Origin of the sequence: Paraburkholderia piptadeniae (assembly GCF_900007165.1) — a bacterium.
GTDB lineage: Bacteria > Pseudomonadota > Gammaproteobacteria > Burkholderiales > Burkholderiaceae > Paraburkholderia > Paraburkholderia piptadeniae.
Genome location: NZ_CYGY02000023.1, coordinates 1 through 229528, shown reverse-complemented (window position 1 = coordinate 229528; position 229528 = coordinate 1). Strand labels below are relative to the sequence as shown.

The following is a 229528-nucleotide window of genomic DNA, read 5'->3' as shown; positions in this document are numbered from 1 at the left end:
ATCGAGCTGTGCGCGAACATCGAGCTGCCAGAGGACGCGCAGTCGGCGATCGACGCGGGCGCGACGGGCATCGGCCTGTTCCGCACCGAGTTCCTCTTCATGAACCAGAAGCACGGGATGCCGGAAGAGGAGGAGCAGTTCACCGCCTACAGGCGCGCGGTCGAGCTGATGAACGGCATGCCCGTGACGATCCGCACGATCGACGTCGGCGCGGACAAGCCGCTCGATTCGATCGGCGACGAATACGAAACGGCGCCCAATCCGGCGCTCGGCCTTCGTGCGATCCGCTGGAGCCTGTCCGAGCCGCATATGTTCCTGACGCAGTTGCGCGCGATCTTGCGCGCGTCCGCGTATGGCTCGGTGAAGATTCTGATTCCGATGCTCGCGCATGCTCGAGAGATCGACCAGACGCTCGATCTGATCCAGGAAGCCAAACGCCAGCTCGACGATGCGGGCCTCGCCTACGACCCGAACGTGCGCGTCGGCGCGATGATCGAGATTCCCGCTGCGGCGATCGCGTTGCCGCTGTTCCTGAAGCGGCTCGATTTCCTGTCGATCGGCACGAACGACCTGATCCAGTACACGCTCGCGATAGATCGCGCCGACAACGCCGTCGCGCATCTGTACGACCCGTTGCATCCCGCCGTGCTGCATCTGATCGCGTTCACGCTGCGCGAGGCGAAGCGCGCGGGCGTGCCGGTGTCGATCTGCGGGGAGATGGCGGGCGATCCGTCGCTGACGCGTCTGTTGCTCGGCATGGGGCTGACCGAGTTCTCGATGCATCCGAGCCAGTTGCTGCTCGTGAAGCAGGAGATTCTGCGCTCGCATCTGAAGACGCTGGAAAAGCCCGTCGCCGACGTGCTCGCGGCCTTCGAGCCGGAAGAGGTGCAGTCGGCGCTGGAACGGGTCGTGCGGGCCTGACGTGTGGTTCGTTCGGGCGCTTCGGCTTCGTGGAGCGCCCGAAAAGAAACGTGTGGTTGAAGCGGTTCTTTCTTATGAACGATGGCGCTCACCGCACACGGGGCAATCCTGCTGACGCGCGATGCGCATCGTGCTCCACTCCATCCGCAGCGAATCGAGCATCATCAGGCGGCCCACCAGAGGCTCGCCGACGCCCGCAATCACGCGCAGCGCTTCCGCCGCCTGCATCGCGCCGATGATGCCCACGGTAGGCGCAAACACGCCCATCGTCGAGCACGCGACTTCCTCGAACGGCTGATCCTCCGGAAACACGCACGCGTAGCACGGCGATTCGTCGTTGCGGAAATCGAATGTGCTGATCTGGCCGTCGAAACGCAGCGCCGCGCCCGATACGAGCGGCACGCCGTGCGCGACGCACGCGCGGTTTATCGCGTGGCGCGTCGCGAAGTTGTCCGTGCAGTCGAGCACGACAGTCGCTTGCGGGACGGTGCGATCGAGCCACGCGTCGTCGACGCGTTCGGCCACGGCGTTTACGTCGATATCCGGATTCAGTTGCGCGATCGCGTCGCGTCCCGATTCGACTTTCAGCCGCCCCACCGACTTCGTGACGTGCAGGATCTGCCGCTGCAGATTGGTGAGATCCACGGTATCGGCATCGACGAGCGTCAGCTTGCCGACGCCCGACGCCGCCAGATACATCGCCGCTGGCGAGCCGAGGCCGCCTGCGCCGACCACGATTGCATGCGCGTCGAGAAAGCTCTGCTGAGCCTCGATGCCGAGTTCGTCGACGAGGATGTGACGGGAGTAGCGCAGAAGTTGATCGTCGTTCATGGCGGGGCGCGGCGTGGGTCGTATGTGTCGCGCTCGCTGGAGACGGGAGGCGGCGCGGTTCTCGTTATTTTAATCGCGCGGAGGAAGGTGTCTTCGCGGCACGGGCCGCGAAGACACCGGGGATGCACCGTAGCGCTTACTTGCTCGGCGTAGCAGGTTGCGAAGCGGGGCCTGTCGCCGAAGCGGGCGCCGCCGGGGTCGTCGCCGTCGGCGTGGCGGGCAGCGCGGGCTTTACGGCGACGGGCGCCGAAGCCGATTGCGCCGGCTTGTTCTGCGCGAGACGCCGCTCCATCAGCGACTTCGATTCGACCACCTGCTTGCCTTCGAGCTTGTTCAGGCCTTGCTGCAGCATGAAGTCGTCGGAGGAACCGAATTCGATCGGCTTGCGATCGCGATCCTTCGCGCGCTGTTCCGGCGTCTTCTTGTCGTTCTGCTCTTCGAGTTGACGCAACTGGTCCATGCGCTCCTGCTCGCGCTGTTCCTGTTCCTTCTTCTCGTTCGGGTCCTGCGTGTTCGCAAGGTGATTCGAGTAGTCGACTTCGCGCGTGACAAGTGCGTCGTCGGGATCGCCGTCCGCGTACTGGTCGACGGCGATGTCAGGCCGGATGCCCTTGTTCTGGATCGAGCGGCCGCTCGGCGTGTAGTAGTACGCCGTGGTCAGACGCAATGCGGTGTCGGCTGTCATCGGACGCACGGTCTGCACCGAGCCCTTGCCGAACGTCGTCTTGCCGACGATCATCGCGCGATGCTGGTCCTGCAGCGCGCCCGCGACGATTTCCGACGCCGACGCCGAGTAGGCGTTGGTCAGCACGATCATCGGCACGGTCTTGAAGACGGGCAGCAGATTCTTCAGCGGATCGCCGTCGAAGGACGGAAGGCGATAGTTGTCGAAGGTGTCGCGGTAGATCTGCTTCGAATCCGGAATCTGGCCGTTCGTCGACACGACGACGGAATCCGGCGGCAGGAACGCGCCCGCGACGCCGACGGCACTTTGCAGCAGGCCGCCGCCGTTGTTGCGCAGATCGAGGATCAGGCCCTTCAGGTTCGGCTGCTGGCGCGCGATGTCCTGCAGCTTCGCGGCGAGGTCAGGCGTCGTGCGCTCCTGGAAGCTCGTGATGCGCACGTACGCGTAGCCCGGCGCGAGGATCTTCGACTTCACGCTCTGGACCCTGATCACCGCGCGCGTGACCGTGAGCGGGAACGTGCGGTCGTCGGTCTTGCGGAAAATGGTGAGCGTGACCTTGGTGCCCGGCTCGCCGCGCATCTGCTTGACGGCTTTATCCAGCGTCATGCCGCGCACGGGCTTGTCGTTGATGCGGGTGATCAGGTCGCCCGGACGGATGCCGGCGCGGAACGCGGGCGTGTCCTCGATCGGCGAAATGACCTTGATCAGGCCGTCTTCCTGCGAGATCTCGATGCCGAGGCCCGCGAAGCGACCCTTGGTCTGCTCCTGCAGCTCTTCGTAGTCGGTCTTGTCGAGATACGACGAGTGAGGATCGAGGCTCGACACCATGCCCTTGATCGCGGCTGTCAGCAGCTTCTTGTCGTCGACCGGCTCCACGTACTCATGCTTGATCTGCCCGAAGACTTCGGCGAAGAGCCTCAACTGGTCGAGCGGCAACGGCGCGGACGCGGGTTGCTGGGCCGAGGCGCTCAGTTGCAGGGTTGCAAAAACGCCGGTAGCGAGGCCCGCGGCGATAAGGCCGATGTTTTTCAGGTTCTTTCGCATAGAGTATGTTGCGGTCGGATGCGGGTGGCAGCGTCAAAGGAAAAGGACGGACAAGTATAACGTGACGCTTGCGCGGCCTGTACGTGAGGGTTGATCGGGATTCGACAGCGATTGCGCAGCCAGGTTCTAAGGATCGCTGGCACGGGCGCGAAGCAATGTGCGTTGGCCGACGTCCGCAGCGCCAAAAATGGCCTGACGCGCGCCACATTTTGCCGATACCGTTGCATGCGCACCGGTATCGATTGCCGGTGCGCTGTATGCGACGGCTTCATCATGCGGCATCGAGATGGCGCGAACATGGCCCATGCGTGGCAATGCCGTCAGGAACGAGCCGCCGCGAATCATCGAGCGCGCGAGCGCGGGAAAGAGCGGAATTCACGCGCAAGCGCCGGAAATCATTGAACAACCACGGCTCGCCGCGAGTCGCGGCAAGCCGTGGCGATGGCTGCATCAGCCCGCCTTGCCCTGTTTGGCGACAGCGGCTTGCGCCTTCGCGATCGCTTCCGGATCGCCGAGGTAATAGTGCTTGATCGGCTTCAGGTCTTCGTCCAGTTCATAGACGAGGGGCACGCCGTTCGGAATGTTCAGGCCGACGATGTCCGAATCGGAAATCTTGTCCAGATACTTGACCAGCGCGCGGATCGAGTTGCCGTGCGCGGCGATCAGCACCTTGCGGCCCGACTTGATCGCGGGCGCGATCGATTCGTTCCAGATCGGCATCACGCGCGCCACCGTGTCCTTCAGGCATTCGGTGAGCGGCAGCTCCTCGCGCGGCACCTTCGCGTAGCGCGGATCGTCGTACGACGTGCGCTCGTCGGTCGGCTCGAGCGCGGGCGGCGGCGTGTCGTAGCTACGGCGCCAGACCAGCACCTGGTCGTCGCCGAACTTCGCCGCCGTTTCGGCCTTGTTCAGGCCCGACAGCGCGCCGTAGTGACGCTCGTTGAGGCGCCACGAGTGCACGACGGGCAGGTACATCAGGTCCATCTTGTCCTGCACGTGCCACAGCGTGCGGATCGCGCGCTTGAGCACCGAGGTGTACGCAATGTCGAACGTGTAGCCCGAGTCTTTGAGCAGCGTGCCTGCCTGCTGCGCTTCGAGGTTGCCCTGTTCGGTCAGGTCGACATCGACCCAGCCGGTGAAGCGGTTTTCCTTGTTCCACGTCGATTCGCCGTGGCGGATGAGAACGAGTTTGTACATGTCGTGCCGGTCGGTAGTAAGGAAGCGGTAAGCGGGGCGATACCGCAGCCAGCGGCTGGCGGTCGCCATCGCGTCAGACGGTTATTTTATAATGGTCGGATTGCCCTTTCCGATTTAACCCGATTTCTTCCTTTTTTCCGGCGGATCTTCCGTGAAGTTTTTCACCGATTACACGAACCTTGTACTGATCGCGGTCGCCCTCATCTCCGGGGCGTTGCTCCTGTGGCCGACGATCGCACGCCGTGGACGCGGCGGCCTCTCGGCCGCGGCTGCCACGCAGCTGATCAACCGGCGTAACGCCGTCGTCGTCGATCTTCGTTCCGCTGCAGACTACGCGAAGGGACACCTTCCGTCGGCGCGCCACGTCGAGTTTGGCGAGCTGCAAGCGAAAGTCGGCCAACTCGTGAAGAATAAGAGCAACCCGGTGCTGCTGGTCTGCCAGAACGGACAGCAGTCGAACAAGGCGGCACGCATCGTGCGCGACGCGGGCTACGCGGAGGTGCACGTGCTGGAAGGCGGCGTCGACGCCTGGCAGCAAGCGGGCATGCCCGTCGTCAAACAAGGAGTTGCGAAGTGAACAAAGTGATCATGTACAGCACGCAGGTGTGCCCGTATTGCCAGATGGCCGAACGTCTACTAAAGTCGCGCGGCGTCGAGCACATCGAAAAGGTGCTGATCGACAAGGACCCGGCGCGCCGTCAGGAAATGATGACGCGCACGGGCCGTCGCACGGTGCCGCAGGTGTACATCGGCGAGACGCACGTCGGCGGTTATGACGATCTGTCCGCGCTCGATCGCGCGGGCGGTCTGACGCCGCTGCTCGAAGCTGTCGCATAACAACGCGGCTTCGACGCGCCTATCGCACGTCTTGCGCGCCGCGTCCATCGCGGCACGCGGTAGCGAACAAAAGAAGGCCGGGCAACACGGCTGCAACGTCTGAACCGGCCGGTTTGAGGCCGTCCCTCGGGGCGGCCCGCAGCACAACGAGATCTGGCGGCAACCGTCCGCCGCAACGAAATTTAGGGAGTAGAGAACCATGTCCGACGACAACAATCAGCCGTTCTTCAATATCCAGCGCATCTACCTGAAGGACATGTCGCTCGAGCAGCCGAATTCGCCGGCTATTTTCCTCGAGCAGGAAATGCCTTCGGTTGAAGTCGAAGTCGATGTGAAGGCTGAGCGCCTCGCGGACACGGTGTTCGAAATTCTCGTCACGGGCACGGTGACGGCGAAGGTCAACGACAAGGTCGCGTTCCTGATCGAAGCGAAGCAGGCTGGCATTTTCGACATCCGCAACATCCCGGCTGAACAGATCGATCCGCTCGTCGGCATCGCGTGCCCGACCATCCTGTTCCCGTATCTGCGCTCGAACATCGCCGACGCGATCACGCGCGCAGGCTTCCCGCCCATCCATCTCGCCGAAATCAACTTCCAGGCGCTGTACGAGCAGCGCATCGCGCAGATCGCTGCGCAGGAAGGCGGCGCGCAGAGCACCGCCAAGCACTGACGCATGCAGGCGGTGCCGGGTATGAAGGTCGCCGTTCTCGGCGCCGGTGCATGGGGCACCGCACTCGCCGGCCATCTGGCCGCGCGGCACGATACGGTGCTCTGGGCGCGCGATGCCGCGCTCATCGCCGAACTCTCCACATCGCACGAAAACGCCCGCTATCTGGCGGGCGTCAAGCTGCCGCCCGCGCTTCGCTTCGAAGCGAATCTCGATCTCGCACTGAATCACGCGCTCGCCGATGACGCGCTGTGCGTGATCGCGACGCCCGTCGCGGGCTTGCGCGCGATGCTGCGCACGATGCGCGACTCGGGCAAGGTGCCGGCGCATATCGTGTGGCTCTGCAAGGGCTTCGAAGCGGATACGCAACTGCTGCCGCATCAGGTCGTCGCGCAGGAGTTGAGCGGGCACACAAGCAATGGCACGCTGTCCGGGCCGAGCTTCGCACGCGAGGTCGGGAAGGGGCTGCCCGTCGCATTGACGGTGGCGAGCGCGTCGGCGGCGTGCCGCGAGCGGACCGTCGCGGCGTTCCATCACGGCGCGATGCGCATCTATAGCGGCGATGACGTGATCGGCGTCGAAGTCGGCGGCGCGGTGAAGAACGTGCTCGCGATCGCGACGGGCATCGGCGATGGCCTCGGGCTCGGTCTGAATGCGCGCGCGGCGCTGATCACGCGCGGTCTGGCGGAAATGTCGCGTCTGGGCACGGCGCTCGGTGGCCGCGCCGAGACGTTCACGGGCCTAACCGGCCTCGGCGACCTGATCCTGACGGCGACGGGCGACCTGTCGCGCAACCGCACGGTCGGCATGCAGCTCGCAAGCGGACGCTCGCTCGACGATATTCTCAACGCGCTCGGGCATGTCGCCGAGGGCGTGCGCTGCGCCCGCGGCGTGCTCGCGATCGCGCAGGCCAACGGTATCGACATGCCGATCACGGCGGCCGTCTGCGATGTGCTGTTTGAAGGCGTGGCGCCGCTCGATGCCGTCAGCGCGCTGCTGCGCCGCGACGCCAAGGCCGAGTAGAAACGCAGCGCGTCTGTTGCCGATCGGCGTGTAGAAGCTTCATCGCTGCAAATTGCCTGAAAGTGTTTTGCGCAGCCGGTAAAGCTTCGCGCCGAACGGCTCGCTGCTTCTGCTGTCCACCTCCTAACGAGCTGTATCGAACCTGGAGGTTTTCCCATGCTCACCATTGGCAGTTGCACGCTCGAGACGCGCGTCGTCGATATCACGACGCTCGACGTCGACGCGATCGTCAACGCGGCGAACACGTCATTGCTGGGCGGCGGCGGCGTGGATGGCGCGATCCACCGCGCGGCGGGCCCTGATCTGCTGCGCGAATGCGAGCGGCTAGGCGGCTGCGTGACAGGCGACGCGAAGATAACGGGCGGCTACCGGTTGAAGGCGCGTCATGTGATTCACGCGGTCGGCCCTGTGTGGCACGGCGGCGAGCGCGGCGAGGCGGAACTGCTGGCTTCGTGCTACTGGCGCTCGCTAGAACTCGCGCAGGACGCGCGCGCGAAGAGCATCGCGTTTCCCGCGATCAGCTGCGGCGTCTATCGCTTCCCCGCCGACGACGCGGTGCGCATCGCCGTTCAGGCCACGATCGACATGTTGCCCCATGCGCCTTTCGTCGAACGCGTGATCTTCGCGTGTTTCGACGAAACGATGTTCTCGCGCTATCGGACCGAATTCGAGCGACGCCTTCAGGCGCCGCCCTCGAATCCCGCCTGACGCCACGCCTCGAACACGACGACGGCCACGGTATTCGACAGATTCAGGCTGCGATTGCCGGGACGCATCGGCAGTCGCACGCGCTGTTCGTTCGGAAAGCGGTTCAGTACGGCGTCCGGGAGGCCGCGCGTTTCCGCGCCGAACACGAACCAGTCTCCCGGCTTGAACGCGTGCGAATGAAATGGACTCGAGCCGCGAGTCGTGAACGCGAACATGCGCGCAAGGTCAGGCGACTCGCTTTCGATCAGCGCATCCCAATCGCGATGCACGTGCATCTGCGCGTACTCGTGGTAGTCGAGACCGGCGCGGCGCATCTTGGCGTCGTCGAGCGGAAAGCCTAGCGGCTCGATCAGATGCAGGCGCGCGCCCGTGTTCGCGCACAGGCGGATCACGTTGCCGGTGTTCGGCGGAATTTCAGGCTCGACGAGAACGACGTTGAACATAAGCGGGTGAATTGGAAACTAGTTTTTCGGCGTCCGAAGCGCGACGAGGTTCGTCACGCGACGCGCGCCTGCTGCCTTCAGTGTGTGGGCCAACGCGTCGAGCGTGGCACCCGTCGTCATCACATCGTCGACGATGGCGACATGCAGGCCACGCACCGGCTTGACGACCTCGAACGCCCGGCCGACATTCTGCCTGCGCGCCTCGCGATCGAGCTTCGATTGCGGCGCCGTGTCGATCACGCGCCGCACGAGCGCAGCATCGCTGCGAACAACCATCGCTTTCGCACAGGGCCGCGCGATTTCCCACGCCTGGTTGTAGCCGCGCTCGATGAGCCGCCGCGCCGAAAGCGGAACGGGCGCGACGACGTCGGGGCGGTCGCGTTCGTCGAGCGCATCCGCAGCGGACCACGCAAGGCGCCGTGCGAACTCGTGCGCGAGCGCAAGCCGCGCGCGAAACTTCAACCCGACTGCGAGCGCGTCCAGCGGCGCGCGATAGTCGGCGACCGCGAGCGTCGCGTCGAATGCGGGCGGTGTCGCGATGCAGTTGCCGCAACGATATCGCGTGACGCTCGCGCGCCGAAAGCCGCTCAGCGGAACCGCGCACACGGTGCAGCGCAGGCGCGCTTCGTTCCACCATGATTCGTCGCAAAATCTGCACAGCGTTCGATGCGACATATTGCCGCACAACGCGCAGAGATTCGGCAACGCGAGTCGCGTGAGTGTCGGCAGTGCCGAGATCGAATGTTGCGCGACGCGGACGAGCCGTTCGCGAAACGTGTGGCGCGAACCGCCCGAGCGGGACCACCGAAAAGCCCAATTCGGCATATCGACACGCCTCCGAAGGCCGCTGACACTGAAGGGACGGAATCGAGCGAGTATACTTCGCACTCTTCGTCCGTACGACTCCAATGACCGTGTCTGTCACCGAAACTAGCCGTCCGGCCTATGATTCGCGCCGCATTCGGAAGATTTTCGACCGCCGGGCCGCCACGTTCGACGACGTTGCGTTCCTGCCGCGTGAGATCGCGCAGCGCATGCGCGAACGGCTCGACTACATCAAGGTGAATCCGGCGCAGGTGCTCGATGCGGGCTGCGGCGCCGGCGACGATCTCCCTTCGCTGCGCGAGCGCTTTCCCGAAGCGCCCGTGTTCGGCACCGATCTGTCGCAAGCGATGCTCGCGCGCGCCGTCAGGCACGACGCCACCGATACCCGCTGGCGGCGCTTTCTGCCCGCATCGCTCGGCAAGGCGCTCGGCTCACGCGGTCCGCGCTTCGCTCAAGCCGATTTCTCCGCGCTGCCTTTTGCGTCGGGCGCATTCGAATTCATCTGGTCCAACCTCGCGCTCCATTGGCATTCGCGGCCCGATCTCGTTTTCCCTGAATGGCAGCGCGTGCTGAAGGTCAACGGCCTGTTGATGTTCAGTACGCTCGGACCCGACACGCTGAAAGAACTGCGCGGCGCGTATGCCGAGATCGAAGCGGCGCACGGCGTCAATACGCACAAACATGTAATCGACTTCGTAGACATGCACGATCTGGGCGATATGCTTGTCGAAAGTGGCTTCGAAATTCCCGTGATGGACCAGGAGACGCTGACCATCACCTACAAGTCACCTGAGTCGCTGCTCGCCGATGTGCGCCGCTGGGGCGCTTATCCGTTGCAGCGCGAAGGGTTGCCGGGCGTCGCGTCGAGGCGCATGCACAAGGCGCTGCTCGCCGCGCTCGAAGCGCGCCGGCGCGCCGATGGCACGATCCCTCTGACGTTCGAGGTGATCTACGGACACGCATGGAAGGCCGTGCCTCGGATGACCCCCGAAGGGCACGGAATCGTGCGAATCGAAGACATAGGGCGGGGGCGGCAGAAGAATCGTTGAGGCGGTAAAGCGGACATCTGTTATGTCTGAAATTACCACGTCCAAAACTGCGTCAAAACGGCGCAGAGGCTTGTGCCGCTTGGCTCGGCGGCCGATAGAGCGTTGCTTGTGGATGCCATAGATCGGCCCTATAATGCGTCAGTTTGTCGCTCAATGCTCCCACAATTGGAGCGACAGGCCCGGGGCGTTTGCGGTTCGGGCAGCCGTAGTTGCTGGGCGTGAATGGCATTGGCGGTATGCGATGACTGGCGGTTCGCGGGAGGCGGCGATGAATGCAACCGATCTGCTTGCTGAGTCGGAACCCGTCCTCAAGGACTGGACGATGAAGCGCAATTGTTCGGTGTCGCCGCGGCAATTCGTGTTCTTCTATGTCTCGCTCGCGGCATTCTCGCTGTTGATAGCATTCCTGCTGGTCCTGTGCGGCGCGTGGCTGGTGTTGCCGTTCACGGGTATCGAGTTGCTCGCTGTCGGCGTCGCATTTGCGGTCTATGCGCGCCATGCCGTCGATTACGAACGCATCCGGCTGTTTCCAAACCGGCTCGTGATCGAACAGGTCAGCGCCGAGCATCTCACGCAGTTCGAATTCAATCCGCGCTGGGTGCGGGTCGAACCGGCAGCGACGCCGCGCGATTACATCAAGCTGGTGTCGCGGGGCGAGACGGTTACGGTCGGGCAGCATCTTGCGCAATATCGGCGCGCGCAATTCGCCGACGAACTGCGTCTGTGGCTCAGGCAGTGTTAGGCGTCAAAAGTTGCGCATTGAATCACGCGCCATTCCAGAGGACGAGGGGCAGCCTTCCAGCGGGGTCGAGGGTTTGAATGGAAATTTTGGGTAAGGAAGCTATGAAAACAATCAAGCGAGCCCTCACGGGCGTGCTGGCGTGTAGCGGGCTGCTCTTCGCCGGCGCCGCCCTTGCAGTCGGCGACAGTCCAGGCGGCCCCCGCGTCAACGAGATCAATCTCCAGCCGCCAGTGACCAGAATCGCTGAGGAGCTCTACAGCCTCCATACGCTGATGCTGATCCTCTGTACGATCATCTTCGTCGGCGTGTTCGGCGTGATGTTCTATTCGATCTTCGCGCACCGCAAGTCGAAGGGTCACAAGGCCGCCAATTTCCACGAAAGCACCACCGTCGAAATCATCTGGACGATCGTCCCGTTCATCATCGTCGTCCTGATGGCGCTGCCTGCCACGCGGACCGTCGTCGCGATGAAGGACACCTCCAACGCCGACCTGACCGTCAAGGTCACTGGCTATCAGTGGAAGTGGGGCTACGACTACGTAAAGGGTCCGGGCGAAGGCATCAGCTTCCTGTCGACGCTGACCACGCCGCGTAGCGAAGTCAACGGCCAGCAGCCGATCACGGATACCTATCTGCAGGAAGTCGACAACCCGCTGGTCGTGCCTGTCAACAAGAAGATCCGCATCATCACCACCGCGAACGACGTCGTTCACTCGTGGTACGTGCCTGCGTTCGGTGTGAAGCAGGACGCGATTCCCGGCTTCGTGCGCGACACGTGGTTCAAGGCGGAGAAGGTCGGCACGTATCGCGGCTTCTGTACGGAACTCTGCGGCAAGGAGCACGCGTACATGCCCGTCGTCGTGAATGTGCTGTCCGATGACGACTACGCGAAATGGGTCGACGACGAGAAGAAGAAAATGGCCGCCGGCCAGGACGATCCGAACAAGACCTACACGATGGCCGAACTGGTGGAGCGCGGCGGCAAGGTGTACGCGTCGAACTGCGCGGTCTGCCACCAGCCGACAGGCAAGGGCGGTGGCGCGTTCCCGGCGCTCGATGGCAGCAAGGTCACGAACGGCCCGCTCGCCGATCACGTGAGCATCGTGCTGAAGGGCAAGAATGCGATGCCGTCGTGGGCGCCGACGCTGAACGATGTCGAGATCGCATCTGTCATCACGTTCGAGCGCAATTCGTGGGGCAACCACACGGGCGACATCCTGCAGCCGAAGCAGGTCGCGGATGCGCGCAACGGCCGTCTGCCGTCGGGTGGCGATCACCTGGCAGGCGCAGCGGCGGCGGCAGCGTCGGAGGCAACGGCTGCGAGCGGCGCGGAAGGCGCGAGCGGCGCGGCAGCGGCGAGCGGCGAAGCGGGCGCATCGGCTCCCGCGGCGGCATCGGGCGCTTCGGACAATGCAGCGGCATCTGCGCCGCAAGCGTCGCTGCCGGCCACGATCTACTTCGAAACGAACAAGAGCACGCTGCCCGCCGACGCGAAAGCCGCTGTGGATGCGGCCGCCGCGTACGCGAAGGCGCATCCCGATGCGAAGTTCACGTTGTCGGGCTACACGGACTCAACGGGTTCGGCCGACAAGAACGCGAAGCTCGCGAAGGCGCGTGCAGAAGCCGTGCGCGATGCGCTCAAGGCAGCCGGCATCGCCGAAGACCATATTATTTTGATGAAGCCGGAGACGATCACGGGCGGTGCGGACGCGAAGGAAGCGCGCCGGGTCGAGATCAGCCCAGCGGCCTGACGTGTCACAGTCAGAGAAAAGCAGCATTCGATTTAGGAGATTGTCATGTCTAGCATCGGACACGATGTAACCGCGGGGCACGAGCACGTCCACGGCGACCACGCGCACGCGACGCCGCACGGCTGGCGTCGCTGGTTGTTCGCGACCAACCACAAGGACATCGGTACGCTGTATCTGATTTTCTCGTTCATCATGTTCCTGTCAGGGGGCGTGATGGCGCTGGCGATCCGGGCCGAACTGTTCGAGCCGGGTCTGCAGATCATGCGTCCCGAGTTCTTCAACCAGCTGACCACCATGCACGGCCTCATCATGGTGTTCGGCGCGATCATGCCGGCCTTCGTCGGCTTCGCAAACTGGATGGTTCCGCTGCAGATCGGCGCATCGGACATGGCCTTCGCGCGGATGAACAACTTCAGCTTCTGGCTGCTGCCCGTCGCTGCCGTGCTGCTGGTCGGTTCGTTCTTCACGCCGGGTGGCGCGACGGCCGCGGGCTGGACGCTGTACGCGCCGCTGTCCACGCAGATGGGCCCGGGCATGGACTTCGCGATCTTCGCGGTCCACATCATGGGCGCGTCGTCGATCATGGGCGGCATCAACATCGTCGTCACGATCCTGAACATGCGCGCACCCGGCCTCACGCTGATGAAGATGCCGATGTTCGTGTGGACGTGGCTGATCACCGCGTACCTGCTGATCGCCGTGATGCCGGTGCTCGCGGGCGCGATCACGATGGTGCTGTTCGACCGCCACTTCGGCACGTCGTTCTTCAACGCGGCGGGCGGCGGCGACCCGGTGATGTACCAGCACATCTTCTGGTTCTTCGGGCACCCCGAGGTGTACATCATGATCTTGCCGGCGTTCGGGATCGTGTCGCAGGTGATCCCGGCGTTCGCGCGCAAGCCGCTGTTCGGCTATAGCTCGATGGTGTACGCGACGGCGTCGATCGCGATCCTGTCGTTCATGGTGTGGGCGCACCACATGTTCGCGACGGGCATGCCTGTCACGGGCCAGCTGTTCTTCATGTACGCGACGATGCTGATCGCAGTGCCGACGGGCGTGAAGGTGTTCAACTGGGTCGCGACGATGTGGCGGGGGTCGCTGACGTTCGAAACGCCGATGCTGTTCGCAGTGGGCTTTCTGTTCGTGTTCACGTTCGGCGGCCTGACGGGGCTGATGCTCGCGATGGCGCCGCTCGACATCCAGTACCACGGCACGTACTTCGTGGTCGCGCACTTCCACTACGTGCTGGTGGCGGGGTCGCTGTTCGGGCTCTTTGCCGGGTGGTACTACTGGTCGCCGAAGTGGACGGGCTGGATGTACAACGAGACGCGCGGCAAGATCCACTTCTGGGCATCGCTGATCTTCTTCAACCTCGCGTTCCTGCCGATGCACTTCGTTGGTCTTGCCGGTATGCCGCGTCGCTACGCCGACTATCCGGCGCAGTTCGCCGACTGGAACCAGGTCATCACGATCGGCGCGTTCGGCTTCGGTCTCGCGCAGGTGTACTTCCTGTTCGCGGTCGCGCTGCCCGCTTACCGTGGCGGCGGCGAACTCGAAAAGGCGTCGGACAAGCCATGGGACGGCGCAACGGGCCTCGAATGGACCGTGCCGAGCCCGGCACCGTTCCATACGTTCGAAAACCCGCCGACGGTCGAATAAGCGATCAGGCAGTCTTCGAAGCCCCGCTCCGGCAAACGCAGCGCCGGAGCGGAACACTGAACCGAAACACTGCGCAGCAACGAAGGTTCGAGAAGTTCAGCATGACCCGGAATCCACAAAAAAGACGTACGCCCGAAGAAATTCGCGCTGGCAATCTGCGACTCGGTCTGATTCTGCTTGTTATCGTCGCCGTCTTTTTTCTGGGTGCCATCGTCAAGCAGGTCTGGATTTCCTGACCTGTCGTGACGAGTCGATCACCCGTGCACGCGATCTGTTGAGGAAGTTCGATGTCGACGCAACCGCCCACTGGGGCCGATCGTTCTTTTAACCGTTCGATGCTGTTCAAGCTCGTCGTCGTCGCGTTTCTGATGTTCGGCTTCGGGTTTGCGCTGATACCGATGTATCGCGCGATCTGCGAGGTCACGGGCATCAACAATCTCGTGCAGCGCGACGCAACGGCGCGCGAGGCGAAGAACACGCAGGTCGACATGAGCCGCACGATTTCGATCGAGTTCGATGCGAACGCGCGCGGCCCGCTCGGTTTCAAGCCGGAGCAGAACAGCATCGACGTACATCCGGGCGAAGTGACGACGGTGATGTACGACGTGACGAACCAGCAGGGGCGCACGATTCAGGCTCAGGCCATCCCGAGCTACGCGCCGAAGCAGGCCACCGAGTACTTCAGGAAGATCGAGTGCTTTTGCTTTACGCAGCAGACCTTGAATGCGAACGAATCGAAGCGGATGCCAGTGGTGTTCCTCGTCGATCCGAAATTGCCGAAGGACGTGAAGACGATCACGCTGTCATACACGTTCTTCGAATTGAACACGCCAGCGGCGGCGCCGCGCGGCACGGAAGGTCAGGCGGCTGACAACGCGAAGGCGTCGAATCCCGCGTGACACGTAACAGAAACGCTTGCCCAAAGAAGGCGAGGATATGAGCGATAGCGGTGGCGGCGGCAGGAAGAGCAGTTTCGGCCAGTCGATGAAAGCCGTGATGTGGTCGTTTTTCGGCGTGCGCAAACGGCGCGACCTGGAAGCGGACGCAACGCAGCTCAACCCGCTGCACGTGATCATCGCGGCGCTGATTGGCGCGGCGGTCTTTATCGGGGTGTTGATCCTGATCGTGCGCGTGGTGGTCGGCTAGACGATGCAGTGGCGCAAGGGCGATTGTTTAGACGCCCGGACGGACTGGAGAGGAGCGGCGCAGCGCAGCGCGCCGCTGGACGTTGCAGAGAGAGCCGGAGAGCGGCGCGGGCGGCTGCGGAGCCAACCGGACCAAGCGGAACAACTGGACTGAAGTGGAGAATCAAGAATGAGCGGTCAAAACGATAGCCCGTACTATTTCATACCGCATCCGTCGCGGCATCCGATCAGCGCGGCGGCTGGGCTGCTGATCCTGCTCGGATCGTTTGCGTCGTGGGTGAACGGCGAACCGTGGGCGCCCATCACGGCGCTGATCGGTCTGCTGTGGCTGCTCTTCGTGCTGTATCACTGGTTCGGCGACGCCATCTCCGAATCGGAAGGCGGCATGTACGGCAAACGCGTCGACACGTCGTTCCGCTGGAGCATGAGCTGGTTCATCTTCTCCGAAGTCATGTTCTTCGGCGCGTTCTTCGGTGCGCTGTTCTATGCGCGCGCGATCGCGATGCATCAGCTCGGCAGCCTCGACTACAAGTTGATCTGGCCGGACTTCTCGGCGGTGTGGCCGAACATCGGCCCGGCTGATCTGGTGTCGCACTTCAAGTCGATGACGCCGTGGCCGGTGCCGACCATCAACACAGCGCTGCTGCTGTCGTCGGGCGCGACGCTGACGGTCTCGCACCACGCGCTGCGCGAGAACCATCGCACGAAGGCCATCGCATGGCTCGCCGCGACGGTCGTGCTGGGCATCACGTTCCTGTTCATGCAGGGCTTCGAGTACTTCCACGCGTACAACGAACTGAACCTGACGCTCGCGTCGGGTGTGTACGGCTCGACGTTCTTCCTGCTGACGGGCTTCCACGGTTTCCACGTGTTCCTCGGCGGTACGATGCTGACCGTGGTGATGATCCGGTTGATTCGCGGTCACTTCACGGCGGACCATCACTTCGCGTTCGAAGGCGCGGCGTGGTATTGGCACTTCGTCGACGTCGTATGGCTGGGTCTGTACGTCGTCGTGTACTGGCTGTGAGCGTTGTTTTCTGAGCTTCGGGGGCCTGCGCGCCGTGCGTCATATCGACGCAAGAATGCGCCGCAAGCATCCCGTAGCTAACGCGGCTCGAATGTCGAGTGCGCGGCACTGAAAGCAGTCACGCAAAGGTCTCAGCAGCGCCGCCCTGGACTCCGTCGGGCGGCGTTTTGTTTGCTAGAGTGGGAATTTCGCCGATCGCGAAAGGGTGTATTGCCGGTTCGTCGCGAAAATAAGTGGCATACTTCGCCGTCAAATTGAGACGGCACGCGTCGGCAAGCCGCAGCGCAAGCGTCGTGAAGCGCAGGTCGTGGACGCGCCGCGGCGTCTCAGGAAGCAGTGGCGTGGACTGGCGGCGAGGTGCGTCAGCGGCCGTACGGAATGCCAGTCGATTGAATCCAGCCCATCCAGTGCGCGAACAGGATGAACAGGAACAGCGAAATCGACAGACCGACACGCGTCGCCAGCGACCACACCATGCGCTTCGTCCTGCCGCGGTCGTGCATCATGAAGTACAGCGCAGACACCATGCTGGCGATGATCAGAGCGAAAGCGATGGGAACGAGAATGTGCATGGAAGCGACTGAAATTCAGGAAAGCGAAGGCAACGAAGTCATTATCGCATCGCGAGCGATGGTTCGTCCGTCCGATGAAATTGCACGATGAAGATTCGTCTGATCCCTACGCTGCTGATTCTGATCGTCGTCGCCGTGACCGTGCGGCTCGGCTTCTGGCAGCGTGATCGCGCGCATCAGAAGGAAGCGCTGCAGGCGCAAATCACACAGTTCGAGAACGCGCCCGCGCAGACTGTCGGCGCCGCGCCGGTTGAACTGAAGGCGATCGAGTTCCATCGCGTGCGGGCCGTCGGACAGTTCATGCCGCAGCAAGTGGTGTACCTCGATAATCGCCCGTATAACGACCAGCCGGGCTTTTACGTCGTGATGCCGCTTAAACTGCGCGACGGCGGCTATGTGCTCGTCAATCGCGGCTGGCTGCCGCGCAACATGAACGAGCGCACGACCATCGCGCCGTATGGAACGCCGAAGGGCGAAGTCGAAATCGAAGGGATCGCGCGCGCCGACGCGACCCGCGCATTCGAACTCGGCGAGGGCGGCTCGGCCGCGCATCAGACGATTCGACAGAACCTCGACGTCGCGTCGTATGCAACCGAAACGGGCCTGCCGCTGCAGCCTTTCGTGATCCAGCAGATCAGCGACGATGGCGACGGGCTCGTGCGCGACTGGCCAGCGCCGACGTCGGGCGTCGACCGCAATTACGGCTATATGTTCCAGTGGTGGACCATGGCCGCAGCCGCCGTCGCGTTCGGCCTGTACGCGGCTCGACGCGCCGCGAAGCACGAAAAGCTCGCGCAGAACGCGAGCCCCGAGGGCAGCGCCAGCAACGAAAAGGCGCCGCATGCATGACGTTTGACGGGCGCTTCGGACGACATCCGGAAGCGCCGCCAACAGCACCATCATTGAAAGAGGATCAAGTAGTGTCGACGCAGAACCCCCGCTCCCAGCAAGCAGGACAGAAGCCAGCGCAGGGCACGATGCGTCGCCAGCCGGCCGGCAAGGGCTCATGGCAGCGCGGTCGCTGGATGATGCTGCTGATCGCGTTCGTCTGCGCGGCGCCGGCGATCGGCGCTTACATCGCGTATTACGTCATCAAGCCGACGGGCGGCACGACGAGCTATGGGAAGCTGGTCGAGCCGCAGCGTCCCATCCCCGAATCGCTGGTGGTGACGGGCGAAGACGGCAAGCCGATGAAACTCGCGTCGCTGCGCGGCCACTGGCTGATGGTTTCCGTCGACAGCAGTGCGTGCGACACGCCCTGCGTGACAAAGCTGTACTTCATGCGCCAGGTGCGCGCGACGCAAGGGGCCGAACGCGAGCGCATCGTCAACGTGTTTCTGCGCACCGATGCCGGAAAGGTGTCCGACATCGTCGATAGCGCTTACAAGGACACCGAGATGCTGATCGCCGATCCGAAGGACGTGGCTGCGTGGCTGCCCGTCGACGACGACGGCACGCGGATCACCGACCACATCTACATGGTCGATCCGAACGGCAACTTGATGATGCGTTTCCCCAAAGACCCGGATCCGAGCAAGATCAAGGGTGACGTCACGAAACTGCTGAAGTATTCGGGTATCGGCTAAAGTGCCCCGGGCACGTTGAATCGCGCTGTGTGGCGGAAGAAGGAAAGATAGATGTTCGTATTGCAACTGGGACTGATCGGGCTATGCATTGCGCTGCTGCCGATGTCGTACGTGTGGGTGAAAGCCGACGACAACAAGTTCCGCAAGCTGGTCTGGGTCACGACGTTCCTGACGCTCGATCTCGTGATGTTCGGCGGCTTCACGCGCCTGACCGATTCCGGCCTTGGGTGTCCCGACTGGCCGGGCTGCTATGGCACCTCGTCGCCGTTCATCGCGCACGCGGCCATCAGCGCCGCGTTTCAGGCCATGCCGACGGGTCCCGTCAGCATGACCAAAGCGTGGATCGAGATGATCCACCGCTACTTCGCAATGGCGATCGGCGTGCTGATCGTCGCGCAGACGATCATCGCGTGGGTTGCCCGTATCAGACGCCGTCCGCTGCATGTGTCGCCGTGGTGGCCGACGTCGCTGCTGCTGCTGATCTGCGTGCAGGGCGCGTTCGGCGCATGGACCGTGACGTTGAAGCTGCAACCCGTGATCGTGACCACGCACCTGCTGCTCGGGCTCGCACTGCTCGGCACGCTCGGCTGGTTCGCCGCGCGTCAGACGCCATTGCCTGCGTACGAGCCGGACACTGCGCGCTGGCGCACCGCGGCGCTGTTCGGCCTCGCGCTGCTGATCGTGCAGATCGCGCTCGGCGGCTGGGTCAGCACGAATTACGCGGTGCTCGCCTGCGCCGACTTCCCGACTTGCAACGGCCAGTGGATTCCGCCGATGGATTTCGGACACGGCTTCCATCTGTGGCGCGCGCTCGGCATGACGGGCGACGGCGACGTAATTACACAGGACGCGCTCGTCGCGATCCACTGGACGCACCGCACGTTCGCGCTCGTCGTCGTCGCGTATCTGATTTGGTTCGCGCTGAAAATGCGCCGTTTCGAGTCGCTGCGGCGGCCCGCGAACGTCGTGCTGCTCGTGATCGTGATCCAGTTCATCACGGGCCTGTCGAACATCGTTTTGCAATGGCCGTTGCCCGTTGCCGTCGCCCATAACGGCGGGGCCGCAATCCTGCTGCTCCTGCTCGTTATGCTAAACTTTCGAATCGCTTATAGCCGTCCCGGCCGCGCCGTCTTTCCCGCGCGCGATGCCGCGCCAGCGTGATCTTCATGGACAGCACAACTCTCCCCCGTTCGCCCGGTAGCAGGATTTCCCAATACATTGCGCTGACGAAGCCGCGTGTGACGCAGCTCGCCGTCTTCTGCGCGGTGATCGGCATGTTCCTGTCAACGCCCGGCATGGTGCCGTGGACGGTGCTGATCGGCGGGGCCGTCGGCATCTGGTTGCTGGCGGGCGCCGCATTCGCGATCAACTGTCTCGTCGAACAGAAAGTCGACGCCAAGATGCGCCGTACCGCGTGGCGTCCGTCGGCGCGCGGCGAAATCACCACTGTGCAAATTCTGCTGTTCTCCGCGATTCTCGGCGGCCTCGGCATGTGGACGCTCTACACGTTCACCAATGCGCTCACGATGTGGCTGACCATCGCCACCTTCGTCGGCTACGCGATCATCTACACGCTGCTGCTGAAGCCCGCTACGCCGCAGAATATCGTGATCGGCGGCGCGTCGGGCGCGATGCCGCCGGCGCTCGGCTGGGCCGCCGTGACGGGCCATGTGCCCGGCGACGCATGGATTCTGGTGCTGATCATCTTCGTGTGGACGCCGCCGCATTTCTGGTCGCTCGCGTTGTATCGCCGCAAGGACTACGAGAACGCCGGTCTGCCGATGCTGCCGAATACCCACGGTGAAAAGTACACGCGTCTGCATATTTTCCTGTACACGGTCATTCTGTTCGCCGTCACGCTGATGCCCTTTATCTCGGGCATGAGCGGAGTCGTGTATCTCGCATCGGCGGTTCTGTTGGGCGCCGTATTCCTCGCGTATGCGTGGAAGATTTATCGGGAATATTCCGACGCTCTCGCGCGTAAAACCTTCCGTTATTCGATCGTTTATCTGTCGCTGCTCTTCGCGGCGTTGTTGATCGACCACTATGCGCGTGCCTTGATCGGCGCGTAATACCATGCTCACCAAACGGTTCGCGCGCGCGGCGCGCGTTGCACTCGTCGCATGCGCGCTCGGCGGCGCGGCGCTGATCTCGGGATGCGGGAAGGAACAGCCCGCGTTCACGAACGTCGACATCACGGGCAACAAGCAGTTCGGCGCCGATTTTGCGCTGCCCGATGCAAGCGGCAAGGTGCGCTCGCTTGCCGACTACAAGGGCAAGGTCGTCGTGCTGTTCTTCGGCTACACGCACTGTCCGGACGTCTGCCCGACGACGATGGCCGAACTCTCGCAGGCGCTTCAGCAGTTGGGTCCCGAGGACGCAAAGCGCGTGCAGGTGCTGTTCGTCACCGTCGATCCCGAGCGCGACACGCCTGAACTGATGGCGCAATACGTGCCCGCTTTCAATCCGACGTTCGTCGGCCTGCGTCCCGCCAATCAGCAGCAACTGGAGAAGGTGACGAAGGACTTCCGCGTGTATTACGCGAAAGTGCCGGGCAAGACGCCCGACAGCTACACGATGGACCACACGGCCGCCAGCTACGTATTCGATACCGACGGCAAGCTGCGCCTCTTTGCGCGGGACGGCCAGGGTGCCTCGCCGTGGGTTCACGATCTCAAGCTGTTGCTGGGCTGAGCGGCAGAGCGACAACCGCACTCCGCGTTTCGACAATGAAAGGCTGCACGGTGACGTGCGGCCTTTTTTCATTCCGCGCACTCGTCTGGTGACGCTGCCCGTTGTGTCCCTCACAAGCCATCTCAAGTCGGTGCGCCAGGCTGCCGTTATCCAGGAAGGCAATCGTTTGCTATGACGGCACGTCCAAAGCCGGCGATCTGCCGAAGAAGTGACCACACCAAAGAGACCAACACAATGAGCAGGATGAGTCTGAACCGCAAGCTATGGCTGTCGCTTGCGCTCGTATGGCTGGGTTTGCTGGGCGTCGGATTGTGGAGCGCGATCGAAACGCGCTCGACGATGCTCGCCGAGCGCAAGGCTGGCATGGTGAATCTCGTCGAAGCGGCGCAAGGCGTCGTCAGCGGCTATTACGCGCTCGCGCAGGCCGGCAAGATGAGCGAGGCCGATGCGCAGCGCGACGCGCTTGCGCGGCTCTCGACGATGCGCTACGGCGAATCTGGCTACCTCTTCGTGATGGATTCGAAGCCCGTCGTGCTGATGCATCCGACATTGCCGCAGATGGTCGGCAAGCAGGTCGGCGACTTCAAGGACCCGGATGGCAAGCTGCTGTACGTGACGATCGTCGATGCGGCGAAGGCAACCGGCAACGGCTTCGCCGCCTATCGCGGACGCTTGCCGCACAGCGAAGAGGCCGTGCCGAAGATCAGCTATGTCGTGCATTTCGCGCCGTGGGACTGGAACATCACGAGCGGCGTGTTCGTGCGCGACATCGACACCGCCTACTACGCGAACCTCGTCGAGCGCTTCATTGTCGTGCTCGTGATCGGCGCGGTGATTTCGCTGGCAATGCTGCTCATCATCCGCAACGTGCGCGCCAGCCTCGGTGGCGAACCGCAGGATGCGGCGCGGCTCGCGTCGCGTATCGCGACGGGCGACCTCACGCATATCGTGTCCGTGCGCGCCGGCGATTCGTCGAGCATGATGGCCGCGATGAACGAAATGCAAAGCCGCTTGCAGCGCGCGATCGGCGAGATCCGGCAGTCGGCGGAATCGATTGCAACGGCGACGCAGCAGATCGCGGCGGGCAACGGCGATCTGTCGCAGCGCACCGAGCAGCAGGCGGCCTCGCTGCAGGAAACGGCAGCGAGCATGGAAGAGCTGACGGCGACCGTCAAGCAAAACGCCGACAACGCGCGCCAGGCGAGCGGACTCGCGAACAACGCATCGGAGATCGCGACGAAGGGCAACGAGGTCGTGAATCGCGTGATCAGGACGATGACGGAGATCAACGACAGCTCACGTCAGATTTCGGAAATCATCGGCGTGATCGAGGGCATCGCGTTCCAGACGAACATTCTCGCGCTGAACGCAGCCGTCGAAGCGGCTCGCGCGGGCGAACAGGGGCGCGGCTTCGCAGTCGTCGCGGGCGAGGTGCGCAGCCTCGCGCAACGTTCGGCGACGGCCGCGAAGGAGATCAAGCAACTGATCGGCGCATCCGTCGAGCGCGTCAACAACGGCTATACGCTCGTCGAGCAGGCAGGCACGACGATGGGCGACATCATGCAGGCCGTGCGCCGCGTGACGGACATCATGGGCGAAATCGCGGCGGCATCGGAAGAGCAGAGCAGCGGTATTTCGCAAGTCGGCCGCGCGGTCACGCAGATGGACGAAGTGACACAGCAGAACGCCGCGCTCGTCGAGCAGGCTGCCGCCGCAGCGTCGTCGTTGCAGGATCAGGCGGCGCGTCTGCGACAGGCGATCGGCATGTTCCGGGTGAACGGCGGCGAAGCGGCCGTTGCATCGAAGACGGTTGCATCGGCGGCGAAGAAGGCTGCGGATGCCATCGCGAAAGCGCCGCCCGCGCCGGCTGCTCCCGTGACGAAAGCCGCGCCGGACGCAGCGCCGAGCGTTGCAACGAAGCCAGTTGCGAAGCCCGCTGCAAAGTCCGCCGAGCGGCCGCGCCCGGCGAAGGTCCAGTCTTCCGACGACGACTGGACGACGTTCTGACCAGTTGCGCATCCGTCGATCGCAACCGCATCGTCGACTAAATGCAGGCGGCGGCGGTTGCGATCGACGATCGCGCTGCTGTGGTTCTTTGCGAACACGCCTTTGCGTGGCCTTGTCGCGCAGCGGACTTTCCGCGCGCGGCCGGGCGCTGCATGCGCATACCCATATGCGATCCCTGTATTTCACATCGCTGCACGCCTGTGAGACGATCTCACGCTCGACGGATCGTGGGCAACAACCGTTTGCCCGCCGTCGGGCACGAATCTGAAACAAGGCAGTCAAGAGAGAATCACATGCAGCGCAGAACACTCATCAAGGTTTTTTCCGCAGCGCTCGCTTCGGCGGCACTCGTCACCAGCTTCGGCGCGCGCGCCGACGACAAGGTCGTCAAGGTCGGCACGATTAGCGGTCCCGATGCGCAAATCTGGTCGGTTGTGCAGAAGGTCGCGAAGCGCGAAGGCCTGAACGTCAAGGTTGTCGAGTTCAACGATTACGTGCAGCCGAACGCCGCGCTCGACGCCGGCGATCTCGACGCGAACAGCTTCCAGCATCAGCCGTATCTCGACAGCCAGATCAAGCAGCGCGGTTACAAGATCGTCAACGTCGGCCTGACGTACATCTCGCCGCTCGGCATCTATTCGAAGAAGCTGAAGTCGGTGAAGGATCTGCCGCAGGGCGCGAAGGTCGCGGTGCCGAACGATCCGTCGAATGAAAACCGCGCGCTGCTGCTGTTGCAGTCGCAAGGCGTGATCAAGCTGAAGGCGGGCGCGGGCACGAACGGCAGCAACGCGACGCCGCTCGATGTCGCCGACAATCCGAAGAAGGTGAAGCTCGTCGAACTGGATGCCGCGCAACTGCCGCGCTCGCTCGCCGACGTCGACGCCGCCGCCATCAACACGAACTTCGCGCTGGCAGCGGGCCTGCAGCCGACGAAGGACGCGATCGCGCTCGAAGACGCGCATAGCCCGTACGCGAACCTGATCGCCGTGCGCACGAAGGACAAGGATCAGCCTTGGGTGAAGAAGCTGGTCGCCGCTTACCAGTCGGAAGACGTGCGCCAGTTCATCAAGACCGAGTTCAAGGGATCGGTCGTGCCGTCGTTCTGAGCGGCGTCAGTCGATCTGTCGATGTGCAAAGCGCCACGGGAAACCGTGGCGCTTTTTTTGTGCTCAGGGAAACGGCCGGCACGCGTGAGCTTACAGCGCGCGCTCCCATCGCTCGATCACGAGATCGCGCCCGAAGCGCCGCTCGGGGGTCGACGATGCGAGCGAGAAGCCCGTCTGAATGAAGAGGCGGCGCGCATCGTCGAGCGTGCTTTCGCTTTCGATGCATAGCGCGCGATAACCGGCGCGCTTCGCAAAGCGCGAAGACTCGTCGATCAGTTGCGTGCCGATGCCGAGCCGCCGCACGTCCGGCTCGACATACAGCATGCCCACCTGCGCCTGCGCGTCCGACGCAGCCGCGACCAGCGCCGATCCGACGATCAGGCCGTCCTGTTCGGCGACCCAGCAGTTTTCGCGCCGTGCGTCGTGGCGCTGCGCGAATTGCCCGATCTGCTGCGCGATCAGCGCCTCGAACGTGTGATCCCAGCCGTGGCTGGCCGCGAACAGCTGCGCCTGTCGCGAGATCAGCAAGCCGTAATCGCCCGCTCGCGGCGCGCGCAGCCTGACGATGCTGTGTCGCGGCCGCTCGTCGAGCAGCCGCTCGATCAGCTTCATCGCGCCGACCAGCTGATCTTGCGATTGCGGCGCGATCCGGGCCAGCACCGCGGAGACTTCATCGACGGCCGCGGCATCGAGCGGCCGCCAGGCGGCGAGGCCTTCGTCGGTGAGCGAGACGAGCGACTGGCGCGCGTCGACCTCCGATGGGCGGCGCGAAATCAGGTTGCGCCGCTCGAAGCCCGCGAGCAGACGGCTCAGATAGCCGCTATCGATGCCGAGGTTGCGCGCGAGCGCGGCGGCCGTCTGATGCCGGCCGCGTGAAAGCTCGTGCATCACGCGCACTTCCGTCAGCGAAAACGGGCTCTTCTGCAAATGCTCATGCAGCACGCCGATGTGCTGCGTGTAAAAGCGATTGAAATGGCGGACGGCTTCCGCCCGGACTGTAGCGGGATCGTTCACCGTGTCCGTTCCCCGTATTGGCCTGTCATTCGTTCACCAAGCTGTGTGTCTGTCGATCGGGTGATAACGCCCGAATTCCGAAGTTTGCACCAGATTGTTAATTAAGAGGTATGACATTTGCGGCTTAACGCACGCAAGTTGACAGACGATTGATTGAGACCAATCTAGCAACTGGTCTCAAATACGGGTATGCCCTACTGCCAGATCGGTGTCAGTGGAAATCCGCTTAATTGACGCATTGCCTTTCGCGACAAGGGTTTGATCGAGATAGACCAGCTAGATACCAGCTCGTTGACTGGTATTATTGTGGTTATATAATGGGCTCCAATTTCGTAGGCCACCTTCCTTACGATCCCGACCGAGCCCTATGGAAACCCGTTGGTCCGCCCTGACTCCCGACGTCCACAACGTCACCCCGATGTACCTGCAACTCGCCCGCAACCTGGCGACGGCGATCCATTGCGGCGTATGGTCGGCGGGAGAAGCGTTGCCGTCGGAGCGTACGTTGTCCGACGCGATCGGCGTATCGCGCATCACTGCGCGCAAGGCGATCGCGCTGCTGGTAGAGCAGGGGCTGATCCGGCGGGCGCGCGGCGCGGGCAGCTTCATCACGCCGCGCGTCGAAGATCCGCTGTCGCGCCTCACGGGTTTCACGAAGAAGATGGAGCAGCGCGGCTTCCGGCCGGACTCCGTTTGGCTCGAACGCGACATCCGCACGGCGACTCGCGAGGAGATCGTGCATCTGGGCCTGTCGCCGGGCGCCTCCGTCGCGAGCCTGCGGCGTCTGCGGCGCGCCGACGGCATCGTGATGGCCGTCGAGCATTCGTCGCTGCCCGTTTCGATCGTGCCCGACCCTCAGGCGATCGGCGGTTCGCTCTACAGCTATCTCGAACAACACGGCGCGCCCGTCGTGCGCGCGCTGCAGCACTTTCGCGCCGTCAACGCGTCGAGCGAAATCGCGTCGCTGATGGATATCGATCCGGGCTGCGCGCTTCTACTGATCACGCGCGTCGGCTACAGCGCCGACCAGCGCGCAATCGAACTCACGGACACCTATTGCCTGGACGACTACTACGACTTCGTCGCCGAACTGCGGCTGTGACCTGCGCATGCACGGCGACGGTAGCGCGAATGAAAGCGGGCCCGATGCACGACACGCAAAAGACGCAAGACGCACGAAACCCACGCGGTACGAATCAGTCACGCACTGGATAACGCAACATCAGAGAGACTCATGCTGACCGGAAACATACTCACTCCCGAAGGCTGGATCCACGGCACGATCGAATTCGAAAACGGCCGCATCACCGCGATCAAGGGCGACGCCGTCGATCCGTCGACGAACGACGCGCCGTACATCCTGCCCGGCTTCATCGATCTGCACGTGCATGGCGGCGGCGGCGCCGACGTGATGGAAGCGGGCAACGCGATCGAGGCGATCACCCGCACGCACGCGCGCTGCGGCACGACGAGCCTGCTTGCGACGACGATGACCGCGCCGCGCGACGAACTGATGAGCGTCGTGGCCGGCCTCAGCGATGTCGCGCGCAATCGCGTGCCGGGCGGCTCGCGCGTGCTCGGCGTGCATCTCGAAGGCCCGTACATCAATCCCGGCAAGCTCGGCGCGCAGCCTGACGCGGCCGTGTCGGCGGTGCTCGACGAAGTGCTGAAATATCTGTCGATCGCGCCGATTCGCGTCGTCACGATCGCGCCGGAAATCTCCGGCCACATGGACATCATCTCGGAGATCGCCGCGCGCGGCGTGCGCGTGCAGCTCGGCCACTCGCTCGGCACCTACGACGACGCCGTCGCCGCGATGAAGCACGGCGCGCGCAGCTTCACGCACCTGTTCAACGCGATGTCGCCGCTGCATCACCGCAATCCGGGCATGGTCGGCGCGGCGCTGGCGCATGCGGAGTACGCGGAAATCATCCCCGATCTGCTGCACGTCCATCCGGGCGCGATCCGCGCCGCCATGCGCGCGATTCCGCGTCTCTACGTCGTGACGGACAGCACGTCGGCGACGGGCATGCCAGACGGCGAATACCGCCTCGGCAGCCAGCACGTCACGAAGTGCCTCGGCGGCGTGCGTCTTGCCGACGGCACGCTCGCAGGCAGCACGCTGACGATGGATCAGGCGCTGCGCAACCTCGTATCGCTCGGCCTGCCGATGGCCGACGTTTCAAACCGTATGTCGCGTTACGCCGCCGACTACCTCGGCCTCGAAGACCGCGGCCGTCTCACGCGTGGCGCGTGGGCCGATGTCGTCGTGTTCGACCGTGAACTGGCGCTGACGGCGACCTACGTCGAAGGAGAATCGATTGTCGAATATGCTTAAGGAAGCGCTGGCGTCCGCCGACGTGGTCGCCGCGCAACTCAACGATACGTCGCGCGTCGAAGCGCTGGCTGCGCGGCTCGCGGAAGAGCCGCGCCATGTCGCGCTGACGGTCGCGCGCGGCAGCTCGGATCACGCAGCGAGTTACTTCGCATCGCTGACGATGAGCCGCATCGGTCTGCCCGTCGCGTCGCTGCCGATGTCGGTTGCGACGCTCCAGCAGGCGCCGCTGAAAGTGCGCGGCCAGCTTGCGCTCGGCTTTTCGCAATCGGGCAAGAGTCCGGATCTCGTCGGCACGATGCAGGCGCTGCGCGAATCGGGCGCGCTGACCGTCGCTGCCGTCAACGTGCCCGGCTCGCCGCTCGAAGTAGCATGCGAGTTCTATCTGCCCCTCGTCGCCGGTCCCGAACTGAGCGTCGCGGCCACGAAGAGCTATATCGCGATGCTGTCCATCTCTGCGCAACTCGTCGCGCACTGGCAAAAGGACGAAGCGCTGCTCGGCGCGCTGAAGTCGCTGCCCGATGCGCTCGCGCGCGCGGGCGCGCTCGACTGGTCGAAGGCTGTCGACGAACTGCGCGATGTCGAACGCATGATCGTGATCGGCCGGGGCCTCGGTCTCGCGATTGCGCAGGAAGCGGCGCTGAAGCTGAAGGAAACATCGGGCATTCAGGCCGAGGCGTTTTCGAGCGCCGAAGTGCGTCACGGTCCGATGGAACTGATCGACCGCGACTATCCGTTGCTCGTGTTCGCACCGCGCGGACCGGAACAGGCGGGCCTGCTGCAGCTCGCACGCGACATGCAGGCGCGCGGCGCGCGCGTGCTGCTCGCCGCACCCGGCGAGGTGCCCGAAGCCGCGTTGCCACTCGTATCGACGGAGCACGCCGCGCTCGATCCGATTGCCGCAATCCTTTCTTTCTACGTGATGGCTGCCGGCCTTGCCGCCGCTCGCGGACGCAATCCCGATGCGCCGCGCCATCTGATGAAAGTCACCGAAACTCACTGATCGAGAGATGCAGATGCGACGTGTCGAGGAGTCCGTTTTGAAGAGCCATTCCGAAGGCCAAATTGTTCTGCTCGCGCCGATGACGGGGCCCGTCGTTCCGCTCGCGAGCGTGCCCGATCCTGTGTTTTCAGGCGGCATGTTCGGCGATGGAATCGGCATTGATCCACTGGAAGGCAAGCTCGTCGCGCCGTGCGACGGTGTCGTGATGCATCTGGCGCGTACGGGCCATGCCGTCACGATCACGACGGAGGAAGGCGCCGAAGTGCTGCTGCATATCGGCATCGACACCGTCGAGCTGAACGGCAAGGGTTTCGCGCCGATGGTCGAACAGGGCGCGAAGGTGCGCAAGGGCGACGTGCTGATCGAGTTCGACCAGGATACGGTCGCGCGTAACGCGCCGAGCCTCGTGTCGGTGATTGCGATTGCCAATTCGGATGCGTTCGAAATAGTCGAGCGCGCCGAAGGCGGCACGCTGAAGGCAGGCGAATCGCCGCTGCTGACGCTGCGTGCGCGAGACGGCCATGCGGTCGCGGCGTCGCGCGAGGCGTCGAGCGTCACCGAGGAAGCGCGGCAATCGATCGTGCTGACGCATGCGGGCGGTCTGCATGCGCGTCCGGCGGCGCGTGCGCGCGAAGCGGCGCGCGGTCTCGATGCGCGCGTCGAAGTACGCTTCGAAGGCAAGAAGGCGGCGATCGAAAGCGTCGTCGGTTTGCTGGGGCTGGGCGCGGGGCAGGGCGCGACGGTCGAAATCGTCGGCATTGGAGCGCAGGCTGCGGCCGCTGTCGAAGCAGTCGCGCGCGAACTGACGCGCGAGGCGCACGGCGAAGCGGAAGAAAAGCCGGCGCGCGAGATATCGCCCGTGCCCGTCGCGGCCGCGCCCGCGCCTGTTGCGGGCGGCGCGCCGCTCGTGCCGAACACGCTCGCGGGCGTGTGCGCGGCGCCCGGCATCGCCGTGGGCAAGCTGGTGCGCTGGAACGACGCCGACATCGATCCGCCGGAGACGACGGGCAACACGCCCGCTTCCGAGAGCCGTCAGCTCGACAAGGCGCTCGCCGCCGTCGATGCCGAACTGAACACGACCGTGCGCGATGCTTCGCAACGCGGCGCGCATGGCGAAGCGGGCATTTTCGCCGTGCATCGCGTGCTGCTCGAAGACCCGACGCTGATCGACGCGGCGCGCGATCTGATCAGTCTCGGCAAGAGCGCGGGCTTCGCGTGGCGCGAAACGATCCGCGCACAGATCGACGTGCTGTCGAAGGTCGACGATGCGCTGCTCGCCGAGCGTGCAGCCGACTTGCGCGACATCGAAAAGCGCGTGCTGCGCGCGCTCGGCTACTCGAACGCGGCCGCGCGCTCGCTGCCCGATGAGGCCGTGTTGAGCGCGGACGAATTCACGCCGTCGGACCTGTCGTCGCTGGATCGCACGCGCGTTACGGCGCTCGTGATGGCGCGCGGCGGCGCGACGTCGCACGCGGCGATCATCGCGCGTCAGGCGGGCATTCCTGCCGTCGTCGCGCTGGGCGACGCGCTGCATTCGATCGCCGACGGCACGCAGGTCGTGGTCGACGCGACGGCGGGCCGTCTCGAGTACGCGCCGAGCGCGCTCGATATCGAACGCGCGCGCAATGAACGCCAGCGCCTTGCCGGCGTGCGCGAAGCGAATCGCCGCACGTCGCAGCAAGCAGCCGCGACGAGCGACGGTCGCGCGATCGAAGTGGCTGCCAACATCGCGACGCTCGACGATGCGACGGCCGCTGTCGAAAACGGCGCGGACGCCGTCGGCTTGCTGCGCACGGAACTGCTGTTCATCCATCGCCAGGCGGCGCCGACCGTCGACGAGCATCGTCAGAGCTACCAGTCGATCGTCGACGCGCTGCAAGGCCGCACGGCCATCATCCGCACGCTCGACGTCGGCGCGGACAAGGAAGTCGACTATCTGACGCTGCCGCCCGAACCGAACCCGGCGCTCGGCCTGCGCGGCATCCGTCTCGCGCAGGTGCGCCCCGATCTGCTCGAAGACCAGCTGCGCGGCCTGCTCGCTGTTCAGCCGGCGGGCAAGGTGCGGATCATGTTTCCGATGGTGACGGACGTGGGTGAGCTCGTGCGTCTGCGCAAGCGGATCGACGAGCTCGCCGCCGAAACCGGCCGTACCGACAAGATCGAAGTCGGCGTGATGATCGAAGTGCCGTCGGCGGCATTGCTCGCCGACCAGCTGTCGAAGCACGCGGATTTCCTGTCGATCGGCACGAACGATCTCACGCAATACACGCTCGCGATGGACCGCTGTCAGGCCGATCTCGCCGCGCAGGCGGACGGGTTGCATCCGGCCGTGCTGCGGCTCGTTTCGGCGGCCGTGCAGGGCGCGGAGAAGCATGGCAAGTGGGTCGGCGTGTGCGGCGCGCTTGCCGGCGATCCGCTCGCGGTGCCGCTGCTCGTCGGCCTCGGCGTGACCGAGCTGTCGGTCGATCCCGTGTCCGTGCCGGGCATCAAGGCACGTGTGCGCAAACTCGATTATCAGCTGTGCCGTCAGCGCGCCCAGGACGCTCTGGCGCTCGAATCGGCACAAGCGGTAAGAGCCATGAGCCGCGAACTCTGGCCGCAAGACTGATCGCGCACATGCGCAATCCGTCCTGGGACAGAACCCGTCGGCTCGACATTTCAACCTGCATGTAAAGCAACGACTCACATACGAGACAAAGGAGTGGAGGTATCAATGGATGGGAATCCGTTTCTGAAGATTCAGCGCCTTGGCCGCGCACTGATGCTGCCGATTGCGGTACTGCCCGTGGCCGGCCTGCTGCTGCGCCTCGGTCAGCCCGATGTGTTCAACATCAAGATGATCGCCGATGCCGGCGGCGCGATCTTCGACAACCTGCCGCTCCTGTTCGCGATCGGCGTCGCTGTCGGCTTCGCGAAGGACAATAACGGCGTTGCGGCGCTGGCGGGCGCGATCGGCTATCTGATCGAAGTCGCCGTGATGAAGGACATCAACGACAAGCTCAATATGGGCGTGCTGTCGGGGATCATCGCCGGCATCGTCGCGGGGATGCTGTACAACCGGTACAAGGACATCAAGCTGCCGGACTACCTCGCATTCTTCGGCGGCAAGCGCTTCGTGCCGATCGTCACCGGGGTCGCGTGTCTGGTGCTGGGCATCGTGTTCGGATACGCGTGGGCGCCCGTGCAGGGCGCAATCGACACCGCCGGCCACTGGCTGACGACGGCAGGTGCGATCGGCGCATTCGTGTTCGGTCTGCTGAACCGGCTGCTGCTCGTCACCGGCCTGCATCACATCCTGAACTCGCTCGCATGGTTCGTGTTCGGCACCTTCACGCCGCCGGGCGGCGCGGCCGTGACGGGCGACCTGCATCGCTTCTTCGCGGGCGACCCGACGGCGGGCACCTTCATGACGGGCTTCTTCCCGATCATGATGTTCGGTCTGCCAGCCGCGTGTCTCGCGATGTTCCACGAAGCGCCGAAGGAGCGCCGCGCGGTGGTCGGCGGCCTGCTGTTCTCGATGGCGCTCACGTCGTTCCTGACGGGCGTGACCGAGCCGATCGAGTTCAGCTTCATGTTCCTCGCTCCCGTGCTCTATGCGATCCACGCGGTGCTGACGGGCCTGTCGCTCGCGATCTGCTCGGCGCTCGGCATCAAGCTCGGGTTCACGTTCTCGGCGGGCGCGATCGACTACGTGCTGAACTACGGCCTGTCGACGAAGGGCTGGGAAGCGATTTTCATCGGCCTTGCCTATGCCGTCGTCTATTACGGTCTGTTCCGCTTCTTCATCCGCAAGTTCAACATGGCGACGCCGGGTCGCGAGCCGGATACGGCTGACGCCGCCACCGAATCGTACGCGTCGGCCGGTTACGTGGCGCCCGTCGAAGGCGCAGCGGCAACGTCGACGACGCGCGCGCAGCGCTATATCGCCGCGCTGGGCGGCGTAGCGAATCTGTCGGTGGTCGATGCGTGCACGACGCGACTGCGTCTGTCGGTCGTCGATTCGGACAAGGTGTCGGAGAACGAACTGAAGTCGATCGGCGCGCGCGGCGTGCTGAAGCGCGGCGCGGGCGCGGTGCAGGTCATCATCGGGCCGGAAGCGGACATCATCGCCGATGAAATCCGCGCGACGATCGCGAGCGGCGATGCGACGGCGGCTGTCGTTTTGGCTGCTTCGTCGTCGGCATCTATGGGCAATGCGGCTACGGCTGCGACGACTGCCGATGCTCCCTCCGCAACGGGCAACGGTCCGCTCGATCCGGACCCGCTGCGCTGGCTCGCCGTGTTCGGCGGCGCGGCGAATATCGTCTCGCTCGAAGCGGTGGCGGCGACGCGCCTGCGCATCGTCGTGCGCGATCCGTCGGCTGTCGATCGCCAGCGCCTCGATACGCTGAACGTCGCGTGGGTGTCGACGGATACGTTCCATATCGTCGTCGGCGAATCGGCGCAGCGTTACGCGCAGCAACTGTCGATGCGTTTGACGGCGACGGCTTGAAGCTCTTGGCTGCCTGAGCGTCTTGCGATAAAAAATCGGCGCCCCTCGGGGCGCCGATTTGCGTTTACCGCACACCGCGCCTGTCGAATCAACGCTCGTTCACGTCGTCGTCGACGACATGGTTCGCTTCGAGCCACATCACGTTGATGATGCCGAACGCGAGCGCGAGGCCAATTCCGAGAATCCAGCTGAAGTACCACATGGTCCCGTCCTCTTCGTGTGTCGTGCGTCAGTACATCGAGTGATGATTCTGTTCGATCGCTTCGGCCGTCACTTTGCCGCGCATCACGCGATACACCCAGCTCGTGTAGATGAGCACGACGGGCAGAAACACGATGACGGCGATGAGCATGATCTGCAGCGTCATCTGGCTCGACGTCGAATCCCAGACAGTAAGGCTGCTGCGGCCATCCAGCGACGACGGCATGATGAACGGAAACATCGAGAAGCCCGCCGTCAGGATCACGCCGATCACCATCAGCGACGTGGACAGAAACGCCGTGCGCTCGAAGCGCGAGTTTGCGAGCACCAGCGCGAGCACGCCGCCGACGATTCCGGCCAAAGGCGCCGCGATCATCCACGGGTACAGCGAGTAGTTCGTGAGCCACAGGCCCGGCGCGCCGAGCACATTCTTCAGCAGCGGATTCGCGACGGTATCGGGCGGAGCGGGCTCGCTGATCTGATAGCCGCCGATCAGCGTCGCGACCAGCACGCCCGCGATCAGAAACAGCGCGACGGCGACGAGCGACGCGATGCGCAACGCGGCGGACGCGCGCCGCGCGACGATGCCATCCGCTTTCATCTTCACGAACGCCGCGCCGTGTGCCGCGAGCATCGACACGCTCAACAGTCCGCTCAGCAGCGCGAACGGGTTGAGCAGCGCGAAGAAGCTGCCGTGATAGGTGACGCGCAGGTCCTGATCGAAGGCAAATGGCACGCCTTGCAGCAGATTGCCGAACGCGACGCCGAACACCAGCGCGGGCACGAAGCCGCCGGTGAACAGCGCCCAGTCCCACGCGCTGCGCCAGCGCGGATCGTCACGCTTGCCCCGGTAGTCGAAGCCCACGGGTCGGAAGAACAGCGAGAACAGCACGAGCAGCATCGCGAAGTAGAAGCCCGAGAACGACGCCGCATAGACGAGCGGCCACGCGGCGAACATCGCGCCGCCTGCCGTGATGAGCCACACCTGGTTGCCTTCCCACGTCGCGCCGACCGTATTCACGACGATGCGCCGCTCCGCGTCCGTCTTGCCGATGAACGGCAGCAGCATGCCGGCGCCCATGTCGAAGCCGTCGGTGAGCGCGAAGCCGGTCAGCAGTGTGCCGATGAGCGCCCACCAGATCAGTTTGAGGGTTGCGTAATCCATAGCGTGGTGTCCCGTGATGCAAGCGTGTCGATGTCGCTCATGCAGCCGTGTTCGCGCCGACCGTTGTCGTTTCGGTCCGCTCGTGGTGATAGCGGCCCGTGTGCAGCGACGACGGACCGAGCCGCGCATACTTGAACATCAGCGTGATCTCGATGATAAAGAGCGCGGTATAGAACACGACGAAACCGGCGAGGCTCAGATACAGATCGCTCGCGGTCAGACTCGACGCGGACAGCGACGTCGGCAGAATGCCCGCGATGGTCCACGGCTGGCGTCCCAGTTCGGCGACGACCCAGCCGAATTCCGCCGCCAGCCACGGCAGAGGAATCGCCCACACAGCCCAGCGCAGGAACCAGCGTCGGTTGTCGCGCAACAGCGTGCGCTGCGCACAGAAGAAGAACGCGAGCACGAATGTCGCGAGGAACAGCAGGCCGAGGCCGACCATCAACCTGAACGACCAGAACACGGGCAGAACGGGCGGGACTGTTTTCTTCGCGGCCTGCCTGATCTGATCGGCGGTCGCGTCGGTGACGTTCCGCGTGAACTGCCTGAGCATCAGGCCGTAGCCGAGGTCCTGCTTGTTCGCGTCGAACGAGGCGCGCGTTTCGTCGCTCGTGTCGCCCTGCTTGATCTTTTGCAGCGCGCCGTACGCGATCATCCCGTTCCTGATGTGCGCCTCGTTGCGCGCCATCAGCTCCTTGAGCCCGACGACGGGTTCGTCGAGCGAACGCGTCGCGATGATGCCAAGCGCGTAGGGCACACGCAGCGCATAGTCGGTGCGCTCTTCCTGCTGATTCGGGATGCCGAAAATCGTGAACGGCGCGGGCGGCGGCGCGGTTTCCCATTCCGATTCGATCGCGGCGAGTTTCATCTGCTGGACTTCGCCTGTCGTGTAGCCCGATTCGTCGCCGAGCACGATCACGCACAGCGTCGATGCGAGGCCGAAGCCCGCCGCGATCGCGAACGAGCGCAGCGCGAACTCGGTGTCGCGGCGCTTGAGCAGATACCACGACGACAAGCCGAGCACGAACATCGACGCCGTCACATAGCCCGCCGATACCGTGTGCACGAACTTCACCTGCGCGACCGGGTTGAAGATCACGGCGAAGAGGCTCGACAGCTCCATGCGCATCGTCTCGTAGTTGAACTCGGCGCCGACGGGATTGTTCATCCAGCCGTTCGCGATGAGAATCCACAGCGCGGACAGATTCGAGCCGAGCGCCACGAGAAACGTGACCATCAGATGCTGGACGCGAGACATCCGGTTCCAGCCGAAGAAGAACAGGCCGACGAAGGTCGATTCGAGAAAGAACGCCATCAGCCCTTCGACGGCGAGCGGCACGCCGAAGATGTCGCCGACGTAGTGCGAGTAGTACGACCAGTTGGTGCCGAACTGGAACTCGAGCGTGAGCCCCGTCGTGACGCCCATCGCGAAGTTGATGCCGAACAGCTTGCCCCAGAACTGCGTCATGTCCTTGTAGACCGGCTTGTCCGTCATCACGTAGACGCTCTCCATGATGACGAGCAGCCACGACAGTCCGAGCGTCAACGGTACGAAGAGAAAGTGATACAGGGCCGTAACGGCGAACTGCAGACGCGAAAGGTCGACGACATCGCTAGCGGGCATGGTTGTCACCTTGGGACGGAGGCGAGGCGGGCACGGAGAGCAGTGCCTGGGCGACCTGTGCGGGCGGCAGAGACATGTGCTGCGCCTGCGGATGATCGAAGAACGCAAGCTTGAGCGCGAGCAGAAGCGCGAATTTGACGGCGAGGACGATCGCGATGTCACGTGCGAAGGTCGGGCCGCGGGCCCACGCGACGATGCGGCTGCTGAGCGCGCGGCGTAAAGGATTCCTATGATTGAGCGTTATGGCCATGATCGATTGGCAACGACATCGCGCCGGATGCTCCGGCAGGACCCAGCGCCCCACACGGCCGCACTGGCGCACGCATAACGATTGTAGGAATAGTCTGTCGGCTGGGGGCGCGTCATCGCGTCGCGAGCCCGGCAGTGCTTCACCACTAATAGGCCACGTTCCGCATCAGGTCAAGGCGAGCGCTCGCACGTGACCTGCGGCGACGCAGCTTTCGACGATGCAAAGAAAAAGCCCCACCTTCTTTCGAAAGGCAGGGCTCAGTGCAGGTTCGATGCGGCTTTCAGCCGCCCGATGCTTCTCTGACTGTTTCTCTGACGTTACGCGTACTCGGCCAGTGCGGCGCGCATCTTCTTCATCGCGCTTGCTTCGATCTGACGGATGCGCTCAGCCGACACGCCGAATTCATCGGCGAGTTCGTGCAGCGTCGAGCCACCCGAGCCGTCGTCTTCGACCTGAAGCCAGCGCGCCTCGATGATGCGGCGGCTGCGCGGATCGAGCGACTCCAGCGCGCTCGCGATACCGTCGCTTTGCAGCCGGTCGCGCTGGCGCGCAGCCAGCACGGCCGTCGGCTCGCTATGTGAATCGGCCAGGTAGGCGATCGGGGCGAATGCTTCTTCGCCGTCTTCGATCTGTCCTTCGAGTGCGACATCGCCACCCGACAGGCGCGTTTCCATCTCGGCCACTTCCTCGCGCTTCACGTTCAGCTCTTTCGCGAGACCGTCGATCTCGTCCGGCGTGAACGATTGCAACCCTTGCTTGTGGCTGCGCAGGTTGAAGAACAGCTTGCGTTGCGCCTTGGTCGTCGCCACTTTCACCGTGCGCCAGTTGCGCAGGATGTATTCGTGAATCTCAGCCTTGATCCAGTGCATCGCATACGACACTAGGCGCACGTTCTGCTCCGGGTCGAAGCGCTTCACCGCCTTCATCAGGCCGATGTTGCCTTCCTGGATCAGGTCGGAGTGCGGCAGACCATACCCGAGATAGTTGCGCGCAATCGACACGACCAGCCGCAAGTGCGACAGGACGAGCCGGCGTGCAGCGTCGAGATTGTTGTCCTCGCGGTATTCGGTGGCGAACTGGCGCTCTTCTGCCGGCGTCAGCATCGGAATCCGGTTCACGGCCTGGATGTAGGCGTCGATATTGCCCAAGTGACCGGGCAGAAGGGAAGCATGCGAGAGCGTCAGTGCACCTGCCGAACCGGCCTTGGCCGACGACGGGCTCAGAGTACTCGGAAGGGTCAATGTGTTGCTCACGTAGCAAACTCCTTTATTCAGACAAAAGTCCGGCAAAGCCAGACCACGATGGATGTTAGCACTCTCGTATGTCGAGTGCTAATACTTAGAAGCCATAGGGGCATCCAAGTTCCCAAATATCTATCGAAATTCACATCTCAATAGTATTGTACCTCGTCTGCTAGTTCTCTACCGAACGCGTAGCATCCATCGCCTGAGCAAGAATTCGCAATCATCGGTAAGATTTTTTCAGAAACGGAACCAATTATTTGTGGCTTTTTAGTTGTTTTTAAAGGGTCCGATAATTGCCTCTGTCTCTAAAATGTCGCTGCACGATTTCTCGCCGCTCAACCCTGAAAATTCAGTGGACACACGATGGAAGAAAACAACAAGGCTTGGTGTGGTCTGGCACTTAAGTGCGCCGCGGCGGCGGCGTTTTGGGGCGTGTGCGGTTCGGCTTGGGCTGACCAGTTCGGCGTGCAGATTACGGGCGGCCTCGGCGATCATCACGTGCGCAAGCTCGATCTGGGCTTCGTCTGGGACCCGAATCTGACCTGGTGGGAAATCGGCGGCTGGCACTTCGCGCTCATCGGCGAAGCGCACGCCGCGTGGTGGCACACTGACGAAGGCGATGTCCACAACAACATCGGCGAATTCGGCGTCACGCCTGTCGTGCGGTTCATCAAGGGCACGGGAGCGTTCCGGCCGTTCGTCGAGGCGGGCCTGGGCGTGCGCGTGCTCACCAGTCCGCGAATCTCTTCGACCTTCAGCTTGGGCTCTGCGTTCCAGTTCGCCGACATGGTGGGCGCGGGCGCTCAATTTGGCTCGCATCAGCAGTATGAGCTCGGCTACCGTTTCCAGCATGTCTCGAACGGCGGTATCAAAGAGCCGAATCCTGGTATAAATTTCCACCAGGTTTACGTGCAGTACAACTTCTGACGACGGCCGCCGTTGCAGGCGCTGTCGTCCTGGGGGCGAATGCAATGGCGGCAAAAGTGATCGAGGCGATTCGCGGGCTGGAGCGCGATCGCTTTCGCGCGATGGTCGAAGGCAATGGGCAGCAGCTCGACGCGCTGCTCTCCGACAACGTCATTTACGTCCACACGAACGGCAAGCGCGAGTCGAAGCAGCAGTTCATCGATGCCATCACGGCCGGGCGCCGCCGCTATCGGCAGATCGAGATCCAGTCGCAGGACGTGCTGCCCGTCGGCCGCGAGACGTGCGTGGTCACGGGACGCGCGCTGATCGAGATGGAAGCCAACAGCGGCGCGCTGCTCTTTCCGATCGCTTACACCGCGATTCAGGCGCAGGAGGACGGAAAGTGGCGGCTGATTGCCTGGCAAGCGACGCGTTGCGCAATCGAGTGACGCGGATCGCGCGATCACTCTGTTCCTGACGGCGCCACCTCGTGGGTGGGCCGTGCGCGCCGCGGTGATCCAAACCGTCGGCGCTGGCATTTGTGGGTTGCTGCCCGTGTGTCCGTGGCGATGCGTCCAAGGCAGTCCGGTTGCTACGCCGCAACCCGTCGATCCACCGGCGGCCAGCCCGCGCGATTGATGCCGCTGACTACGGCATCGACTACTGCCACCATTTCGTCTTCCGCGACGCCTACGCCGTGCCGCGTCGGCTGCTCGCCGACACGGCAGCCGACGAACACGGCCGTGCGCCCGTCCGTCGTGCGCACGGCCTCGAACGACGTGATTTCGACGGGCTGCTTTGCGGCCGCCGACATTTGCTGCGCGACAGCCTTCGCATACGCCTCGTGACCGTCGACGCGGGCGGCCGTCGTCGCGGGCACGCCGATCTCGCGCTTGTTCCATCTAACCGTCGATCCGTTCACGCGCTGCGCCGGTCCTTCCGTCTCGAAGTATTCTCGCGCGAAGAGCGCGCAGATCGCGTCGCCCGTCACTTCTTCGCCCGACTGGTCGGCGACCGTTTGCACCGCGTGGCTGAATTCGATCTGCACGCGGCGTGGCGGCGCGAAGCCCATGCCGCGCTCGAGCAGATACGTCGCGCCGCCCTTGCCGGACTGACTGTTCACGCGAATCACGGCGTCGTAGCTGCGGCCGACGTCGGCGGGATCGACGGGCAGATATGGCACTTCCCAGGCGGCGCCCGCTTTCAGCTGCGCGAAGCCCTTGCGGATCGCGTCCTGATGCGAGCCCGAAAACGCCGTGTAGACGAGATCGCCTGCATACGGATGCCGCGGATGCACGGGAATCTGGTTGCAGCGCTCGACGACGCGCCGCACCCCGTCGATATCCGAGAAGTCGAGCCCCGGATCGACGCCTTGCGTGTACAGATTCATCGCAAGCGTCACGATGTCGACATTGCCGGTGCGCTCGCCGTTGCCGAACAGGCATCCTTCGACGCGATCCGCGCCCGCCATCAGCGCGAGCTCGGCCGCCGCGACGGCGGTGCCGCGGTCGTTATGCGGGTGCACCGACAACACGATGCTGTCCCGGTAGCCGAGATTGCGGTCCATCCATTCGATCTGATCGGCGAACACGTTCGGCGTCGCGGCTTCGACGGTGGCGGGGAGATTCACGATCATCTTGTGATCGCGCGTCGGGCGCCACGTCTGCGCGACGGCGTCGCAGACTTCGCGCGCGAACGGCAGCTCGCTCATGCTGAACGTCTCCGGCGAGTACTGATAGGTCCAGTGCGTCTGCGGACGCGCATCCGCGTGCTCGCGAATGATTCGCGTGCCTTCGACGGCCAGCGCCTTGACCTCTTCCTTCGACTGGTCGAACACGATCTTGCGGAACGACGGGCAGATCGCGTTGTACAGATGGACGATCGCGCGCGGTACGCCTTCGAGCGCCTCGAACGTACGCGCGATCAGCTCTTCGCGCGACTGCACGAGCACTTCGATCGTCACGTCGTCGGGAATGCGCTTCTCGTCGATCAGCTTGCGGACGAAGTCGAAGTCGGTTTGCGACGCCGACGGAAAGCCCACCTCGATCTCCTTGAAGCCGATCTGGACGAGCATCTCGAAGAACTCGGTCTTCTGCTCGATGCTCATCGGCTCGATCAGCGACTGGTTGCCGTCGCGCAGATCGGTGCTCATCCAGATGGGCGCGCGCTCGATCGTGCGGCTGGGCCATTTGCGTCCGGTCAGACGGACGGTGGGGAAGGGACGGTATTTCTCGGGAGGGTTGCGCAACATGGTGAGCCTCGTTCGTTTCGTTTAGTCGTGTGCTGGGTGATGTGGCGTCGAGCGGCTGGCGGGCTGCCACGGATGCACGTCCCGCAAGCCGGGCGCTAGCGGGAGCAACGAACGGGCGCGGACGAAGAACATCATCGGGACGACGACGAAGGCAACGATCGGTACTGAAGCCCATACAACGTGCATTTGACCCTCGCGATTCGTCCGAACGGTAAACGGACGAATACAGACGACTACAGGTTTTGAAGGAACTACGGACTGGGGTGAAACAGGAACTGCTGGAACTGCTTGGGAGGACCGCGCGAGCCACTGTGGCGACTGCGTGCGGCGCTACGCCTGGCTTACGCTAGACGTAGCGATAGGGGCCGCGCTAGGCGGCCGAGGGTAATTCGGAGGGTGTTCAGGTAAGAACGCATTTGCAGAAGATAAGCGAGGCCGTGCGAGGCTGTCAACACGCCGTGGTCACGCGGTGCTCTTCTGACGGCGCACGCTGCGGCCATTCGCTGCGGTTCACAAGGTGTGTGAGACCGCTCTCTGCCTTCATCAGGCGGCCTTTCTGGCGATGTCGACGATCAGTTCGATCTGGCGCGTGATCGCGGCCGGAACAGGCGCTTCGCCACGCAGAACGGATTCGATCCAGGCCGCCGTCGTGCGGGCGTCGCGGCCTTCGGGCAGTTCGACTTCAGGCGCATCCGGCGACGAGCGCTCGGCAGCAACGCGCGTCTCGCAGATGCCGTCGTGCAGCCAGTCGATCTGCACCTGGCGGCGCGTATCGGCGACCGCTTCGCCTTCCGTACCGCGCGCGAGCAATGCGCCGCCAACGGCCGCGTCGGGATGCGCGACGAACAGTTGCGTCAGGCTTTCTCGATACGGTGGGTGCGTATAGTTCACGAGCCGCAGACCTGCGGGCGCGAACGGCTGAAGAATCTTGACGAGCGTATGCGTCGAGTTGCGCACTCCCATCCGCCGACGCAGCGACAGCAGCCGCGCGAGCTTCGGCGCGAGCGTTTCGATGGGCGCGAACGCGATGCGCCGGTTCGCAAGGCACGCTTCGATATCGGCGTGCGTTTGTGCCGGCGCGACGTTCAGAAGGGCGAAGATTTCCGCGCTCGTCACACGCCCCGGGTCTTCCGTGACACCGTGAACGAGCACGGGCACGCCCTCGCGCGCGAGCAGCAGCGCGAGCAGCGGCACCAGGTTCGGCTGCTTGCGCGCGCCGTTGTAGCTCGGAATCGACACCGCCTGGTACGCGTCGTGCGTCACGTTGACGGGCGCGAATGACGCATGCGCAGCCGCAAGCATCGCGGCCAGTTCGTCGGCGGATTCCCCTTTCACGCGATACGCGAGCAGGATCGCGCCCAGTTCCAGGTCGGACACGCGGCCGTCGAGCATCGCGGCGTAGAGCGCATGCGTGTCGTCAGGCGTGAGCGCGCGCGCGCCATTGGGGCCGCGCCCGATTTCCTTGATGAAGCGGGCGCAGGGGAAAGGAGCGGCAGTATCGGTGAAATCGGTCATCGGGCAAATCGGTTCGTGGGAACAGCGGATAACGTGGTCTCGCATTGGCTCCGCGAGTGCGCCGGACGCGGACCACGTGGGATCGTCGGCCGTTTGGTCCGGGTTCTGTTCAGTATCGCATGCTGCGCGTGCCTGCAGAATTCGAGAAAATTGCCGGCCTGCATCGAACGGTAAAGCATGGCTGCGAGGCTCGCCACCTGGCCATTCGGCCAGGCCGCGCGCGTGACGGCGTCGCGTTACACTCGGTGCTTCGCTGCGTCGAGCGGCTCAATCAATCGAAGACGGAGAACGGAATGGGTTACGTGTTTGCGCCAGCGCCGGTGACGGCAGTGCCAGTCGTCGGATCGGACGATCAATTCGCGGTGCGCCGCATTTACTGTGTCGGCCGTAACTACGAGGCGCACGCACGGGAAATGGGCCACGATCCCGATCGCGAGCCGCCGTTCTTCTTCGCGAAGCCCGCTGACGCCGTGCTGTACGTAGCGCCTGGCGCGACTGGCGAATTCGCCTATCCGGCGCAGTCGAAGAACGTGCACTACGAGATGGAACTCGTCGCGGCAGTCGGCAAGGCCGGCAAGAACATCTCCGCCGACAACGCGCTCGAGCACGTCTATGGTTACGCGCTCGGCCTCGACATGACGCGTCGCGACCTGCAGGCCGAGGCGAAAAAGCTGGGCCGTCCGTGGGACACGGCAAAGGGCTTCGACCAGTCGGCGCCGCTCGGCCCGATTCATCCCGTGTCGAAAGTCGGTCATGTCGGCGAGGGCGCGATCTGGCTCACCGTCAACGGCGAGGAGAAGCAGCGTTCGGACGTGTCGCAACTGATCTGGTCGGTGGCCGAGACGACTGCGTATCTGTCTACGTTCTTCGAACTACAGCCAGGCGACCTGATTTTCACGGGCACGCCGGAAGGCGTCGGCGCGATCGCGCAAGGCGATCTGATGAAGGGCGGCGTGGACGGGCTGGGCGAGTTCAGCGTGCGCGTCGTTTGATGACGTAGAAGTGAGGTTGGGGAGGACAACACAATGAAGCTGTACAGCTACTTTCGAAGTTCCGCGTCGTATCGCGTGCGCATTGCGCTGAACCTGAAGAACCTGCCGTACGAATACTTGCCGGTGCACATGCTGCGCGATGGCGGCGAGCAGTTCAAGCCCGAGTATCGCAAGCTCAATCACGATGCCGTGGTGCCCACGCTGGTGGATGACGGCACCGTCCTGACGCAGTCGATTGCGATCGTCGAGTATCTGGAGGAGAAGCATCCCGAACCGGCGCTCTTGCCTTCGACAGCCACCGATCGCGCGTATGTCCGCTCGATCGCGCTGCAACTCGCGTGCGAGATTCACCCGTTGAACAATCTGCGCGTGCTGAAGTATCTGAAGCGCACCGTCGGCGTGAACGACGAGGTGAAGGACGCGTGGTATCGCCACTGGATCAGTTCGGGCTTTGCGGCGCTCGAAGAATATCTGATCGCGGATGGGCGCGCGGGCAAGCTGTGCTTCGGCGATACGCCGACTCTGGCGGATATCTGTCTCGTGCCGCAGGTGTTCAACGCGACCCGCTTCAACGTCGATATGAGTCCGTATCCGACCATCCGGCGCATCTGCGACTACGCGAATACGCTCGATGCGTTCGCGCGCGCGGAGCCTGGCGTGCAGCCCGACGCCGAGTGAGTTTGCAGCCTTCTTCGAGCAGACGCGGATCGCAAGCCGGAACGGTGACGGCAACAAAAAGGGCGTCATGCAAGCACATGACGCCCTTTGTACCTGGTGACTGGCCAGCCTTAGCGGCCCGTCAAGTCAGCCCAGCAGCGCATCCGAGAACTCTTCGGCGCTGAACGGCTGCAGATCCTCGACCTTTTCGCCGACGCCGATGAAATACACGGGCACCGGGCGCTGCCGCGCGATCGCCGCGAGAATGCCGCCCTTCGCGGTGCCGTCCAGCTTCGTCACGATCAGGCCGGTGAGGTTCAGCGCATCGTCGAATGCCTTGACTTGCGCGAGCGCGTTCTGACCCGTGTTCGCGTCGATGACGAGCAGCACTTCGTGCGGCGCGCCGTCCATCGCCTTGCCGATCACGCGCTTCACCTTGCGCAGTTCTTCCATCAGATGGAGTTGCGTCGGCAGACGGCCGGCCGTATCCGCCATCACCACGTTGATCTTGCGAGCGCGCGCCGCGCCGACCGCGTCGAAAATCACCGCAGCGGGATCGCCGCTTTCCTGCTGCACGACCGTCACGTTGTTGCGCTCGCCCCAGATCGCGAGCTGTTCGCGCGCGGCGGCGCGGAACGTGTCGCCTGCGGCGAGCAGCACCGACTGGTTGAAGTTCTGCATGTGCTTTGCCAGCTTGCCGATGCTCGTCGTTTTGCCGGCGCCGTTCACGCCCGCGATCATCATCACGGTCGGCTGGTAGTGGCCGAGCGTCAGCGACTTCTCCAGTGGCTTCAGCAGGTCGACGAGCAGTGCGCGCAGCGCGCCCTTGACTTGCTGCGGATCGGTGAGGCGCTCGGCGCGTACTTTTTCGCGCAGGGCTTCGAGCAGATACTCCGTCGCGTCGACGCCCGCATCGGACATCAGCAGCGCCGTCTCCAGTTCTTCGTACAGTTCTTCGTCGATCTTCGTGCCGACGAAAATGCCCGTAATGCTCGAACTGGTCTTCGACAAGCCGCTCCGCAGACGCGTGAGCCACGTGCGCTTCGCTGCCGCCTCGGGTTGCGGCGGCGGGATGATTTCGACTTCCTCGTCCGCGTCTTCGAAGTCGGCGGCGCTCGGCACGTAATCGGGGTCGAATTCGGGCGCGTCGGCTGAGTCGGGCACCGGCTGCGCGTCGCGCGCGGGCTTCGACGAAGTGCCGGGAGTGCCGGGAGCTGGCGCTTCGGGTGCTTCCGGCGCGGCCACGTCCTGCGTATCGACGTCTCCGCCGGAATCGGTCCGCGACGCCTCAGGCGTGCCGTCGGGCGTCTTCGAACCCTTGAATCGTTTGAAAAAGCTGAACATGGTCTGAGCTGCGTGAGAATGCGCTGGATTCCCGCTATTTGCCGGATGACGCGTGGTGACGAACGTCGACGCGTCGGTCCTGGCGGCGGGGCATGGCAGTGCGGGATGCGAGGCGCTGGAAGCCGAACATTTTATCAGGCGCTTCCGGCGCCGTCGTGATGGTGCGTCATTGGGCTCCGCGACGGGCGTCATTGCGCACCGTCCCGGTGAACTTCGGCGAAGGCCGCCGCGCGCGTGTGGTAACGTGGGCGCTCCGGCCCGCCCGTCGACGAAAGCGGCGCGATCGACAGATCCCGACGCGCATCGCCCCCCATCCACGACAGGCAGGCGCACGCTCGACAAATGAACCGCATGTCCCGTACTTCCCCTGCACGCGCAAGAAACGCGCCGTCCGGCCGTGGCCAGGCGCACACCATTCGCATCATCGGCGGCGACTGGAAACGCACGCCGCTGCCCGTTATCGACATCGACGGGCTGCGTCCGACGCCCGACCGCGTCCGCGAAACGCTGTTCAACTGGCTCGGCCAGCGGCTGGACGGCCAGCGCTGTCTGGACCTTTTCGCCGGTAGCGGCGCGCTCGGCTTCGAGGCCGCGTCGCGGGGCGCCGCGCGTGTGCTGATGGTGGAGCGCAACGCGCGCGCGGCGGCGCAATTGCGCGTCAATCAGGCCAAGTTGTCGGCCAGCGCGATCGAAATCGCCGAGGCCGATGCGTTGCGTCTCGCCGCAAGCCTCGCGCCCGGTTCGTTCGACGTCGTCTTTCTCGATCCGCCATTCGGCGAGAATCTGCTCGGCCGCGCCCTCGAGGTCGCCGCACCGCTGGTAAGCGCGGATGGCTTTCTATATGTCGAGTCCGGAGAATCGCTCGACGCGGCTGAAAACGCGGCGCTCGAAGGCTGGTCGGTGATCCGCGAGGGCAAGGCGGGCGCCGTCCGCTATCATTTGCTGCAACGCGAAAATGAGGAATAATGCGCGTTCATAACAAGCGCCGGGCGGTCTGCCGCTAAACGCGCGTTTGTCGTTGCCGGACGAGTCCCGCGGGGCGTTCCGGCACGCTTCTAGTCTGTAGAGAGGAGAAATCCCATGGTAGTCGCCGTGTATCCGGGTACGTTCGATCCGCTCACGCGTGGTCACGAGGACCTCGTGCGCCGCGCATCGAGCATTTTCGACACGCTGGTGGTGGGAGTGGCGGATAGCCGCAACAAGAGACCGTTCTTTTCACTCGAAGAGCGGCTCGACATCGCCAACGAGGTGCTCGGCCACTATCCGAACGTGCAGGTGATGAGCTTCAAGGGGCTATTGAAGGATTTCGTCCGGGTCAACAACGCGCGCGTGATCGTGCGCGGTCTGCGTGCCGTATCGGACTTCGAGTACGAGTTTCAGATGGCGGGCATGAACCGCTATCTGCTGCCGGACGTCGAGACGATGTTCATGACGCCGTCCGATCAGTACCAGTTCATCTCGGGCACGATCGTGCGCGAGATCGCTCAACTGGGCGGCGACGTGAGCAAGTTCGTGTTCCCATCGGTGGAAAAGCGGCTGCAAGATAAGGTCGCGGCGATGGAGCAGGCGCGGGCGGCGGCGCAACCGTGATCCCGGCCCCTGACGGAGCGTTGCGTCGTCGTAGTCGATAACCGGACGCGAAACGTGGTCTATCCGACAGGCGTAAAATTGTGGATTACGGAATGTTAGCCGGCATGCGCGCGACGCGCGCCGGCATGAAGTGAGAACAGCATGGCCCTGATGATTACCGACGAGTGCATCAATTGCGACGTTTGCGAGCCCGAGTGCCCGAACGACGCGATTTCGATGGGCCCGGAAATCTATGTGATCGACCCGAAGAAGTGCACCGAATGCGTCGGCCATTTCGATGAGCCGCAATGCGTGCAGGTGTGCCCCGTCGAATGTATTCCGCGCAATCTGGAGCATCAGGAGACGCAGGAAGAGTTGATGACGAAGTACAACGCGCTGCAGGCCGCAAAGAGCGCGTGATCTCAATGAAAGCGGCGCACGGCGCGCCGCTTGTCTTGCTCCCGGCGTATCAGCCGACGATCTCCTTCAACGCGTTCACGAGCGTATCGCATTCGGCATCGGTGCCGATCGAAATGCGCAGATGCTGATCGATGCGCGGCGCCTTGAAGTGCCGCACGAAGATTTCCTTTTCCCTGAGCCGCGTTGAAAGTGTCACGGCATCGTATCCGGCGTGACGCGCGAACACGAAATTCGCGGACGACGGCACGACATCGAAGCCGAGCGCCGTCAGTTGCGCAGTGAGCCGTTCGCGGCTAGCGATCACTTTCTCGGTGCAATCGCGGAACCACGCATCGTCCTCGTATGCAGCCGTCGCGGCGGCTTGCGCGAGACGGTCGAGCGGATACGAATTGAAGCTGTCCTTAACGCGATTCAACGCATCGATCAACGCAGCATCGCCGAATGCAAAGCCGACGCGCATGCCGGCAAGCGAACGCGACTTCGACGTCGTATGCACGACGAGCAGATTGGGATACTTGCCGATCAGCGAAATCGCCGACTGCGCGCCAAAATCCACATACGCTTCATCGACGACGACTACCGAATCGAGATTCGATGCGACCACTCGCTCGATGTCCGATAACAGCAGCGCGTGGCCAGTCGGCGCATTCGGATTTGGAAAGAGGATGCCGCCGTTTGGCTGCATGTAGTCGTCGATGCGAATCTTGAAGGCGTCGTCGAGTGGAATCGTCCGATACGCGACATCATAGAGACGGGCGTACGTTGGATAGAAGCTGTACGTGATGTCGGGAAAGAGAATCGGCTTATCGTGCTTCAGAAGCGCCTGAAATACGGTGGCGAGCACTTCATCTGAGCCGTTGCCCGCAAACACCTGATCGGCGTTCAGACGATGATGCGCGGCGACCGTCTCGCGCAGCACGCGCGCAGTCGGATCGGGATAGCGGCGCAAGGACTCGGCGTGCTCGCCCAGTTCGTTGCGGATCGCGCTCACCACGGCGGGCGACGGCGGATACGGATTCTCGTTGGTGTTCAGCTTCACGGGATGCGCAAGTGCGGGCTGCTCGCCCGGCACGTACGGCGTCAGCCGATGAACGATATCGCTCCAGTAGCGGCTCAAGCTTCTCTCCTTCTTAGACGTGCGTGTCAAGGATTGCGATGCAGTTGCATCATCGCGCGTTCGAGTTCGCCTTTGACGACGGTCGGCATCACGGCAAGCGCGCGCTCGATCGACGCGTCGATCACGTCCTGCTCTTCCTTGCGCGGCGGCTTCAGCACGAAGTTCGCGACGTCCGGCTTCGCGCCTGCGCGGGCGCTCTCGGGAATCAGATCGCGCGGGTGCCCGATGCCGATACGAAGCCGCCAGTATTGCTGCGTCGACAGATGCGCGGAAATGTCTTTGAGGCCATTATGTCCGCCGCTGCCGCCGCCGAGTTTCAGCTTGACGGTGCCGGGCGGCAAATCGAGTTCGTCGTGCGCGACGAGAATCTGATCCGGCAGGATCTTGAAGAAATGCGCGAGCGCGACGACCGATTGACCCGAACGGTTCATATAAGTCTGCGGCTCCAGCAGATGCACTTCTTCACCATACAGACGCGCTTTCGCATAGAAGCCGTGAAAGCGCCGTTCGTCACGCAGCGTCGCGCCTGCTTCGCGCGCGAGTTGGTCGACGAGCCAGAAACCGGCGTTGTGGCGGGTCGCAGTGTATTCGGCGCCCGGATTGCCGAGCCCGACGATCAGCTTGATCATGTTCGAGTGAGCCGCGCGGCACGCACGCAGCCTGGAAAAAATCGAAAAAAAACCCGCCGGGGCGAACCGCGGCGGGTTACGTCGACCGTTCCATTGAAACGGATCGAGAGGATAGCGGCTTTATTCGGCAGCCGGCGTTTCGCCTTCAGCCGATGCTTCTTCCGACACAGTACCAGCAGGAATCGGCGCCGACACGATCACCGGGTTTTCTGCTGCGAGGTGCGCAACGAGTGCGACGCCAGCCGGCAGAACGATGTCCGTTGCGTGCAGCGATTGACCCGCTTCGATCTTCGCCAGATCGACTTCGATGAACTCCGGCAGAGCGGCCGGCAGGCATTCGACTTCGACTTCGTTGATGACGTGCGAGATCACCGCGCCACCCAGCTTCACAGCCGGGTTGGTTTCCTGGTTCAGGAAGTGCAACGGCACCTTCGTGTGAATCTTCTTGTTTGCGTCGACGCGCTGGAAGTCCACGTGCAGCACGAGCTGACGGAACGGGTGGTATTGCACGTCGCGCAGCAGAACCTGTTGCGACTTGCCTGCCACTTCCAGATCGAGGATCGACGAGTGGAATGCTTCTTTCTTCAGTGCGTGAAACAGCGCGTTGTGATCGAGTTCGATCAGTTGCGGTTCGCCGGCGCCGTACACGATACCCGGGGTCTTGCCCGAGTTACGCAGGCGGCGGCTCGCACCCGTACCTTGCAGATTACGCTCGAAAGCGATGACTTTCATTTGATTCTCCATTATCTGCCCGCGACCAGGCAGTAAAACGGGCCTGCATACCCATAACCGGACTAGCGGCCCCAGACACGACGGCGTGAACCTTCGTCCGTTCACGCCGATATGCAAAAGCGCCGCATTTGTCGTGCGGCGCTTTCGCGAATACTTTAGCTTTCCGCGAACAGCGACATCACCGAGTCGCCGCGACGGATACGCGAGAACGTTTCGGCCAGCAGACCTGCGCTCGTCAGCGAGCGGATCTTCGGGCACGAGCGGGCTTCTTCGCCGAGCGGGATCGTATCGGTAACGACGACTTCGTCGAGCGCCGATGCCGCAATGCGCGCACCGGCACCGCCCGACAGGACCGGGTGCGTCGCATACGCGAACACCTTCGTCGCGCCGCGCTCCTTCAGCACTTGCGCTGCCTTGCAGAGCGTGCCCGCCGTATCGACCATGTCGTCCATGATCACGCACGTGCGGCCTTCGACTTCACCGATGATGTTCATCACTTCAGCGACGTTCGCCTTCGGACGACGCTTGTCGATGATGGCCAGATCGCAGTTCAGCTGCTTTGCCAGCGCGCGGGCGCGGACCACGCCGCCGACGTCCGGCGACACGACCAGCAGGTTCTCGTGATTCTGCTTGCGCAGATCGCCGAGCAGCACGGGCGTTGCGTAGATGTTGTCGACGGGGATGTCGAAGAAGCCTTGAATCTGGTCAGCGTGCAGATCCATCGTGATGATCCGCTCGACGCCAGCGATTTCCAGCATGTTCGCCACGACCTTCGCGGAGATTGCGACGCGCGCCGAACGCGGGCGTCGATCCTGACGGGCATAGCCGAAGTAGGGGATGGCTGCTGTGATCCGGCCGGCGGATGCACGCTTGAGCGCATCGACCATGATCATCAGTTCCATCAGATTGTCGTTGGTCGGCGCGCACGTGGACTGGAGGACGAAGACGTCCTTGCCACGAACGTTTTCCTGAATCTCGACCTGGATCTCACCGTCCGAGAAACGGGAGACCATTGCTTTACCGAGGGGAATACCGAGGATCTTGACGACTTCCTGTGCAAGCGCTGGATTTGCGTTGCCAGTAAAAACCATCAGGCCGTCATGGCTGCTCATCATGCACCTGCTTCAGGCTGTGGGAGGCGAGGAACTGCGAGAATTTTTGGCAGGGGAGGAAGGACTCGAACCCTCGAATGCCGGAATCAAAATCCGGTGCCTTAACCAACTTGGCGACTCCCCTACACTAACTTTGAGCTTCGCTGAATGTGTAGGCCATTCAGCGCCGCGAAACTTATGCCGCGAAAGCGAAGAGTGGATGCGTATCCAGACTTGCCGCAACTGCACTGTTCCATTCGACGGGCAGTTTGGCTTGCGCCGCAACTGCTTCATCCTTGCTACGGAACGCTGCAAAAACGCTTGCGCCTGATCCCGTCATCCGCGCTGGCGCGATGTCGTCAAACCATCGAAGCACCTGCGCGACTTCCGCGTATTTTCCTGCGACAACCTGCTGCATGTCATTCCGGCCGAAGCTGTCTGGCCATTCTGCGTTGCAACTATGCTGTGCAAGAAAGTCTGCTATTGTGAGGGCTTTCGTATCTCTTGTCAACGTTTTCTCTGAAAAAATCGCTGAGGTTGGAACGTGAACCCTCGGTGTCACCACCAGAAAGTGGCGCGGCGGCAATTGTACCTGCTCAAGTTCTTCTCCGATACCCTCAGCGAAGGCATTTTTTCCGAAGATAAAGAATGGCACGTCGGCGCCCAGTTTGACGGCGAGTGCCTGCAATTCCACGCGCGGCAAATCGAGCTTCCAAAGACGGTTCAGCGCAAGCAGTGTCGTCGCTGCGTCGGAGCTGCCGCCGCCCAGGCCCGCACCCATCGGCAGACGCTTGTCGATCTCGATGTCGACGCCGAGGCGCGTGCCCGTGTGATCCTTCAGCAGCTTCGCTGCGCGCACGGTGAGGTCGGTGTCGGCGGGAACATCGGCGATCTCGGTGCCACGCGTGATCGCGCCGTCGTGGCGAAGCGTGAAGTGCAGCGTGTCGCCCCAGTCGAGCAACTGGAACACCGTCTGCAATGCGTGATAACCGTTCGGCAGACGGCCGGTGATGTGCAAAAAGAGATTCAGCTTCGCCGGAGCGAGACAGTCGCGCAGCGAGTCGTTCGTTTCGATCATGAGTCTTTGCAAGGAGCGCGTGCGCGCGATTACTGGTCGAGCACGAGCTTGATGTCGAGCGGCGGTTCGGAACGTTCGAGATTGACGCGCTTCACGCCGGTTGCGGGCGCATCGGCATAGGCGAGATAGTCGATCGTCCAGCCGTCCTGTTGAATCTGCTTCAGATGCGACTGCTGCCGCGGATCGCTTTCGGTCGTCGCCTTCGACGTCGGCGCGACGGAGGGCTGCAGCCAGTAGCGCAGCCCTTCGACGGGCAGCGTGAAGCCGAGCGCATTCTGCATCAGCGTGGAGACGTTGTCGGCCGTCATCGGCTGACGGTTCGGCAGTTCGAGCGTGGCGATTGCCGGCGATGACGTCACGATCGCCATGGTCTGTCCGAGCGGATTGCGCAATTGCACCGTGACGGTGTCACCACGTTCCTGCCAGTCGAAATTGCCATACGCATTGCGCTGCTGGCCGTTCTGGTCGACGTACTGAACGGCAAAACGGCCGTGATACGCGCGGGCCGTCTGCGCGGTGACGGCCGTTGCGGCATTCGACGTGGAGGGTCCTTGCGGCTTGACGGAAGCACAGCCCGCCAAGGCGACGACGGCTGCGGCTGCGAGACCCAGCGCCGCGCGGCGCGGCACCGGGGTTGAAAACACGAGACGGGGAAAGTGCATCAGAGATCGTTCACCTGAAAACGTTTGAGCGTTTTTACGAGTGTGTCGTTGTCCGGTTCGAGCTTGCGGGCATCGCGCCATGCCGCGCGCGCCTGGTCCTGATCGCCGCTCTTCCACAGCACTTCACCGAGATGCGCGCCGATTTCGGCGTTCGGCTGCAGATCGTAGGCCCTGCGCAGCAGATTGATCGCATCCGTCGTATCGCCGAGCCGGTATTTGACCCAGCCGACGCTATCCATGATGAACGCATCGTTCGGCGCCAGCGACAGCGCCTTTTCGACGAGCTTGTCCGCTTCCTGCAGACGCTGGTTGCGATCCGCGAGCGAATAGCCGAGCGCGTTGTATGCCTGCGCGTTATCCGGTTGCGTGCGCATCAGCTTGCGCAATTGCGTTTCCATTACGTCGAAATGGCTGTTCTTTTCCGCAGCCATTGCGTAGTCGTAGGTGAGATCGGGGTCGTCCGGGAAATCGCCCGTGGCTTGCGCGAGCCGCGTTTCGGCTTCCGGATAGCGCTTTGCGTCGAACAGAATGGCGGCGTCGGTGCGCGCGATCAGCGCCTGATCGCGCGGGTCCTGCGGATGAATGCCCGCGAGCAGCTTGCGCGCGTCATCGGCTTTGCCCTGCTTTTCCAGCAACTGCGCGCGCGTGATCTGCGCGGGAACGTACTGCGTACTGGTCGGCGAAATCTTGTCCAGCCAGCGGCCCGCTGCGTCGTTGTCCTTCTGTTCGAGCGACAGTTGCGCGAGATAGATATACGCCTGACCTGCATCCGCGCCCGGCATTTTTTCGGCTCTCTGCGCGTACTGCTGCAGATAGTTCTGTGCTTCGGGCAGATTCTTCTGCTGGATCTTGATGAGCGCAAGCGCCATCAGCGGCGTCAGATCCTTCGGGTTGTCCTTCTGCATGTACTCGAACTGTTTCTGCGCGTCGTCGAGGCGATCGCTCGCGAGGTACATTTGCGCGAGTGCAAGCCGCGCTTCATGCGACTTCGGATTGGCCTTGACATACTTTTCCAGCGACTCGATGCCTTCCTTGCGCTCTTCCGGTCCCATCTGCGAGAGCAGCAGCGCAGCGGGCAGATAGTCGGGCTTGAGCTTGAGCGCCTGTTCGAGTGACTTGCGTGCGCCGGGCGCATCGTCGGCGAGAAGCTGCTGACGCGCCATTGCAAATTGCGCTTCCGGGCGGTTCATGTCGTTCGCGAGCAGATCCTGCAGCACGTGCAATCCGCCTACGCGATTCGGTCCGCGCGAAATCAGCAATTGCAGCGCGAGAATGCCGCTGCCGCGATTTTCCGGCGGGATCTTCGCGAGTTCTTTCGCGAGCATCGGCTTTGCGTCATCGGGCTTGCCCGACAGCACGAGCAACGATGCGTCGAGCTGCGCGGCGCGCTCCGACGTCGGCGCATATTGCTGCCATAGCTGCGCGGCCGTCAGCGCATCCGACGGACTCTGCGCGGCGAGCGCGATTTCCGTCGCGCGCTGCGCCATGCGCGGATCGTGCGTGTCGCGCGCGAGCGAGAGATAGGTCTGATACGCGGGCGCAGGCTGATTGCGCTGCAGCGCGACTTCCGCTGCGAGCACCTGGAAGACGATCTGGCTCGTCAGCGCAACGTTCGGCAGATTGTTCTTTTCTTCGGCGGATTCAGGGCCGAAGGCGTCTTGCACGGAGACGGCGTTGTCATCCGTATCGGGCGACGGATCCTGGGCATGCGCGGGCAATGCGGCGAGCGCCCAGACAGCCAGAGCGGCCACACCGAGCAGCCGGCGTGGAGAAACAGCGTGCGGTACGCTGTTCGCACCAGTCCGGCGCTTCAAAAACTGCGTAACGAAGGACAGGTTCATACAGATCCGTTCAATGTTTCGGACGATTGTAACGCGCTCGCTACAATAAGCGCATAACCACTGACGCAAGTTGCAGACCAGTTAGACATGCCAGAGTTGCCAGAAGTTGAGGTTACGCGACGCGGAATCGAGCCGTTTGTCGCCGGCCGGCGCGTCGAACGCGTCGACGTACGCACACCCGCGCTGCGCTGGCCGATTCCAGCCGGTTTCGCGCGCCTGCTGCATGGCCGGCTGGTCCACAAAGTGGAACGGCGCGGCAAATATCTGCTGTTCGAGATCGACGAGGGCTGGTTCATCGTGCATCTCGGCATGACGGGAACGCTCAGAGTGCTACGCAACGTGCCGCATCCGCCGGCAGCCGCAAAACACGATCACGTCGACTGGGTATTCGACGACTTCATTTTGCGCTTTCGCGATCCACGCCGCTTCGGCGCTGTGTTATGGCACCCGCGCTCGGCAGGCGACGTTCTCGATCATCCCCTTCTGGCGGAGCTCGGCGTCGAACCGTTCGCACCGTCTTTTTCCGGTGCGCTGCTGCATCGTAAGACGCGCGGGCGCAAGGTATCAGTGAAGCAGGTGCTGCTCGCGGGTGAAATCGTCGTCGGCGTGGGCAACATTTACGCATCCGAATGCCTGTTCCGCGCCGGCATCCGGCCGACCACACCCGCGGGACGCATCTCGCTCGTTCGTTACGATCTGCTTGCAGACGCCGTGCGCGCCACGCTCGCCTCCGCTATCGAAAAGGGCGGCAGCACGTTGCGCGATTTCGTCGGCAGCAACGGCGAGAGCGGCTACTTCCAGCTCGACTATTTCGTCTATGATCGCGCGGGGCTGCCATGCCGCGTGTGCGGCACGCCGATCAAACAGATCGTGCAGGGGCAACGCTCCACTTACTACTGTCCGACCTGTCAGCGCTGAATCATTCATGTCCGCTTCCGTTCCTTCGACCGCTTCTTCGCCTGCCTCTTCAACAGCATCTGCGATCGTCTCTGCGACCGCATCTTCGACGATACCTGCTCTGTCCGATTTCTCTGTGCGCCTGATCGCATGGCAGCGCGAACACGGCCGTCATGACCTGCCGTGGCAGAACACGCGCGATCCATACCGGATCTGGCTGTCCGAGATCATGTTGCAGCAGACGCAGGTGTCGACGGTGATTCCGTACTACGCGCGTTTTCTCGCGCGTTTCCCCGATGTCGCCGCGCTCGCGTGCGCCCCCGCCGACGACGTGATGACGCTGTGGGCCGGCCTCGGCTACTACACACGAGCGCGCAATCTGCATCGCTGTGCGCAGGTCGTCGTCGAACAGCATGGCGGCCGGTTTCCCGAATCGGTCGAAGCGCTCGCGGAATTGCCGGGTATTGGGCGATCGACGGCGGCCGCGATTGCATCGTTCGCATTCGGCGCACGTGCGACGATTCTCGACGGCAATGTGAAGCGCGTGCTTGCGCGCGTATTCGGCGTCGAAGGCTTTCCGGGTGAGAAGAAAGTTGAGAACGGCATGTGGCTGCTCGCGGAATCGCTGCTGCCCGTGAACGCAACCGACGACGACGTGAGCGCCTATACGCAAGGCCTGATGGATCTTGGCGCGACGCTGTGCGTGCGCGGCAAGCCCGATTGCGCGCGCTGCCCGTTCGCGGTGGATTGCGTGGCGAAGGTGACGGGCCGTCAGCGCGAATTGCCTGCGGCGCGTCCGAAAAAGAGCGTGCCGACGCGCCGCACGTGGATGCTGCTGCTGCGCGACGGCGATGCCGTGATGCTCGAAAAGCGTCCGCCGTCGGGCATCTGGGGCGGCTTGTGGAGTCTGCCGGAAGCAGCGGATGAAGCGGCGCTCGCGCAACTCGCGCGCGACTTCGGCGCGAGTGCCGATGTGTCGCCGCTCGCGCCGCTCACGCATGTGTTCACACACTTCAGGCTGGATATCGAGCCGCGTCTTGCCGAACTCGATCGCTCTTCAAACGCCGCGAACGCACGCGACACCGAAACCGTATGGATGTCGCTGAACGAACTCGACGCGTATGGCGTGCCCGCTCCCGTGCGCAAGCTGCTCGAAGGCCTGCAGGGTTCGCTGATCTGATAGCGGCTACAGCAGCTGATGTTGCTGCATGTAGTGATGCACGACGTCGATGCGCGCGCCGGCGTCCTGCAACTCCATCAGTTTTTGCCGCGCCTTCAATGCGATCGGCAGCACTTCCGACAAGCGGTTCGATACCCATGTGGGATCGTCGAGCCTGAATGGTTCGATGAACGGGAGGCTTTCCGGGTCGCGCTCGCGTATGGTCGCGATGATGCGTTCGAGCACTTCCGCGCACGCGCCGAATTTCTCCATGTGGCCGGTGCCTTCGAGCGGCATGTCGCCGCCGATCAGCTCCGCCATGCCGACCAGCAAGCCGCCCGATTCGACACGATGCGACAGCAGGCGAAACCGTTCTGTGCCGCGCGCGCGAATCAGCAGCATGCCGAACTCGTCGACATCGCACACGTCGATTTCCGCGAGGCAGCCGATCGCTTCCGGCACGGCGGGTTCGTTGGGCTGCGCGACTTCCGCGCCGCTTTTCAGCAGACACACGCCGAACGGCGTCTTGTCGCGCAGACAGTCGCGCGCCATGTCGAGGTAGCGGGCCTCGAAGATTTTCAGAGGCAGCAGCCCATCGGGAAAGAGGACGGTGTGCAATGGAAACAGCGGCACATCGGCAAGCACGGACGGTGTAGAGGACATGGCGCAACGCTTCGGTTAGGGCCGCCTCGAGCGGCCGGTCAAGCCACCATCGGAGACCTCAGGCGACCAGTTTCGATGAGTCGTCGACGTCGATCGGCGCATCGCGATGCCGCACTATCACGTTCGCTTCGCTCGCGAAACGCGCGGCAAGCGTTTCGGCGATGAATACCGAGCGGTGCTGTCCGCCCGTGCAACCGATTGCGACGGTCAGGTAACTGCGATTGTCGTCGCGGAAATGCGGTAGCCACTTCTGCAGGAACGACTCGATGTCGGCCATCATCTGCTGGACGATCGGCAATGCATCGAGGAAATCGATGACGGGCTTGTCGAGTCCCGTCAACGGACGCAGCTCGCGGTCGTAGTAAGGGTTCGGCAGTGCGCGCACGTCGAACACGAAGTCGGCATCGAGCGGCACGCCGCGCTTGAAGCCGAACGACTCGAACATCAGCGCAAGGCCCGTGTGCTCCTGTTCGATAAAACGCTTGACCCACGCGCGCAAAACGTTTGCCCGCAGGTTGCTGGTGTCGATCTGATGGCCGAACTCGGCGAGACCTGCGACGAGTTCTCGCTCGCGTTCAATCGCTTCGGCAAGCGAAGTCAGCACGCCGACGTCGGCATCGTGCGCGGGCGAGCCCGACAACGGATGACGGCGGCGTGTTTCGGAAAAGCGTTGGATCAGGGCTTGCGTGCTGGCGTTCAGGAACAGCACGCGCACGTCGTGCTGGCCGGAGAGATCGCGGATCATCTGCGGCATGTCTTCGAGCGAGGCGCCCGAGCGTGCGTCGATCGCGACCGCGAGCTTGTCCTGGCCGTCGCTCGCGATGTACGCGGCGAGCTCGGGCAGAAAGCGCGGCGGCAGATTGTCGACGCAGTAGTAGCCCGCGTCTTCGAGCGCGTTCAACGCAACAGACTTGCCGGAGCCGGAGATGCCGGTGATCAGGATAATGCGCATGGAGTCGAGGAGTCCGTTGAGTTCATCATAGCATCCGGTGCCGCCCGCTGTGCCGCTGCGGCTTCTCGTCCATCGCGTCAGATCAGCTTGCCAGGAAACTGGCTGTCGGGGTCCTGCATCGCGAGACGCTGGCGATCCATGAAGTCGCGCAGCGTATCGATGCCGCGCAGTTGCAGGATCGTGTTGCGCACGGCTGCTTCGACCAGCACCGCGAGGTTCCGGCCGGCCGCCACCTGGATCGTGACCTTGCTGATGGGCAGGCCGAGCACGTCGACGGTCTGGCTCTCGAGCGGCAGACGCTGGAATTCGCCGTCGGGTCGGCGCACCAGTTGCACGATCAGCTTCAGCTTCATCTTCCGGCGCACGGCCGTTTCACCGAAGATCGTCTTGATGTCGAGCAGCCCCAGGCCGCGTACTTCAAGCAGATTCTGAAGCAGGGGCGGGCAGCGTCCTTCGACGAAATCCGGGCCGAGGCGCACGAAGTCGACGGCGTCGTCGGCGACAAGACCGTGGCCGCGACTGATCAGTTCGAGGCCGAGCTCGCTCTTGCCGAGGCCCGAGTCGCCCGTGAGCAGCACGCCCATCCCGAGGATGTCGAGGAACACGCCGTGCAACGTTGCACGCGGCGCGAGAATGCGCGACATGTAGAGGCGCAGGCTGTCGATCACGGCAGCCGGCGACATCGGCGTCGTGAAGAGCGGCGTCGACGAACGCGTGCAGCGCAAGACCAGTTCCGGCGGCGCGGCGACTCCGCCCGCGACCACGAGGAACGGCGGTTCGAGCGCGATCAGCTCGGCCATGTGGCGCGAACGGTCTTCGTCGGATTGACGCTGGTAATAGTTGGTTTCGGCGTCGCCGAGCACCTGGATCCGGTTCGGGTGGATCAGATTGAGGTGGCCGACGAGGTCGGCACTGGACGTTGCGGTCGCAACCGTTTCTGCCGAGAAGCCACGCTCCCAGCCCTCATGCCCCGTCAGCCAGCTTAGCTTCAGCGCGGCGGCGTTGTCGTCGAAAATGCTTTGGGCGTTGATGCTGGACGTATCCATGAATCCCTGACTCCCTGACTTCATATGTGCCGCTGTGGTGCCGCCTTCGTGCTGCCGTAGTGGCGCTTCGGTGCGCTCTGACCGTTGCCCCGCCTGTTGCCTGCTCGTTACCCGCTTGTTGCTCGTTCCGCCACGCTTTGCACGGGATGTGTCCGGCTCGCCGCGACGCCCTGCTCACCGGACGATCGCCGCGTGCGTCGGACGCGGCCTCGTGCTCTTCTCACGGACGCTGCGCCACGCCGGTACGTCAAGGTTGCCACTGAGTGAGCAGGCGATGCAATGCCTCCCGGTCCTGTTCCGTGTGCAGCCGTTCGCGCGCTTCGCGGTCCGACAACAGTTGGGCGATCTCCGACAGGATCTCCAGGTGTTGCTGGGTCGCCTGTTCCGGGACCAGCAGGAAGATGAGCAGCGAAACGGGCTGGCCGTCGGGCGATTCGAACGGGATCGGTTCGGACAGGCGCACGAACGCGGCGAGCGGCTGCTTGAGGCCCTTGATGCGGCCGTGCGGGATCGCGACGCCCTCGCCGAGTCCCGTCGAACCGAGACGCTCGCGCGCGAACAGATTGTCAGTCACTGTGCTGCGGGCGATACCGTTCTGGTTTTCGAAGATCAGGCCCGCTTGCTCGAATACGCGCTTCTTGCTGGTAACCGAAAGACCGACGACGACGTTTTCGAGGGGAAGATATTTGGCTAAACGATTCATGTTGGCAGGCGCAAAGGTCGCCTGGATTCTCCTCGCTGTGGCGTTTGAAAAGCGTTCCATGCGTGGCAACTGCTCATAGCGGACACAACGATGCGCAATGAGCCCCGCCCCTGAGATCCGCAACGACCCCTTTGTGCGGGACTCGGGCTGGACAAAACCCCGAAAGGCAACCGATTCATTATAGAACAGGGTTGCAACATATGGTGCGCCGCGCCATGAGTGAATAGACGAGTCGCCCCTAATCGCGCGATCGGGGTGAACGTTCGCATGAAACGCGGCACGCGTGCGATAGGCTGCAACGGCCTCTCAACGAAAAACCGCCCGATGTCGGGCGGTTTCGCGGGGTGAGGAAGCAACTTCCGGATCTGCTTATTGCGGTGGCACTTCAGGCTGTGCCGCGACCGGTTGATACTTGATCGCTTCGTGCTGATGACCCTGCAGGCGATCCTTGTGACGAATGACTTGCCGATCCAGCTTGTCGATCATCACGTCGATCGCGGCGTAAAGGTCGCCATCGCAGCTCTCGACGAAAATGTCCTTGCCTTTCAGATGCAGGTTGATTTCAACCTTTTGTCTCTTTTCCTTTTCCTTGTGGTTGTCGACCGAGAGGACCACATTGCCATCGATCACCTGATCGAAATGTCTTAGCACCCTGTCTAGTTTGGTGATCACGTATTCTCGCAACGCTGGCGTTACTTCGAGATGGTGTCCACTGATCTTCAGATTCATAGTGCTTCTCCAAGCTAGTAGCCGCCTGGTCCGCATGAATCGCGCGAGCGCCGGTCGATTCTCGCGACTGCCACGCCGTCCCCCGTTGACAGGCTACTGGCAGGTCGCATCGGCCAGCCTGCTCCGCCATACAGCGGCGCGGCCGGGAAATGCCCGCCACAGGAGGTAGCGGGCTACAGAGACTTGCGCAGATTGACTGCTGGGATTTTCAGTGCTTCGCGATACTTCGCAACTGTACGGCGCGCGACCACGAAACCCTGTTCTGCCAGCAGTTCGGCAATGCGGCTGTCTGAAAGAGGAGATTTGGTGTCTTCTGCTCCTATCAGTTGCTTGATGAGTGCGCGAATGGCCGTGGAAGAGGCCGCGCCCCCGGTGTCGGTGGATACGTGCGATCCGAAGAAGTACTTAAATTCAAGCGTCCCGAACGGGGTGAGCATGTACTTGCCGGTTGTCACACGCGAGACCGTCGACTCGTGTAAACCCAGCGTATCAGCTATTTCCCGCAAAACCAAGGGGCGCATGGCAATTTCGCCATGTGCGAAAAAGTTCTTTTGACGTTCGACAATCGCCTGGGCGACACGCAGAATCGTCTCAAAACGCTGCTGAATATTCTTGATCAGCCAACGCGCTTCCTGTAGTTGTTGCCGCAGCGAACCGCTGCCCGGATCGCCGCGATTGTTGCGGAGGATATTCGCGTACAGATGGTTGATGCGCAGCTTCGGTACGACTTCAGGGTTCAGTTCGGCCAGCCATCCCTGTGCCGTTTTGCGCACCATGATGTCGGGCACGACGTAGTCTGCTTCGGCCTTGCCGTACGAGGCGCCGGGGAAAGGTTCGAGCGAGCGGATCAGAGCGTGGGCTTCGCGCAGGTCGTCGTCGCTGGCCTTCAGGTATTTGCGCAGCCGCGTGAAATCGCGCGCGGCGAGCAGTTCCAGATGATGCGCGACGATGTCGAGCGCGAGTGTGCGCGTCGGCGATGGCTCGAGCCGGCACAATTGCAGACGCAGACACTCCGACGCCGAACGTGCGCCGACGCCCGACGGATCGAAGCTGTGCAGCAACGCCAGTGCCGCGTTCAGTTCGTCGGTATCGACTTCTAGCTCTTCGGGAAGGTCCGCGAGAATTTCGTCGAATGTGGCCGTCAGATAGCCGTCGTCGTCCAGGGATTCGATCAGGAACGTGACGAGCGCGCGGTCGCGAGGGCTCGCCTGCGTCACGCGCAATTGCGCGGTCAGATGATCGCGCAGCGTCGTCGTCGATTCGTGGATTTGCAGCGGCGGCAGATCGTCGTCGTCCGACGCGTTGCCCGAACGGCCGTAGTCGTCCAGGTTCCACTGGCTCGAATCGGTGTTCGCATCCGCGCCGAGGCCGTTGTACTCGTCGACGCTCCGAGGCTCGCCGCCATCGGCGCTCTCGCTGGTCGACGTCGACGAAGTGGACGGCGGCGCGCTCGACATTTCCTCCGGCACGGCGCCCTGCGGCGTCTGCGCGATCACCGACCCGTCGGCGGCGACGCGCAACGGACTCGCGATCCAGTCGTCCTCCGCTTCGAGCAGCGGATTCTGAGCGATCGCCATCGAAACTTCCTGTTGCAGCTCAAGCGTAGACAGCTGCAGCAGCCGGATGGACTGCTGCAGTTGAGGTGTCAGCGCAAGATGCTGCGACAGGCGGAGTTGGAGGCTGGCTTTCATGGCAAGTTGTGAATCATTGTAGAGAGTTTGCCACGACCGCGATACATTGCGACACCCGCAAAAACGCGCGTGCATTAGATTTTGGCGCGGACGGCGGAAACAAGCCAGCCCGGCGTCAAAATTACTGCACCCGTTCCTGAAACGGCCGCAGGGTTGGGCGAAGAAGGGCGAGCCGAACGCAACGGCCGCCCGGGCGCGGGCGCGCTTTACATGCGGAAGTGTTCGCCCAGATAGACGCGGCGCACGCTCTCGTTTTCGATGATGTCGCCGGGGGCGCCGGCCGCGAGCACGCTGCCGTCGCTGATGATGTATGCGTGATCGCAGATGCCGAGCGTCTCCCGGACGTTGTGATCCGTGATGAGCACGCCGATGTTGCGCTGCTTCAGGAACTTCACGATCTTCTGGATTTCCAGCACGGCGATCGGGTCGACGCCCGCGAACGGCTCGTCGAGCAGAATGAAGCTCGGGTTCGTTGCGAGCGCGCGTGCAATTTCGACACGGCGGCGTTCGCCGCCCGACAGCGACAGCGCAGGATTTTCACGCAGATGTGCAATTTGCAGCTCGTCGAGCAAAGCTTCCGTGCGCGACGCGATCGCATCTTTCGACAGCCGCTTGCCGTCGTCGCCGATCTGCAGTTCGAGCACGGCGCGGATGTTTTCCTCGACGGAAAGCTTGCGGAAAACGGAAGCTTCCTGCGGAAGATACGACAACCCTAGCGACGCACGCTTGTGAATCGGCAGAAGGCTGATCGACTTGCCGTCGAGGTCGATCTCACCGGCATCGAGCGGCACGAGGCCGACGATCATATAGAACGACGTGGTCTTGCCCGCGCCGTTCGGGCCGAGCAGACCGACTACTTCACCGCTTTTCACGTCGAGCGACACGTCCTTGACGACCGTGCGCGAGCCATAGCGCTTCTTCAGATTGCGTACGACGAGCGAACTGCTGGTGCCGGCGGGCTTTCGGTTGGGAAGGGCAGGGGCGCTCACGGCTTCGTCGTTCCTTGTCCTTGGAATTGGTTGGTCGGTTGCAGCGTCGCGGAGGGGCCGCTGATCGGTTGCGCGCCGCCGTTACGCGGCGACAGCATCGCGCGCACGCGGCCATTCGGATTGCCCGGACCCGCGACGTCCTTGCCGGCCTTCGCCGTATAGAAGTCATTCTGGCCGTCATACGTGATGACGCTGCCATGCACTTCGTCCATCAACGTCGTGAGACCTTGCAGACGGCGCACGGTTGCGCGCGTCGTCAGCGTGGTGAGGTCCTGCTTGCCGTCGTAGTCGATGCGTTCGGCATCGCCGTCGATATATTCGTCGACGCCGTCGCGCTTCTGGCGAAAATACGCGAGGTTCTTGCCCGTCGACGTGCCCGTTGCATACTGATAGCCCTGCGGGTCCTGCGAGACTTCGACGCGGTCCGCCTTGATGACGATCGTGCCTTTTGTCGCGACCACGTGGCCGGTGAAGATGTTGACCTGCTTGAGGTCGTCGTACGTCATGTTGTCCGCTTCGATATTGAGCGGCTTGTCCTTGTCGGCACGCTCGGCGTGCGCGAGCGGCGCAAAACCGGCGAGCGGTAATGCAAGCAATAGTGCCGCAAGTCCGGCGCGGCTCGCGCACAGCGTGCGCACGCGGCCGGACTCAAAACGGGGGAACGATTCGTTCATGCAGTCACGCCTGGAATTGGATTACCCGGGTTGCTTCTGGGAGCCGCCGGAGTCGGCGGGGGCGATGGCGCCGCGCACGTTGCCGAATAGCTGCATGACCCGGGTGACATTGTTGTATTTCATGCCGCTGGCCGTCATGATCGACTGGCCGCGCTGAAGTTTAACCGGCTTTTCTGTCTCGATCACATCGTCGTTGACGAGCACGCGGAAATGCGAGGAATCGGCCTGCATCTGCGGATCGCCGTAGCCCGCGTCGCGCAGGATGCGCGCGCTGTCGTACAGATCGACGATCGACGCGTCCGCGTTCACCGTGCCGCGATCGCCCGTCGCGGTGACGACGGGCTTGCCGGGCTGGAACGCGCGGATCGCGGGCTTCGTCAGGTCGCTCACTTCGGTGTCCTCGTAGTGAACGAGCGTCGCCGCGGTGAGACGGTATTGGGTTGCGCCCGACTGATCGAGCTCGGACACCGAGAAACTGTCGGCGAAATAGTCGGGCGTGTGCTGCTTCGGCTTGACCGCGCCTTCGTTCTCGTGCGGCAGCGTGGCTTGCAGCAGCCAATATGTGATCCCTGCGAGCGCCGCCATCGCGGCGAGCGGTATCAGCGAAGTCCAGCGAAACCGGTTCATCCGACGAGGCCCCGCGGCATCTCGCCGCTGCACGCCGCCGCGAGCAGCGCGTCATAGCGGCCCTGTGCGCGCAGCAGCGCGTCGCATACCTCGCGCACGGCGCCGTGGCCGCCGCGCGCTTCGCTGACCCAGTGCGCACGGGCGATCACTTCGGGATGCGAGTTGGCCGGCGCGGCCGCGAAGCCGACTTTGAGCATCACGGCGAGATCGACCCAGTCGTCGCCCATGTAGCCGCATTCTTCGGCCGTGCGGCCCGTTTCGTTCAGCAGTTGCGCGAACGCTTCGAGCTTGTGCTCGACGCCCTGATAGAGATGCGTGATGCGCAGTTCCCGCGCGCGCGCCGCGACGATACCCGACTTGCGCCCCGTGATGATTGCCGTGTCGATACCGGCTTCGCGCAGCAGTTTTGCGCCGTGGCCGTCCATCGAATTGAACGCCTTCATCGTGTCGCCTTCGGCCGTAAACAGCAGGCCGCCGTCGGTGAGCACGCCATCGACGTCGAAAATCATCAGCTTCACGCGGCTCGCGCGTTCGGCCGAGGTCAGGGCGGAAGAGGTCATCAGATCACCTTCTTCGAGAACAGGTCGTGCATGTTGAGCGCGCCGATGAGCTTGCCCGTTTCATCGACGACGAGCATCTGATTGATGCGATGACGCTCCATCAGTTCCACGGCTTCCACGGCGAGCCGGTCGGGACCGATCGTACGCGGGCCGTGTGTCATGACGGATTCGATCGGCAGTGCGCGGAAATCGCCGTCGCGTTCGAGCACGCGGCGCAGGTCGCCGTCGGTGAAGATGCCCTTGACGCGCTCGTTTTCGTCGACGATGGCCGTCATGCCCATGCGCTTTGCCGTCAACTGGAACAGCGCGTCGCGCACGTTCGATCCGGACAGGACCTTCGGCACCTGATCGCCCGTGCGCATCACGTCGTGCACATACGTGAGCAGGCGCCGGCCGAGCGCGCCGCCCGGATGGGAGCGCGCGAAATCGTCCGTGCCGAAGCCGCGGGCTTCGAGCACGGCCACCGCGAGCGCGTCGCCGAGCGCGAGCGCTGCCGTCGTGCTCGCTGTCGGCGCGAGATTCAGAGGACACGCTTCTTTTTCGACGCCGCAATATAGATGGACGTCGGCCAGTTTGGCGAGACTCGAAGTGGGGCGCCCCGTCATCGCGATCATTTTCGCGCCGAGGCGCTTGATCAGCGGCAGGATCGCGACCAGTTCCTCCGATTCGCCGGAATTCGACAGACCGATGAAGACGTCTTCGGCCGTGACCATGCCGAGGTCGCCGTGGCTCGCTTCGGCGGGATGCACGAAGAACGCGGGCGTGCCCGTGCTGGCGAGCGTCGCCGCCAGCTTGCGCGCGATATGACCGGATTTGCCAATGCCTGAGACGACCACGCGTCCACGGCAGCCGAGTATGAAATCGATCGCTTCGACGAAGGCGTCGTCGAGATGATCGCGAAGGGAGCGCACGGCGTCCGCTTCGATGTCGAGCACGTCACGAGCGAGCGCAAGTGCCCGATCGCCATTGATTTTCGCTATCATCCGGGGAGTATAGCAAAGGCGTATGTTCGCCGCGCCGGGACCGAACGTTCCGGACATTGCCCTCACCGGCCCCTCGACCTTGCTGCGCGGGCGTTTGCGCGTGGCTTCGCTGACGAACCAGGACGCTCTCCTCGATGCGCTTTTGCCGATGATTTCCCCGCTCGAAATGACGCTCTTTCTGCTGCTGGCCTCAGTAGTGGGCGTCGTCGTGTTCCGCTATCTGAACCTGCCGCCGATGCTGGGTTATCTGACGGTGGGGATCGTCGTGGGCCCGCACGCGTTCGGCATCGTGCCCGATTCCGTCGGCGCGCAGAACCTCGCCGAATTCGGCGTCGTGTTCCTGATGTTCTCGATCGGGCTGGAGTTTTCGCTCGCGAAGCTGCGCTCGATGCGCCGGCTCGTGTTCGGCCTCGGGCTGCTGCAGGTGCTCGGCACGGTGGCCGTCGCGGTATCGCTCGGCATGGTGCTGGAGCGCTGGGTGCACATCTCGTGGCAGGGCAGCGTCGCGCTGGGCGGCGCGCTCGCGATGTCGTCGACGGCCATCGTCAGCAAGTTGCTCGCGGAGCGGCTCGAGATCGAGACCGAGCATGGCCGCAACATTTTTGGCGTGCTGCTGTTCCAGGATCTCGCCGTCGTGCCGCTTCTGATCATCATCTCGGCGCTGGGCGGCAATTCGGACGATCTGATGAAAGCGCTCGGCATCGCGTCGATCAAGATCGTGATCGCGCTGTCACTGCTGCTGATCGTCGGGCAGAAATTCATGACGCGCTGGTTCAACGTCGTCGCGCGCCGACGTTCGCAGGAACTGTTCGTCCTGAACCTGCTGCTCGTCACGCTGGGCGCGGCGTTCATCACCGACAGGTTCGGCCTGTCGCTCGCGCTCGGCGCGTTCATCGCGGGCATGCTGATCGCCGAGACGCCGTACCGTCATCAGGTGGAAGAGGACATCAAGCCGTTTCGTGACGTGCTACTCGGTCTCTTCTTCGTGACCACGGGCATGCTGCTGAATCCGCGCGTGATCTGGACGCATCCGCTCGTCGTGCTCGCGTTCCTGATCGCCCCGCTGCTGCTGAAAGCCGTGATGATCACGGGGCTTGCGCGGCTGTTCGGCGCGACGCCCGGCGTGGCGATGCGCACGGGCATCGGGCTCGCGCAGGCGGGCGAGTTCGGCTTCGTGCTGCTCAATCTGATCCTCGATAGGCATCTCGTCGACGCGACGTTCCTGCAGGCGATTCTCGCGTCGATGCTGCTGTCGATGCTCGCCGCGCCGTTCCTGATCCAGAACGCGGATCGCATCGTGCTGCGGCTGTCGTCGACCGAATGGATGATGCAGTCGTTGCAGATGACGCGCATCGCGACGCAAAGCCTGAAGCAAACCGGCCACGTGATCATCTGCGGCTACGGCCGCGCCGGACAGAACCTCGCGCGGATGCTGGAGCACGAAGGGCTGTCGTATGTCGCGCTCGACCTCGATCCCGATCGCGTGTCGGCGGCCGCGGCGGCGGGCGAATCGGTGGTGTTCGGCGACGCGGGGCGGCGCGAGTCGCTGCTCGCGGCGGGTATCCATCGCGCGGCGACCGTCGCGATCACGTACGCGAATACGCCGTCGGCGCTGCGCGTGCTGCACAACATCCATGAACTCGAGCCGACGTTGCCCGTCATCGTGCGCACTGTCGACGACAGCGACCTCGAAAAGCTGCTCGCCGCGGGCGCGACGGAAGTGATTCCGGAAATCGTCGAAGGCAGTCTGATGCTCGCGTCGCACACGCTCGTCGTGATGGGCGTGCCGATGCGGCGCGTCGTGCGACGCGTGGAGGAGTTACGCGACGAGCGCTATAGCCTGCTGCGCGGCTATTTCCACGGCGCGGACGACGTCGATGACGACGACGGTCACGAGCAGGTGCGGCTACAATCGGTCCCCGTCGACGAAAAGGCCGATGCTGTCGGGCGCACGCTCGAAGAACTCGGCCTCTTCGATCTCGGCGTCGAAGTGACGGCGATACGGCGGCACGGCATTCGCGGCGTCGAGCCCGATCCATCGACTAAACTTCGCGCAAGCGACATCGTCGTGCTGCGCGGCTTGCCCGAAGCGCTGGCGGAAGCGGAGGAGCGTCTGTCGAAGCATCGGCGCGCGGGCGCGGCGGCGGCCTGACGCTTGCTGCCATCCATCAACACCGATCACGCGGCGGCGCTCGACGAACGCGCGCCGTATTCAAGCAACTCACTGGAAACATCGGGGTCTTCGACGACCCGTCTGGAGTCATCATGTCCAACGCGCCTGCGAACAAGCCATTCGATGCGGCCGAATACATCAACAGCCGGATCCGCACGGTGCCCGACTGGCCGCAAGCCGGCGTGCAGTTTCGCGACATCACGCCGTTGCTGCAAAACCCGAAAACGCTGCGCGTGTTGATCGACATGTTCGTGCAGCGCTATATCGACCGGAAGCTCGACTACATCGCGGGGCTCGACGCGCGCGGCTTCATCATCGGGCCGATTCTCGCGTACGAACTGAATCTCGGCTTCATTCCGATCCGCAAGATCGGCAAGCTGCCGTACAAGACGGTGTCCGAATCGTATGCGCTCGAATACGGCACGGCGACCGTCGAGATTCATGAGGACGCGTGCAAGCCGGGTGACCGCATCGTGATCGTCGACGATCTGATCGCGACGGGCGGCACGATGATGGCGGGCAAGAAGCTGCTCGAGCGTCTTGGCGCGACAGTGGTCGAAGGCGCGGCGATCATCGATTTGCCCGACCTCGGCGGCTCGAAGCTGCTGCGCGATGCAGGGCTGCCGCTTTTCACCGTGACGGGATTCGGCGGTCACTGAGTCTTTCCAACGGAGTTTCTGAGCAATGCCCAATTTCCTGCTCTTTCTCGCGACGTCGATAGCGATCACGTTCGCGCCTGGCCCCGACAATCTGCAAGTGCTCGCGCGCGGCATTTCGCAAGGACGCGCCGCGGGCTTCGTCGCCGCGCTCGGTTTCGCCGCGGGCATTTCGTTTCATACGACGCTCGCGGCGCTCGGCGTCGCCGCAGTGCTGCGCTCGTCGCCTGTCGCGTTCCAGATCATCAAGCTCGCGGGCGCCGCGTATCTCGTGTGGATCGGCATCAAGGCATTGCGCAGCAACGGTCTCGCGACGGCGCACGAGCGCCCGCCACAGCCGCTTTCGTCGATCTTCCGGCAGAGCGTGATCGGCAACATGATGAACCCGAAGGTGACGCTGTTCTTCGTCGTGTTCCTGCCGCAGTTCGTCGATCCGCACGGCGCGCAGAGCGTCACGTTGCAGATGCTCGAACTGGGCGCGCTGTTCATGCTGCAAACGGTCGTCGTGTTTTCGCTGTTCGGCGTGTGCGCGGGTTTGATCGGCGGATGGCTGAGGCGCCGTCCGCGCGCGGGCGTGTGGCTCGACCGGCTTGCGGGCGCTACGTTTATCGCGATCGGCATCCGCGTCGCGCTGCGCGACTGATTCGTTGGTTGCCGTTTGAGTCGTCGGCTGGATCGTCGACACGTCACGCTGTCTGGAGCTGTCTGGAGTCTTCATGTCTTTGCCTTGCATCGCCGCCGCGCGCCGCTTCGATCCTGCGCGGCATCTCCGGTTCGTGATCGGCGGGGAGCGCGTCGGCTGGATTCGCGCGACCGATGCGCCGCTGCTCGCGCGCTGGCCCGATGTGTTCGACATCGATGCGAAGAGCGTCACGCTTGCGCCGCAATTCAACACGGTCGAGCTGCGTAGCGCCGCGCTCGGTTCGGTGATCGGCGCGCTCGCCGCTGACGGCCGCATTCCCGGCTGGCGCGACGAAACCTACGCGATTCGCAATGCGTTCGATGCGCCGCCGCTCGCGTATATCGAGCGCGCGGCGTCACGTTTTTTCGGCACGATGACGTACGCGGTGCATTTGAACGGCGTCGTAGAATACGAAGATCGCGCGCCGCAGTTGTGGATCGCGCGCCGCAGCGACACGAAGGCAACCGATCCGGGCAAGCTTGACAACGTCGTTGCGGGCGGCGTCGGCTGGGGCTTTAGTCTCACTGAAACGATCGTCAAGGAATGCTGGGAAGAAGCGGGCATTCCGCAAGAGATCGCCGCGCGTGCGGTCGCGGGACGCACGGCGCATGTGCTGCAATCGCTGCCCGAAGGCACGCAGGCCGAGCAGATTTTCATCTACGACCTCGCACTGCCCGAAGACTTCGCGCCGCGCAATCAGGATGGCGAAGTGGGCGAACATCGGCTGGCGCGCATCGAAGATGTCGCGCGGTGGATCGAAGAAGGCGCGATGACGGTCGATGCGAGCCTCGCGACGCTCGATTGCCTGCTGCGCCGCCGCTGGATCGACGAAGAGGCCTGCGCTGGCATCGACGCGCTGTTCGAGCCGCCCGTCTTCGACTGACACTGACGGACGAACGCGCACCCGAAGCACCGCATCTCACTCTACGAAACACGCACTGAAGAAGGGAGTCACCGGGTCATGTCGACCGAACACAGCTTTATTCTCAAACTGTCGTGTGCCGATCGGCCCGGCATCGTTCACGCCGTGTCGGGTTTTCTGTTCGATCGCGGCAGCAACATCCTCGACTCCGCGCAATTCGGCGACAGCCACACTGGCGAATTTTTCATGCGCGTCCACTTCCAGCAGGTGGGCGGCGATCCCGGCCTCGACGCGCTGCGCGAAGCATTCGCGACGCTCGCCGCACAGTTCGGCATGCGCTGGGAATTGCACGACGCGAACGTGAAGCCGCGTGTCGTGATCATGGTGTCGAAGATCGGCCACTGCCTGAACGATCTGCTGTTCCGCTATCGCACGGGGCAGTTGAACATCGAGATTCCCGCGATCATCTCGAACCACAAGGAGTTCTATCAGCTCGCCGCGAGCTACGACATTCCCTTTCATCACTTCCCGCTGACGTCGAAGGACGCGAAGGCGCAGCAGGAAGCACGCGTGCTCGAAGTGATCGACGAATGCAAGGCGGATCTCATCGTGCTCGCGCGCTACATGCAGATTCTGTCGCCTGAATTGTGCGAGCGGTTGACCGGGCGCGCGATCAACATCCATCATTCGTTCCTGCCGAGCTTCAAGGGCGCGAAGCCTTACTACCAGGCGTTCGATCGCGGCGTGAAGCTGATCGGCGCAACGGCGCACTACGTGACGACGGATCTCGACGAAGGCCCGATCATCGAACAGGAAGTGGAGCGCGTCGATCACAGCATGACGCCGGATCAACTGACGGCGATCGGCCGCGACGTCGAATGCGTGACGCTCGCGCGGGCGGTGAAGTGGCACGTCGAGCACCGTATCGTGCTGAACGGCAGCAAGACGGTCGTGTTCCGCTGAGTCTTTTTTTCTTTTTCATGAAGCCGGCGCGGATCGTGATCGACCGCGCCGGTTTTTTTATTGCGACGTCGCGCTTTCGGTTTGCGCGCGAACGGCGCGTGATTTTGCGTCGCGCGCGTTCATCGCACGGCGGCGCGCGTTCATCTTCTTTAGCCAGATCAACAGGCCCGTCGCGCTCAGCGCGGCCACCATCACGCCGACGAAGCTGACCAGAATGCGTCCGCCGATGCCGAGGATGCGCCCCGAATGCAGAGGGAATTGCGCCTGCATGAAGAGATCGCCCGCCGTGCCCTGGCCGGGAATCTGCGCGCCGAGCGCCTGGCCTGTCTGCGCATTCCAGTACGTCCATGCATTGCCGAGGCCGCCGTCGCCGTGATCGTCGCCGGCTCCGAAATAGCCGACGCCGTACACATGGAATGCCGGCGCGTAATAGATCGCGCCCGGCGGTGCATCGATACGCTTTTCGATGCGCGCCTGTTCCGCCGCCTTCAGGATCTGCTCGCGCGGCAGCGGCTCGTCGTTGGGCCTGGCGTTGGGCAGCATCGACGGATCGGCGAACGGCGTTGGCGTGAGCGTCGAGAACAGCTTGACGATCGGCTGCACAACCGGCGTCGACAGATTCATCGACACCGACGTCACCGCGACGATCAGCAGCAGTCCCCAGATCCATACGCCGCCCGAGCGGTGCAGATCGAACGTGAGCGCGTAGCCGCCGCGCCGCACGCGGAACGCAAACGACTTCTTCCACGCTTTCGCGCTGGGAAACGCGAGCACGAGCGCGATCACGCTATCGAAAATCCACACGATGCCGACGATGCCCATCAGCCACGTGCCGATGTCGATGCCATGCGTGAACGGCAGAAACAGCGTGTAGTGCAGCTTGTAGATGAACGGCAGCAGATTGATCCGCGCGACCGACAACGCGCCCCATTCGCGCCGGCCCTGAATTTGACCCGTGGCGGGATCGACGGCGATCTGATTGAAATCGAGCGGATAAGGCTGGTTCGTTTTCGGATCGACGCGCGGCATCACCATCATTTGCAGCGTGTGTCCTTTTTCGGCCGCGAGCGGCAGATAGGTCACTTGCAGCCGAGCGTCGCTCGACTCGACACGGCGCGCGAGTTCCAGCGACGGTAACGGCGCGGCATCGCTGCGCGCGTCGAAGAACGACGGATTGAGCGCCGCGTCGAGTTCGTGACCCCACGCGATCAGCGCGCCCGTCAGTCCCGCGACGAATAGAAACAACGCTGTCCCGATGCCGAACCAGCGATGCAGTCGAACGAGCGCGGATCTCATGCGCGGTTTCCGTCGAAAGCGACGGCCGTCGACGGCAAAAAAGTGGCAGACATGACTGCGTGGCGTCCATGCAAATAAGAATTATTCGCATCTTAAGGCGCGTGCGTCGATGTCGCAAGAGTTTCGTCATCGCCAAGGAGCGCCTCGACTTCTGATTGCCGCGCGATGCGGACATCGATGCGGACATTAAAAAAGCGGCCTCGCGGCCGCCCTTTTTGCGTCGATGCACCCGTTGCGATGCGCTACACGAGCCGCAGATAGATCAGTTCGCGCTTGATGTACGCATAGAAGATCGGTGCGGCGATCACGCCAGGAATGCCGAACGCGGCTTCCATCACGAGCATCGCGATGAGCAGCTCCCATGCGCGCGCCTCGATCTGTCCGCCGATGATGCGCGCGTTGAGGAAATATTCGAGCTTGTGAATCAGGATCAGGAACACGAGCGCCGTCACGGCCGCCGGGAAGCTCACCGACAGCGCCACTGCGACGATCAGCGTGTTTGAGATCAGATTGCCGATCACGGGCAGCAGCCCGACGATGAACGTGATGATGACGAGCGTCTTCGCCATCGGCAGCGGCGCATGGAAGAGCGGCAGCAGCAACAGCAGGAATATGCCCGTAAACACGGTGTTGATCGCGGAGATCTTCACCTGCGCGAACACGATGCGGCGGAACGCATCGGCGAAACGGCCCACGCGCGTGATGAACGCCGTCGACAACGGCAGCCGCTGGATATGCTTCTGCGCGCCGACCGCGACGATCGCGCCGATGATCATGCCGATCAGCACGTGCGTGAAGATGCGCGCCGCGTTCTTGCCGCCTTGCGAAAGCGTGCCCGCATGCGTCTGCATCAGCACGGTGGCCTTTTCCTTCATCTGCTCGGTCGAGACGGGCAGGTTCTGCGCGATGAACTGCGGCAGGCGGCCACGCGCCTGGTCGATCAGCGACATCGCCTGGTCGAGCAGCTTCTGGACGCTCGGCACGTCATTCTCGAAGTGCTCGATGATGGCGACCGTGATGCCCGTCAGCACGCCGACAATCACGGCGGACAGGATCACCACCGCGAACCAGCGCGCGCGGTAGCTCGACATGTGTTTTTCGATGCGCGGCGCGAGCGTATGGACGAGCTGGAACACGAGCATGCCGGCGAGCAGCGCGCCCAGCAGCCTCAGTTCAAGCACCGCCCACATCGCAAGCAGCGCCACGACATAGCTGCCGATTTCGACCGCCGACAGTTTCGGCAGGCTCATGTCGCTGGTCAGCCTGACCGGGCGAGGGCGCAGATCCTGCACCTGCCCGTCGTCGCGGGCCGGATTTCGCTTGGCCATGGCTTTCTATCGTCTCCAACCTCAGGTTTTTACGCTCGGCTTGCCGGCTTTTGCTGTCGCTTTTGCCGTTCCTGCCGCTGGCTTCGCTGTCGATTTCGAAGCCCGTTTCGGTGCGTCGGCGGCGACGGCTTTCTTTGCCCTCGCCGGTTTTACGGCCGCTTTTTCGGATTCTGCAGCGGTGTTGCCCCTGGTTGCCTCGGCTTCGCCGGTTTCGTCGTCGGACTGTTCGTCTGATTCCGCGTCCGCCGATTCAACTGATCCGGCCTGCGCTTCCGGTGCCGATTCGCTGGCCGCGCCGCGCAGCAACAGCGGCGCGAGATACCGGCCGGTAAAACTTGCCTTCGATTTCGCGATCTGCTCCGGCGTGCCCTGCGCGATGATCTGACCGCCGCCGGCACCGCCTTCGGGACCGAGATCGATGACCCAGTCGGCTGTTTTTATCACATCGAGATTATGCTCGATGATGACAACCGTATTTCCTTGATCGCGCAACCGATGGATCACTTCGAGCAGCAGCGCGATATCGTGGAAGTGCAGGCCCGTGGTCGGTTCATCGAGGATATAAAGCGTGCGACCCGTATCGCGCTTGCTCAGTTCCAGCGAGAGCTTGACGCGCTGCGCCTCACCGCCCGACAGCGTGGTCGCCGACTGGCCCAGGCGGATATAGCCGAGGCCGACATCGAGCAGCGTCTTCAGCTTGCGTGCGACGACGGGCACCGCGCGGAAGAATTCGTGCGCGTGCTCGACGGTCATCTCCAGCACTTCGCTGATGTTCTTGCCCTTGTACTGGATGTCGAGCGTCTCGCGGTTGTAGCGCTTGCCGTGACACACGTCGCACGGCACGTACACGTCCGGCAGGAAGTGCATCTCGACCTTCAGCACGCCGTCGCCCTGACACGACTCGCAGCGTCCGCCCTTCACGTTGAACGAAAAGCGGCCCGGATCGTAGCCGCGTTCCTTCGCGGCGGGCACGCCCGCGAACAGTTCGCGGATCGGCGTGAAGACGCCCGTGTACGTCGCGGGATTCGAGCGCGGCGTGCGGCCGATTGGCGACTGGTCGACGTTGATGACCTTGTCGAAATGCTCGAGGCCTTCGATCGCCTCGAACGGCGAAGGCTCTGTCGACGAGCCATACAGGTGCTGCGCAACGGCGTGATAGAGCGTGTCGTTGATCAGCGTCGACTTGCCCGAGCCCGAGACGCCCGTCACGCAAGTGAGAAGACCGACGGGCAGATCGAGCGTCACGCGCTTCAGGTTGTTGCCGTAAGCCTCGACGATGCGCAGATGGCGCTCGTCGGGCTGCTTGCGGTCGTCGGGGAATTCGATGCGGCGCGTGCCCGCGAGATACTGGCCCGTCATTGATGCCGGGTCCGCCTGCACTTCGACGGGCGTGCCTTCGGCGATCACCATGCCGCCATGCTCGCCCGCGCCCGGTCCCATATCGACGACATAGTCGGCCATGCGGATCATGTCCTCGTCGTGCTCGACGACGATCACCGAGTTGCCGAGATCGCGCAGATGCTTGAGCGTCGAAATGAGGCGGTCATTGTCGCGCTGGTGCAGGCCGATCGACGGCTCGTCGAGCACGTACATCACGCCCGTCAGCCCCGAGCCGATCTGCGATGCGAGCCGGATGCGCTGCGCCTCGCCGCCCGACAGCGTTTCGGCGCTGCGCTCCAGCGACAGATAATCGAGCCCGACGTTGTTCAGGAACATCAGGCGCGCGACGATTTCCTTGATGACCTTGTCGGCGATTTCGCGCTTGGCGCCTTCGAGCCGCAGCGTCTGGAAATAGCCGAGCGAGTCGCGCAGCGGCCAGCCGCTCACTTCGTAGATCGCGCGCGCGTCGCCGTCCGCGCCGATGCGCACGAAACGCGCTTCGCGCCGCAGACGCGTGCCCTCGCACGACGGGCACGCCTGGTTGTTCTGATACTTCGAGAGTTCTTCGCGGACCGCGACGGAATCCGTCTCGCGGTAACGCCGCTCCAGATTCGGAATGATCCCTTCGAACACATGCTCGCGCACCGATGTCCGCCCGCGCTCGTTGATGTACGAGAACGGCACGGTCTGCTTGCCGGAGCCGTACAGCAGGATCTGGCGCACCTTTTCCGGCAGGTCTTCGAACGCGGTGTCGATATCGAACTCGTAGAACGCTGCGAGGCTTTGCAGCATCTGGAAGTAGAACTGGTTGCGCCGGTCCCAGCCCTTCACGGCACCCGCCGCCAGCGACAGCGACGGATGCGCGACCACCCGCTTCGGATCGAAGAACGTGATCTGGCCAAGGCCGTCGCATTCCGGGCACGCGCCCATCGGGTTGTTGAACGAGAAGAGGCGCGGCTCCAGTTCCTGCAGCGAGTACGAGCAGATCGGGCACGCGAACTTCGAGCTGAAGAGATGCTCCTTGTCCGTGTCCATTTCGAGCGCGATCGCGCGGCCGTCAGCGAGACGCAGCGCCGTTTCGAACGATTCGGCAAGACGCTGCTTCGCGTCGGGCCGCACCTTCAGACGGTCGACGACCACGTCGATGGTGTGCTTGTCGTTCTTCTTCAGTTGCGGCAGCGAGTCGACTTCGTGGATCTTCGCGACGCCCTCGTTCGCCGTGCCACCGCCCGAGCGCACGCGAAAGCGGATGAAGCCCTGTGCCTGCATGTCTTCGAACAGTTCGGTGTGCTCGCCCTTGCGATTCGCGACGACGGGCGCGAGGATCATCAGCTTCGTGTCTTCGGGCAGCGCGAGCGCGGCGTCCACCATCTGCGAGACGCTTTGCGCCTCCAGCGGAATCTCGTGGTCCGGGCAGTACGGCGTACCGACACGTGCGTAAAGAAGCCGCAGATAGTCGTGGATTTCGGTGACGGTGCCGACCGTCGAGCGCGGGTTGTGCGACGTCGCTTTCTGCTCGATCGAAATGGCGGGCGACAGGCCCTCGATCAGATCGACGTCCGGCTTTTCCATCAGTTGCAGGAATTGGCGGGCGTACGCGGACAGGCTCTCCACATAACGGCGCTGGCCTTCGGCGTAGAGCGTGTCGAAGGCCAGCGAAGATTTGCCCGAGCCGGACAGGCCGGTAATCACGACCAGCTTGTGACGCGGCAAGTCGAGATTGACGTTCTTCAGGTTGTGGGTCCGAGCCCCACGGATACGGATTTGTTCCATGAACCGGCGGGAAGAGGAGAAGGCTAAACCTGCTACTATAACGACTTTTCCAGACCGCCGTTACGGCTTCCTGACAGCGTGCAAACGGCGTGCTGACAGATACGAAACCGTCGTTTTTTTGCGGTCCAGCGTCGCGGTGAACTGCCTGTAGGTGACACCTGTATGTGAGGCGTTTTCCGTCGTCTGCAAGGCTGCAGGTGGCCGGCGCAAGCGCTGCACGCGTCAGAAGCTGTGCATGCGGACCCACGCGGTTCGCCGTCCGTTCATTCGAATATCGCTCCCGATGTCCAATCCGTCCGCCACTTCTTCACGCATGAGCGCGCATGAACTGCGCGCGACCGTGTCGCTTGCCGCGATCTTCGCGCTGCGCATGCTGGGTCTCTTCATGATCATGCCCGTCTTCTCGATCTACGCGAAGACGATTCCCGGCGGCGACAACGTGCTGCTCGTCGGCATTGCGCTCGGTGCGTATGGCGTCACGCAATCGCTGCTCTACATCTTCTATGGCTGGATCTCGGACAAGGTCGGCCGCAAGCCCGTCATCGCGACGGGCCTGCTGATTTTCGCGCTCGGCAGCTTCGTTGCCGCGTTCGCGCACGACATGACGTGGATCATCGTCGGGCGGGTGATTCAGGGGATGGGCGCGGTGTCGTCGGCGGTGATCGCGTTCATCGCGGACCTGACGGCCGAAGAGCATCGGACGAAGGCGATGGCCATGGTCGGCGGATCGATCGGCGTGTCGTTCGCGGTCGCGATCGTCGGCGCGCCGATTGTGTTCCATTGGGTCGGCATGAGCGGACTGTTCGCGCTCGTCGGCGTGTTCTCGATCCTGGCGATCGGCGTCGTGCTGTGGGTCGTGCCGGATGCGCCGAAGCCCGTGCACGTGCCCGCGCCGTTCCGCGAAGTCCTGCACAACCGGGAGCTGCTGCGCCTCAATTTCGGCGTGCTCGTGCTGCACGCGACGCAAACGGCGCTTTTCCTCGTCGTGCCGCGCATTCTCGAAGCGGGCGGTCTGCCCGTCGCGTCGCACTGGAAGATTTACCTGCCCGTGATGGGGTTGGCGTTCGTGATGATGGTCCCCGCGATCATCGCCGCCGAAAAGCGCGGCAAGATGAAGGCCGTGCTGCTGGGTGCGATTGGTCTTATCCTGATCGGCCAGTTACTTCTCGGCGTTGCAGCGCATACCATTATGGCTGTGGCGGCGATCCTGTTTATCTACTTTCTTGGCTTCAATATTCTCGAAGCATCGCAGCCTTCGCTGGTGTCGAAACTGGCACCGGGCAATCGCAAGGGCGCGGCGGCCGGCGTCTACAACACGACTCAGTCGATCGGCCTTGCAATGGGCGGCGTGATTGGCGGCTGGCTGCTGAAAGTGGATGGACAAAGCGCTGTTTTCTTTGCGTGTTCTGGGCTTGTGTTTTGCTGGCTTATAATCGCCGCAAACATGAAGCAGCCGCCGCGCAAAGCATAAGTCTTTTTACGGCACGAATTTATAGGCGGCGGTCAAACGGGGCGCGGACGCGCTTTCCGGACATTGACACAGGCGGCCATGGCGTAGAAAGCCATCGGTGCCGCGTCGCCGGAAACGGAATCAACAGGAGAAACTCATGGCATCCGTGAACAAGGTCATTCTCGTCGGCAATCTCGGCGCCGATCCGGAAGTCCGTTACCTTCCGAGCGGTGACGCAGTGGCGAACATCCGCCTTGCCACGACCGATCGCTACAAGGACAAGCAGTCGGGCGAATTCAAGGAAATGACCGAGTGGCACCGCGTGTCGTTCTTCGGGCGCCTCGCGGAGATCGTGTCGGAGTACCTGAAGAAGGGCTCGTCGGTGTATATCGAAGGCCGTATCCGCACGCGCAAGTATCAGGCGCAGGACGGCACCGACCGTTACTCGACGGAAATCGTCGCTGATCAGATGCAGATGCTCGGCGGCCGCAGCGGTTCGGGCGGCGGCGGTGGCGATGACGGCGGCTATAGCCGCGGCGAGTCGATGGAGCGCGGTGGCGGCGGCGGCGGCCGCATGTCGGGCGGTGGCGGGGGTGGCCGTGCGTCGGGCGGCGGCGGTGGCGGCGGTCAGAGCCGTCCGAGCGCGCCGGCTGGCGGCGGCTTCGACGAGATGGACGACGATATTCCGTTTTGACTCGTCCCGCACAAAAACAGTCCGGCGCAGCGAAACATCGCGCGTCGAACGAACAGGAAAACACCCCGCCTTCGAGCGGGGTGTTTTTTTATGCGCACGCCTGTCGCGACTGTTGCAAGAGCAAGGACAAGGGAAGGATTAAACGAAGCCCCGCCCCCAGCCTCAAGCCACCCCTCCATTCGCCCGCAGAATCTGCCCGTTGACCCACGCGCTATCCGGCCCCGCCAGAAACGAGACCACGGACGCAATATCCTCCGGTTGTCCCAGCCGTTGCAGCGGCGGCATCTTGGCGAAGTTCTGGATCTGCTCCTCCGTCTTGCCTTCGAGGAACAGCGCCGTCGCGACGGGCCCCGGCGCGACCGCATTCACGGTGATATCGCGGCCGCGCAGTTCTTTGGCAAAGACATGCGTGAACGCTTCGACGGCCGCCTTCGTCGCGTTGTAGATCGCGTAGCCCGGCATGTTCAGCGCGAGCGTCGTGCTCGAAAAATTGATGACGCGCCCGCCGTTGTTCATCCGTGCCGCCGCTTCGCGCAGCGTATTGAAAGTGCCGCGCACATTGATGTCGAACGTCTGCGTGTAGAGCGCATCGCTGGTGTCGGCGAGCGGCAGCGTCTTCATGATGCCCGCGTTGTTGACGAGCACGTCGACCTTGCCCAGCTGCTGCTCAGTCGCTTCGAACATGCGGCGCACGTCGTCGGCGTTCGACACGTCCGCTTTCACCGCAATCGCGGCCGCGCCTTGCGCCTTCAGTTCCTCGACGAGCGTGTCGGCTTCCTTCGAGCTCGCCGCGTAGTTGACGACGACCGCAAATCCATCGCTGGCGAGCCGCCGCGCGATGGCCGCGCCAATGCCGCGCGATGCGCCCGTCACGATAGCCACCTTGCCATTCTTCACGTTGTTCATGATGCCGTTCCTCGAAGTAGTGATTTGGTGAAAGGATGATCGGATATTTCGTGGAAGAGATAATCGGCCGAGAGTTGCTACCATCGTTCCATTCACTTCAACAATGCGCCGCAGCAGACCGCGCAGCAAGCCGCCATGGACCGTTTCCAGGAAATGCAGGTGTTCGTCCGCATCGCCGAGCGGCTGAGCTTCACGCGTGCCTCCGACGATCTGCAGATTCCACGCGCCACCGTCACGAACCTGATGAAGCGGATGGAGCAGCGGCTCGGCGCGCGGCTGCTCGAGCGCACCACGCGCACCGTGCGCCTCACGCCTGACGGCGAAGCGTATTACCGGCGCTGCGTGCGCCTGCTCGCCGACATGGAAGAGGCCGAAGGCTCGTTTCGCGACGCCGCGCCAAAGGGGCTGTTGCGCGTGAACTTGCAGGGCACGCTTGCGCGGCACTTCATCGTTCCGGCGTTGCCGGATTTTCTCGAACGCTATCCGGGCATCGAACTGCATATCGGCGAGGACGACCGGCTTGTCGATCTCGTGCGCGAAGGCGTCGATTGCGTGCTGCGGGCGGGCAAACTGCAGGATTCGTCGATGGTGGGGCGGCGCGTCGCGCGGCTGGAGCAGGTGACGCTCGCGAGCCCCGCATATCTGGAGCGGCATGGCCTGCCAGCCGATCTCGCCGCGCTTGCCACGCATCGCGCTGTCAACTACATATCGAGCGCGACAGGCAGCGCAATGCCGCTCGAATTCACCGTCGATGAACGCGTGGTCGAAGTGAATCTCCAGGCGATCGTGTCGGTGACGGGCGCCGATCTGTACACGGGCGCGGCTGTTGCCGGACTCGGTCTCGTGCAGGTGCCGCGTTATCGGGCGCTGAACGAGCTCGCCGCGGGCAGTCTCGTCGTCGTGCTGCCGCAATTTCCGCCGCCGCCGATGCCCGTCACCGTGCTGTATCCGCAAAGCCGCCAGCTGTCGTCGCGCGTGCGCGCGTTCGCGCAATGGCTCCGCGAGATCTTCGAAGCGGCGGGCGGACTCAAGGTCGGCTGATCCGCGACACGCCCGATGTTCCGGGCGAGATTGCGTGAGATCAAGCCTGGCGGCCCTCCGACAGAAAGCTTTCCGACAGGCCATAAAGTTTTCGCCAAATCAGCCGTAACTGGCGATGTGGTGCATCTGCTTAATGTTCAATCGAGTTGCGGACCTTGCCTGGCGGCCGGGCGCAGCAATCCTGTCACGGAACACTGGAGATTCCGGTCAGGCGGCCATAGGAGACATGCTTCATGTTGAAAGGTCTTTCGATTCGTACGTACCTTACGTTGATGATCGTGCTGTTCGGCATCGTATTGCTGATCGGCGCGGCGGCGGGGCTGCTCTCGTTGCGTGCAAGCAATGCGTCGTTGCAGCGGATGTATACGGTCGACACGCCCGCCGTCGCGGATCTCGAAGGCAGCGCGGGCCAGCTGCTTCGCCTGCGCCTCTCGCTCGCGACGTATTCATCGCTCAACGAACTGAATGACCAGGAAGGCGCCGGCGCGGTACTCAAGCGGTTCGATACCTATCTGAAGGTGTCGAACGAACGTCTCGCCAATTTCCTTCGCAATGCGAGCAATGACGCCGACGAGCAGCGGCTCATCAAGGAGATGCAGGAAAAGCGCGATACGTTCCTGCGCGAAGGCGTCGAACCTGCAATGGCGGCGCTCAAGGCCCGCGACAAGGAGATGTTCCACCAGTTGCAGGGGCACAAGCTGTCGCCGCTGTACAGCGCCTACGAAAAGCCGATGCTGACGCTCGAAAAGCTACAGCTCGATCACGCCGAAAAGCGCTACCAGGATGCCCAGCAGCTGTTCTATGCCGTGTGTATCGCTGTTGCGATCGGCATGGCGGGCACGCTGATCTTCGCGTGGATTGGACGCGTCGTGATGGTTCGCGCGATCGTGCATCCCGTCGATGCCACCATCAAGCAGTTCCAGCGCATCGCGCACGGCGACCTGACGGGCCGTATCGAGAATACCGGCGACAACGAAATGGGCCGCCTCGCCGCGGCGCTGCGCAGAATGCAGGAGTCGCTGATCGCGACGGTGAACACGGTGCGCCACAGCACCGATTCGATCGACACAGGCGTGAGCGAAATCGCGGCGGGCAATACGAATCTGTCGCAGCGCACGGAAGAGCAGGCGGCCTCGCTCGAAGAAACGGCGGCGAGCATCGAAGAACTCACGTCGACGGTCAAGCAGACGGCCGACAACGCGAAGCAGGCCAGCTCGCTCGCGCAAGGCGCATCGACGCTCGCGGCGCAAGGCGGCGAACTCACGCAGCAGGTGGTGGGCACGATGCAGCAGATCGTCGACGACTCGCGGCGTATCGCCGATATCGTCGGCGTGATCGAGGGCATCGCGTTCCAGACCAATATCCTCGCGTTGAACGCCGCCGTCGAAGCCGCGCGCGCAGGCGAACAGGGGCGCGGCTTTGCGGTCGTCGCGAGCGAAGTCCGTTCGCTTGCGCAGCGTAGCGCGGCAGCGGCGAAGGAGATCAAAGGCTTGATCGGTACGTCGAATGAACGTGTGACGGCGGGCGCCGATCTCGTCCAGCGTTCGGGTTCGACAATGACGGAGATCGTCGACGCGATTGCGCGCGTCAGCGCGATCATGAACGAGATCGCCGAAGCGGCAAACGAGCAGAGCACGGGCATCGATCAGGTGAACGTCGCGGTCGCGCAGATGGACGAAGTGACGCAGCAGAATGCCGCGCTCGTCGAGCAGGCCGCGGCAGCCGCCAGTTCGCTCGAAGAGCAGGCGCGGCATCTCACGGAGGCCGTCGCCGTGTTCCGCACCGACAGCACGCGCGCTTCTTCGCCGCGTCCCGTTGCGCGTCGCGCCGTCGCGCAGAAGCCGGATCTGGACGTGTCGCTGGAGACAGCCGACGCCGTCTAGGCATGTTGGCGAATGGAATCGCAAAGACGTAGCTCACGTCTTTGCATCGCCGACGGATCAGGGTGCGTGAAGAGGAGGCGAAGCGTCACTTGCTCGCGCTTCATCATCGACGCAAAAGAGAACGGCGATGCAAGCCTTCGACGCTTGCACCGCCGTTTGTTTTTGCGGCAGCTTAGGGCCTTAGGGCCGCACCGCGTAGTACTTCGCCACGCCGTCGATTTCTTCCGGCGTCATGTTGCGCGCGACGTTGCGCATCTGCTCGTTGACGTCGTTATGACGATCGCCGTTGGCGAAGGCGCGCAACTGCGCCGCCATATACACCGATGACTGCCCGCCCAGCCACGGCGCGGACCCCTTGCGGTCGCGCTCGCCGTGACACGCGGCACACGGCGCGATGTTGCGCATCGGCGAGCCTTCGTTGACGAGCTTGCGGATGCTCGCGTCGTCGACAGTGCCCTTTTCGACGGCGGGCGGGCGCGGCAGCGTCGAGTAGTAGTTCGCGAGATCGTGCAGGTCGCGGTCGTTCAGATGACGGATGATGGGCTGCATGATCGAGTTCATGCGCTGGCCGCTCTGATAGTCGCGCAACTGCTTGTAGATCACGTCCGCGTACTGCCCCGCGAGCACGGGCGCCGTGACCTGAATCAGGCTCTCTACGCCATGACACATCGAGCAGTTCTGCGCGAGCGTCGCGCCGCGCCCGACCGAGACGGCATCGGGACTCGGGCGGCTCAACGGCGGCGCGGGCGGCAGCACGACCACATTGCTGGGCGCCGGGCCCGCGATGTTCTCGTTTTGCGAATACCACGACGACGGCGCGCCCGCCGCGCTGCAAATCGCCGCCCAGAGTCCGCGTTGCGTGAAGTCGGGATGCTTCGACGGCAGCCAGATGAAGCCGATCAGAATCGACACGACAGCAATCGCAATCACGCCGCCGACGCCCGACGTGAACCATCGGTTGCTGAAGCTGAATACGCGTTCGTCGCTCATCACCGTGCTCCCACTGCGACGGCCGGCACGGACGTCTGTTGCAAGCCGAGCAACTGCGCGATCGGCACGCTGTAGTTCACGACCGTCAGGCCGATCATCAGCGCGACCCACAGGCCGAAGCTGTTCAGCGCGGCAGGCACGCGCTCGACGGGATGCACGGGCGCGCTGAAGCGGAACTGCTTCGGCTGTTCGATCGCACCGAACTGCGCTTTCGCGAGGATGTAGAGGAACAGCAGTCCGGAGATCACGAGTATCAGACCGCCGAATGCCGAGACGGCAACCCAGACCGCTTGCGGCGCAATCGCGGGATTGCTGTAGTCGTAGTAGGCCATCCGGCGCGGCGCGCCGAGCAGACCCACGTAGTGCCAAGGCAGCGTGACGACCATCATGCCGATGAACCACAGCCACAGTTGCCAGCGGATCAGGTTCAGCGAGCCGATCGCGCGGCCCGTCAGTTGCGGCCACAGTTCATACGCGATCGCGAAGTACATGATGACGATTGCGCCGCCGAAGATCAGGTGAAAGTGGCCCGTGACCCACTGCGTGTTGTGAATCGTCTCGTTGAGCTGGTAGCTCATGTTGATGAGCCCGCCCGCGCCGCCGAAGCCGAGCATGATGAACGAGAACGCGATGACGAGCATCATCGGGTTGTCCCACGGCAACGCCTTCAGCCAGCCGAATGCGCCCTTGCCGCCGCGCAGCCGTCCGGCGATTTCCACCGATGCGCAGATCGTGAACACGGTCAGCAGCGTCGGCACCGACACCATGCCCGTGAACACGGCATGCACGAACTTGAAGCCCGCGCCCACTTGCGGATCGGCGAACAGGTGGTGAATGCCGATCGGCATCGCGAACACGAGGAACAGGATGAACGACACGCGCGCCATCGAATCGCTGTACAGCCGTCCGCCGATTGCGCGCGGCACCAGCGTGTAGTACGCGATATACGACGGAACCAGCCAGAAGTAGACGATCGCGTGCAGCGTCCACGAGAACAGCACACGCGCGAGACCGGCATCGATGGTCGTCTTGAGGCCGAGCGCGACGGGCAGGATCTGGAAGAGGATTTCGAGTGCCGCGCCCACGGCCGTCCACGCCCACAGATACGCGCCCGCGACGTTCGCATACATCGCGAGCGGCACCGGCTTGCCCGGGTTCGCGCGCTTCCAGATGCGCAGGTTGATGCCCATCAGCACGACCCAGATCCACGAGCCGACGACGACGAGCACCACGCCGAGGTAATAGAACGGGCTGCCGATCATCGGCGGATAGAACGTGAAGAGCACCGACGCCTGGCCGGCCGCGACGGGCACGATTGCCATCACCGCGCCGATCGCGAGCATGATCAGCGCGGCCCATGCCCACTTCAAGCCGACGAGCGCCTGTTGCAGCGCGAGTTCGACGATCGCGTAGCCGAAGCCCATCGCGACCAGCGTGGGCAGCACATAGGCCATCACCGTGCCGTGCGCCGTCACCGAACGGTAGTAAAGCTCCGGTTCGCCGATCCACGGATGCAGCGGACTGCGCACCAGCATCTGCCATGCGCCCAGCAGCAGCGCGACCCCGAACGAGATGAACGCGAGCCAGAAGTGCGCGAGAACGAGTCGCTTAGCGTGAAACACAGCTGAGCCTCCGATGTTGTTTTGCCTGTTCGAAGAAGGCAGCCTTGTCGATGACCTTCACGTGCGCCCACATCGTCTGATGGCCGAAGCCGCAGAACTCGTGGCACGGCATCAGATGGTCGGCGGGTTTGTCGAAGGAGGAGGAAAACGTCGCGACGTAGCCGGGCACGACCATCGTGTTGATGTTCGTGTCGGTGACGAGCAGGCCGTGCACGACATCGGCGCTCGTCGTGCGGAAGGTGATGTCGGTGTCGGCGGGCACCAGCAGGCACTGCGGCGTGAACGAGTACTGCTGCGCGATGAAGCGCACGACGACGGAACCGTCGGGCTCGACGGCGCTGCCCAGATTGCTCTCGACGAATTCACCCGACATCTGCAGCCGCGACGGATCGATGGTCTCGACGCGCGACGGCGGCATCATTGCCCAGTGCAGCCCCGAGTACACGACGAGGACGAGCATGAACACGACGATCGCGATGACGAAGTACGCCCAGCGCCGTTCCGAGCGCACGGAGACGGCATGACCGCTGTCTGGAGAATGGGAAGGTTGGGTCGACATGATCAGTGAATGACGCCGCGCGGCAGGAACACGAGAAAGTAGAAGCCGATCCAGATCGCGAGGACGACCACGGCGGCGACGCCCGCGACCGCGATCGCGCCGTTCGGTCCTTGCGCGACGATGCGTTCGACTTCGTCGTCCGAAGCGTTGCCGTAGTGGTCGCCGGAGTGATCGTTAGGGTCCATCTGCGAAGTCTCCGAGGACAGGGTTTGTGTCAGTGAAGCGTGATCAGTGCAGCGGCGCCTTGCGCAACTCGTTGACCTGTTTCGCCGTCACGGGCTGGCCGTGATTGCCCCAGGCCGTGCGGATGTAGGTGACAACAGCGGCGGCGTCGGCGTCGTTCAGTTCCTGCGCGAACGGCGGCATGCCATAGGGCTCCGGATTGCGCCGCGTGCCCGGCGGGAAGCCGCCGTTGAGCACGATGCGGATCGGGTTGACGGCCGAATCCATTTCGATCGACTGGTTGCGCGCGAGCGGCGGGTAATGCTGGAGCTTGCCTTCGCCGTTGTCGCCGTGGCACATCGCGCACTTCGTCATGTAGATGTGCTGGCCGGATTCGAATACGGCAGGCTTGACAGTCGCCGATGGGCCCGTCTTGCGGCCCGGATCGTTGTCGGGCAGCGTCTTCAGATAGACGGCCATCGCCTTCACGTCGTCGTCGGTCATGTATTGCAGGCTGTGGTACGTCACTTCCGCCATCGGGCCATAGACCGCGCCGCGATCGGAGATGCCCGCCTGCAGCAGATCGACGATGTCCTTGATGCTCCAGTCGCCGAGGCCGCCGTCCTTGTCGGAGGTGAGCGACGGCGCGTACCAGTTCTGCACCGGGATAAGGCCGCCCGCGAACTGCTCGCTCTTCGACGAGCCGCCGAGCAGATTGATCTTCGTGTGGCACATCGTGCAGTGGCCGAGCCCTTCGACCAGATATGCGCCGCGATTCCATTCGACGGAGCGCGTCGGGTTCGGCTGGAACTCGCCTTCGCGGAAGTACAGCGAACGCCAGCCGATCAACAGCTCGCGCTGGTTGAACGGGAAGCGCAGGGCATGCTTGCGGTTCGCCTGATGCACGGGCTCGACCGACTTCAGATACGCGAAGATCGCGTCGGAGTCTTCGCGCGTGACCTTCGTGTATTGCGCAATCGGCATGGCCGGATAGATCAGCTTGCCATCCGGGCTCTTGCCCGTGCGCATCATCTTGAAGAAATCGTCGGCAGTCCATTTGCCGATGCCGTACTCGTTGTCGGGGCTGATGTTCGGCGTGTAGAGCGTGCCGAACGGCGTTTCCATCGCGAGACCGCCGCCGAACGTCTTGCCGCGCGGCGCGGTGTGACACGCGACGCAATCGCCCGCGCGCGCAAGATACTCGCCGCGCACGACCTGTTCGGGACGCGCGCCGGCGGCTGCGGGCGTGGCCGCGCCCGCTCCATAAGCAGCGCTGACGAACGGAGATTGCGGGGCGATGGCAGCGAGCGCAAGCGCGGTGCCTGCGACCAATGAGATCGTCGCGCGGCGCGTGATGCGGGCGGCGCGTTGCATGCGATTGACGGAGCGAGAGGAGAGAGTCTTCATTCCGGTTGGCTCCCACATGCCAATGGCAGCTTGCCGGGCAGTCGCGGCACGGGACGCGGATCGGCGGGCCGCGGCTGGCGCGCGAGCCAGCTCGATACCGCGGTGATGTCCTTGTCGTTCAGTTTGACGGTGATCGAGTGCATGCAGTCGGGCGCGAGCGCATGACGCGTGCCGGAGCGCCATGTGCCCATCTGTCCGGCGATATAGCTCGCGTGCAGGCCGAGCAGGCCCGGGATGCCGGGCTGTTGTCCCGTCAGGTGCTCGCCGTGACACGCGGCGCACGCGGGAATGCCGCGCTTCGTGTCGCCTTGCATGACGAGCTGCTTGCCGTAGTCGAGCGTCGCTTGAGGCAGCGGGTTGGTATCGGGATTCGGATAAGGCGGCTGACGATCGGCAAAGTACTGGCTGATCTTGCGCAGATAGTCGTCAGGCAGGAACGCGAGCAGATAGCCCATCGGCGGATACGTGCGGCCGCCGTCGCGGAATGCAGTCAGCTGGTTGAACAGATAGTCCGCGGGCTTGCCGGCGATGCGGGGGAAGTAGTCGTTGTTGCGCCCCTGGCCCTGCACGCCGTGACAGGTCGTGCAGGCGTGCATTTTTTCGTCCATAGCCGACGGCGGCGGTACGTCGTTCGAGGCGGCAATCGAAGGCCGCGCACACAAGGTGCAAATGGCGCAAATCAGCAACAGGATCGAAGAGCCGACGGTTCTGCGATGCACGAGTGGCCTCGTAGGGAAATGGGTTTCTAGATTCGTTGTGTGAACACCCTTTGAAGAGGCGGGTCGCTCTCTTCAATACTGCTTGGTCGCCTCAGTCACGTATGTGACTTATGTCAATCGAATGGCTGCTGCTTGTCCGTCCGACGCGCTGCGCCGACAGTGTATTCAAGTTCGCAAAAAGATGCAGAATAGGGGACGGTTTTGCCAGGTTTTACGATGTTTTACCAAACCGCTGCCTCGTGCGGCTGCGAAGCGGCTTCGACTCCGCACACGAACAGGCTTGCCGCAGAACCGACAAGCTAGAGCATCACGATGACGCTGGCATTGCAACCATCATAGGAGGCAATCTGCGTGCTTTCAACGAATGCCAGAAAGAATGCCGCACGAAATGCGGTCATTGCCCCGTTTGCGGACACGACCGTTGCGTCATGCAAGCAGCCGCGTGAACGCTGCGCGCGCATTGCTGACCAGTGCGCTTTCGCCTGGGCGCGCCGGCAACAGATGGAATTCGACTGAAGGCAACTCAGGCAGGCCGACGGCCGGCGGACACGGCACCATGCCCGAGCCGATCGACGATTCATTCAGACACGAGATGCCGAGACCTGCCTTCAGTGCGAGCTGAAGCCCGGCCATGCCCGAAGCCGAATGCGACACGAGGTATGGCACGTCGCGTTCGTCGAGCAATCTGACTACGAAGCGCTGCAACTGGCATGTCGCGGGCAGCAGCACCAGATGAAAGGGCGCGGCGAGATGCTGCGGATCGGCATCGGCCGACATCGCCCATACGAGCTTCTCGCGCCGCACGACGGTACTCGATGCGCGCGCGTTGCCACCCGTAGCGCGCTTCGTGCCCGGCGCCATGATGCGCAGCGACAGGCCGATGTCGAACGTGGCGTCGTCTTCGACGCTGCTGTCGATCACTGCGCTCGGCAGCACGGTCACATGCAGACGCAGGCGCGGATGCTGTTCGGAGAACATCTTCAGCACGCGCGCGACATCGTGCGGACGATAGTAGTCGGTGATCGCGATGCGCAACTCGCCGTCTAGCGAACGGCCTTGCAGGTCTTCGAACGCCGCTTCGCTCATCGCCAGAATGCGACGCGCGTGGTCGAGCAGCTTCGCGCCCGCCGGCGTCGCTGTGACGCCCTGCTTGCCGCGCAGGAAAAGAGGCTGGCCGGCGCGCTCTTCGAGCTTCTTCAATTGCTCGCTCACCGACGATTGCGACAGGAACACGCGTTCCGCACCCGCCGATACGCTGCCCGCTTCCGCGACGGCGACGAAGGTGCGCAATTGCGCGAGGTCGAACGCACGCTGGTTCATGTTTCGGATTCTCCGATGGATGGCATCTTATTTTCCCGCTTTTCCGATTGATCGTCCAACCCTAGCATTGCCGTCACCGGAACTGATGCGGAGGCAATCGTGGGACAAGTGGTTGATCGAACTGGAAGTTCAGGCGGCGTGCGCGCCAATCATCGATGGAAGGTGCTCGGTGTCGGCTTTGCCGCGAACGCGAGTTTTTCGGCAGCGTTCTCGGGCATCCCGACGACGGCGGTTTTTTTGCGCCACGGCTATCACATCGGCAATGGCGGGCTCGGCGTCGTGCTCGGCATGCTGGGCCTTGGGATCGCGGTCAGCGAACTGCCGTGGGGGCTGCTCACCGATCGCTGGGGCGACCGGCGCGTGCTGCTGCTCGGCCTGTTGACGACGGCGGCGGCGCTCGCCGCGATGGCGGGCTTCGTCGTGCCGCGCGCCTCCGGTGCGCCGGGCATCGTGCCGCTTGCGCTGGGACTGCTCGCCGTCGGGTTGCTCGGCGGAAGCGTCAACGGGTCGAGCGGACGCGCGGTGATGGCGTGGTTTCGCGAAGGCGAGCGCGGACTCGCGATGAGCATCCGGCAAACGGCCGTCCCCACAGGCGGAGGACTCGGCGCGATGATGCTGCCGTCGCTCGCTGCGCACGTTGGGTTCGTCGCCGTGTATGGCGTGCTTGCTGCGTTGTGCGCCGTGACGGCATGGTTCGCGTGGCGCTGGCTGCATGAGCCGCCCGTCGCGGCTGCGCGCGAAGCGCATCAAGCGGCCATCGACGACGAAGGCGCGGATTCACAGCCACAGCCTGTTTCGCCGCTGCGCGACATCGGCGTGTGGCGCGTGGCGCTGGGTATCGGCGTGCTGTGTGTGCCGCAACTCGCCGTCGTCACGTTCGCGACGGTCTTTCTGCACGACTTCGGCCGCGTCGGCGTGCTCGCGATCAGCGCGACGATGGCCGCAGTGCAGACGGGCGCGGCCGTCGCTCGCGTGTGGAGCGGCCGATGGACCGACCGGCACGGCAACAGACGCCAGTACATGCGCGCCTGCAGTGTGCTGACGGCGCTGCTCTTCGCATCGCTCGCGCTGATCGCGGCTGGTGTGGGTGGCAGGCACGGATGGACGACTGTCGCGCTCGCGGTGATGATCGTGCTCGGCGGCGTGAGCGCCTCTGCCTGGCACGGCGTGGCCTACACCGAACTCGCGACACTCGCCGGGACGCGCCGCGCAGGCACGGCTCTCGCGATGGGCAACACATGCGCGTTCATGACGCTATTCGTCACGCCGCTCGCGATTCCTCCGCTGCTCGCGGCGACGTCTTGGCCAGCCGTGTGGGCGATTGCGAGCGTTTGCGCGTTGCTTGCGTTGCCGGTGTTTCCGCGTCCGTCGCGTGCTGCAGGATATGGATCGCGCGTCAGGGCGTGATCGTCGGGTCGCATTTCACCGATTTGGGTTTAGGCGTTCAGCCACGTGCTGAACGCCTTTTTATTTTTGCGGTTATTGGTTTATGCGCGATTGATCGAATTAATCTGGTGACTGAAAAACCTTCCGTTGAGTCTGAATTGTCTGTCACGAAAGTCAGATTTATTTTAGAAATTGGTTTTTCTGATTCGTGCTTCCAGGGGGCTTCTCTTTTGAGCGTATATTTGGCGACCGTGAAGATGTGGATTGCCTATTTTTCAATGTTGAATCCAAGCGTGCCTAGGCAGGCAGCCATGAGAGAGGTGCGCTAAGCCTTGTGGCTCCGTGCGTCGGCCGTATTCGCGCTGCTGCTTCCTAACGCCTGTTTTGAAATTTCGGAAACGATTCGCTGAAAACGGATAAGCGTATTCATCGTGAAATCGTTTGAAAGCGGTAATTCTCAACGAAATTTTCAAATTATCCTTGAATCAGACATTGATTCGGAACTCTCTGATATTCCATTTTTCCCGCGGATGTTTTGATTCTGTTCGTCGGAACACGATTCGTTATATGTCGCAAGCGTTGCCGTAAAGCGGGCCTGTTTCGACGTTACTTTGAAATGGGCGTTTCGGCGCTGACAGATATAAACCAATAACAGGGCAAGGCGGCAACAGTGAACCTTCGAGTCATGCTGGCAGACGATCACCCGTTTGTTCTGCTCGGTATCCGGGCCACTCTGATGGCGCAAGGAGGCTTCACTGTCGTCGGTGAGGCGACGAGTCCTTCGTCACTCGTGCAATTGATGGAGAAAACGCCATGCGACGTGCTCGTAACGGACCTGACCATGCCCGATTCGTCCGGCGACTGCGACGACGGGCTGCGACTCATCCGGCGCATTCGCACGCGCTGGCCGGAAGTGCGCATCGTCGTGCTGACGAGTCTGACCAACGCCGCCATTCTCCGCTCGATCATGTCGGACGGCGTGATCGGCATGCTCAACAAGAGCGAATCGATGGACGAACTCGCGTCGGCCATCCGCGCAGCCGGCATGAATCGCTCTTACGTCAGCCGGTCGATCCTGCAAACACTGGCAGACGCGAGCGGCGAGCCGCTCGGCATGTCACCGATGCGCCATCTGTCGCCGCGTCAGGCGGAAGTCATCCGGATGTTCGTGCGCGGCAAGTCGATCTCGGAAATCGCTCGCGAACTCGGACGCGATGTCAGGACGATCAGCCGGCAGAAGCGCGATGCAATGGCGAAGCTCGGCGTCAGCAACGACCCCGGACTCTTCGCGTTCGTGCGCGCGTACGGTCTTGTACAAAGGCGTATCACGGATTGCTAACTGATTATCTGATTCGTCACTTTCAGAGAACTCTTATGTCTGCGTGTAGTTGAATGTCTGAATCTCGCGGGCATAGCGCCTACCACATCGATACCAAGCTAGAGCAAAGGAGGGACCCACGTCGTGAACATCAGAAAGGACGTGACACTGCCGATCCGCACCATCATCGCCGACGATCATCCACTGGTCCTGCTCGCGATGGAGAACTTGATGTCCGGCTTTCCGAACATTGAACTGGTGGGCAAAGCTACAGACTCATCCGAACTGTTCGCCGAGGCGCAGCGCGTCAAATGTGATCTCGTCGTCATGGATCTGTATATGCCGGGCGGCACGCATGGCGATGGTATCGAAATGGTCCGTCAGTTCAGGGAGCGTCATCCCGATGTGGTCGTCGTCGTATTGACCATGGAGGTCACAGCCGATGTGCTGCAAAAAGTGATCGGACTTGGCGTGGGTGCCGTGATCAGCAAGCGCGATCGCATCGATCTGATTCACGTGGCGATCGTCACGGCGCTGGCGCGCGAATGCTATGTCGGTCCTGCAATTCGTGCGCTACTGGCCGAAGCCACGCTGTCGCGCCGCATCGACTATGTACGACAGGTTCTATCGAGACGCGAACTCGAAGTGCTGACGCACTACGCGTCGGGACGCGGCGTGACCGAGATCGCGCTGAGGCTCGGACGAAGCGTCAAGACAATCAGCGCTCAGAAATGCACGGCGATGCGCAAGCTGTCGCTGCAAAGCGATGCCGATCTGTTCAGGTTCGCAGTCGAGCATGGTCTCGTGCCGGGCGACCAATCGGGCGCCGAAGGACGGATGGCCGCAAGAGCCTGACGCACTGGCATTGCGAACGTGGCAAAGCGACCGTCCGAGGGGAAGCGCGATATGCGACGGCGGTCGACTAACAAGAATACAAAAAGATGGAAAACAAGATTCGCGTCATCGTGGCCGATGACCACGCCTGTGTGCGCGATGGCATCCGGTTTTTGCTCAATCAGATCACGCACGTGTCGATAGTCGGCGAGGCGTCCGATACGCAAGGACTCGCCGATTTGCTCGATTCTCGCGCGTGTGACGTCGTCGTGTCGGATATCGGCATGCCGGGTATCGACGGCGAGAGCAATGCGATCCAGTTTCTGAGGCGTCTGTTGCATCACGCGCCACAGTTGCCTGTCGTGGTGCTCACCATGATCCATCAGGCGTCCATCCTGGTGGGGTTGCTACAGCATGGCGTTGCGGGCGTCGTCGACAAGCGCGACATCACGTCGTCGCTCGTCCACGCAATTGACGCAGCACTGACCGGGCAGGGCTATCTGTCCGATCACGCCCGAACCGCAATCGCGCAGGCAGGCACGCCTCAGCCCAGGGTGGGCGTCATAAGTGCATGCGAGTGGAAAGTGTTCACGATGTACGTAAGCGGCATGACGATCGGTCAGATTGCCGTCAGGCTCAACCGCAGCGCCAAGACGATCAGCACGCAAAAGCGCAACGCGATGCGCAAGTTGGGGCTGGAAACGGAAGCCGACGTTATCGACTACGCCTGCCAGATCGGGCTCACGTGAGCGCATTTCGCGAGCCTAGTGCGCCCTTTGCATGTGCCACCGCTTTTCGGAGTTGTCTGATTCCGCCTTTATTCGGCTAGGCAAACAATTCTCTGTTGTCCCCGATTCGCGGGGCGTGGCGCCATGCCATTGATTCGCCATGCAAATCAATCGACACCGAGCGCATCAATGAGGCTAGCCCGTGGACTTATCGGGTGGCGCAGTTACGGGAGGATGCATGTCAGGGCTGGGGAAGCGGTTGATCGTCGAGGGCGCCGGAGCGGCGTGGCTCATATTCGTGGGTTGCGGCACGGCTGTGCTCAATGCGGGCGCGCAAGGCAGCAACATGCTGGTCGTGCCGCTCGCATTTGGATTTGCGCTGGCTACGGCGACCTATGTGTTCGGGCGTTTTTCAGGTGCTCACTTCAATCCCGCCGTCACGGTCGGCTTTGTGACGGCTCAGCGATTTCCGGTTCGCGATCTCGCTCCGTATATTGCCGCGCAGGTTCTCGGCGCGATCGCTGGCGCCGCGTTGCTTGCCTATGTCGCAGGCGGCCGGCCCGGCTTCGCCCTTGCGGCTAGCGAGTTTGGCGCCAACGGATACGGCGATCATTCTCCCGCTGACTTTCAACTCCACTCCGCTTTGGCCGTCGAACTCGCGATGTCCTTCGCGTTCGTCACGGCGCGCATGCTGACGTCGGACGGTAGGGCGGCGAGATTGCTTGGTCCACTGGTTACAGGCGTGTGGCTGGCGTTGAGCTACATCGTCGCGACACCTGTGACCAACGCGTCGCTCAATCCCGCGCGTTCGACGGGGCCAGCGCTCTTCGTCGGCGACTGGGCGCTCGACCAGTTGTGGCTGTTCTGGGCGGCGCCGCTGGCGGGTGGCATGCTTGCAGGCTTGCTGCATTCGTATCTGCTCCGTCATCCGCACGATGCACTTGCGCCGTCTTCGCGCGGGGACGGGCACGGCAAGTCGGCCTGAGTGCGCGAACATGCTTTGGTCGTGCGTTTCCACCCGTTCGCTCTCCGGCTTCGCATTCGGTGCCACGCTGATCCGTATCTGCCGAGCGCTCGCGAGCAGCCTCGCGCTGTTGTCGATGCTGTGCGGCCAACCGGCGTACGCGGCACCTGGACGCGATCCGCTCGCGTTTCCATCGAGGCTGGTTGTCGGCGTGCTCGCAAACGGCTGGTCACCATTCGAGATGTTTCAGGAGGGCATGCTAGCCGGCCTGAGCGTCGACTATCTGCACGCGGTTGTCGGACCGGACACGAAGATCGAGACAAAAGCGTTTCCCGATATGGAGCAACTGCTCGCGGCGGCATGTTCGAACCGGGTAGACGTGCTGATGAGCATCGCTCGCACACCGGAGCGTGAGCATTGCCTGTCGTTCTCGGTGCCTTACTTTCGGGGTTCGACTTCCGCTGTGACGCTTGCCAGCAACGCGCTGGTGTTGTCCGGCCAGACTCAGGTCCAGAACGCGCGTGTCGCCGTCGAACGCGGCTTTGCACTCAGCTCGGTGTTGCGTGAGCGATTTCCGCATGCGCGGATCGATTCCTTCGCCGACACCTCATCCGCATTGCGGGCGATCAAACAGGGCAGCGACGACGTCTACTTCGGCTTCACTCCCGCCGTGCGGCATTACCTGGCCGATCCCGAATTTCGCAGTTTGAGCGTTGCATTCGAGGAAACCGGCCAGTTCAGCGAGATGCGCTTCGCGGTGCCTGTTGCGAGGAGCGGTCTGCGAGACAAGCTGGACCGTGGACTCGCAGCGATGCAACCAGAAGACGAAGCGGCCATTCGGGCGCGTTGGCTCGGCGGCGGCTTCGACGCACGGCCTGCCTCGGCGGTGCCCAATCTCGTGCTGAGCCGAGAAGAGCAGGTCTGGCTTCAGTCGCTGCCGCCATTGTCGGTTGGCTTCGATAGCGACTGGGCTCCATTCAGTACGCTCGATGAAACGGGCAGACCGTCTGGCGTCGCCGCAGACTACCTCGACTATCTGGGGCGCACGCTTGGCGTTACCTTCCATCGCGCGCCTGCGAAGGACTGGTTCGCGACGCTTGCCGACTTCGGCCGTGGCAACGTCGCGGTGCTCGCCACCGCCACGCGCAACGATCCGCGGCTGTCGCAAGCGGCGTTCAGTCAACCATATGAAACCTACCCGCTCGTCATCGTGGCGCGCGAAAACGAACCTGCCGCACGCAGTCTCAACGATTTCTCGTCGCGCCGTGTGATGGTGTCGGCGCATACCCAGGGTTCGGTGCCGTTTCATCTGTATGGCGTATCCGCGGCGCGCGTGACCGTTACCGCGAGGCTGGACGAGGCGTTGAAGGCGCTAGCCTCCCGCCGCGCCGATGCGCTGGTCGGCAATGTCGCCGAAGTCGATGCCGCGCTCACGCAGCAATATGCTGGCGTGCTGAAGATCGTCGGCACGGTGCGCGAGCCGGACGCGGTCGGCTTCGCAGTCCGCCCGGACCTCGCGCCGCTGGCCGGGCTGATCGACCGCGCATTGCTCGCGATGCCTGCCTCGGAGCGGCAGCGTATCCGTCAGAAGTGGGTGACGGGCGACGTCCATGCGCAGGGCGGCTGGAGCGTGACCGCGCTAAGACTGTTGCCGGTGCTGATCGGAATCGGCGTCGTGCTGCTGGTGACGCTGCGGGCGTACGTGATGTTGCAGCGTGAAGTCACCCGGCGCGAACGCACGGAGCACGAACTCGAATCGCAACTGAACTTCCAGCAAACGATGATGGAGATGATGCCGTATCCGTTTGTCGCGAAGGATTTGCGCGGGCGCTACATCGCCGTCAATCGTGCCTACGAGGAAGCGACCGGGCTTAGACGCAACGCGGTCATGGCCCGCACGAGCGCCGACGTCCGCGCGTGGGGTGATGACAACAGCGTGCGTCTCGAACAGCTGACGCACGACGCGCTGGCGAGCGGGATACCTACGCAGATCGAACTCGAATTCGAAGACCCCAACGGCGATACGCGGCATGGCCTGTTTTGTGTGCGCGTTTGCAATGGCGCCGACGGTGCGCCTTCCTGTGTTTTGGGCACGGTCGTCGACATCACCGACATCCGCCGCGCCGAAATGCTTGCGAGCGAAACGCAGCGGCGTCTCGTCGACGTGACGGCGTCTCTGCCCGCCGTGGTGTTCCAGTTGCGCCGCGGGCTCGATGGCAAATACACGTTCCCCTACGTCGGCGGCGATACGAAGCATCTGCTCGGCTATGACAGCGCAGCGCTGATGCGCACGGGCGCACTCGATTTCGCGACCATCTGCGTCGACGACCGGCCGGTTGTCGTCTCGGAGCTGGAGCGCTCGGCGGAATTGTCGGCGCCCGTGCACCTGGAATTCCGGATCGACGGGCCGACGGAGCAGCGCTGGGTCCGGGCTGAGCTCGTGCCGCGCCTCGAGCCGTCGGGCGCGACCGTCTGGAGCGGCTATTGGGTCGACGCGAGCATCGAGCGGTTGCGAGCCGACGAACTGGCGCACGCGCGCGACCTGGCCGAAGCCGCCTCGCGCGCAAAGGACGACTTCCTCGCGATGATGAGCCACGAAATCCGTACGCCGATGAACGGCGTGCTCGGGCTCGTCGAAGTGCTGGAGCGCACGCGGCTCGAGGCCGATCAGGGCGAGATGCTCCGCATGATTCACGAGTCGGCGGGCGCGCTGCTGCAAATTCTCGATGACCTGCTCGACTACTCGAAGATCGAAGCGGGACGGCTGACCATCGAATCGGAGCCGATCGACTTGCGTGATCTTGTCGACACGGCAGTTGGCTTGCTGGCAGGACGCGCACATGAGAAAGGCCTGAAAGTGCGCGTCGACATCGAGCCGCAGGTGGCCGCGACGCTGCGCGGCGACAGTGTGCGTCTGCGACAAATCCTGTTCAATCTGCTCGGCAACGCGATCAAATTCACGCCTCAAGGTGAGGTCGACGTGCGCGTCGTGGTGGTCGAGCAGAGCGAGGCCGGGCAGACGGTCGAGATCACTGTCGACGATACGGGTATCGGCATCGCGCCCGAAGTGCAGGCGCGGCTGTTCGAGCCGTTCGTGCAGGCGGAATCGTCGACGACGCGGCGCTTCGGCGGCACGGGCCTTGGCCTGACGATCTGCCGCAAACTGGTTGCGTTGATGGGCGGCACGCTCACGTTGTCCAGTACACAAGGCAAAGGCACGCACATGAAGCTGCGGCTGCTGATGCCGCTTGAAACGGAGCACTACACGGCGGGCGGATTGCGCGGCAAGCGCGGGCTCGTCGCGACTGCCGATGCGGCCGTCGCGCAGGGGCTGATTCACTTCGGCGCCGCGCTCGGCATCGATTCGCATTGCGCAGATCCGGCGCGCGGCGAACTAAGCGATCCGCAAGCGCTACGCGGCGTCGATCTGGTTTTCGTCGACGTTCGCGTCGAGGTGCCCGCGGCCGTCGAGCAGTCCGGCGCGAAGGTCGTTGTCTTGACCGAGAAGCCCAAGCCGACGGGCTACCGGATTGTCGACAACGCAGTGCGCGTGAGCATCAATCCGATCTCGTGGCGCGGCCTGAGCGCGGCCTGCGCCGCGGCGTTGACGGGGCTGTCGCCCACGCCGGCGCGTCAGCCTGGCGATGCAGAGGCAGGAGTCGTTGCGCCACCGGATCGGGAACGCGCGATCGCAAGCGGTCGTCTCGTGCTCGTCGCCGAGGATCATCCTGTGAACCAGGAACTGATCCGCCATCAACTGGCGCTGCTCGGCTTTGCCTGCGACGTCGTCAACGATGGTGCCGAAGCCCTCGAAGCGCTTGGTTCGACACCGTACGGCTTTCTCATTACAGACTGCCACATGCCGCGGATGTCCGGCTACGAACTCGCGCGAGCGGTTCGTGAGAAAGAGGCGTTGACGGGCGCGCGGCTGCCGATTCTCGGCATCACCGCGAACACCGCGCCGGAAGATCTGAAGGCGTGCCGCGACGCCGGTATGGACGATTGCCTCATCAAGCCGACGCGGCTCGCCACGTTGCGCGACTACCTGAGCCGCTGGTTTGGTGCGGACAGCTCGCGTACCGGCGCGCCCGGCGAGGCGTCAGGCGTTCCCGTGGTCGACACGCGGCCCGAGAATGCCGGCAGCATGACGTTCCTCCCCGTCGATCTCAGCCAGTTGACCCAGGTCTGGGGCAGCGAATCGACCGTGAAGTCGTTGCTCGATGCGTTCGTGTCCGCGGTGCGCGACGACATGCGCGCGTTGCCAGCGTTGCTGCATGAGCCGGATGTCGCGGAGCTGCGGCAATGGCATCATCGTGTCGCTGGCGCCGTTGGCGTGTTGCAGTATCCGCCGTTGCTCCGCGCGCTCGAACACTATCGTCGACAGTTGACGATCGCGCCGCCGGAGATGCTGCGCAGCGACGGCATGGCTCTCGTGCGCACGTGCAATGCGATGCTCGACGGCATCGAAGCGCAGGCTGCGCTGCTTGCCTAAGGTCTCATTTCCTCGCGCTTTGCAAGGCCTTACGTTGCTGCGTGTGAGTCACACGCGGTGCTCCGATTTGCACTAGTATGTGCTGGCGCTACGTGCGGCATCGGCGCATCGGCCGCCATGCCGATGCGCCGATGCCGCGTGCAAAGACTCGGAGAAAACAATGACTGCAATTCGAAAGCTGAGCTTGGTGGCTGTGCTGTGGGCGCTGGCGTCGGGTGTTGCGCGTGCGGATACGGTCGAATTGAAGGCCGACCTCGAACCGTCGAGCGAAGTGCCGCCGCGCGTGAGTCATGGGCACGGCGCATTGGATGCCACTTTCGATACGTCGACCAAAACCCTCAAATGGATGGCGACTTACGAGGGTCTGTCGGGTCCAGTGACGATGGCGCACTTCCACGGTCCAGCGCCCGTCGGTCAGAACGCGAAGGTGCAGGTGCCCATCGACAAGAACGCGTTGGCCAGTCCGATCAAAGGTTCCGCGACGCTGACCGAACAGCAGGTCACGGACCTGATGGCGGGGCAGTGGTATTTCAACGTTCACACGGCGCTGAATCCATCGGGTGAAATTCGCGGCCAGCTTCTGCCGGCGAATTGAGCGGACGTGTTCGCCGGAACCGTCCACAGCGTTCCCGGCGCTCGCGTTTTTCAAACGGCGCGCGCCCATTTGCGGCGCCAATAAAACCCGCCTTCGAGTCTCCTTCGACGGAAGTCAGCTCAAAGCGACGTACCATGACGCTTAACCGTCGATGGAGGCCATTCCGATGAGTTGGCAGAGCGCCTTGGCGTGCTGGTTTCTGCGCCGTCAGTTTCATCCGCAGACGCGGCATCCGACGATTAACGCCGAACGCGCGCGCAAGATGACCGCGAAGCGCGCTTATACGCCGCGCGTGCCGCCCGGATGGGCGCTGCACGAACGGTACAGCGAGCAGGACTGGCCCTTGCGCGGCGAATGGCTCACGCGCGCAGACGGCCAGCACGCGGCGACAATCCTGTACCTGCATGGCGGCGGCTACTACTTCTGCTCGCCGCAGACACATCGCGCGGCTTCTTTCGGTCTTGCAACGCGCAGCAACGCGCGCGTCTTCTCGCTCGACTACCGGCTCGCGCCGGAGCACCCGTTTCCTGCCGCGCTAGACGATGCGCTCGCCGCCTATCGACATCTGCTTGCAGAAGGGACGAAGCCGGAATCGATCGTGATCGCGGGCGATTCGGCTGGCGGCGGACTCGCGCTCGCGACGCTCGTCGCGTTGCGCGATGCAGGCGATTCGCTGCCCGCGGGCGCGATCCTGTTTTCCCCTTGGACCGATCTCGCCGCGACAGGCGCGTCGCTGGAAACCAATGACGGCGTCGATCCGATGTTCCATGGTCCGTCCGTCGCGCGCGCTGCGAAGCTTTATCTAGGCGGCACGCCCGCGACGCATCCGTACGCTTCGCCGCTCTACGCGGATCTGAGCGGCTTGCCGCCGCTCTTCATGCAGGTGAGCAGCACGGAAGTCCTGCTCGACGATTCACGCCGGGTCGCGGACAAGGCGCGCGCGGCGGGCGTCGATGTCGACTTCGAGATCTGGCGCAAGATGCCGCACGTATGGCAGCTGTGGGTGCCGTTCATCCCGGAGGCGAGCCGCGCGCTCGATCTCGCCGCCCGTTTCCTCCAGCGCGTGACGAGCGTGCCGGGCAACGTTCATCCGTCGAGCGAAACGTCGATTGCCTGATACGCCGCCTGGACGGCCTCCGAGCCGTACTGGCGCTCCAGCCTGCGCACGGTGAAGTGGCCGTGCGCGACCTGCTGGAAGTGATCGATGAACACGGTGTTCACCATCGCGCCGAGCACCGCGCCGATCGCCGGAATCGACTTGGCCGCAATCTGCTCGCTGACCTGCACCGAGAAGCGCGACGCGATCGTATTCATGAGGCGCAAAAGGGCCGCCGAGCCGTGCGTGGTGAATCCCTTCGTCGCGATCTCCGATGACGCCTTCGACACCGCCTGCGCCAGCGCGCCGCGCATGATGAAGTAGCCGTAGTCGGCGTCGTCGTCGGCTTTCGACGTGCGGCCCATGCCGAGCACCGTCAGACATTGCAGCTGCGTATCGATCGACGTCAGATCCTCGCCCTCGCTGCGCGCGACGTCGCAGATCGAGCGGAACATCAGTGTCGTCGTGACAGGCAGTTCGACGGGCAGCGCGAGCAGTCCGAATGCGCCGCCCGCGGCGCCCGTCGTCGCGACGGCGAACTTGTGCAGCAGATTGCTCGGCCGTTCGCTGACGCCGAGCGCACCGCCAATCGGTCGCCCGAGCGTGCGCAGCGCGATTTGCAGACACTTGCGCAGCGCGAGTTGCGTCGCGTCGTTGACCTTGTCGCTCGCCATCGACGGCATGCGCGCGATCAGTTTTTCCAGCGGCGCCCCGACAATGCCCGCCAGTTTCATCGCCAGCGCGGGGGTTTCGAGTTCGTGCTTCGCGCGGCGCAGAGCCGCGAGGTCGTCGGTGGAAAGCAGTGTGGCGGCAAGCGTGGCTGGATTCATGAATCTCCCTGACTTCGTCTGATGACGATTTTCTTACGCATTCCGGGCGAAAACGGCATGCCCGACGCACGCAAGATTAGAACTCTTCAGCGTGGTATGATTCCGTATCGTTGACTCGTCAACAGTTGCACCATCAAAAATGGCCGTACACACTGCCGCTCACCATTCGAGTGGGCAAGTTTTACCGTTCCGGGAATCGTTGCTGGCGATGCTCGGTGTCTCTTTCGTGTCGATGCTCGTCGCGCTCGACCAGACTGTGGTCGGCACCGCGCTGCCCACGATCGTCGCCGACCTGAAAGGCTTCGAGCTATACGCGTGGGTCGCGACGTCCTATCTCCTGACGTCTGTGATCACCGTGCCGATTTTCGGCCGCCTTGGCGACTACTACGGGCGCAAGCCGTTCGTCATTGCGTCGATCGTCGTGTTCACGGCGGCCTCCGTGCTATGCGGCGCGGCGCACGACATGTTGTTCCTCGTGATCGCGCGCGGCCTTCAGGGCATTGGCGGCGGCATGCTGGTCGGCACCGCGTTCGCGTGCATTCCCGATCTGTTCCCTGATTCCGTGGTCCGCCTGCGCTGGCAGGTGCTGATGAGCTCCGCATTCGGCATCGCGAATGCCGTCGGTCCGTCGCTCGGCGGTTTTCTGACGCAGTACTACGGCTGGCGTTCGGTGTTCTATGTGAATCTGCCTGTCGGCCTGCTGTCGCTGTTCTTCGTGTGGCGGTATCTGCCGCACCTGCGGCACGTCGTGCATGAAGGCAAGATGCGGCTCGACTGGCCGGGCGCGCTGCTGATTGCGCTGTCGCTCGGCAGCTTGCAGCTTTTCGTCGAGCTTCTGCCGAAGCATGGCGTGACGGCGTCGGCCGTTGCGTTGCTGGCGATCAGCGTCGCCAGCGCGATTGCGCTGTGGCAGTGGGAAAAGCGCTTCCCGCAAGCGATTCTTCCCATCGACATGTTCCGCAACCAGAGCCTTTCCGCGCTCTTCATGCTGGCCGTGCTGGGCGGCTTCGCGATGTTCTCGCTGCTGTTCTACGCGCCGCTGCTGTTTCAGGGCGGCTTCGGCATGATGCCGAACGAGGCGGGACTCGTGATCACGCCGCTCGTCGTGTTCATCACGATTGGCAGCATCGCGAACGGGCGCGTCGTGTCGCGCATTCCGAATCCGAACGTGATGCTGTACATCGGCTTTGCACTGTTCGCCGCAGCGTCGCTCGGCGTAGTGGTCGCCACGCGTTCGATGCCGCACTGGCTGCTGATGCTGTTCATGACGCTCGGCGGCCTCGGCCTCGGCTTCGTGCTGCCGAATCTCACCGTGTTTGCGCAGCAGACGGCGGGCCGCGAGCATCTCGGCATCGCGACGGCGCTGCTGCAATCGCTGCGAATGATCGGCGGCATGATCGGCACGGCGCTGACGGGCACGCTCGTCACGCATATGTACGCGAGCGGCGTGCGCAATGCGCTCGATGCCGAGCACGCGAGCCAGTGGTTCGCCAATCTCGGCGATCCGCAGATTCTCGTCAATCGCGATGGACAGCACACGCTTTTGAATGAACTCGCGCACGCAGGACACAATGGCGCCGTGCTGCTGGAGTCGGCGCGCGAATCGCTGGTCGGCGCGATTCATATGGGTCTCGCGCTGGGCGCGCTGGTCGCCGTGTTTGCGGTCTGGCAAAGCCGGCGCGTTCCGCCCGTCAGGCTGCGCAAGCGGATCGAGCCGGTCGTCCACGTCGATTGACCGGTGTTTCAGGGCTTCAGAATCGTAGAAAGATCATGGAAGAACAGGACCGCGTCGCTATCCTTCAACAGTTCGGCCGCACGTATCGTGCGTTCATGTCCGCGTTCGAAACGCGCGTCGGCCATCCGTTGCCGCGCTGGCGCATTCTGCTCGCGCTGTACGAACAGGCGGGCGAATCGTCGCAAAAGAAGCTGGTCGAGCGCTTGCGCGTCGACCCGGGCGCGCTGACGCGTCAGCTGAAGTCGCTGGAAGCAATGGGCTGGATCGCACGCAGCATGGACGAGCGCGATAACCGCATCACGAATGTGAAGCTCACGGGTGAAGGCCGCGCCGCAATCGAAACGAGTCTGCCAGATCGCAATGCGTTCCTGCACGACACGATGGCCGCCTTGCCGGACGACGTGCTGGCGGGATTGGGGAGCGCGCTGACGATGCTCGAGGCGCGCATCGGGGAGGTGGTGACGGCCGCGTCGACTGACACGGAAGCCACGGCCGCAGGGCGTTGAGCGACTGAATGAGAGCAGCGCATGCCGCGACACGAAGCGAGTGTCGCGCAGCGCCGCTCCAATCGAAGCACTGGTTGAGCAACCGATCGAAGAAAAATCAGAAGAACGTTTCGATCACTTCCGTCACGCGATACGACGGATCGAGCACGAGCACCTGACGCCACTTGTCGAACGTCAGGCACGGATGCGAGATGTCGAACGCGATCATGTCGCCGACCTTGAGATCGGCGCCTGCGGGAATCCGCAGATACGCGTGCTGATCCATCATGCCGAAAATTTCCCAGCCCTCGTCAGCGGCGACATCGCGCGGCGCCTGCGTGCCCGGACGGTAGTGCTTCGCGGGCTCCGGATAGCCAGCGTCGAACGCCGAGTCGCGCTTGCCGAGGCCGATGATCGCGCGGTCCGGTTCGGGAATTGACTGCACGTAGGCCCACAGATGCAGCGCGGGCAACAGCCCTTCGCCCATGCGCTTCGCGACGGGATTACGCTTGAAGATGTCCGTCTGCGCCTTGCGATAGATGCCGACGTCGTGTGTCAGATAGCAGCCCGGACGCAGCACGATCTCGATGCGGTCCTTGCGCGAAGCCTTCGCGAACTCTTCCGCGACAACGTCGTACCATGCCGATCCCGCGCCCGACAGAACGGCGGGCGTGCGCGCAAAGCGGCCCTGATCCGACAGTTCGAGCGTGAGCCTGACGGCGCTGCGCAGAAAGTCGCGCACTTCCTGTTCTTCCTTCAGCACGCCTTCGTAGAGTTCGACGCCCGCGAGCTTCAGCGAATCCGGATAACGCGCAATCGCGTCGAGCACGGCGTTAGTCTGCGCTTCGTCGCGCACGCCTGTGCGGCCACCCGGCACGCCGAGTTCCACCAGCACCTGCAACTGCTTCCTCACCGAGCCAAAGAACTTGCCGAGCTGCTCGACGCCTTCGACGGAATCCACGAGACAGAAGAACTCGAACTCGGGATCGCTCAGCAGCTCTGCGATCATCAGCATATTGCGCTTGCCGACCAGCTGGTTCGCCATCAGCACACGCGAGACGCCGCCGTGATACGCGGCGCGCACCTGATGCGCGGTCGCGAGCGTGATGCCCCATGCGCCCGTTTCGATCTGGCGACGGAACAGTTGCGGCGCCATCGTCGTCTTGCCGTGCGGCGCGAGCTTCACGCCGTATTCGGCGACGAACTTCTGCATCCAGTTCAGGTTGTGCTCGATGCGGTCCGCGTACAGGACGGCGGCAGGCAGGCTCACGTCCTCGTCGAGCAGATTCCATTCGAGACGCGCTGCGTCCGCAAGCTGGATACTCGTGCCAGGCACGTTGCCCAAGCCCTTGCTATAAGGATCGATTGTCGCTCCCTGATAGTTTGTAACTTTCATGTCACGCTGCTCCATCATCCAGTTAAATCGAATCGAAGTTGACTTTCACATGTTACCGAAAGTACGATGGTTGATGAAATGTTATTTAGTACCACGCATCCGGCGACCGATGTTACCGGCGCTGCGTGGTGCGCGCGAGCCATGAATTCCACAGCCGAACCCGTTGCCTTCGACATCGTCGCGCGCATTGCCGAATGCGCGCCCGAGTTGCGCTCGGCGGAGCGGAAGGTGGCGGCACTGATCCTCGACGATCTGATGGGCGCATCGCGCGCCAGCATCGGCGCGTTGGCCGAGCGGGCGGAAGTGAGCGTCGCGACGGTCACGCGTTTCGCGAAGGCGGTCGGCTGCCGCGACGTGCGCGAACTGAAGCTGCGGCTTGCGCAGGCGGCCGCTGTCGGCCAGCGCTTCCTGCAGGCGGGCGCGCAGCCCGACACGCCCGAGCCGCTCGCAACGCGTGTGTTCGACGAGTTGCAGACGGCGCTCGCACACAACCATCACCTGCTGTGCCAGGCGCCCATTGCGCAAGCCGCTGCTGCATTGCGCGAAGCGCGGATGATCTACGTGTTCGGCATGGGCGGCGGCTCGACCGCGCTCGCCGACGAAATGCGCTTTCGGCTCGTGCGGCTGGGCCGGCCGGTCGCGACGTATCAGGATGGCCTGTTGCAACGCATGGTGGCGTCGACGGTATCGCGCGACACCGTCGTGATCGCGCTTTCGACGACGGGCCGCGTGCCGGAGATGGTCGACAGTTGCCGCATCGCGCGCAGCTATGGCGCGACGCTCGTCACGGTGACGGCGCCCGCGTCGCCGCTCGCGAAGCTCGCCGACTGGCTGATCCCCATCGTCGCGTTCGAAACGGATTTCATCTACAAGCCGTCGTCGTCGCGCTACGCGATGATGATGGCGCTCGACGTGCTCGTCACCGAACTGGCCTTGAGTCAGGGCGACGAGAGCCGCGAACTGCTGCGCCGCATGAAGCATGCTCTCGATGCGCATCGCGGCGGCGGCGACCGACAACCGCTAGGAGACTGATCCATGCATTCGCACCCCGAAGCCGCCGATACGCTGATCGTCGGCGCGCAACTGTACGATGGCACGGGCGCGCCGCCTGTCGAGCGCGACGTGGCGATACGCAATGGGAAGATCGTCGCGATCGGCAATCTGTCGAACTGGCTGGCCGAAGAAGTGATCGAGGCGAACGGCCGCGCGCTCGCGCCGGGCTTCATCGACGTGCACACGCACGACGACACGCATGTGATCCGCTCGCCGCAAATGCTGCCGAAGATCACACAAGGCGTGACGACGGTCATCGTCGGCAACTGCGGGATCAGCGCGTCGCCCGTATCGCTGAAGGGCGATCCGCCCGATCCGATGAACCTGCTCGGCGAGCGCGATGCGTTCCAGTATCCGACCTTCACCGCGTATGTCGACGCGGTGAATGCGGCGAAGCCATCGGTGAACGTGAGCGCGCTGATCGGGCACACGGCGCTGCGCAACAATCACATGGACCGGCTCGATCGCGCGGCGACGCCGCAGGAAATCGACGGCATGCGCGCGCAGCTCGAAGAGGCGCTGGCGAACGGCGCGCTCGGCTTGAGCTCGGGGCTTGCGTATGGCTCCGCATTCGCCGCGCCGACTGAAGAAGTGATGGCGCTCGCCGAGCCGCTCGCGGCGTCGGGCGCGCTGTACACGACGCACATGCGCACCGAGTTCGACGCGATTCTCGACGCGATGGACGAGGCGTATCGGATCGGCAAGCACGCGCGCGTGCCCGTGGTCATTTCGCATCTGAAGTGCGCGGGGCCGTCGAACTGGGGGCGCAGCGTCGAAGTGCTCGGATCGCTCGAGGGCGCGCGCCGGCTGCATCCCGTGGGCTGCGACTGCTATCCGTACAACCGCAGTTCGTCGACGCTCGATCTCAAGCAGGTGACGGGCGATATCGACATCACGATCACGTGGTCGACGCCACACCCCGAGATGGCGGGCAAGCTGGTGAAGGACATCGCCGCCGAGTGGGGCGTGACGCAGCAGGAAGCCGCGAAGCGCCTGCAGCCGGCGGGCGCCGTGTATCACAACATGTCCGAGGACGATGTGCGGCGCATCCTCTCGCATCCGGCGACGATGGTCGGCTCCGATGGCTTGCCGAACGATCCGTTGCCGCATCCGCGTCTGTGGGGCGCGTTTCCGCGCGTGCTTGGACACTATGCGCGCGACCAGCAGCTGATTCCGCTCGAAGAAGCGATCCGCAAGATGACGAGCCTGTCGGCGCGACGCTTCGGCTTGAAGGAGCGCGGTGAAGTGCATATCGGCTATCACGCCGATCTCGTGCTGTTCGACCCGGCGCGCGTGCGCGACGCGGCGACGTTCGACAAGCCGCAGCAGGCCGCCGATGGTATCGACGCGGTGTGGGTGAATGGCGTGCTGTCGTATCTCGATGGCAAGCCGACGGGCGAGCGCGCGGGCAAGTTCGTCGCGCGTGGAGCGACGGCGGCATCGCGTGCCGCGTTGTCCGACGCATTTTGAATTTCGATTGATGCGTTCGCATTGGGTGCGAACGCGCTTACGTGACAGGAGTTGAACGATGAAGCGTTATGGCGTTGAAGGTGGCAAGGGCACGGGCGGTCAGGTGATGCCGTTCGCGCGTGCGGTCGAAGCGGATGGCTGGCTGTTCGTGTCGGGGCAGACACCGATGGAGAACGGCGAAGTGATCAACGGCGGGATCGTCGATCAATCGCGCAAGGCGATTCAGAACGTGCTCGCCATTCTGGCCGAGGCGGGATACGGGCCGGAGCACGTCGTGCGTTGTGGCGTGTGGCTCGACGATCCGCGCGATTTTGCTTCCTTCAACAAGGTGTTCAAGGAATACTTCGGTGCAAATCCGCCCGCGCGCGCTTGTGTCGTTTCGTCGATGGTGATCGACTGCAAGGTCGAAGTCGATTGCGTTGCTTATAAGAAGCCTGCGGCTTGAGGTTTGGTTTCTGCTGGTTCGCTTTGCCCTTTCGTTGGCATCCGCGATGCGTTGGTTTGCTTTGCCCTTATCGCTGGCATCCGCGATGCGCCTCGTGGCGCGGGCGTTGCCCCCGCGCCGCGAGGCGCTAACGCGGATGCCAACGAAATTACAAAAAAACAAACAGCGTCGCGGACAGAAAAAATCACTGCCGCGCAGTGCGCAGATTATCCGGCATCGGCAGATTGAAGTTCGTGCGGAACGGATTGATGTCGAGCCCGCCGCGCCGCGTATAACGTGCGTACACGGCCAGCTTCACCGGCTGGCAAACCTTCAGTACATCGGTAAAAATCTTCTCGACGCACTGTTCATGGAACCCCGTATGGTTCCGATAAGAAATGATGTACCGAAGCAGTGAAGCGTGATCGATCTGCGGCCCGACGTAGTGAATCTGCACGGAGCCCCAATCGGGCTGTCCCGTCACCGGGCAGTTGGATTTCAGCAGATTGGAGAACAAGGTCTCCTCGACAGGTGCTTCATCCAGCGCGGCCTTCAGCAAGCCGGCATCCGGCCGATAAATCTCGGCATCGAGATCGAGCCGGTCCAGCGAAGTCCCTTCGAACTCATCGAGTCCGAGCTTCGAAAACTCCGCGGGCGGATAGAGATGCAGCGACACGGAAGCGCCACACGCGGCGGACACATCGCGCTTGATCGTATTGCGCACGACGTCGATCGAATCGAATGAAGTCTGTGCAAAAGACCCGAGATACAGCTTGAACGATTTCGACTCGACGATATTCGGCGAATCAGCCGGGATATAGAAAGTCGCAATCGCGATCTGCGGCTTGCCGCGCGCGTTGAGCCACGACAACTCATACGCGTTCCAGATGTCCGTGCCGAAGAAAGGCAAGGTCGCGCCGATGCCGATCTGGTCGCGCGCATTTTTCCGCGCGATCGGAAAGAGCAGCGTTGCGTCGTACTGTTCGGTATAAGTGGCCGGTTTGCCCAGCGGGGATTGTTCGGGTGTCATGATGCGTTCACGATGCCACTCACGACATGCCCGATCGCTGTCACGTCACGGGCCGATTCGCAGTGGCGAATTTGATCGTCGAAGAAAAAGTCCGGCTCGAACTCGCGCAGAAAGGCGCTCTTGTCGAGCCCGCCAAGAAACATCGCTTCGTCGATTTCAATGTTCCAGGCCATCAAGGTGCGGATCGCCCGCTCATGCGCGGGCGCCGAGCGCGCGGTCACGAGTGCCGTGCGAATGTGCATCGGCGCTGCTTCGTCGGCCAGCGTCTGCAAGCGGTGCAGTGCTTGCAGCAAAGGCTTCAGCGGTCCGTCGGCGAGCGGCAAATCCTTGTTGTCGATCTCATGACCGACGAATGCCCGCAAGCCGTCGCTCTGAAACACGCGCTCCGCTTCGTCGGAAAAGAGCACGGCATCACCGTCGAACGCGATGCGGATTTCGTCCGGGTACTTGCTCGCCATTTTCGCCGATTCGGGCAAAACGCGCGCAGCGGGAAATCCTGCCGCGAGCGCATCGCGCACGTCGTCCTGATTCGCGGACAGAAACAGCGACGCATTCAGCGGCTTCAGATACGCAAACGGCGCGCGGCCGCGCGTGAACACGCCGCGTTCGATCGCAAGCCCATGCTCGCGGCACGAACTGAATGCGCGCAAGCCGCTGATGGGATCGCTGCGCGACAGTATCACCACTTCCACGCGATGCGCGCCCGCATTCAGCGCGAGCAGCTTGCGAATCAGCCCGAACGCGACGCCGGGCTTGGCCGGCACGTTCAGCCGTTCGCGCTGCAGCCCTTCGTATGCGCGCAGATCGCCTTCCTCGTACACGCGGTTCTCTTCCTCGAAATCGAACAGCGCGCGCGAGGAGATCGCCACCACCAGCTTGTCGTTCAGCGAAAAGGCCATGCGTCAATGGACATGCGTCAGGCGAGGAACAGTCGATACACCGGGTTCGACGTCTCTTCCCAGTACGGATAGCCGAGCGTTGCGAGGAAGCGCGCGAATTCCGCGTCTTCCGCCGACGGCACCTGAATGCCGACGAGGATCGAACTGTAGTCCGCGCCCTGGTTCCGGTAGTGGAAGAGGCTGATGTTCCAGTTCGGCGCCATCGACGACAGGAACTTCATCAGTGCGCCCGGCCGCTCGGGGAATTCGAAGCGGAACAGGCGCTCGTCGTGCGCGAGCGGCGAGCGTCCGCCGACCATGTAGCGGATATGCTGCTTCGACAGTTCGTCGCCCGTCAGATCGACGGTCGCGAAGCCGTGCTCCTCGAACGCGCCCGCGATCTGCGCCGACTCGCTGCGGTTACGGATCTGCACGCCGACGAAGATATGGGCGGACTTCGCGTCCGCAATTCGGTAGTTGAATTCGGTGACGCTGCGCGTGCCCACCAGTTCGCAGAAGCGCTTGAAGCTGCCGCGCTCTTCCGGAATCGTCACGGCGAACACGGCTTCGCGCGCCTCGCCCACTTCCGCGCGTTCCGCGACGAAGCGCATGCGGTCGAAGTTCATGTTCGCGCCGGACGTGACGGCGATCAGCGTCTGGTTCTCGATGCCTTCGCGCTCCGCATACTGCTTCGCGCCCGCGACTGCGAGCGAGCCCGCTGGCTCCAGCACGCTGCGCGTGTCCTGGAAGACGTCCTTGATCGCGGCGCACAGCGCGTCGGTGTTCACCGTCAGCACATCGTCGAGATATTCCTGGCACAGGCGGAACGTCTCTTCGCCGACGAGCTTCACGGCCGTGCCGTCCGAGAACAGGCCGACTTCGTTCAGCGTCACGCGCTTGCCCGCCTTCAGCGATTGCGCCATCGCGCACGAGTCGTCGGTCTGCACGCCGATCACCTTGATCTCCGGGCGCACCGATTTCACATACGCCGCGATGCCCGCCGCGAGACCGCCGCCGCCGATGGGAACGAAGATCGCGTGAATCGGCGCCTGATGCTGGCTCAGGATTTCCATCGCGACCGTGCCCTGGCCGGCGATCACGTACGGATCGTCGAACGGATGCACGAGCGTCAGGCCGTGCTGTTCCTGCAGCTTCACTGCGTGCGCGTAGGCATCGCTATACGATTCGCCCGCCTGCACGACCTCGACGGTCGGTCCGCCGTGCGCGCGCACGGCATCGACCTTCACTTGCGGCGTCGTCACGGGCACGACGATGATCGCCTTCACGCCCATGCGGGCCGCCGACAGCGCGACGCCCTGCGCATGGTTGCCCGCAGAAGCCGTGATCACGCCGCGCGCGAGGGCGTCGGCGGGAATGTGCGCCATCTTGTTGTACGCGCCGCGCAGCTTGAACGAGAAGACAGGCTGATTGTCTTCGCGCTTCAGGTAAATCGGGTTGCGCAACCGTGCGGACAGATTCCGCGCATGTTCGAGTTCGGTCTCACGCGCGACGTCGTAGACGCGGGCGGTGAGGATTTTCTTCAGATAGTCGTGGGAAGCCATGCGGGTCACGCGCGATGCGCTTTTATGGGACGGGAAAAGATCAATGATAGCGCCAACGGCCCGCCCCGACGCATCTGATCGGGCATTCGGCCGTGGGCTTTCGCCGTATTGATGCTGCCGGCCAGCCGACCGGACGGTCGGAAAATCACGGGCCGCCTGATGCGGGCGACGATGCATTCCGGGTGCGTCGCCGGCTGGCGGTTTTGCGGCGAATTCTGGCAAGCCAACGCGCAAAGGCTTGTCGCGCGGACATCCTGGCGTCAACGCGCGCGCGGATGATGCGGTAGAATCTTGTTTTGGAAAAGGATCAGATGATGCATTGGCAGCCTCGGATCGCCCATTTGATGCCCGTCCCGCGTGAGGCTCGCCCCGCGGCGCAGCGGCACGTGCGGCATGCACGATCGTGTAGCTATATCTGAGCGCCGCGACGCGACCGGCCATCTACGTTCTCGCCATGTCCCCGGCGATCCCGGGCACAGGCCGCCGGTCGAGGCTTCGCACAATAGAAAGATTTCCAGCATTGCGCCCCACGCGCACCGTCAGCACGCCTCTTCGCCGAATGTTCGATGAGCGCGCGTAGCTGACCTACCGAGTCGTCCAAACATGAACGCACCTCAAGTTTTCGATCCGCACGGCGCCGCCGCTAACGTCGTCGCCGATACCGAACCGCGTCTGCGCGAAATCCCATACAACTACACGTCGTTCTCCGACCGCGAAATCGTCATTCGCCTGCTCGGCGACGAAGCCTGGGCCGCGCTCGACGAACTGCGCGCGGAGCGCCGCACGGGCCGCTCGGCGCGCATGCTGTACGAAGTGCTCGGCGACATCTGGGTCGTGCGCCGCAATCCTTATCTGCAGGACGATCTGCTCGACAACCCGAAGCGTCGCACGCTGCTGATCGAGGCGCTGAACCACCGTCTCACTGAAATCGAGAAGCGCCGCCGCGCCGACCTGACCGAACATGGCGACGAAGCGGGCGTCGGTCGCGCCGCGCGCGTCGAAACGCTGGTCGCCGCCGCGCGCCGCGCCGTCGATGCCTTCGCAGGCGAGTTCGACAAGATGGCCGACCTGCGCCGCCGCGCAACGAAGGTGCTGGGACGCCAGACGCAGAAGGACAACATCCGCTTCGATGGCCTCTCGCGCGTCTCGCATGTGACGGACGCGACGGACTGGCGCGTCGAATATCCGTTCGTCGTCCTGACGCCGGATACGGAAGCCGAAATCGCCGGCCTCATCAAGGCGTGCTTCGAACTCGGCCTGACGGTGATTCCGCGTGGCGGCGGCACGGGCTACACGGGCGGCGCGGTGCCGCTCACGCCGTTCTCCGCTGTCGTCAACACCGAGAAGCTCGAACAGCTCGGCGCCGTCGAACTGACGGAAATGCCCGGTGTCGCGCACAAGGTGCCGACGATCTTCTCCGGCGCGGGCGTCGTCACGCGTCGCGTGACGGAAGCGGCCGAGCAGGCGGGCTATGTATTCGCCGTCGATCCGACTTCTCTCGACGCTTCGTGCATCGGCGGCAACGTCGCGATGAACGCGGGCGGCAAGAAGGCCGTGCTGTGGGGCACCGCGCTCGACAATCTCGCGTGGTGGCGCATGGTCGACCCGGAAGGGAACTGGCTCGAAGTCACGCGTCTCGATCACAACCTCGGCAAGATTCACGACATTCCCGTTGCGCGCTTCGAACTGAAGTGGTTCGACGGCGAGCACGCGCCGGGCGAAAAGCTCTTGCGCACGGAGCTGCTGGAAATCGAAGGCCGGCGCTTTCGCAAGGAAGGGCTCGGCAAGGACGTCACCGATAAATTCCTCGCTGGTCTGCCGGGCATCCAGAAGGAAGGCTGCGACGGCCTGATCACGTCCGCGCGCTGGGTGCTGCACAAGATGCCCGCGCATACGCGCACCGTCTGTCTGGAGTTCTTCGGCCAGGCGCGCGAGGCGATTCCGAGCATCGTCGAAATCAAGGACTATCTGTTCGAAACGTCGAAGCAGGGCGGCGCGATTCTCGCGGGCCTCGAGCACCTCGACGAACGTTATCTGCGCGCCGTCGGCTACGCGACGAAGAGCAAGCGCAACGCGTTTCCGAAGATGGTCCTGATCGGCGATATCGTCGGCAACGACGCCGATGCCGTTGCTACCGCGACGTCCGAAGTGATCCGCATGGCCAACGGCAAGAGCGGCGAAGGCTTCGTCGCCGTGAGCGCCGAGGCGCGCAAGCGCTTCTGGCTCGACCGCAGCCGCACGGCCGCGATCGCGAAGCACACCAACGCGTTCAAGATCAACGAAGACGTCGTGATTCCGCTCAACCGGATGGGCGAGTACACGGATGGCATAGAGCGCATCAACATCGAGCTGTCGATCAAGAACAAGCTGCAACTGGTCGACGCGCTCGAAGTGTTCTTCCGGAGCGGCAAGCTGCCCCTCGGCAAGACCGACGATGCGAACGAAATTCCGAGCGCCGAACTGCTCGAAGACCGCGTGCAGCAGGCGCTGGAACTGCTCGGCCACGTGAAGAAGCGCTGGGAGTTCCTGCGCGACAAGCTCGATCTGTCGTTGCGCGAGGCGCAGCACTATCTGGTGCAGCTCGGCTATGCGGGTCTTGCGGAGAAATTCGCGGACCGCGTCGACGATCAACCCGACGCGAACGTGTTCCATATCGTCCAGGACCGCACGGTGCGCGTGTCGTGGAAGCAGGAGATCCGCGCGGAACTGCGGCAGATCTTCAACGGCGGCGAGTTCAAGCCGATCCTCGACGAAGCGCAGGCGATTCACAAGCAGGTGTTGCGCGGCCGCGTGTTCGTCGCGCTGCATATGCACGCGGGCGACGGCAACGTGCACACGAATATCCCCGTCAACTCCGACAACTACGAGATGCTGCAGGACGCGCATACGGCGGTCGCGCGCATCATGAAGCTCGCGCGTTCGCTCGATGGCGTGATCTCGGGCGAGCACGGCATCGGCATCACGAAGCTCGAATTCCTGACGGAAGACGAGATCGGCGAATTCCGCGCGTACAAGCAGCGCGTCGATCCGCAAGGGCGCTTCAACAAGGGCAAGCTGCTCGACGGCGCGGACCTGCGCAACGCGTACACGCCGTCGTTCGGGCTGATGGGCTACGAGTCGCTGATCATGCAGCAGTCCGATATCGGCGCCATCGCCGATTCCGTGAAGGACTGCCTGCGCTGCGGCAAGTGCAAGCCCGTCTGCGCGACGCACGTGCCGCGCGCGAACCTGCTTTACAGCCCGCGCAACAAGATTCTCGCGACGTCGCTGCTGGTCGAAGCGTTCCTGTATGAAGAGCAGACGCGCCGCGGCGTGTCGATCAAGCATTGGGACGAGTTCAACGACGTCGCCGATCACTGCACGGTCTGCCACAAGTGCGTGACGCCGTGCCCGGTGAAGATCGACTTCGGCGACGTGTCGATGAACATGCGCAACCTGCTGCGCAAGATGGGCAAGAAGAAGTTCAACGCGGGCAACGCGGCGGGCATGTTCTTCCTGAACGCGACCAATCCGCAGACCATCAATCTCGCGCGCACCGCGATGATGGGCGTCGGCTACAAGGCGCAGCGCCTCGGCAACGAAGTGCTGAAGAAGATCGTCAAGAAGCAGACGGCCCATCCGCCCGCGACGACGGGCAAGCCGCCGGTGGTGGAGCAGGTGATCCACTTCGTCAACAAGAAGATGCCGGGCAACCTGCCGAAGAAGACGGCGCGCGCGCTGCTCGATATCGAGGACAACAAGATCGTCCCGATCATCCGCAACCCGAAGACGACGTCCGTCGATTCGGAAGCGGTGTTCTACTTCCCCGGCTGCGGCTCGGAACGCCTGTTCTCGCAGGTCGGTCTCGCAACCCAGGCGATGTTGTGGGAAGCGGGGGTGCAGACGGTGCTGCCGCCGGGCTATCTGTGCTGCGGCTATCCGCAGCGCGGCTCGGGGCAGTACGACAAGGCCGAGCAGATCGTCACGGACAATCGCGTGCTGTTCCACCGTGTCGCGAACACGCTGAACTATCTCGACATCAAGACGGTGGTGGTGTCGTGCGGCACGTGCTACGACCAGCTCGCGGGCTATGAATTCGACAAGATCTTCCCGGGCTGCCGGATCATCGACATCCACGAATTCCTGCTGGAGAAGGGCATCAAGCTCGATGGCGTGAAGGGCACGCGCTACATGTACCACGACCCTTGCCACACGCCGATCAAGACGATCGACCCAGTGAAGCTCGTCAACGAACTGATGGGTGCCGAGAAGAACGACGGCTACCGGATCGAGAAGAACGATCGCTGCTGTGGCGAGTCGGGCACGCTGGCCGTCACGCGTCCGGATATTTCGACGCAGGTGCGCTTCCGCAAGGAAGAGGAAATCCGCAAGGGCGCGGCGAAGCTGCGCGGCATTCCCGTCGTGGCCGACGCGGGCGCGAACGCGATCAACATGGCGAACGCGGCAGCGGGCGCGGCGGGTGCTCAGCCGGGCTCGGTGCTGAAGGCAGGTGACGGTCCGCAGCCGAACGGCGCAGCGGGAGCGAACGGCGCAGCGGGAGCGAACGGCGCAGCGGACGTCAAGATCCTGACGAGCTGCCCGTCGTGCCTGCAAGGGCTGTCGCGCTACAACGAGGACGCGAACATCGAAGCGGACTACATCGTCGTCGAAATCGCGCGGCATGTGCTCGGCGAGAACTGGATGGCCGACTACGTCCAGCGCGCGAACAATGGCGGAATCGAGCGCGTGCTGGTCTAATGGCACGATATGGCGTTTCGCTCGAGGTCGACGATGGACTGTATTTTCTGCCGTGAAGATGGCGGCGACGTACTGTGGCAGGACGACACATTACGTGTCGTCCTCGCCGACGAACACGACTATCCCGGCTTTTGCCGGGTGATCTGGAACAGGCACGTGGCCGAGTTCTCCGACCTCGGCCATGGGGAGCGCGACCACGTGATGCGCGTGGTCTACGCGGTCGAGCGCGCGATCCGGCGCATTCTGCAACCCGTCAAGGTGAACCTGGCGAGCCTCGGCAACCAGGTGCCGCATGTGCATTGGCACGTGATCCCGCGCTTCTCCAACGACGCGCATTTCCCGCTGCCCATCTGGGCGCCGCGTCAGCGGACGGTATCCGAAACGATGCTGTCCCAGCGCCGCGCGCAGGCGACGCTGCTGCGCGAAGCGGTACGCGGCGAAATCGAACAAGCTCTCGCCTGAGGTCATCATGAGTGGATTGAAATCCGATACGCCGGTGCCCGCCGGCGTCGTCGTTCATGCCGTATCACGGGTGCTCGAATTGCAATATGCGAACGGCAAGAGCTACCGCGTGCCGTTCGAGCTGATGCGCGTCTATTCGCCATCGGCGGAAGTGCGCGGCCACGGCCCCGGCCAGGAGACGCTGCAGACGGGCAAGCGCGAAGTGACAATTACGGCGCTCGAAGGCGTCGGCAATTACGCGCTGCAGCCCACGTTCTCCGACGGTCACAACACGGGCATCTATTCGTGGGATCTGCTGTGGGATCTCGCGACCCGTCAGGACGAACTCTGGGCCGAGTATTTCGACAAACTTAAGACAGCGGGCGTCGACCGGGACGCGCCGATGCCTGTATCCAGCCCGGCGCATGGCCACAGACACTGATACGATCCGCGGGGCGGCCATCCGCGGGGATGCGGCGAAACAATTTTCAGAATGAATACGCGAAAGGACGAAGCGCGATGACCAATACCCACTTCGGCTATCAGACAGTCGATGAACAGGAAAAAGCGAAGAAAGTGGCGGGGGTGTTCCACTCGGTCGCTTCCAACTATGACCTGATGAACGACCTGATGTCGGGCGGGCTGCACCGCGCGTGGAAGGCATTCACGATCGCGCAGGCCAACGTGCGGACCGGCTACAAGGTGCTCGATATCGCGGGCGGCACGGGCGACCTGTCGAAGGCGTTCGCGAAGCAGGCGGGCGAGACGGGCGAAGTGTGGCACACCGACATCAACGAATCGATGCTGCGCGTCGGCCGCGATCGGCTGATCGACAAGGGCATCATCACGCCGGCGCTGCTGTGCGACGCCGAAAAGATTCCGTTTCCGGACAACTACTTCGATGTCGTCACCGTGGCATTCGGCTTGCGTAACATGACGCATAAGGACGTGGCGCTCGCGGAAATGCGCCGCGTGCTGAAACCGGCCGGGCGGCTGCTCGTGCTGGAGTTCTCGAAAGTGTGGGACCCGCTGAAAAAGGCGTACGACGTCTATTCGTTCAAGGTGCTGCCGTGGCTCGGCGAGCGCTTCGCGAGAGACGCCGACAGCTACCGCTACCTGGCTGAATCGATCCGCATGCATCCGGACCAGGAAACTTTGAAGACGATGATGGAACAAGCTGGCCTCGACGCCGTCAAATATTACAATTTGTCAGCTGGCGTGGTAGCTTTACATATCGGGACCAAATACTAGCGTCCCTAACTTCTCGTTTTTCAAGGAAATTGCGAAAATGTCGGATTCGAATTTGTTATCTCGTTGTAAGGCTAAGGGGGCGTGGGCGAGGAGAATCGGACTGATCGCAATGGTCGGCCTGATCACCGTCGGCACGCTGACTTCGCTCGACGCCGAAGCGAAACGCATGGGCGGCGGCCGCAGTTTCGGGCGCCAGTCGAACATCACCCAGCCGCATCAGCAGACGGCGCCGTCGCCTTCGCAGTCGCCGGGCGCGCCGGCGCAGGGCATGCAGTCACAGCGTCCGGCCACGCCGCCGCCCACGCCCGCGCCGCAGCCTAACCGCTCGCGCTGGCTGGGGCCGATCGCCGGTCTCGCCGCGGGTCTGGGCATCGCGGCGCTGCTGTCGCACTTCGGTCTTGGCGAAGCGTTCGCCGGCATGATGGCGAATCTGATCGTCATCGCGCTGATCGCGTTCGTCGCAATCTGGTTGATCCGCAAGCTGTTTGGCCGCAAGCGCGATGCGTCGGCACCCGCTTATGCCGGCAGTTCGCCGACGCTGAACGCGGGCGGCACGGGCTACTCGCAGGAGCCGCGCTATACGGCGCCGCCGTCGGGCTCGTACCTCGCCCCGCAAGGCAACCCGTTGACGACACCCGAAGTCGCCGCAGCGCCCGTCGTGCCGGCCGGCTTCGACTCCGAAGCGTTCTTGCGTAACGCAAAGGTCTACTTCGTGCGCCTGCAGGCAGCCTGGGACGCCGCCAACATGGACGACATCCGCGAGTTCACGACGCCGGAAATGTTCGCCGAAGTAAAGGTCGACCTGGCTTCGCGCGGCGCGGAGAAGAACCAGACCGACGTCGTGAAACTCGACGCCGATCTGCTCGGCGTCGAAGATCGCGGCAGCGAGTACTTCGCGAGCGTGCGCTTTCATGGCCTGATCCGCGAAACGATGGGCGGCACGGCCGAGCCGTTCGAGGAAATCTGGAATCTGTCGAAGTCGACGCGTACGGGCGAAGGCTGGCTGCTCGCGGGCATCCAGCAAGTGAATCATCACTGATATTCCGTCAAGGATTAGCCGTTCGGCAGAGCAAGGCGCGAAGCGAACGGACGTTACAATAGGAACCCGCGTCGGCAGTCGCCGGCGCGGGTTTTCTCTTTCCACTTCCGATGACCTTCGCCGCCAAGCCCTTCGCTGCTGCCGTCAACCATCTGCTCGCTCGCGAAACGTGGGCGCGCGAACGCCTCACCCCGTATCCCGGCAAGACCGCGCGGCTCTCGTGTCCTCCCGTCACGCTGATCCTGCTGGTCCAGCCTGACGGCTATCTGAGCGCCGTCGACGAAAGCGAAGCGCACGCGTTCGACGTCACCGTCTCCGTGCCCGCCGATGCCGCGCCCGCGTTTCTGCAAGGCGGCCAGGCGGCCGTGATGAAGCATGTGAAGATCGAAGGCGATGCGGAGTTCGCGACCGTGATCGCCAAGCTCGCCGAGCATCTGCGCTGGGAGCCCGAAGAAGACCTGGCGAAGCTGATCGGCGACGGGCCCGCGTGGCGGATCGCGTCGGTGGCGCGCACGGTCGGCGATCATGCGATGCGCACGGGCCGCAACTTGCTTGAATCGGTGGCCGAATATCTGCTCGACGAGAACCCGCAACTGGTGCGCCGCGCCGCGCTCGACGATTTCAACGCCGAGCTGGCACGCGCTCGCGATGCGCTCGCGCGTGTCGAGAAACGCATCGAGCGTCTCGAACAGAAGGTCCAAGCCCGCGGCGCGCAAGCGACGGGCGGCGCCGCCACGTCGCGCGGCGCGCGCTAGTCATCGGGCTCAGTCATGCGTTTCCTGCGTTTCCTCAAGATCTTCTTTACCGTCATCCGGTTCGGCCTCGACGAGATGATGCTGAGCCGCATCAACGACCGCCGCGTGCGGTTGCTGCTGCGTATCACCACGATCGGCCGCAAGTTCGATCAGCCGCCCGGGCTGCGGCTGCGTCTCGCGCTGGAGAGCCTTGGGCCGATTTTCGTGAAGTTCGGCCAGGTGCTGTCGACGCGCCGCGACCTGCTGCGTCCAGACATCGCGAACGAACTCGCGAAGCTGCAGGACCAGGTGCCGCCGTTCGATTCGGAAGTCGCGATCGCGATCATCGAAAAGTCGCTGGGCGCGCGCGTCGATTCGATCTTCGACGACTTCGAGCGCGTGCCCGTGGCGAGCGCATCGATCGCACAGGTTCACTTCGCGACCCTGAAGACGGGCGAGCACGCGGGCAAGCAGGTCGCCGTGAAAGTGCTGCGGCCGAACATGTTGCCGGTGATCGATTCGGACCTCGCGTTGCTGCGCGATCTCGCCGTGTGGGCCGAGCGCCTGTGGGCGGACGGCAAGCGCCTGAAGCCGCGCGAAGTGGTCGCGGAATTCGACAAGTATCTGCACGACGAGCTAGACCTGATGCGCGAGGCGGCGAACGGCAGCCAGTTGCGGCGCAATTTCGCGGGTCTCGATCTGCTGCTCGTGCCGGAGATGTACTGGGAATTCTGCACGGCCAACGTGCTCGTGATGGAGCGCATGGTTGGCGTGCCGATCAGCCAGGTGGATACGCTGCGCGCGGCGGGCGTCGATATTCCGAAGCTGGCGCGCGAGGGCGTCGAGATCTTCTTCACGCAGGTTTTCCGCGATGGCTTCTTTCACGCGGACATGCATCCCGGCAACATTCAGGTGAGTCTCGATCCCTCGCATTTTGGGCGCTATATCGCGCTGGATTTCGGCATCATCGGCGCGCTGTCGGACTTCGATAAGAACTATCTCGCGCAGAACTTTCTCGCGTTCTTCAAGCGCGACTATCACCGCGTCGCGACGCTGCACCTCGAATCCGGCTGGGTGCCGCCCACAACGCGCGTCGAAGAACTGGAAAGCGCGATTCGCGCGGTCTGCGAGCCGTATTTCGACCGCGCGCTGAAGGACATCTCGCTCGGCCAGGTGCTGATGCGGCTCTTTTCCACGTCGCGCCGCTTCAACGTCGAAATCCAGCCGCAACTGGTGCTGCTGCAAAAGACGATGCTCAACGTCGAAGGGCTGGGCCGTTCGCTCGACCCCGAGCTCGACCTGTGGAAGACGGCGAAGCCGTATCTCGAGCGCTGGATGAACGAGCAGGTCGGCATGCGCGGCTGGTACGAGCGGCTCAAGATCGAGGCGCCGCAATGGAGCAAGACGCTCCCGCAATTGCCGCGGCTGATACATCACGCGCTGGCGCTGCGTCACGACGCGCTGCAGCGCGGCATCAACGACGAAACCATCCGCCAGATCCTGCTCGAGCAGAAGCGCACGAACCGCCTGCTGCAAGGGCTTTTGATGTTCGGCGTGGCCGTCGGTGTCGGCGCAATGCTGGCTCGCGCGTGGCTGTCCATCGCGTACGGCGGCTACTGAACTCCCCATTTCGAGGTGCGCCGATGAGCAACTCCAGGCCAACTGTTCCTTCCGGTGCGCCGGATTTCGAAAACCGCGATCCGAATGCGCCCGGCTTCTGGGACGAGCGCTTCGGGCGCGGCTACACGCCATGGGATCAGGCGGGTGTGCCGGCATCGTTCAAGGCATTCGTCGAGCGGCACGCGCCGATGCCCGTGCTGATTCCCGGCTGCGGGAGCGCCTACGAGGCGTGGTGGCTTGCCGAACGAGGCTGGCCGGTTCGCGCAATCGACTTTGCGCCCAACGCGGTCGAAGCCGCGCGCGCCCAACTGGGCGTGCGCGCCGATGTCGTGGAAGTCGCCGACTTCTTCACGTATCAGCCGCCTTTCGAACCCGGCTGGGTCTACGAGCGGGCGTTCATGTGCGCGCTGCCTCCTTCGCGGGGCGACGACTATGTGGCGCGCATGGCCGCTTTATTGCCTGCTGGCGGATTACTCGCCGGCTTCTTCTTCATCGGCGCGACGCCGAAGGGGCCGCCGTTCGGCATCGAGCGCGCCGACCTCGACGCGCTGCTCAAGCCCCATTTCGAACTGGTGGAGGACGAGCCCGTTAACGATTCGATCGCGGTCTTCGCCGGCCGGGAGCGCTGGCTGACGTGGCGTCGGCGTGGCGCAACAAGGGCTTGATTCGCGGCGCTATCGCCCTCATCTACATAGCTTACGGCAACGCCGGCCGTTTCCCCTGGAATTCCGGGGCGGGCCATCGTTTGCGGCTATAATTCAAGGCTTTGCAAGCGTTCAAAAGATTTCTGTAGGGACAAGATCATGCCGATCTACGCTTATCGTTGCGAGTCATGCGGCTTCGGGAAGGACCTGCTTCAAAAAATGAGCGACGCCCCGTTGACGCAATGCCCGGAGTGCGGAGCCGATGCGTTTCGCAAGCAGGTCACTGCCGCCGGTTTCCAGCTGAAGGGCTCGGGCTGGTACGTCACGGACTTCCGCGGCGGCAATTCGGGCGGGGCTTCCGGCAACGGCTCGGGCGCAGCGGCTGGCAAGGCCGAGAGCAAGCCGGAGGCGGCTTCGTCCGACAGCGCGGCTTCCACGAGCGCGCCGGCTGCGGCACCCGCAGCGGCGCCCGCCGCGGCAAGCAGCTCGGGCGCGTAGCCGGTTCGCTGCTCGACGGTGAAGTAGACGCCGCGCAAGGGGTTCGTGCGGATTTCTGGCGATACACATGACGACGAAAAAGACGACGCTCAAATCGGTGTTTCTGACGGGCCTTCTGGTGCTGGTGCCTCTCGCCATCACGTTGTGGGTGCTCGGGCTGATCATCGGCACGATGGATCAGACGCTGCTGTTGCTGCCCCGTTCGTGGCAGCCGGAGCGGATGCTCGGCTTCCGTTTGCCCGGACTCGGCGCCGTGCTGACCCTCGCGTTCATTTTCGTCGTCGGTCTATTGACGCAGAACTTCGTTGGGCAGAAGCTGGTTGGCTGGTGGGAAGTGATCGTCGCGCGCATTCCTGTCGTCGGTCCGATCTACACCAGCGTCAAGCAGGTGTCCGATACGCTGCTGTCGTCGAGCGGAAATGCATTCCGCAAGGCGCTGCTCATCGAGTACCCGCGCAAAGGGTCCTACACCATCGGGTTTCTGACGGGCATCCCCGGCGGCGACGTGGTTAACCACCTGAAGGAAGATCACGTCAGCGTCTACGTGCCGACTACGCCGAACCCGACGTCCGGCTTCTTCCTGATGGTGCCGAAAAGCGAAGTGATCGAGCTCGACATGACTGTCGACGCCGCACTCAAGTACATCGTCTCGATGGGCGTCGTCGCCCCGTCCTCGCCCACGCATCAGCCGTTGGCGGAGCGCCGCACGACCGTCGAGCCACCCATGTAATGCCGGCGCGCGCCACTCGAACATCCGTTTGGCTCGCGCCGTTCAACCCATGCAAAACGAAAGACAAACATCATGTCGATGAGATCTGAATACTGCGGTCTGGTGACCGAACACCTCCTGGGTCAAACCGTGTCGCTGTGCGGCTGGGTGAGCCGGCGCCGCGACCATGGCGGCGTTATCTTCATCGACCTGCGCGACCGCGAAGGCCTCGTTCAGGTCGTCTGCGACCCGGATCGCGCTGAGATGTTCAAGACGGCCGAAGGCGTGCGCAACGAATTCTGCGTCCAGGTGAAGGGCGTGGTGCGCAACCGTCCGGAAGGCACGACGAACGCCGGCCTGAAGAGCGGCAAGATCGAAGTGCTGTGCCACGAGCTGAACGTGCTGAACGCGTCCGTCACGCCGCCGTTCCAGCTCGACGACGACAACCTGTCGGAAACCACGCGCCTCACGCACCGCGTGCTCGACCTGCGCCGTCCGCAGATGCAGCACAACCTGCGTCTTCGCTATCGCGTGGCGATGGAAGTGCGCAAGTACCTCGATTCGCGCGGCTTCATCGACATCGAAACGCCGATGCTGACCAAGAGCACGCCTGAAGGCGCGCGCGACTACCTGGTGCCGTCGCGTGTGAACGCGGGCCAGTTCTTCGCGCTGCCGCAGTCGCCGCAGCTCTTCAAGCAGCTCTTGATGGTCGCGAACTTCGACCGTTACTACCAGATCACCAAGTGCTTCCGCGACGAAGACCTGCGCGCAGACCGTCAGCCGGAATTCACGCAGATCGACTGCGAAACGTCGTTCCTGAACGAGCAGGAAATCCGCGATCTGTTCGAAGACATGACGCGTGTTGTCTTCAAGGAAACGATCGGCGTCGAACTGGACGCGAAGTTTGCCGTGATGCCGTACTCGGAAGCGATGCGCCGCTTCGGCTCGGACAAGCCGGACCTGCGCGTGAAGCTCGAATTCACGGAACTGACGGACGCCATGAAGGACGTCGACTTCAAGGTGTTCAGCACGCCGGCCAACACGAAGGACGGCCGTGTCGCGGCGCTGCGCGTGCCGAAGGGCGGCGAGCTGTCGCGTGGCGATATCGACAGCTACACGGAATTCGTGCGCATCTACGGTGCGAAGGGTCTCGCGTGGATCAAGGTCAACGAAGTGGCGAAGGGCCGTGATGGCCTTCAAAGCCCGATCGTGAAGAACCTGCACGACGCGGCTATCGCGGCCATCATCGAGCGCACGGGCGCGCAGGACGGCGACATCATCTTCTTCGCTGCGGATCGCGCGAAGGTCGTGAACGACAGCCTCGGCGCGCTGCGCCTGAAGATCGGCCACTCGGAGTTCGGCAAGGCGAACGGCCTCGTCGAAGCGGGCTGGAAGCCGCTGTGGGTCGTCGATTTCCCGATGTTCGAGTACGACGAAGAGGAAAGCCGCTACGTCGCCGCTCACCACCCGTTCACGAGCCCGAAGGACGAGCACCTCGAATATCTGGAAACGGACCCGGGCCGCTGCCTCGCAAAGGCGTATGACATGGTGCTGAACGGCTGGGAAATCGGCGGCGGTTCGGTGCGTATCTTCCAGGAGGACGTGCAGAGCAAGGTGTTCCGCGCGCTGAAGATCGGCGCGGAAGAAGCGCGCGCGAAGTTCGGCTTCCTGCTGGACGCGCTGCAATACGGCGCGCCCCCGCATGGCGGCATCGCATTCGGTCTGGACCGCATCGTCACGATGATGGCGGGCGCCGATTCGATCCGCGACGTGATCGCGTTCCCGAAGACGCAGCGCGCGCAGGATCTGCTCACGCAGGCGCCGAGCGAAGTCGACGAGCGCCAGCTGCGCGAGCTGCACATCCGTCTGCGTCAGCCCGAGCAGAAGATGTAAATGTGACGTTTAGCGCGACGCGCCGTTAAAACAACGGCGGGTACGCGAAACAACGAACGAAGAAGGCGCGCGATGCGCCTTTTTCGTTTTTTGCGTTACAGTCACTGAAAGCTACGCCTTCCGACATGCGATCGCGCGACTCACGCGCCGCTTTATCACCATGCCGAAACCGCCGAAGATTCCGGAATCCGTACTCGTCGTCATTCACACGCCCCAGCTCGACGTGCTGCTTATCGAACGAGCCGATCGCGAGGGGTTCTGGCAATCGGTGACGGGCTCGAAAGAGCGCATCGACGAGCCGATCGCGGAAACGGCCATCCGCGAAGTGGCGGAAGAGACGGGCATCGTGATCGGCGGCGATCTCGTGCCGCATGAGGCGCTTGTCGACTGGCATCATCACATCGAGTTCGAGATTTTTTCGACGTGGCGCCATCGTTATGCAGAAGGCGTCACGCACAACACCGAGCACTGGTTCAGCGTGCAAGTGCCCGAGCGTCTCGAAGTGACGCTCGCACCGCTCGAACATACTGCGCATCTGTGGCTGCCCTGGCAGGAGGCCGCCGAGCGCTGCTTCTCGTGGTCCAATCGCGACGCGATCCTGCAATTGCCGCAACGCGTGAAGGAGCGTTGCCGATGAGCGGCGGCGGCCGCCGCTTCGCGCGACTGACCCAGCATTTGCCCGGTCGGCGCTACTGGTCCAGGTATCGCTTTTGTACCGGCAACGAGGTTCGCCTCTTCACCGCGGGCGAGCCGTTCATTGCGTCGCTGGTCGAGCGCATCGACGCCGCGCAAGGCGACGTCGCGCTGGAAACCTATATCTTCTGCGACGATGCGGCGGGCCGCCCCGTCTCCGATGCGCTGAGACGGGCCGCGTCGCGCGGCGTCCGCGTGCGCGTGATCACCGACGGCATCGGCACCGAGCGCCTCGCGATGTTCAACGACTGGACGATGGCGGGCGTCGAGCATCGCGTCTACAACCCGCATCTTTTCGGCCGCTTCGGCTTTTCGCGCACGCACCGCAAGCTCGCCGTGGTCGACGACGCGTTCGCGTGGTGCGGCGGCATCAACATCGTCGACGACTACGATCAGAACGGCATGCGCCTGCCTTATCCGCGCTGGGATTTCGCGGTCGAGCTGCAAGGGCCCGTGGTGGCCGACGTGCGCGAAGCGTTCGACGTGCAATGGGAGCGCATCCGCATCGGCCACCGGCCCGCGCTGACGACGCCGCCTGTCGGCGGCCCGACGCCGCGCGCCGCGACCGCGCGCTTCGTGCGCGCGCGCCTTAGCACGAGGAGCGCCCGCACTGCTGATATGCGTGCGATAGCCGAGCCGTGCGTCGCGTTCGTCGCGCGCGACAACTTCGTCAACCGGCGCGCGATCGAGAAGGCGTATCTGACGGCGATCGGCCAGGCGCGCTCCGAAGTGCTGCTCGCCAATCCGTACTTCATGCCCGGCCGAAAGCTGCGGCGTGCGTTGATCTTCGCGGCGCAGCGCGGCGTCGACGTGCGTCTCGTGATCGGCAGAAAGGAGTTTGCAGCGCTCGACTATGCAGTGCCGTTCCTGTACCGCTCGCTGCTGAAGGCGGGCGTGAAGATCGCCGAGTACGAAAAGACCATGCTCCACGGCAAGGTGGCCGTGGTCGATTCGAATTGGGGCACGGTCGGCTCGTCGAATCTCGACGCGCTGAGCCTCGTGCTGAACAACGAAGCCAACGTCGTGCTCGTGCTGCATCCCGAGATCGATCAGCTGCGCGACGCGATCCTCGCGGCGTTCGAAGAGTCGCGCCGCATCGACGAAAAGCACTACGAGTCACGTCCCGCCGGCGAGCGGCTGCTCAGCTGGTTCGCGTACAACACCTATCGGCTGGCGATGAAGCTGCTGACGGTCGGCGGGTACGACTAGACGAACGATCGGAAGGCAGGCTGGAAAGGACAAAAAAGCGCGGACAAAATACGATCCGCGGCGCTCAGAAAACAACAATTTGGAGACAACTCGGATCAGTTCCGGCGAATGATTCTAAAAATTCCGCATCGTCCTATAGACGAATGACGGAAAATCGAAGCGTCGTTAGAAACCCGTTTCTAATAAATTCCTTGTTTCGCGGACGGTCACGCCCAATAATGGTACGACCGTTCGATTTTCCTTTCGATCAAATCAGACGGTACACAGCTATGCGAAAAGGCGAACAAACGCGAGCCGCGATTCTCGATGCAGCACTCGATCTGGCAAGCCGCGACGGACTGGAAGGTCTGACGATTGGCCTGCTGGCCGAGCGTATGCAGATGAGCAAGAGCGGAGTGTTCGCGCATTTCGGGTCGCGCGAGGACTTGCAGGTCGAAGTCGTGCGCGAATATCACCGTCGTTTTGAAGACGAGGTGTTCTTCCCGAGTCTGCGCGAGCCCCGTGGCTTGCCCCGCTTGCGCGCGATGCTCTCGCGCTGGATCGAGAAGCGCGTCCAGGAAGTCACGACTGGTTGCATCTACATCAGCGGCGCGGTCGAGTATGACGATCGCGCGGACAGCGCGGTGCGCGAGCAGCTGGTGGCGAGCGTGCAGATGTGGCGCGCCGCGCTCACGCGAGCCATTTCGCAGGCAATCGAAGAAGGGCATTTGCGCGCAGATACGGACTCGCAACTGATGCTCTTCGAACTGTATAGCTTCACGCTCGGTCTGCATCACGACGCACGCTTTCTGCATCTGCCCGATGCCGTGCGCCTCACGTGGGCCGCGCTGGAAAAACTGATTGTTTCGCGTCAGAGCGAGAGCACGAGCCGCTAGCGGGGCAGGCTGGGTCCATCGGATCCAAACGGCGGGAGGCTGGCTGCCACGCTAGAGCCAACACCTTTGGATTGACTGGAGAGACTCATGGGACAGTACGCCGCGCCGCTGCGCGACATGCAATTCGTATTGCACGAGCTGCTGAACGTCGAAGCCGAGATCAAGCAGATGCCCAGGCACGCGGATCTCGATGCCGACACGATCAATCAGGTGCTCGAGGAAGCCGGAAAATTCTGCTCGGAGGTGCTGTTCCCGCTGAACCAGAGCGGCGATCAGGAAGGCTGCAAGTACGAAGGCGATGGCGTCGTCACCACGCCGAAGGGCTTCAAGGAGGCGTATCGGCAGTACGTCGAGGCGGGCTGGCCCGCGCTCGGCTGCGATCCCGAGTACGGCGGCCAGGGCCTGCCCGCGTTCGTCAACAACGCGCTCTACGAGATGCTGAACTCGGCGAACCAGGCGTGGACGATGTACCCCGGCCTCTCGCACGGCGCCTACGAGTGCCTGCACGCGCACGGCACGCCGGAACTGCAGCAGGCGTATCTGCCGAAGCTCGTGTCCGGTCTGTGGACGGGCACGATGTGCCTGACCGAGCCGCATTGCGGCACCGATCTCGGCATCCTGCGCACGAAGGCCGAGCCGAATGGCGACGGTTCGTACGCGATCAGCGGCACGAAGATCTTCATCTCAAGCGGTGAACACGATCTGGCCGACAACATCGTTCACCTCGTGCTCGCGCGTCTGCCCGATGCGCCGAACGGCACGAAGGGCATTTCCCTCTTCATCGTGCCGAAGCTCGTGCCCGACGCGAGCGGCAACCCCGGCGCGCGCAACGGCGTGAAGTGCGGCTCGATCGAGCACAAGATGGGCATTCACGGCAACGCGACGTGCGTGATCAATCTCGACAACGCGAAGGGCTGGATGGTCGGCGAGCCGAACAAGGGCCTCAATGCGATGTTCGTGATGATGAACGCGGCGCGTCTGGGCGTCGGCATGCAGAGCCTCGGCCTGACGGAAGTCGCGTATCAGAACTCGCTCGCGTATGCGAAGGAGCGACTGCAGATGCGCTCGCTGTCGGGTCCGAAGGCGCCCGACAAGGCCGCCGACCCGATCATCGTCCACCCGGACGTGCGCCGCATGCTGCTCACGCAGAAGGCGTACGCGGAAGGCGCGCGCGCGTTCACGTACTGGTCGGCGCTGCATATCGACAAGGAGCTGTCGCATGAAGACGAAGCAGTGCGCAAGGAAGCCGCCGATCTCGTCGCGCTGCTCACGCCGATCCTGAAGGCGTTCCTGTCGGACAACGCGTTCGAAGGCACGAACCTCGCGATGCAGGTGTTCGGCGGCCACGGCTATATCGCCGAATGGGGCATGGAGCAGTACGTGCGCGACGCGCGGATCAACATGATCTACGAAGGCACGAACACGGTTCAGTCGCTCGACCTGCTGGGCCGCAAGGTGCTCGGCGACATGGGCGCGAAGCTCAAGAAATTCGGCAAGCTGGTGACGGATTTCGTCGAAGCGGAAGGGATCAAGCCGGAGATGCAAGAGTTCGTCAATCCGCTCGCGGATATCGGCGACAAGGTCCAGAAGCTGACGATGGAAATCGGCATGAAGGCGATGCAGAACCCGGACGAAGTGGGCGCGGCGGCCGTGCCGTATCTGCGCACCGTCGGCCATCTGGTGTTCTCGTACTTCTGGGCCCGCATGGCGCGCATCGCGCTCGACAACGAAGCATCCGGCGATCCGTTCTACAAGTCGAAGCTTGCGACCGCGCGCTTCTACTTCGCGAAGCTGCTGCCGGAAACGGCCTCGGCGATCCGCGCTGCGCGCGCCGGCTCGAAGACGCTGATGGAGATCGACGAAGCGCTGTTCTAAAGCGATCGCAGGCGGCGCATCTCTCGTCACGCCATGCGCCGCCGCCCCTCTATCTCACACACGCCGCGTCATGAAGGCTACGAGCGCCTTCACGCGGCAACTCGCGACACCGCATAACTCCCCGGAGGAACGACGTGAGCAATCTGATCATTCGCAAGGTCGCCGTGCTTGGCGCCGGCGTGATGGGCGCGCAGATCGCTGCGCATCTGATCAACGCCAGGGTGCCCGTGCTGCTGTTCGACCTGCCTGCAAAGGAAGGCCCGAAGAACGGCATCGCATTGAAGGCGATCGAGAACCTGAAGAAGCTGTCTCCGGCGCCGTTCGGCGTGAAGGACGACGCGCAATACATCCAGCCCGCCAACTACGACGACGACATCGAAAAGCTCGCCGAATGCGATGTGGTGATCGAAGCGATCGCCGAGCGCATGGACTGGAAGCACGATCTCTACAAGAAAGTCGCGCCGCACATCGGCCCGAACGCGATCTTCGCGACGAACACTTCGGGCCTGTCGATCACGGAATTGTCGAAGGGCTTCTCCGATGAACTGAAGTCGCGCTATTGCGGCGTGCACTTCTTCAATCCGCCGCGCTACATGCACCTGGTCGAGCTGATCCCGACCACGGCGACGCGCCCGGAAATCCTCGATCAACTCGAAACGTTCCTGACGAGCGTCGTGGGCAAGGGCGTTGTGCGCGCGAAGGACACGCCGAACTTCATCGCGAACCGCGTCGGCATTTTCTCGATCCTGGCGGTGATCGCGGAGGCCGCGAAGTTCGGCCTGCGCTTCGATGAAGTCGACGATCTGACGGGCAGCCGCCTCGGCCGCGCGAAGTCGGCGACGTTCCGCACGGCGGATGTCGTGGGTCTCGACACGATGGCGCACGTCATCAAGACGATGCAGGACAACCTCGCGGACGATCCGTTCTTCCCGGTCTACGAAACGCCCGCCGTGCTCGCCGGACTGGTGAAGCAGGGCGCGCTCGGCCAGAAGACGGGCGCGGGCTTCTACCGAAAGGAAGGCAAGACGATCAAGGTGCTCGACGCGAAGACGGGCAGCTATGTCGACGGCGGCGCGAAGGCCGACGAACTGGTCGGCCGGATTCTCAAGCGCCCGCCCGCCGAGCGTCTGAAGCTCCTGCGCGAAACGCAGCATCCGCAGGCGCAGTTCCTGTGGGCGATCTTCCGCGACGTGTTCCATTACATCGGCGTGCATCTGGAGTCGATCGCCGACAACGCGCGCGACGTCGATCTCGCGATCCGCTGGGGCTTCGGCTGGAACGAAGGCCCGTTCGAGGGCTGGCAGACGGCGGGCTGGAAGCAGGTCGCCGAGTGGGTGCAGGAAGACATCGCGGCGGGCAAGGCGCTGTCGAATGCGCCGCTGCCCGCGTGGGTGCTCGAAGGCCCCGTCGCCGAAAAGGGCGGCGTGCACACGAACGAAGGCTCGTGGTCGCCGGCTGAACAGCGCTTCGTGCCGCGCTCGTCGCTGTCCGTGTACGACCGGCAGGTATTCCGCGCGCCGCTCGCGGGCGAAACCGGCGCCGATCCGAAGACGTACGGCAAGACCGTGTTCGAAACGGATGCCGTGCGCGCGTGGGTCGACGATCGCGCGGGTGAGCATGACGTTCTGATCGTGTCGTTCAAGAGCAAGATGAACACGATTGGGCCGTCGGTGATCGACGGCCTCGTGCGGGCCATCGATGTCGCCGAGCAGGACTACAAGGCCGTCGTGATCTGGCAGCCGACGTCGCTGAAGCTCGGCGCGCCGGGCGGTCCGTTCTCGGCGGGTGCGAATCTCGAAGAAGCGATGCCCGCGTTCATGATGGGCGGCGCGAAGGGCATCGAGCCGTTCGTGAAGAAGTTCCAGCAGGGCATGCTGCGCGTGAAGTATTCGAACGTGCCCGTGGTCGCGGCCGTGTCGGGCATCGCGCTCGGCGGCGGCTGCGAGCTTGTGCTGCACAGCGCGAAGCGCGTCGCGCACATCGAGAGCTATATCGGCCTCGTCGAAGTGGGCGTCGGTCTCGTGCCGGCGGGCGGCGGCCTGAAGGAAGCGGCGTTGCGCGCCGCCGAAGCCGCGACGCAGACCGGAGCGACAAACGATCTGCTGAAGTTCTTGCAAAAGCCGTTCGAAAACGCCGCGATGGCAAAGGTCTCGGGCTCCGCGCTCGACGCCCGCGCGATGGGTTATCTGAAGCCGTCGGACACGATCGTCTTCAACGTCTTCGAACTGCTCGACACCGCGAAGCAGGAAGCGCGCGCGCTGGCCGCCGCGGGCTATCGTCCGCCATTGCGCGTGACGCAGGTGCCCGTCGCCGGACGCTCGGCGATTTCGACGATCAAGGCATCGCTTGTCAACATGCGCGACGGCCGCTTCATCAGCGACCACGATTACCTGATCGCGAGCCGCATCGCGGAAGCGGTGTGCGGCGGCGACGTCGAAGCCGGCAGCCTCGTCGACGAAGAATGGCTGCTGACGCTCGAGCGTCGCGCGTTCGTCGAGTTGCTCGGCACGCAGAAGACGCAGGAACGGATCATGGGCATGCTGCAAACGGGCAAGCCGGTGCGCAACTGAGTTGCGGGCAGACCGAATCGATATGCATGGGACCGGAGTAGGTGCTCTGCATGGGGCTGGAGTAAGTGCTAAAGCACCAACTCCAGCCGACAGCCGAAGCACCAACTCCCGTCGACACAGGAGTTTCAAATGACAAAGCAATTGCAGGACGCCTATATCGTCGCAGCGAGCCGCACACCGATCGGCAAGGCGCCGCGCGGAATGTTCAAGAACACGCGCCCCGACGAACTGCTGGTGCGCGCGATCCGATCGGCTGTCGCGCAAGTGCCGGGCCTCGATACGTCGCTGATCGAAGACGCTATCGTCGGCTGCGCGATTCCCGAAGCGGAGCAGGGATTGAACGTTGCGCGGATGGGCGCATTGCTGGCCGGTCTGCCGAGCACGGTCGGCGGCGTGACGGTGAACCGTTTCTGCGCATCGGGCGTGACGGCGCTCGCAATGGCGGCGGATCGCATTCGCGTCGGCGAATCGGACGTGATGATCGCGGGCGGCTGCGAATCGATGAGCATGGTGCCGATGATGGGCAACAAGCCGTCGCTGTCGCCGCATATCTTCGATCGCAATGAAGACGTCGGCATCGCCTACGGGATGGGCCTCACGGCGGAGAAGGTCGCGGAGCGCTGGAAGGTGAGCCGCGAGCAGCAGGACCAGTTCTCCGTCGAATCGCACCGCAAGGCAATCGCCGCGCAGCAGTCGGGCGAATTCAACGACGAGATTGCGCCGTACACGCTCACCGAGCGCTTCCCCGATCTGGCGACAGGCGAAGTCAATGTCAAGACGCGCGAAGTGAAGCTCGACGAAGGCCCGCGCGCCGATACGTCGATGGAAGGTCTCGCGAAACTGCGCACCGTGTTCGCGAACAAGGGCTCGGTGACGGCGGGCAACAGTTCGCAGACGTCGGACGGCGCGGGTGCGCTGATCGTTGTGTCGGAAAAGATCCTGAAGCAGTTCAACCTGACGCCGCTCGCGCGCTTCGTCAGCTTCGCGGTGCGCGGCGTGCCGCCGGAGATCATGGGCATCGGTCCGAAGGAAGCGATTCCCGCCGCGCTCAAGGCCGCGGGTCTCAGGCAGGACGATATCGACTGGATCGAGCTGAACGAGGCGTTCGCCGCGCAGTCGCTCGCCGTGATCAACGACCTGGGCCTCGATCCGTCGAAGATCAATCCGCTCGGCGGCGCGATCGCGCTCGGCCATCCGCTCGGCGCGACGGGTGCGATTCGTGCTGCAACAGTCGTGCATGGGCTGCGGCGGCGCAATCTGAAGTACGGGATGGTGACGATGTGCGTCGGGACGGGCATGGGAGCGGCGGGGATCATCGAGCGGCTGTAGTTATCCCCTGGTTTCCTGTTGCTTGCGGGCCGCTTTTTGCCGCGTTGATGCGGGCGGTCCGCCTGGCACGCGCAACGCGGAACACACCGACGAACGTCGAGGAGTCACAAGATGGACATTCTGGTCGAACGCACAGCCGACGTGCTGACGATAGCCTTCAACCGTCCCGACAAGAAGAACGCGATCACGGCCGCGATGTATCAGACGATGGCCGACGCGCTGGTTCAGGCGCAAGGCGACGCCTCGGTGCGTGCGATCGTGATTCGCGGCAGCATCGGCATTTTCAGCGCGGGCAACGATCTCGAAGACTTCTTGAAACAGCCGCCCGTCGGCGAAGACGCGCCCGTGTTCCAGTTCCTGCGCGCGATCTCGGCGGCGGGAAAGCCGCTCGTAGCATCGGTGGCGGGCGCGGCTGTCGGCGTGGGCACGACGCTGCTGTTGCATTGCGATTTCGTCTACGCCGCCGACACCGCGACGTTCTCGCTGCCGTTCGCGCAACTGGGCCTGTGCCCGGAAGCGGCGTCGTCGCTGCTGTTGCAGCGCGTCGCCGGCTACCAGGCGGCCGCCGAAAAGCTGATGCTCGGCGAAGCGTTCGACGCGAAGGAAGCACAGCGCATGGGCTTCGTGAACCGGCTGCTGCCCGCCGCCGAAGTGGATGCGTTCGCGATGAAGCAGGCGCAGAAGCTGGCCGCGCTGCCTGCATCGTCGCTGCGCGTGACCAAGCAGTTGATGAAGCGCGCCGCGCAGCACGAACTGCGTACGCAGATGACCGAAGAGGCCGTGCACTTCGCGAAGATGCTGCTCGCGCCCGAGGCGAAGGAAGCGTTCAACGCGTTCTTCGAGAAGCGCAAGCCGGACTTCCGGCAGTTCGACTGAACGCGAGCGCGTCTGCGTGAGCCGTCGTCGTCAGACGGTGTCGTAATCGACGTAACTCGACTCGCGGCAGAAGCTCACGAGCCGCACGCCCGCTTCGCGCGCAATCGTGATGGCGAGCGACGAAGGCGCCGAGATGGTCGCGACCATCGGAATGTCGACGCGCGCCGCCTTGCGCACCAGCTCGTAGCTCGCGCGGCTCGACAGGAACACGAAGCCGTCCGTCGTGTCGACGCGGTCCAGCACGAGCCGGCCGATCAGCTTGTCGAGCGCGTTGTGGCGGCCGACGTCCTCGAAGGCGTAGCGGATCGCGCCCGTCGCGTCGCACCATGCGGCGGCATGCAGGCCGCCCGTCATCTTCGTGAGCGCCTGATGCGCTGGCAGCTCCTTCGCGGCCCGCGCGATCGCATCGGGCGCGAGCCGTTGCAGAAAGCCGGTGTCGGGTATGCGCTCGGGCGTCAGGTCGAGCAGATCGATGCTCTCGATGCCGCACACGCCGCAGCCCGTTCTCCCGGACAGTGCGCGGCGCTTCTCCTTCAGCGCGACGAACGCCTGCTGCACGACGGTCAGCTGCACTTCCGCGTGTGGCAATTTGCCGTCGCGCAACTCGACCTCGATGTCCTGAATGTGCGCGCCGCGCTCGACGATCCCTTCGGAAATCGCAAACCCGACCGCGAACTCCTCCAGATCGCGCGGCGTGCACATCATCACCGCATGCGAGATGCCGTTGAAGACGAGCGCAACGGGCCACTCCTGGCCGACATGATCGGCGACCGTTTCGATCGCGTCGCCGCGGTGCCGGCGCACCGATTGCTCGACGACACCCGGCTGTTCGCCCGTTTCCAGTTCGTTCACCTGCCTGCTCCTCTCGTCCCGTGCAAAGGATTGCTGCGCGTTGGTGGCACCCGACGGCAGGGCCGCCGCGCCGCGAATAAGGTTCTAAAATACCTCAGACCGGCTTAGCGCGTTGGCCGCCGAACAAGAGGAATCTGCCATGGGACTCAATGATGCGCCCCTGCTGTTCAACTTCGAGATCGAATCTTCGGAGAATTTGAAATTTATCCCGATGGTCGTCCGCTTCAACCTCGACCGTTTCGGGCTGCGGATTTCGCTCGAACAATGGCAGATGCTGCCGCATGAAGACCGCGCGCTGCTCGCGCGTTTTCCCGTCGACGAAGACACGGCGATCGAGCCGAACTTCGATCACGCGCTCTTCGAAATGATGCGCACGCACGCGAACGTCGAGCCCGAGTGGTTCTCGCCCGAGGATAACCCGGCATGGCGCGACACGGCGGCCGTGCCCGAGACGGTGCTGCATCAGGCGAATCTCGCGCATCTGAGCCCGCCGGGCGTCGACGACTGGGCGCGGCTCGATCCGTTCAAGCGCTATGTGCTCGCCAAACTGGCCCGCAAGAGCGCGAGCAACCACGATTTCCTGCCCGCGATGAAGGAATTCGGTCTCGCCGGCTGATCCCGGCGAAGGATTTTTTCGTTTTCACACTCAATCTCATCCGAACGCTGCCGTTATCCAAAGATGGCGCGTAAGAGCGCCGCGCCCGGCGACGCGTCTCGTCCGGGGCGCCCGCGTGCGCCGCCTGTGAACGGCTCCCTCGCGGGCATCGCCTGCAGGATCGAACGACGTTCGGAACCTATGATCTCTTTCCTATCGAAGCGGCTGCTGATCAACCTGGCGGTCGTTGCCGCGGCTGTCGGCGCGAACGCCTTCGTCGCGTACACGCAGATTCGCGGACAGCGCGACGCCGATGAGCGAACGGTGCGCTCGACGGCCATTCGCGAGAATCTCGAAGCGTATCGCGGGACGCTCGACCACGGCCTGTCCGTGCTCGGCCGGTACGAGGCGGCGGGCGTGCCGGCCCCCGCGAATGCAGGATCGGCGATGTCCGCGACGCTGGCGAAGCTCGAAAAGACGCTGCGCGACCAGTTGGCGAGCGAACCGGCGATCGCCGCCGAGTTCGGCCGGCTCACGCCCGACGGCAGCCGTCTCCAGCAGGACATCGCACTCGCGCTCGATCGGACGATGGCGCCTGAGGAGGACAGCACGCGCGCCTGGGCGGCGCAAGCGTACACGCACCTCGGCATGGAATCCGACCTGATCGACGAGCGCATCGGCCGTCTGCGCGACGAGGAGGACCGCGCGCTGAAGGCCGCGCTCGACGAATCGATGCGCGACACGCAGTACGCGACGCTCGTCCTCATCTTGACGATGCTCGCGGGCAGCGGGCTCCTGATCTACACGTTCGGTGCGCGCGAAAACGTCGCGCGCGAAAAGCTGCGCATCGCGAAGGCGCTGCATCGGAACGACGAGCGTTTTCGCGGGCTGTTCGAAGAGCATCCCGTGCCGATGTACATCTTCGACCGCGAAACGCTGCGCTTTCTCGCCGTCAACGCGGCGGCCGTCCAGCAGTACGGCTACATGGAGAGCGAATTCCTGTCGATGACGATCCGCGACATCCGCCCGGGGTCCGAGGTCGCGCGGCTCGATTCGCATCTGCAGCGCAGCGGCGCGACGCCGGGCGGCCCGCGCACGATGGCGGGCATCTGGCATCACCGCCGCAAGGACGGCTCGCTGATCAGCGCCGACATCTCGTATCACGCGATGACGTTCGTGGGCCGCCCCGCGCTCTTCGTGCTCGCCGACGACGTGACCGAACAGATCAACGCCGAAGCCGAAGCGCAGCGTTCGAACCAGATGCTCGAAACGGTGATCGACAATATCCCGCAGCGCATCTTCTGGAAGGGCAAGGATTTGCGTTATCTCGGCTGCAACATGGCGTTCGCGCGCGATGCGGGGCTCGCGTACCCGGAGCAGGTGATCGGCAAGCTCGACGAGGACATGCCGTGGCGCGCGTTCACCGACGAGCTGCATCGCCAGGATCGCGAGGTGATGAACTCGGGCGTGCCGAAGATGAACTTCGAAGTCGACGTCGTGATCGACGGCGTGCATCGCACGACGATGACGAGCAAGCTTCCGTTCACCGACGGCGAGGGCCGCGTCATCGGCGTGCTCGGCTCGTACACGGACATCACGGAGCGCAAGCGCGCCGATCTCGCGCTGCGTCTGCAAAGCCGCGCGCTCGATGCGAGCGTCAACGCGATTCTGATCACCGCGCCTTCGAACGAAGGCAATCTGATCGAATACGTGAACCCGGCGTTCAAGCGCATCACGGGCTACGATCCGCAGGAAGTGATCGGCCAGGACTGCCGCCTGTTGCAGCGCGACGACCGCGATCAGGACGGCATCGCGGCGATCCGTCAGGCGCTCGCTGCGAACCGCGAAGTGAGCGCGGTGCTGCGCAATTACCGCAAGGACGGCGCGCTGTTCTGGAATCAGCTGTATATCGCGCCCGTGCCCGATGCCGACGGACAGACCACGCACCACATCGCCGTCATCAACGACGTGACGGCGCTGATCCGCTATCAGGAACAGCTCGAATACCAGGCGAACTACGACAGCCTCACGCGGCTGCCGAACCGCAATCTGCTACGTGACCGGCTGCAACATGCGCTGATCGTCGCGGAGCGGCATCGCAAGGGCGTCGCCGTCGTGTTCATCGATCTCGACGGCTTCAAGAACGTCAACGACAGCCTGGGGCACAGCGTCGGCGACCGTCTGTTGTCGGTGGTCGCGGACCGTCTCGCGCGTTGCGCGCGCGCAAGCGATACGGTGGCGCGTCACGGCGGCGACGAATTCGTGATCGTGATGACGGATACCGTCGACGAGCAGTCGCTGATCGCGTGGATGGAGCGCGTGCGCGCGTCCATTTCGGAGCCCGTGTGGCTCGACGGCACGGAGCTGTATGTGGGTTGCAGCATGGGCGCGAGCCTCTTCCCGCAAGACGGCGAAGATGTCGAAACGCTGATGAAAAAAGCCGATCTCGCGATGTATCGCGCGAAGGACATGGGCCGCAACACGTTCCAGTTCTATCAGCCGGAGATGAACGTGTCGGCGGGCGCGCGGCTCAACATGGAGCGGCGTTTGCGCCGCGCGCTGCGCGACAACGAATTCCTGCTGCACTATCAGCCGCAGGTCGATATCGAAACGGGCCAGGTGGTCGGCATGGAAGCGCTCGTGCGCTGGCGCGATCCCGAGGCCGGCCTGATTCCGCCGTCGCAGTTCATTCCCGTCGCAGAGGAAAGCGGGCTGATCGGGCCGCTGTCCGAATGGGTGCTGCGCGAAGCGTGCCGGCAGAACAAGGCCTGGCAGGACAAAGGCCTGCCGCCTGCGCGGGTGTCGGTGAATCTGTCGGCGCGGCAGTTCCAGCAGCGCGACATCGCGAAGCTCGTGACGCAGGTGCTCGCGGAGACGGGGCTCGATCCACAGTATCTGGAGCTCGAACTGACCGAAAGCACCATCATGCGCAACGCGGAAGAAGCGGTGACGATGCTCACCGAACTGCACGCGCTCGGCATCGGTCTTGCCATCGACGACTTCGGCACCGGCTATTCGAGCCTGAGCTATCTGAAGCGCTTCCCGGTGGACCGCTTGAAGATCGACAGATCGTTCGTGTCGGATATCGGCGAATCGTCGGACGATGAAACGATCACGTCGGCGATCATCGCGCTCGCGCACTCGCTGAATCTGCAGGTGATCGCGGAAGGCGTCGAGACGTCGACGCAGCTCGACTTCCTCAAGGAGCGCGCGTGCGACGAGATGCAGGGTTACTTCTTCGCGAAGCCGCTGCCGCACGACGCGATACCCGACATGCTGCAGCGAAGCGCGGACAATGCCGCCGAGAACGAGGACGTGGCTCCCGCGGACGCCTGATCGCACGGCATCCAGGCGTGAGCGCGCCGGGCACCGCCCCTGGCGGCGTCCCGATGTTCGAACCTCAGCCCAGCTGAGGCAGTGCGCGCGGACGGCGGTCGCTATCCGTCGCGACATAGGTGAGGGTCGCTTCCGTGACCTTCACCACTTCTTCCGCGAGGCTCATGCGCTGCGCGTAGACCTCGACGTCGACCGTGACCGACGTGTTGCCCGTCTTTACGATATCCGCGTAAAAAGTCAGCAGATCGCCGACGAACACTGGCTGCTTGAACACGAACGAATTGACCGCGATCGTCGCGACGCGGCCGTTCGCGCGGCGGCTCGCGGGAATCGAGCCGGCAATGTCGACTTGCGCCATGATCCAGCCGCCGAACACATCGCCGTGGACGTTCGCATCCGACGGTTGTGGGACGACGCGCAGCGCGCACGGTTTCTGCGGGAGTTGGAGAGTCTCGGTCATCGGGGTATCCATAAAAATCAGTTGAGCCGACAGCGGCAGCGGCGGATCTCACGACAACGGCACGGCGGGGACTGCAAACGACGCTTGGGTCAGCGCTGCGAAAGCGGCGCCAGCCGGCTTCTGCGACAATATTGCCAAACTGGGAATTGTACGGGAAAGCGCATGCCGGAGCGCATCAGGCTCCAGGGCGCTTCAGGCGCGTCGCCCGTCACATTCCCCATCAGTCACGCGTCAAAGCGTGCGGGCTCATCCACAAAGCAATTATGCGTCGCTATTCCGCTTCGTCCGAACCGCCGCCGATCTCGAACCAGCCGCGCAACGACTGGCAGACGATCGTCTCGCTGCTGCCGTACCTCGCGACGTACAAGTGGCGCGTCGTGCTGGCGCTCAGTTGCCTGATCGGCGCGAAGGTCGCGAACCTGGGCGTTCCCGTCGTGATGAAGCGCATCGTCGACAATCTCGCGTCGGTGCAGCATCTGACGGCGCTCGGGCGCGCGACGAATGCGCCCGGTATCGTGCTGCTGGGCGGCGTCGGGCTGCTGGTGGTCGCGTATGCCGTCGTGCGGCTGTCGACGTCGCTCTTCACCGAACTGCGCGAGATTCTTTTCTCGAAGGTGACGGAAAGCGCCGTGCGCCAGCTTGCGCTGAAGGTGTTCCGGCATCTGCATTCGCTTTCGCTGCGTTTTCATCTGGAGCGGCAGACGGGCGGCATGTCGCGCGACATCGAGCGCGGCACGCGCGGCATCACGCAATTGATTTCGTACTCGCTGTACAGCATTCTGCCGACGCTCGTCGAAGTCGGTCTCGTGCTGGGCTTTTTCGTCGTCAAGTACGAGGCGTATTACGCGCTCGTCACGTTCGCCGCGCTCGCCGCGTACATCACGTACACCGTCAAGGTGACCGAGTGGCGCACGCATTTTCGCCGCACGATGAACGAACTCGATTCGAAGGCGAACTCGCGCGCAATCGATTCGCTGTTGAACTACGAGACGGTCAAATACTTCAACAACGAAGAGTGGGAAGCGAAGCGCTACGACGAAAATCTGAAGCGCTATCGCGCGGCGGCGATCAAGTCGCAGAACTCGCTGTCGGCGCTGAACTTCGGCCAGCAGGCGATCATCGGCATCGGGCTCGTGTTCATCCTGTGGCGCGCGACGCAAGGCGTGATGGCGGGGCGCCTCACGCTTGGCGATCTCGTGCTGATCAACACGTTCATGCTGCAGCTCTACATTCCGCTGAATTTTCTCGGCGTCGTGTATCGCGAGCTGAAGCAGAGTCTCACCGACATGGACCGCATGTTCACGCTGCTCGGCGCGGCGCGCGAAGTGCCCGACGCGCCCGATGCGCTGCCGCTCGCCGTGCGCGGCGCGCAGGTCGGCTTCGAGCACGTGAGCTTCGCGTATGAACCGTCGCGGCCCATTCTGCACGACGTGAGCTTCACGATTCCAGCGGGCACGACGACGGCTGTGGTCGGACATAGCGGTTCGGGCAAGTCGACGCTCGCGCGCCTGCTGTTCCGCTTCTACGATCTGGACCGCGCGACGGGCGGCGCGATCCGCATCGATGGACAGGATATTCGCGACGTGACGCAGGATTCGTTGCGGGCGTCGATCGGTATCGTGCCGCAGGACACGGTGCTCTTCAACGATACGATCTACTACAACATCGCGTATGGCCGTCCAACGGCGACGCGTGACGAAGTGATCGCGGCGGCGCGCGCGGCGCACATACACGAGTTCATCGAGAGCCTGCCGAAGGGCTATGAGACGCCCGTCGGCGAACGCGGATTAAAGCTGTCGGGCGGCGAGAAGCAGCGCGTCGCGATCGCGCGCACGGTGCTGAAGAATCCGCCCGTTCTGCTTTTCGACGAAGCGACGTCCGCGCTCGACTCGCGCTCGGAGCGCGCGATCCAGCACGAGCTCGATCAGATCGCGCGCGAACGCACGACGCTCATCATCGCGCATAGGTTATCGACGGTCGTGCACGCGCAGCAGATCATCGTGATGGACAAGGGGCGCATCGTCGAGCGCGGCACTTTCTCTGAACTGATTTTGATGGGCGGGCTCTTCGCGCAGATGTGGGCGTTGCAGCAGGAGCGCGCGGCGCACGCCGAAGAAGCGGTCGAAGAGCAGGGGAATGGGGAGGGGCACTAAAGCGCCGCTTGCCTGCTCTTCTAGCGGTTACGCGTTCTGCGCCAGCAACTGGCGGTCGAGCGCATCGAGCTGCGCCGGCGTCCCGACGTTCTCCCACAGCCCTTCATAAAGCTCGCCGCTTGCGCGCTTCTGCGCAATCGCCTCACGATAATACGGCGTGAGCGCGCGACGCGTGCCCGGCGCGAGATCGCGAAACATCCGCGTGTCGTAGAGCCCGATGTTGCCGAACGTATAGCGCGGAGCGCCTTCCAGTGACAGCACACCGTCGCTGCCCAGCGCGAAATCGCCCTTTGGATGAAACGCGGGATTGGGCACCATCACCAGGTGCATGCCCGGATCAGCCGCTTCGGCGAGCCGTGCGGCGGGCACACGCAGCGCCGCGTAATCGAAGTCGGCGTACACGTCGCCGCTGACGGCCACGAATACTTCCGGCTTGCCCGCGTCTTCGAGCAGCGGCAGCGCCTGCGCAATGCCGCCTGCCGTTTCGAGCGCTTCGTCTTCGGCGGAATAGCGCAGCGAGAGGCCATACCGCGAGCCGTCGCCGAGCGCCGCCTCGATCCGTTCGCCGAGCCACGCATGATTGATCACGATGGTCGTGAATCCGGCGCGCGCGAGCCGTTCGATTTGCCACTCGATCAGCGCCTTGCCGCCGACCTTCAAAAGCGGCTTCGGGCAGGTATCCGTCAGTGGACGCATCCGTTCGCCGCGTCCGGCGGCGAAGATCATCGCTTTGTTCAAGTTTTTCATCCGTCCGTCAGAAGGTGTAGCCGACATCGACGGCGCGGCCTTCGAGGTCATCGAGCAGTTTCGCGAACGGCGCGAGCGGCCGGTAGCGTTCCGCGACCTTGCGCGCATAGCCGATGAAGCGCGGCAGGTCGGCCATGTAATGCGGCTTGCTATCGCGATAGTTGATCCGGCAGAACAGACCGAGCACCTTGATATGCCGTTGCAGGCCCATCCATTCGATCTGGCGATAGAACTCGCCGAAATCGGCATCGACGGGCAAGCCGGCCTTCTTCGCGCGCTCCCAGTAGTACACGAAGCAATCCAGTTCGAACTCTTCGTCCCAGCTGATAAACGCATCGCGCAGCAGCGACGCGACGTCATAGCTGATCGGCCCGTAGACCGCGTCCTGAAAGTCGAGCACGCCCGGGTTCGGGCTCGCGATCATCAGGTTGCGCGGCATGAAATCGCGCAGCATGAAGACTTGCGGCTGTGCTCGCGCACTCGCGATCAGCAGCGCGAACGTGCGGTCGAGCACGCCGCGCGTGTTGTCGTCGACCTCGCGCCCCAGATGCCGGCCGATGAACCACTCGGGCATCAGCTCCATCTCGCGGCGCAGGAACGCTTCGTCGAACGGCGGCAGCACGTCTTCGCGCGAGGCGAGCTGCCAGCGAATCAACGCGTCGAGCGCATCGCGCATCAGTTTTTTCGCGTCGCCGGCGCTGCTTTCCTTGAGCGCGCCGAGATACGACCGCGTGCCCAGGTCCGTCACGAGCATGAAGCCCGCATCGAAATCGACTTCGAGCACGCGCGGCACATGTACGCCCGCGTCGGCCAGCAAACCCGCGACCCGGACGAATTCACGGCATTTTTCGGGCGGCGGCGCATCGACGGCGATCACCGTCGCGCGGGCCGGATCGCTCGCGCCAAGGTCTGCGCCGCTGCCGGCAAGGCGGAAATAGCGGCGAAAGCTGGCATCGGCGGACGCGGGCGCGAGCGTCGCGAGCTCGAGTCCGTAGCGGTCGGCGTGGGTGCGCAGCCATGCGCTCAGAAGATCGAGGCGGTGATCCGCGCGCGAAGCAGCGGAAGTGGCAGAAAAAGCGGAGGAAGCGGGGGGAAGCGTCATGAAATGCTGGTGACAAAATCGGGGTGGGCAACGTCTTGCCATATAATACCCCACGACTTTTTTGACGCGACTCGCGTCAGTTCTCGCGCATCTCCCGGATCGCCCGCCTTACCGCTGCATGAATCGTCAAGCGTTGTGCATTCGAAGCTCGACTGCACAGGCGGCAGCTTGTGATCGATGAACCGGGTGGATGAACTGACCGCAGAGCCGATACGCCAAACGATACATGCCGCCTAACAAGCTTTTCCCGACCACTTCCTCCTCTGACGGCCTGCCACGCAGAAGGCGGCTCGCAGCGGCGCTGGTCGCCGTGCCGGGCCTGCTGCCCGCGCTCTCGCACGCGCAGCTGGCGGGAGAGGCGGCGCAGGCGCAGCCGATAGACGCGCCGTGGGGCCTGCGGCTTGCTCCACAACTCGAAGAACACCCGGCGCCCAATGGTCAGAGTCCCGCGACCTTCGTGCTCGGCGACTCGACCACGGGCACGGCCGACCAGGACATCGCCGCAAAAGGCTCGGCCGAAGTCCGCCGCGGCTATTCGGCGCTCAAGGCGGACGCGCTTCATTACGATCAGGATACGGACATGGCCGACGCTTACGGCAATGTCCATCTGTCGGGCAACGGCAGTGTGTTTACGGGGCCTGAAGCGCACATGAAGGTGGAGTCGAGCGAAGGCTTCATGACCTCGCCGAAGTACCACTTTAACGCGACGGGCGGCTCGGGCAGCGCGGAACGCGTCGATCTGATCGACAACGAGCGCTCGGTGTTCACGCGCGGCACGTACACGGCGTGCCAATGCACGGACGATCCCGCGTGGTACATCAAGGGCAGTGAGTTCGATTTCGATTCGGGCGCCGACGACGGCGTCGCGCACAACGGCGTGCTGTTCTTCCAGGGCGTGCCCGTGTTCGCGAGCCCGTGGCTGTCATTCCCGCTATCAGGCGCGCGGCGCAGCGGCCTGCTGCCGCCGACGGCGTCGCTCAGTTCGACCAACGGCTTCGAGCTGTCGCTGCCGTACTACTTCAACATCGCGCCCAACCGCGATCTGACGCTGACACCGCGCATCCTGTCGAAGCGCGGCGTGCAGACGCAAGCGAATTTCCGCTATCTGTCGCCGACATATAGCGGGTCGATCACGGGCGAGTTCCTGCCCGACGACAAGATCACGAAGACGAACCGCTACGCGCTGTACATCCAGCACAACCAGAACTTCGGTTCGGGCTTCGCCGGGTACATCTACTACAACAAGGTCTCGGACAACACGTATCCGGAAGACCTGGCGTCGACGACGAACCAGTTTCTGAACGGCACGCAACTGCTGTATCAGCAGGAAGCTGGCCTCACGTACAACAACGGTCCGTGGTCCGTGCTCGCGCGCGAGCAGCACTGGCAGACGCTGCCGCCATCCACTGCGCCGTACGGCCGCGAGCCGCAGTTGAACGTGAAGTACAACAAGTACAACGTCGGCGGCTTCGACTTCGGCGCTGAAGCGGACTACACGCGCTTCCGCATCACGACTGCGGACTCGACGGAAGGCGATCGCGTCGTCTTCAATCCGTACCTGTCGTATTCCGTCGTCGGCCCGGGCTACTTCGTCACGCCGAAGGTGCAGTGGCACTTCGCGTCGTACGACCTGAGCAACATCGGCACGGGCGCGCCCGCGGGCCAGCCGAAGAACTTCACGGAATCGGTGCCGACGTTCTCGTTCGATACCGGCCTGATCTTCGACCGCTCGGTACGCATCTTCGGCGAGGACTATATCCAGACGCTGGAGCCGCGTCTGTACTACGTCTACACGCCGTTTCGCAACCAGAACTTCGCGCCGCTGTTCGATACGGCCGAATCGGACTTCGGCCTCGCGGAAATCTTTACGCCGAACACTTTCGTCGGCAACGACCGCATCGCCGATGCAAACCGCCTGACGGCCGCGCTGACGACGCGTTTCCTGAACCCGGCCACGGGCGACGAGCGCGCGCGCTTCGTGATCGCGCAGCAGTACTATTTCCGCGATCAGCGCGTGACGCTGAACCAGTCGCAGACGACCGAGCAGGCGACGCATTCGGACCTGATTCTCGGCGCGTCGCTGAAGCTCGGGGCCGGTTTCGCCTCGGAAACGGCGTTCCAATATAATGCGGACAACAACCAGCTGGTCAAAACCAGCGTCGGCTTCGGGTTCAGCCCGGAGTCCGGCAAAGTCATCAACGTCGGATACCGCTACACGCGCGCCAACACGACGCTGGACAACCAGCCGATCAACCAGCTGCTGATCTCGGGCCAATGGCCGCTGACGCACCGCTTCTACGGCGTCGGGCGGATCAATTACGACCTGAAGGGACATCGCGCCGTCGACGCGCTGCTCGGCGTGCAGTACGACGCGGATTGCTGGACGCTCGGCGTGGGCTTCCAGCGCTACGCAAACGGGATCAACTCGACGGGCGGCCAGACGGCGGGCACGCGGGTGCTTGCGCAGTTGACGTTCAAGGGGCTGTCGAGCGTCGACAACGGGCTGATGTCCGCGTTCCGCGCGAGCGTGGCGGGCTATACGCCGCTGCCGCCACCGCCGCCGCCCGAATCGCAGTTCAACAACTACGAGTGACCGGGGCGCGGACCGGGTCAGGAATGACCGGGTCGCGGATGACGGGGGGCGCGAATGACGGATGTCGCGTCGTTCGCAGAAGGGAAAGGCAACTGTGTTGCATAGGATCGGAGTAAGGCGCCGAAGCGCCAGCTACCGTCGACCGCAACCGCGTTGCATGGGACCAGAGCAAGGCATGGGACGGGAGTACGCGCGAAAGCGGCAACTCCAGTCGACACGCCAACTCTGGTCGACAGACGGGCCGAGCGTGCCCGACATCATTGGAGTATCTGTGGCAATCATGAAAAAGCTTCGCCTGGCAACGTTCGCGACCGGCCTCGCTGCGGCCGCATCCATTCTGTTGGCGGTTCCGGCGCACGCGCAGGCGCTGAACGGCAACAACAACGCGCAACCCGTCGATACGATCGCGGCTGTGGTCAACAACGGCGTCATCACGCAGCGCGAGCTGGACATGCGCGTCGGCCTGATCACGAAGCGGCTGAACCAGCAGCACGCGCCGATTCCGCCCGCCGATCAACTGCGCCAGCAGGTGCTCAACCAGATGGTGCTGGAGCGCATCCAGTTGCAGAAGGCGCGCGAAGACGGCATCACCGTCGACGACGCAACGGTGCAGCGCACGCTCGAACGTCTCGCGCAGGCGAACAACATGCCGCTCGAAATGTACCGCGCGCGCATCGAGGCGCAAGGCGTGCCCTGGACGACCTTCACGGGCGACGCGAAGACGGAGTTGATCCTGTCGCGTCTGCGCGAGAAGGAAGTGGACAGCAAGATCACGGTGTCGGATGCCGAAGTGGCGAACTACATCGCGAGCCAGCGCGGGCCGACGGCGGGTGTCACGTCCGATCTGCACTTCGAGCACATCTTCCTGAAGGCGCCGCTCAACGCATCGCAGACGGACATCGAGGCGGCGCAGGCCAAGGCGAATTCGCTGCTTCAGGAAGCGTCGAACGGCGGCAACTTCGCACGGCTCGCGAAGGCCAATTCGCAGGCGCCGGATGCATCGAAGGGCGGCGACATGGGCTTTCAGCAGCCGTCGAAACTGCCGGCTGAATTCGTGACGGCGGCTTCGACGCTGCGTCCGGGCCAGGTCAATCCGTCCGTGATCCGCACTGGCGACGGTTTCGAGATCGTGCGTCTCGTCGAGCGTCGTTCGGGCCAGGGCGCCACGTCCGCCGATTCGACGAAGCTCGTGCAGACCCACGTGCGCCACATCCTGCTGCGCGTCGGCGAAGGCATGTCGGAACCGCAGGCACGCGAGAAGCTGCTCGAAATCAAGCGCGACATCCAGTCGGGCCAGGGCGACTTCGACAAGTTCGCGCGCACCTACTCGCAGGACGGCTCGTCGTCGCAAGGCGGCGATCTTGGCTGGATCAGCCCGGGCGAGACGGTGCCCGAGTTCGAGCGGGCGATGAACTCGCTGCAGGACGGCCAGATCAGCGAACCCGTGCGAAGCGAATACGGCTACCACCTGATCCAGGTGCTGGGCCGCCGCGAAGCGGAAGGCTCGGTTGCGCAGCAGATGGATCTCGCGCGTCAGGCCATCGGCCAGCGCAAGGCGGAACAGGCATATGCCGACTGGCTGCGTGAACTGCGCGACACCGCGTATGTCGACTACAAGGTAGGCCCTGTCACGGGCACATCGATGCAATAAATTCCGGAGCCGTCATGACCGCTGACCAGTCCTCGAACGCACCGCTGAATATCGCGATTACCACGGGCGAGCCGGCCGGCGTCGGTCCTGAACTGACGGCACTGGCGCTCGCCGCAGCGGGCGCGCACTGGCACGATGCGCATTTCACGGTGCTCGGCGACAGCGGCCTGCTGGCCGAGCGCGCGAAGGCCATCGGGATCGACTGGGCGGCGCAGCAGGGGCGTCGCATCGCGACGCAGCATCACGCGCTCGCCGTGCCGGCGCAGGCGGGCAAGCTCGATGCGAAAAACGGTCCGTACGTGCTCGGCCTGCTCGATGCCGCGATCGACGGCGCGCTTGCCGGCACGTTCGATGCAATCGTCACCGCGCCGCTGCAAAAGAGCACGATCAACGATGCAGGCGTGCCCTTCACCGGCCACACGGAATATCTCGCCGAACGCACGCACACGCCGCGCGTCGTGATGATGCTCGCGGGCACGGGCGCGCGGCCGCTCCGTGTCGCGCTCGCGACCACGCACCTGCCTTTGAAGGACGTGTCGGCGGCATTGACCGTCGATGGGCTCGTCGATACGTTGCGCATCATCGATCACGATCTGCGCCATCATTTCGGCTTGCCCGCGCCGCGCATTCTCGTCACGGGCCTTAATCCGCATGCGGGCGAGAATGGCTATCTCGGCCGCGAGGAGATCGACGTGATTTCGCCCGCGCTGAAGCTGGCCAACGGGCAGGGCATCGACGCGCGCGGCCCGTATCCCGCCGACACGCTGTTCCAGCCGCGCTATCTGAATGAAGCCGATTGCGTGCTCGCGATGTTCCATGACCAGGGCCTGCCCGTGCTCAAATACGCGACGTTCGGCGAGGGCATCAACGTGACGCTGGGCTTGCCCATCATTCGCACTTCCGTCGATCACGGCACGGCGCTCGACCTCGCGGGCACGGGCCGCGCGGACGCGGGCAGCCTGATCGCCGCCATCGACACCGCGGTTTCCATGGCGCGCAACCGCCGCGCCGCGTGATTTTTTCGTAAGCTTCTTCGATGTCCAACAGTTCAAGCAGACAGCACCAGGGCCACTTCGCGCGCAAGCGCTTCGGACAGAATTTTCTCGTCGACCTCGGCATCATCGATTCGATCGTCGACGTGATCCGTCCGCAACGCGGCGAACGCATGGTCGAAATCGGGCCGGGGCTGGGCGCGCTCACCGGGCCGCTGATCGAGCGTCTCGCGACGCCCGAAGCGCCGCTGCATGCCGTCGAACTGGACCGCGATCTGATCGGGCGCCTGAAGAAGAAGTTCGGCGATCTGCTCGAGCTGCACGAAGGCGACGCGCTCGCGTTCGACTTCGGCTCGCTCGCGGCGGAGGGCGACAAGCCGACGCTGCGCATCGTCGGCAATCTGCCGTACAACATTTCCAGTCCGCTGCTGTTTCATCTCGCCACTTTCGCCGGGCGCGTGATCGACCAGCACTTCATGCTGCAGAACGAAGTGGTCGAGCGCATGGTCGCGGAGCCCGGCAGCAAAGCGTTCAGCCGGCTTTCGGTGATGCTGCAGTACCGCTATGTAATCGACAAGCTGCTCGACGTGCCGCCCGAATCGTTCCAGCCGCCGCCGAAAGTGGATTCGGCCATCGTCCGCATGATTCCGTACGCGCCGCACGAACTGCCAGTCGTCGATGAAAAGACGCTCGGCAACCTCGTCACGGCGGCGTTCTCGCAGCGGCGCAAGATGCTGCGCAACACGCTGACGAGCTACCGCGATACCGTCGATTTCGAGGCGCTCGGCTTCGATCTGCAACGCCGCGCCGAAGACGTGCCCGTCGAAGAATATGTGGCCGTCGCGCAGGCCGTTTCGCGCGCAGCGGGCGGCTAGCCGGAGATCATGCAGCGTCCCTCGTTGCATTCGCACGGATCAGTGTAGACAGCCCGCAACACGCGGGCTTTCTTTTATCTTTCTGACGCATCACACAGATTAATCTTACGCATTTGCCTGCGCTCGCCCATTCGCGCCGGCGGCCGCACCGCTTTATGGCTTTCCCTGGCAATTCAATTCGAATGCATGCTGGTTGAGGAGACGGTATGACGATGGTGAGCAAGAGGCTTCTGTTTTGCGCCTGCGCGGCGCTTGCGCCCGTGTTGACGACTACGACGGCGCACGCGCAATCGAGCGTCACGCTATACGGAATCGTTGACGAAAGCGTCCGCTATATGACGCACGTGAACACGAAGGGCGATTCGAGCGTGGGCCTCGGCAACGGCGGCATGTCGGAAAGCCGCTGGGGCTTGCGCGGCGTCGAGGACCTGGGCGGCGGCTGGTCCACCTTCTTCAAGCTTGAAAATCGCATCTTCATCAACAGCGGTCAGAGCGACCCGACTCTGCCGTTCTTCAACGAAGCGCAGATCGGCGTGCAGTCGTCGTCGTATGGCAAGCTGATCTTCGGGCGCATGCCGAATGTGCTGATCGAGGGCATCACGATCGGCGGCTATGGCAGCAATCCGTGGATTCCGTACGACTTCAGCTTCCAGCCGGAAGTGACGATGTCGGGCGGCATCTGGACGAGCAATCAGGTGCAGTATCAGGCGCGTACGCATGACCTGTTGTTCTCGGCGGCCTATGCGTTCGGCGGCGTCGCGGGGCATACGTCGTATGGCTCGCAGTTCGGCGCGGCCGCCGCTTATACGCCGCACGGCGGGCCCGTGAATTTCGGCGGCGCGTACGAGGAGACGCGCGATTCGGTGAACGGAAGCACCGCGAAAGCGTGGACGTTCGGCGCATCGTACACATGGGACCAGACGCGCTTCGCGCTCGGTTATATCGTCAACCGCAACGACCCGGGCTTTTCGAACTTCGCGAACGGTCCGTTCACGGCCCCCGTGCTGGCCGCGCTAAAGTACACCGACTTTTCGCGCCGGCGCATGATACTGGGCGGCATCACGCAGCAGGTGGGCGCCGCATGGCATTTCGCTGCGAACGTGTGGCGGACCTTGCAGGACGGCAAGACGCATGCGCAGGACGGCTCCGCGTGGCAGTATCAACTGGTCGCCGACTACAACCTGTCCAAACGCACGGACGTCTATCTCGAAGCCGATTATGCGTTGTATCGCGGCGACCTGATTGGCGCACAATTGCAGGGCGTCAACGGCGTCGGCCTCGCGCAGAAGGGCTCGCAGATCGGCATGATGGCGGGGCTGCGGCATCTGTTCTGAGCACGCTGCGCACGCGAACGTGGACGACGCCGTGACTTCGCCGTCAGCGAACGCGCGGCTTTTTCTGTACATTGTCGTCCTCGACATCATCAGGCAACAGGGGAGTACACGATGCGCCTTCTTCACACGATGCTTCGAGTCGGCAATCTCGACCGCTCGATCAAGTTCTACACGGAGCTGCTCGGCATGAAAGTGCTGCGCCGCAATGACTATCCGGAAGGCAAGTTCACGCTCGCCTTCGTCGGCTACGAAGATGAAAAAGACGGCACGGTGATCGAGCTCACCCACAACTGGGACACCGAGTCGTACGACATGGGCAACGCATTCGGCCACCTCGCCGTCGAAGTCGACGATGCGTACGCGGCATGTGAGAAGATCAAGCAGCAGGGCGGCACGGTGGTGCGCGAAGCCGGTCCGATGAAGCACGGCACGACTGTCATTGCATTCGTCACCGACCCGGACGGCTACAAGATCGAGTTCATTCAAAAGAAGTCGTGATGTAAAAACGAAAGCGCCGGATGATGAGTCCGGCGCTTTTTGCTTTACAGCGTAGGCAGCAACTCGGGCGGATGATGCTTGAGCGTCTGCCGCGCTTCCTTGAACTCGGGGAAGATCGATTCGACCGTCTGCCAGAAGCGCGGACTGTGGTTCATCTCGCGCAGATGCGCGAGCTCGTGCGCGGCCACATAGTCGATGATCGACAGCGGGAAGTGAATCAGCCGCCAGTTCAGCCGGATCTTGCCGTCGCTCGAACAACTGCCCCAGCGCGTCGCCGCCGATGACAACGCATACGCGCGATACGTGACGCCCAGCTTCTGCGCATACACATCGAGGCGTTCACCGAAGATGCGCTTCGCCTCGCCTTGGAGCCAGCCTTGCACGCGGTCCTTGATCTGCTGCGGATCGGCGTGCGCGGGCAACGGCAGCGCGAGCACATTCTGTTCGGCATCGAATGCGACGAGGCCGTTCGGCGCCGCAAGCGTCACGCGCACGGTCTGTCCGAGATACGGCAGTTCCGCGCCGTCTTTCCAGTCGACGCGCGGCATCACGCGCTGTTCGGTGCGCGTCTGCCATTCGGTGAGCTTCGTGAAAATCCAGCGCTGCTTTTCGGCGATCGCCGTTTCGATGTCCGTGAGCGTGACCCAGCGCGGCGCCGTGATCGTGAGACCCGTGCTGTCGATCGCAAAGCCAATCGAGCGGCGCGACGAGCGCTTCAACGCGTAAAACAACGTGCGCGCGCCGAGCGTGACGCTGCGCAGTTTGGAACCGTCGGGAGCGAGGGGAACGGCGGGCTTGGACTGCGGCGGCGCGGCAGACTGGCCCGGCTCGTCGAAGAGCGGCAGATCGAGTTGCCGGCTATCGAGCGCCGCAGCAGGCTGCGGCTTTGGAGACTTCTGCATCGGACTCACTTCGCGCTGATACGTCGGGCAAGGCACGCGTGTTGCACATGCCTGTTGCGGCGTGGCGCGTCAGATACGGGCGGCGGCGGGCGTATTCTGCTCGACACCGTAGGCGGCTGGATCGATGCGGCGCATTTCGGCTTCGATCCACGTTTCGACGCGCGTGTTCACTTCGTCGGGCGTGAGCCCGGTGGTGTCGATCGGTTTGCCGATCGACACTGTGACTATACCCGGATATTTCGTAAACGAGTTGCGTGGCCACACGCGTCCCGCGTTGTGCGCAATGGGAACGACGACGGCGCCCGTCGCGACCGCGAAGCGCGCGCCGCCCGTCTTGTACTTGCCCTGCTTGCCCGTCGGCGTGCGCGTGCCTTCGGGGAACATGATGACCCATGCGCCTTCCGACATGCGGCGCGCGCCCTGCCTCGTCACCGACGCAAACGCGTTCTTGCCTTCCTTGCGGTCGATGTGAATCATCTTCAGCATGCCGAGTGTCCAGCCGAAGAACGGCACGTACAGCAATTCGCGCTTGAATACATAGCACAGCGGTCGCGGCATCAGCGCGGGGAACGCGACCGTCTCCCACGCGGACTGATGCTTCGACAGCAGCACAGCCGGACCGCGCGGCAGATTCTCCATGCCTTGCACTTCGTAGCGGATGCCGTTGAGCACGCGCACGACGGCGAGCGTCACGCGGCACCAGCCGACAGCCATCCAGTAGCGGTTGTCGGCGCGCATGAACGGAAACGCGAAGAAGCACGCGGTCGCGTACGGAATCGTGAAGACCGCGAAGAAGATCAGCAGCAACAGCGATCGGATGAAGCGCATCGGTGTGGTCGGTGAGATGAGGGCGCGCTCGTGCGCGTCATTCTTGTTCTTCGGCGAGGAAGTCGAGCGCGAAGGCGCGCAAGTCGTCGTGCACGCGCGTGCCTTCGGGCAGGCCGCCTGCCGCGAGCGTCTTCTTGCCCTTGCCCGTCAGCACCAGATGCGGGATGAAACCGAGCGCGGCGGCCGCCTGCAGATCGCGCAGCGAATCGCCGACTGCGGGCGTTTCGGACGGCTCGATCTCGAAGCGCTCGGCAATCAGCTTCAGCATGCCGGGCTTCGGCTTGCGGCACTCGCAGTGATCTTCCGCCGTGTGTGGGCAGAAGAACACCGCGTCGATGCGCGCGCCAACAGCCGCTGCCGCGCGATGCATCTTCAGATGCATTGCGTTGAGCGCGTTCATGTCGAACAGACCACGGCCGATGCCCGACTGGTTCGTCGCGATGGCCACGCGATAACCGGCCTGATTCAGCCGCGCGATCGCTTCGAGGCTGCCGGGCAGGGCAACCCACTCGTCGGGCGACTTGATGTACGCGTCCGAGTCGACGTTGATCACGCCGTCCCTGTCGAGCACCACGAGTTTCTTTGCGCTAATCGGCATGATGTGGTGCTCAGGCGGCGAGGCGAGAAATATCGGCGACGCAGTTCATCTGCTGATGCAGCGCGCCGAGCAGCGCGAGACGATTCGCGCGCAGCGCCGGATCTTCGGCATTGACCATCACGTCGTTGAAGAACGTATCGACGGGTTCGCGCAGCGCCGCGAGCGCCGACAGCGCGCCCGTGTACTGACGCTCGGCCAGTTGCGACTGCACGCGCGGCGTGACCTGTTCGAGTTGCGCATGCAGTGCCTTTTCGGCCGCTTCGACGAGCAGCGCGATATCCACGCCGTCGACCTTCGCGCCTTCCGACTTCTTCAGGATGTTCGAGATGCGCTTGTTCGCGGCCGCAAGCGATGCTGCTTCGGCGAGCGCAGCGAATTCGCGCACGGCATCCAGACGCGCGACGATGTCGTCGAAGCGCGTCGGGTTCAGCGCGAGCACGGCATCGACTTCGCCGACGGCATAGCCGCGCTCGCGCAGCAGGCCGCGCAGACGGTCGATGCAGAACTCGTAGATCGCTTGCGTCGAATCGGCGACATTCGGCACGTTCGTGAATTGTGAGTAAGCGGCGCGCAGCAGCTCGACGAGATCGATGGGCAACTGCTTCTCGACGAGAATGCGCAGCACGCCGAGCGCGTGACGGCGCAGCGCGAACGGATCTTTTTCGCCCGTAGGCTGAAGGCCGATGCCCCAGATGCCGACGATCGTTTCGAGCTTGTCGGCGAGCGCGACGACCGTTCCCGTCGCCGTCGACGGCAATGCGTCGCCGGAGAAGCGCGGCTGATAGTGTTCCGTGCACGCGAGCGCGACTTCTTCCGGCTCGCCGTCGTGGCGCGCGTAGTACGTGCCCATCGTGCCTTGCAGCTCGGGGAATTCGCCGACCATGTCGGTCAGCAGGTCGGCCTTCGCGAGATGCGCGCCGCGCTTCGCGAGCGCGACGTCCGCGCCGATCATCTGCGCAATCGCAGCAGACAGCGCTTCGACGCGCTCGACGCGTTGCAGCGCCGAGCCGAGCTTGTTGTGATAGACGACGTTCGCAAGTCGCGGCACGCGCTCGGCGAGCGGCTTCTTCTTGTCGTGCTCGAAGAAGAACTTCGCGTCGGCGAGACGCGGACGCACGACACGCTCGTTGCCTTCGACGATCTCGACAGGCGTCTTCGTCTCGATGTTCGACACGATCAGAAAGCGCGAGCGCAGCTTGCCGTTCGCATCGGTGAGCGCGAAATACTTCTGGTTCGTCTGCATCGTGAGGATCAGGCATTCCTGCGGCACTTGCAGGAACTCGTCCTCGAACTTGCACGCGTAGACGACGGGCCATTCGACCAGCGACGTCACTTCGTCGAGCAGCGACTCGGGCATCACCACCTGGTCGCCGTTCGCGTGCGCGAGCAGATGCGTGCGAATCGCTTCCTTGCGGTCCGCGAAATTCGGCACCACGTGGCCCTTGTGCATCAGCGTCTCGGCGTAATGATCCGCGTGCTGGATCTGCACGTAGCCTTCGGACAGGAAGCGATGGCCGAGCGTCGTATCGTCGGCGTCGATGCCGAACGCGGTGACGGGCACGACTTGGTTGTCATGCAGCACTGTGAGGCGATGCACGGGGCGCACGAACTGCACGTTCGAGCCGTCCGGGCGCTGATATGTCATGACCTTCGGAATGGGCAGCTTCGCGAGCGTTTCGTCGAGCGCCGCTTGCAGTCCTTCGGCGAGCGTCGCGCCGGGCGCCGCGTAGCGCAGGAAGAACGCTTCGGCCTTGCCGTCGTTCGCGCGTTCGAGATCGCTCACCGAGAAATCGGGGAAGCCGAGCGCCGCGAGCTTCTTCGCGAGCGGCGGCGTGGGCTGGCCGTTTGCATCGAGCGCGACGGAGACGGGCAGCACTTTTTCGCGCACGTGTTTTTCCGGCGCGACAGTGCGCACGTTCTTCACGGCCACGGCGAGACGGCGCGGCGTGGCGTAACGCTGGAACGACAGTTCGCCTTCGATCAGATCGCGCGCGGCGAGGCGTTGCGCGAGGCCTTCCGCGAACGCATCGCCAAGACGCGCGAGCGCTTTGGGCGGCAGTTCCTCGGTCAGCAGTTCGACGAGCAGGGTGGCTTGATGGGATTGCGTCATGTCTTCTTGGTCTCGTCAGTCCTGATCGATCTTGCGTTCGACTTTGAGCGGCGGCGCCCACGCGGGCAGCGCGGCGTCCTGTTCGTCGGTGGTGAGGCCGGGCACGCGGTGCACGGGATTGCCGAGCATCGGGAAGCCGAGCTTTTCGCGCGAGTCGTAATACGCTTGCGCAACGAGGCGCGACAGCGCGCGAATGCGGCCGATGTAAGCCGCGCGCTCCGTCACCGAGATCGCGCCGCGCGCGTCGAGCAGGTTGAATGTGTGAGCGGCCTTCAGCACGAGCTCGTAAGCGGGCAGCGCGAGCGGCACTTCGATCATGCGCTTCGCTTCGCTCTCGTAGCTGTTGAAGAACGTGAACAGCAAGTCGGTGTTGGCCTGTTCGAAGTTGTACGTCGACTGCTCGACTTCGTTCTGGTGATACACGTCGCCGTACGTGAGGCGGCGCAGTTCGGGACCGTTCGGGCCTTCTTCTTCCCACTCGGTCCAGATCAGGTCATAGACGTTCTCGACCTTCTGCAGATACATCGCGAGACGTTCGAGACCGTAGGTGATTTCGCCGAGCACCGGCTTGCAGTCGAGTCCGCCCACCTGCTGGAAGTACGTGAACTGCGTCACTTCCATGCCGTTCAGCCACACTTCCCAGCCGAGACCCCATGCGCCGAGCGTCGGATTTTCCCAATCGTCCTCGACGAAGCGCACGTCGTTCTGCTTCAGGTCGAAGCCAAGCGCTTCGAGCGATCCGAGGTACAGGTCGAGGATGTTTTCCGGCGCGGGCTTCAGCACCACCTGATACTGGTAGTAGTGCTGCAGGCGGTTCGGATTCTCGCCGTAGCGGCCGTCTTTCGGGCGGCGCGACGGCTGGACGTACGCAGCGCGCCACGGCTCGGGGCCGATCGCGCGCAGGAACGTATGGACGTGGGACGTGCCCGCGCCGACTTCCATGTCGATCGGCTGGAGCAGCGCGCAACCCTGCTTGTCCCAATAGGATTGCAGCGTCAGGATGATTTGCTGAAACGTGAGCATGAAGAGCCTTGAAGGTGCCTTTCAGGCAGGACGCGGATGCCGTGCGGCTGGCGTGACGCGATGACCTTGCTGGCCATCGATCAATCAGCCGGCCGGTTGCGCGGCCCAGTGCTGTAAAACCCTGAATTTTACCGGATTGCCGGTGGCTTGAGACTTTCTGGGGCCTGGTGATTGCCTGGTGGCTCAGCGGGGGCGCGCCGTTGTGCTTGTTGTCGTTGCGCCGCCCGTTGTTCCGAGCCTGTCAGGCGTCGCGATTGCGCTTTGCGTCGCCGCTCGCGCCGTTCTTGCCGTTTTTGCCGTTCGACCGCGCGCGGCCCGGACCGAACGCAAAACCGAACGCGAGGAACAGCAGCGATACCGCGAGCACCGTGTTGTTGCCGCTCGTCACATACGGCGTTTTGCCCGTGGTGCCCTGAACGACGGCCTCGATCGACCCTTCCGTGAACGTCGGCAGACGCGCGATCACGTTGCCGCGCGCGTCGATGGCGGCCGTCGCGCCTGTGTTCGTCGCGCGCAGCATCGGGCGGCCCGTTTCGAGCGAGCGCATGCGCGCGATCTGCAAGTGCTGATCGAGCGCGATCGTGTTGCCGAACCACGCGAGATTCGTCGAATTGACGAGCACGCCCGCGGGCGTGTCGCTCTCGCGCACCGTGCGCGCGATTTCCTCGCCGAAGATGTCCTCGTAGCAGATATCGACGGCGATGGGCTGGTTGTGCACGACGAACGGCTTCTGCACGGGCGCGCCGCGCGCAAAATCGCCGAGAGGAATCTTCATCAGGTTCACGAACCAGCGAAAGCCCCACGGCACGAACTCGCCGAAGGGCACGAGATGATGCTTGTCGTAACGGTACACGCCCGCCTCGCCCGGCGTGATACCGAACAGGCTGTTCGTGTAGTCGACGACGTGGCCCTCCGCCGTGATCGTGCCGCCGATCGCGCCGAACAGGATCGACGTATTCGTCGAATCGGCGAAACGGCGCACGGCCACCGCGAACGACTCGGGAATGGCTTGCGCGAGCACGGGAATCGCGGTTTCCGGCGTGACGACGAGATCGGCGGGCTTCGCGGTGATCATCCGTTCGTATTCGTCGATCGCGGCCTTCACGCCCGACTCTTCGAACTTCATGTCCTGCTTCACGTTGCCTTGCAGCAGCCGCACGGTCAGCGGCGCATTGGCGGGCGTCGTCCATGAGACGAGCGGCAGCAGCAGGCCCGCTGCGATCAGCGCGACGGCGATCGCGGCGGGCGTGACGACGCGGCTGGTACGCTGCGCAGCCTTCGCATCGCCGTTCGACGCCGCGCGCGAGCGCAGCACGGCCTGCGCGATCAGCGCGGCGGCGAGCGCCATCACCCAGCCGACACCGTATACGCCCGCAATCGGCGAGAATCCGGCAAACGGCCCGTCGACCTGCGCATAACCGCTCGCGAGCCACGGAAAGCCGGTGAACACCGTGCCCCGCAGCCATTCGCCGACGGCCCACGCGCTCGCGAAGGCGAACGCGCCGTGCCACGTCGGCGAAAACGGCTGGAGGTCGGCGAGCTTGCCGTTGCGCGCATGTCCCGCGCAGAACGACCAGATGCCGGCGGCGAGCGCCGGATAGATGGCCAGATACAGCGAGAACAGCACGAGCGCCGCGCCCGCGAGCGGCGCGGCCATTCCGCCGTAGAAGTGCATGCTCACGTACAGCCACCACACGCCCGTCACGTAGTTGCCGAAGCCGAACGCGAAGCCGGTGAGGGCGGCGCTCCTCCAGCCTGTCGTGCGCGTGAGCCACGCGAAGAAGAAAGCGAAGATCGCCAGTTCGAGCCAGCCGCCGTGCGGCGTCGGCGCGAACGACAGCGTGTTGAGCGCGCCGACTGCGGCGGCCGTGAGGTAGTGCCACCACGGCAGCACCCGTGCGCCTCTATCGGCTGCGTCGGGTGTCACGCCGCGGCGCAGACGGGAAGTGATCGGGTCGGCCATTGTTGCGTGGTCGGCTTGATGAGAACTGTGGAAATCAGGTTTGCACGTGCCGGGCGTCGCGTTCGCGCTGTCCGGCGAGCGGATCGCGGCGCACGAGCAGCATGTGGATCTGCCGCGCGTCGGCGCGCAGCACTTCGAAGATCAGCTCGTCGATCTTCACCTTCTCGCCGCGATGCGGCACGCGTCCGAAATGGTGCGTGACGAGTCCGCCGATTGTGTCGACTTCCTCGTCGGAGAAGTGGGTGCCGAACTCTTCGTTGAACTGCTCGATCTCGGTCAGCGCGCGCACGCGGAAACGGCCGTCCGGCGACGCGATGATGTTGCCGCTTTCCTCGTCGAAATCGTATTCGTCTTCGATGTCGCCGACGATCTGCTCCAGCACGTCCTCGATCGTGATGACGCCCGCGACGCCGCCGTATTCGTCGACGACGATCGCGATGTGGTTGCGGTTCACGCGGAAGTCGTGCAGCAAGACATTGAGGCGCTTCGATTCGGGGATGAACACGGCAGGGCGCAGCATGCCGCGCACGTCGGCTTCTTCTTCGGCGTAGTAGCGCAGCAGGTCTTTCGCGAGCAGCACGCCGATCACGTTGTCGCGGTTGCCCTCGTACACGGGGTAGCGCGAGTGCGCCTTTTCCAGCATGTAGGGGATGAATTCGTCGGGGGAGTCCGCGATGTTGATCGCGTCCATTTGCGCGCGCGGAATCATGATGTCGCGTGCGCATAGCTCGGAAACTTGGAACACGCCTTCGATCATCGACAAGGAATCGGCGTCGATCAGATTGCGCTCGTGCGCGTCTTGCAGGATTTCGAGGAGTTCGCCGCGAGAATCGGGCTCGGGCGAGATGAAATCGGTCAATCGCTCAAGGAGCGAGCGTTTTTCATGGGGTTTGTCGCTGGTATGGCGTCGACTGGGATACGTGTCGTTCATGGTGGTGCGCCCCAAAAGCCGGGCGCGCTGTTGCAGAGCGTTAAGGATACACCACGCTCATGGCAGGACCGTGTCCCGGCACACGAGGCGGTGCAAAGCGCAGTTCCCGGCGCGCGGTTGTTGCCGGTTGATGGCAAAGACGTCCCGCGGGGCGACGCTCGCTTTTATCCTAACTGATATCGCAGCGCCGGGGGGCGCATGGTCAAAATTGTCGGCGCTTCCTTTCGGCAGCCTTGGCATGCGTGCATTTTTGGCGTGCATTTTCGGCGCGCGGCGGCGCAGCGCTTACTTGCGGCAACGCGCAAGCAATGCCTCGAGCGCGCGATCGGGCATGCCGCTTTCGCGCAGCGCTTCGACGGTGCGGCTCACGTAGTCGAGGGTCGTGCCGTAGCGTCCGGACGCGCAGCCGAGCACCGTTCTCACCACTTCGTCGGAAAGCTTGCCCGTGTACGACGGCACGTCGCGGCGCATCACGAACGCGAGCGCTTCGATGCGCCGCCCGTCGCCGAGCGCGCACGGCAGCCATGCGGGACGGTACGAGCCCATCGCCATTTCGCGGCGCCATAGCGCTTCGAGATGCGGCATCGCGCCTTGCGCAGCGAGCCGAAACGCGATGCCGCTGCACGAGCCGCCGCGATCGAGCGCGAGCACGAGGCCCGGTTGCTCCGGCGTGCCGCGATTGACGCGCGACCACAGATACAGCCCGCGGTGATAGCCGTGCACGCGCGAGCGCATCGCTTCGACGGTGGGCAAGCCCGGGTTCCAGATCAGCGAGCCGTAGCCGAAGAGCCACAGGTCGCGCTTGCCGTCCCAGTCGCGCAGGGAGCAATCGAGCGACGCGCGCAACTCATCGTCCGTCAGCAGGCGCGACTCGCCGAGCGACGGCGGATAGCCGGTGCAGGGCGGAGGCGGCGTCGGTGACGAAAGGGGCTGGCTCACGTGGGTTTTGGATCGATGGGCGGCTGGACTGGATTTCAGAGCCGGCGATCTGCGGGACGATCTGTCGATGCCGGCTCTGTCGCCTGATGCTGAGTGCTGTCGAGCGTCATTCGTACGGATCGGGGAAGCCGAGCTTGCCGAGCACCTCGGTTTCGATCGCTTCCATCTCTTCGGCTTCGTCCTCTTGCTCGTGGTCGTAGCCCTGGGCGTGCAGCGTGCCGTGGACGAGCAGATGCGCGTAGTGCGCTTCGAGCGGCTTGCCCTGTTCGTTCGCTTCTTTCTCGACGACGGGGCAGCACAGGATCAGATCGCCCGTCACGGGATCGTCTTCCGATTCCGCGTACGCGAAGGTCAGCACATTGGTCGCGTAGTCCTTGCCGCGATACCTGCGGTTCAGCGTGCGGCCTTCGTCCGCGTCGACGAAGCGCACGGTCAGCTCGGCGTCGGCGAAAAGCGCCGCCTTGATCCACGCGGCGACGGTTGCCTTGGGCAACAGCGCCTTGTGCTCCGGCCACGCTTTTCCAGCGGGAAATTGCAGGTTCAGCGACAGTTTCGGGGCGCGGCTCATGCGGGGTTCTGGGTGCCTGTCATGTCCGTGTCACCGGGCGGCGTCGGCTGCGTCAGACGCGCTCGCTTCTCGCTTCGAGTGCGCGTCGTACGCCTCGACGATGCGCGCGACGAGGGGATGCCGCACCACGTCGGCGCTCGTGAAGCGCGTGAGCGCGATGCCGCGCACGTTCGCGAGCACCTGCTGCGCTTCGATCAGCCCGCTCTTGTGGCCGCGCGGCAAGTCGACCTGCGTCGTATCGCCCGTGACGACCGCCTTCGAGCCGAAGCCGATACGCGTGAGGAACATCTTCATTTGCTCGGGCGTCGTGTTCTGCGCCTCGTCGAGAATGATGAACGCGTGATTGAGCGTGCGGCCGCGCATGTACGCGAGCGGCGCGATTTCGATCATCTGGCGCTCGAACATCTTCGCGGTCTTGTCGAAGCCGAGCAGATCGTAGAGCGCGTCATAGAGCGGACGCAGATACGGGTCGACTTTCTGCGCGAGATCGCCGGGCAGGAAGCCGAGCCGCTCGCCCGCTTCGACGGCGGGACGCGTCAGCACGATGCGCTTGACCTGATCGCGCTCGAGCGAATCGACGGCGCATGCGACGGCAAGGTACGTCTTGCCCGTCCCCGCCGGGCCGACGCCGAGCGTCACGTCGTGCGAGACGATCTGCTTCAGATACTCGCGCTGCGCTGGCGTGCGGCCGCGCAGGTCGGCGCGCCGCGTGTACAGCTTCGGGCCGAGTTCTTCAACTTCGACGTCGCCTTCATGCGTCGGTTCGTCGAACGGATGATCGGGGTCGCCGCGAAAACGCGGATCGAGTTCTTCCGTGTCGCCGTTGCCGCCGTTCGGGCGTCCGTTGTTACCGGGATGGCGCGCTTCGACGAGCGCGAGTTGGATGTCGTCGACGGAGAGCGGATCGCGCGCGCTGTTGTAGAAGTTTTCGAGCGCATTGAGCGCGACTTTCGCGCCGCGCCCGCGAATGCTGATGCGGTGTCCGCGGCGTTGCAGCGTGACGTCGAGTGCCTGTTCGATCTGCCTCAGGTTCTCGTCGAGGGGGCCGCAGAGGTTGGCGAGCCGCGCGTTATCGTCGCGCGGCGCAGTGAATTCCAGTTGCTGAGTGGGCTTCAAGGCTGATATTCGATCCTGTCGGTGCGCTACGGGCTTAGTGAGTGGCGGACGCCGTGTCGTGAACCATCACGAGTTCGCCGCGCAGCGAGTGCGGGTACGCATGCACGATCTTCACGTCGATCATCTGGCCGATCAGGCGCGCATGCGATTCCACCGGCGCGGGGAAATTCACGACGCGGTTGTTCTCGGTGCGGCCCGCGAGCTCGTTCGGGTCCTTGCGCGCCGGGCGCTCGACCAGAATGCGCTCGACCTTGCCGACCATCGCCTCGCTGATGCGCTGCACGTTTTCTTCGATGGTCGCCTGCAGGTACTGCAAGCGACGTAGCTTCACTTCGCGCGGCGTGTCGTCGTGCAGGTTCGCGGCGGGCGTGCCGGGACGCGGGCTGTAGATGAACGAGAAGCTCGTGTCGTAGCTCATCTCGTGCACGAGTTGCATCATCTTGTCGAAGTCTTCTTCCGTCTCGCCGGGGAAGCCGACGATCATGTCCGTCGACAGCGACAGGTCCGGGCGGATCGCGCGAAGCCGGCGAATCACCGACTTGTATTCGAGCACGGTGTAGCCGCGCTTCATCGCCATCAGGATGCGGTCGGAGCCGTGCTGCACGGGCAGATGCAGATGGTTTACGAGCTTCGGCACCTTCGCGTACGTGTCGATCAGGCGCTGCGTGAATTCCTTCGGATGCGACGTCGTATAGCGAATTCGTTCGATGCCCGGAATGTCCGCGACGTATTCGATCAGCGTCGCGAAGTCGGCAATTTCATTCGAGCCGGGGGTCATCGCGCCACGGTATGCGTTCACGTTCTGGCCGAGCAGCGTCACTTCGCGCACGCCCTGATCGGCGAGGCCGGCTATTTCCGTCAGCACGTCGTCGAGCGGCCGCGACACCTCCTCGCCGCGCGTGTACGGCACGACGCAATAGCTGCAGTACTTGCTGCAGCCTTCCATGATCGACACGAACGCGCTCGGGCCTTCGACGCGCGCAGGCGGCAGGTGATCGAACTTCTCGATTTCGGGGAACGTGATGTCGACTTGCGGACGGCCGCTCGCGCGGCGCTGGTCGATCATCTGCGGCAGGCGGTGCAAGGTTTGCGGACCGAACACGAGGTCGACGTACGGCGCGCGGGAGACGATCGACGCGCCTTCCTGGCTCGCGACGCAGCCGCCGACGCCGATCAGCAGATTCGGGTTCGCTTCTTTCAGTTCGCGTACGCGGCCGAGATCGGAGAACACTTTCTCCTGCGCCTTTTCGCGCACCGAGCATGTGTTGAACAGAATGACGTCGGCGTCTTCGGGATTGTCGGTCTTGACGAGGCCTTCAGACGCGCCGAGTACGTCGACCATCTTGTCGGAGTCGTACTCGTTCATCTGGCAGCCAAAGGTCTTTACATAAACTTTCTTGGTCATCGAGTGTTCGCCGGTCGCAGTGGTTAACCTGGGGGCGTCAATAAAAGGTGAAGAGACAAAACGCGCGCGGCGCCGGGGGCGCGAGAATCGGGGCCTGGCCAGCCCAAAGCGCGTTTTTACAGCGTAGTCCAACATTATAGCCCTTTGCGGCGTGGGGCTTTGGCGGCGTGCCGGGGCGCCAGTCGCAGATCGGCATGCGGTTTTGGCTCGCTGTCCGGCGGGTGCGGCAGGCCGAATTGCGCTTCCAGTTCGCCCGTCACCGTTGCGAAACGGTCGGCGAGAAAATCGAGCAGCACGCGCACGCGCGGCGCCATGAAGCGGTTGCGGTGATACAGCGCGTGCAGCGGCGCATCGGGATAGCGCCAGTCGGGCAGCAGCACGCGCAGGCCGTCGCTTTTCAGGTCCGCTTCGACGTCCCACATCGACTTGATCACGATGCCGTAGCCGCGCAGCGCCCATTCGCGGGCGACGGCGCCGTCGTTGGTTTCGCGCGCCGATTCGAGCGGAACCGTGTAGGTGACGGTCTCGGCGCCGCGCGTGAAGCGCCATTCGTTGACGGGCCCCGAAGCCGTGCCGAGCACGATGCAGTCGAAGCGCGCCAGATCGAGCGGATCTTTCGGCTCGCCGCGTCGCGCGATGTATTCCGGCGACGCGCACAGCACGCGCGGATTCGGCGCGAGCCGGCGCGCGACGAGCGAGCTGTCCTGCGGCACGCCGAAGCGGATCGCGAGATCGATATCTTCCTGCACCAGATTCGACAGCGAGTCGGATAGCGTCAGCGCGAACGTGACGTCCGGGTAAAGCACGTTGAATTCGTCGAGCCAGTGCATCAGCAGATTGCGGCCGAAATCGGACGTCGCGGAAATGCGCACCTTGCCGCGCACGGCGTTCTGGCCCTCCTGCAATGCCGCTTTGGCGTCGTCGAGCGCGCGCAGCGCCTGCTGACAGCAGTTCAGATAGAGGCGGCCTTCGTCGGTGAGACGCAGTTGCCGCGTCGTGCGCTCGAACAGGCGCGCCTTCAGTCCGCCTTCGAGCTTCGCGAGGCGCGCGCTGGCGGCGGCAGGCGTCAAGCCGAGCTTGCGGCCCGCCGCCGACAGGCTGCCTAGCTGCGCCGCTTCGACGAAGAGGCGGATATCGCCCAGATTGTCGATCATTATTCCGAGCCGTTTGAAAATCCTTCAAATGCTACGCCAATTATCAAAAGCGCGACGTGCGCGGACAATTCGACGCTGAAAACGCGAAATCCGCGTTTACCCGGAGTCCGCACCATGCATCTCGACCACGCGACGAGCGTCACCTCTGATCTCGACGCCACCCGGCAATTCTTTGTCGATGTCGTCGGGTTGACGGAAGGGGCGCGGCCGCCGTTCGGCGTCGGCGGCCACTGGCTGTACGCGGGTGGCCGCCCCGTGATCCATCTCGTCGATTCGAATCTGCCGCATCACCCAGGCCGCGCGAGTCCGCGCATCGACCACATCGCGTTCCGTCTGGACGGCGGCGACGAGTGGCAGGCGCTGCTCGCGCGGCTGGAGGCGGCGGGCGTCGCGTATCGGACCGCCGATGTGCCGCTCTCGGGTGAAGTGCAACTGTTCGTCGCGCTGGCGCCCGCCGTCGTCATGGAATTCGTGACGGCAGCGCGCAATGTCCGGCGCGCGTCCTTCTGAATCGTCGTCTGGAGTCTCACATGCCTATCCCCTTGCTTGCGCTTGCGATCAGCGCATTCGCCATCGGCACGACGGAGTTCGTCATCATGGGCTTGCTGCCCGAAGTGGCGAAGGATCTGTCCGTGTCGCTTCCGTCCGCCGGTCTGCTCGTCAGCGGCTATGCGCTCGGCGTGGCCGTCGGCGCGCCGCTGCTCGCCGTCGTCACCAGCAAGATGCCGCGCAAGCTCGCACTGCAACTGCTGATGGGCGTGTTCATCGTCGGCAACGTGCTGTGCGCGATCGCGTCCGACTATTCGGTGCTGATGATCGCGCGCGTCGTGACGTCGTTCGCGCACGGCTCGTTCTTCGGCATCGGCGCGGTGGTGGCCGCGTCGCTCGTGCCGCAGGAAAAGCGTGCGAGCGCGATCGCGCTGATGTTCACGGGTCTCACGCTCGCGAACGTGCTCGGCGTGCCGTTCGGCACCTTCATCGGCCAGCAGTTCGGCTGGCGAGTCGCGTTCTGGATCGTCGCCGCGTTTGGCGTGCTGTCGTTTCTCGGCGTGACTGCGCTCGTGCCGAACCGGCATGACACGGGGCCGGCGGGGCTAGGTCACGAAGTGCGCGTGCTGAAAGAGCCGCAAGTGTGGCTCGCGCTGGCGATGACAGTGCTCGGCTTTGGCGGCGTGTTCGTCGTGTTCACGTACATCACGCCGATCCTCGAGCAGGTGAGCGGCTTCACGCCGCACGGCGTCACACTGATTCTCGTGCTGTTCGGCGTCGGCCTGACGGTCGGCAACATGATCGGCGGCAAGCTCGCGGACCGCTCGCTGATGCCGTCGCTGATGGGCATTCTGATTGCGCTCGCCGTCGTGATGGCCATGTTCGCGCATACGAGCCACTCGCGGATCGCGGCGGCCGCCACCGTGTTCGTCTGGGGCATCGCGGCGTTTGCGACGGTGCCGCCGCTGCAGATGCGCGTCGTCGAGAAGGCGAAGGCTGCGCCGAATCTCGCGTCGACGCTCAACATCGGCGCGTTCAATGTCGGCAACGCGGGCGGCGCGTGGCTCGGCGGGCTCGCGATCGGGCATGGCTATGGGCTCGATGCGCTGCCGTATGTGGCGGCCATCGTCGCGCTCGTGGCGCTCGCGGTGACGTCGATCGCCGCGCGGATGGATGCGCCTGCTCCTGTCGTTGCACGTGAAGTGCGCGAGCGGGCTTGAGCCGCACATTGAGAATCGATGCGCGGCCATGATCGTGGCTGCGCTTGTCGGGCGGCAAGCCTGGGCGCACTCGACGAGCACACATCTCGCGACGTGCCGCGACGCGCCGCAAGCCATAAAAACGCGCCGGCCGCCGACAGCGACACTTGCTGTTCGCATCGCACGTCAGCGCATAAGCGTCCTCTGCGATCGTGATAACAGTGTGAAGATAACTTCGTTGGGCGCGTGAAAGCCGGGTGCTAGGCTTGCCTCCATTCATGCTTGCTCCGCTTTGCCGCGGGGTGTCAGGAGGCAACGATGCAATCACCGCTTGCGCTCGTGCGCGACCGCGCATCCGAAGGTTCCAATGGTTCCGGCAATCACCACGGTCAAGACGATGCGCCGCACGCACATGACGAAGCGCGTGCGTCGGAGTTCGATGCGCTCGAACATCGCGTCGGCGTGAATCTCGCGCGGCTGCGCGCGGAGCGTCAGTTGTCGCTCGATGCGTTGGCCCGCGCGTCGGGCGTTTCGCGCGCGATGCTCGCGCAGATCGAATCGGCGCGCAGCGTGCCGTCCATCAAGGTGCTGTGCAAGGTCGCGGCGGCATTGAAGGTGTCGGTGGCGGCGTTCCTGCGCCAGCATGCCGTGAACGGCTTCGAGCACTTGCCCGCTGACAGCACCGCGCGCGTGGTCACATCGGATGGCCGCTTCTGGACGCGTGCGCTGTATCCCGACGCCGAGCCGTCGACGGCCGAGTTCCACGAGCTGCGCATCGCGCCGCTGCACACCGAGCCGGGCACGCGCCGCGCGCCGGGGACGACGGTGAATCTCGTCGTCAGCGTGGGGACGATCGAGGTCAGCGTGCACGAGCGCCGCCAGTTGCTCGCGACGGGCGATTCGATCGTCTTCGATGCCGATCAGCCGCACAGCCTGCGCAATCCCGGCGACACGGAAGCGCGCGCGTTTCGCGTGACGGTGAACGCGGAGACGCCGCCGCGCTGGGAGGTCGCAAAAGAATCTGCGAAGGTCGTCACGGAAGAAGCGCCCGCGCGCGCTCATTCCGAGGCGTGAACCATGCGGTACGCGCGCGCTGCACAAGGCGCGCGGTTGTTGTATGCTCTGCGAGCCGGATCGTTCCGGCAATCAGTACGTCTTCAGGGCGGGGCGAAATTCCCCACCGGCGGTATGCAGGCGGCGCACATCGTGCGAGAGTCTGCGAGCCCGCGAGCGCCTGCATTGTTGTTTTTGTCGCAGGGTCAGCAGATCTGGTGAGAGGCCAGAGCCGACGGTTAGAGTCCGGATGGAAGAAGATGTGCAGATAGTCATCTGACTGTTCCTGCCTGCCGTGCTGCTCGTCATCGCGAGCGGCGCGGGTGTGTCGTCCGTTGCTGGATAGACGCGCGCTCGCGGCCCGCAGGGCGCGTTTGTCTGTTTGCAATGCCCTGAAACGTTTTTCGCCCACACTCTTGCGAGGAGCGTTTCACATGTCCGTTGTATCCCGGTCTGCTGCATCTGTCTGGCCCGCTTCGCCGATCGTCGCTGACGACGCGACGGCCGATCTCCCTCTGCTCGCCACCGAACCCGTTTCGCCGCGCATTGCCGCTGCGCTCGCCGCGCTGCGCCAGGGCCGCGCCGTCGTGCTTCAGGACGACCATGACCGCGAGAACGAAGCCGATCTGATCATTTCCGCCGAGCGGATGAGCGTCGAGATGATGGCGCTCTTCATCCGCGAATGCAGCGGCATCGTCTGCCTGTGTCTCGCCGACGACAAGGTGCGCGCGCTCGATCTGCCGCCTATGACGGTTCACAACGAAAGCCGCAACACGACGGCCTTCACGGTATCAATCGAGGCGCGCGAGGGCGTATCGACGGGCGTGTCGGCGGCGGACCGCATCACGACGATCCGTGCGGCGATCGCCGATCACGCGAAGCCTTCGGACATCGTGCGTCCGGGCCACGTGTATCCGCTGCGCGCGATGCCGGGCGGCGTGCTGGCGCGCCGCGGCCACACGGAAGGGACAGTCGATCTGGTGACGCTCGCTGGACTGAAGCCCGCAGGCGTGCTGTGCGAACTGATGAACGCCGACGGCACGATGATGCGCGGCGCGGACGTCGAACGGTTCGCGGCAAATCACAATATGCCGATGCTGACGATCGCGGAGCTGGTCGAGTTCCGTCAGGCGCTGGCGGCGGCGCGTGAGTTGTGCGTCGACGAAGCGTGAAGCGGTAAGCGTTCAGTCGAAATGAAAAGGCCCGCGTGACGATACGCGGGCCTTTTGTTCGAAGCGAGCGCGGTATTCGATCGCGCGTGACGGCGCCTTACCGGACGCTACGACTGCACGTCGCCAAACTCTCCGCGCACGCCTGCGTCGATCAGCGCGGGCAGTTCGTCCATGTGCTGCATGATCCGCGTGATGCCCATATTGCGCAGCACATCCGCGTAACCGTCGGGAATATGGCTCGCGCCGACGAACGCAATCGTCTTCATGCCCGCCGCGCGCGCCGCATTCAGGCCCGCGACGCTATCTTCGACGACGATGCAGCGCGACGGATCGACGCCAAGCTGCTGCGCGGCGAACAGATACACATCGGGGTAAGGCTTCGGGCGTGCGACCTGCTCGGCGCTGAACACGCGCGGCCCGAAAATCTCGGCGAGCCCGGCGCGGCGCACCGATGCGCTGACGCGCGCCATATGGCTATTCGACACGACGGCGGCGGGCAGCGTCACGCGCTGCAACGCATCGCGCACGCCGCTGATCGCGGAGAGCGACGAAGCAAACTCCACCTCGACGTTCGTCTCGACGGTTTGGAGAAAGTCGGCGGGCAGCACGATGTCGAAGGCCGCTTCGACGCTTTTCAGAAAGCGCGAGGTCTGCTGGCCGAAAGCCGTCTTGCAGATCTCGTGAAAATCGAGCGTCGGAAACGTCGAGGAGAGCGTGTCGTGCATCACGCGGTCGGCGATGACTTCGCTGTCGACGAGCACGCCGTCGCAGTCGCAAATGAGATGTTCGATCATGCGGAAAAACTGAAGGGAAGCGCGGCCCGCAAGCGTCGGCGTGCCGATGAAACGACAGGCCGGGTGGCGGGCTGAAAGCGACATGATACGTGCTTCGCAGCCCCACGCGTCAAGCGGGCGCGCGGGCTGACGCAAGCACGCGTGCGGGTGCGGAACCAGCGGCGCCGCATCAGGGTGCATCGGCCCATGCCTTGGCGGCGCGGACCGCGCGCTGCCAGCCGGCGAGACAGGCTTTCGCTTCGTCGGCGGGCATCGACGGCGAGAAGCGGTGTTCGAGCTTCCACTGGCTTTGCAGTTCGGCGATGTCCTTCCAGTAGCCCGTTGCGAGGCCGGCGAGATACGCGGCGCCGAGCGCCGTCGTTTCGCTGACCTGCGGACGCACGGTATCGACGCCGAGAATATCGGCCTGGAACTGCATCAGTAGATTGTTCGCGCACGCGCCGCCATCGACGCGCAGTTCGTCGATGTGTATGCCCGAATCCGCCTCCATCGCCTTCAGCACGTCGACCGATTGATACGCGATCGAATCGAGCGCTGCGCGCGCGATATGTGCGGACGTGGTGCCGCGCGTGACGCCGAACAGCGTGCCGCGAGCGCGAGCGTTCCAGTGCGGCGCGCCGAGACCCGCGAACGCGGGCACGAGATACACGCCGTCGCAGTGCGGCACGCCGCGCGCGAGCGCTTCGACCTCCGACGCGCTGCGGATGACGCCAAGCCCGTCGCGCAACCATTGCACGACGGCGCCCGCGATGAAGATGCTGCCTTCTAGCGCATAGTTGACCTGATCGCCGATCTGCCAGGCGATCGTCGTCACGAGATTGTTCTTCGATTCGATCGGCTTCGTGCCCGTGTTCATCACGAGAAAGCAGCCGGTGCCGTAGGTGTTCTTCACCATCCCCGAGCGCGTGCACATCTGGCCGAAGAGGGCGGCGTGCTGATCGCCGGCGATGCCCGCCAGCGGAATCGTCGACGCGAACACGGTCGTCTTCGTCGGCCCGTACACCTCGGACGACGGACGCACTTCGGGCAGCATGCTGCGCGGAATGTCGAACGCGTCGAGCAGTTCGTCGTCCCATTGCAGCGTATGGATGTTGAAGAGCATCGTGCGCGATGCGTTCGTCACGTCGGTGATGTGCAGCCCGTGTTTCGTGAAATTCCACATGAGCCAGCTGTCGACCGTGCCGAACGCGAGCTTGCCTTGCTTCGCCTTTTCGCGCGCGCCTTCGACGTTGTCCAGAATCCAGCGGATCTTCGTCGCGGAGAAATACGAATCGATGGGCAGGCCCGTCTTCGCGCGCACCAAATTTTCGAGGCCTTGCGCTTTCAACTGGTCGCAGAAGTCGGCCGTGCGCCGGTCCTGCCAGACGATCGCGTTGTAGACGGGATGACCCGTTTCGCGATCCCAGACGATGGTCGTCTCACGCTGGTTCGTGATGCCGATCGCGGCGATCGACGTGCCGTTCAGCCCGGCGCGCGTGACGGCTTCGGCGGCGACGCCTGCCTGCGTCGACCAGATTTCCTGCGGATCATGCTCGACCCAGCCCGGACGCGGATAAATCTGCTGAAACTCCTTCTGCGCCACCGAGACGACATTGCCGTTGCGGTCGAACAGCATCGCGCGCGAACTGGTGGTGCCTTGGTCTAGCGCCAGGATGTACTGATCCTGCATTGTCTTCTCCATGCGTATCTTGTTGGACGGGCGCGGCTTCGCGCCCGGGTCGCGCGAACGCGACCTGCTTGCGCGGATTGTTGCATGTGACGTGGCTGTGCGCGCAAGCGTTCTCGATCGGCTACCGATCGGCTACGTTCAGGCGTGCTGCTTCGCCGGCACGCGGGCGAACCAGGCGTCAATTTCGCGCGTGACGGTATCGAGCGTGCCCGGCTCGACATGCAGACCGAGCTTCGAGCGGCGCCATAGAACGTCCTGTGCGGTCGTCGCCCATTCCGTCTCGCGCAGATAGCGCAGTTCCGCTTCATAAAGGCCCGGCGCGAACCGCTGTCCAAGATCGGCGAGCGAACGCGCGGCGCCCGTCACGCGCGCGGCACGCGTCCCGTATGCGCGCGCATAGCGGCGCGCGAGGTCGGCGGGAAGCCAGGCGTGCTGCTGCTGGAACTGCGATGCGAAGCGCTCGAAGTCGGCATCCGCGATGTCGCCGCCAGGCAGCGGTGCGCTAGCTGTCCACGATGGTCTGACATGCCCCAGCGCGCGCGTGAGTTCGTCGACGGCTTCTTCCGCGAGCTTGCGAAACGTCGTGATCTTGCCGCCGAACACCGACAGCAGCGGCGCTTCGCCCGCGGGCGCGTCGAGTTCGAGCCGGTAGTCGCGCGTGACGGCCGACGGGTTGTCCGCGTTTTCGTCCTCGAGCAGCGGGCGCACGCCCGCGTACGTCCAGCACACGTCGCGCGGCGTGATGGGCTTCCTGAAGTAGCGATTGATCGAGTCGCACAGATACTGGGTCTCTTGCGCAGTGATCGCGACTTTCGACGGATCGCCGACGTATTGGATATCGGTCGTGCCGATCAGCGTGAAGTCGCGCTCGTACGGGATCGCGAAGATGATGCGCTTGTCGGGGTTCTGGAAGATATACGCGTGGTCGTGGTCGAACAGACGTCGCGTGACGATGTGACTGCCCTTCACGAGCCGCACGCTGTAGTTCGCATCGCGGCCGCGCGACAGGGGACCGCGCAGCAGTTCGCCGACCCACGGCCCTGCCGCGTTCGCAATCGAGCGCGCGCGCACCGTGATCGTCGAGCCGTCCGCGCGCAAAAGCCGCGCATGCCATTCGCCGTTCGCGCCACTCGTTCTTTCGGCGCCGACGAGCTTCGTGCGCGTCAGGATCGTCGCGCCGTGCTCGCTCGCGTCGAGCGCGTTCAGCACGACGAGGCGCGCATCGTCGACCCAGCCGTCCGAATAGACGAAACCGCGTCTGATCGAATCGACAAGCGGCCCGCCGGCCGGATGCCGGCGCATGTCGATGCCGCGCGAGCCCGGCAGCAATTCGCGCCGCGCGAGATGATCGTACAGAAAGAGCCCGGCGCGGATCAACCATGCGGGACGCAGATCGGGCATATGCGGCATCACGAAGCGAAGCGGCCGGATGATGTGCGGCGCCGCGCGCAGCAGTGTCTCGCGTTCCTGGAGCGCTTTGCGCACGAGGCCGAATTCGCGGTACTCGAGATAGCGCAAGCCGCCGTGAATCAGCTTGGTGCTTGCCGATGACGTATGCGAGGCCAGATCGTCCTGCTCGCACAGAAGCACCGACAGGCCACGCCCCGCCGCGTCGCGCGCGATACCCGCGCCGTTGATCCCGCCGCCGACGACGAGCAGGTCGTAAATGGAGTCGTGCGTCACCCGGAGCGCCCCTGACGGAGAAAGAAAGCTGGCATGTTTGGAAATTCAAATGTTCGTTTTCGAAACTTTAATGAACGTATACGAAAAAGTAAAGTTCGACTCGACCAAGGTAGATGTGCGTTTTCGCACGCCTGGTGGCGCGAATGCCACGCCCGGACGATACTTTCGGCAAACAGCCAACTAGCGGTTTGACGAGGTGAATTTCATGCGTGGACTCTGGAAGACGGGCGCGGCGGCGCTGCCGATGGCAGTGGCGCTCACGGCATGCGTCAGCACGCCGAGCCTGAGCGGGACGTTGGGCGCGCCTTCGTTCGCGGATATTCAGGCGATGTGCGGCACGCAACGGGTCGATTATGGAAACGACGCGCAGTCCGTCTATGTGACGCTGTTCGATGCGTATGTGGCGAACAAGCGCGGCGGGCTGTCGAAAGCCGATTTCTGCGCGTTCCAGACGTCGATCGCGCAGCGCTACGCGTCACAGGGCGCAAGCAGCGATCCGCAGGCGCGCAATCAATGGGTGGAGTTTTTCAACGCGCAGCGCGTGAAGGCGCTGAGCTGGCGCGCGGCCGTCGATCCAACGCTGCGCAGCGGCTGAACGCGCAATCAGCGCGTTGAGCGTGCGTCAGATCGGACGTGCGCAACGCGAGGCGTAAAAACCCAAGGCGCAAAAACGTAAAGACGGCCAGGCGGGCAAGGCCGCGTGACCGTCCAGGCGTCCGTATGCTTGCGTGTTCATTGCGAACACGCCGACGGCCGCGGAGGTTTGACTGGCAAGTCGGTGAGGCCCGATCGTTTGCCGTCAGGAAAAGCGCTTGATAGCGCGCAGAGCAGTATCGCCAGATTCCGTGACACGCCATTGCTGCAAGCCAGACGCGAGTTTTTCGAGCTGAACGAGCTGCCGTTCGAGCAGGGCGTCGAGCTCTTCGCGTTCCATGTCGACCTGATTGGGGGCGTCCTTGACGAGCAACAACGTGGCGAATTCATGCGGACTCAGCATCGTTTCTCTCCGTGTCAAGCGTACTCGGGTTGCCTTTGCGCCAGCCGACGGCCCTCTCGGCGGGCAGAGGATCCAGCGGGGGTGATTCCCGTGGATCAGGCCTGAAGTAGTGCTTTATCGCCCCACGTCCGTGCATTCGCTGCCGTCCTAGGACGTTTAAGGACGTTGGGGAACTGGAGTGTAGTCAATCGCAGCCGGAAGTCCAAATCGGCCCCCGAAAATTTTCCCGTTGACAGCGCGGCGCCTGAGAGGCGGTCCGGGTTCGACGGCAACTCCTTGATTTCACTGGAGGTATTGCGTGCGGTGCAGCATGGCGGAAATCGGCTTGCGACTGGGCCGCGTGTATGCCCCGAAGAGGGTCATTCCGCGACGTAGACCTGCGTGCCCGCGCTGGCCAGCATGTCGGCCATTTCCGGCGGCGGCGGCGCGTCGGTGAAGAGCGAGTCGATCTGGTTCAGATGTCCCTGGCGGACGAGCGCCGGTCGGCCGAATTTCGAATGATCGGCGGCGAGAAAGACGGTGCGCGAATGCTCGATGATCGCTTCCGCGACGCGCACTTCGCGCGTGTCGAAGTCGCGCAGCGTGCCGTCCGTCTCGATGCTCGACGTGCCGATGATCGCGAAGTCCACCTTGAATTGCCGGATGAAGTCGATCGCCAGCTCGCCGACGATGCCCTTGTCCCATGGACGCACGATGCCGCCCGTCACCAGCACTTCGCAATCCGGATAGCCGCTCATCATGCTCGCGACGTTCAGGTTGTTTGTGATCACGTGCAGCCCGCGATGCCGGTTCAGCGCACGCGCGACTTCTTCCGTCGTCGTGCCGAGGTTGATGAAGAGCGAAGCCTGATCGGGAATGTGCGTGGCCACGAGGGCCGCGATGCGCCGCTTCTCGTCGTGGAACATCCGCTGCCGTGCGCTGTACGACACGTTCTCCGAACTGGTCGGCAAACTGGCGCCGCCGTGATAGCGGCGCAGCAGATTCATGTCGGCGAGCCAGTTGACGTCGCGGCGAATGGTCTGCGGTGTCACGTCGAAGTGCGAGGCCAGATCGTCGACCGTCACGAAGCCGTCACGCTGCACCCACTCGAGCAGTTCCTGTTGACGTGCATTGAGCGTGAGGCGTGGGTCTCGTGTCATGGTAATTGTGTTGAGCGCCGCACGATGAGCGGGCGAAGGTTGGCTTGGCCGTATTGTAAGACCTTCGTCGGCGCGGGCCTTGGACTTTGGATCTCTCGCACGTCGCATCGGTCTTGCCGATCGCGCCCGGCGTGCTCGAATAGTTCGAACGACAACGATTCGGAAGCCCGCATTGTGGTCGCTAACGAAGGCCTTCGCGATAACACCCGCTGCTCTGCTTACAGTCGAATACTGCAATGCGATCGCGTGTGTGAAGCCATCGCGCCTGGTCCGCAAGGCGCTGCGTCTGCACGCTGCCCGTTCTTCTTGTGCGTCGCGTTGATCGTTTGATGTATTTGCACGTTTCGACTAATGCTTGAGTGGAACTGCGCCCCTCCGGCACGGTCTGTGCTGTGTTATCTGCGAAATTGCAGAGCAACGGCTAAGATGAAAGAAAGAAGTCAAATGTTGCAAAGCACTGTAGTGGTCACGGGTGGCGGTCGAACCGGGATTCATACGGATCAGCCCGCGCACGGGGCGCTACGGCTTTCGGAGCGTACGTTTATGCACAACGAGGCTGCCCACGTGATGCCCTGGCGCATCGAAGACATCGATCTCAATCGTATCGACCGTCAACGCGCGGTCGCCAATGAAGACCTGTTGTTGTTGCTTTGCGCGGCTTCGTTCATCGAGAGCGGCACCGACCTCTACACCAGCAATCTGAGCAAGTTCTTCAACGGCGATCCGGAAGTGTCCGCGTGGCTCAACAACGAGTGGGAGCCGGAAGAGATGCAGCACGGCCGCGCACTAAAGGCTTATATCGCGCACGTGTGGCCCGAGTTCGATTGGGACACGGCCTTCCGCAACTTCTTCGAAGAGTATTCGAAGACCTGCAATGTCGAGGACTTCGAGAAGACGCGCGCGCTGGAGATGGTCGCGCGCTGCGTCGTCGAGACGGGCACGGCTACGCTGTATCGCGCGATCGGCGAATGTTCGGATGAACCCGTGCTAAAGGAAATCACCGACAACATTCGCACCGACGAAGTCCGTCACTACAAGCACTTTTTCAAGTACTTCAAGAAGTACAACAAGATCGAGGGCAATGGCCGCCTTGCGGTGCTGGGCGCGCTGATGCGCCGCGTGATGGAAATCAAGAACGAAGACTCGGAGATCGCGCTGCGTCATGTCTTCGCGATCCGCTATCCGGAGCGCGTCAACGATCCGGCGTATAACCGCGACAGGGCCGCGCGCGTGAATCGGCTCGTGCGGCACAACCTGTCGGCCGATATGTGTGTGAAGATGCTGCTCAAGCCGCTCGATCTGCCGGCGAAGATTCAGCCTGGTGTCCATTACCCGCTGGCGAAGATCACACAACACGTGTTCTTCCGCTGAATGCCGCGGGCGCGGCCGCACCTTGCTGGCCGGTTTCGACCGCTGACGAAGGACATACGACGAAGGGATGGCCCGCCACGCGCGGGCCATTCGCATTGGGCACGGCATCGGCCATGAGGCGCTCGCGTTTAAACCGCATCGGGCCCGAAGAGTCACGACGGAGGAAAGATTCATGACTGCATCCGCGGATCAAAACCGCGCACTCGATCAACAGGTATTCGACGAATGGCCTGTCGAACTGCGCGCACTCTTCGATGGTGCCGCGCTCGAATCGAAAGTGGGATTCACCGCGTCGCTGCTGACCGTCGATCCGAGCGGTGGACACGTGCGCACGTCGCTGCTCGGCATCGGCGAGTTGTATGCGCCGGATTCGCGCACGCTATGCATCGCGCTATGGCCGCAGTCGCGCGCGGCGCGAGCGATCGGACTCAACGGGCGTTCCGCGTTGACGTTCGTATTCGACGATGCGTTCTATCAGATTCAACTCCAGCTTGCGCCGATGCACGCAGACGGTGCCGGGCTTGCGTGCTTTGCGGGATCGATCGAATCGGGTGAGGCGCAGCGGGTGCGTTATGCGCGACTCACGTCCGGCATCACGTTCGAACTGGAAGAGGGGAGAGATGCGGTACTCGAGCGCTGGACGCAGCAGATCGAGTACCTGAAGAAAGCCGCCGGCGACGCGGCGGCTGGGAGATAGCGGTCAGAAGCGGGTTCGGTGCCCGCGAGGCATCGACAGAAGCGCTTTGATCGATTTGCGTTAGTTGCCGCGCTGACCGTCGCGCCGCGTATGCGGCGCATCGCTGCGCGGCTTGCCGCCGCCGAGCAGCGCACCCGGGTTCGCATTGCGCGGTTTGCGCGGCGCGTGCGGAGCATGCGCTGTGCCGTCATGCGCTGCCGCGCGCGGCTTGTCCTGATGACGAGAGCCGTCGTGACGCGCATGCGTGGGCTTTGCGTTTTGCGGCTTCGCATGCGGCTTGGCGTGCGGCTGGTGCTTCGGCTTATCGGCCGAACCCGAGCCCGAGCCCGAAGCCGAACCGCGCTGACCGTCGCGCGACCCGCCGCTGTTCGCGCCCGCCGAGCCTTCGCGCTTCGGCTGACTGCGGCCTTGACGCTGGCCCTGGCCTTGGCTTGCGCCTTGACCTTGACGCGGTGCGCGGCCACCGCCGCCTTGTCCGCGACGCTGGATCGGTTCCGGACGCGCGTTCGGATCGGGCTCGAAGCCCGCGATCACTTCTTGCGGCACGGCGCGCTTGATCAGCTTCTCGATGTCCTTCAGCAGTTGCAGTTCGTCGACGCACACCAGCGACACCGCCTCGCCCGTCGCGCCCGCGCGGCCCGTGCGGCCGATGCGATGCACGTAGTCTTCCGGCACGTTCGGCAGATCGAAGTTGACGACATGCGGCAGCTGATCGATGTCGATGCCGCGCGCGGCGATATCCGTTGCGACGAGGACCTGCAGCGTGCCGTCCTTGAACTCGGAGAGCGCGCGCGTACGCGCCGACTGGCTCTTGTTGCCGTGAATCGCGAGCGCGCTGATGCCGTCCTTCGTCAGCTGTTCGGCGAGACGGTTCGCGCCGTGCTTCGTGCGCGTGAACACTAGCACCTGGAACCAGTTGTGCTGCTTGATCAGGTGAGTGAGCAACTCGCGCTTGCGATCGCGATCGACAGGGTGAATCTTTTGCGCGACCGTTTCGGCTGTCGTATTGCGGCGCGCGACTTCGATCAGCGCGGGTGAATCGAGCAGGCTGTCGGCGAGCGCCTTGATCTCGTCGGAGAACGTCGCGGAGAACAGCAGGTTCTGCCGCTTCGTCGGCAGCTTCGCGAGCACGCGCTTGATGTCGTGGATGAAGCCCATGTCGAGCATGCGGTCCGCTTCGTCGAGCACGAGGATCTCGAGATGCGACAGGTCGATGGTCTTCTGCTGCATGTGATCGAGCAGACGGCCCGGCGTCGCGACGACGATATCGACGCCGCGCTTCAATGCGTCGATCTGCGGATTGATGCCGACGCCGCCGAACATCACGGTCGACTTGAGCTTCAGATACTTGCCGTAAGCACGCACGCTTTCTTCGACCTGTGCGGCGAGTTCGCGCGTCGGCGTGAGAATGAGCGCGCGCACGACGCGCTTGCCGCCTGGCGCGGGCGGCATCGTCAGGAGACGTTGCAGGATAGGCAGAGTGAAGCCGGCCGTCTTGCCGGTGCCCGTTTGCGCGCCGGCCATCAGGTCGCCGCCGTTGAGCACGGCGGGGATGGCTTGCAGCTGGATCGGGGTCGGAGACGTGTAGCCGAGTTCGTTTACTGCGCGGACCAGCGGTTCGGACAAGCCGAGAGAATCAAAAGACATAAAAGCTCTTTGCAATGCAATTGTGCGAATGGTGCGAACGCGGCCATCAGGCGCGCTCCCGGGCGATCGAGACGATCGCTCGCCCGACACTCACCGTTCACGGAGAAATCGGCGGCACGCGCGATGCGTGCCGAATGCTCGACGCGCTATGCAGACACGTCGACTGGCATTAAGTTGCATCCGCCGCCGCGCGTCTTACGCGACATAACGCGCGACGCTGACGAATTGACACAGACTGCCGGCAAGTACGAACAGGTGCCAGATACCGTGTCCGTGCCGGATGCGCTCGTCGTTGACGAAGAAGTAAATGCCCGCGCTATAGATGATCCCGCCGGCCACGAGCCATGCAGTGCCCGCGGCCGGCAACGCAGTGACCAGCGGGCGGATGGCGACGAGCGCAAGCCATCCCATCAGCACATAAAGCACCATCGATACGCTGCGGGTGCGTCGCCCGAGCGTCAGTTCCTGCACGATCCCGAGCGCCGCCAGGCCCCAGCTCACGCCGAACAGCGACCAGCCCCACGGACCACGCAGCGTGACCAGCGTGAACGGCGTATAGCTGCCCGCGATCAGCAGATAGATCGCGGAGTGGTCGCACTTCTGCAGGATCGCCTTCAGACGCGGACCGCTTACGCTGTGATAGAGCGTCGAGATTCCGTACAGCGCACAAAGCATCGCGCCATAGACGCTGAAGCTCACGACCTTGTACGTATCGCCGTCGAGCGCGCCCATCGTCACGAGCGTTGCGAGCCCCGCCACCGACAACACGGCGCCCACCAGGTGAGTGATGCTGTTCAGACGCTCCCCGACGTGCACGGTACTCCTCCCGCATGATGCCTGCGTCATCCGACAAACGACACTGGACATACGTTATAAGCCCGATATGTCAGATATCTGTTACGTCGAAGACAGACGGGCTTCGAAACCGCGATGCTACACGATGCTACAAAAAGCGAAGGGCGCGGCCGCGATAACCGCAGGCCGCGCCCCGATACGTCAGACGGCGCTTAGTCGAGCGGCGCCGAACGCAGATCGACCACTTGCTGCGGCGACACAGCCGTGCCGTGGTTGCCCCACGACTGGCGAATGTACGTCACAACGGCTGCCACTTCCTGATTCGACAGCGACTGGGCGAACGGCGGCATGCCATACGGCTTGGGATTGCCGTCCGTGCTCGGCGGATAGCCGCCGTTCAGCACCATGCGGATCGGGTTGACGGCCGACGGCATCTGGATCGACTGGTTGTTCGCGAGCGGCGGGAAGTTCGGCGGCTGGCCGAGACCATTCGATTCGTGACACTTCGCGCAGTTGTCCGCGTAGACCTTCTGGCCTTGCTTCAACAGCTCGCCGCCGAACTGCTCCGACGTCTCCAACTGAAGATGCTCAGGCGCTTCGCTCTTCTGCGGAATCGTCTTCAGGTACGTCGACATCGCGTGGATGTCATCGTCCGTCATGTACTGCAGGCTGTTGTGAACCACTTCGGCCATCGGACCGAACACCGCGCCGCGCGGCGACACGCCCGTCTTCAGCAGATCGGAAATGTCCTTGATGTCCCAGTCGCCGAGGCCCGCTTCCTTGTTCGACGTCAGCGACGGCGCGTACCAGTTCTGCAGCGGGATCAGACCGCCCGCAAACGCAGCCGAGTTGACGGGGCCGCCCATTGCGTTGATCGACGTGTGGCACATGCCGCAGTGGCCGAGGCCTTCGATCAGATACGCGCCGCGGTTCCATTCGACCGATTTGGTCGGGTCCGGCTTGTACTCGCCTTCACGGAAGAACAGCGTGCGCCAGCCGATCAGCAGGTTGCGGTTGTTGAACGGGAACTTGAGTTCGTGCGGACGGCTCGGCACCGATGCGGGCGGGACCGAGCGCAGATAGGCGTAGATCGCGTCCGAGTCGGCGCGCGAAACCTTCGTGTAGCTCGTGAACGGGAACGCCGGATAGAGCAGGCTGCCGTCCTTCGAGCGGCCCGTGTGCATCGCGCGATAGAAGTCGTCCTGCGACCATTTGCCGATGCCGTACTGGTCATCAGGCGTGATGTTCGGCGTGAACAGCGTGCCGAACGGCGTGGCCATCGGCAGGCCGCCGGCGAATATCTTGCCGCCGCGCACCGTGTGGCACGCGATACAGTCGCCGGCGCGAGCGAGGTACTCGCCCTTCTTGATCAGTTCAGCCTGGTCTGCCGGCGTGGCAGCCATCGCGGTGCCGTTGTGCAGGTTGTCGACACCCGACCACAGGACGGGAACGAGCGCGGCAGCCGCAACGACGACGACAGCCGAAAGCGCGAACAAAGACTTGCGTTTCATTTGTTTGTCTCTCCCGGTGCCTTATTGCGGTTCGCTGCCGCAGGCAAGCGGAGTCTTCAACGATTTGGCGGGTGCCGGCACGGGGTTCTGCGGCGCCTGCTGCGTGGACAGCCACGCGGCGACTGCGTTCACGTCTGCGTCCGTCAGACGCGTGGCGATCGTGTGCATGCAGTCAGGCTCGATTGCGTGGCGCGAACCCGAACGCCATGCGCCCAGTTGCGCGCTGATGTAGTCGGAGTGCAGTCCGACCAGGCCCGGAATAGCCGGTTCCATGCCCGTCAGGCCCTTGCCGTGGCAAGCCGCGCAAGCGGGAATCTGCTTCGATGCGTCGCCGTTCAGCACGATGTCCTTGCCGCGCGCGAGCGTTGCATCGGAGACGGTCGGCTTGGCCGGCGTCGGATACGGCGGACGCTGCTGCGAGAAGTACGTCGCGATCTGATGAAGGTAGTCGTCCGAGAGATACGTGACGAGGTAGTTCATCGGCGGATACTTCCGGCGGCCTTCGCGGAAGTTCTTCAACTGGTTGTACAGATAGTCGGCCGGCTTGCCAGCAAGACGCGGAAAGTAATCGTTATCCGTACCCTGGCCCTTCGAGCCGTGACATGCCGTGCAGCCTTGCACGCGCGATTCCATCGTGTCCGGAGCTTTGGGCTGAGTTTGCGCTTTCGCAGCGCCAGATACGCCTGCGCACCCGATTAACAACAGGGCGAGCAACGGGCGGAAAATGCGTCTTGAAGACACGCGTAACTCCATGATTATCGGGGACCTTGCCGAACTTCGAGCGGATCGGTGTGAGCAGCGTGATGGATACTTCAGACGCTGCGCGGCGACGCAGCATTCTATCATCGATGGGTAATGGTGACTATTTGCCACAGACGACCAATTTCCCACCTGATGCGCCCTCACGACACCCCTCGATGCGACAAGTTGACGCAAGCGATCGTCATCGCATAAGTACGCGCGCTTGCTCACAAAATGCTTTGCGGCCTGGCGGCAGCGCTTCCAGCTCATTTAAGATTGCGCATTTGCATCGGTGGCGGTTGCTTGCTTGCGGTGTTTCCACTCTTCGCTCGCTACGGTATTCACGCGCGGCGCTTCGTTCGCGAAGTGACGCCGCGCTACGCGATGAACGGCTCGGCATCGTTGAACTGAGTCGGCCGCGAGATATCGAAGCGTACTATTCCGACCGTCCTTGCGTCCTTGCATTTCCCAGCATTCCACTCATAACCACCTTATGACTCTTTCCCAGCCATTGCGCTCGCCACTTCGCTGGCTTGCGGCGTGCGGCGTATCGCTCGTCGTCGCGTCGAACGCCTTTGCCCATGCGACGCCGACGTCGCGCGAACCCGCGCCCGATGCCGAGGTCACAGCCCCTTCCGCAGTGACTATCCACTTCAGCGAGCCGCTCGAACCGGCGTTCAGCAAGATCGCGATCGTCGATGCGCATGGCAAGCGGGCGGCATCCACCGCTTCCGAAGTCGATGCAGCGGACAGGAAGACCATGCGTCTCTCGTTGCAGCCGCTCGCGCCGGGGCGTTACACCGTGCAATGGACGGCTGTTGCCGAAGATGGACACCGGACCAAAGGCAGCTACGCCTTCAACGTCAAATGAGAGTCGACGGATTGTGGATCGGGCAGGTCGCGATGGCCGCGCTCATGAACATCGCATTCGCGTTTGCCGTCGGTTCGGCGTTGCTCGGTGCGTGGCTCGCGAACGATGCGCAGGCGAAGATCGCGCCCGCGCGCCCCGCGTGGTTGCGTGCGCAGCGGTCGATGCAGGCTGCCGCGATCGCGCTCGTGCTGGCCGATCTCGGCTGGCTGCTCTATCAGGCGGCGGAGATGGCGGGCGTCAGCCTGCCTGAAGCATTCGGCGTCGTCCCGACCATGCTGTCGCAGACGCATGTCGGTTTCGGCTGGAGCGTCGCGTTTGGCGGCGCGCTCGTGCTGGTGCTCGTATCGTTCGCACGGCAGACCAACATGCTGCGCAATGCGCTGCTGTGGCTCGCCGTGATCGCGATTGCAGGCGGCAAGGCATCGCTCGGCCATGCGGCGGATGCGGGTCTTGGATCGGCCGCTATCGGCATGCAAACGCTGCATGTGCTCACGACTACCGTGTGGGGCGGCCTCGTGCTCGCAGCCGGGTTCTCGGTGCTGCCGGCGCTCGGCACGTCGATCGCGCGCGGCGTGATGATACGCACGGGGACGCAGTTGTCGAACGTGTCGCTTGTTGCTGTCGTGTTCGTGCTGCTCTCAGGCGTGTTCAATGCCGCGCGCGGCTCGGGCGGGTCGTTCAATGCGATCACAGGAAGCGCATGGGGACACGTGCTCACGCTCAAGCTCGTGCTCGTCGCGCTCGCGCTGGTGATGGGCGGACTCAACCGCTTTGGCGCGCTGCCGAGATTGCGCCGCACCGCCGCGACGATGGATGCGCATACTTTCTCCAACGTGCTGTATCTCGAGGCGCTTGCGATGCTCGGCGTCTTCGCGGCCGCGGCCGTGTTGTCGCACAGCGTGCCGGGGTATGTCGCGGTGGGCTGAACCCGAGCGGCTCCGACAATTGAGGCACGCGAAGCGTTTGAAGCGCGCGAAGCTTGAAGCACGCCGGATCGTCACGCACGAATGCGCCGCACGACGACGTGCGGCGCCGATGCACATCGATGAACGCATCACTCGTAGCCCAGCTTGTGCCCGACGATAGGCGCACAAAAAAGTGCGATCGCGCAGCCCGCCGCCTTGCCCTCGAGTTCCGCCGCTGCCGCATGTGAACTCGTCATGTGCATCAGCAGATCGAGGAGTTGCGGCACGCAATAAAGAAATGCTGCAGCGAGGAAACACTTTTCGACCGTCGAGATGCGCCAGCCGCGCTCGCACGCGATCGCCGCGCCGATCACGCGCAACACGCCGAACACCACCAGCGCACCGACGGCCGCCTGTTCGCGGATCAGGTAGTCGGGAAGAAATTCGCCCATTGCGTCCTCTGCTTGAACGGATGTTTGCATCACGTTCAGCAAGGAGCGGGCCATTTGTGGCGAAGTGCGGTCTCGCAGCGCGAGGAGGCTTGTCCTTCAAGGGCTTTCGCGACGGTGGCGACGCATGCGAAGGACGGCAACGCGCTTGCCCGGCCAGTTATGTAACGTTACTGAAACGCCCTATGTGGCGACCTTCGACGTAACATCCGTGACGAAACGAGCGGTTGTCAAATGACAAGCGCCATGACAAACGCCGCCCGAAGGCGGCGTCTGCTTGTTCATTTGCGATACGGCGCGAGCCTGCTTACCACTCGGCGACGCTGCCGTCTGCGTGACGCCATACCGGATTGCGCCAGCGATGGCCGATCTTCGCCATTTCGCGCACCTTGTCCTCGTTCACTTCGATGCCGAGCCCCGGACCTTGCGGGATCGACACAAAGCCTTCCTCGTACTTGAAGACTTCGGGGTTCTTGATGTAGTCGAGCAGATCGTTGCCCTGGTTGTAGTGGATGCCGAGGCTCTGTTCCTGGATGAACGCGTTGTAGCTGACGGCGTCGATCTGCAGGCATGTCGCGAGCGCGATCGGTCCGAGCGGGCAGTGCAGTGCGAGCGCGACGTCGTAGGCTTCCGCCATCGACGCGATCTTGCGGCATTCCGTGATGCCGCCCGCGTGCGATGCGTCCGGCTGGATGATGTCGACGTAACCGCCCGCGAGAATGTGCTTGAAGTCCCAGCGCGAATATAGACGCTCGCCGAGCGCGATGGGCGTGCTCGTCTGGTTGACGATGTCGCGCAGCGCCTCGACGTTCTCCGACAGCACGGGCTCTTCGATGAACATCAGCTTGAACGGATCGAGCTCCTTCGCCAGCACCTTCGCCATCGGCTTGTGAACGCGGCCGTGGAAGTCCACGCCGATGCCGACGTTCGGCCCGACGGCTTCACGCACGGCCGCGACGTTGTTGATGACGCCTTGCACCTTGTCGAACGTGTCGATGATCTGCAACTCTTCGGAGCCGTTCATCTTCACGGCCTTGAAGCCGCGCTCGACGACAGCGCGCGCGTTGTTCGCGACGTCGCTCGGACGGTCGCCGCCGATCCACGAATACACCTTGATACGGTCGCGCACCTGGCCGCCGAGCAGCGTGTGCACGGGCACGCCGTGGAATTTGCCCTTGATGTCCCACAGCGCCTGATCGACACCCGCGATCGCGCTCATCGAAATCGGGCCGCCGCGATAGAAACCCGCGCGATACATGACCTGCCAGTGGTCCTCGATGTTGCGCGGGTCCTTGCCGAGCAGATAGTCGGACAGTTCGTCGACTGCGGCCGCGACGGTGTGAGCGCGGCCTTCGACGACGGGCTCGCCCCAGCCGACGAGGCCTTCGTCCGTCTCGATCTTCACGAAGCACCAGCGCGGAGGAACGACGAACGTTTCGATTCGGGTGATCTTCATGGGTTGTCTCCTTTGCTGGCAAAGCCGGTTGCAGTTGATGAGCGCCTCGTTTCACCGATGGGTTGAGCGCGGCGCGGCAGTCGAGGAGCCACATGCTACAGCAAAATCGCTTTAAAGTAGTATTAATAGTATTATTTGGGGCGGGGTTTTATCGGGCGACACGGGGATTCGTGTTGGGTTTCGCGCGCCCGATCGCCGATAATCGCGGGCGGTCCGCGTCGCTTCATCAGGCGATGCCGCGCAACAGACCCCACCGATAATCCGCATCAGGAGAACCGACATTCAGCGAGACCTGCACGGCCGCGTCGCGTATTTGCTGGCGACGGCCATTCTGCGCGGCGACTATGCGCCGGAATCCGTCCTGCCGCGCGAAGCGGACCTGATGGAGACGTTCGGCGTGAGCCGCACGGTGCTTCGCGAAGCGCTGCGCACGTTGACTTCGAAAGGTCTGATCGAATCGAGGCCGCGCGTCGGTACGCGGGTGCGTCGGAAGACCGCGTGGAATCTGCTCGATGCGGATCTGCTCGACTGGTATTCGCGCGTCGCGCCCGCGATGGATTTCGCGCTGAAGCTGCAGGAAATGCGCGAGATGATCGAGCCTTACGCGGCCGCGCTCGCGGCGGCGTCGCATAGCGATGAATCGTTCGGCGCGCTCGAGGCCGCGCATTCGGCGATGGCCGCGGCGCGCAATGTCGACGAATGGGTGCGCGCCGACCTGCAGTTCCATCTGAGCGTGCTTGCCGCTTGCAGCAACGAATTGCTGATACCGCTCGGCACGCTGATCGAGCGCACGCTCGAAGCACAGTTGCGTCTGAATGCGAAACGCGCCGAGGTGTTCAATGCATCGCTAGGCGAGCATACGGCTGTGTTCGAAGCGATCCGCGACCGCGATGCGCCGCGCGCGCGTCACGCGATGGCATCGCTGCTCGGCGTGACGCGAGGGCGGATCGAAGGCTGACGTACTTCCGTGCGCGGCCTCAGTCCATGGCCGCGTGGGTGACGGATTCGCTGCTCGCGGCGCGCGACGACCGAATCAGCAGCACGAGAGGAATGACGAACAGCGTCGCGACGAACATCAGCTTGAAGTCGTTCAGATACGCGATCATCGCGGCCTGCTGCGTGATCGATGCATCGAGCACGGCGACGTCGACGCGTGAACCCGTCGCGAGTATCGGCTGGACGATGGGATTGAACATGTTCACGTTCGCCGCAAGGTCCGAATGCGCGACCTGCGTGTTGCGCGTGAGCAGGGTCTGCACGATCGAGATGCCGATACTGCTGCCAATGTTGCGCATCAGGCTATAGGTCGCGGTGCCGTCCGCACGCAGCGCGGGCGTGAGCGTCGAGAACGTCAGCGCGCTCAGCGGCACGAACACGAGCCCGAGGCCGAAGCCCTGGATCACGCCGGGCCACACGATATCAGATGCCGACAGCACGATCGTGTAGTGCATCATCTGCCAGAGCGCGAATGCCGATACGACGAAGCCGGTGAGCAGCATCAGGCGTGCGTCGATGTGCTTGAGCAGGCGGCCTGCAAGCAGCATCGCGAGCATCGTGCCGGCGCCGCTCGGCGCGGTGACGAGGCCTGTCGTCGCGACGGGATAGTTCATCAGGTTTTGCAGCATCGGCGGCAGCAGCGCGCGTGTCGCGTACATCACCGCGCCGATGATGAAGATGAAAAACGTGCCCGTCGCGAAGTTGCGGTCTTTCAGCAACTCGTACTTGAAGAACGAGGACTTGCCGACGGTCGCCGTGTGCGCAATGAAGAACGCGAAGCTGATCGACGCGATCAGTGCTTCGGCGACGATTTCATGCGAGCCGAACCAGTCGAGCTGCTCGCCGCGATCGAGCATCGCCTGCAGCGCACCGATCGCGAGGCCGAGCGTCGCGAAACCGAAGGCATCGAACTTCGTGTCGTGCTTCGGTTCGCGCGACGGCAGAAAAGTCAGCACGCCAAAGAGGGCGAATGCGCCGATCGGCAGATTGATGAAGAAGACCCAGCGCCAGTTGTAGCTATCGGTGAGCCAGCCGCCGAGCGTCGGGCCGAGAATCGGGCCGACCATCACGCCCATGCCCCAGACGGCCATCGCCTGGCCTTGTTTCTCGCGCGGATTGATGTCGAGCAGGATTGACTGCGACAGCGGCACGAGCGATGCGCCGAAGATGCCCTGCAAGAGGCGCGACGCAACGATCTGCGTCAGCGTCTCGGACAGCCCGCACAGCGCCGACGCGACCGTGAACCCGCCGATCGCGAACATCAGCAGGCGTTTCACGCTCAGCCGGTCAGACAGCCAGCCAGTGAGCGGCGTCGCGATCGCGGCCGCGACGATGTACGACGTGAGCACCCACGTGATCTCATCCTGCGACGCAGACAGACTGCCCTGCATGTGCGGCAGCGCGACGTTGGCGATGGTGCTGTCGAGCGTCTGCATCAGCGTCGCGAGCATGATCGCGATCGTGATCATCGGACGGTTCAGCGCGACGGCGGGCTTTGCTGCCGGCAAATCGGGGGCCATGAAGCGACAATTTTGGGATAATAAGCATGCTTATTGTATAGTCAGCTGCTTTTTATGAAAACGCTGAATTTTCCGGGTGCCGTGGTTCGCGGGATGTTTCGGGCCGACGGAGCGGAGCCTCTTCGTATAATCGCGCGATGAAAACCCATTTCGACGAGCGATTCGGCTTTCTTATTTCCGATGTCGGCAGGCTGGTCGGCAAGCGGTTCGACGATCTCGCGCGGCTGTCGATCGACCTGACGCGCGCGCAATGCCGCGCGCTCGCGTATCTGTCGCATTACGGCGACATCAATCAGGCACGGCTCGCGGATCTGCTGGAAGTCGCGCCCATTTCGGCCGGCCGGCTGCTCGACCGGATGGAAGAGGGTGGATGGATCGAGCGCATTGGCAATCCGCTTGATCGGCGCGAGAAGCAGATTCGCCTGACCGGGAAGGCCGAGCGGACGCTGGAAGATGCGAAGAAAGTCGGCGATCAGATAGCGGCGGAGGGGCTCAGCGGACTGACTGACGAGGAAGTGAAGCAACTCATCGCGCTGCTGCAGAAGGTGCGGGGCAATCTGACGAGGATCGTGGAGCGGTGAGAAAGCGCACGACCGCATTGGTTGTGCGGCCATCGATCTTTTTGATCGGCGGTGGAAATGAAGAAGCCGCTGTTTCGTGAGAAACAGCGGCTTCTTGCATTTGGTGGCGAATCAGGGACTCGCGGTAGATGCCCGGGAACCCCCGTCACGCCGCGCTGCGCGGCTGCTACACGATTTTCAGCATAGCAGGTCGGGGTAGCAGTGAATGCCTTGATTTGCCCCTTCCGCACCGGTGCTACGAGGCAGAGTCACCAGACCTGGCCCGAATGAAGGTAATGCCGGCCCGAACTCCCGAGAGGCACCCGGGGCGCGCGTATATTGGGGTCTAATCAAATTCGCGTTTCAGTTATGCGGACGCAGATTACCGCCGTTTGCCCGCTCTTTTCCCGGTTTTGCCGACGAACATTTTGTAATATCTTATTATCCCGTAAAAGGTGCCGATTCTGCTTTCTGCGGGACCGCAATGGGCACCCGAGCTTACACGCGCCGCAGGCGTGCATCGCTCCCTGACCAGCTCAGAAAAGCAGTGCAGCGCGAAACAATAAGTTGATTCCTCGCCGAGGGGAGACCGAAGTGAATTTCCAAGCATTCGTGGCTGCAGTACCCACTCCGGTGCTGGTCACCAGTGCGGTACTCGCCGCACTCGTCGTAATTTTCATTGGCGTTTTTCTCGTGCCGGCCGTGATTCACTGGTTCCGCCTGAGGAATGTCCAGAAGCGCATCGCACAGTTCGAAACCGCAAACTATCCGTCTCAATTCAAGGCTGTGTTTGCCAGTGACCGGAGGCTGGCGCATCTCTGGAAAGAGTATGACGAATCGTTGCATCGCCAGCGCGAGGAGCGGGATGGGCAAATGGTCGTCCAGGCTGTTCGCGCCACCGTACCCGCCGAGCTCTATTTCAACGACCAAGTCGTGGTCGACAGCCGCCTGCGTACGGAGTTCTTCAAGCATGTTCCAGGGATTTTCACAGGCATCGGCATTATCGGTACCTTCAGCGGGCTGATTGAGGGTCTCCGTGCGTTTCAGGTAAGCGAGAACGCAGCAACCGTGAGAAGCAGTCTCGAGTCGCTTATGCATTCGGTCGGCGAGGCGTTCCTCGTCTCGGCATCCGCGATTGCTGTTGCAATGGCTGTCACGTTTGTTGAGAAGCTCCTCCTCGCATCGCTCTACCGGCGCACCGAGGAGATTGCGCACGCGATTGACGCGTGCTTCGAAGCCGGGGCAGGCGAGGAATACCTCTCACGGCTGGTCAAGGCGTCGGAAGAATCGGCGAGCCAGTCGAAAATCCTGAAGGACGCGCTTGTCGAGGAACTGGGCGAACTGCTGCGCGAACTGACCGGCGCACAGATAGCCGCCGGCAGAGAGCAACAGACGCTGGCAGCTGAGGCGGCCCGCCAGAACAACGTCGCCTTGGGCAACGCGATTGCCGAAAGTATCCAGCAGGGTCTCAAGGGACCGCTCGAAGAAATCGCCGCCACCGTGAAAAGCGCCAGTGGTGACCAGAGTGAGAGCGCCGTGCGCATGCTGCAGGATGTGATGGCGAGCTTCAGTCAGCGGCTGAATGACCTGTTTGGCGGCCAGATTTCGGGGCTCAACGAACTGAACCAGCAGACCGCCAAGAGCATCCAGGAGGCAGTCGGCACGTTGCACACACTGGTCGCGAACATTGAGGCTTCGAGTCAACGTTCGACTGATGCAATGGCACAGCGGATGGCAGAGGCCATCGAGAAGATGGAATCGCGACAGGAGGCGATGAACGCCCAGTCGGCCGCGTTTGTCGAGCAGATTCGCCAGCTGGTTGCGACCTCCCAATCGGAGACAAGCCAGAAACTGCAGACGACGCTGGAGACACTTGGTACACAGGTCAGCGAAATGCTGGCAACGCTCAGTGGGGCGCAGAAGGAAGTATTTGAGAACAACCGGGCGCGTGAGAGTGCCATGACGGTACGCGCCACCGGCGCGGTCGCAACGATGTCCGAGTCGGTAGAGTCTGTTGTCAGGGAGCTCGGCGCCGCGACCACCCAAATGGCACAGAGTGTGACCTCGCTGACACAGGCCACGACGTCATCCGTGGACCGGATGAACGCGGGTGCCGAGGTGCTGGGTACGGCATCGCGCAATTTTGCGGCGGCAGGCGAGCGTGTCTCGGGTGTCATGGGCCAGGCAGCCAGCGTGTCAGCAAAGCTGGCCGAGACGTCTGGCAGCCTCACGAGTGGAGCTGGGGCAATCCAGGAACTGTTGAGAGATTACCGTGCTCACCGCGACGCCATCAGTCAGCTGGTTACTGAGTTGCGCGCAACGGTCGACGCCGCGCGCAAGGAAGCGACGCTGACCGCCGACATTCTCAATCGTATCGAGACTTCAGCGAGCCGTCTTGGAACGGCGCAGAAGCAGGCCGATGAGTATCTTGCCGGTGTCAGCCGGGTTCTCGGGGAGGCACATACCTCCTTTGCGACAGAGGTCAAGCGCACGCTTGACAAGGCCAATACCGAGTTCCATACCAAACTCACTTCGGCGGTCGGACTGCTTTCGGCCGCCGTGGGTGAACTTGAGCTGACCCTCGCGTCAATGGGGACGCTCGCGCCGGTGAGGAAGTAAGCGATGCTTGGAGCCCGGATAGTCGTCAAGCGCGGTGGCCGCGACGAGGCGGAAAAGCCGTTCTGGATATCATTTGCGGACCTGATGACCGCGTTGATGGTGCTCTTTCTTGTCGTCATGGGCGTAGCGTTGCTTGCTGTAACGAAGAATGTGACCGAGAAGGAAAAGCGCGAAGAGCAACACAGAAAGGACATTGAACAGATTCTGGACCGGTTTCAAAGCGCCGCGAAGCGGTATAACGGTATCAAGGTCGACCGCGACCGACGCGTAATCGACTTTGGTGACCGCGCACGCTTCGCGTTCGGGAAATCCAATCTGGCCCCCGAGCAGGAAGAGGTGCTGCGCCAGTTTGTCCCCGAAATCCTGACGCGGGCGAATGATGACCTTGGCAAGCGCGTCCTGAAGCGGGTGGTCGTTGAAGGCTACACGGACAGGACAGGCACGTATCTCAGCAACCTGAACCTCAGCCTGCAGCGTAGCGAACGGGTGTTGTGCAGCATGTTCGCAACAGCCGGAGGGAGCCTGCTCAACGAGGACCAGAAGGAGAACGTGCGAAACCTGTTTCTGGTCGGCGGCTACTCGTTCAACGACTCTAAAGACACGGACGAGGAGAGCCGTCGCGTCGAGATGCGTCTCGAGTTCCTTGGTCTCGGTGAGCAGCGCCCACCGGTACCGGTGCAAACGGGCAACTTCGGCGACTGCGCATTGCGATGAGTGCACTTGACCATCTGGCGTCCCTGCTACGACCATCGCTCGGCGAAGGAGCCAAAACAATGACGTCGGACGGTGGCATCGATGCCCTGCTGGTGGAGATGAAGGCGCGCTTGAAGTCAGGAGGTGGCAGAGCACCTTCGGAAGACCATCAGCTTGACGCCGTACGCCGCTACTGGGATAGCCAGGAAGTCAGCACCTTCCGCGATGCTTATCTGCTGTCCTGGAGTCTTTGCCTGCCCCATCGTCCGCGCGGCCAGTGTGTATTGGAGGACCGACCTCGATTGCAGGGCGTTCTGGACGGCGTCGATGGGTACAAATCCAAGACTAGCGCATACAGACGCTGTTATCAGGGGCTGGTCAAGAGCTACTTCACCTATGACGCAGACGCGCCCGAAGTGCCTCCGGTCGGGCGAAAGAACTGGGGCGTCTTGCGGGACTACCTTCACGACAACAACGGCGATATTCGCGACAGAGGTCCTTGTCCGGAGTGGGTCGACACCGCTGTCGAAAACAGGCAGTTGTTCGGCGAGGTGCCTTGCGCACCTTATGTGGGCGCTTTGCTGCAGGGTGACGCGTCGAGCATTGATGAACTGTGCGGGAGGCTTCAAATCGGGAAGGGGTCCTGGTTTTTGCGGCAGCTGGTCCTTGCTCAGGTGGAGGGCGCCACGAAACGGAGCCATGGCGAGTTCCAGCATCTCCTGCCCCGATTGCTCGCTCTGCTGGCCAACAACGAAGTGCTGCGCGACCGCGGCATGATTATGGTCCTTGACCGATATGCGCAGGTGCCCGGTACCACCTTGCATCCGGGCCTGCGTGACCATGCCGTTGCCTGGTGGGGGAATCCGTGGTTGCCGTCGAACGCAACCCGCTGGGGAGGCGTTGTGCCGGCCGCGCGTTCAATGGTGGCTGAATGGCTGAAGCTCGAATTCATCGAGACGTTTTTCACCAAGCTCGCGGAAGACGGGCTTGGCGACCCGCGCCGGATGAACTTCTGGAAGCGGTACGTCAAAGCCATTGACCACATCGAGTTCGCATTGGGCTCGTTTGCACGCAACTCGAGAGAGCCGGACTTCATCACGCTGCGCAGGAAAATGACAGGTCTTACCCGCGAGCTCGATGCGTCCGGCGCAAACAATGCCTTCATTATGACGATGGGGAAACTGGTCGCGGTCGAGTTCAGCGGTCTTGGAAATGCGCTCTACGGCTACGATGCTGGGCGTTCGATACCGTTCGACACGACCCGCACTCTCGGGCTTTCGGTCGGCGGAAACAATTCGTTGAAGCAGAAGGGCAGGTCCATCCTTTGGCTCAGCCACCAGGACGGTATTCACGGTTGGGCCAAATGGGAAGAAATGTTCGATGCGACGTTGCGCAAGGAGTTTGGCATTCTTCCGTCTGCTCCAGCGCCGCAGGGCACCCAGAGAAGTTCGCAACCCGTGCAGCCGTTGTCCTCCGGGAAGCGTGGGGTTGGAGACTCGCCATCAAATCGGAGCAGGTCGACAACCGAATCCTATTCGAACGTCGCGCTCCGACGCTTCGCTGCGATACATGGACTGGAAGTCGACGACAAGACATCCATGGGAGGCAACCTTTGGGTCCGCGGCGCCAGTAGCGACGATATGGTCAATCAGGTGCTGACGCGCTGGGGTTTCCGCGCCAAGCCGGGCAAGGGATGGTGGAGATAGGTCGAACCGTGTTCAAGCTATTCAAGAAAGTAAAAGAGCCTGACCTCACGTCATGGAGACGATACTGGTTACCCGCCGGATTAGTCCTGACCCGTCATCCGAAACCAGACGGCGTGCCTGTTGAGGGTAGTCTGGTCGAAGGCTATCTCACTCAACTGGCCGATGATGGCCTCGCCGGGCAAACTGGCGACGGATTCCTGCTGGACTGGGATTCGCTGTACGCGGCGATTGAGCGGTCGGACTACGCGCCATTGCGCGACATTCTTAAACTTCCCTCATTCACTGCGACCCGTCCTGTTCTTCGAAGCAGTCATTCGTTGGCGGACCGTGACTTTGCTATTGCACTGGATGGATGGTTTGCCGACGATGGGGGCCAATTTCGCGGTGTACTCACCGGCCCGGTCATGGCGGACGGACCCACGGAGGCGCTCATGCGCCCCGCCCAGTGGGAGCTGTTCAACGCCGTGGTTGCGTTCTCACGGCGTGGAGCAGACGAACGTACCGATGTGGCCAATCGCCAGGGCTGGGGACGAATCCGCAAGCTTGCACTTGCAGCGGGTGCACGCCTTGATGATTTCCTTTACCGGTCGGTGGTGCTGAGCCCGGAGAAACTGCATATCGGGCTAAGGCGCTCGGACAGCGTATCCGATGACCACGTGGTTGAAATTGAGCCGGGTTTCGACGGGGCTCCTCCGGCCTGGCTCGACACGTTCGACCGGGCGCGTGAGATTCGTGACCGGTATGACATCGTCACCCCAGAGGGTATTGTTCAGATTCTGGTCACTCCCAAAGTGCGAACGGTGCTCCGCGAAATTAAGCGGCTGCCCGGGCGGCGCGTGGCCGGTTCGCGAGCCCAGGCGTTTCTGCTGAACCCCTATGCGGCACTAGGCGCGGACGCCATTGACGTCATCGAAGAGTCGCAGTTTGAGCGGGCGCGTGAGGATGCTGGTCTCGACTACGAGCGTTTCGTGCCGGTATTCGAGCGCGACGCCGCGGGCTATCCGGTGCGGGTTGGTCTACTCATCGAAACAGCGGTGGCAAGCGGTCCGACTTCCTCGGAAAGCCATTGGCTCAACGACGACGAGCTATCGGCTTTCGTCAAGGCACTCTCAAGGGCGCTGGCGCTCGGTCATCAGCTCCTCGGGTGGCAGGGCTACGACCTGGTTGTGCAGGGGGATGCCGAGCAGCATTTAAAGGACCTGACGGCGGCACTCGCGCAGCGTCAGACGCCGCCGACGCTTGTATCCTACGCCCAGGTACATGACCTGAGTGGCTATTCAGCTCGCATCGAGTCCATCGGTGTCGAAAAGCCTTATCACTCAGCGTATATCGCGAAGAAGAGCGAGGAGGAGGGGTGGTTTCCTGACAATGTCCTGCCGGTCGTGGTCTACCAACCGAAAGATGGGGGTGAGCGGGTCGCGGTTCCTACCAGCAAGCCAGCGATTGAAAAGCTCAGGAAGGACCTGCAGGCCGCTGAGGCGAAGGGCGCAAGCGAGCTTGATGTCTCATGGCTGAAGGACCCGATTTCGCTAGCCGACGCGAAGGAAATAGTTACGACGTTCGAGAACGTCTTTTCCTCACTGGATTCCGATAAGCCATTCGACCCGGAGCGTAGCCAACGCGAGCGACGCGAGGAACGCGGGCCAAAGAAACAGCTTGTATTGCGGGCCAATATCCAGGCGCTCGAGTATGAGGAGATGCGCCGCGAGGCAATGCAGGCCGTGCCCGCGCAACCGAGGCTCCCCACGAGCATCCGTCCGGAGTTCGCCCTGCTGCCGCACCAGCAGGCGGGCCTCGCGTGGATGCAGCATCTGTTCAGTCTGCAGACCGACTACCAGGTGCGGGGAGCAATCCTCGCAGACGATATGGGATTGGGCAAGACATTCCAGCTGCTTGCGCTGATGGCGTCGCTACTGGAGCGGGAGCCCGACATGGACCCCATGCTGGTTGTCGCTCCCGTCTCACTGCTCGAAAACTGGGCAGAGGAGGCGAACAAGTTTTTTGAACCCGATGCGCTGCCACTCCTGACGGCCTACGGTGAGGGCCTCACCGGACTTCGGGTACCACGCGGTCAGATTGAACAGCGTCTGCAAACCGAGGACGGTCTCGTCAAGTTTCTGAAACCGGATTGGGTTGGCGACGCCAAGGTGGTCCTGACAACGTATGAAACGCTGCGCGACCTTGAATTCTCCTTCGCTGCGCAGAAGTGGTCGTTGATGGTGTGTGACGAAGCCCAGCGCATCAAGAATCCTGCCGCCATGGTGACGCGCGCTGCCAAGAAACAGAACGTCGCATTCAAGATTGCCTGTACGGGAACGCCGGTCGAGAACACGCTGGCGGACATGTGGTGCCTGTTCGACTATGTCCAACCCGGTCTGCTCGGCGCCCTCAACGATTTCGGACAGCGGTACAGAAAGCCGATTGAAGCCAAGACCGAGGAAGAAACGGCACGCGTCGAAGAATTGCGCGCGCGCATCTCGCCGCAGATTCTCCGGCGTCTCAAGACGGAAGTGGACACAGGACTGCCACCCAAAATCGTGGTGGAAGACTGTCGGCAACTGCCGATTTCGAGTGTCCAGCGCAATCTGTACGCCAAGGCGGTAGAGAGTTTTGCGAAGCGCAACGAACCGAACCATACGACACCGTTCAAGAATCACCTCGGACTGCTGCACTACCTGAGGCTGCTATGTACGGACCCACGACCTTATGGCTTGGGCGTGTTCAAGCCAGAACCCTTGGGCGCGTATCGCGCGAAGTCACCCAAGCTCGACTGGCTTCTCAAGCAGCTTCATGAAATCAGGGCCAAGGGCGAGAAAGCCATCGTCTTTTGCGAATTTCGCGAGATTCAGCGTCTCCTCCAGCACTATATCGAGGCGGAGTTCGGGTTACGGCCAGACATCATCAATGGGGATACGAGCGCGTCGTCGAGCCACGTCGCGAGTCGCCAGAAGAGAATCAAGTCATTCCAGGACGCGCCCGGCTTTGGTGTCTTGGTGCTTTCGCCCGTTGCTGTTGGGTTCGGTGTCAATATCCAGGCGGCAAACCATGTCATCCACTACTCGCGTACCTGGAACCCCGCCAAGGAAGACCAGGCCACTGACCGCGCGTACCGCATCAATCAGAAGAAGCCGGTCTACGTCTACTATCCCGTTGTTCATGCGCCCGACTTCACGACATTCGATGTCAAGCTCGACCAGTTGCTGGGCTACAAACGGGGGCTGGCAGAAGACATGCTGAACGGCGCGGGCGATGTGGCGCCCGCGGACTTTAACATCGCTGATGTCGTCCCCGACTCGCAGAGCGCCTCGATTGATGAGCGCATTACTCTCGATATGGCGCTCCGCATGGGATGGCAGCACTTTGAGTGTCTTGTGGGAGCGCTTTGGAGCAAGCGCGGCTACGACTGCTATCGCACGCCTGGAGCGAATGACAATGGAGTCGACATTGTCGCCTTTGATGGTAATCGAGGGCAGCTCATCCAGGCCAAGACGAGCGGGACCGACGGAACCAGGCTGGGATGGGAGGCCGTCAAGGAAGTCGTGGCCGGCGAGGCCTTCTACCGTCGCCGCCATCCCGGCGTGACTTTTGAGAAGGTTTGCATCACGAACCAATTTTTCAACCGCCAGGCCCAAGAGAATGCCACGTTGAACGCGGTCGAACTACTCGACCAGAAGCATCTTGCTGACTTACTTTCAAGACATACGGTGACAATGCTTGAAGTCGAACGCATGCTGTTTGCCGAATGGCAAACAACTGAATCAGCAGCATAAATTCAATGAGCTGCAAGAAAACGAGCCGCCATTCTCCCGGGAACGGCGGCTCCCCTCAGGAAGCCAAGGGCGTCGGTGATGCAGTGAGACCTCTAGGCTTCCGGGGTTATTTGTCTCGACTTGAAAGCCGTGAGCGATGTCATGGTAGTTGTTCGTTTAGGGTGTGCGTAGTCCATTAGCGCCTCATCGCCTGCCCAACCGCTTCGAGATGCGCCTCGAAACGATTGAAAGCGTCGTCCTGGCGCAAATGCGCATAAGCTCTCAGTACCGTCTCCAGCTTGTCATGAAGCAACTGTGCCGCAGTCAGAAAATCGTTAGGATGCTTCCGCAGCCAGTCCGTCGCAACGAGGTGCCTCACCGCGTGAGGGCCGATACCGGGAGTTTCGGGTACGAGGCGGCGCGTGACTTTGGCGACTTGCTTACTCAATCCCTTCGTCCAGATGCGGCCATTCTTCCCAGGGAATAGCGACGCGCATCGAGGATGCTCTTTCAACAGACGAGGGCGGAATTCGACCAAGTACTCGTCAATGCGGTCGCTGAGAGCCGCGGGAAGTGGCGCGTCGTAGTCCGTCTGTGACGCGTTCCGGTCGTTCTTGAAATCGTTCGCGCCGAACCGGATACGCCATTGCCCGTTTTCGCGCTGATAGAGTGACCCGGTACCGTCCTCAACCCAGGTCATCAAAATATAGTTGCGTGCGCGGAGCGGGTTTGCCATTAGCATCGAGAGGAGAAGCGCATCGCGCTTGTATATGGCTTCTTGCAGACTACCTGCCGCCGATTCCGCCGCCATTTGGTCGAGCTTGTTGACAGCGCGGATAAGTGGGGCCAAAGGCTCAGAGAGGTTAAGAAGCCCTTGGATTGGCTCATAGGGTTTGCGAGACATCTCCTTTGCGTCTATTGCCCACTGTCGATACAGCGCATAGGCTTTGGCACAGGCCTCCGACCAGGCACCGCGAGTGCTTCCCTCGGGAATGTTGGCGGCAAATGAAGGCTGTTGTGTGAGATAGCCTGTTTGCGGGTGGGTCATGCTCGCGCCGAATGAACAAAAGCCGACGTGCCCGTTATGAACAACACCTCCGGAACGGTCGCAGACAAATGTCAAAAAACCTTCGATTGCTTTCGGCACGGCAAGCCACGCGAAGGACTGTGCTTCGTGCAACGGGATACCGAGGCCACCAAGTGCCTTGGGAAGCGACAAGTAGCCGACAAAGCTGCGAAATCGGTCCATAGTCATCGTTGCGGTCACGCATCCCCGGTTACCTCGACGCGCATACGGCGGAATGTCCGCCGCAATCTTCTCCATGGGAAGCATCCGCCAGGAACCGCGACTTGACCGGGCAAACGCCGGGCTTCGTGAGGTTTTGTATTCGAAATAATTGGCCCATTCCTCAAGAAATTCCGGCGACATGTCATCCACTCTCAATCGGTAGGCGCTCTTGGTGTTTTCTCGTTGCCGTTCACGATATGCAATCGAGAAGGATTGAGGTTGGCTTTTCCTGATAACCGATGGCACGCGGCTCAAAAGCGCATCTCGCTCCAGTCCCAGTTCCACCTCGATGCGGCGAACTGACGGGAATGCGCGCCGGTTCGGAAAGGCGCCTTTTAGCCAGCGCTGAATGGCAGAGGCTGACGCTCCCGCTCGCTTCGCGATGGTTTTCGGTGCGTATCCCGCAGCGGAGACTGCATGGCGGAGCATTTGATGAAACGTCATGGACGTCCCAACATCGGTCGCGACGTTTTCAGAACGCTTGTCGGATGCTGGCTGCGTTAAATTCGCGACCATACTGTGCCAAGCACGAAGGTGACTGCGCCTGTCGCTCTTCGTCCGAGGCGCGACATTCACCGAATCCAAGTAAGACTGCAACTTCTCGTTAAAACCATTGAGCATTTCGCGTCCAATTGGGGAGTCTTCTGTTTTCCCAAAGTACGCAAGGTACGAGTGTAGCGAGGAGATGTTGTTTCGAAACACCTGTGTATCGGCCGAACTCGGGGATTCGCTGGTGCCGATGAGGTCGCGCTTTCTGAGCGCAATTACTTCTTTGTACGTGAATTGCATTTGACGCCCAAGTGAATCTTCGATGAGCCGCCAAGAGTCGCCGTTGCCTTCGTTATGGCACAGCTTTACGTGGTAACGGAACCTCTGTAGGTCATTGAAATCATTAAAGATTGTCATATGTCCTCCAGTCATAGGTTTTGGAGACCAATGACCGTCTGTCCGTTACAGCCGCTCGGCATCAAGGAAGATGATTGATGGTCGCCTATCTAGAGAACTGGTTTAAACGTGCCGAATGACTCGATACGACCGACAGCGCGCTCGATAGAATCGAATGAGGACAGCCACGAAATAGCAACGGCGAGACGGGTGAAACTGACAGGAGCGGACAGACCGCGGCGGTCCAGCGATGGATGAGGTTTCGCGGTTCGCTTGGTACCTTGCTGAGAGGTTGGATTGGCGCAGGCTTCGTGATTCCTGCGGGCAAAGCGGCACCAGTGACTGCCGCCTCACCCACCAATCGAGCCGAAGGCCTGGTTCCACGGCATACAACCGACGTCAAATGGGAGCAATCCGCTCTAGGGGCGAAATGAGGATGGAGGAGATAGGGTGGGGGCGGTCAAGCAATGCACACCGGGATTTGAGCGTTGACCATCCGAGATGCTACTGTCGCAGCACCTTTCACTTCTGCGGCGACATAAATGCGGCTCTGTAGACGCCGGATGAGACCAACATCCCTTCTTTCGAAATCGTGCTATCTCGACCCGGCAGGAGTCATCCAACTTCTCGGCGTGTCCTTCCGAACAATCATCCTGCGAGCAAAACATCGCCCCTGGCTGCTGCCACCGCGCGCTGAACTTTACGAGCGCGAACTTCTTCGCTGGCGCCACGACGTCGTTGATAGCTGGATAGCCAGCGTTAGCTTATTAGTTTTTTCCGGTCGCCCATAGGCTAGCCGTCTGCGTCGATTTTCCTCTTGCGGCCAGTCTTGATAGACACAGGTTGCTCAGTAGGTTCTACGAGCAACTGCGATTCGTGAACTCCGAGTGCATTGGCCAGCGACACCAGATTGTCCAAGGTTACGTTCGCCAAGCCCCGCTCAATCTGCCCGACGTGATTTCGGTGCAACCCCACGCGGTCAGCGAGCACCTCTTGTGAGATTCCGAGCTTCCCTCGTAACAATTTTAGATTCGTACCAAGCCGCAGCCGGGCGGCCCTTTGGTGTGGTGTTGTGGTGTCTTCCATATGCGACAGGAGCATCGCCCATCGCCAGTTACGAATCTACCCTATTTAAATTGGCAGTTTCTAAACTGCCAATCTTTACATTGTATGTTTGTCGCTTTAGACTTGGCCCCATCGGTCACTTGGTGGCGGAGCGCGCCTGTACGTCGCGGGCAGGGCCTACTGACATACAGGTCGCCCTTGGCTTTGCTGGCGATACTTCAGCCCTACAGGCGAGTTGGGCATAGCGGGCTCAGACGCCCGTTTATGTGCTCAAGGTTCCCTGCGGGTATTCGCTTGCGGCCCAGACCGTGTGGCTGGAGTCGTATGCTCAGAACGCGGTCGAAAGTTGGGGGGACGCCAAGCACGAGTTTTCTGGGGGTGTCCGGGCGGCAGATTCCGGCCGTCAGCCAACACGGACCCGGTTTTCGAACAGACTTGATGTCAGGAAGTGACCGGAGTGAGTGTGCGGGCGCCGCCGACCGAAGTGGCGGCCAGCTGGTCAGACGCGATGCAATAGGAGCAGCAGTGTCAGTTTATGTAGTAGACCCCGCAACGTTCAGACAGCGCGAGGACATCTTTATCGGTGTGTGTGTAGGTCGGTTCGGCTCCAACCTTCGCTGGGTACAGGAGTTGTACACCCGTTGCATACAGCACGGCGGCGCGCAGGACATATGGAATGACGCGTATCACGCTCTATATCGAGATGAAAGCGCTCACCTCTTATCAGGAAGCGGTCCGATGGTAGAGGTTGGGCGAGCACCAACGACAAAGCGAGACCGTGTTGCGCATATCACTTGCTTTGTGGAGCGCGAACGAGCGCGTGTGCAAAATGCGGCCGCACGCTTCAGCGTCTCCGTTGACTCGGTTGGACGGGTGCGCGGCGAAGCTGTTGCCACTGGCCAGCGGGCGATAAAAATATCACGCTTGCGCGTTGACCCACTTCAATCTGCTTCGGAAATCGGCCTTGCGGTGCTGCTCCATCTAGCTAGTCTGGATTACCAACCCGCAGTCGCAGACATCATGCGCCGTATGCGGCGGGGAGACCCATTGTGAACAGTCGCTCTTTTGACGCTGCTCGCGTTTTGCAAAAAACAAGTCGACGCAGCAATGGTGAGACTTGCTTGCCACAGACGCGACAGCGACTGACGACAAGATGAAGCTCGAGGCTCGTGTTGCGCGCTCAATCCGCCGACGTACGGGCGTCGTCATTCTTCGCTCGGACCTGTCGCGACTGGGAAGCCAGGCGCAACTGACACGCGTGCTAACCAAGCTGGTCGCGACCGGGCAACTGGTACGAGTGGGCCACGGCATATATGCCAAAACCCGATTAAACCGATTTGCAGGTCGTCCCGCACCGGCAGCAACGTTCGAATCAATAGCTGCAGAAGCTTTCAGAAGACTTGGCATCTCCGTCGGTCCGGGAGCCCTGACCCGCGAGTACAACACGGGTCGTTCCACGCAGTTGCCGATGGTGGCAGTGGTCACGACTGGCCGACGACGTATTACCCGGCGGATTCAGGTGGGCACCAAAAGAGTTATGTATGAGCGAGCTAATAAGGACACGCCGTGAGGGGAACCTACAGACGAGAGGACGGGCGATGAGCGGAGCTCCAAGCTTTTCACTAGGCACCACCTCCCTGCAGACTGACGTCGCTGTGTACCTGGGTGACTGCAGTGCCGATACCTTGTTCGTAGTGTGCGACGGCATCTCAAGCGAATCGCGCGGGTCGACGTGGGAGCGCGCGTTGCTCGCCCTTGCGCATCCGACTCCGCCCGGTCCATATCCAGTCGCCGCGCAATTCACGATTTTTGTTCACGAGACGTCTGGATATGCGACGACGGACCCTCACGCAGTGGTCACCTTTCGAATCGACGTTCGATGCGAGGGCAAGTTCGCTGTCGCCACCGTAAAAACGGGTCAGTCGGTCGAACAGCTTCCGCCATCCCCCTACGTCATTGGCGACGACGTGGTGACCGCTTCGCGTCGCGTGTTGGAGGCTGCGTTAGCGCGTCCGGGCCTTTGAGCATTCAGCGCGAGGAAGAGGTGCATTGCCCTGCCAATTGGCCAAAGCAGAAGGAAGTCCGTTTTCAAATATCGTTCGCCGGAAGGGCCATGCTGACAATCGCGATTTACGACAGAGACGACTTGGGCGGCAATCCTTCACACGAACCTCTCTGCGAGGTCGAGGGCTGCGTCGTGCGCCATGATGGGCAACGGTTAAGCCTTCTTGAGGAGGTGTGCAAAGTTTTGGAGATGTGTCTCGACAAGTACAGCACGCCAACGCCGCCGACGGACTGCTTCACTGTGTTAATCAAGCGCTCGCGGCGCAGTGGTACCGAGCTTGTCGCGCGCATCGATTTGGTTGCACGAAACGGACGAACGAATGCGAGCGTGTTGCTTGAGCATGGTGAGTGCGTGGGCGTAGAGAGCGTCCACGTTGACCCGGATGACGACGCAGCAACGATAGTACTGCAGATTGTGAAGCAGCTGATTGCGAAGGGCTGGTGATGAAAGTCGCTGAACTCCTCTTGCGCCTCAAAGACGCCGAGCCCGAGGCAGTCGTTTTGCTGTTGCCGAACTATGCCGACTACTCGGAGGCAGAAGAACTCAACGACGTGGTCTTGATTGCAGAGCCGTGGACCTGCGAGCGACACCACAAGGCCGATGGCACCGCCACAGATGTCCATCATCCCGCGAGTCACGGCCACACCCTTGGTTGCGACGACGCGACTGATGAAAGCTGGTCGGAACACGTTGTCATTCTGTCGCCGCAATTGGGAAGCATCGAGGCGAAGAATTCTGGAGTCGAGAAGTCAGCATCCGACACGGCGTCTCTCGAAGACAGTATTCGTGAGCAAGCTTTGCAAACACGGCGTCACATGGTCGTTGAAGGTCAGCTTCTGTCGGCGGACGAATTCTGTGCTCGCCTTGGTATCAGCAAAAAGCGTTTCGGTCGCATGCTTGCAGACGGTGAACTGTTCGGGCTGGACGTCGATGGCACCGACTATTTCCCGGCTCTGCTCGCCGACTCAAGACTGAATGCAAAACGTCTGCAGGCAATTTGCAGAATCATCGTGCCCGCGCCCGCAGGCAGCCGTCATGATTTCTTGTCGTCACCGCACGGCGCACTGGGTGCCAAAATCCCCCTTCACATGCTCGATGATGACCGTGATTACAAGCGCCTCCGCGAAGTCGCTGAGGCGTGGGCCGCACAATACTCACGAACCTCCATCACCCTGTACGAGGGGGAACACGAAAGTGAGCCAGCAGACGTCACGCCCCTGTACACCGCAATAACCGAGATTGACCCGCGGAAACCTTTGTGGACAAGAGCATCCAAGGCTATCCATGAACATGGATACGAATGGCCGCTCGGTCCGTATCCCGAATATAGAACTCACACCTTGTTCGTAGCCCGCCAGTCTGCAGGCTACACGCGGCCGGTACCGGAAGCTTGCGTGCAAATTCTCGCAAAGGACGACTACATCCGCATAAGAACGATATTTGCGTCCGGCCGACCACGTGAAGCCGAAACGATGCCTGTTGGCAAGCATCAGACTGTCGTCGATGTTGCAAAGAAGGTCATAGCTCATTTTCGAAAGCGCTGACTGCGCAATGCAGATACATACGACACGATGACACGATGCAGGAGAGGCGAGAATGCTTAGAGTAACTGTTGAACTGTGGCCAGGTGGCCGCGAGTCTGCACGGCGAGTGATTGCAACTGCCGACATCGCGCGTATTCGCGACGGTGCGCTCGCCGATTACGAAGCGGATTTGCACGAAGCCCTGTTGGGTAACATCGGTGACACGGCCCATGTGCGCAGCTACCCCAGATGGTCGGCAAGCGTGTGGGACTTGGTCGCGCGCTGCATTGCTGCTGCGCTAAATGGTGGCAAGGAAAAGCTGCCGCCGCGTCCGGTGCCGCCACAGGTTTCTGTTTACATAAGCGATAACCGGCGATACGTAAGACTGCGCGAAATTCCGGAGCCGGCACGGACTTTCTTTCGAAGAAATATTGCAAATGGCAGCAGGCCGTTGATAAGCGAGGACTCCGACCCGATGGACCGCGCCTGGGCGCATGATTGGTCGGACTTTCTTGATGGGCAACGTTAGCGATGCTGACAGGATTGCCGGGGCCGACGCTTCACGTGCCACCGCCTAGGCGGACGGGTGGCAAACTCCTCTACCTTGATTTTGACGGGGTAATAACACATCCCGAATGCGTGTATCTGTATCGCAAACACGGCCCACAACTTTTCAACTGCCCTGGTCATGCTTTGTTCGAGCACTGCGCGTTACTCGAGGAAACGTTGGCGCCTTATCCTGAAGTGAGCATTGTGTTGAGCACGTCATGGGTGCGCCGGTATCGCGGAAGCATACGCCGCGTATCGCGAAGGCTCACACCCGCGCTGCGGGCAAGAGTGATTGGTTCAACGTATCACTCTCGAATGGACCCGGTGCTTGGCATCAGCGCGCCGCACGTCCTCGAAGAGTTGAAAACAAAACTGGAAGCAATGTCGAGGGAATGATGATGACTGTACCCTACGAGCGCACACAAGCGGTGCTACGTACGCGCGAGCTGCTAAAAGAACTCGCGTTCGGCGAGAGCGACAACGTGGATGCCTTGCGCCGTCGCGCCAAAGCGCTACTGAAGCACTTCCCCGTCGCGGCGGATATGGATGCCTCAGCAGCCGCTTTGCCCGCGGTGTGGGCACCGTCATTTACAAAGGGACGCGCAGGCTGATGCACCGTGTGCAAACCCTTCCGGGTTGGTGACCATGCCGAGAGCTACCGCCAATAGCGACCTGATGACGGTAGCCGAGGTTGCGCGGCTGCTGAACGTCAGCCGCTGCTATGTGACCAGGCTCATGCACGAGAGCCGTCTCGGCGAAGTGATTGCTGTTGACGGAAAAAAGCACGTTCTCCGAGCGAACGCGGAGGCGTATCACCGGGACCGGCAGCGGATTGGAAACACGGCGCTGCGAGAAATGACACGCGTGCAGCAGGAGGCGGGGGCGTATGAGCTTGGGGACAAAAACGATGACGAGTGAAGGAACCGTTTTGACCATAGCGGCATATGACGGCAAATACACCGGGAGCCTGGATTCGCTCGCGCACCTGTTTGACCTCGAGGGCAGTGTCGTCCCGTACGGCCGCCCACCTTTCTCAGCGCTTGAGGAAGCGTTGAAGGTGCTGGAACTGTGTGCAGACAAATACAGCACGCCGCGAGCGGCGGGGAAGCACCTAACAGTGTTTGTTGGCCGCGGAACCGGCACTGGCGTCAAGCCGGTCCTCCGGCTGGACATCGGCATTGACGAGAGGCACGCAGTCGCGACCATCGTCGGCGAACCCCCGTTATATGCGCACACAGCCACGGTGGACGTTAACGATGACGACGACGTCGCGGCGATTGTTCGCAAAGTTCTCACGCAGCTGTAGCGCCGTGCGACTTCAAGACAAAATCGTCCGCTCGATTCGACGGCGCAAGGGCGTCGTAGTCTTGCGCTCGGAGGTCGCATCGATGGGTAGCGTCGCGCAGGTGGGCCGGGTACTTGCAAAACTTGTGGCGGATGGGAGGCTGGTGCGCGTAAGCAAAGGCGTGTACGCCAAAACTCGCACGAATCGGTTCACAGGAGGGTTGGCACCGGCGGCGACGTTTGAAGCCATTGCCGCGGAGACGTTTCGGAAGCTGCGTATCGAGGTTTCGCCAGGCCGGCTCGCACGCGAGTACAACGAGGGACGTACAACTCAGATTCCCATGGACCGAGTCGTAAGCACGGGCAAGCGCCGGATAAGCCGAAAGATTCAGGTCGGGAGCCGAACCATAAAATACGAGCGTTAATAGTTGCCGATAGTAAAGCCTGTAACCGAAACCGGACGGAGTTCGAACACTGGTTTGAAAAATAACCGCGCGTTTTGCTACACGACCATCTCGGAAGCAAACAACGAACTGAGAGCTACCGCGAGCAAGCCGCGGCGCAGTATCGATAGGTTCGGTATTGCTGAAATCGTCAATGTCGACGGTGATGTCGAATGCAGGGACAATGCAAACGCAATTTGATGTCAGTCGCCGAGGTCGCGCGACTGCTAAACGTGAGCAGTGGCTATGTCATGCGGAAATTGCTGCGCAAGCATATTCTGCGACCAGTCATCGTCGTTGGTGGCCGGAGATACGTGCTGCGCGCGAAAGCCGAAGCGTATTGCCGCAAGCGAAAGAGGATTGCGCACAGAGCGCTGCGGGAGCTGGCGCGCGTATCGCAAGCAGCCGGATTGTACTCTGATGCAATTTCAAAATGCCATAGGAGGCTTTGATGACAATTCCTTTCGAGCATACGCGAGCTGTACTTCGGACACGCGATTTGCTCCGGGAGCTTTCAATGGGAGAGCAGATAGATGCGGACACGCTGCGACGCCGTGCGACGTCGCTGCTGAAGCACTTCCCCGAGCCCAGCGACATCGACCTATCTGCTGCCGTGCTGCCAAGTGTTTGGTCAAGGTCGGACGCAAAGTGGTACGAGTGACTATCGCGCTGCGCTTCGCATGCCGGTTCTTTCATCACAGACTTTGTTATTGACATGGCATCGCGCATTAGCTCGCGCGCAAAATCCGCGCGCAGTAACCCCTGATGCCAAGGTCCTCGTCAAGTTTATTCCAGTGGAACGCGGATGGCTGTGATACGCGCGCGTTGGCGCTGTTCAGGCGTGGCGTATCGCTGGCTTGTGGAGCGATAACGTATCTACGAGAAATTCGACATGAATCTTTTGGAGGGCCGCGTTCGACGCTTTGTTGTTCAAGAGCGGAGCATCGTGATTCTACGTTCCGAACTCAAGCACTTGGGAAGCCGCTCTCAGCTCACTCGCGTTTTGCGAAGACTTGTCGACGCAGGTACTCTTGTACGCGTAAGTTTAGGGGTGTACGTCAAGACCCGGCCCAACAAATTTACGGGAAGCCTGAAGCCGGCCGGCACATTGGAGAACATCGCCGCTGAAATCTTTCGCAAACTGAAAGTCGATGTTGAACCAGGCATGCTTGCTCGCGAATACAACTCAGGCCAATCGACACAAATTCCGATGCTTCCAGTGGTGAGCACCGCCCGGCGGCGGATTACGCGAAGAATTCAAGTTGAAAACAGAGTCGTGATATACGAGCGAGCCCGTCATGCACGAGGCGGTGGTCCCGACCGCGATGAGAAAGAGAACGTCAATGACTAACATGCATATGAAGCTGGCGACATGAACGCAGCAATCGGTCATAACTGTGAGGGTCTCGTGGCTACGACCTTTCATGAACACGGAGACCGAGTGCACATTGCAGTAGGTGCCCAGCAGCGCTAAGGAGTAGGCCGACTTGAAATCGGCACGTCCGAGCGAGGATTTGCTCTCCATAGCAACACGTCAGCCGCGGCTATGTCGCGCGGCGGCTACTGCGCAAACACGTCCTGCGGCCAGTGTACATCGTCGGTGTGCCGAGATACGTGTTGCGCGCAAACGCCGAAGCGTACTGCCGCAAGCGTCAGAGAATTGCGCGCAGGGCGTTGCGGGAGCTGGCGTGCATATCGCAGGAAGCGGGGATGTACCCGTGAAGCAGCGCACTGCCGGGTCATGCGTACTTCCTCCACCGGCTGGTGGAGGGTGGCAGTGTCTTCGGCATCGATGTCGAAAAACATCACGACCGCGACGTCCGCTTTGAGCTCGCCGAAAGCGACGGCATGTCTGGGCATAAGATGATGACGACGCTCTGGCGAAGAGGTCAGGGCGCGACCCATTGACCACACCAATGGCCACCTTCGAGGCAGAACTGCGCTCGGTTATGCACCACTCCCGATACATCCAGGTAACCAATCCTTTGAATTCCGACGTCCATCAAGCAGAAGTTCCTGAAGCCAGCCGTGTGCGTTGACGCGGCGTCATCGGGAGACGGCGTCGCGTCGGACGGAGCTGCTATCGGCGAGCCGGGAACCAACGGCGCCTGGTAAAGAATTAAGGTCCCTGGACGACTGGAGTTCCACACTGTCATCCTGGCGTTTTCATCCGCGACGGGACACGCAACGCCTTCGAGTCGTATCTGGATGCCTGCTTGAACATCACTTGAAAGCAGTGCGACGTGCGGCTGGCGCTCAATCTCACGTACCTTTTCTGAACGCAGGTCCGTGTGAAAGGTGAGCAGCGCCCGCTCTTTGACCGCCCTGCGCAGCACAACGGTACGGAGCTTCGGCAATCCGTCACGACCAATGGTCGCAAGCTGCATCATCGTGTATGCCGAGCGTTCTTGTCGGGCGTTAGCGCCTGCATACAAGTGGTCCCAAATCTTGTCAAAAACGGCAGCCAGTGGCTCCGGCTCATGGGCTCGCTGTGCCTGTGTGTCCATGTTTGCTCCGATTTCGCAGTGGGGACGTTCGGTCTCTTCACCATCCTGGACGGTGTTTCGACTGGTTGCCGTCAGAGAGCGAATACCGATGTCTGCGTTCCCGAATCGCGAGAAAAAAGCGCGGACGCTGGGTCACAGCGTTCCGCGCTACAAGGTACTACAAGGAGCCGGTTATCGGACGAGGAAGCCGTAGGTCAGCGGGTCACGCTCGTCCACAATCCAGGTTGCGAAACCGCAAACATATGCGTTGCCTTGGACCTCAGGGATGACGGCCTTGAAGTCGCCGACCGTCGTCTCGCTCAGCACACGTCCTTTAAAGACAGTGCCGATGATGGACTCATTCACAAGGGTCTCGTCTTTGCCCAGTTCACCGCGCAGATACAACTGAGCGACGCGTCCACCCGTACCGGAGCCAGTCGGTGAGCGGTCCACTTCACGGTCCGCGAACACGCAGCAGTTGGCTTGTGTCGAGCCTTCGTGCCGAGGTGCGTTGGCAATGATAGTCCCGTAAATGTGATTGATTTCCGGGATGTCAGGATGCTCAACCGGATAAGCCTTGTTTGCAGCTTCCTTAACCTCGGCGCCGAACCGAATGAGTTCTTCGACAGACGACTCGCGAACTTCGAGGTCATGCGGTTGACCGTCGGTGTAGAAGTAGAAGGCGCCTCCGAAAGCGATGTCGCCCTTCACCGTGCCAAAGGACGGCGTCTCGACAGTCACGTCTCGTTTCCAGATGAACGACGGGACGTTCACGAAGCGAACGTTGCCGGCGTGTTCACCGTCCCATTGCACAAACGCCTCGATGAAGCCACATGGAGCGTCGATGCCGATGCGCGTCTCAGGAATCTTGCGCTGAACCCAGCCTAATTCGACAGCCGCGGTAGACAGCGCGATAACCCCGTGTCCGCAGTGGTCGCTGTAACCCTCGTTGTGGAGGAAGATGATTCCGAAGTCGGCCGTGGGGCTTATCGGTTCTGTCAGATACCCACCGTACATGTCGGCATGACCGCGCGGTTCGAACATCAATGCAGTCCGAATCTCATCCGCGTTTTCCTTCAGCCATGTTCGACGCTTCACGATGGTGTCACCGGGGAGGCGAGGAAGTCCGCTCGTAACAATACGGAACGCCTCGCCGCCGGTATGAACTTCAACTGTCGAAATAGTGCGAGTGATTTTCATGTGTGCTTCGTGGTTACTCTATTGACGTCACTGACCGTACGGTACCGGCAGGCCGTTCTTGATGATGTAGACGGTTGTCGGTGCACCCTTCAGGTCGCCGTTTTCATCGAAGGTATAAGTGCCGGCGACGCCCTTATAGTCGGTCTTCGCCAGTTGAGCCGTGAGCTTCGCCTTGTCGGTCGTGGTTCCAGCTTTGACCATCGCATCGGCCAGCAGCTTCACGCCGTCGTAGTAGCTAACCCCGTACACTTGCGTGTCCGTGTTGTACGCGGCCTTGTACTTCTTCAGGAACTCGCGGCCGGCTGGCGTCTTGTCGAGCGAAATACCACCCTGTGCGCAATACACGATAGACGCCGCTTCGCCCGCCACCTTACCCATGTCAGCCGAGCAGATGCCGTCACCACCAAGCAGCTTGGCTCGCAGTCCGCGTGCGCGCATCTGCTTGGCCATGGGAGCACCTTGAGCTGCGTATCCGCCGAAGAAGATGACATCCGGATTCTTGGACTTGATGCTGGTGAGAATGCCCAGGAAGTCGGTCGCCGACGAGTTCGTGAATTGCTGGTCGACGATTTGGATTCCGTTTGCTTTTGCCTCTTTCACGAACTGCTCGGCCACCCCTTGCCCATAGGCCGTGCGGTCGTCGATAACCGCGGCGGTCTTGGCCTTCAACGTCTTGGCAGCAAACTGGCCCATCGTCCCGCCCAACTGCTCGTCACTCGCACCAACACGGAAGATGTTCTTGAAGCCTTGCTTCGTCAGCGCCGGGTTCGAGGCAACCGGCAGCATCGGTACCCCGCCGGTGTTGTACACGCGGGATGCCGGAATGGCCACACCCGAGTTGTACGGGCCCATGACAGCAATCACGCGGCTGTCGACCAGTTTCTGCGCGACCTGAACACCCACCTTCGGGTCTGCCTGGTCATCTTGCGAGTCCAGTTTAAACGTCACTTTCTGGCCGCCCACCGTAATGCCGGCCTTGTTCAGTTCATCGATGGCCAGACGCGCGCCGTTCTCGTTGTCTTTCCCGTTCGGTGCCTGCGGACCCGTGAGCGGAGCCGAGTGACCGATGGTGACGACCGTTTGCGCATTGGCTGACAGGGAGAAGCCGGCGGCCGTTAAGACGGCCATTGTTGTTACGAGACGGCGCATGAAGACTCCAGATAATTGGAACAGTGAGCGACCAGATTACCGGTGATTTGGTTCAGATACAACCTATTTCAAGAAGGAAAACCCTTATTCTGGTTGATGCGCAACCAATTAAGCGCATTGGAGTGCCACGAAATCGCGCCACCGGGCGATTTGCCGGACGACGACGCTCCACCTAGTGGTTTTCCCGGAATTGTGGTTCATTTATATACCACATGCTCGAAGCAGGCTTGAATGAACTCGCTTTCTGGCCTAGTATCCGTTCCACATTGCAGGTGCAACCGAGGTTGTACCGCCATTTCTGGTAATACGTGTTACCACTGTGCGAGCCCAAGACGCATACCTTGTCCACGCGCGTGATTTCCTGAGGACATGATGAAGTGGCATTTTTTCGGCATTGTCGCCATCGCGTTAGGTCTTGCGAGCACTGTCTCCGTGACCGCAACGGCGGATGAACTTTCGGACGTGAAAGCGAAAGGAACGATGAGTTGTGGCGTTCTCGGTTCGTTCGAGCCTTTTGGCTTTGTTGGGAAGGACCGTCAGCTGCAAGGGTACGACGTTGATATGTGCAACGCGCTTGCGAAGCGGCTTGGCGTTACGGCTGAAGTTCGCCCTGTGGCGATTGAAGCCCGAATTCCCGAGCTCCAGGCCGGCCGCATTGACATCATGGCCGCGGGCCTCGCCTACACGGCACAGCGTGCTACGCAGGTGGATTTTTCGGACGGCTACTACGTGAGCCCGCACATCCTCGCCGTGCGCGTCGACCATGGTATCAACAACGTGTCCGACCTGAACGGAAGGCGAATCGCCTTCACAAAAGGCGGCATCGCCGAGAACTACGTCAAGAAAGAGGTCCCAGGCGCCATCCTTGTCGGTCTCGAGGACACGCCGACGGCCTTCACGTCGATGGCGCAGGGCAAGAGCGATGCCATCAGCGTCTCAGAGGAGGTTGCAAGCCGCCTCGTAAACAAACTTGGCCCAGCAGCCACTCAGTTCAAGATTTTGGAGCCTCCCATCGGGAGTGAAATCTGGGGCTTCGGTGTCAGGAAAGGAGAAGAGCCATTCCTGAAATCGGTCAACAGCGCACTCCAGGTTATCGAGCGGTCTGGCGAGGCACAGCAAATCTTCGACAAATGGCTCGGACCAAACACGCTTTACAAGATGAAGCGTGAATTCCGGATTTCGCCGATTCCCAGAGCAGCGACTGTCACGCCAAGCAAGGCTGCTCAGAAGGCCGCTGTACCGACCGGCTGGAGGGGGCACCTCTCAATTCTGACGCCGCAGAACATCAAGCTGTTGGCAAGCGGTATTGCAGCGACGGTCATCCTCTCCATGGGCAGTTGGCTTCTTGCGTTCATCTTCGGAACAATCCTTGCCGTTGTCCGAATGACGAGAATCCGTTTTTTCGAGTGGTTGGTCATCGCATTCGTCGAATACCAACGGTGCGTGCCGCCACTGGTTCACATTTTTCTCTGGTACTTCGGCGTGTCCAATTTGCTGCCGGTCAGCTTGCAGCAGGTGGCGAATGCACATCATGGAGAGATGTACTTCGCCGCGGTAGCCATCGGCCTCTATTACGCTGCTTACGTGTCGGAGGACATTCGGAGCGGTCTTCGCAGCGTCTCGTACGGTCAGCATGAAGCGGCCCGCGCGGTTGGCTTCAACTACCTGAGCGCGATGCGTTACATCATCATGCCGCAGGCCCTGAGAAACGCGATACCGCCGATGGTCAGTGGCAGTGTCCTTTTGATGAAGACAACGAGCCTCGCGATGGTTGTGGGAGCAGTGGAGCTCACGTACGCAACCAAAGAGATTGCGAACAGCACCTTCAAAGCATTCGACATCTACGGTCTCAGCACGGCTGTTTATGTTGGTATCGCCTTGGCGTTGATGTGGGCGGGAGCCGCACTTGCGCGCCGATTCCATATCCCTTCGAGGTAAGCCATGTTTGAAATTATCCGAGACAACTGGCTGTTGATTCTGATTGGCTCATATCCGAGCGGCCCTCTCGGCGGCGTGGCCGCAACGCTGATTCTTTCTGTAATCGGTATTGGTCTTGCCTTTCCGCTGAGCATCCTGCTTGCGCTCGCGCAACTGAGTCCCTTCGACTGGATTCGTCGCCCTGCTATTGCCATCAAGTACCTCGTTCGAAGCATCCCGCTGGTGATGCTCATCTTCGGCGCTTACTTCGTGATTCCGGTTCTGGTCGGACATCAGGTCACCGGGTTCACTACGATGGTCTGGACGCTCGTCATCTTCGAAGCGGTTTATCTCGCGGAAATCGTGAGAGCCGGCATCGACGCTTTGCCGAAGGGGCAGACAGAGGCGGCAGCCGCGCTGGGCATGAGCTACTGGATGCGAGTTCGGGTCGTGATTCTTCCGCAAGCCCTCTACAACATGCTGCCGAGCATGGTGGGACAGTTCGTGACTGCAATCAAAGATACATCGCTTGGCTATGTCATCGGTGTGCAGGAACTGACGTATGCCGCCAACCAGGTGAACAACAACACGCTCACCAAGCCGTTCGAGGTCTTCTTCCTGCTGTCGCTCGTGTACTTCGTCATCTGCTTCGCGTTCACCCAGCTTGCGCGACATCTCGAAGCGCAAGTGTCGAAGAAGCGCACTGCGGCACGGACTGACATCGTGCTGGAAGCAGAAGGCGTAACGCCTGTCGTGTCCTCTTTATCGCGTTGACATCGTTGGAGTCGTGAGATGATTACTTTCAAGAACGTTGAGAAGTGGTACGGAAACTATCACGCGCTTCAGAATGTCAGTGCCACCGTCAAGCGCGGAGAGGTCGTGGTCGTCTGCGGCCCGTCCGGTTCCGGTAAGTCGACGCTCATTCGCACAGTGAACCGCCTCGAGGAAATCAATGGTGGAACCATCGAGGTTGATGGCCAGGACATTCACGCGAAGAGTCTTGACATCAACGCTTTCCGGAGCCGTGTCGGCTTCGTGTTTCAGCAGTTCAACCTCTTCCCGCATCTGTCAGTGCTCGACAACATCATCGCAGCGCCGACCCGAGTCGCGAAGGTTCCGAAGGACGAGGCGATTTCTCTTGCCCATGAACTTCTGAACAAGGTTGGCCTTAGCCACAAGGCGACGGCTTACCCTGGACAACTTTCGGGCGGACAACAGCAGCGAGTGGCCATTGCCCGTGCGCTGGCGATGAAGCCGCCGGTTATGCTGTTTGACGAGCCGACCAGCGCGCTTGACCCCGAGATGGTTGGTGAGGTGCTTTCGGTCATGAAGTCCCTGGCGAAAGAAGGGATGACGATGGTATGTGTCACGCATGAAATGAAGTTCGCTCGCGACGTATCGGACACCATCTGGTTCATGGACAAAGGCACGTTGCTTGAAACCGGCGCGCCCGACGAATTCTTCAATTCGCCCAAGCACCCGCGCGCGCAGTCGTTCCTCTCGGAAATCGCGACTGCCTGAGGTCAGTTTCTGAGACGCGCGGCGACGGCCGGCACACCGCTGAACTGCAATGAAAATCTCGAAGGTATCTGTTCTGGAATTCAGCCGGGAACTGGACGGAACGGCGTGGAACCCAGCATTTCGATGGCGCGAGAGACGCGCGCCGCTAGTCCTGGTCGAGCTTGATGACGGTGTTGTTGGCATCGGCGAGGGATGGTCGAAATACACGGACTGCGAGTCCGTCCTGACCATGCTTGCGGACAAGGTCGGACCTGCGCTGATTGGAAAGACGTTCGGCTCGGCGAGCGAAGCCTACGCTTACCTGTGCACATCTTTCTCGGCGTTGGAGCCAGCGTGGGCGCGGGCTGCGGCCATCAGCGCCGTAGACATTGCCCTGTGGGATGCAGCTGCCAAAGGAGAAGGTATTCCTCTCTGGAAAATGCTAGGCGGCACCGATGCATCAGCGCCGGTGTACGCGAGCGGTGGCTTGTATCGCGATGGACAGGATTCGGATGCCCTCAAGTCGGAATTTCAACGCTACGTTGACAGCGGATTCATTTCGTTCAAGATGAAAATCGCCGGGATACCTCTCGCGGCGGACATGGAGCGAGTGGGTGCAGTTCGCACTGCCATTGGCGATGAGGCACGTTTATGGATTGATGGTGTGAATCAATTGACATCTGACTCCGCAGGTCAATGGTTCGCCGCGCTGGATAGATTCAATCCAGAAGCCATCCAATCGCCGGTTGCGTTTGATGACGTCGTGCTGATGCAGCGTATCAATCGTGAATTCCTACCGGTTATCGCCGCCGAGGCAGAGTATCGCCACGACGCATTTCTTCGACTCGTGGACGCGAAGGCTATCTCACATATGCAATATTGCCTGCCGCTGTGCGGCGGCGTTACAGGCGCTCTCGCCCTCGATGAGATGGCAGCTCGTGCCGGCGTCTCCTCTACACCTCAGTGCTTCTCAACGTCCGTTGCTCAAGCAGCGACGCTTCACTTCGCAGCAGCACGCGCCAACGTCGTCTCAGCCGAATATCACTGCTTCCATGACCACCTGGCGTTCCTTTATCAGGATGGCGCAGGTACAGTAAGCGAAGGCACGGCCTGCGCTGGGAGAGGACCTGGTTTGGGAGTGATGCTCCCGGAAATCGGCACCCAGCCGGACGGTAGCAAGGTCTCTATTGTCCGCGAGTTGCGATAACCGGCGGCTGTATCGCCGGCCACCCGCCAAGACCGAACGAAAAGCCATAATCAAGCGCGCAGACTCATTCGAGCCTGCGCTTTTTCTTTGAGGTCTCTGTGCACAGCCGTCGATGTCGAGCATTCAACTTCGACGGCTGCCGGAAAACAGGTTACGCGAGCGTCATAAGATTGGCGTTTCCGCCAGCAGCAGTTGTGTTGACGCTGACGGTCCGCTCGACCAGAAGCTGGTCGACGGCATACTCGAATTCGTTGCCGCGCATCTGACGCGGTCGGGCTTGCACCGTAGCAATGGCACCGCGTTGCTGTGCCAACAGCTTCGTCAACGAAAGCAGACCCGTTTCATCTCCATCGTAGAGAACCGCGTCCGGGTGGGAGGAGGCGACGTCAACCAAGGCGACGTGCTGACGAAGCGCCTGCGGCAGCTCCTGATAGACCTGCTCTGCAACGGCTCCGGAGAGTTCTACGGAATTGCCGGTAGCGAGCGCGGCGAGAAGTTGCGCGTGCGCGCCGTCGACGGAGTTGGCCACACACAGCACCGTCCCACGAGGCGCCAGCGAGTAGGTGTTTCGCTCGCCGGTAGGCCCTGGCAGAGCGGCAGTAACGCCAACGACAGGGTTCTGAATGTACTGTGTGCAACGCGATGCCAAATGCTCGTCGCCCACGCTATTGAAGTATTCACGCAGCCGCTCAAGCGTATACGTCGGATTCGCGGCAGCGGTGACAGCCGTCGTGGGCGTGAAGCTCAGAGATTTCGGCAGACTCGCCGGACGTTTTCCGAGGAGGCGGCGCAGATACAGCGCGCCCCCGGCCTTCGGTCCCGTACCCGAGAGCCCCTCGCCACCGAACGGCTGGACACCGACCACTGCGCCGACGATGTTTCGATTCACGTACACGTTTCCGACGTGGGCGTGCTCCAGAACAAATCCGATAGTCTCGTCAATACGGGTGTGAACGCCGAGCGTAAGTCCGTACCCTGTGTTCCTGATTTCGCCCATGAGCTTCTGTAGCTCGGTGCGTTTGAAGCGCAGAACGTGGAGCACCGGGCCGAACACTTCGCGCTTGAGCTCATCCAGAGAGTTGATTTCGATAAGCGTTGGCGGCACGAACGTGCCCTTGGCGCAACCGTCCGGCAGTGGCAACTGAGTGACCCGGTGGCCGGACGCACGCATTGAAGCGATGTGCGCCTCCAGTCCTTGTCGTGCCTCGGCGTCAATCACCGGTCCGACATTGACCGACAGCCGGTCCGGATTGCCGACGACGAGTTCGCGCATCGAGCCGAGAAGCATCTCAAGCGTGCGGTCGGCGACTTCTTCCTGGATGCTGAGCACTCGCAAAGCAGAGCAACGTTGGCCAGCAGAATCGAAAGCCGATTGAAGAACGTCCACCACGACCTGTTCGGCAAGCGCCGACGAATCGACAATCATCGCATTCTGACCACCAGTTTCGGCAATCAGCGGAATCGGCCGACCGGCCTCGTCAAGCCGTGTCGCTAAAGTCTGGTTGATGATGTGCGCAACTTCGGTAGAACCGGTAAACATGACCGCGCGGACGCGCGAATCGGCAACCAGTTTTGCTCCAACCTTCGCACCGTCGCCAGGAAGAAGCTGAACAACACCTGCCGGTACGCCGGCCTCCCGGAGGATGCGTACCGCCTGAGCCGCGATTAACGGTGTCTGTTCAGCCGGTTTCGCAATGACGGTGTTGCCAGCAGCCAAGGCTGCCACCACCTGACCCGTGAAAATCGCCAACGGGAAATTCCAGGGGCTGATGCACACCACAGGGCCCAGCGGCTCTTGGGACTGTTCGTCGAATTCAGCGATGCGAGCGGCGTAGTACCGAAGGAAGTCCACTGCCTCGCGAATTTCTGAGATGGCGTTGGGAAGCGATTTTCCTGCTTCGCGGATGACCAGACCCATCAGGGTCGGCATCTCCGCCTCCAGCTGGTCAGCGGCTCGCGTCAGACAGCCGGCGCGATGCGCGACGCTTGTTTCAGACCAGTCGTGATAGGCACTCGCTGCACTGGAAAGCGCAAGCTCCACGTCGTCAGGCGTCGCATCGGCAACAGTGCCGATAATGTCGTCGCGATTTGCAGGGTTATGAACCGGTGCGCCGGCACGCTGCACCGCGGGTTCGGTTCCGAGCATCGGGGCTGCCGTCCACGTCCTCTGCGTGCTGGACGTCAGCGATTCTCCTAGGGCTTGCAGGGTCCGTTCGTTCGAAAGGTCGATGCCTTCCGAGTTCGGGCGTTCCGTGCCATAGAGGTCTCGCGGAAGCGGAATTTTTGCGTGCGGAGCGCCAAGCGGCGACAGTTGTTCGGCTTCGCGGATTGGGTCAGCAATCAAATCGGCGACGGCGACGCTCTTATCGGCAATGCGATTTACGAACGAGGTGTTCGCCCCGTTCTCGAGAAGTCGGCGAACCAGGTACGCGAGCAGGGTTTCGTGCGTGCCGACCGGAGCGTAGATGCGGCATGGCCGATTCAGCTGACTGCGTCCAACGACCTCTTGAAACAGAGGCTCGCCCATTCCGTGGAGGCATTGGAACTCGTACTGCCCCGGGTAATAGTTCGGTCCCGCGAGGTTATAGATTGCCGCCAGCGTGTAGGCGTTGTGCGTAGCAAATTGCGGATAGACGGCGTCCGCTGCTGCAAGCAGCTTTTTCGCGCAAGCGAGGTAAGAGATGTCCGTGTAGATTTTGCGCGTGTAGACCGGATAGCCGTCGAGGCCCTCAAGCTGCGCACGCTTGATTTCAGTATCCCAGTAAGCGCCTTTGACCAGGCGGACCATGATTCGATGGCCGCTACGGCGTGCAAGGTCAAGAACGAAGTCGATGACGAACGGGCAGCGCTTCTGATATGCCTGGATGACGAACCCGATACCGTTCCAACCCTGCAGGTCTTTGTCGAAGCAAAGCGCCTCAAGAAGGTCAAGGGAGATTTCGAGCCGGTCGGCTTCCTCCGCGTCGATATTCAGGCCAATGTCATAGCGTCGCGCGAGAAGCGCCAGCGCGCGAACGCGCGGCAACAACTCTTCGACCATCCGGCTGTGCTGAGAGCGCGAATACCGCGGGTGCAGCGCCGAGAGCTTGATGGAGATTCCCGGACCTTCGTAGATACCGCGCCCAGCCGATGCTTTCCCGATGGCATGAATCGCCTTCTCATACGACTCGTAATAGCGCTTCGCGTCCTCGGCTGTGGTCGCGGCTTCGCCAAGCATGTCATAGGAGTAGCGAAATCCCTGTGCTTCCAGCTTCCGGCTGTTCGCGAGCGCCTTTTCGATGGTTTCGCCGGTGACGAATTGCTCGCCCATCAGCCGCATCGCCATATCGACGCCTTTGCGAATCAATGGCTCGCCGCCGCGACCAATGATGCGCGTCAGGGCCGACGCCAGCGTTGCCTCGCTGCTCGTGGCAACCAGCTTGCCTGTGATGAGCAGCCCCCAAGTGGCCGCGTTCACGAAAATCGAGGGCGCTTGTCCAAGGTGAGTCCGCCAGTTGCCGCGGCTAATCTTGTCGCGGATGAGCGCGTCGCGCGTGGCCCGGTCAGGTATGCGCAGCAGCGCCTCGGCGAGGCACATCAACGCGACACCTTCCTGGCTCGACAGCGAGAACTCCTGGATGAGTCCTTCCACGCCGGAGCCGGTGTTCTTCCGGCGCAGCGCTTCCACGAGTCTGGCTGCCAGTTGTTCCGTGGCTTTCGCGATGGGCGGGCTAAGCCGAGCCTGGTCAAGGATTCGAGGCACGCATTCGGTTTCAGGTTCTCGGTAGGCGGCGGTAATCAGTTCGCGCAGGCGTGACTGTGGTACCAATTCAGCGGTGAACTGACTGAACGGCTCAGTTGCGGGCTGGCGGGATGAAGTCTGCTGTGAATTTGCGGGGGGAGTCGACATGGCGAATCACTCTTTTCCAAACGAACATGGCGATAAGCCGGGGTTCGGTTCATCGCGGCAAACCTGGAGATAGGTCTAACAAAGCAGCCATTACGCCAACCTTCGTACGACCACTCTCCGACGCGTCTCCTCAGCGTCGCCCGATTTTGGTGCTTCCACGCGAGAGGACTTGAGGTGCTGCTGAAACGGTGCTCCCTCGGAGGGAGGCGAGCACCGTCCCACTGACGATTAGCGCAAGGCGTTGCGAGCGACCCGGCATGCCGCCAGGTCCCACGCTGCGCATCCAACGCTCTTAAAAAGAATAGGCTTCGTAGCCCGGAAGTCACCTGCGAGAGCCGTTGCCAGCGGCGAAACGGCGTTCCAGTCAACGTTTGCCTGGATGAGGTCCCCCGCTTCGTGCTTTGCGCCGACCGGGTCGTCCACCACCAGCGCACTACCGTCAACGGTTTGCCTGGAAATCTCTGCCGCGTCGGGTGTAAAAGCGCCGACGCCGACCACAAGGCGCCCCGGGCGGGCAGCTTCTGTGTACACCGGCGTCTTGCTGGTCGTCAGGGTGATGACTACGTCCGCGGTTTCGGGAATCGCATCGTCAACAAGTGCGGTGAGATTCGGCGCCACCGCCAGGTTGCGTGCAACGAAGTCGTCTGCATCAGCCTTCGAAAGGCCCTTTGCGCGCAGCTGCGCTGCCGGAAAGATGGCTGCCAGTGCTTCCGCATGATTTGAAGCCTGCTTGCCGGTACCGATGATGACGATTTCCCGCGGCGGTTCGCGGTGCAGAGTCTGGATTCCCAGTGCGGTCACCGCAGCAGTGCGGCGCCCCGTCACGGTAGGTCCGTCAAGGACGAAGAGCATCTCGCCCGTCAACGCGTCGCAGGCGATGACCTGACCGTGAATGGTCGGCAACTGGCGCGCGGCGTTGGAGGGGCAGACGTTAACCAGCTTATGAATCGCGATGTCTTCTGCGCTCGCCGGCATCGACAACATCAAGCCACCTTCCTGCATTGGGATTGCTAGACGCTCGGGACTCGTTCACCTTTCCGTCGTTGTATCCGACGATAGTCTCGGCGAGAGTGCGGACGAGGAGCCGGTAGTCCAGCAGCGAGGCAGTCGTGGCCGCGTCGAAATTTCGGATGTCACGTGACGTCATTTGGAAGCCTTTGGTTTGGGGTTTTCAGAAAGCCGACGCATTCGGCCTGCTGTTTTTCCGGAATCTGGCCTCAATGAAGCCAATTCCAGGATTGGCAAGTTGTGGGACGAATCTATACCACTATGGCCTCTGCTGCAAGCCAATTTAGACAGATATGCATCACATGTGGATGATATAGGACCAATAAGCATGCTTTATGCCGCAATCATGTAAATAATTGGTCTGGATGTTAGATGGCTGTGTGAGCTGTCTCAGCGGGAGGGCACACATGCGTCGCGCCAGAAAGTTGCCGGGAGTGGTATATTAAGGAACCACATGACCGCACTCTGGGAATCCACGATGGCATCCGCCCGCTTCGAACTTGAAGGCAACTTTCGACCATTGCAGATTTACGAGCAGGTTTCGGAAAAGATTCGGGGCGAAATCCGAAGCGGCCGATTCTTGCCCGATGCTCGGCTGCCATCGGAGCGCGAGCTAGCCACGCTCTTTGGTGTTGGGCGGCCGGCTGTACGCGAAGCAATCGGAGCACTGCAGAACGAAGGTCTTGTTGTAACCAGGCGCAACTCCGGCACTTACGTTGCCCCAGCAGCCAACGAGATTCTCGCGACGGCACCGAGCGCAAACGCCGTGACCGGCGAATTGACGTCGGACTTCAGTCCCTCGGCGACGCTCGACGTGCGCTTGATTCTTGAGCCCGCAATTGCGCGGCGTGCGGCAGCACACAAGCAGCGGGACCGACTCGCCGAGCACTATCTTGACCAGATGGAGACGTTGACTGACGTGGCGACGCCAGAGGAGCGAGCATTGTGGAACAACAGTGACAGGCTCTTCCATCGTCAGCTAGCTGTGATGACTGGTGACGCGTTGCTAGCCAAAATCGCAGAAGAGATTGCGTCCACCATGGACCAGTCGCTTTGGAAGCGGCTCAAGGACGATGGAATTTACGACCCATCCCGTATTCGACTCTATGTCGCCGAGCACCGACTGATTTATGAGGCCATTGTCTGCGGAGACGCGGATGCCGCGGCGTTCTACGTTGAGCAGCATATCCACCGAGTGAAGCGAGACATCACGCCTCAGTAAGGAGGGCGTGGTCGCCGAAGGTCATTCCGGACGCTGGCGCTCGCATCACCGCGGGCTGCTGCGCGTTCCAAAGGCAACCGACCTGCCTTACCTCACCGACGTTCGAAGCGGCAGGTCTACGAAGCTTCCAGCTATGCCAGCGTGGACCGAGAAGACCGGTGGTCGACCATAGGGCATAGGCACAAAGTGCCCAGCGTCGGCGCCAGAAATCGAAAAACGCAGCTTGCTACCTTTTTTCAGAGTCCAGGCTACCGGCAGCAACGGAATAATGAACTCATTCAGCGCGTCGGCCTTTACATGCGCTGCATCAGCGCGGTGGTATGAGCGAAAGGGCCAAGCCGTCACGTAATCCGATGGCGCGTCAGTCGTCTTCCGATGAATCGCGCGGAGCATCCCTTCCGTCATGTAGAAGACGTTTCCTTCCACGTCGACTTCAGACAGATAGACAAATATTGACGCATCGCCTTGGTCAATCGACATACGAAGGGTCGCTACTGCATGTCCTTCAACCGAAGCGGGTTCGGTCAACGGTGCAGTCTCATAGTGCAGCATCGACATGGAACAATCAGCCCAGTCGGGGTAATAGTCGACGATGCCAGATGCACCAAGTCGTTCATAACGGGTTTGCTTACCGCTTGTCGTCTCGAAATCGACCTTGAAGACATCTACGTGATGTTCACCTGGCGCTTCGGTAAGAAGATTTCCAGCGGAAAGATTCAAACGGGTCTTCTTCGAGAGGGGAGGCCAAGCTGTCGAAGACTGCCACTCTTCGGCGTGAACGTTGTAGAAGTGAATCGGCGTCTCGTCTGAAAGACCCACATCTTGGCCCATCAGATGGGTGTCAAAGAACCGGAGTAGCTCAGCGAGAAGATTGAACTGGGGCGCTTCCTGTTCACGCCACGGCGAGACGTTTGTGCGCGCTCCATGGTCCCATGCGCCAAGGAGCAAACGGTCTTTCGGGTTTGCGCGGGTCAGGAACCGCGTGATGGCTCCATTGGCGTACCCGGCGCCGTCGAACCAGCCGGAGACCGAGTAGATTGGGACATCGTCCGAAATCTGGCCGAGGTAGTGATAGGGGCTGCAAACGGCCAGTTTGAACTCGGGGTTGTGAAGCATCCCCTCGTCTCTGAACGCAAATTCGGGAGCCGCCTCCGCCAGAGAGAAGTTGCTGCGATGCTCACGGATTGCTGCAGCAAGCAAACTGCCGTCGACGTCCTCGTCCACAGGATGCGGTCCCTGAAGTCCTGGGTCCTCGTAGTACGAGAACCGGCTGAGGAGGTCGCGGCGGTCGTGGTCCATCGCCACCATGAGGTCGGAATATGCCTGCGTCCAAACCTTTGAAAGAAGGCCACCAGGATACAGCTGTTCACTGTAGATATCCGACACGCCGAAGAGCGGCGCGATTGCTTTGACAGCCGGGTGCCCGGTACTGGCGAGAAAGCACGCGGCTGCGCCAACATACGATATGCCCGTCGAGCCGATAACGCCGTTCGACCACGGTTGCTCGATGGTCCATTGCGCAACTTCCCTGTAGTCATCGCGCTCTGTTGGAGACCGGAGGGCATCACGTGTTCCGAAGCTTGCTCCTGTACCGCGAACATCGACAACCACAACTACGTACCCGCGAACGACAAAGAAGTCCCGATAGCGGGCTGCTGCCGGCGCTGCTTCAGCAACGTTTCCGTCCGTATGGAAGCGCCTGTAATACGGCGTGAAGATGAGCAGCGTCGGAAACTGTTGCGCCTGTTGATGACCTTGGGGAATATAGATGTCTGCGGCTAGGCGGCAACCATCACGCATCGTTATGTATTGCGAATCGGGGACCGCTGGAAGTTGGAACTCCGCGGGCCTGGAGGAAACGTACTGGCTCGGCGGAATTTTCCACGCCGAGTTCTTATCGTCACGGTCAGACATGATGATTCCCTTACTGAGATTTCAATGTGCGAGATTTGACAGGTCCATCGCAGAGGAAGGCTGGCACCGCTGCCTGAGCCAGGCAGCGGACAATCGGGATATGTTCGTCCCGGTAATAGTCTTCTGTGTTGAGAAGATTGACTGTTGCCAATATCCTTCCCATCCAAATCACTGGAACGTTCAATATGCTTGAGCAACCCGTTGCGAGAATCGTCTCCGCGTCGGGAAAATTGGCAACAATGTCTGCTCGATTGCGTCCGATGAAGGGTTGCCCGGACGCGAGCACTTTTTGGAGTCGAGGAGCCGAATCAATACGTTTGGTGCCACCTGCAGCGTATGAATCGCTCACGTTGCTATATGCACGCTCGACAACTCCTTTGTCAGCGTGGACAGCCAGCACTGTAAGCAATTTCCGGCCAACGACCCCTGCAATTGCACTATCCAGCGCTACTAAGGTCGACAGGGGTTGCTCAGTTAGTCCGTGAGCTTCTGTGATGGAACGCAGCCCGTCGACCAGTTTTTCACAGGACGTCATGCGTCACCCCGCGAGGGAACCGGCACGGCGCCGGGACGAGCAGGCTGGTTATCTGATGTCGCAATGTCTTCCAATGCGAGACCGCGAGTCGGAATACCGAAGATGAGAACGACGGCTGCGCCTGCGAGCAGGATGCAAGTTGTGACTCCAAACACTCCGGCAAACCCCAACGTCGGGTAGATGACACCGACGAGGATTGGCGCAATGACCGCGCCGATTCGGCCGAAGGACGATGACGTACCGACGCCAGTAGCGCGAAGGTGCGTCGGGAAGATTTCCGGCGTGTAGGCATAGACGCCACCGAACGTGCCGTTCATGAAGAATGAGAGGCAGATACCTGCGACAGCGATTTGCCACGTTGCGTCCGAGAAAGCCATCCCAACGGCTGACAGTCCACCCAAAACCATGTAAGTCGCAATTGTTGCCTGGCGGCCAAGGCGTTCGTTGAGGTAAGCCGCCGAGAGGTAACCTGGGATTTGCGCTGCGTACATCAATAAGGAGAATCCAAAGCTCTTCGTGATAGTCATGCCATGCTGAACGAGCAGACTAGGAATCCACGTGAAGAACGCGTAATAACTGAAGGCAATGGCGAACCACATCGTCCACGACATGGCCGTCGTTCTACGCAGCTTTCGCGACCAAATCGCGGCAAAGTTTCCGAAGAACGTGGACTGGTGGACCTGAGGATTCGCCCGCACAATCGTCTCGGTAACCGGCTCAAACGTCTGCCCTTCCTTGAGGACCTCGGCCTCGATTCGGTCCAGTGTCGCGTTGGCCACGGCGACCCGCCCGCGGCTTTCGAGCCATCGTGGGGATTCAGGCAGGGCACGCCGCCACCAGATGAGAATGAAGATGGGCAGCGACGTGACGACCACGACGTAGCGCCATCCGTCGTGAAAATGCGGAATTATCAGATTGCCCAGAACAGCCGACATCACATAGCCGAAGGCAAAGAACCCGGCCAACGCTCCAGTGAACGCCCCTCGGTACCTGCGTGCAACAAACTCGGACAGAAATGGCGCGACGATAGCGCTTTCTGCGCCGGCGCCGAAGCCCGCGAAGATTCGAATCGCGTAGAAGGCTTGCCAGTGGTCAACCTGAGAACTGATGACTGAGGCGATACAGAAAATCACCAGCGCCGTCATCATCACGAACCGACGTCCGAAACGGTCGCCGCACAGGCCAGCCAGCATGGCCCCGAAGAAGAATCCCGTATAGGTGCTGCTGGCGATGAGCCCCGTCTGAAAAGATGACAAGCCCCACGCTTTGGTAATTGCTGGCAAGACGAAGGCCATCGAAGACGAATCCATGGCATCGAAGGTGTAGCCAAGGCCGCCCATGAACAACAACTTTTTGTGAAAGCCACAGAACGGCAGCCGTTCGAGGCGCGCAGCAACGCTAGACATGCTGTGTCTCCAGCCTTCCGTTGCTTGCCAGAAGGCGTCCAGGTCGTTCTCATGAGGAGTCTTCCGCAGATGACCCCCGCCAGTGGTCCAGTTGGACCGCACACGAGCATTTAACGAGCGTGACTTTCATGCGTCAAATGCGAAAAATAATTCATAATGTGCGAAAAACGCATAAGGGGCGGCCATGCTGAACATTCGAGAACTTGAAGCTTTCAGGGCGTTTATTGAATGCGGGTCGGTCACACTGGCTGCCGACCGTCTCGGACGCACACAACCGCAGGTTGGCCGACTTCTTACGTCACTGGAGGACTCTGTCGGCTTTCGATTGTTCGACCGTGTCGGGAAGCGACTGCGCGCGACGCCAGAGGGCTGGCGCTTTTACGAAGAGGTCGACAGAGTAATTCGGGAACTAGAGCTACTCACCCGGTCTGCGAACCAAATCCGCACGGGTTCGTCGGACCACCTGAGAATACTCGTCGCGCCGCACGTCACCAACGCGTTGGTTTCACCGGCGCTAGTGGAAGTCCAACGCAGGCTGCCGACGTTCACCGCGGAAGTGGCGTCGCGAGTGCGTCTCGATATCGAGACCTGGATAACGCAAGAGCAGTTTGATGTCGGCCTGAGCATCTTGCCCATCGACAATCCGGCTATTGAGGTTGAGCCGTTTCTCAGGACGCGCGCGGTAATTGTCATGTCCGAGTTGCATCCGCTCGCGAAGCGAGACGTCGTTTCTCTCGCAGACATTCTCGACCTTCCACTGGTCGCGACCCACTCGCGCTCGTTGCTCCGTCAACATCTGGAGCGTCTTTTTCGTAACGAAAAGAAAAAGGCGAACATCCGCTACGAGGCTACGAACGGCCTTACCGCTTGCGAACTCGCCGCTCACGGATTAGGTGTCGCACTCGCTGACCCTATCGTGGCAATATCGACCGGTGCACCGAATCTGCGGGTTCGAGAGTTCGCCGAGGGGATGCCGATGGACTACGGATTCTTGTACCCCATCGGGAAGACTCGGTCGACAGCGGCCGGCGTTTTCGCGGACGCGGTTCGGGTGACACTTCAGGAGCGGTTAAAACAACTGGCTCTTCCGCAAAACGCCCTCGCACTCGTGTGATTGCGCCGGCACCTCATCTTTCCAACGTGCCGCCGGTAGCTGCCTCAGTGAGAAATATTGTGTCAACGGTCGCGGCTGAGCTTTAGCGAAGCTCGCGCAAATATGAGCCGAAATATCTTCGGAGCGACCAACGAGAAGCCTGCTGTCGACTTCGGTAAATCCGGCAGATGGGACACCTGTGAAGAAACTGGGTCACGAGAATTTCTGAATCGCAATGTTCTGCAACGTTGGGGACCGGACAATCGTCCCATTGAGGCGGCCTTTTCCCGACCCTAAGGTGTTAACGTGAAGCCGAACACTCTTCGAGCAGATGGGAGTCTCGAGCAATAACCGTTGGCATGAATTGCCGTAGAAACTCAATCCACGTTCGGATTCGTGCGTCGATGTACCTGCGCGAAGGATGAAGCGTGTAGATGTTCCGTGAGGCCTTCGAGCGCCGTATAAACCGGCACGCCCCCGATTCCCATGCTCGCACGTGCAGCCATGGCCACAGCCTCTGCCGTGTTCAGCTCCACGGGACCAGAAACTTTCATTGATTCGGGACGACCGTGACTCTCGAGCAGCCACTCGAATGCTGGAAAGGCTGGCGTCCGCAGGGGCAGGCACTCGTGATTCACCAGCTCGGCCGGCACCGACGGAGTTCCTTTCTCGCGCGCGTACTCCGGCGATGCACAAAGAATGCTGAACGAACTCCCGAGCAGGTGAGAGACAAGGTCCGAGTCCGGCAGCGCCGACGACATGGCTACGATAGCGACGTCCGTACCCCCTTCGAAGAGTTCTGGAACTCGTTGAGAAAGCGTCAGGTCGACCGAGACTTGAGGGTAGCTCGCACGGTACTCCTTTATTGCTGGCAGGATGTAGGACATGCCTACGCTGGCAAAGCTGTGGACGCGCAATTTCCCCATTGGTCGCGATTGGGCCTCACTTGCTTCCTCATCCGCGCGGACGACGTCTTCCAGAATCTGCCTGCATCTTTCAAGATAGATTTCACCGGCCTGCGTAAGCGCGACCTTGCGAGTCGAGCGGTTAAGAAGCCGTGTCTGCAATCGCTCTTCAAGGTCGGCGATGGCGCGCGACATTGCCCCCGGGCTGGAGTTCAGTGTGTTAGCCCGGGGGCAATGTCGCGCGCCATCGCCGACCTTGAAGAGCGATTGCAGACACGGCTTCTTAACCGCTCGACTCGCAAGGTCGCGCTTACGCAGGCCGGTGAA

204 protein-coding genes, 1 tRNA gene, 4 pseudogenes and 1 riboswitch (1 of these 210 cut by a window edge) are annotated in these 229528 nt (G+C 62.7%); of the genes and pseudogenes, 119 read left to right on the top strand and 90 right to left on the bottom strand.

What is annotated here, in order from left to right; genetic code table 11:
* Window positions 1–921: the 3' portion of a phosphoenolpyruvate--protein phosphotransferase gene (ptsP, locus tag BN2476_RS11065; RefSeq protein ID WP_087734326.1), read on the top strand. The gene continues 819 nt to the left of window position 1, outside the view; the window shows 921 of its 1740 coding nt (coding positions 820–1740); its start codon lies beyond the left edge, outside the window; the stop codon is at window positions 919–921.
* Window positions 922–993: 72 nt separating this feature from the next.
* On the opposite strand, the gene BN2476_RS11060 is transcribed toward ptsP (BN2476_RS11065), so the two are convergent.
* The 4 genes from BN2476_RS11060 to gpmA all read right to left on the bottom strand — a co-directional run bounded on the left by BN2476_RS11060 (window position 994) and on the right by gpmA (window position 4678).
* Window positions 994–1752 (bottom strand): HesA/MoeB/ThiF family protein, encoded by a 759-nt coding sequence (locus BN2476_RS11060; protein WP_087734188.1) that lies wholly within the window; start codon window positions 1750–1752, stop codon window positions 994–996.
* 136 nt (window positions 1753–1888) lie between these two features.
* Window positions 1889–3481, bottom strand: a complete 1593-nt coding sequence (locus tag BN2476_RS11055) for a S41 family peptidase (protein ID WP_087734187.1) — start codon at window positions 3479–3481, stop codon at window positions 1889–1891.
* 126 nt (window positions 3482–3607) lie between these two features.
* Window positions 3608–3826: a hypothetical protein gene (locus BN2476_RS11050; protein ID WP_087734186.1), complete on the bottom strand. Its 219-nt coding sequence runs from the start codon at window positions 3824–3826 to the stop codon at window positions 3608–3610.
* Window positions 3827–3931: 105 nt separating this feature from the next.
* The gene (gene gpmA, locus BN2476_RS11045; protein ID WP_087734325.1) at window positions 3932–4678 is read right to left on the bottom strand and encodes a 2,3-diphosphoglycerate-dependent phosphoglycerate mutase; all 747 of its coding nucleotides are present in this window, start codon (window positions 4676–4678) and stop codon (window positions 3932–3934) included.
* 151 nt (window positions 4679–4829) lie between these two features.
* Between gpmA and BN2476_RS11040 the strand changes: the two genes are divergently transcribed.
* The 5 genes from BN2476_RS11040 to BN2476_RS11020 all read left to right on the top strand — a co-directional run bounded on the left by BN2476_RS11040 (window position 4830) and on the right by BN2476_RS11020 (window position 7913).
* The gene (locus BN2476_RS11040) at window positions 4830–5255 is read left to right on the top strand and encodes a rhodanese-like domain-containing protein (protein WP_087734185.1); all 426 of its coding nucleotides are present in this window, start codon (window positions 4830–4832) and stop codon (window positions 5253–5255) included.
* On the top strand, window positions 5252–5515 hold the full coding sequence (grxC, locus tag BN2476_RS11035; protein ID WP_087734184.1) for a glutaredoxin 3: 264 nt from the start codon (window positions 5252–5254) through the stop codon (window positions 5513–5515). The genes BN2476_RS11040 and grxC overlap by 4 nt, the downstream gene beginning before the upstream one ends.
* 199 nt (window positions 5516–5714) lie before the next feature.
* Window positions 5715–6185: a protein-export chaperone SecB gene (secB, locus tag BN2476_RS11030; protein WP_087734183.1), complete on the top strand. Its 471-nt coding sequence runs from the start codon at window positions 5715–5717 to the stop codon at window positions 6183–6185.
* A gap of 21 nt (window positions 6186–6206) precedes the next feature.
* On the top strand, window positions 6207–7205 hold the full coding sequence (locus BN2476_RS11025; RefSeq protein WP_087734324.1) for an NAD(P)H-dependent glycerol-3-phosphate dehydrogenase: 999 nt from the start codon (window positions 6207–6209) through the stop codon (window positions 7203–7205).
* Between the two features lie 156 nt (window positions 7206–7361).
* The gene (locus BN2476_RS11020; protein WP_087734182.1) at window positions 7362–7913 is read left to right on the top strand and encodes an O-acetyl-ADP-ribose deacetylase; all 552 of its coding nucleotides are present in this window, start codon (window positions 7362–7364) and stop codon (window positions 7911–7913) included.
* Here the strand turns inward: BN2476_RS11020 and trmL are convergent.
* Complete coding sequence (gene trmL / locus BN2476_RS11015) at window positions 7886–8356, bottom strand: tRNA (uridine(34)/cytosine(34)/5-carboxymethylaminomethyluridine(34)-2'-O)-methyltransferase TrmL (protein ID WP_087734181.1); 471 nt, start codon at window positions 8354–8356, stop codon at window positions 7886–7888. The two genes, BN2476_RS11020 and trmL, sit on opposite strands and share 28 nt — an antisense overlap.
* 18 nt (window positions 8357–8374) lie before the next feature.
* Window positions 8375–9181: a ComF family protein gene (locus BN2476_RS11010; RefSeq protein ID WP_087734180.1), complete on the bottom strand. Its 807-nt coding sequence runs from the start codon at window positions 9179–9181 to the stop codon at window positions 8375–8377.
* Between the two features lie 83 nt (window positions 9182–9264).
* On the opposite strand from BN2476_RS11010, the gene BN2476_RS11005 reads away from it, so the two are divergent.
* The 8 genes from BN2476_RS11005 (at window position 9265) to BN2476_RS10970 (ending at window position 16554) form a co-directional block, all read left to right on the top strand.
* Window positions 9265–10230, top strand: coding sequence for a methyltransferase domain-containing protein (locus BN2476_RS11005; RefSeq protein WP_087734179.1), 966 nt, complete (start codon window positions 9265–9267; stop codon window positions 10228–10230).
* 268 nt (window positions 10231–10498) lie between these two features.
* Window positions 10499–10972, top strand: a complete 474-nt coding sequence (locus tag BN2476_RS11000) for a DUF2244 domain-containing protein (protein ID WP_087734178.1) — start codon at window positions 10499–10501, stop codon at window positions 10970–10972.
* A 77-nt stretch (window positions 10973–11049) separates the two neighbouring features.
* On the top strand, window positions 11050–12723 hold the full coding sequence (gene coxB, locus BN2476_RS10995) for a cytochrome c oxidase subunit II (RefSeq protein WP_087734177.1): 1674 nt from the start codon (window positions 11050–11052) through the stop codon (window positions 12721–12723).
* Between the two features lie 45 nt (window positions 12724–12768).
* On the top strand, window positions 12769–14382 hold the full coding sequence (ctaD, locus tag BN2476_RS10990) for a cytochrome c oxidase subunit I (protein WP_087734176.1): 1614 nt from the start codon (window positions 12769–12771) through the stop codon (window positions 14380–14382).
* 101 nt (window positions 14383–14483) lie between these two features.
* Entirely contained in the window at window positions 14484–14618 is a 135-nt protein-coding gene (locus BN2476_RS47670; protein WP_087734175.1) for a cytochrome oxidase small assembly protein, read from the top strand.
* Between the two features lie 51 nt (window positions 14619–14669).
* A complete protein-coding gene (locus BN2476_RS10980) occupies window positions 14670–15281 on the top strand; it encodes a cytochrome c oxidase assembly protein (RefSeq protein ID WP_087734174.1) in 612 nt (203 codons plus the stop codon).
* 37 nt (window positions 15282–15318) lie between these two features.
* The gene (locus tag BN2476_RS10975; RefSeq protein WP_087734323.1) at window positions 15319–15528 is read left to right on the top strand and encodes a DUF2970 domain-containing protein; all 210 of its coding nucleotides are present in this window, start codon (window positions 15319–15321) and stop codon (window positions 15526–15528) included.
* Window positions 15529–15696: 168 nt separating this feature from the next.
* The gene (locus BN2476_RS10970) at window positions 15697–16554 is read left to right on the top strand and encodes a cytochrome c oxidase subunit 3 (protein ID WP_087734173.1); all 858 of its coding nucleotides are present in this window, start codon (window positions 15697–15699) and stop codon (window positions 16552–16554) included.
* Between the two features lie 362 nt (window positions 16555–16916).
* Here the strand turns inward: BN2476_RS10970 and BN2476_RS10965 are convergent, their stop codons facing one another.
* Window positions 16917–17126, bottom strand: a complete 210-nt coding sequence (locus BN2476_RS10965) for a twin transmembrane helix small protein (RefSeq protein ID WP_087734172.1) — start codon at window positions 17124–17126, stop codon at window positions 16917–16919.
* Between the two features lie 87 nt (window positions 17127–17213).
* On the opposite strand from BN2476_RS10965, the gene BN2476_RS10960 reads away from it, so the two are divergent.
* From BN2476_RS10960 to BN2476_RS10930, 7 genes are all read left to right on the top strand, one after another.
* The gene (locus BN2476_RS10960) at window positions 17214–17975 is read left to right on the top strand and encodes an SURF1 family protein (protein WP_087734171.1); all 762 of its coding nucleotides are present in this window, start codon (window positions 17214–17216) and stop codon (window positions 17973–17975) included.
* A 71-nt stretch (window positions 17976–18046) separates the two neighbouring features.
* Window positions 18047–18712, top strand: a complete 666-nt coding sequence (locus BN2476_RS10955; RefSeq protein ID WP_087734170.1) for an SCO family protein — start codon at window positions 18047–18049, stop codon at window positions 18710–18712.
* A 51-nt stretch (window positions 18713–18763) separates the two neighbouring features.
* Complete coding sequence (locus BN2476_RS10950) at window positions 18764–19873, top strand: COX15/CtaA family protein (RefSeq protein WP_087734169.1); 1110 nt, start codon at window positions 18764–18766, stop codon at window positions 19871–19873.
* A 5-nt stretch (window positions 19874–19878) separates the two neighbouring features.
* Window positions 19879–20784, top strand: coding sequence for a heme o synthase (cyoE, locus tag BN2476_RS10945; RefSeq protein WP_087734322.1), 906 nt, complete (start codon window positions 19879–19881; stop codon window positions 20782–20784).
* 4 nt (window positions 20785–20788) lie between these two features.
* A complete protein-coding gene (locus BN2476_RS10940) occupies window positions 20789–21406 on the top strand; it encodes an SCO family protein (RefSeq protein ID WP_087734168.1) in 618 nt (205 codons plus the stop codon).
* A 234-nt stretch (window positions 21407–21640) separates the two neighbouring features.
* Window positions 21641–23413, top strand: coding sequence for a methyl-accepting chemotaxis protein (locus BN2476_RS10935; RefSeq protein WP_087734167.1), 1773 nt, complete (start codon window positions 21641–21643; stop codon window positions 23411–23413).
* A gap of 293 nt (window positions 23414–23706) precedes the next feature.
* Window positions 23707–24519: a MetQ/NlpA family ABC transporter substrate-binding protein gene (locus BN2476_RS10930; protein WP_087734166.1), complete on the top strand. Its 813-nt coding sequence runs from the start codon at window positions 23707–23709 to the stop codon at window positions 24517–24519.
* A 90-nt stretch (window positions 24520–24609) separates the two neighbouring features.
* On the opposite strand, the gene BN2476_RS10925 is transcribed toward BN2476_RS10930, so the two are convergent.
* On the bottom strand, window positions 24610–25533 hold the full coding sequence (locus BN2476_RS10925) for a bifunctional helix-turn-helix transcriptional regulator/GNAT family N-acetyltransferase (RefSeq protein WP_087734165.1): 924 nt from the start codon (window positions 25531–25533) through the stop codon (window positions 24610–24612).
* 367 nt (window positions 25534–25900) lie between these two features.
* Here BN2476_RS10925 and BN2476_RS10920 point away from each other — a divergent pair, with 367 nt between their 5' ends.
* The 5 genes from BN2476_RS10920 (at window position 25901) to nagE (ending at window position 33363) form a co-directional block, all read left to right on the top strand.
* Window positions 25901–26635 (top strand): GntR family transcriptional regulator, encoded by a 735-nt coding sequence (locus BN2476_RS10920; RefSeq protein WP_087734164.1) that lies wholly within the window; start codon window positions 25901–25903, stop codon window positions 26633–26635.
* Between the two features lie 132 nt (window positions 26636–26767).
* Window positions 26768–27871 carry an N-acetylglucosamine-6-phosphate deacetylase gene (nagA, locus tag BN2476_RS10915; protein ID WP_087734163.1) on the top strand — a complete coding sequence of 368 codons (1104 nt, stop codon included), beginning with the start codon at window positions 26768–26770 and terminating at the stop codon, window positions 27869–27871.
* Complete coding sequence (locus BN2476_RS10910) at window positions 27864–28871, top strand: SIS domain-containing protein (protein WP_087734162.1); 1008 nt, start codon at window positions 27864–27866, stop codon at window positions 28869–28871. The genes nagA and BN2476_RS10910 overlap by 8 nt, the downstream gene beginning before the upstream one ends.
* 13 nt (window positions 28872–28884) lie before the next feature.
* A complete protein-coding gene (ptsP, locus tag BN2476_RS10905; protein WP_087734321.1) occupies window positions 28885–31479 on the top strand; it encodes a phosphoenolpyruvate--protein phosphotransferase in 2595 nt (864 codons plus the stop codon).
* Between the two features lie 105 nt (window positions 31480–31584).
* Window positions 31585–33363 carry an N-acetylglucosamine-specific PTS transporter subunit IIBC gene (gene nagE, locus BN2476_RS10900; RefSeq protein WP_087734161.1) on the top strand — a complete coding sequence of 593 codons (1779 nt, stop codon included), beginning with the start codon at window positions 31585–31587 and terminating at the stop codon, window positions 33361–33363.
* An 88-nt stretch (window positions 33364–33451) separates the two neighbouring features.
* On the opposite strand, the gene cydX is transcribed toward nagE, so the two are convergent.
* The 5 genes from cydX to rpoH form a co-directional block, all read right to left on the bottom strand.
* Window positions 33452–33565, bottom strand: a complete 114-nt coding sequence (gene cydX / locus BN2476_RS10895) for a cytochrome bd-I oxidase subunit CydX (protein WP_087734160.1) — start codon at window positions 33563–33565, stop codon at window positions 33452–33454.
* Between the two features lie 27 nt (window positions 33566–33592).
* A complete protein-coding gene (gene cydB / locus BN2476_RS10890) occupies window positions 33593–34729 on the bottom strand; it encodes a cytochrome d ubiquinol oxidase subunit II (RefSeq protein ID WP_087734159.1) in 1137 nt (378 codons plus the stop codon).
* A gap of 37 nt (window positions 34730–34766) precedes the next feature.
* Window positions 34767–36356 (bottom strand): cytochrome ubiquinol oxidase subunit I, encoded by a 1590-nt coding sequence (locus tag BN2476_RS10885; RefSeq protein WP_087734158.1) that lies wholly within the window; start codon window positions 36354–36356, stop codon window positions 34767–34769.
* Window positions 36346–36606, bottom strand: coding sequence for a cytochrome oxidase putative small subunit CydP (gene cydP / locus BN2476_RS48105; protein WP_087734157.1), 261 nt, complete (start codon window positions 36604–36606; stop codon window positions 36346–36348). The genes BN2476_RS10885 and cydP overlap by 11 nt, the downstream gene beginning before the upstream one ends.
* Window positions 36607–36923: 317 nt before the next feature.
* On the bottom strand, window positions 36924–37859 hold the full coding sequence (gene rpoH / locus BN2476_RS10875; protein WP_087734156.1) for an RNA polymerase sigma factor RpoH: 936 nt from the start codon (window positions 37857–37859) through the stop codon (window positions 36924–36926).
* A gap of 354 nt (window positions 37860–38213) precedes the next feature.
* Between rpoH and BN2476_RS10870 the strand changes: the two genes are divergently transcribed.
* On the top strand, window positions 38214–38777 hold the full coding sequence (locus BN2476_RS10870; protein WP_087734155.1) for an acyloxyacyl hydrolase: 564 nt from the start codon (window positions 38214–38216) through the stop codon (window positions 38775–38777).
* Between the two features lie 44 nt (window positions 38778–38821).
* Window positions 38822–39205 carry a nuclear transport factor 2 family protein gene (locus BN2476_RS10865; RefSeq protein ID WP_087734154.1) on the top strand — a complete coding sequence of 128 codons (384 nt, stop codon included), beginning with the start codon at window positions 38822–38824 and terminating at the stop codon, window positions 39203–39205.
* 143 nt (window positions 39206–39348) lie between these two features.
* On the opposite strand, the gene leuA is transcribed toward BN2476_RS10865, so the two are convergent.
* Both leuA and ybiB read right to left on the bottom strand, forming a co-directional pair.
* Window positions 39349–41007 carry a 2-isopropylmalate synthase gene (gene leuA, locus BN2476_RS10860; RefSeq protein ID WP_087734153.1) on the bottom strand — a complete coding sequence of 553 codons (1659 nt, stop codon included), beginning with the start codon at window positions 41005–41007 and terminating at the stop codon, window positions 39349–39351.
* A 543-nt stretch (window positions 41008–41550) separates the two neighbouring features.
* Window positions 41551–42522, bottom strand: a complete 972-nt coding sequence (gene ybiB / locus BN2476_RS10855; protein WP_087734152.1) for a DNA-binding protein YbiB — start codon at window positions 42520–42522, stop codon at window positions 41551–41553.
* Window positions 42523–42815: 293 nt separating this feature from the next.
* Between ybiB and BN2476_RS10850 the strand changes: the two genes are divergently transcribed.
* Both BN2476_RS10850 and maiA read left to right on the top strand, forming a co-directional pair.
* Window positions 42816–43514 carry a fumarylacetoacetate hydrolase family protein gene (locus BN2476_RS10850; RefSeq protein WP_087734320.1) on the top strand — a complete coding sequence of 233 codons (699 nt, stop codon included), beginning with the start codon at window positions 42816–42818 and terminating at the stop codon, window positions 43512–43514.
* Window positions 43515–43547: 33 nt separating this feature from the next.
* Window positions 43548–44192 carry a maleylacetoacetate isomerase gene (gene maiA / locus BN2476_RS10845; RefSeq protein WP_087734151.1) on the top strand — a complete coding sequence of 215 codons (645 nt, stop codon included), beginning with the start codon at window positions 43548–43550 and terminating at the stop codon, window positions 44190–44192.
* A gap of 126 nt (window positions 44193–44318) precedes the next feature.
* Here the strand turns inward: maiA and ftsY are convergent, their stop codons facing one another.
* Entirely contained in the window at window positions 44319–45515 is a 1197-nt protein-coding gene (gene ftsY, locus BN2476_RS10840) for a signal recognition particle-docking protein FtsY (protein ID WP_087734150.1), read from the bottom strand.
* 351 nt (window positions 45516–45866) lie between these two features.
* Between ftsY and rsmD the strand changes: the two genes are divergently transcribed.
* The 3 genes from rsmD to BN2476_RS10825 all read left to right on the top strand — a co-directional run bounded on the left by rsmD (window position 45867) and on the right by BN2476_RS10825 (window position 47504).
* Window positions 45867–46481, top strand: coding sequence for a 16S rRNA (guanine(966)-N(2))-methyltransferase RsmD (gene rsmD / locus BN2476_RS10835; RefSeq protein ID WP_087734319.1), 615 nt, complete (start codon window positions 45867–45869; stop codon window positions 46479–46481).
* A 114-nt stretch (window positions 46482–46595) separates the two neighbouring features.
* Entirely contained in the window at window positions 46596–47105 is a 510-nt protein-coding gene (gene coaD, locus BN2476_RS10830) for a pantetheine-phosphate adenylyltransferase (protein ID WP_087734149.1), read from the top strand.
* Between the two features lie 141 nt (window positions 47106–47246).
* Window positions 47247–47504, top strand: coding sequence for a YfhL family 4Fe-4S dicluster ferredoxin (locus BN2476_RS10825; RefSeq protein ID WP_087734148.1), 258 nt, complete (start codon window positions 47247–47249; stop codon window positions 47502–47504).
* A 49-nt stretch (window positions 47505–47553) separates the two neighbouring features.
* Here the strand turns inward: BN2476_RS10825 and hisC are convergent, their stop codons facing one another.
* The 8 genes from hisC to BN2476_RS10785 form a co-directional block, all read right to left on the bottom strand.
* Complete coding sequence (gene hisC, locus BN2476_RS10820) at window positions 47554–48621, bottom strand: histidinol-phosphate transaminase (RefSeq protein WP_087734147.1); 1068 nt, start codon at window positions 48619–48621, stop codon at window positions 47554–47556.
* 26 nt (window positions 48622–48647) lie between these two features.
* On the bottom strand, window positions 48648–49250 hold the full coding sequence (gene pth, locus BN2476_RS10815; protein ID WP_087734146.1) for an aminoacyl-tRNA hydrolase: 603 nt from the start codon (window positions 49248–49250) through the stop codon (window positions 48648–48650).
* A 120-nt stretch (window positions 49251–49370) separates the two neighbouring features.
* Window positions 49371–49982 (bottom strand): 50S ribosomal protein L25/general stress protein Ctc, encoded by a 612-nt coding sequence (locus tag BN2476_RS10810; RefSeq protein ID WP_087734145.1) that lies wholly within the window; start codon window positions 49980–49982, stop codon window positions 49371–49373.
* A 155-nt stretch (window positions 49983–50137) separates the two neighbouring features.
* Window positions 50138–51094, bottom strand: a complete 957-nt coding sequence (locus BN2476_RS10805) for a ribose-phosphate pyrophosphokinase (RefSeq protein WP_087734318.1) — start codon at window positions 51092–51094, stop codon at window positions 50138–50140.
* Window positions 51095–51141: 47 nt separating this feature from the next.
* A tRNA-Gln gene (locus BN2476_RS10800) sits at window positions 51142–51218 on the bottom strand.
* Window positions 51219–51269: 51 nt separating this feature from the next.
* Entirely contained in the window at window positions 51270–52151 is an 882-nt protein-coding gene (gene ispE / locus BN2476_RS10795; RefSeq protein WP_087734144.1) for a 4-(cytidine 5'-diphospho)-2-C-methyl-D-erythritol kinase, read from the bottom strand.
* A 29-nt stretch (window positions 52152–52180) separates the two neighbouring features.
* Window positions 52181–52813: a lipoprotein insertase outer membrane protein LolB gene (gene lolB, locus BN2476_RS10790; RefSeq protein WP_087734143.1), complete on the bottom strand. Its 633-nt coding sequence runs from the start codon at window positions 52811–52813 to the stop codon at window positions 52181–52183.
* Window positions 52813–54654 carry a tetratricopeptide repeat protein gene (locus BN2476_RS10785; protein WP_087734142.1) on the bottom strand — a complete coding sequence of 614 codons (1842 nt, stop codon included), beginning with the start codon at window positions 54652–54654 and terminating at the stop codon, window positions 52813–52815. Before BN2476_RS10785 ends, lolB begins: the two co-directional genes overlap by 1 nt.
* An 87-nt stretch (window positions 54655–54741) precedes the next feature.
* Here BN2476_RS10785 and mutM point away from each other — a divergent pair, with 87 nt between their 5' ends.
* A complete protein-coding gene (mutM, locus tag BN2476_RS10780) occupies window positions 54742–55572 on the top strand; it encodes a bifunctional DNA-formamidopyrimidine glycosylase/DNA-(apurinic or apyrimidinic site) lyase (protein ID WP_087734141.1) in 831 nt (276 codons plus the stop codon).
* Between the two features lie 7 nt (window positions 55573–55579).
* Complete coding sequence (gene mutY, locus BN2476_RS10775) at window positions 55580–56731, top strand: A/G-specific adenine glycosylase (RefSeq protein WP_438942872.1); 1152 nt, start codon at window positions 55580–55582, stop codon at window positions 56729–56731.
* 6 nt (window positions 56732–56737) lie between these two features.
* Here the strand turns inward: mutY and BN2476_RS10770 are convergent, their stop codons facing one another.
* The 11 genes from BN2476_RS10770 to kdsD form a co-directional block, all read right to left on the bottom strand.
* Complete coding sequence (locus BN2476_RS10770; protein WP_087734140.1) at window positions 56738–57373, bottom strand: LON peptidase substrate-binding domain-containing protein; 636 nt, start codon at window positions 57371–57373, stop codon at window positions 56738–56740.
* 58 nt (window positions 57374–57431) lie between these two features.
* Window positions 57432–58325 carry an RNase adapter RapZ gene (gene rapZ, locus BN2476_RS10765; protein WP_087734139.1) on the bottom strand — a complete coding sequence of 298 codons (894 nt, stop codon included), beginning with the start codon at window positions 58323–58325 and terminating at the stop codon, window positions 57432–57434.
* A 77-nt stretch (window positions 58326–58402) separates the two neighbouring features.
* Window positions 58403–59371 carry an HPr(Ser) kinase/phosphatase gene (gene hprK / locus BN2476_RS10760; RefSeq protein ID WP_028365019.1) on the bottom strand — a complete coding sequence of 323 codons (969 nt, stop codon included), beginning with the start codon at window positions 59369–59371 and terminating at the stop codon, window positions 58403–58405.
* Window positions 59372–59618: 247 nt separating this feature from the next.
* Complete coding sequence (ptsN, locus tag BN2476_RS10755; protein ID WP_087734138.1) at window positions 59619–60134, bottom strand: PTS IIA-like nitrogen regulatory protein PtsN; 516 nt, start codon at window positions 60132–60134, stop codon at window positions 59619–59621.
* 309 nt (window positions 60135–60443) lie between these two features.
* On the bottom strand, window positions 60444–60803 hold the full coding sequence (gene hpf / locus BN2476_RS10750; protein WP_087734137.1) for a ribosome hibernation-promoting factor, HPF/YfiA family: 360 nt from the start codon (window positions 60801–60803) through the stop codon (window positions 60444–60446).
* A 173-nt stretch (window positions 60804–60976) separates the two neighbouring features.
* Window positions 60977–62494 carry an RNA polymerase factor sigma-54 gene (locus BN2476_RS10745; RefSeq protein WP_087734136.1) on the bottom strand — a complete coding sequence of 506 codons (1518 nt, stop codon included), beginning with the start codon at window positions 62492–62494 and terminating at the stop codon, window positions 60977–60979.
* Between the two features lie 206 nt (window positions 62495–62700).
* Window positions 62701–63483, bottom strand: a complete 783-nt coding sequence (gene lptB / locus BN2476_RS10740) for an LPS export ABC transporter ATP-binding protein (protein WP_087734135.1) — start codon at window positions 63481–63483, stop codon at window positions 62701–62703.
* Window positions 63480–64157, bottom strand: coding sequence for a lipopolysaccharide transport periplasmic protein LptA (gene lptA, locus BN2476_RS10735; protein ID WP_087734134.1), 678 nt, complete (start codon window positions 64155–64157; stop codon window positions 63480–63482). Before lptA ends, lptB begins: the two co-directional genes overlap by 4 nt.
* A 21-nt stretch (window positions 64158–64178) precedes the next feature.
* Window positions 64179–64784, bottom strand: coding sequence for an LPS export ABC transporter periplasmic protein LptC (lptC, locus tag BN2476_RS10730; RefSeq protein ID WP_087734133.1), 606 nt, complete (start codon window positions 64782–64784; stop codon window positions 64179–64181).
* Complete coding sequence (locus BN2476_RS10725; RefSeq protein ID WP_087734132.1) at window positions 64781–65344, bottom strand: KdsC family phosphatase; 564 nt, start codon at window positions 65342–65344, stop codon at window positions 64781–64783. The genes lptC and BN2476_RS10725 overlap by 4 nt, the downstream gene beginning before the upstream one ends.
* Window positions 65344–66327: an arabinose 5-phosphate isomerase KdsD gene (gene kdsD / locus BN2476_RS10720; protein ID WP_087734131.1), complete on the bottom strand. Its 984-nt coding sequence runs from the start codon at window positions 66325–66327 to the stop codon at window positions 65344–65346. The genes BN2476_RS10725 and kdsD overlap by 1 nt, the downstream gene beginning before the upstream one ends.
* A 148-nt stretch (window positions 66328–66475) precedes the next feature.
* Between kdsD and BN2476_RS10715 the strand changes: the two genes are divergently transcribed.
* The 5 genes from BN2476_RS10715 to purU all read left to right on the top strand — a co-directional run bounded on the left by BN2476_RS10715 (window position 66476) and on the right by purU (window position 71663).
* Window positions 66476–68479, top strand: coding sequence for a monovalent cation:proton antiporter family protein (locus BN2476_RS10715; protein WP_087734316.1), 2004 nt, complete (start codon window positions 66476–66478; stop codon window positions 68477–68479).
* 113 nt (window positions 68480–68592) lie between these two features.
* Complete coding sequence (locus BN2476_RS10710) at window positions 68593–69159, top strand: adenine phosphoribosyltransferase (RefSeq protein ID WP_087734130.1); 567 nt, start codon at window positions 68593–68595, stop codon at window positions 69157–69159.
* Between the two features lie 25 nt (window positions 69160–69184).
* A complete protein-coding gene (locus BN2476_RS10705) occupies window positions 69185–69799 on the top strand; it encodes a LysE family translocator (protein WP_087734129.1) in 615 nt (204 codons plus the stop codon).
* Window positions 69800–69872: 73 nt separating this feature from the next.
* Window positions 69873–70721 carry an NUDIX hydrolase gene (locus tag BN2476_RS10700; RefSeq protein WP_087734128.1) on the top strand — a complete coding sequence of 283 codons (849 nt, stop codon included), beginning with the start codon at window positions 69873–69875 and terminating at the stop codon, window positions 70719–70721.
* A 78-nt stretch (window positions 70722–70799) separates the two neighbouring features.
* Complete coding sequence (gene purU / locus BN2476_RS10695) at window positions 70800–71663, top strand: formyltetrahydrofolate deformylase (protein ID WP_087734127.1); 864 nt, start codon at window positions 70800–70802, stop codon at window positions 71661–71663.
* A gap of 57 nt (window positions 71664–71720) precedes the next feature.
* On the opposite strand, the gene BN2476_RS10690 is transcribed toward purU, so the two are convergent.
* The 3 genes from BN2476_RS10690 to uvrA all read right to left on the bottom strand — a co-directional run bounded on the left by BN2476_RS10690 (window position 71721) and on the right by uvrA (window position 77440).
* Window positions 71721–72959: a PepSY-associated TM helix domain-containing protein gene (locus BN2476_RS10690; protein ID WP_087734126.1), complete on the bottom strand. Its 1239-nt coding sequence runs from the start codon at window positions 72957–72959 to the stop codon at window positions 71721–71723.
* A 242-nt stretch (window positions 72960–73201) separates the two neighbouring features.
* Complete coding sequence (locus BN2476_RS10685; RefSeq protein WP_087734125.1) at window positions 73202–74287, bottom strand: AI-2E family transporter; 1086 nt, start codon at window positions 74285–74287, stop codon at window positions 73202–73204.
* Between the two features lie 21 nt (window positions 74288–74308).
* Window positions 74309–77440, bottom strand: a complete 3132-nt coding sequence (gene uvrA, locus BN2476_RS10680; RefSeq protein ID WP_087734124.1) for an excinuclease ABC subunit UvrA — start codon at window positions 77438–77440, stop codon at window positions 74309–74311.
* Between the two features lie 283 nt (window positions 77441–77723).
* Here uvrA and BN2476_RS10675 point away from each other — a divergent pair, with 283 nt between their 5' ends.
* On the top strand, window positions 77724–78911 hold the full coding sequence (locus tag BN2476_RS10675) for an MFS transporter (protein WP_087734123.1): 1188 nt from the start codon (window positions 77724–77726) through the stop codon (window positions 78909–78911).
* 136 nt (window positions 78912–79047) lie between these two features.
* Entirely contained in the window at window positions 79048–79584 is a 537-nt protein-coding gene (locus tag BN2476_RS10670) for a single-stranded DNA-binding protein (protein ID WP_087734122.1), read from the top strand.
* 162 nt (window positions 79585–79746) lie between these two features.
* Here BN2476_RS10670 and BN2476_RS10665 read toward each other — a convergent pair whose 3' ends face one another.
* Window positions 79747–80490 carry an SDR family oxidoreductase gene (locus tag BN2476_RS10665; protein ID WP_087734121.1) on the bottom strand — a complete coding sequence of 248 codons (744 nt, stop codon included), beginning with the start codon at window positions 80488–80490 and terminating at the stop codon, window positions 79747–79749.
* A 135-nt stretch (window positions 80491–80625) separates the two neighbouring features.
* Here BN2476_RS10665 and BN2476_RS10660 point away from each other — a divergent pair, with 135 nt between their 5' ends.
* Both BN2476_RS10660 and BN2476_RS10655 read left to right on the top strand, forming a co-directional pair.
* Window positions 80626–81531: a LysR family transcriptional regulator gene (locus BN2476_RS10660; protein ID WP_087734120.1), complete on the top strand. Its 906-nt coding sequence runs from the start codon at window positions 80626–80628 to the stop codon at window positions 81529–81531.
* A gap of 233 nt (window positions 81532–81764) precedes the next feature.
* Complete coding sequence (locus BN2476_RS10655; RefSeq protein ID WP_087734119.1) at window positions 81765–83414, top strand: methyl-accepting chemotaxis protein; 1650 nt, start codon at window positions 81765–81767, stop codon at window positions 83412–83414.
* A 180-nt stretch (window positions 83415–83594) separates the two neighbouring features.
* Here the strand turns inward: BN2476_RS10655 and BN2476_RS10650 are convergent, their stop codons facing one another.
* From BN2476_RS10650 to BN2476_RS10620, 7 genes are all read right to left on the bottom strand, one after another.
* Window positions 83595–84404, bottom strand: coding sequence for a c-type cytochrome (locus BN2476_RS10650; protein WP_087734118.1), 810 nt, complete (start codon window positions 84402–84404; stop codon window positions 83595–83597).
* Window positions 84404–86026: a b(o/a)3-type cytochrome-c oxidase subunit 1 gene (locus tag BN2476_RS10645; protein WP_087734117.1), complete on the bottom strand. Its 1623-nt coding sequence runs from the start codon at window positions 86024–86026 to the stop codon at window positions 84404–84406. Before BN2476_RS10645 ends, BN2476_RS10650 begins: the two co-directional genes overlap by 1 nt.
* Window positions 86013–86585, bottom strand: a complete 573-nt coding sequence (locus tag BN2476_RS10640) for a cupredoxin domain-containing protein (RefSeq protein ID WP_087734116.1) — start codon at window positions 86583–86585, stop codon at window positions 86013–86015. The genes BN2476_RS10645 and BN2476_RS10640 overlap by 14 nt, the downstream gene beginning before the upstream one ends.
* 2 nt (window positions 86586–86587) lie before the next feature.
* Window positions 86588–86770, bottom strand: coding sequence for a hypothetical protein (locus BN2476_RS10635; protein WP_087734115.1), 183 nt, complete (start codon window positions 86768–86770; stop codon window positions 86588–86590).
* Between the two features lie 43 nt (window positions 86771–86813).
* Complete coding sequence (locus tag BN2476_RS10630; protein WP_087734114.1) at window positions 86814–88154, bottom strand: c-type cytochrome; 1341 nt, start codon at window positions 88152–88154, stop codon at window positions 86814–86816.
* On the bottom strand, window positions 88151–88873 hold the full coding sequence (locus BN2476_RS10625) for a c-type cytochrome (protein WP_087734113.1): 723 nt from the start codon (window positions 88871–88873) through the stop codon (window positions 88151–88153). The genes BN2476_RS10630 and BN2476_RS10625 overlap by 4 nt, the downstream gene beginning before the upstream one ends.
* 426 nt (window positions 88874–89299) lie before the next feature.
* On the bottom strand, window positions 89300–90193 hold the full coding sequence (locus BN2476_RS10620) for a LysR family transcriptional regulator (RefSeq protein ID WP_087734112.1): 894 nt from the start codon (window positions 90191–90193) through the stop codon (window positions 89300–89302).
* A gap of 99 nt (window positions 90194–90292) precedes the next feature.
* Here BN2476_RS10620 and BN2476_RS10615 point away from each other — a divergent pair, with 99 nt between their 5' ends.
* The 9 genes from BN2476_RS10615 to BN2476_RS10580 all read left to right on the top strand — a co-directional run bounded on the left by BN2476_RS10615 (window position 90293) and on the right by BN2476_RS10580 (window position 101627).
* Window positions 90293–91600: an MFS transporter gene (locus BN2476_RS10615; protein WP_235850788.1), complete on the top strand. Its 1308-nt coding sequence runs from the start codon at window positions 90293–90295 to the stop codon at window positions 91598–91600.
* Entirely contained in the window at window positions 91597–91908 is a 312-nt protein-coding gene (locus BN2476_RS45440; protein WP_143810941.1) for a hypothetical protein, read from the top strand. Before BN2476_RS10615 ends, BN2476_RS45440 begins: the two co-directional genes overlap by 4 nt.
* A gap of 356 nt (window positions 91909–92264) precedes the next feature.
* Complete coding sequence (locus tag BN2476_RS10610) at window positions 92265–92918, top strand: response regulator (protein ID WP_087734110.1); 654 nt, start codon at window positions 92265–92267, stop codon at window positions 92916–92918.
* A gap of 123 nt (window positions 92919–93041) precedes the next feature.
* The gene (locus tag BN2476_RS10605) at window positions 93042–93752 is read left to right on the top strand and encodes a response regulator (protein WP_087734109.1); all 711 of its coding nucleotides are present in this window, start codon (window positions 93042–93044) and stop codon (window positions 93750–93752) included.
* 86 nt (window positions 93753–93838) lie between these two features.
* Window positions 93839–94480, top strand: a complete 642-nt coding sequence (locus tag BN2476_RS10600) for a response regulator (protein WP_087734108.1) — start codon at window positions 93839–93841, stop codon at window positions 94478–94480.
* Window positions 94481–94697: 217 nt separating this feature from the next.
* Window positions 94698–95444, top strand: a complete 747-nt coding sequence (locus BN2476_RS10595) for an aquaporin (RefSeq protein ID WP_087734107.1) — start codon at window positions 94698–94700, stop codon at window positions 95442–95444.
* A 10-nt stretch (window positions 95445–95454) separates the two neighbouring features.
* Complete coding sequence (locus tag BN2476_RS10590; protein ID WP_087734315.1) at window positions 95455–99915, top strand: ATP-binding protein; 4461 nt, start codon at window positions 95455–95457, stop codon at window positions 99913–99915.
* A gap of 160 nt (window positions 99916–100075) precedes the next feature.
* Window positions 100076–100510, top strand: a complete 435-nt coding sequence (locus BN2476_RS10585) for a CHRD domain-containing protein (RefSeq protein WP_087734106.1) — start codon at window positions 100076–100078, stop codon at window positions 100508–100510.
* 166 nt (window positions 100511–100676) lie between these two features.
* The gene (locus tag BN2476_RS10580; RefSeq protein ID WP_087734314.1) at window positions 100677–101627 is read left to right on the top strand and encodes an alpha/beta hydrolase; all 951 of its coding nucleotides are present in this window, start codon (window positions 100677–100679) and stop codon (window positions 101625–101627) included.
* On the opposite strand, the gene BN2476_RS10575 is transcribed toward BN2476_RS10580, so the two are convergent.
* Window positions 101597–102436, bottom strand: coding sequence for an EcsC family protein (locus BN2476_RS10575; protein WP_087734105.1), 840 nt, complete (start codon window positions 102434–102436; stop codon window positions 101597–101599). The genes BN2476_RS10580 and BN2476_RS10575 overlap by 31 nt on opposite strands.
* Before the next feature lie 139 nt (window positions 102437–102575).
* Between BN2476_RS10575 and BN2476_RS10570 the strand changes: the two genes are divergently transcribed.
* Window positions 102576–104171, top strand: a complete 1596-nt coding sequence (locus BN2476_RS10570) for an MFS transporter (RefSeq protein ID WP_087734104.1) — start codon at window positions 102576–102578, stop codon at window positions 104169–104171.
* Between the two features lie 35 nt (window positions 104172–104206).
* Complete coding sequence (locus tag BN2476_RS10565) at window positions 104207–104677, top strand: MarR family winged helix-turn-helix transcriptional regulator (RefSeq protein ID WP_087734103.1); 471 nt, start codon at window positions 104207–104209, stop codon at window positions 104675–104677.
* A 97-nt stretch (window positions 104678–104774) separates the two neighbouring features.
* Here the strand turns inward: BN2476_RS10565 and BN2476_RS10560 are convergent, their stop codons facing one another.
* Window positions 104775–106052, bottom strand: a complete 1278-nt coding sequence (locus BN2476_RS10560) for an amino acid deaminase (protein ID WP_087734313.1) — start codon at window positions 106050–106052, stop codon at window positions 104775–104777.
* 141 nt (window positions 106053–106193) lie between these two features.
* Between BN2476_RS10560 and BN2476_RS10555 the strand changes: the two genes are divergently transcribed.
* The 3 genes from BN2476_RS10555 to BN2476_RS10545 are packed head-to-tail and all read left to right on the top strand — an operon-like array spanning window position 106194 to window position 109020.
* Entirely contained in the window at window positions 106194–107084 is an 891-nt protein-coding gene (locus BN2476_RS10555; protein ID WP_087734102.1) for a MurR/RpiR family transcriptional regulator, read from the top strand.
* A gap of 3 nt (window positions 107085–107087) precedes the next feature.
* Complete coding sequence (locus tag BN2476_RS10550; RefSeq protein WP_087734101.1) at window positions 107088–108575, top strand: N-acyl-D-amino-acid deacylase family protein; 1488 nt, start codon at window positions 107088–107090, stop codon at window positions 108573–108575.
* Between the two features lie 58 nt (window positions 108576–108633).
* A complete protein-coding gene (locus BN2476_RS10545) occupies window positions 108634–109020 on the top strand; it encodes a RidA family protein (protein ID WP_087734100.1) in 387 nt (128 codons plus the stop codon).
* 184 nt (window positions 109021–109204) lie between these two features.
* Here BN2476_RS10545 and queF read toward each other — a convergent pair whose 3' ends face one another.
* From queF to ilvA, 3 genes are read right to left on the bottom strand one after another with little or no spacing between them, the layout of a single operon-like run.
* On the bottom strand, window positions 109205–110029 hold the full coding sequence (gene queF, locus BN2476_RS10540) for an NADPH-dependent 7-cyano-7-deazaguanine reductase QueF (RefSeq protein ID WP_087734099.1): 825 nt from the start codon (window positions 110027–110029) through the stop codon (window positions 109205–109207).
* The gene (locus BN2476_RS10535) at window positions 110026–110928 is read right to left on the bottom strand and encodes a 5'-nucleotidase (protein WP_087734098.1); all 903 of its coding nucleotides are present in this window, start codon (window positions 110926–110928) and stop codon (window positions 110026–110028) included. Before BN2476_RS10535 ends, queF begins: the two co-directional genes overlap by 4 nt.
* A 17-nt stretch (window positions 110929–110945) precedes the next feature.
* Window positions 110946–112646 carry a threonine ammonia-lyase, biosynthetic gene (gene ilvA, locus BN2476_RS10530; RefSeq protein ID WP_438942871.1) on the bottom strand — a complete coding sequence of 567 codons (1701 nt, stop codon included), beginning with the start codon at window positions 112644–112646 and terminating at the stop codon, window positions 110946–110948.
* A gap of 426 nt (window positions 112647–113072) precedes the next feature.
* On the opposite strand from ilvA, the gene BN2476_RS10525 reads away from it, so the two are divergent.
* The 18 genes from BN2476_RS10525 (at window position 113073) to BN2476_RS10440 (ending at window position 135462) form a co-directional block, all read left to right on the top strand.
* Window positions 113073–117206: a DUF3683 domain-containing protein gene (locus BN2476_RS10525; protein WP_087734096.1), complete on the top strand. Its 4134-nt coding sequence runs from the start codon at window positions 113073–113075 to the stop codon at window positions 117204–117206.
* Window positions 117207–117239: 33 nt separating this feature from the next.
* The gene (locus BN2476_RS10520) at window positions 117240–117668 is read left to right on the top strand and encodes an HIT family protein (protein ID WP_087734312.1); all 429 of its coding nucleotides are present in this window, start codon (window positions 117240–117242) and stop codon (window positions 117666–117668) included.
* Window positions 117669–117675: 7 nt separating this feature from the next.
* Window positions 117676–118089, top strand: a complete 414-nt coding sequence (locus BN2476_RS10515; protein ID WP_087734095.1) for a gamma-butyrobetaine hydroxylase family protein — start codon at window positions 117676–117678, stop codon at window positions 118087–118089.
* Between the two features lie 77 nt (window positions 118090–118166).
* Window positions 118167–118898 (top strand): bifunctional demethylmenaquinone methyltransferase/2-methoxy-6-polyprenyl-1,4-benzoquinol methylase UbiE, encoded by a 732-nt coding sequence (gene ubiE / locus BN2476_RS10510; protein ID WP_087734311.1) that lies wholly within the window; start codon window positions 118167–118169, stop codon window positions 118896–118898.
* Window positions 118899–118935: 37 nt separating this feature from the next.
* Window positions 118936–119937 (top strand): Tim44 domain-containing protein, encoded by a 1002-nt coding sequence (locus tag BN2476_RS10505; protein WP_087734094.1) that lies wholly within the window; start codon window positions 118936–118938, stop codon window positions 119935–119937.
* 110 nt (window positions 119938–120047) lie between these two features.
* Window positions 120048–120692, top strand: a complete 645-nt coding sequence (locus BN2476_RS10500) for a ubiquinone biosynthesis accessory factor UbiJ (RefSeq protein ID WP_087734093.1) — start codon at window positions 120048–120050, stop codon at window positions 120690–120692.
* A 15-nt stretch (window positions 120693–120707) separates the two neighbouring features.
* Complete coding sequence (gene ubiB / locus BN2476_RS10495) at window positions 120708–122291, top strand: ubiquinone biosynthesis regulatory protein kinase UbiB (RefSeq protein ID WP_087734092.1); 1584 nt, start codon at window positions 120708–120710, stop codon at window positions 122289–122291.
* Between the two features lie 23 nt (window positions 122292–122314).
* Window positions 122315–122956: a class I SAM-dependent methyltransferase gene (locus BN2476_RS10490; RefSeq protein WP_087734091.1), complete on the top strand. Its 642-nt coding sequence runs from the start codon at window positions 122315–122317 to the stop codon at window positions 122954–122956.
* 138 nt (window positions 122957–123094) lie between these two features.
* On the top strand, window positions 123095–123433 hold the full coding sequence (locus tag BN2476_RS10485; RefSeq protein ID WP_087734090.1) for an FmdB family zinc ribbon protein: 339 nt from the start codon (window positions 123095–123097) through the stop codon (window positions 123431–123433).
* Window positions 123434–123500: 67 nt separating this feature from the next.
* A complete protein-coding gene (locus BN2476_RS10480) occupies window positions 123501–124163 on the top strand; it encodes a DUF502 domain-containing protein (protein WP_087734089.1) in 663 nt (220 codons plus the stop codon).
* Window positions 124164–124235: 72 nt separating this feature from the next.
* Entirely contained in the window at window positions 124236–126035 is a 1800-nt protein-coding gene (aspS, locus tag BN2476_RS10475; RefSeq protein WP_087734088.1) for an aspartate--tRNA ligase, read from the top strand.
* A 160-nt stretch (window positions 126036–126195) separates the two neighbouring features.
* Window positions 126196–126672, top strand: coding sequence for a dihydroneopterin triphosphate diphosphatase (nudB, locus tag BN2476_RS10470; protein WP_087734087.1), 477 nt, complete (start codon window positions 126196–126198; stop codon window positions 126670–126672).
* Complete coding sequence (locus tag BN2476_RS10465) at window positions 126669–127937, top strand: phospholipase D-like domain-containing protein (protein ID WP_087734086.1); 1269 nt, start codon at window positions 126669–126671, stop codon at window positions 127935–127937. Before nudB ends, BN2476_RS10465 begins: the two co-directional genes overlap by 4 nt.
* Window positions 127938–128206: 269 nt before the next feature.
* Window positions 128207–128812, top strand: a complete 606-nt coding sequence (locus BN2476_RS10460) for a TetR/AcrR family transcriptional regulator (protein ID WP_087734085.1) — start codon at window positions 128207–128209, stop codon at window positions 128810–128812.
* Between the two features lie 87 nt (window positions 128813–128899).
* The gene (locus tag BN2476_RS10455; protein ID WP_087734084.1) at window positions 128900–130687 is read left to right on the top strand and encodes an acyl-CoA dehydrogenase C-terminal domain-containing protein; all 1788 of its coding nucleotides are present in this window, start codon (window positions 128900–128902) and stop codon (window positions 130685–130687) included.
* A gap of 134 nt (window positions 130688–130821) precedes the next feature.
* Complete coding sequence (locus tag BN2476_RS10450) at window positions 130822–133257, top strand: 3-hydroxyacyl-CoA dehydrogenase/enoyl-CoA hydratase family protein (protein ID WP_087734083.1); 2436 nt, start codon at window positions 130822–130824, stop codon at window positions 133255–133257.
* A 129-nt stretch (window positions 133258–133386) separates the two neighbouring features.
* Window positions 133387–134586: an acetyl-CoA C-acyltransferase gene (locus BN2476_RS10445; RefSeq protein WP_087734082.1), complete on the top strand. Its 1200-nt coding sequence runs from the start codon at window positions 133387–133389 to the stop codon at window positions 134584–134586.
* A gap of 111 nt (window positions 134587–134697) precedes the next feature.
* Window positions 134698–135462: an enoyl-CoA hydratase gene (locus tag BN2476_RS10440; RefSeq protein ID WP_087734081.1), complete on the top strand. Its 765-nt coding sequence runs from the start codon at window positions 134698–134700 to the stop codon at window positions 135460–135462.
* Window positions 135463–135492: 30 nt separating this feature from the next.
* On the opposite strand, the gene fdhD is transcribed toward BN2476_RS10440, so the two are convergent.
* Window positions 135493–136314, bottom strand: a complete 822-nt coding sequence (fdhD, locus tag BN2476_RS10435; protein ID WP_087734080.1) for a formate dehydrogenase accessory sulfurtransferase FdhD — start codon at window positions 136312–136314, stop codon at window positions 135493–135495.
* A 139-nt stretch (window positions 136315–136453) separates the two neighbouring features.
* On the opposite strand from fdhD, the gene BN2476_RS10430 reads away from it, so the two are divergent.
* Window positions 136454–136930 carry a nitrate reductase associated protein gene (locus tag BN2476_RS10430; RefSeq protein ID WP_087734079.1) on the top strand — a complete coding sequence of 159 codons (477 nt, stop codon included), beginning with the start codon at window positions 136454–136456 and terminating at the stop codon, window positions 136928–136930.
* A 180-nt stretch (window positions 136931–137110) separates the two neighbouring features.
* Window positions 137111–140245, top strand: coding sequence for a sensor domain-containing protein (locus BN2476_RS10425; protein WP_087734078.1), 3135 nt, complete (start codon window positions 137111–137113; stop codon window positions 140243–140245).
* Between the two features lie 64 nt (window positions 140246–140309).
* On the opposite strand, the gene BN2476_RS10420 is transcribed toward BN2476_RS10425, so the two are convergent.
* Window positions 140310–140705, bottom strand: a complete 396-nt coding sequence (locus BN2476_RS10420; RefSeq protein ID WP_087734077.1) for an acyl-CoA thioesterase — start codon at window positions 140703–140705, stop codon at window positions 140310–140312.
* A 263-nt stretch (window positions 140706–140968) separates the two neighbouring features.
* Between BN2476_RS10420 and BN2476_RS10415 the strand changes: the two genes are divergently transcribed.
* Window positions 140969–142858 carry an ABCB family ABC transporter ATP-binding protein/permease gene (locus BN2476_RS10415; RefSeq protein WP_087734076.1) on the top strand — a complete coding sequence of 630 codons (1890 nt, stop codon included), beginning with the start codon at window positions 140969–140971 and terminating at the stop codon, window positions 142856–142858.
* Between the two features lie 27 nt (window positions 142859–142885).
* Here the strand turns inward: BN2476_RS10415 and murU are convergent, their stop codons facing one another.
* Window positions 142886–143605: an N-acetylmuramate alpha-1-phosphate uridylyltransferase MurU gene (gene murU, locus BN2476_RS10410; protein ID WP_235850787.1), complete on the bottom strand. Its 720-nt coding sequence runs from the start codon at window positions 143603–143605 to the stop codon at window positions 142886–142888.
* Between the two features lie 7 nt (window positions 143606–143612).
* Entirely contained in the window at window positions 143613–144707 is a 1095-nt protein-coding gene (locus BN2476_RS10405) for an aminoglycoside phosphotransferase family protein (RefSeq protein WP_087734075.1), read from the bottom strand.
* Between the two features lie 226 nt (window positions 144708–144933).
* On the opposite strand from BN2476_RS10405, the gene BN2476_RS10400 reads away from it, so the two are divergent.
* From BN2476_RS10400 to gloA, 6 genes are all read left to right on the top strand, one after another.
* On the top strand, window positions 144934–147300 hold the full coding sequence (locus tag BN2476_RS10400; protein ID WP_087734074.1) for an LPS-assembly protein LptD: 2367 nt from the start codon (window positions 144934–144936) through the stop codon (window positions 147298–147300).
* Window positions 147301–147571: 271 nt separating this feature from the next.
* Complete coding sequence (locus BN2476_RS10395; RefSeq protein ID WP_087734073.1) at window positions 147572–148951, top strand: peptidylprolyl isomerase; 1380 nt, start codon at window positions 147572–147574, stop codon at window positions 148949–148951.
* 14 nt (window positions 148952–148965) lie between these two features.
* A complete protein-coding gene (gene pdxA, locus BN2476_RS10390) occupies window positions 148966–149967 on the top strand; it encodes a 4-hydroxythreonine-4-phosphate dehydrogenase PdxA (RefSeq protein ID WP_087734072.1) in 1002 nt (333 codons plus the stop codon).
* 20 nt (window positions 149968–149987) lie between these two features.
* Window positions 149988–150818, top strand: coding sequence for a 16S rRNA (adenine(1518)-N(6)/adenine(1519)-N(6))-dimethyltransferase RsmA (gene rsmA, locus BN2476_RS10385; protein WP_087734071.1), 831 nt, complete (start codon window positions 149988–149990; stop codon window positions 150816–150818).
* A gap of 206 nt (window positions 150819–151024) precedes the next feature.
* A complete protein-coding gene (locus BN2476_RS10380) occupies window positions 151025–152152 on the top strand; it encodes a porin (RefSeq protein ID WP_087734070.1) in 1128 nt (375 codons plus the stop codon).
* Between the two features lie 111 nt (window positions 152153–152263).
* Entirely contained in the window at window positions 152264–152650 is a 387-nt protein-coding gene (gene gloA / locus BN2476_RS10375; protein ID WP_087734069.1) for a lactoylglutathione lyase, read from the top strand.
* A 44-nt stretch (window positions 152651–152694) separates the two neighbouring features.
* Here gloA and BN2476_RS10370 read toward each other — a convergent pair whose 3' ends face one another.
* The 12 genes from BN2476_RS10370 to BN2476_RS10315 form a co-directional block, all read right to left on the bottom strand.
* Complete coding sequence (locus BN2476_RS10370; RefSeq protein WP_087734068.1) at window positions 152695–153552, bottom strand: M48 family metallopeptidase; 858 nt, start codon at window positions 153550–153552, stop codon at window positions 152695–152697.
* Between the two features lie 69 nt (window positions 153553–153621).
* On the bottom strand, window positions 153622–154380 hold the full coding sequence (locus tag BN2476_RS10365) for a lysophospholipid acyltransferase family protein (protein ID WP_087734067.1): 759 nt from the start codon (window positions 154378–154380) through the stop codon (window positions 153622–153624).
* Window positions 154381–154417: 37 nt separating this feature from the next.
* Window positions 154418–154978: a D-glycero-beta-D-manno-heptose 1,7-bisphosphate 7-phosphatase gene (gene gmhB / locus BN2476_RS10360; protein ID WP_087734066.1), complete on the bottom strand. Its 561-nt coding sequence runs from the start codon at window positions 154976–154978 to the stop codon at window positions 154418–154420.
* Window positions 154979–154988: 10 nt separating this feature from the next.
* Window positions 154989–157088, bottom strand: a complete 2100-nt coding sequence (glyS, locus tag BN2476_RS10355; RefSeq protein WP_087734065.1) for a glycine--tRNA ligase subunit beta — start codon at window positions 157086–157088, stop codon at window positions 154989–154991.
* Window positions 157089–157103: 15 nt separating this feature from the next.
* Window positions 157104–158111: a glycine--tRNA ligase subunit alpha gene (glyQ, locus tag BN2476_RS10350; protein ID WP_087734064.1), complete on the bottom strand. Its 1008-nt coding sequence runs from the start codon at window positions 158109–158111 to the stop codon at window positions 157104–157106.
* Between the two features lie 241 nt (window positions 158112–158352).
* Window positions 158353–160074, bottom strand: coding sequence for an apolipoprotein N-acyltransferase (lnt, locus tag BN2476_RS10345; RefSeq protein WP_087734063.1), 1722 nt, complete (start codon window positions 160072–160074; stop codon window positions 158353–158355).
* Window positions 160075–160108: 34 nt separating this feature from the next.
* The gene (locus BN2476_RS10340; protein WP_087734062.1) at window positions 160109–161005 is read right to left on the bottom strand and encodes a CorC family transporter; all 897 of its coding nucleotides are present in this window, start codon (window positions 161003–161005) and stop codon (window positions 160109–160111) included.
* Window positions 161006–161290: 285 nt separating this feature from the next.
* Window positions 161291–161944: a gamma-glutamylcyclotransferase gene (locus BN2476_RS10335; protein WP_087734061.1), complete on the bottom strand. Its 654-nt coding sequence runs from the start codon at window positions 161942–161944 to the stop codon at window positions 161291–161293.
* Between the two features lie 106 nt (window positions 161945–162050).
* On the bottom strand, window positions 162051–162512 hold the full coding sequence (gene ybeY, locus BN2476_RS10330) for an rRNA maturation RNase YbeY (RefSeq protein ID WP_087734060.1): 462 nt from the start codon (window positions 162510–162512) through the stop codon (window positions 162051–162053).
* A 30-nt stretch (window positions 162513–162542) separates the two neighbouring features.
* A complete protein-coding gene (locus BN2476_RS10325; protein ID WP_087734059.1) occupies window positions 162543–163628 on the bottom strand; it encodes a PhoH family protein in 1086 nt (361 codons plus the stop codon).
* 34 nt (window positions 163629–163662) lie between these two features.
* Complete coding sequence (gene miaB / locus BN2476_RS10320) at window positions 163663–165033, bottom strand: tRNA (N6-isopentenyl adenosine(37)-C2)-methylthiotransferase MiaB (protein WP_087734058.1); 1371 nt, start codon at window positions 165031–165033, stop codon at window positions 163663–163665.
* Window positions 165034–165167: 134 nt separating this feature from the next.
* Entirely contained in the window at window positions 165168–166184 is a 1017-nt protein-coding gene (locus BN2476_RS10315; RefSeq protein WP_235850794.1) for a LysR family transcriptional regulator, read from the bottom strand.
* 117 nt (window positions 166185–166301) lie between these two features.
* Between BN2476_RS10315 and BN2476_RS10310 the strand changes: the two genes are divergently transcribed.
* The 4 genes from BN2476_RS10310 (at window position 166302) to ribB (ending at window position 170100) form a co-directional block, all read left to right on the top strand.
* Window positions 166302–166697, top strand: coding sequence for a VOC family protein (locus BN2476_RS10310; protein ID WP_087734057.1), 396 nt, complete (start codon window positions 166302–166304; stop codon window positions 166695–166697).
* Between the two features lie 20 nt (window positions 166698–166717).
* Window positions 166718–167896: an MFS transporter gene (locus BN2476_RS10305; RefSeq protein ID WP_087734056.1), complete on the top strand. Its 1179-nt coding sequence runs from the start codon at window positions 166718–166720 to the stop codon at window positions 167894–167896.
* Window positions 167897–168193: 297 nt separating this feature from the next.
* Window positions 168194–168949 (top strand): helix-turn-helix domain-containing protein, encoded by a 756-nt coding sequence (locus BN2476_RS10300; protein ID WP_087734055.1) that lies wholly within the window; start codon window positions 168194–168196, stop codon window positions 168947–168949.
* A 75-nt stretch (window positions 168950–169024) separates the two neighbouring features.
* A riboswitch (FMN riboswitch) is annotated at window positions 169025–169194 on the top strand.
* A 168-nt stretch (window positions 169195–169362) separates the two neighbouring features.
* The gene (gene ribB, locus BN2476_RS10295) at window positions 169363–170100 is read left to right on the top strand and encodes a 3,4-dihydroxy-2-butanone-4-phosphate synthase (protein WP_087734054.1); all 738 of its coding nucleotides are present in this window, start codon (window positions 169363–169365) and stop codon (window positions 170098–170100) included.
* A gap of 107 nt (window positions 170101–170207) precedes the next feature.
* Here ribB and BN2476_RS10290 read toward each other — a convergent pair whose 3' ends face one another.
* From BN2476_RS10290 to glpD, 3 genes are all read right to left on the bottom strand, one after another.
* Window positions 170208–170894: an HAD family hydrolase gene (locus tag BN2476_RS10290; RefSeq protein WP_087734309.1), complete on the bottom strand. Its 687-nt coding sequence runs from the start codon at window positions 170892–170894 to the stop codon at window positions 170208–170210.
* A 169-nt stretch (window positions 170895–171063) separates the two neighbouring features.
* Complete coding sequence (gene glpK, locus BN2476_RS10285) at window positions 171064–172563, bottom strand: glycerol kinase GlpK (RefSeq protein WP_087734308.1); 1500 nt, start codon at window positions 172561–172563, stop codon at window positions 171064–171066.
* A gap of 138 nt (window positions 172564–172701) precedes the next feature.
* Entirely contained in the window at window positions 172702–174246 is a 1545-nt protein-coding gene (gene glpD, locus BN2476_RS10280) for a glycerol-3-phosphate dehydrogenase (protein WP_087734053.1), read from the bottom strand.
* Window positions 174247–174451: 205 nt separating this feature from the next.
* Here glpD and BN2476_RS10275 point away from each other — a divergent pair, with 205 nt between their 5' ends.
* The gene (locus tag BN2476_RS10275) at window positions 174452–174841 is read left to right on the top strand and encodes a hypothetical protein (protein ID WP_087734052.1); all 390 of its coding nucleotides are present in this window, start codon (window positions 174452–174454) and stop codon (window positions 174839–174841) included.
* Between the two features lie 204 nt (window positions 174842–175045).
* On the opposite strand, the gene BN2476_RS10270 is transcribed toward BN2476_RS10275, so the two are convergent.
* Together BN2476_RS10270 and BN2476_RS10265 are read right to left on the bottom strand one after the other, a co-directional pair.
* Window positions 175046–175243 (bottom strand): hypothetical protein, encoded by a 198-nt coding sequence (locus BN2476_RS10270; RefSeq protein WP_087734051.1) that lies wholly within the window; start codon window positions 175241–175243, stop codon window positions 175046–175048.
* Window positions 175244–175602: 359 nt separating this feature from the next.
* Complete coding sequence (locus BN2476_RS10265) at window positions 175603–176382, bottom strand: DeoR/GlpR family DNA-binding transcription regulator (RefSeq protein ID WP_087734050.1); 780 nt, start codon at window positions 176380–176382, stop codon at window positions 175603–175605.
* A gap of 543 nt (window positions 176383–176925) precedes the next feature.
* Here BN2476_RS10265 and BN2476_RS10260 point away from each other — a divergent pair.
* Together BN2476_RS10260 and BN2476_RS10255 are read left to right on the top strand one after the other, a co-directional pair.
* Entirely contained in the window at window positions 176926–177753 is an 828-nt protein-coding gene (locus tag BN2476_RS10260; RefSeq protein ID WP_087734049.1) for a ferritin-like domain-containing protein, read from the top strand.
* 172 nt (window positions 177754–177925) lie between these two features.
* Entirely contained in the window at window positions 177926–178450 is a 525-nt protein-coding gene (locus BN2476_RS10255) for a hypothetical protein (protein WP_087734048.1), read from the top strand.
* Window positions 178451–178510: 60 nt separating this feature from the next.
* Here the strand turns inward: BN2476_RS10255 and BN2476_RS10250 are convergent, their stop codons facing one another.
* The 4 genes from BN2476_RS10250 to BN2476_RS10235 all read right to left on the bottom strand — a co-directional run bounded on the left by BN2476_RS10250 (window position 178511) and on the right by BN2476_RS10235 (window position 183156).
* Complete coding sequence (locus BN2476_RS10250; RefSeq protein WP_087734047.1) at window positions 178511–180097, bottom strand: DEAD/DEAH box helicase; 1587 nt, start codon at window positions 180095–180097, stop codon at window positions 178511–178513.
* A 195-nt stretch (window positions 180098–180292) separates the two neighbouring features.
* Entirely contained in the window at window positions 180293–180913 is a 621-nt protein-coding gene (trhA, locus tag BN2476_RS10245) for a PAQR family membrane homeostasis protein TrhA (RefSeq protein WP_087734046.1), read from the bottom strand.
* Window positions 180914–181104: 191 nt separating this feature from the next.
* Window positions 181105–182403 (bottom strand): c-type cytochrome, encoded by a 1299-nt coding sequence (locus BN2476_RS10240; protein ID WP_087734045.1) that lies wholly within the window; start codon window positions 182401–182403, stop codon window positions 181105–181107.
* A gap of 21 nt (window positions 182404–182424) precedes the next feature.
* On the bottom strand, window positions 182425–183156 hold the full coding sequence (locus BN2476_RS10235) for a c-type cytochrome (RefSeq protein WP_087734044.1): 732 nt from the start codon (window positions 183154–183156) through the stop codon (window positions 182425–182427).
* A 481-nt stretch (window positions 183157–183637) separates the two neighbouring features.
* Here BN2476_RS10235 and copC point away from each other — a divergent pair, with 481 nt between their 5' ends.
* Both copC and BN2476_RS10225 read left to right on the top strand, forming a co-directional pair.
* Complete coding sequence (gene copC, locus BN2476_RS10230; RefSeq protein WP_087734043.1) at window positions 183638–184015, top strand: copper homeostasis periplasmic binding protein CopC; 378 nt, start codon at window positions 183638–183640, stop codon at window positions 184013–184015.
* Window positions 184012–184941, top strand: coding sequence for a CopD family protein (locus BN2476_RS10225; RefSeq protein WP_087734042.1), 930 nt, complete (start codon window positions 184012–184014; stop codon window positions 184939–184941). Before copC ends, BN2476_RS10225 begins: the two co-directional genes overlap by 4 nt.
* Window positions 184942–185069: 128 nt before the next feature.
* On the opposite strand, the gene BN2476_RS10220 is transcribed toward BN2476_RS10225, so the two are convergent.
* Window positions 185070–185372, bottom strand: coding sequence for a hypothetical protein (locus BN2476_RS10220; protein ID WP_087734041.1), 303 nt, complete (start codon window positions 185370–185372; stop codon window positions 185070–185072).
* Window positions 185373–185676: 304 nt separating this feature from the next.
* The gene (gene dgoD, locus BN2476_RS10215) at window positions 185677–186825 is read right to left on the bottom strand and encodes a galactonate dehydratase (RefSeq protein ID WP_087734040.1); all 1149 of its coding nucleotides are present in this window, start codon (window positions 186823–186825) and stop codon (window positions 185677–185679) included.
* Window positions 186826–187090: 265 nt separating this feature from the next.
* Between dgoD and BN2476_RS10210 the strand changes: the two genes are divergently transcribed.
* Window positions 187091–187783 carry a FadR/GntR family transcriptional regulator gene (locus BN2476_RS10210; RefSeq protein ID WP_162849239.1) on the top strand — a complete coding sequence of 231 codons (693 nt, stop codon included), beginning with the start codon at window positions 187091–187093 and terminating at the stop codon, window positions 187781–187783.
* 19 nt (window positions 187784–187802) lie between these two features.
* Here the strand turns inward: BN2476_RS10210 and BN2476_RS10205 are convergent, their stop codons facing one another.
* The gene (locus BN2476_RS10205) at window positions 187803–189341 is read right to left on the bottom strand and encodes a DHA2 family efflux MFS transporter permease subunit (protein WP_087734038.1); all 1539 of its coding nucleotides are present in this window, start codon (window positions 189339–189341) and stop codon (window positions 187803–187805) included.
* A 137-nt stretch (window positions 189342–189478) separates the two neighbouring features.
* On the opposite strand from BN2476_RS10205, the gene BN2476_RS10200 reads away from it, so the two are divergent.
* The 5 genes from BN2476_RS10200 to BN2476_RS10180 all read left to right on the top strand — a co-directional run bounded on the left by BN2476_RS10200 (window position 189479) and on the right by BN2476_RS10180 (window position 198689).
* On the top strand, window positions 189479–189922 hold the full coding sequence (locus BN2476_RS10200) for a MarR family winged helix-turn-helix transcriptional regulator (protein WP_087734037.1): 444 nt from the start codon (window positions 189479–189481) through the stop codon (window positions 189920–189922).
* 573 nt (window positions 189923–190495) lie between these two features.
* Window positions 190496–192520: an anti-phage ZorAB system protein ZorA gene (zorA, locus tag BN2476_RS10195; RefSeq protein WP_087734036.1), complete on the top strand. Its 2025-nt coding sequence runs from the start codon at window positions 190496–190498 to the stop codon at window positions 192518–192520.
* Window positions 192521–192523: 3 nt separating this feature from the next.
* Window positions 192524–193234, top strand: a complete 711-nt coding sequence (locus tag BN2476_RS10190) for an OmpA/MotB family protein (RefSeq protein ID WP_087734035.1) — start codon at window positions 192524–192526, stop codon at window positions 193232–193234.
* A gap of 59 nt (window positions 193235–193293) precedes the next feature.
* On the top strand, window positions 193294–194919 hold the full coding sequence (locus BN2476_RS10185) for an EH signature domain-containing protein (RefSeq protein ID WP_160111696.1): 1626 nt from the start codon (window positions 193294–193296) through the stop codon (window positions 194917–194919).
* 8 nt (window positions 194920–194927) lie between these two features.
* Window positions 194928–198689, top strand: coding sequence for an SNF2-related protein (locus BN2476_RS10180; RefSeq protein ID WP_235850786.1), 3762 nt, complete (start codon window positions 194928–194930; stop codon window positions 198687–198689).
* 175 nt (window positions 198690–198864) lie between these two features.
* Here the strand turns inward: BN2476_RS10180 and BN2476_RS10175 are convergent, their stop codons facing one another.
* Both BN2476_RS10175 and BN2476_RS10170 read right to left on the bottom strand, forming a co-directional pair.
* Window positions 198865–200862, bottom strand: a complete 1998-nt coding sequence (locus BN2476_RS10175) for a site-specific integrase (protein WP_087734032.1) — start codon at window positions 200860–200862, stop codon at window positions 198865–198867.
* A gap of 771 nt (window positions 200863–201633) precedes the next feature.
* The gene (locus BN2476_RS10170) at window positions 201634–201927 is read right to left on the bottom strand and encodes a helix-turn-helix domain-containing protein (protein WP_235850793.1); all 294 of its coding nucleotides are present in this window, start codon (window positions 201925–201927) and stop codon (window positions 201634–201636) included.
* 1132 nt (window positions 201928–203059) lie between these two features.
* Between BN2476_RS10170 and BN2476_RS48100 the strand changes: the two genes are divergently transcribed.
* The 12 genes from BN2476_RS48100 (at window position 203060) to BN2476_RS10110 (ending at window position 209121) form a co-directional block, all read left to right on the top strand.
* A complete protein-coding gene (locus tag BN2476_RS48100) occupies window positions 203060–203476 on the top strand; it encodes a DUF6088 family protein (RefSeq protein ID WP_087734307.1) in 417 nt (138 codons plus the stop codon).
* Window positions 203477–204019: 543 nt separating this feature from the next.
* On the top strand, window positions 204020–204415 hold the full coding sequence (locus BN2476_RS10155; RefSeq protein WP_087734029.1) for a hypothetical protein: 396 nt from the start codon (window positions 204020–204022) through the stop codon (window positions 204413–204415).
* Window positions 204415–205515, top strand: coding sequence for a hypothetical protein (locus BN2476_RS10150; RefSeq protein WP_087734028.1), 1101 nt, complete (start codon window positions 204415–204417; stop codon window positions 205513–205515). Before BN2476_RS10155 ends, BN2476_RS10150 begins: the two co-directional genes overlap by 1 nt.
* 52 nt (window positions 205516–205567) lie before the next feature.
* Window positions 205568–206023, top strand: a complete 456-nt coding sequence (locus BN2476_RS10145) for a hypothetical protein (RefSeq protein ID WP_087734027.1) — start codon at window positions 205568–205570, stop codon at window positions 206021–206023.
* A gap of 2 nt (window positions 206024–206025) precedes the next feature.
* Window positions 206026–206439: an HAD domain-containing protein gene (locus BN2476_RS10140; protein WP_160111695.1), complete on the top strand. Its 414-nt coding sequence runs from the start codon at window positions 206026–206028 to the stop codon at window positions 206437–206439.
* Window positions 206436–206654 (top strand): BPSL0761 family protein, encoded by a 219-nt coding sequence (locus BN2476_RS49510; RefSeq protein ID WP_328590286.1) that lies wholly within the window; start codon window positions 206436–206438, stop codon window positions 206652–206654. Before BN2476_RS10140 ends, BN2476_RS49510 begins: the two co-directional genes overlap by 4 nt.
* Window positions 206655–206718: 64 nt before the next feature.
* Window positions 206719–206961, top strand: a complete 243-nt coding sequence (locus tag BN2476_RS10130; protein ID WP_143810939.1) for a hypothetical protein — start codon at window positions 206719–206721, stop codon at window positions 206959–206961.
* Window positions 206951–207349: a hypothetical protein gene (locus BN2476_RS10125; protein WP_143810938.1), complete on the top strand. Its 399-nt coding sequence runs from the start codon at window positions 206951–206953 to the stop codon at window positions 207347–207349. The genes BN2476_RS10130 and BN2476_RS10125 overlap by 11 nt, the downstream gene beginning before the upstream one ends.
* The gene (locus BN2476_RS48095) at window positions 207270–207752 is read left to right on the top strand and encodes a DUF6088 family protein (RefSeq protein ID WP_328590285.1); all 483 of its coding nucleotides are present in this window, start codon (window positions 207270–207272) and stop codon (window positions 207750–207752) included. The genes BN2476_RS10125 and BN2476_RS48095 overlap by 80 nt, the downstream gene beginning before the upstream one ends.
* A 191-nt stretch (window positions 207753–207943) precedes the next feature.
* Complete coding sequence (locus tag BN2476_RS49680; RefSeq protein WP_143810937.1) at window positions 207944–208222, top strand: helix-turn-helix domain-containing protein; 279 nt, start codon at window positions 207944–207946, stop codon at window positions 208220–208222.
* Window positions 208222–208431: a BPSL0761 family protein gene (locus BN2476_RS49675; protein WP_087734023.1), complete on the top strand. Its 210-nt coding sequence runs from the start codon at window positions 208222–208224 to the stop codon at window positions 208429–208431. Before BN2476_RS49680 ends, BN2476_RS49675 begins: the two co-directional genes overlap by 1 nt.
* A 231-nt stretch (window positions 208432–208662) precedes the next feature.
* Window positions 208663–209121 carry a DUF6088 family protein gene (locus BN2476_RS10110; RefSeq protein ID WP_087734022.1) on the top strand — a complete coding sequence of 153 codons (459 nt, stop codon included), beginning with the start codon at window positions 208663–208665 and terminating at the stop codon, window positions 209119–209121.
* A 538-nt stretch (window positions 209122–209659) separates the two neighbouring features.
* On the opposite strand, the gene BN2476_RS10100 is transcribed toward BN2476_RS10110, so the two are convergent.
* From BN2476_RS10100 to BN2476_RS10090, 3 genes are all read right to left on the bottom strand, one after another.
* Window positions 209660–210277: a pyridoxamine 5'-phosphate oxidase family protein gene (locus tag BN2476_RS10100; protein ID WP_087734020.1), complete on the bottom strand. Its 618-nt coding sequence runs from the start codon at window positions 210275–210277 to the stop codon at window positions 209660–209662.
* Between the two features lie 171 nt (window positions 210278–210448).
* Window positions 210449–211456 (bottom strand): trans-3-hydroxy-L-proline dehydratase, encoded by a 1008-nt coding sequence (gene lhpH / locus BN2476_RS10095; RefSeq protein ID WP_087734019.1) that lies wholly within the window; start codon window positions 211454–211456, stop codon window positions 210449–210451.
* A gap of 27 nt (window positions 211457–211483) precedes the next feature.
* Complete coding sequence (locus BN2476_RS10090; RefSeq protein WP_087734018.1) at window positions 211484–212605, bottom strand: branched-chain amino acid ABC transporter substrate-binding protein; 1122 nt, start codon at window positions 212603–212605, stop codon at window positions 211484–211486.
* A 372-nt stretch (window positions 212606–212977) separates the two neighbouring features.
* Between BN2476_RS10090 and BN2476_RS48090 the strand changes: the two genes are divergently transcribed.
* From BN2476_RS48090 to BN2476_RS10070, 4 genes are read left to right on the top strand one after another with little or no spacing between them, the layout of a single operon-like run.
* A complete protein-coding gene (locus BN2476_RS48090; protein ID WP_235850784.1) occupies window positions 212978–214543 on the top strand; it encodes an ABC transporter substrate-binding protein/permease in 1566 nt (521 codons plus the stop codon).
* A gap of 3 nt (window positions 214544–214546) precedes the next feature.
* Entirely contained in the window at window positions 214547–215296 is a 750-nt protein-coding gene (locus tag BN2476_RS10080) for an amino acid ABC transporter permease (RefSeq protein WP_087734017.1), read from the top strand.
* Between the two features lie 18 nt (window positions 215297–215314).
* Window positions 215315–216043, top strand: a complete 729-nt coding sequence (locus BN2476_RS10075; protein WP_087734015.1) for an amino acid ABC transporter ATP-binding protein — start codon at window positions 215315–215317, stop codon at window positions 216041–216043.
* Window positions 216044–216092: 49 nt separating this feature from the next.
* A complete protein-coding gene (locus BN2476_RS10070; RefSeq protein ID WP_087734014.1) occupies window positions 216093–217229 on the top strand; it encodes a mandelate racemase/muconate lactonizing enzyme family protein in 1137 nt (378 codons plus the stop codon).
* A 151-nt stretch (window positions 217230–217380) separates the two neighbouring features.
* Here BN2476_RS10070 and putA read toward each other — a convergent pair.
* Together putA and lhpI are read right to left on the bottom strand one after the other, a co-directional pair.
* Window positions 217381–221088, bottom strand: a pseudogene (gene putA / locus BN2476_RS10065) (trifunctional transcriptional regulator/proline dehydrogenase/L-glutamate gamma-semialdehyde dehydrogenase); the annotation flags it as partial.
* 258 nt (window positions 221089–221346) lie between these two features.
* Window positions 221347–222265 (bottom strand): annotated as a pseudogene (lhpI, locus tag BN2476_RS10060) (bifunctional Delta(1)-pyrroline-2-carboxylate/Delta(1)-piperideine-2-carboxylate reductase).
* 339 nt (window positions 222266–222604) lie between these two features.
* On the opposite strand from lhpI, the gene BN2476_RS10055 reads away from it, so the two are divergent.
* Window positions 222605–223348 (top strand): FadR/GntR family transcriptional regulator, encoded by a 744-nt coding sequence (locus BN2476_RS10055; protein WP_087734304.1) that lies wholly within the window; start codon window positions 222605–222607, stop codon window positions 223346–223348.
* An 87-nt stretch (window positions 223349–223435) separates the two neighbouring features.
* On the opposite strand, the gene BN2476_RS10050 is transcribed toward BN2476_RS10055, so the two are convergent.
* The 3 genes from BN2476_RS10050 to BN2476_RS10045 are packed head-to-tail and all read right to left on the bottom strand — an operon-like array spanning window position 223436 to window position 227203.
* Window positions 223436–225262, bottom strand: coding sequence for a CocE/NonD family hydrolase (locus BN2476_RS10050; RefSeq protein ID WP_087734011.1), 1827 nt, complete (start codon window positions 225260–225262; stop codon window positions 223436–223438).
* 10 nt (window positions 225263–225272) lie between these two features.
* Complete coding sequence (locus BN2476_RS45425; protein WP_143810936.1) at window positions 225273–225797, bottom strand: GAF domain-containing protein; 525 nt, start codon at window positions 225795–225797, stop codon at window positions 225273–225275.
* On the bottom strand, window positions 225794–227203 hold the full coding sequence (locus BN2476_RS10045) for an MFS transporter (RefSeq protein WP_087734303.1): 1410 nt from the start codon (window positions 227201–227203) through the stop codon (window positions 225794–225796). The genes BN2476_RS45425 and BN2476_RS10045 overlap by 4 nt, the downstream gene beginning before the upstream one ends.
* A 184-nt stretch (window positions 227204–227387) precedes the next feature.
* On the opposite strand from BN2476_RS10045, the gene BN2476_RS10040 reads away from it, so the two are divergent.
* Window positions 227388–228317: a LysR family transcriptional regulator gene (locus BN2476_RS10040; protein ID WP_087734010.1), complete on the top strand. Its 930-nt coding sequence runs from the start codon at window positions 227388–227390 to the stop codon at window positions 228315–228317.
* Window positions 228318–228597: 280 nt separating this feature from the next.
* On the opposite strand, the pseudogene BN2476_RS10035 reads toward BN2476_RS10040, so the two are convergent.
* Window positions 228598–229474, bottom strand: a pseudogene (locus BN2476_RS10035) (LysR family transcriptional regulator).
* Between BN2476_RS10035 and BN2476_RS45420 the strand changes: the two are divergent.
* Window positions 229430–229528, top strand: a pseudogene (locus BN2476_RS45420) (LysR family transcriptional regulator); the annotation flags it as partial. The pseudogenes BN2476_RS10035 and BN2476_RS45420 sit on opposite strands and share 45 nt — an antisense overlap.

What these genes read in the sequence shown, in the direction of transcription:
- BN2476_RS11060 (WP_087734188.1), bottom strand. Translation starts at nt 1,752, where the DNA reads ATGAACGACGATCAACTTCTGCGCTACTCCCGTCACATCCTCGTCGAC.
- BN2476_RS11055 (WP_087734187.1), bottom strand. Translation starts at nt 3,481, where the DNA reads ATGCGAAAGAACCTGAAAAACATCGGCCTTATCGCCGCGGGCCTCGCT.
- BN2476_RS11050 (WP_087734186.1), bottom strand. Translation starts at nt 3,826, where the DNA reads ATGATTCGCGGCGGCTCGTTCCTGACGGCATTGCCACGCATGGGCCAT.
- gpmA (WP_087734325.1), bottom strand. Translation starts at nt 4,678, where the DNA reads ATGTACAAACTCGTTCTCATCCGCCACGGCGAATCGACGTGGAACAAG.
- secB (WP_087734183.1), top strand. Translation starts at nt 5,715, where the DNA reads ATGTCCGACGACAACAATCAGCCGTTCTTCAATATCCAGCGCATCTAC.
- BN2476_RS11025 (WP_087734324.1), top strand. Translation starts at nt 6,207, where the DNA reads ATGAAGGTCGCCGTTCTCGGCGCCGGTGCATGGGGCACCGCACTCGCC.
- BN2476_RS11020 (WP_087734182.1), top strand. Translation starts at nt 7,362, where the DNA reads ATGCTCACCATTGGCAGTTGCACGCTCGAGACGCGCGTCGTCGATATC.
- trmL (WP_087734181.1), bottom strand. Translation starts at nt 8,356, where the DNA reads ATGTTCAACGTCGTTCTCGTCGAGCCTGAAATTCCGCCGAACACCGGC.
- BN2476_RS11010 (WP_087734180.1), bottom strand. Translation starts at nt 9,181, where the DNA reads ATGCCGAATTGGGCTTTTCGGTGGTCCCGCTCGGGCGGTTCGCGCCAC.
- BN2476_RS11005 (WP_087734179.1), top strand. Translation starts at nt 9,265, where the DNA reads ATGACCGTGTCTGTCACCGAAACTAGCCGTCCGGCCTATGATTCGCGC.
- BN2476_RS11000 (WP_087734178.1), top strand. Translation starts at nt 10,499, where the DNA reads ATGAATGCAACCGATCTGCTTGCTGAGTCGGAACCCGTCCTCAAGGAC.
- coxB (WP_087734177.1), top strand. Translation starts at nt 11,050, where the DNA reads ATGGAAATTTTGGGTAAGGAAGCTATGAAAACAATCAAGCGAGCCCTC.
- ctaD (WP_087734176.1), top strand. Translation starts at nt 12,769, where the DNA reads ATGTCTAGCATCGGACACGATGTAACCGCGGGGCACGAGCACGTCCAC.
- BN2476_RS47670 (WP_087734175.1), top strand. Translation starts at nt 14,484, where the DNA reads ATGACCCGGAATCCACAAAAAAGACGTACGCCCGAAGAAATTCGCGCT.
- BN2476_RS10980 (WP_087734174.1), top strand. Translation starts at nt 14,670, where the DNA reads ATGTCGACGCAACCGCCCACTGGGGCCGATCGTTCTTTTAACCGTTCG.
- BN2476_RS10975 (WP_087734323.1), top strand. Translation starts at nt 15,319, where the DNA reads ATGAGCGATAGCGGTGGCGGCGGCAGGAAGAGCAGTTTCGGCCAGTCG.
- BN2476_RS10970 (WP_087734173.1), top strand. Translation starts at nt 15,697, where the DNA reads ATGAGCGGTCAAAACGATAGCCCGTACTATTTCATACCGCATCCGTCG.
- BN2476_RS10965 (WP_087734172.1), bottom strand. Translation starts at nt 17,126, where the DNA reads ATGCACATTCTCGTTCCCATCGCTTTCGCTCTGATCATCGCCAGCATG.
- BN2476_RS10960 (WP_087734171.1), top strand. Translation starts at nt 17,214, where the DNA reads ATGAAGATTCGTCTGATCCCTACGCTGCTGATTCTGATCGTCGTCGCC.
- BN2476_RS10950 (WP_087734169.1), top strand. Translation starts at nt 18,764, where the DNA reads ATGTTCGTATTGCAACTGGGACTGATCGGGCTATGCATTGCGCTGCTG.
- cyoE (WP_087734322.1), top strand. Translation starts at nt 19,879, where the DNA reads ATGGACAGCACAACTCTCCCCCGTTCGCCCGGTAGCAGGATTTCCCAA.
- BN2476_RS10940 (WP_087734168.1), top strand. Translation starts at nt 20,789, where the DNA reads ATGCTCACCAAACGGTTCGCGCGCGCGGCGCGCGTTGCACTCGTCGCA.
- BN2476_RS10935 (WP_087734167.1), top strand. Translation starts at nt 21,641, where the DNA reads ATGAGCAGGATGAGTCTGAACCGCAAGCTATGGCTGTCGCTTGCGCTC.
- BN2476_RS10930 (WP_087734166.1), top strand. Translation starts at nt 23,707, where the DNA reads ATGCAGCGCAGAACACTCATCAAGGTTTTTTCCGCAGCGCTCGCTTCG.
- BN2476_RS10920 (WP_087734164.1), top strand. Translation starts at nt 25,901, where the DNA reads ATGGAAACCCGTTGGTCCGCCCTGACTCCCGACGTCCACAACGTCACC.
- nagA (WP_087734163.1), top strand. Translation starts at nt 26,768, where the DNA reads ATGCTGACCGGAAACATACTCACTCCCGAAGGCTGGATCCACGGCACG.
- BN2476_RS10910 (WP_087734162.1), top strand. Translation starts at nt 27,864, where the DNA reads ATGCTTAAGGAAGCGCTGGCGTCCGCCGACGTGGTCGCCGCGCAACTC.
- ptsP (WP_087734321.1), top strand. Translation starts at nt 28,885, where the DNA reads ATGCGACGTGTCGAGGAGTCCGTTTTGAAGAGCCATTCCGAAGGCCAA.
- nagE (WP_087734161.1), top strand. Translation starts at nt 31,585, where the DNA reads ATGGATGGGAATCCGTTTCTGAAGATTCAGCGCCTTGGCCGCGCACTG.
- cydX (WP_087734160.1), bottom strand. Translation starts at nt 33,565, where the DNA reads ATGTGGTACTTCAGCTGGATTCTCGGAATTGGCCTCGCGCTCGCGTTC.
- cydB (WP_087734159.1), bottom strand. Translation starts at nt 34,729, where the DNA reads ATGGATTACGCAACCCTCAAACTGATCTGGTGGGCGCTCATCGGCACA.
- BN2476_RS10885 (WP_087734158.1), bottom strand. Translation starts at nt 36,356, where the DNA reads ATGCCCGCTAGCGATGTCGTCGACCTTTCGCGTCTGCAGTTCGCCGTT.
- cydP (WP_087734157.1), bottom strand. Translation starts at nt 36,606, where the DNA reads ATGGCCATAACGCTCAATCATAGGAATCCTTTACGCCGCGCGCTCAGC.
- BN2476_RS10870 (WP_087734155.1), top strand. Translation starts at nt 38,214, where the DNA reads ATGGAAGAAAACAACAAGGCTTGGTGTGGTCTGGCACTTAAGTGCGCC.
- BN2476_RS10865 (WP_087734154.1), top strand. Translation starts at nt 38,822, where the DNA reads ATGGCGGCAAAAGTGATCGAGGCGATTCGCGGGCTGGAGCGCGATCGC.
- leuA (WP_087734153.1), bottom strand. Translation starts at nt 41,007, where the DNA reads ATGTTGCGCAACCCTCCCGAGAAATACCGTCCCTTCCCCACCGTCCGT.
- ybiB (WP_087734152.1), bottom strand. Translation starts at nt 42,522, where the DNA reads ATGACCGATTTCACCGATACTGCCGCTCCTTTCCCCTGCGCCCGCTTC.
- BN2476_RS10850 (WP_087734320.1), top strand. Translation starts at nt 42,816, where the DNA reads ATGGGTTACGTGTTTGCGCCAGCGCCGGTGACGGCAGTGCCAGTCGTC.
- maiA (WP_087734151.1), top strand. Translation starts at nt 43,548, where the DNA reads ATGAAGCTGTACAGCTACTTTCGAAGTTCCGCGTCGTATCGCGTGCGC.
- ftsY (WP_087734150.1), bottom strand. Translation starts at nt 45,515, where the DNA reads ATGTTCAGCTTTTTCAAACGATTCAAGGGTTCGAAGACGCCCGACGGC.
- rsmD (WP_087734319.1), top strand. Translation starts at nt 45,867, where the DNA reads ATGTCCCGTACTTCCCCTGCACGCGCAAGAAACGCGCCGTCCGGCCGT.
- coaD (WP_087734149.1), top strand. Translation starts at nt 46,596, where the DNA reads ATGGTAGTCGCCGTGTATCCGGGTACGTTCGATCCGCTCACGCGTGGT.
- BN2476_RS10825 (WP_087734148.1), top strand. Translation starts at nt 47,247, where the DNA reads ATGGCCCTGATGATTACCGACGAGTGCATCAATTGCGACGTTTGCGAG.
- pth (WP_087734146.1), bottom strand. Translation starts at nt 49,250, where the DNA reads ATGATCAAGCTGATCGTCGGGCTCGGCAATCCGGGCGCCGAATACACT.
- BN2476_RS10810 (WP_087734145.1), bottom strand. Translation starts at nt 49,982, where the DNA reads ATGAAAGTCATCGCTTTCGAGCGTAATCTGCAAGGTACGGGTGCGAGC.
- BN2476_RS10805 (WP_087734318.1), bottom strand. Translation starts at nt 51,094, where the DNA reads ATGAGCAGCCATGACGGCCTGATGGTTTTTACTGGCAACGCAAATCCA.
- ispE (WP_087734144.1), bottom strand. Translation starts at nt 52,151, where the DNA reads ATGATCGAAACGAACGACTCGCTGCGCGACTGTCTCGCTCCGGCGAAG.
- lolB (WP_087734143.1), bottom strand. Translation starts at nt 52,813, where the DNA reads ATGCACTTTCCCCGTCTCGTGTTTTCAACCCCGGTGCCGCGCCGCGCG.
- BN2476_RS10785 (WP_087734142.1), bottom strand. Translation starts at nt 54,654, where the DNA reads ATGAACCTGTCCTTCGTTACGCAGTTTTTGAAGCGCCGGACTGGTGCG.
- mutM (WP_087734141.1), top strand. Translation starts at nt 54,742, where the DNA reads ATGCCAGAGTTGCCAGAAGTTGAGGTTACGCGACGCGGAATCGAGCCG.
- mutY (WP_438942872.1), top strand. Translation starts at nt 55,580, where the DNA reads ATGTCCGCTTCCGTTCCTTCGACCGCTTCTTCGCCTGCCTCTTCAACA.
- BN2476_RS10770 (WP_087734140.1), bottom strand. Translation starts at nt 57,373, where the DNA reads ATGTCCTCTACACCGTCCGTGCTTGCCGATGTGCCGCTGTTTCCATTG.
- rapZ (WP_087734139.1), bottom strand. Translation starts at nt 58,325, where the DNA reads ATGCGCATTATCCTGATCACCGGCATCTCCGGCTCCGGCAAGTCTGTT.
- hprK (WP_028365019.1), bottom strand. Translation starts at nt 59,371, where the DNA reads ATGGATACGTCCAGCATCAACGCCCAAAGCATTTTCGACGACAACGCC.
- ptsN (WP_087734138.1), bottom strand. Translation starts at nt 60,134, where the DNA reads ATGGAACGCTTTTCAAACGCCACAGCGAGGAGAATCCAGGCGACCTTT.
- hpf (WP_087734137.1), bottom strand. Translation starts at nt 60,803, where the DNA reads ATGAATCTGAAGATCAGTGGACACCATCTCGAAGTAACGCCAGCGTTG.
- BN2476_RS10745 (WP_087734136.1), bottom strand. Translation starts at nt 62,494, where the DNA reads ATGAAAGCCAGCCTCCAACTCCGCCTGTCGCAGCATCTTGCGCTGACA.
- lptA (WP_087734134.1), bottom strand. Translation starts at nt 64,157, where the DNA reads ATGAACGAATCGTTCCCCCGTTTTGAGTCCGGCCGCGTGCGCACGCTG.
- lptC (WP_087734133.1), bottom strand. Translation starts at nt 64,784, where the DNA reads ATGAACCGGTTTCGCTGGACTTCGCTGATACCGCTCGCCGCGATGGCG.
- BN2476_RS10725 (WP_087734132.1), bottom strand. Translation starts at nt 65,344, where the DNA reads ATGACCTCTTCCGCCCTGACCTCGGCCGAACGCGCGAGCCGCGTGAAG.
- kdsD (WP_087734131.1), bottom strand. Translation starts at nt 66,327, where the DNA reads ATGATAGCGAAAATCAATGGCGATCGGGCACTTGCGCTCGCTCGTGAC.
- BN2476_RS10715 (WP_087734316.1), top strand. Translation starts at nt 66,476, where the DNA reads ATGATTTCCCCGCTCGAAATGACGCTCTTTCTGCTGCTGGCCTCAGTA.
- BN2476_RS10710 (WP_087734130.1), top strand. Translation starts at nt 68,593, where the DNA reads ATGTCCAACGCGCCTGCGAACAAGCCATTCGATGCGGCCGAATACATC.
- BN2476_RS10705 (WP_087734129.1), top strand. Translation starts at nt 69,185, where the DNA reads ATGCCCAATTTCCTGCTCTTTCTCGCGACGTCGATAGCGATCACGTTC.
- BN2476_RS10700 (WP_087734128.1), top strand. Translation starts at nt 69,873, where the DNA reads ATGTCTTTGCCTTGCATCGCCGCCGCGCGCCGCTTCGATCCTGCGCGG.
- purU (WP_087734127.1), top strand. Translation starts at nt 70,800, where the DNA reads ATGTCGACCGAACACAGCTTTATTCTCAAACTGTCGTGTGCCGATCGG.
- BN2476_RS10690 (WP_087734126.1), bottom strand. Translation starts at nt 72,959, where the DNA reads ATGAGATCCGCGCTCGTTCGACTGCATCGCTGGTTCGGCATCGGGACA.
- BN2476_RS10685 (WP_087734125.1), bottom strand. Translation starts at nt 74,287, where the DNA reads ATGGCCAAGCGAAATCCGGCCCGCGACGACGGGCAGGTGCAGGATCTG.
- uvrA (WP_087734124.1), bottom strand. Translation starts at nt 77,440, where the DNA reads ATGGAACAAATCCGTATCCGTGGGGCTCGGACCCACAACCTGAAGAAC.
- BN2476_RS10675 (WP_087734123.1), top strand. Translation starts at nt 77,724, where the DNA reads ATGTCCAATCCGTCCGCCACTTCTTCACGCATGAGCGCGCATGAACTG.
- BN2476_RS10670 (WP_087734122.1), top strand. Translation starts at nt 79,048, where the DNA reads ATGGCATCCGTGAACAAGGTCATTCTCGTCGGCAATCTCGGCGCCGAT.
- BN2476_RS10665 (WP_087734121.1), bottom strand. Translation starts at nt 80,490, where the DNA reads ATGAACAACGTGAAGAATGGCAAGGTGGCTATCGTGACGGGCGCATCG.
- BN2476_RS10660 (WP_087734120.1), top strand. Translation starts at nt 80,626, where the DNA reads ATGGACCGTTTCCAGGAAATGCAGGTGTTCGTCCGCATCGCCGAGCGG.
- BN2476_RS10655 (WP_087734119.1), top strand. Translation starts at nt 81,765, where the DNA reads ATGTTGAAAGGTCTTTCGATTCGTACGTACCTTACGTTGATGATCGTG.
- BN2476_RS10650 (WP_087734118.1), bottom strand. Translation starts at nt 84,404, where the DNA reads ATGAGCGACGAACGCGTATTCAGCTTCAGCAACCGATGGTTCACGTCG.
- BN2476_RS10640 (WP_087734116.1), bottom strand. Translation starts at nt 86,585, where the DNA reads ATGTCGACCCAACCTTCCCATTCTCCAGACAGCGGTCATGCCGTCTCC.
- BN2476_RS10635 (WP_087734115.1), bottom strand. Translation starts at nt 86,770, where the DNA reads ATGGACCCTAACGATCACTCCGGCGACCACTACGGCAACGCTTCGGAC.
- BN2476_RS10630 (WP_087734114.1), bottom strand. Translation starts at nt 88,154, where the DNA reads ATGAAGACTCTCTCCTCTCGCTCCGTCAATCGCATGCAACGCGCCGCC.
- BN2476_RS10620 (WP_087734112.1), bottom strand. Translation starts at nt 90,193, where the DNA reads ATGAACCAGCGTGCGTTCGACCTCGCGCAATTGCGCACCTTCGTCGCC.
- BN2476_RS10610 (WP_087734110.1), top strand. Translation starts at nt 92,265, where the DNA reads ATGCTGGCAGACGATCACCCGTTTGTTCTGCTCGGTATCCGGGCCACT.
- BN2476_RS10600 (WP_087734108.1), top strand. Translation starts at nt 93,839, where the DNA reads ATGGAAAACAAGATTCGCGTCATCGTGGCCGATGACCACGCCTGTGTG.
- BN2476_RS10595 (WP_087734107.1), top strand. Translation starts at nt 94,698, where the DNA reads ATGTCAGGGCTGGGGAAGCGGTTGATCGTCGAGGGCGCCGGAGCGGCG.
- BN2476_RS10590 (WP_087734315.1), top strand. Translation starts at nt 95,455, where the DNA reads ATGCTTTGGTCGTGCGTTTCCACCCGTTCGCTCTCCGGCTTCGCATTC.
- BN2476_RS10585 (WP_087734106.1), top strand. Translation starts at nt 100,076, where the DNA reads ATGACTGCAATTCGAAAGCTGAGCTTGGTGGCTGTGCTGTGGGCGCTG.
- BN2476_RS10580 (WP_087734314.1), top strand. Translation starts at nt 100,677, where the DNA reads ATGAGTTGGCAGAGCGCCTTGGCGTGCTGGTTTCTGCGCCGTCAGTTT.
- BN2476_RS10575 (WP_087734105.1), bottom strand. Translation starts at nt 102,436, where the DNA reads ATGAATCCAGCCACGCTTGCCGCCACACTGCTTTCCACCGACGACCTC.
- BN2476_RS10570 (WP_087734104.1), top strand. Translation starts at nt 102,576, where the DNA reads ATGGCCGTACACACTGCCGCTCACCATTCGAGTGGGCAAGTTTTACCG.
- BN2476_RS10565 (WP_087734103.1), top strand. Translation starts at nt 104,207, where the DNA reads ATGGAAGAACAGGACCGCGTCGCTATCCTTCAACAGTTCGGCCGCACG.
- BN2476_RS10560 (WP_087734313.1), bottom strand. Translation starts at nt 106,052, where the DNA reads ATGAAAGTTACAAACTATCAGGGAGCGACAATCGATCCTTATAGCAAG.
- BN2476_RS10555 (WP_087734102.1), top strand. Translation starts at nt 106,194, where the DNA reads ATGAATTCCACAGCCGAACCCGTTGCCTTCGACATCGTCGCGCGCATT.
- BN2476_RS10550 (WP_087734101.1), top strand. Translation starts at nt 107,088, where the DNA reads ATGCATTCGCACCCCGAAGCCGCCGATACGCTGATCGTCGGCGCGCAA.
- BN2476_RS10545 (WP_087734100.1), top strand. Translation starts at nt 108,634, where the DNA reads ATGAAGCGTTATGGCGTTGAAGGTGGCAAGGGCACGGGCGGTCAGGTG.
- queF (WP_087734099.1), bottom strand. Translation starts at nt 110,029, where the DNA reads ATGACACCCGAACAATCCCCGCTGGGCAAACCGGCCACTTATACCGAA.
- BN2476_RS10535 (WP_087734098.1), bottom strand. Translation starts at nt 110,928, where the DNA reads ATGGCCTTTTCGCTGAACGACAAGCTGGTGGTGGCGATCTCCTCGCGC.
- ilvA (WP_438942871.1), bottom strand. Translation starts at nt 112,646, where the DNA reads ATGCATCGTCGCCCGCATCAGGCGGCCCGTGATTTTCCGACCGTCCGG.
- BN2476_RS10525 (WP_087734096.1), top strand. Translation starts at nt 113,073, where the DNA reads ATGAACGCACCTCAAGTTTTCGATCCGCACGGCGCCGCCGCTAACGTC.
- BN2476_RS10520 (WP_087734312.1), top strand. Translation starts at nt 117,240, where the DNA reads ATGGACTGTATTTTCTGCCGTGAAGATGGCGGCGACGTACTGTGGCAG.
- BN2476_RS10515 (WP_087734095.1), top strand. Translation starts at nt 117,676, where the DNA reads ATGAGTGGATTGAAATCCGATACGCCGGTGCCCGCCGGCGTCGTCGTT.
- ubiE (WP_087734311.1), top strand. Translation starts at nt 118,167, where the DNA reads ATGACCAATACCCACTTCGGCTATCAGACAGTCGATGAACAGGAAAAA.
- BN2476_RS10505 (WP_087734094.1), top strand. Translation starts at nt 118,936, where the DNA reads ATGTCGGATTCGAATTTGTTATCTCGTTGTAAGGCTAAGGGGGCGTGG.
- BN2476_RS10500 (WP_087734093.1), top strand. Translation starts at nt 120,048, where the DNA reads ATGACCTTCGCCGCCAAGCCCTTCGCTGCTGCCGTCAACCATCTGCTC.
- ubiB (WP_087734092.1), top strand. Translation starts at nt 120,708, where the DNA reads ATGCGTTTCCTGCGTTTCCTCAAGATCTTCTTTACCGTCATCCGGTTC.
- BN2476_RS10490 (WP_087734091.1), top strand. Translation starts at nt 122,315, where the DNA reads ATGAGCAACTCCAGGCCAACTGTTCCTTCCGGTGCGCCGGATTTCGAA.
- BN2476_RS10485 (WP_087734090.1), top strand. Translation starts at nt 123,095, where the DNA reads ATGCCGATCTACGCTTATCGTTGCGAGTCATGCGGCTTCGGGAAGGAC.
- BN2476_RS10480 (WP_087734089.1), top strand. Translation starts at nt 123,501, where the DNA reads ATGACGACGAAAAAGACGACGCTCAAATCGGTGTTTCTGACGGGCCTT.
- aspS (WP_087734088.1), top strand. Translation starts at nt 124,236, where the DNA reads ATGTCGATGAGATCTGAATACTGCGGTCTGGTGACCGAACACCTCCTG.
- nudB (WP_087734087.1), top strand. Translation starts at nt 126,196, where the DNA reads ATGCCGAAACCGCCGAAGATTCCGGAATCCGTACTCGTCGTCATTCAC.
- BN2476_RS10465 (WP_087734086.1), top strand. Translation starts at nt 126,669, where the DNA reads ATGAGCGGCGGCGGCCGCCGCTTCGCGCGACTGACCCAGCATTTGCCC.
- BN2476_RS10460 (WP_087734085.1), top strand. Translation starts at nt 128,207, where the DNA reads ATGCGAAAAGGCGAACAAACGCGAGCCGCGATTCTCGATGCAGCACTC.
- BN2476_RS10455 (WP_087734084.1), top strand. Translation starts at nt 128,900, where the DNA reads ATGGGACAGTACGCCGCGCCGCTGCGCGACATGCAATTCGTATTGCAC.
- BN2476_RS10445 (WP_087734082.1), top strand. Translation starts at nt 133,387, where the DNA reads ATGACAAAGCAATTGCAGGACGCCTATATCGTCGCAGCGAGCCGCACA.
- BN2476_RS10440 (WP_087734081.1), top strand. Translation starts at nt 134,698, where the DNA reads ATGGACATTCTGGTCGAACGCACAGCCGACGTGCTGACGATAGCCTTC.
- BN2476_RS10430 (WP_087734079.1), top strand. Translation starts at nt 136,454, where the DNA reads ATGGGACTCAATGATGCGCCCCTGCTGTTCAACTTCGAGATCGAATCT.
- BN2476_RS10425 (WP_087734078.1), top strand. Translation starts at nt 137,111, where the DNA reads ATGATCTCTTTCCTATCGAAGCGGCTGCTGATCAACCTGGCGGTCGTT.
- BN2476_RS10420 (WP_087734077.1), bottom strand. Translation starts at nt 140,705, where the DNA reads ATGACCGAGACTCTCCAACTCCCGCAGAAACCGTGCGCGCTGCGCGTC.
- BN2476_RS10415 (WP_087734076.1), top strand. Translation starts at nt 140,969, where the DNA reads ATGCGTCGCTATTCCGCTTCGTCCGAACCGCCGCCGATCTCGAACCAG.
- murU (WP_235850787.1), bottom strand. Translation starts at nt 143,605, where the DNA reads ATGAAAAACTTGAACAAAGCGATGATCTTCGCCGCCGGACGCGGCGAA.
- BN2476_RS10405 (WP_087734075.1), bottom strand. Translation starts at nt 144,707, where the DNA reads ATGACGCTTCCCCCCGCTTCCTCCGCTTTTTCTGCCACTTCCGCTGCT.
- BN2476_RS10400 (WP_087734074.1), top strand. Translation starts at nt 144,934, where the DNA reads ATGCCGCCTAACAAGCTTTTCCCGACCACTTCCTCCTCTGACGGCCTG.
- pdxA (WP_087734072.1), top strand. Translation starts at nt 148,966, where the DNA reads ATGACCGCTGACCAGTCCTCGAACGCACCGCTGAATATCGCGATTACC.
- rsmA (WP_087734071.1), top strand. Translation starts at nt 149,988, where the DNA reads ATGTCCAACAGTTCAAGCAGACAGCACCAGGGCCACTTCGCGCGCAAG.
- BN2476_RS10380 (WP_087734070.1), top strand. Translation starts at nt 151,025, where the DNA reads ATGACGATGGTGAGCAAGAGGCTTCTGTTTTGCGCCTGCGCGGCGCTT.
- gloA (WP_087734069.1), top strand. Translation starts at nt 152,264, where the DNA reads ATGCGCCTTCTTCACACGATGCTTCGAGTCGGCAATCTCGACCGCTCG.
- BN2476_RS10370 (WP_087734068.1), bottom strand. Translation starts at nt 153,552, where the DNA reads ATGCAGAAGTCTCCAAAGCCGCAGCCTGCTGCGGCGCTCGATAGCCGG.
- BN2476_RS10365 (WP_087734067.1), bottom strand. Translation starts at nt 154,380, where the DNA reads ATGCGCTTCATCCGATCGCTGTTGCTGCTGATCTTCTTCGCGGTCTTC.
- gmhB (WP_087734066.1), bottom strand. Translation starts at nt 154,978, where the DNA reads ATGCCGATTAGCGCAAAGAAACTCGTGGTGCTCGACAGGGACGGCGTG.
- glyS (WP_087734065.1), bottom strand. Translation starts at nt 157,088, where the DNA reads ATGACGCAATCCCATCAAGCCACCCTGCTCGTCGAACTGCTGACCGAG.
- glyQ (WP_087734064.1), bottom strand. Translation starts at nt 158,111, where the DNA reads ATGCTCACGTTTCAGCAAATCATCCTGACGCTGCAATCCTATTGGGAC.
- lnt (WP_087734063.1), bottom strand. Translation starts at nt 160,074, where the DNA reads ATGGCCGACCCGATCACTTCCCGTCTGCGCCGCGGCGTGACACCCGAC.
- BN2476_RS10340 (WP_087734062.1), bottom strand. Translation starts at nt 161,005, where the DNA reads ATGAACGACACGTATCCCAGTCGACGCCATACCAGCGACAAACCCCAT.
- ybeY (WP_087734060.1), bottom strand. Translation starts at nt 162,512, where the DNA reads ATGAGCCGCGCCCCGAAACTGTCGCTGAACCTGCAATTTCCCGCTGGA.
- miaB (WP_087734058.1), bottom strand. Translation starts at nt 165,033, where the DNA reads ATGACCAAGAAAGTTTATGTAAAGACCTTTGGCTGCCAGATGAACGAG.
- BN2476_RS10310 (WP_087734057.1), top strand. Translation starts at nt 166,302, where the DNA reads ATGCATCTCGACCACGCGACGAGCGTCACCTCTGATCTCGACGCCACC.
- BN2476_RS10305 (WP_087734056.1), top strand. Translation starts at nt 166,718, where the DNA reads ATGCCTATCCCCTTGCTTGCGCTTGCGATCAGCGCATTCGCCATCGGC.
- BN2476_RS10300 (WP_087734055.1), top strand. Translation starts at nt 168,194, where the DNA reads ATGCAATCACCGCTTGCGCTCGTGCGCGACCGCGCATCCGAAGGTTCC.
- ribB (WP_087734054.1), top strand. Translation starts at nt 169,363, where the DNA reads ATGTCCGTTGTATCCCGGTCTGCTGCATCTGTCTGGCCCGCTTCGCCG.
- BN2476_RS10290 (WP_087734309.1), bottom strand. Translation starts at nt 170,894, where the DNA reads ATGATCGAACATCTCATTTGCGACTGCGACGGCGTGCTCGTCGACAGC.
- glpK (WP_087734308.1), bottom strand. Translation starts at nt 172,563, where the DNA reads ATGCAGGATCAGTACATCCTGGCGCTAGACCAAGGCACCACCAGTTCG.
- BN2476_RS10275 (WP_087734052.1), top strand. Translation starts at nt 174,452, where the DNA reads ATGCGTGGACTCTGGAAGACGGGCGCGGCGGCGCTGCCGATGGCAGTG.
- BN2476_RS10270 (WP_087734051.1), bottom strand. Translation starts at nt 175,243, where the DNA reads ATGCTGAGTCCGCATGAATTCGCCACGTTGTTGCTCGTCAAGGACGCC.
- BN2476_RS10265 (WP_087734050.1), bottom strand. Translation starts at nt 176,382, where the DNA reads ATGACACGAGACCCACGCCTCACGCTCAATGCACGTCAACAGGAACTG.
- BN2476_RS10260 (WP_087734049.1), top strand. Translation starts at nt 176,926, where the DNA reads ATGCACAACGAGGCTGCCCACGTGATGCCCTGGCGCATCGAAGACATC.
- BN2476_RS10255 (WP_087734048.1), top strand. Translation starts at nt 177,926, where the DNA reads ATGACTGCATCCGCGGATCAAAACCGCGCACTCGATCAACAGGTATTC.
- BN2476_RS10250 (WP_087734047.1), bottom strand. Translation starts at nt 180,097, where the DNA reads ATGTCTTTTGATTCTCTCGGCTTGTCCGAACCGCTGGTCCGCGCAGTA.
- BN2476_RS10240 (WP_087734045.1), bottom strand. Translation starts at nt 182,403, where the DNA reads ATGAAACGCAAGTCTTTGTTCGCGCTTTCGGCTGTCGTCGTCGTTGCG.
- BN2476_RS10235 (WP_087734044.1), bottom strand. Translation starts at nt 183,156, where the DNA reads ATGGAGTTACGCGTGTCTTCAAGACGCATTTTCCGCCCGTTGCTCGCC.
- copC (WP_087734043.1), top strand. Translation starts at nt 183,638, where the DNA reads ATGACTCTTTCCCAGCCATTGCGCTCGCCACTTCGCTGGCTTGCGGCG.
- BN2476_RS10225 (WP_087734042.1), top strand. Translation starts at nt 184,012, where the DNA reads ATGAGAGTCGACGGATTGTGGATCGGGCAGGTCGCGATGGCCGCGCTC.
- BN2476_RS10220 (WP_087734041.1), bottom strand. Translation starts at nt 185,372, where the DNA reads ATGGGCGAATTTCTTCCCGACTACCTGATCCGCGAACAGGCGGCCGTC.
- dgoD (WP_087734040.1), bottom strand. Translation starts at nt 186,825, where the DNA reads ATGAAGATCACCCGAATCGAAACGTTCGTCGTTCCTCCGCGCTGGTGC.
- BN2476_RS10205 (WP_087734038.1), bottom strand. Translation starts at nt 189,341, where the DNA reads ATGGCCCCCGATTTGCCGGCAGCAAAGCCCGCCGTCGCGCTGAACCGT.
- BN2476_RS10200 (WP_087734037.1), top strand. Translation starts at nt 189,479, where the DNA reads ATGAAAACCCATTTCGACGAGCGATTCGGCTTTCTTATTTCCGATGTC.
- BN2476_RS10190 (WP_087734035.1), top strand. Translation starts at nt 192,524, where the DNA reads ATGCTTGGAGCCCGGATAGTCGTCAAGCGCGGTGGCCGCGACGAGGCG.
- BN2476_RS10185 (WP_160111696.1), top strand. Translation starts at nt 193,294, where the DNA reads ATGACGTCGGACGGTGGCATCGATGCCCTGCTGGTGGAGATGAAGGCG.
- BN2476_RS10175 (WP_087734032.1), bottom strand. Translation starts at nt 200,862, where the DNA reads ATGACAATCTTTAATGATTTCAATGACCTACAGAGGTTCCGTTACCAC.
- BN2476_RS10170 (WP_235850793.1), bottom strand. Translation starts at nt 201,927, where the DNA reads ATGGAAGACACCACAACACCACACCAAAGGGCCGCCCGGCTGCGGCTT.
- BN2476_RS48100 (WP_087734307.1), top strand. Translation starts at nt 203,060, where the DNA reads ATGAAGCTCGAGGCTCGTGTTGCGCGCTCAATCCGCCGACGTACGGGC.
- BN2476_RS10155 (WP_087734029.1), top strand. Translation starts at nt 204,020, where the DNA reads ATGCTGACAATCGCGATTTACGACAGAGACGACTTGGGCGGCAATCCT.
- BN2476_RS10150 (WP_087734028.1), top strand. Translation starts at nt 204,415, where the DNA reads ATGAAAGTCGCTGAACTCCTCTTGCGCCTCAAAGACGCCGAGCCCGAG.
- BN2476_RS10145 (WP_087734027.1), top strand. Translation starts at nt 205,568, where the DNA reads ATGCTTAGAGTAACTGTTGAACTGTGGCCAGGTGGCCGCGAGTCTGCA.
- BN2476_RS10140 (WP_160111695.1), top strand. Translation starts at nt 206,026, where the DNA reads ATGCTGACAGGATTGCCGGGGCCGACGCTTCACGTGCCACCGCCTAGG.
- BN2476_RS49510 (WP_328590286.1), top strand. Translation starts at nt 206,436, where the DNA reads ATGATGATGACTGTACCCTACGAGCGCACACAAGCGGTGCTACGTACG.
- BN2476_RS10130 (WP_143810939.1), top strand. Translation starts at nt 206,719, where the DNA reads ATGACGGTAGCCGAGGTTGCGCGGCTGCTGAACGTCAGCCGCTGCTAT.
- BN2476_RS10125 (WP_143810938.1), top strand. Translation starts at nt 206,951, where the DNA reads ATGACGAGTGAAGGAACCGTTTTGACCATAGCGGCATATGACGGCAAA.
- BN2476_RS48095 (WP_328590285.1), top strand. Translation starts at nt 207,270, where the DNA reads ATGCGCACACAGCCACGGTGGACGTTAACGATGACGACGACGTCGCGG.
- BN2476_RS49680 (WP_143810937.1), top strand. Translation starts at nt 207,944, where the DNA reads ATGCAGGGACAATGCAAACGCAATTTGATGTCAGTCGCCGAGGTCGCG.
- BN2476_RS49675 (WP_087734023.1), top strand. Translation starts at nt 208,222, where the DNA reads ATGACAATTCCTTTCGAGCATACGCGAGCTGTACTTCGGACACGCGAT.
- BN2476_RS10110 (WP_087734022.1), top strand. Translation starts at nt 208,663, where the DNA reads ATGAATCTTTTGGAGGGCCGCGTTCGACGCTTTGTTGTTCAAGAGCGG.
- BN2476_RS10100 (WP_087734020.1), bottom strand. Translation starts at nt 210,277, where the DNA reads ATGGACACACAGGCACAGCGAGCCCATGAGCCGGAGCCACTGGCTGCC.
- lhpH (WP_087734019.1), bottom strand. Translation starts at nt 211,456, where the DNA reads ATGAAAATCACTCGCACTATTTCGACAGTTGAAGTTCATACCGGCGGC.
- BN2476_RS10090 (WP_087734018.1), bottom strand. Translation starts at nt 212,605, where the DNA reads ATGCGCCGTCTCGTAACAACAATGGCCGTCTTAACGGCCGCCGGCTTC.
- BN2476_RS48090 (WP_235850784.1), top strand. Translation starts at nt 212,978, where the DNA reads ATGAAGTGGCATTTTTTCGGCATTGTCGCCATCGCGTTAGGTCTTGCG.
- BN2476_RS10080 (WP_087734017.1), top strand. Translation starts at nt 214,547, where the DNA reads ATGTTTGAAATTATCCGAGACAACTGGCTGTTGATTCTGATTGGCTCA.
- BN2476_RS10075 (WP_087734015.1), top strand. Translation starts at nt 215,315, where the DNA reads ATGATTACTTTCAAGAACGTTGAGAAGTGGTACGGAAACTATCACGCG.
- BN2476_RS10070 (WP_087734014.1), top strand. Translation starts at nt 216,093, where the DNA reads ATGAAAATCTCGAAGGTATCTGTTCTGGAATTCAGCCGGGAACTGGAC.
- BN2476_RS10055 (WP_087734304.1), top strand. Translation starts at nt 222,605, where the DNA reads ATGGCATCCGCCCGCTTCGAACTTGAAGGCAACTTTCGACCATTGCAG.
- BN2476_RS10050 (WP_087734011.1), bottom strand. Translation starts at nt 225,262, where the DNA reads ATGTCTGACCGTGACGATAAGAACTCGGCGTGGAAAATTCCGCCGAGC.
- BN2476_RS45425 (WP_143810936.1), bottom strand. Translation starts at nt 225,797, where the DNA reads ATGACGTCCTGTGAAAAACTGGTCGACGGGCTGCGTTCCATCACAGAA.
- BN2476_RS10045 (WP_087734303.1), bottom strand. Translation starts at nt 227,203, where the DNA reads ATGTCTAGCGTTGCTGCGCGCCTCGAACGGCTGCCGTTCTGTGGCTTT.
- BN2476_RS10040 (WP_087734010.1), top strand. Translation starts at nt 227,388, where the DNA reads ATGCTGAACATTCGAGAACTTGAAGCTTTCAGGGCGTTTATTGAATGC.